Source organism: Roseovarius conchicola (genome assembly GCF_041403425.1).
GTDB classification, from domain to species: domain Bacteria; phylum Pseudomonadota; class Alphaproteobacteria; order Rhodobacterales; family Rhodobacteraceae; genus Roseovarius; species Roseovarius conchicola.
In genome coordinates this window covers 901,408-1,124,940 of record NZ_JBGEHK010000001.1, presented here as the reverse complement: position 1 = coordinate 1,124,940, position 223,533 = coordinate 901,408, and the positions used below count along the sequence as shown (strand labels likewise).

General features: G+C 58.6%; 231 protein-coding genes, 7 tRNA genes and 2 pseudogenes (2 of these 240 cut by a window edge). 127 read left to right on the top strand and 113 right to left on the bottom strand.

All coding sequences use genetic code 11. The annotated features are described in order from the left end of the window. Positions 1-1,352, bottom strand: the 5' portion of a protein-coding gene (locus tag V6N02_RS05465) for a M20/M25/M40 family metallo-hydrolase (RefSeq protein WP_371224481.1). It extends 28 nt beyond the left edge of the window; only the first 1,352 of its 1,380 coding nucleotides appear in the window; it begins with the start codon at positions 1,350-1,352; its stop codon lies beyond the left edge, outside the window. A gap of 219 nt (positions 1,353-1,571) precedes the next feature. Between V6N02_RS05465 and hemA the strand changes: the two genes are divergently transcribed. From hemA to ispG, 3 genes are all read left to right on the top strand, one after another. Continuing rightward, the gene (hemA, locus tag V6N02_RS05460; protein WP_371224479.1) at positions 1,572-2,795 is read left to right on the top strand and encodes a 5-aminolevulinate synthase; all 1,224 of its coding nucleotides are present in this window, start codon (positions 1,572-1,574) and stop codon (positions 2,793-2,795) included. Positions 2,796-2,929: 134 nt separating this feature from the next. Beyond that, entirely contained in the window at positions 2,930-4,141 is a 1,212-nt protein-coding gene (locus V6N02_RS05455) for a helix-turn-helix domain-containing protein (RefSeq protein ID WP_371224478.1), read from the top strand. 77 nt (positions 4,142-4,218) lie between these two features. Then, positions 4,219-5,349, top strand: coding sequence for a flavodoxin-dependent (E)-4-hydroxy-3-methylbut-2-enyl-diphosphate synthase (ispG, locus tag V6N02_RS05450; RefSeq protein WP_371224477.1), 1,131 nt, complete (start codon positions 4,219-4,221; stop codon positions 5,347-5,349). Between the two features lie 12 nt (positions 5,350-5,361). Here the strand turns inward: ispG and V6N02_RS05445 are convergent, their stop codons facing one another. Both V6N02_RS05445 and V6N02_RS05440 read right to left on the bottom strand, forming a co-directional pair. After that, positions 5,362-6,111 carry a DsbA family protein gene (locus V6N02_RS05445; RefSeq protein WP_371224476.1) on the bottom strand — a complete coding sequence of 250 codons (750 nt, stop codon included), beginning with the start codon at positions 6,109-6,111 and terminating at the stop codon, positions 5,362-5,364. Between the two features lie 18 nt (positions 6,112-6,129). Next, positions 6,130-7,455, bottom strand: coding sequence for a M48 family metalloprotease (locus V6N02_RS05440; protein ID WP_371224475.1), 1,326 nt, complete (start codon positions 7,453-7,455; stop codon positions 6,130-6,132). Positions 7,456-7,514: 59 nt separating this feature from the next. Between V6N02_RS05440 and V6N02_RS05435 the strand changes: the two genes are divergently transcribed. The 9 genes from V6N02_RS05435 to V6N02_RS05395 all read left to right on the top strand — a co-directional run bounded on the left by V6N02_RS05435 (position 7,515) and on the right by V6N02_RS05395 (position 19,729). Next, positions 7,515-8,663 (top strand): pyridoxal phosphate-dependent aminotransferase, encoded by a 1,149-nt coding sequence (locus tag V6N02_RS05435; RefSeq protein ID WP_371224473.1) that lies wholly within the window; start codon positions 7,515-7,517, stop codon positions 8,661-8,663. A gap of 117 nt (positions 8,664-8,780) precedes the next feature. Further along, positions 8,781-9,980 (top strand): N-acetylmuramoyl-L-alanine amidase, encoded by a 1,200-nt coding sequence (locus V6N02_RS05430; RefSeq protein WP_371224573.1) that lies wholly within the window; start codon positions 8,781-8,783, stop codon positions 9,978-9,980. A gap of 94 nt (positions 9,981-10,074) precedes the next feature. After that, a complete protein-coding gene (locus tag V6N02_RS05425) occupies positions 10,075-12,591 on the top strand; it encodes a penicillin-binding protein 1A (RefSeq protein WP_371224472.1) in 2,517 nt (838 codons plus the stop codon). A 47-nt stretch (positions 12,592-12,638) separates the two neighbouring features. Further along, positions 12,639-13,367: a hypothetical protein gene (locus V6N02_RS05420; protein ID WP_371224471.1), complete on the top strand. Its 729-nt coding sequence runs from the start codon at positions 12,639-12,641 to the stop codon at positions 13,365-13,367. A gap of 79 nt (positions 13,368-13,446) precedes the next feature. Continuing rightward, the gene (gene prfB / locus V6N02_RS05415) at positions 13,447-14,571 is read left to right on the top strand and encodes a peptide chain release factor 2 (protein ID WP_371224470.1); all 1,125 of its coding nucleotides are present in this window, start codon (positions 13,447-13,449) and stop codon (positions 14,569-14,571) included. Between the two features lie 43 nt (positions 14,572-14,614). After that, positions 14,615-16,024, top strand: coding sequence for an amidase (locus tag V6N02_RS05410; protein ID WP_371224469.1), 1,410 nt, complete (start codon positions 14,615-14,617; stop codon positions 16,022-16,024). A 68-nt stretch (positions 16,025-16,092) separates the two neighbouring features. Next, positions 16,093-16,890, top strand: coding sequence for a DUF2189 domain-containing protein (locus V6N02_RS05405; RefSeq protein WP_371224468.1), 798 nt, complete (start codon positions 16,093-16,095; stop codon positions 16,888-16,890). Positions 16,891-17,054: 164 nt separating this feature from the next. Continuing rightward, on the top strand, positions 17,055-18,086 hold the full coding sequence (locus V6N02_RS05400) for a universal stress protein (RefSeq protein ID WP_371224467.1): 1,032 nt from the start codon (positions 17,055-17,057) through the stop codon (positions 18,084-18,086). A 218-nt stretch (positions 18,087-18,304) separates the two neighbouring features. After that, a complete protein-coding gene (locus V6N02_RS05395; protein ID WP_371224466.1) occupies positions 18,305-19,729 on the top strand; it encodes an aldehyde dehydrogenase family protein in 1,425 nt (474 codons plus the stop codon). Positions 19,730-19,799: 70 nt separating this feature from the next. Here the strand turns inward: V6N02_RS05395 and V6N02_RS05390 are convergent, their stop codons facing one another. From V6N02_RS05390 to V6N02_RS05375, 4 genes are all read right to left on the bottom strand, one after another. Further along, a complete protein-coding gene (locus V6N02_RS05390; RefSeq protein ID WP_371224465.1) occupies positions 19,800-20,984 on the bottom strand; it encodes a vWA domain-containing protein in 1,185 nt (394 codons plus the stop codon). A 5-nt stretch (positions 20,985-20,989) separates the two neighbouring features. Further along, on the bottom strand, positions 20,990-21,157 hold the full coding sequence (locus V6N02_RS05385; RefSeq protein ID WP_371224464.1) for a hypothetical protein: 168 nt from the start codon (positions 21,155-21,157) through the stop codon (positions 20,990-20,992). An 8-nt stretch (positions 21,158-21,165) separates the two neighbouring features. Further along, complete coding sequence (locus V6N02_RS05380) at positions 21,166-22,533, bottom strand: DUF2927 domain-containing protein (protein WP_371224463.1); 1,368 nt, start codon at positions 22,531-22,533, stop codon at positions 21,166-21,168. A 288-nt stretch (positions 22,534-22,821) separates the two neighbouring features. Continuing rightward, positions 22,822-23,661, bottom strand: a complete 840-nt coding sequence (locus V6N02_RS05375; RefSeq protein ID WP_371224462.1) for an AAA family ATPase — start codon at positions 23,659-23,661, stop codon at positions 22,822-22,824. Positions 23,662-23,801: 140 nt separating this feature from the next. Between V6N02_RS05375 and dksA the strand changes: the two genes are divergently transcribed. Further along, positions 23,802-24,275, top strand: coding sequence for an RNA polymerase-binding protein DksA (gene dksA, locus V6N02_RS05370; protein ID WP_371224461.1), 474 nt, complete (start codon positions 23,802-23,804; stop codon positions 24,273-24,275). Positions 24,276-24,345: 70 nt separating this feature from the next. Beyond that, complete coding sequence (locus V6N02_RS05365; RefSeq protein ID WP_371224460.1) at positions 24,346-25,515, top strand: FAD-dependent oxidoreductase; 1,170 nt, start codon at positions 24,346-24,348, stop codon at positions 25,513-25,515. 16 nt (positions 25,516-25,531) lie between these two features. Here V6N02_RS05365 and xth read toward each other — a convergent pair whose 3' ends face one another. Beyond that, a complete protein-coding gene (gene xth / locus V6N02_RS05360) occupies positions 25,532-26,314 on the bottom strand; it encodes an exodeoxyribonuclease III (protein ID WP_371224459.1) in 783 nt (260 codons plus the stop codon). A 55-nt stretch (positions 26,315-26,369) separates the two neighbouring features. Then, a complete protein-coding gene (locus V6N02_RS05355) occupies positions 26,370-26,693 on the bottom strand; it encodes a HesB/IscA family protein (RefSeq protein WP_371224458.1) in 324 nt (107 codons plus the stop codon). 82 nt (positions 26,694-26,775) lie between these two features. Here V6N02_RS05355 and V6N02_RS05350 point away from each other — a divergent pair, with 82 nt between their 5' ends. The 8 genes from V6N02_RS05350 to V6N02_RS05315 all read left to right on the top strand — a co-directional run bounded on the left by V6N02_RS05350 (position 26,776) and on the right by V6N02_RS05315 (position 34,292). After that, on the top strand, positions 26,776-27,945 hold the full coding sequence (locus tag V6N02_RS05350; protein WP_371224457.1) for a deoxyguanosinetriphosphate triphosphohydrolase: 1,170 nt from the start codon (positions 26,776-26,778) through the stop codon (positions 27,943-27,945). 93 nt (positions 27,946-28,038) lie between these two features. Next, positions 28,039-28,659, top strand: a complete 621-nt coding sequence (locus V6N02_RS05345; protein WP_371224456.1) for a hypothetical protein — start codon at positions 28,039-28,041, stop codon at positions 28,657-28,659. A 52-nt stretch (positions 28,660-28,711) separates the two neighbouring features. Beyond that, complete coding sequence (gene argS, locus V6N02_RS05340) at positions 28,712-30,457, top strand: arginine--tRNA ligase (protein WP_371224455.1); 1,746 nt, start codon at positions 28,712-28,714, stop codon at positions 30,455-30,457. A 78-nt stretch (positions 30,458-30,535) separates the two neighbouring features. Beyond that, positions 30,536-31,528 (top strand): SPOR domain-containing protein, encoded by a 993-nt coding sequence (locus V6N02_RS05335; RefSeq protein ID WP_371224454.1) that lies wholly within the window; start codon positions 30,536-30,538, stop codon positions 31,526-31,528. Further along, positions 31,504-32,532: a glycoside hydrolase family 3 N-terminal domain-containing protein gene (locus tag V6N02_RS05330; RefSeq protein ID WP_371224453.1), complete on the top strand. Its 1,029-nt coding sequence runs from the start codon at positions 31,504-31,506 to the stop codon at positions 32,530-32,532. Before V6N02_RS05335 ends, V6N02_RS05330 begins: the two co-directional genes overlap by 25 nt. Beyond that, on the top strand, positions 32,525-33,313 hold the full coding sequence (locus V6N02_RS05325) for a segregation and condensation protein A (protein ID WP_371224452.1): 789 nt from the start codon (positions 32,525-32,527) through the stop codon (positions 33,311-33,313). The genes V6N02_RS05330 and V6N02_RS05325 overlap by 8 nt, the downstream gene beginning before the upstream one ends. Positions 33,314-33,317: 4 nt before the next feature. Next, positions 33,318-33,980: an SMC-Scp complex subunit ScpB gene (gene scpB / locus V6N02_RS05320; protein WP_371224451.1), complete on the top strand. Its 663-nt coding sequence runs from the start codon at positions 33,318-33,320 to the stop codon at positions 33,978-33,980. Positions 33,981-34,088: 108 nt separating this feature from the next. Continuing rightward, a complete protein-coding gene (locus V6N02_RS05315) occupies positions 34,089-34,292 on the top strand; it encodes a hypothetical protein (protein ID WP_371224449.1) in 204 nt (67 codons plus the stop codon). Here V6N02_RS05315 and V6N02_RS05310 read toward each other — a convergent pair. The 8 genes from V6N02_RS05310 to V6N02_RS05275 all read right to left on the bottom strand — a co-directional run bounded on the left by V6N02_RS05310 (position 34,289) and on the right by V6N02_RS05275 (position 39,747). Then, positions 34,289-35,362 carry a 2'-deoxycytidine 5'-triphosphate deaminase gene (locus V6N02_RS05310; RefSeq protein ID WP_371224448.1) on the bottom strand — a complete coding sequence of 358 codons (1,074 nt, stop codon included), beginning with the start codon at positions 35,360-35,362 and terminating at the stop codon, positions 34,289-34,291. The genes V6N02_RS05315 and V6N02_RS05310 overlap by 4 nt on opposite strands. A gap of 59 nt (positions 35,363-35,421) precedes the next feature. Continuing rightward, positions 35,422-35,498, bottom strand: a tRNA-Pro gene (locus V6N02_RS05305). A gap of 61 nt (positions 35,499-35,559) precedes the next feature. Beyond that, the gene (locus V6N02_RS05300) at positions 35,560-36,321 is read right to left on the bottom strand and encodes a MerR family transcriptional regulator (RefSeq protein WP_371224447.1); all 762 of its coding nucleotides are present in this window, start codon (positions 36,319-36,321) and stop codon (positions 35,560-35,562) included. A 14-nt stretch (positions 36,322-36,335) separates the two neighbouring features. Then, a complete protein-coding gene (gene ihfA / locus V6N02_RS05295; protein WP_371224446.1) occupies positions 36,336-36,638 on the bottom strand; it encodes an integration host factor subunit alpha in 303 nt (100 codons plus the stop codon). A 108-nt stretch (positions 36,639-36,746) separates the two neighbouring features. After that, the gene (locus tag V6N02_RS05290; protein ID WP_371224445.1) at positions 36,747-37,721 is read right to left on the bottom strand and encodes a beta-ketoacyl-ACP synthase III; all 975 of its coding nucleotides are present in this window, start codon (positions 37,719-37,721) and stop codon (positions 36,747-36,749) included. After that, the gene (gene plsX / locus V6N02_RS05285; protein WP_371224444.1) at positions 37,718-38,812 is read right to left on the bottom strand and encodes a phosphate acyltransferase PlsX; all 1,095 of its coding nucleotides are present in this window, start codon (positions 38,810-38,812) and stop codon (positions 37,718-37,720) included. The genes V6N02_RS05290 and plsX overlap by 4 nt, the downstream gene beginning before the upstream one ends. 23 nt (positions 38,813-38,835) lie before the next feature. Next, on the bottom strand, positions 38,836-39,042 hold the full coding sequence (gene rpmF / locus V6N02_RS05280) for a 50S ribosomal protein L32 (RefSeq protein ID WP_371224443.1): 207 nt from the start codon (positions 39,040-39,042) through the stop codon (positions 38,836-38,838). A 150-nt stretch (positions 39,043-39,192) separates the two neighbouring features. Then, positions 39,193-39,747 (bottom strand): YceD family protein, encoded by a 555-nt coding sequence (locus V6N02_RS05275; RefSeq protein WP_371224442.1) that lies wholly within the window; start codon positions 39,745-39,747, stop codon positions 39,193-39,195. Positions 39,748-39,834: 87 nt separating this feature from the next. On the opposite strand from V6N02_RS05275, the gene V6N02_RS05270 reads away from it, so the two are divergent. From V6N02_RS05270 to V6N02_RS05260, 3 genes are all read left to right on the top strand, one after another. Further along, the gene (locus tag V6N02_RS05270; RefSeq protein WP_371224441.1) at positions 39,835-40,290 is read left to right on the top strand and encodes an outer membrane protein assembly factor BamE; all 456 of its coding nucleotides are present in this window, start codon (positions 39,835-39,837) and stop codon (positions 40,288-40,290) included. A gap of 87 nt (positions 40,291-40,377) precedes the next feature. Further along, the gene (locus tag V6N02_RS05265; RefSeq protein ID WP_371224440.1) at positions 40,378-41,121 is read left to right on the top strand and encodes a GNAT family N-acetyltransferase; all 744 of its coding nucleotides are present in this window, start codon (positions 40,378-40,380) and stop codon (positions 41,119-41,121) included. Between the two features lie 39 nt (positions 41,122-41,160). Then, on the top strand, positions 41,161-42,969 hold the full coding sequence (locus V6N02_RS05260) for an ABC-F family ATP-binding cassette domain-containing protein (RefSeq protein WP_371224439.1): 1,809 nt from the start codon (positions 41,161-41,163) through the stop codon (positions 42,967-42,969). On the opposite strand, the gene V6N02_RS05255 is transcribed toward V6N02_RS05260, so the two are convergent. Then, positions 42,966-44,201 carry a cytochrome b/b6 domain-containing protein gene (locus V6N02_RS05255; RefSeq protein WP_371224438.1) on the bottom strand — a complete coding sequence of 412 codons (1,236 nt, stop codon included), beginning with the start codon at positions 44,199-44,201 and terminating at the stop codon, positions 42,966-42,968. The genes V6N02_RS05260 and V6N02_RS05255 overlap by 4 nt on opposite strands. 167 nt (positions 44,202-44,368) lie before the next feature. Here V6N02_RS05255 and fabD point away from each other — a divergent pair, with 167 nt between their 5' ends. The 8 genes from fabD (at position 44,369) to V6N02_RS05215 (ending at position 52,080) form a co-directional block, all read left to right on the top strand. Further along, on the top strand, positions 44,369-45,310 hold the full coding sequence (gene fabD / locus V6N02_RS05250) for an ACP S-malonyltransferase (RefSeq protein ID WP_371224437.1): 942 nt from the start codon (positions 44,369-44,371) through the stop codon (positions 45,308-45,310). 36 nt (positions 45,311-45,346) lie between these two features. Beyond that, positions 45,347-46,084, top strand: coding sequence for a 3-oxoacyl-[acyl-carrier-protein] reductase (gene fabG, locus V6N02_RS05245; protein ID WP_371224436.1), 738 nt, complete (start codon positions 45,347-45,349; stop codon positions 46,082-46,084). Positions 46,085-46,347: 263 nt separating this feature from the next. Continuing rightward, positions 46,348-46,581, top strand: coding sequence for an acyl carrier protein (locus V6N02_RS05240; RefSeq protein ID WP_035247318.1), 234 nt, complete (start codon positions 46,348-46,350; stop codon positions 46,579-46,581). A gap of 267 nt (positions 46,582-46,848) precedes the next feature. Beyond that, entirely contained in the window at positions 46,849-47,409 is a 561-nt protein-coding gene (locus V6N02_RS05235) for a hypothetical protein (protein ID WP_371224435.1), read from the top strand. Between the two features lie 473 nt (positions 47,410-47,882). Beyond that, positions 47,883-48,626: a 1-(5-phosphoribosyl)-5-[(5-phosphoribosylamino)methylideneamino]imidazole-4-carboxamide isomerase gene (locus V6N02_RS05230; protein ID WP_371224434.1), complete on the top strand. Its 744-nt coding sequence runs from the start codon at positions 47,883-47,885 to the stop codon at positions 48,624-48,626. Between the two features lie 152 nt (positions 48,627-48,778). Then, positions 48,779-50,038, top strand: a complete 1,260-nt coding sequence (gene fabF, locus V6N02_RS05225; RefSeq protein ID WP_371224433.1) for a beta-ketoacyl-ACP synthase II — start codon at positions 48,779-48,781, stop codon at positions 50,036-50,038. A 3-nt stretch (positions 50,039-50,041) separates the two neighbouring features. Further along, complete coding sequence (gene mltG / locus V6N02_RS05220; RefSeq protein WP_371224432.1) at positions 50,042-51,208, top strand: endolytic transglycosylase MltG; 1,167 nt, start codon at positions 50,042-50,044, stop codon at positions 51,206-51,208. A gap of 185 nt (positions 51,209-51,393) precedes the next feature. Then, positions 51,394-52,080, top strand: coding sequence for a hypothetical protein (locus V6N02_RS05215; RefSeq protein WP_371224431.1), 687 nt, complete (start codon positions 51,394-51,396; stop codon positions 52,078-52,080). 421 nt (positions 52,081-52,501) lie between these two features. Here the strand turns inward: V6N02_RS05215 and V6N02_RS05210 are convergent, their stop codons facing one another. From V6N02_RS05210 to V6N02_RS05195, 4 genes are read right to left on the bottom strand one after another with little or no spacing between them, the layout of a single operon-like run. Further along, positions 52,502-53,257, bottom strand: coding sequence for an SDR family NAD(P)-dependent oxidoreductase (locus V6N02_RS05210; RefSeq protein WP_371224430.1), 756 nt, complete (start codon positions 53,255-53,257; stop codon positions 52,502-52,504). A gap of 57 nt (positions 53,258-53,314) precedes the next feature. Then, positions 53,315-54,367, bottom strand: coding sequence for an AbrB family transcriptional regulator (locus V6N02_RS05205; RefSeq protein WP_371224429.1), 1,053 nt, complete (start codon positions 54,365-54,367; stop codon positions 53,315-53,317). Positions 54,368-54,412: 45 nt separating this feature from the next. Continuing rightward, positions 54,413-56,656 (bottom strand): xanthine dehydrogenase family protein molybdopterin-binding subunit, encoded by a 2,244-nt coding sequence (locus V6N02_RS05200; protein WP_371224428.1) that lies wholly within the window; start codon positions 56,654-56,656, stop codon positions 54,413-54,415. A 3-nt stretch (positions 56,657-56,659) separates the two neighbouring features. Next, positions 56,660-57,121 (bottom strand): (2Fe-2S)-binding protein, encoded by a 462-nt coding sequence (locus V6N02_RS05195; protein ID WP_371224427.1) that lies wholly within the window; start codon positions 57,119-57,121, stop codon positions 56,660-56,662. 278 nt (positions 57,122-57,399) lie between these two features. Here V6N02_RS05195 and V6N02_RS05190 point away from each other — a divergent pair, with 278 nt between their 5' ends. The 6 genes from V6N02_RS05190 to V6N02_RS05165 all read left to right on the top strand — a co-directional run bounded on the left by V6N02_RS05190 (position 57,400) and on the right by V6N02_RS05165 (position 61,945). Then, complete coding sequence (locus V6N02_RS05190; protein WP_371224426.1) at positions 57,400-58,395, top strand: glycosyltransferase family 2 protein; 996 nt, start codon at positions 57,400-57,402, stop codon at positions 58,393-58,395. 191 nt (positions 58,396-58,586) lie between these two features. Then, on the top strand, positions 58,587-59,219 hold the full coding sequence (locus V6N02_RS05185) for an ATP-dependent Clp protease proteolytic subunit (protein WP_371224425.1): 633 nt from the start codon (positions 58,587-58,589) through the stop codon (positions 59,217-59,219). Between the two features lie 129 nt (positions 59,220-59,348). After that, complete coding sequence (clpX, locus tag V6N02_RS05180) at positions 59,349-60,614, top strand: ATP-dependent Clp protease ATP-binding subunit ClpX (protein WP_371224424.1); 1,266 nt, start codon at positions 59,349-59,351, stop codon at positions 60,612-60,614. Between the two features lie 122 nt (positions 60,615-60,736). Next, on the top strand, positions 60,737-61,120 hold the full coding sequence (locus V6N02_RS05175; RefSeq protein WP_371224423.1) for an NADH:ubiquinone oxidoreductase subunit NDUFA12: 384 nt from the start codon (positions 60,737-60,739) through the stop codon (positions 61,118-61,120). A gap of 10 nt (positions 61,121-61,130) precedes the next feature. Next, a complete protein-coding gene (mlaD, locus tag V6N02_RS05170) occupies positions 61,131-61,586 on the top strand; it encodes an outer membrane lipid asymmetry maintenance protein MlaD (protein WP_371224422.1) in 456 nt (151 codons plus the stop codon). Next, entirely contained in the window at positions 61,583-61,945 is a 363-nt protein-coding gene (locus V6N02_RS05165; RefSeq protein WP_371224421.1) for a DUF2155 domain-containing protein, read from the top strand. Before mlaD ends, V6N02_RS05165 begins: the two co-directional genes overlap by 4 nt. On the opposite strand, the gene aat is transcribed toward V6N02_RS05165, so the two are convergent. The 4 genes from aat to V6N02_RS05145 form a co-directional block, all read right to left on the bottom strand. Then, positions 61,909-62,559: a leucyl/phenylalanyl-tRNA--protein transferase gene (aat, locus tag V6N02_RS05160; protein WP_371224420.1), complete on the bottom strand. Its 651-nt coding sequence runs from the start codon at positions 62,557-62,559 to the stop codon at positions 61,909-61,911. The genes V6N02_RS05165 and aat overlap by 37 nt on opposite strands. 13 nt (positions 62,560-62,572) lie before the next feature. Next, positions 62,573-63,922 (bottom strand): acetyl-CoA carboxylase biotin carboxylase subunit, encoded by a 1,350-nt coding sequence (accC, locus tag V6N02_RS05155; protein ID WP_371224419.1) that lies wholly within the window; start codon positions 63,920-63,922, stop codon positions 62,573-62,575. 10 nt (positions 63,923-63,932) lie between these two features. Continuing rightward, positions 63,933-64,433, bottom strand: coding sequence for an acetyl-CoA carboxylase biotin carboxyl carrier protein (gene accB, locus V6N02_RS05150; protein ID WP_371224418.1), 501 nt, complete (start codon positions 64,431-64,433; stop codon positions 63,933-63,935). A 147-nt stretch (positions 64,434-64,580) separates the two neighbouring features. Next, positions 64,581-65,123: a LuxR C-terminal-related transcriptional regulator gene (locus V6N02_RS05145; protein ID WP_371224417.1), complete on the bottom strand. Its 543-nt coding sequence runs from the start codon at positions 65,121-65,123 to the stop codon at positions 64,581-64,583. A 91-nt stretch (positions 65,124-65,214) separates the two neighbouring features. Here V6N02_RS05145 and V6N02_RS05140 point away from each other — a divergent pair, with 91 nt between their 5' ends. Next, positions 65,215-66,729: an AMP-binding protein gene (locus tag V6N02_RS05140; RefSeq protein WP_371224416.1), complete on the top strand. Its 1,515-nt coding sequence runs from the start codon at positions 65,215-65,217 to the stop codon at positions 66,727-66,729. Here the strand turns inward: V6N02_RS05140 and V6N02_RS05135 are convergent. Both V6N02_RS05135 and V6N02_RS05130 read right to left on the bottom strand, forming a co-directional pair. Beyond that, positions 66,726-67,637: a DMT family transporter gene (locus V6N02_RS05135; RefSeq protein WP_371224415.1), complete on the bottom strand. Its 912-nt coding sequence runs from the start codon at positions 67,635-67,637 to the stop codon at positions 66,726-66,728. The two genes, V6N02_RS05140 and V6N02_RS05135, sit on opposite strands and share 4 nt — an antisense overlap. Further along, the gene (locus tag V6N02_RS05130; protein ID WP_371224414.1) at positions 67,621-68,682 is read right to left on the bottom strand and encodes a DMT family transporter; all 1,062 of its coding nucleotides are present in this window, start codon (positions 68,680-68,682) and stop codon (positions 67,621-67,623) included. Before V6N02_RS05130 ends, V6N02_RS05135 begins: the two co-directional genes overlap by 17 nt. 216 nt (positions 68,683-68,898) lie before the next feature. On the opposite strand from V6N02_RS05130, the gene V6N02_RS05125 reads away from it, so the two are divergent. After that, positions 68,899-69,774 carry a DMT family transporter gene (locus V6N02_RS05125; protein WP_371224413.1) on the top strand — a complete coding sequence of 292 codons (876 nt, stop codon included), beginning with the start codon at positions 68,899-68,901 and terminating at the stop codon, positions 69,772-69,774. Positions 69,775-69,840: 66 nt separating this feature from the next. Here V6N02_RS05125 and acs read toward each other — a convergent pair whose 3' ends face one another. From acs to V6N02_RS05095, 6 genes are all read right to left on the bottom strand, one after another. After that, positions 69,841-71,787 (bottom strand): acetate--CoA ligase, encoded by a 1,947-nt coding sequence (gene acs, locus V6N02_RS05120; RefSeq protein ID WP_371224412.1) that lies wholly within the window; start codon positions 71,785-71,787, stop codon positions 69,841-69,843. Positions 71,788-71,856: 69 nt separating this feature from the next. Then, the gene (locus V6N02_RS05115; protein ID WP_371224411.1) at positions 71,857-72,612 is read right to left on the bottom strand and encodes an ABC transporter ATP-binding protein; all 756 of its coding nucleotides are present in this window, start codon (positions 72,610-72,612) and stop codon (positions 71,857-71,859) included. Positions 72,613-72,627: 15 nt separating this feature from the next. Next, complete coding sequence (locus V6N02_RS05110; RefSeq protein WP_371224410.1) at positions 72,628-73,383, bottom strand: ABC transporter ATP-binding protein; 756 nt, start codon at positions 73,381-73,383, stop codon at positions 72,628-72,630. A 12-nt stretch (positions 73,384-73,395) separates the two neighbouring features. Then, positions 73,396-74,595, bottom strand: coding sequence for a branched-chain amino acid ABC transporter permease (locus V6N02_RS05105; RefSeq protein ID WP_371224409.1), 1,200 nt, complete (start codon positions 74,593-74,595; stop codon positions 73,396-73,398). 3 nt (positions 74,596-74,598) lie between these two features. Then, positions 74,599-75,630: a branched-chain amino acid ABC transporter permease gene (locus V6N02_RS05100; RefSeq protein ID WP_371224408.1), complete on the bottom strand. Its 1,032-nt coding sequence runs from the start codon at positions 75,628-75,630 to the stop codon at positions 74,599-74,601. A gap of 108 nt (positions 75,631-75,738) precedes the next feature. Further along, entirely contained in the window at positions 75,739-77,091 is a 1,353-nt protein-coding gene (locus V6N02_RS05095; protein ID WP_371224407.1) for a substrate-binding protein, read from the bottom strand. A 221-nt stretch (positions 77,092-77,312) separates the two neighbouring features. On the opposite strand from V6N02_RS05095, the gene V6N02_RS05090 reads away from it, so the two are divergent. The 5 genes from V6N02_RS05090 to V6N02_RS05070 all read left to right on the top strand — a co-directional run bounded on the left by V6N02_RS05090 (position 77,313) and on the right by V6N02_RS05070 (position 83,158). Beyond that, positions 77,313-78,614: a helix-turn-helix domain-containing protein gene (locus V6N02_RS05090; protein ID WP_371224406.1), complete on the top strand. Its 1,302-nt coding sequence runs from the start codon at positions 77,313-77,315 to the stop codon at positions 78,612-78,614. A 71-nt stretch (positions 78,615-78,685) separates the two neighbouring features. Further along, complete coding sequence (locus tag V6N02_RS05085) at positions 78,686-79,054, top strand: response regulator transcription factor (RefSeq protein WP_371224405.1); 369 nt, start codon at positions 78,686-78,688, stop codon at positions 79,052-79,054. Beyond that, on the top strand, positions 79,051-79,323 hold the full coding sequence (locus V6N02_RS05080) for a hypothetical protein (RefSeq protein ID WP_371224404.1): 273 nt from the start codon (positions 79,051-79,053) through the stop codon (positions 79,321-79,323). The genes V6N02_RS05085 and V6N02_RS05080 overlap by 4 nt, the downstream gene beginning before the upstream one ends. Continuing rightward, positions 79,324-82,005, top strand: coding sequence for an ATP-binding protein (locus tag V6N02_RS05075; protein ID WP_371224403.1), 2,682 nt, complete (start codon positions 79,324-79,326; stop codon positions 82,003-82,005). Positions 82,006-82,105: 100 nt separating this feature from the next. After that, entirely contained in the window at positions 82,106-83,158 is a 1,053-nt protein-coding gene (locus V6N02_RS05070; RefSeq protein ID WP_371224402.1) for a FliM/FliN family flagellar motor switch protein, read from the top strand. A gap of 5 nt (positions 83,159-83,163) precedes the next feature. Here the strand turns inward: V6N02_RS05070 and V6N02_RS05065 are convergent, their stop codons facing one another. Continuing rightward, a complete protein-coding gene (locus V6N02_RS05065; RefSeq protein WP_371224401.1) occupies positions 83,164-84,027 on the bottom strand; it encodes an MBL fold metallo-hydrolase in 864 nt (287 codons plus the stop codon). Positions 84,028-84,152: 125 nt separating this feature from the next. On the opposite strand from V6N02_RS05065, the gene V6N02_RS05060 reads away from it, so the two are divergent. The 3 genes from V6N02_RS05060 (at position 84,153) to V6N02_RS05050 (ending at position 86,847) form a co-directional block, all read left to right on the top strand. Next, a complete protein-coding gene (locus V6N02_RS05060) occupies positions 84,153-84,470 on the top strand; it encodes a TraR/DksA family transcriptional regulator (RefSeq protein WP_371224400.1) in 318 nt (105 codons plus the stop codon). A gap of 42 nt (positions 84,471-84,512) precedes the next feature. Beyond that, positions 84,513-84,722 carry a hypothetical protein gene (locus tag V6N02_RS05055; RefSeq protein ID WP_371224399.1) on the top strand — a complete coding sequence of 70 codons (210 nt, stop codon included), beginning with the start codon at positions 84,513-84,515 and terminating at the stop codon, positions 84,720-84,722. 88 nt (positions 84,723-84,810) lie between these two features. After that, positions 84,811-86,847, top strand: a complete 2,037-nt coding sequence (locus V6N02_RS05050) for an enoyl-CoA hydratase/isomerase family protein (protein WP_371224398.1) — start codon at positions 84,811-84,813, stop codon at positions 86,845-86,847. A 5-nt stretch (positions 86,848-86,852) separates the two neighbouring features. Here the strand turns inward: V6N02_RS05050 and V6N02_RS05045 are convergent, their stop codons facing one another. Next, on the bottom strand, positions 86,853-87,068 hold the full coding sequence (locus V6N02_RS05045; RefSeq protein WP_371224397.1) for a hypothetical protein: 216 nt from the start codon (positions 87,066-87,068) through the stop codon (positions 86,853-86,855). Between the two features lie 165 nt (positions 87,069-87,233). On the opposite strand from V6N02_RS05045, the gene V6N02_RS05040 reads away from it, so the two are divergent. Then, positions 87,234-87,491, top strand: a complete 258-nt coding sequence (locus tag V6N02_RS05040; RefSeq protein WP_371224396.1) for a DUF2312 domain-containing protein — start codon at positions 87,234-87,236, stop codon at positions 87,489-87,491. 4 nt (positions 87,492-87,495) lie between these two features. Here the strand turns inward: V6N02_RS05040 and V6N02_RS05035 are convergent, their stop codons facing one another. Then, positions 87,496-88,371: a hypothetical protein gene (locus V6N02_RS05035; RefSeq protein ID WP_371224395.1), complete on the bottom strand. Its 876-nt coding sequence runs from the start codon at positions 88,369-88,371 to the stop codon at positions 87,496-87,498. A 186-nt stretch (positions 88,372-88,557) separates the two neighbouring features. On the opposite strand from V6N02_RS05035, the gene V6N02_RS05030 reads away from it, so the two are divergent. Beyond that, positions 88,558-88,633 (top strand) — tRNA-Thr (locus V6N02_RS05030). A gap of 402 nt (positions 88,634-89,035) precedes the next feature. Here V6N02_RS05030 and V6N02_RS05025 read toward each other — a convergent pair. Next, entirely contained in the window at positions 89,036-93,481 is a 4,446-nt protein-coding gene (locus tag V6N02_RS05025) for a hypothetical protein (RefSeq protein ID WP_371224394.1), read from the bottom strand. 220 nt (positions 93,482-93,701) lie between these two features. Then, positions 93,702-94,124: a hypothetical protein gene (locus V6N02_RS05020; RefSeq protein WP_371224393.1), complete on the bottom strand. Its 423-nt coding sequence runs from the start codon at positions 94,122-94,124 to the stop codon at positions 93,702-93,704. A 145-nt stretch (positions 94,125-94,269) separates the two neighbouring features. Here V6N02_RS05020 and V6N02_RS05015 point away from each other — a divergent pair, with 145 nt between their 5' ends. Beyond that, positions 94,270-94,947: a hypothetical protein gene (locus V6N02_RS05015; protein ID WP_371224391.1), complete on the top strand. Its 678-nt coding sequence runs from the start codon at positions 94,270-94,272 to the stop codon at positions 94,945-94,947. A gap of 51 nt (positions 94,948-94,998) precedes the next feature. Here V6N02_RS05015 and V6N02_RS05010 read toward each other — a convergent pair whose 3' ends face one another. Together V6N02_RS05010 and V6N02_RS05005 are read right to left on the bottom strand one after the other, a co-directional pair. Next, complete coding sequence (locus V6N02_RS05010) at positions 94,999-95,715, bottom strand: endonuclease NucS domain-containing protein (protein WP_371224390.1); 717 nt, start codon at positions 95,713-95,715, stop codon at positions 94,999-95,001. 412 nt (positions 95,716-96,127) lie between these two features. Next, on the bottom strand, positions 96,128-97,552 hold the full coding sequence (locus tag V6N02_RS05005; RefSeq protein WP_371224389.1) for a primase-helicase family protein: 1,425 nt from the start codon (positions 97,550-97,552) through the stop codon (positions 96,128-96,130). Here V6N02_RS05005 and V6N02_RS05000 point away from each other — a divergent pair. Next, positions 97,484-98,826, top strand: a protein-coding gene (locus V6N02_RS05000) for an IS3 family transposase (protein WP_371224388.1) whose coding sequence is annotated in 2 segments (ribosomal slippage) — positions 97,484-97,811 and positions 97,811-98,826 — 1,344 coding nt in all. Because the reading frame shifts where the segments join, the coding sequence is not laid out codon by codon here. The genes V6N02_RS05005 and V6N02_RS05000 overlap by 69 nt on opposite strands. A gap of 30 nt (positions 98,827-98,856) precedes the next feature. Here V6N02_RS05000 and V6N02_RS04995 read toward each other — a convergent pair. Beyond that, positions 98,857-99,675 carry a tyrosine-type recombinase/integrase gene (locus V6N02_RS04995; protein ID WP_371224387.1) on the bottom strand — a complete coding sequence of 273 codons (819 nt, stop codon included), beginning with the start codon at positions 99,673-99,675 and terminating at the stop codon, positions 98,857-98,859. A gap of 333 nt (positions 99,676-100,008) precedes the next feature. On the opposite strand from V6N02_RS04995, the gene V6N02_RS04990 reads away from it, so the two are divergent. After that, positions 100,009-100,096: transfer RNA gene (locus V6N02_RS04990), tRNA-Thr, on the top strand. Between the two features lie 71 nt (positions 100,097-100,167). Here the strand turns inward: V6N02_RS04990 and V6N02_RS04985 are convergent. The 3 genes from V6N02_RS04985 to V6N02_RS04975 form a co-directional block, all read right to left on the bottom strand. Beyond that, positions 100,168-102,219 (bottom strand): putative bifunctional diguanylate cyclase/phosphodiesterase, encoded by a 2,052-nt coding sequence (locus tag V6N02_RS04985; protein WP_371224386.1) that lies wholly within the window; start codon positions 102,217-102,219, stop codon positions 100,168-100,170. 23 nt (positions 102,220-102,242) lie between these two features. Beyond that, positions 102,243-102,875: a glutathione S-transferase family protein gene (locus V6N02_RS04980; RefSeq protein WP_371224385.1), complete on the bottom strand. Its 633-nt coding sequence runs from the start codon at positions 102,873-102,875 to the stop codon at positions 102,243-102,245. A gap of 107 nt (positions 102,876-102,982) precedes the next feature. Next, positions 102,983-103,213, bottom strand: a complete 231-nt coding sequence (locus tag V6N02_RS04975) for a hypothetical protein (protein ID WP_371224384.1) — start codon at positions 103,211-103,213, stop codon at positions 102,983-102,985. Positions 103,214-103,292: 79 nt separating this feature from the next. On the opposite strand from V6N02_RS04975, the gene V6N02_RS04970 reads away from it, so the two are divergent. Both V6N02_RS04970 and V6N02_RS04965 read left to right on the top strand, forming a co-directional pair. Beyond that, positions 103,293-105,017 (top strand): adenosylcobalamin-dependent ribonucleoside-diphosphate reductase, encoded by a 1,725-nt coding sequence (locus tag V6N02_RS04970; protein WP_371224383.1) that lies wholly within the window; start codon positions 103,293-103,295, stop codon positions 105,015-105,017. 103 nt (positions 105,018-105,120) lie between these two features. After that, positions 105,121-105,306 carry a DUF1653 domain-containing protein gene (locus V6N02_RS04965; RefSeq protein ID WP_371224382.1) on the top strand — a complete coding sequence of 62 codons (186 nt, stop codon included), beginning with the start codon at positions 105,121-105,123 and terminating at the stop codon, positions 105,304-105,306. 21 nt (positions 105,307-105,327) lie between these two features. Here V6N02_RS04965 and V6N02_RS04960 read toward each other — a convergent pair whose 3' ends face one another. Together V6N02_RS04960 and V6N02_RS04955 are read right to left on the bottom strand one after the other, a co-directional pair. Beyond that, positions 105,328-105,753: a VOC family protein gene (locus V6N02_RS04960; protein WP_371224381.1), complete on the bottom strand. Its 426-nt coding sequence runs from the start codon at positions 105,751-105,753 to the stop codon at positions 105,328-105,330. Between the two features lie 72 nt (positions 105,754-105,825). Next, complete coding sequence (locus V6N02_RS04955; protein ID WP_371224380.1) at positions 105,826-106,698, bottom strand: helix-turn-helix domain-containing protein; 873 nt, start codon at positions 106,696-106,698, stop codon at positions 105,826-105,828. Positions 106,699-106,804: 106 nt separating this feature from the next. Here V6N02_RS04955 and V6N02_RS04950 point away from each other — a divergent pair, with 106 nt between their 5' ends. The 6 genes from V6N02_RS04950 (at position 106,805) to V6N02_RS04925 (ending at position 112,993) form a co-directional block, all read left to right on the top strand. Beyond that, the gene (locus V6N02_RS04950; protein ID WP_371224379.1) at positions 106,805-107,011 is read left to right on the top strand and encodes a DUF2061 domain-containing protein; all 207 of its coding nucleotides are present in this window, start codon (positions 106,805-106,807) and stop codon (positions 107,009-107,011) included. After that, a complete protein-coding gene (locus V6N02_RS04945; RefSeq protein ID WP_371224378.1) occupies positions 107,004-107,933 on the top strand; it encodes a fatty acid desaturase in 930 nt (309 codons plus the stop codon). The genes V6N02_RS04950 and V6N02_RS04945 overlap by 8 nt, the downstream gene beginning before the upstream one ends. A 44-nt stretch (positions 107,934-107,977) precedes the next feature. Next, positions 107,978-108,880, top strand: coding sequence for an EamA family transporter (locus V6N02_RS04940; protein ID WP_371224572.1), 903 nt, complete (start codon positions 107,978-107,980; stop codon positions 108,878-108,880). A 151-nt stretch (positions 108,881-109,031) separates the two neighbouring features. Then, positions 109,032-111,524: a putative PEP-binding protein gene (locus tag V6N02_RS04935; RefSeq protein ID WP_371224571.1), complete on the top strand. Its 2,493-nt coding sequence runs from the start codon at positions 109,032-109,034 to the stop codon at positions 111,522-111,524. 157 nt (positions 111,525-111,681) lie between these two features. Further along, positions 111,682-112,290, top strand: a complete 609-nt coding sequence (locus V6N02_RS04930) for a cell wall hydrolase (RefSeq protein WP_371224377.1) — start codon at positions 111,682-111,684, stop codon at positions 112,288-112,290. Positions 112,291-112,480: 190 nt separating this feature from the next. Further along, positions 112,481-112,993: a DUF2244 domain-containing protein gene (locus V6N02_RS04925; RefSeq protein ID WP_371224376.1), complete on the top strand. Its 513-nt coding sequence runs from the start codon at positions 112,481-112,483 to the stop codon at positions 112,991-112,993. A gap of 6 nt (positions 112,994-112,999) precedes the next feature. Here the strand turns inward: V6N02_RS04925 and V6N02_RS04920 are convergent, their stop codons facing one another. Further along, the gene (locus V6N02_RS04920; protein ID WP_371224375.1) at positions 113,000-113,464 is read right to left on the bottom strand and encodes a GatB/YqeY domain-containing protein; all 465 of its coding nucleotides are present in this window, start codon (positions 113,462-113,464) and stop codon (positions 113,000-113,002) included. 225 nt (positions 113,465-113,689) lie between these two features. On the opposite strand from V6N02_RS04920, the gene carA reads away from it, so the two are divergent. Both carA and V6N02_RS04910 read left to right on the top strand, forming a co-directional pair. Continuing rightward, entirely contained in the window at positions 113,690-114,838 is a 1,149-nt protein-coding gene (gene carA, locus V6N02_RS04915) for a glutamine-hydrolyzing carbamoyl-phosphate synthase small subunit (protein ID WP_371224374.1), read from the top strand. A gap of 101 nt (positions 114,839-114,939) precedes the next feature. After that, positions 114,940-116,886 (top strand): glycosyltransferase, encoded by a 1,947-nt coding sequence (locus tag V6N02_RS04910; protein ID WP_371224373.1) that lies wholly within the window; start codon positions 114,940-114,942, stop codon positions 116,884-116,886. Here the strand turns inward: V6N02_RS04910 and V6N02_RS04905 are convergent. Continuing rightward, positions 116,827-117,471 carry a GntR family transcriptional regulator gene (locus tag V6N02_RS04905; RefSeq protein WP_371224371.1) on the bottom strand — a complete coding sequence of 215 codons (645 nt, stop codon included), beginning with the start codon at positions 117,469-117,471 and terminating at the stop codon, positions 116,827-116,829. The two genes, V6N02_RS04910 and V6N02_RS04905, sit on opposite strands and share 60 nt — an antisense overlap. A 97-nt stretch (positions 117,472-117,568) precedes the next feature. Between V6N02_RS04905 and V6N02_RS04900 the strand changes: the two genes are divergently transcribed. From V6N02_RS04900 to V6N02_RS04880, 5 genes are all read left to right on the top strand, one after another. Beyond that, on the top strand, positions 117,569-118,213 hold the full coding sequence (locus tag V6N02_RS04900; protein WP_371224370.1) for a pyrimidine 5'-nucleotidase: 645 nt from the start codon (positions 117,569-117,571) through the stop codon (positions 118,211-118,213). A gap of 88 nt (positions 118,214-118,301) precedes the next feature. Beyond that, positions 118,302-118,517: a hypothetical protein gene (locus V6N02_RS04895; protein WP_371224369.1), complete on the top strand. Its 216-nt coding sequence runs from the start codon at positions 118,302-118,304 to the stop codon at positions 118,515-118,517. Positions 118,518-118,544: 27 nt separating this feature from the next. Beyond that, positions 118,545-119,744, top strand: coding sequence for a UbiH/UbiF family hydroxylase (locus V6N02_RS04890; RefSeq protein WP_371224368.1), 1,200 nt, complete (start codon positions 118,545-118,547; stop codon positions 119,742-119,744). Continuing rightward, positions 119,745-120,416: a M50 family metallopeptidase gene (locus V6N02_RS04885; RefSeq protein ID WP_371224367.1), complete on the top strand. Its 672-nt coding sequence runs from the start codon at positions 119,745-119,747 to the stop codon at positions 120,414-120,416. After that, entirely contained in the window at positions 120,323-120,784 is a 462-nt protein-coding gene (locus V6N02_RS04880) for an SEC-C metal-binding domain-containing protein (RefSeq protein ID WP_371224366.1), read from the top strand. The genes V6N02_RS04885 and V6N02_RS04880 overlap by 94 nt, the downstream gene beginning before the upstream one ends. A gap of 4 nt (positions 120,785-120,788) precedes the next feature. Here the strand turns inward: V6N02_RS04880 and V6N02_RS04875 are convergent, their stop codons facing one another. The 3 genes from V6N02_RS04875 to V6N02_RS04865 all read right to left on the bottom strand — a co-directional run bounded on the left by V6N02_RS04875 (position 120,789) and on the right by V6N02_RS04865 (position 122,904). After that, positions 120,789-121,916, bottom strand: a complete 1,128-nt coding sequence (locus V6N02_RS04875; protein ID WP_371224365.1) for an aminotransferase class V-fold PLP-dependent enzyme — start codon at positions 121,914-121,916, stop codon at positions 120,789-120,791. 77 nt (positions 121,917-121,993) lie between these two features. Further along, complete coding sequence (locus V6N02_RS04870; RefSeq protein WP_371224364.1) at positions 121,994-122,452, bottom strand: Lrp/AsnC family transcriptional regulator; 459 nt, start codon at positions 122,450-122,452, stop codon at positions 121,994-121,996. Next, positions 122,449-122,904 (bottom strand): Lrp/AsnC family transcriptional regulator, encoded by a 456-nt coding sequence (locus V6N02_RS04865; protein ID WP_371224363.1) that lies wholly within the window; start codon positions 122,902-122,904, stop codon positions 122,449-122,451. Before V6N02_RS04865 ends, V6N02_RS04870 begins: the two co-directional genes overlap by 4 nt. Positions 122,905-123,033: 129 nt before the next feature. Between V6N02_RS04865 and ilvC the strand changes: the two genes are divergently transcribed. Then, positions 123,034-124,056, top strand: coding sequence for a ketol-acid reductoisomerase (ilvC, locus tag V6N02_RS04860; RefSeq protein ID WP_371224362.1), 1,023 nt, complete (start codon positions 123,034-123,036; stop codon positions 124,054-124,056). A 70-nt stretch (positions 124,057-124,126) separates the two neighbouring features. After that, positions 124,127-125,044, top strand: coding sequence for a DMT family transporter (locus tag V6N02_RS04855; protein ID WP_371224361.1), 918 nt, complete (start codon positions 124,127-124,129; stop codon positions 125,042-125,044). Here the strand turns inward: V6N02_RS04855 and folP are convergent. From folP to V6N02_RS04840, 3 genes are all read right to left on the bottom strand, one after another. After that, on the bottom strand, positions 125,041-126,045 hold the full coding sequence (gene folP, locus V6N02_RS04850; RefSeq protein WP_371224360.1) for a dihydropteroate synthase: 1,005 nt from the start codon (positions 126,043-126,045) through the stop codon (positions 125,041-125,043). The two genes, V6N02_RS04855 and folP, sit on opposite strands and share 4 nt — an antisense overlap. Beyond that, entirely contained in the window at positions 126,042-126,971 is a 930-nt protein-coding gene (locus V6N02_RS04845; RefSeq protein WP_371224359.1) for a dihydroneopterin aldolase, read from the bottom strand. The genes folP and V6N02_RS04845 overlap by 4 nt, the downstream gene beginning before the upstream one ends. A gap of 315 nt (positions 126,972-127,286) precedes the next feature. Continuing rightward, entirely contained in the window at positions 127,287-127,514 is a 228-nt protein-coding gene (locus tag V6N02_RS04840) for a YdcH family protein (RefSeq protein ID WP_371224358.1), read from the bottom strand. A 153-nt stretch (positions 127,515-127,667) separates the two neighbouring features. Between V6N02_RS04840 and V6N02_RS04835 the strand changes: the two genes are divergently transcribed. The 3 genes from V6N02_RS04835 to V6N02_RS04825 all read left to right on the top strand — a co-directional run bounded on the left by V6N02_RS04835 (position 127,668) and on the right by V6N02_RS04825 (position 129,808). After that, a complete protein-coding gene (locus V6N02_RS04835) occupies positions 127,668-128,600 on the top strand; it encodes a hydrogen peroxide-inducible genes activator (RefSeq protein WP_371224357.1) in 933 nt (310 codons plus the stop codon). A 303-nt stretch (positions 128,601-128,903) separates the two neighbouring features. After that, entirely contained in the window at positions 128,904-129,269 is a 366-nt protein-coding gene (locus V6N02_RS04830) for a cupin domain-containing protein (protein WP_371224570.1), read from the top strand. Between the two features lie 11 nt (positions 129,270-129,280). Further along, positions 129,281-129,808, top strand: coding sequence for a hypothetical protein (locus tag V6N02_RS04825; RefSeq protein WP_371224356.1), 528 nt, complete (start codon positions 129,281-129,283; stop codon positions 129,806-129,808). A gap of 63 nt (positions 129,809-129,871) precedes the next feature. Here V6N02_RS04825 and ctaD read toward each other — a convergent pair whose 3' ends face one another. From ctaD to lipB, 3 genes are all read right to left on the bottom strand, one after another. Beyond that, a complete protein-coding gene (gene ctaD, locus V6N02_RS04820) occupies positions 129,872-131,542 on the bottom strand; it encodes a cytochrome c oxidase subunit I (protein ID WP_371224355.1) in 1,671 nt (556 codons plus the stop codon). A 384-nt stretch (positions 131,543-131,926) separates the two neighbouring features. Next, a complete protein-coding gene (locus tag V6N02_RS04815; protein ID WP_371224354.1) occupies positions 131,927-132,343 on the bottom strand; it encodes a c-type cytochrome in 417 nt (138 codons plus the stop codon). A 178-nt stretch (positions 132,344-132,521) separates the two neighbouring features. Continuing rightward, positions 132,522-133,181 (bottom strand): lipoyl(octanoyl) transferase LipB, encoded by a 660-nt coding sequence (gene lipB / locus V6N02_RS04810; RefSeq protein ID WP_371224353.1) that lies wholly within the window; start codon positions 133,179-133,181, stop codon positions 132,522-132,524. Between the two features lie 258 nt (positions 133,182-133,439). Here lipB and V6N02_RS04805 point away from each other — a divergent pair. Further along, positions 133,440-133,526: transfer RNA gene (locus tag V6N02_RS04805), tRNA-Leu, on the top strand. 80 nt (positions 133,527-133,606) lie between these two features. Here the strand turns inward: V6N02_RS04805 and V6N02_RS04800 are convergent. Both V6N02_RS04800 and V6N02_RS04795 read right to left on the bottom strand, forming a co-directional pair. Beyond that, positions 133,607-135,118 (bottom strand): alpha/beta fold hydrolase, encoded by a 1,512-nt coding sequence (locus V6N02_RS04800; protein ID WP_371224352.1) that lies wholly within the window; start codon positions 135,116-135,118, stop codon positions 133,607-133,609. A gap of 241 nt (positions 135,119-135,359) precedes the next feature. Continuing rightward, positions 135,360-135,449 (bottom strand) — tRNA-Ser (locus V6N02_RS04795). Positions 135,450-135,566: 117 nt separating this feature from the next. On the opposite strand from V6N02_RS04795, the gene V6N02_RS04790 reads away from it, so the two are divergent. Beyond that, positions 135,567-136,418, top strand: coding sequence for a DUF2059 domain-containing protein (locus V6N02_RS04790; RefSeq protein WP_371224351.1), 852 nt, complete (start codon positions 135,567-135,569; stop codon positions 136,416-136,418). A gap of 2 nt (positions 136,419-136,420) precedes the next feature. Continuing rightward, positions 136,421-137,248, top strand: a complete 828-nt coding sequence (locus V6N02_RS04785) for a DUF2059 domain-containing protein (RefSeq protein ID WP_371224350.1) — start codon at positions 136,421-136,423, stop codon at positions 137,246-137,248. Here V6N02_RS04785 and V6N02_RS04780 read toward each other — a convergent pair. Continuing rightward, on the bottom strand, positions 137,245-137,607 hold the full coding sequence (locus tag V6N02_RS04780; protein ID WP_371224349.1) for a hypothetical protein: 363 nt from the start codon (positions 137,605-137,607) through the stop codon (positions 137,245-137,247). The two genes, V6N02_RS04785 and V6N02_RS04780, sit on opposite strands and share 4 nt — an antisense overlap. Before the next feature lie 175 nt (positions 137,608-137,782). On the opposite strand from V6N02_RS04780, the gene V6N02_RS04775 reads away from it, so the two are divergent. The 7 genes from V6N02_RS04775 (at position 137,783) to V6N02_RS04745 (ending at position 143,484) form a co-directional block, all read left to right on the top strand. Then, entirely contained in the window at positions 137,783-138,481 is a 699-nt protein-coding gene (locus tag V6N02_RS04775; protein ID WP_371224348.1) for a 50S ribosomal protein L21, read from the top strand. An 11-nt stretch (positions 138,482-138,492) separates the two neighbouring features. Next, the gene (gene rpmA, locus V6N02_RS04770; protein ID WP_371224347.1) at positions 138,493-138,762 is read left to right on the top strand and encodes a 50S ribosomal protein L27; all 270 of its coding nucleotides are present in this window, start codon (positions 138,493-138,495) and stop codon (positions 138,760-138,762) included. Positions 138,763-138,943: 181 nt separating this feature from the next. Beyond that, complete coding sequence (locus V6N02_RS04765) at positions 138,944-139,480, top strand: GNAT family N-acetyltransferase (protein ID WP_371224346.1); 537 nt, start codon at positions 138,944-138,946, stop codon at positions 139,478-139,480. Positions 139,481-139,483: 3 nt separating this feature from the next. Then, positions 139,484-139,984, top strand: a complete 501-nt coding sequence (locus V6N02_RS04760) for a GNAT family N-acetyltransferase (protein WP_371224345.1) — start codon at positions 139,484-139,486, stop codon at positions 139,982-139,984. 54 nt (positions 139,985-140,038) lie between these two features. Further along, complete coding sequence (gene obgE, locus V6N02_RS04755) at positions 140,039-141,076, top strand: GTPase ObgE (protein WP_371224344.1); 1,038 nt, start codon at positions 140,039-140,041, stop codon at positions 141,074-141,076. Then, complete coding sequence (proB, locus tag V6N02_RS04750) at positions 141,064-142,170, top strand: glutamate 5-kinase (RefSeq protein ID WP_371224343.1); 1,107 nt, start codon at positions 141,064-141,066, stop codon at positions 142,168-142,170. The genes obgE and proB overlap by 13 nt, the downstream gene beginning before the upstream one ends. A gap of 48 nt (positions 142,171-142,218) precedes the next feature. After that, a complete protein-coding gene (locus V6N02_RS04745) occupies positions 142,219-143,484 on the top strand; it encodes a glutamate-5-semialdehyde dehydrogenase (protein WP_371224342.1) in 1,266 nt (421 codons plus the stop codon). On the opposite strand, the gene V6N02_RS04740 is transcribed toward V6N02_RS04745, so the two are convergent. Continuing rightward, the gene (locus V6N02_RS04740) at positions 143,481-144,080 is read right to left on the bottom strand and encodes a histidine phosphotransferase family protein (RefSeq protein ID WP_371224341.1); all 600 of its coding nucleotides are present in this window, start codon (positions 144,078-144,080) and stop codon (positions 143,481-143,483) included. The two genes, V6N02_RS04745 and V6N02_RS04740, sit on opposite strands and share 4 nt — an antisense overlap. A 30-nt stretch (positions 144,081-144,110) precedes the next feature. On the opposite strand from V6N02_RS04740, the gene V6N02_RS04735 reads away from it, so the two are divergent. The 3 genes from V6N02_RS04735 (at position 144,111) to olsA (ending at position 146,006) form a co-directional block, all read left to right on the top strand. Continuing rightward, positions 144,111-144,287, top strand: a complete 177-nt coding sequence (locus V6N02_RS04735) for a DUF3553 domain-containing protein (protein WP_371224340.1) — start codon at positions 144,111-144,113, stop codon at positions 144,285-144,287. Between the two features lie 121 nt (positions 144,288-144,408). Beyond that, a complete protein-coding gene (gene olsB, locus V6N02_RS04730) occupies positions 144,409-145,176 on the top strand; it encodes an L-ornithine N(alpha)-acyltransferase (RefSeq protein ID WP_371224339.1) in 768 nt (255 codons plus the stop codon). Further along, positions 145,173-146,006, top strand: a complete 834-nt coding sequence (gene olsA / locus V6N02_RS04725) for a lyso-ornithine lipid O-acyltransferase (RefSeq protein ID WP_478013479.1) — start codon at positions 145,173-145,175, stop codon at positions 146,004-146,006. The genes olsB and olsA overlap by 4 nt, the downstream gene beginning before the upstream one ends. A 6-nt stretch (positions 146,007-146,012) precedes the next feature. Here the strand turns inward: olsA and V6N02_RS04720 are convergent, their stop codons facing one another. Then, on the bottom strand, positions 146,013-146,630 hold the full coding sequence (locus tag V6N02_RS04720) for a thiamine phosphate synthase (protein WP_371224338.1): 618 nt from the start codon (positions 146,628-146,630) through the stop codon (positions 146,013-146,015). A 160-nt stretch (positions 146,631-146,790) separates the two neighbouring features. Between V6N02_RS04720 and V6N02_RS04715 the strand changes: the two genes are divergently transcribed. The 3 genes from V6N02_RS04715 to V6N02_RS04705 are packed head-to-tail and all read left to right on the top strand — an operon-like array spanning position 146,791 to position 150,199. Beyond that, on the top strand, positions 146,791-147,534 hold the full coding sequence (locus tag V6N02_RS04715; RefSeq protein WP_371224337.1) for an RNA methyltransferase: 744 nt from the start codon (positions 146,791-146,793) through the stop codon (positions 147,532-147,534). Between the two features lie 49 nt (positions 147,535-147,583). Beyond that, the gene (ctaA, locus tag V6N02_RS04710; protein ID WP_371224336.1) at positions 147,584-148,723 is read left to right on the top strand and encodes a heme A synthase; all 1,140 of its coding nucleotides are present in this window, start codon (positions 147,584-147,586) and stop codon (positions 148,721-148,723) included. 3 nt (positions 148,724-148,726) lie between these two features. Next, the gene (locus V6N02_RS04705) at positions 148,727-150,199 is read left to right on the top strand and encodes a carboxypeptidase M32 (protein WP_371224335.1); all 1,473 of its coding nucleotides are present in this window, start codon (positions 148,727-148,729) and stop codon (positions 150,197-150,199) included. Between the two features lie 44 nt (positions 150,200-150,243). On the opposite strand, the gene V6N02_RS04700 is transcribed toward V6N02_RS04705, so the two are convergent. The 3 genes from V6N02_RS04700 to V6N02_RS04690 all read right to left on the bottom strand — a co-directional run bounded on the left by V6N02_RS04700 (position 150,244) and on the right by V6N02_RS04690 (position 153,791). Next, positions 150,244-152,118, bottom strand: coding sequence for a polysaccharide biosynthesis protein (locus tag V6N02_RS04700; RefSeq protein WP_371224334.1), 1,875 nt, complete (start codon positions 152,116-152,118; stop codon positions 150,244-150,246). 219 nt (positions 152,119-152,337) lie between these two features. Continuing rightward, the gene (locus V6N02_RS04695) at positions 152,338-152,949 is read right to left on the bottom strand and encodes a sugar transferase (protein WP_371224333.1); all 612 of its coding nucleotides are present in this window, start codon (positions 152,947-152,949) and stop codon (positions 152,338-152,340) included. Further along, entirely contained in the window at positions 152,946-153,791 is an 846-nt protein-coding gene (locus tag V6N02_RS04690; protein ID WP_371224332.1) for an NAD-dependent epimerase/dehydratase family protein, read from the bottom strand. The genes V6N02_RS04695 and V6N02_RS04690 overlap by 4 nt, the downstream gene beginning before the upstream one ends. A 119-nt stretch (positions 153,792-153,910) precedes the next feature. Here V6N02_RS04690 and V6N02_RS04685 point away from each other — a divergent pair, with 119 nt between their 5' ends. Then, positions 153,911-155,020, top strand: coding sequence for a polysaccharide biosynthesis/export family protein (locus tag V6N02_RS04685; RefSeq protein ID WP_371224331.1), 1,110 nt, complete (start codon positions 153,911-153,913; stop codon positions 155,018-155,020). 98 nt (positions 155,021-155,118) lie between these two features. On the opposite strand, the gene gyrA is transcribed toward V6N02_RS04685, so the two are convergent. After that, positions 155,119-157,860 (bottom strand): DNA gyrase subunit A, encoded by a 2,742-nt coding sequence (gyrA, locus tag V6N02_RS04680; RefSeq protein WP_371224330.1) that lies wholly within the window; start codon positions 157,858-157,860, stop codon positions 155,119-155,121. Between the two features lie 203 nt (positions 157,861-158,063). Here gyrA and V6N02_RS04675 point away from each other — a divergent pair, with 203 nt between their 5' ends. Continuing rightward, positions 158,064-158,333 carry an usg protein gene (locus V6N02_RS04675; RefSeq protein WP_371224329.1) on the top strand — a complete coding sequence of 90 codons (270 nt, stop codon included), beginning with the start codon at positions 158,064-158,066 and terminating at the stop codon, positions 158,331-158,333. A 62-nt stretch (positions 158,334-158,395) separates the two neighbouring features. Here the strand turns inward: V6N02_RS04675 and V6N02_RS04670 are convergent, their stop codons facing one another. Together V6N02_RS04670 and hemB are read right to left on the bottom strand one after the other, a co-directional pair. After that, positions 158,396-158,956, bottom strand: a complete 561-nt coding sequence (locus tag V6N02_RS04670) for a lipid-binding SYLF domain-containing protein (protein WP_371224328.1) — start codon at positions 158,954-158,956, stop codon at positions 158,396-158,398. Positions 158,957-159,094: 138 nt separating this feature from the next. Further along, positions 159,095-160,090, bottom strand: coding sequence for a porphobilinogen synthase (gene hemB, locus V6N02_RS04665; protein WP_371224327.1), 996 nt, complete (start codon positions 160,088-160,090; stop codon positions 159,095-159,097). Positions 160,091-160,212: 122 nt separating this feature from the next. Between hemB and V6N02_RS04660 the strand changes: the two genes are divergently transcribed. Then, entirely contained in the window at positions 160,213-160,746 is a 534-nt protein-coding gene (locus V6N02_RS04660; RefSeq protein ID WP_371224326.1) for a component of SufBCD complex, read from the top strand. Positions 160,747-160,765: 19 nt separating this feature from the next. Beyond that, a complete protein-coding gene (mfd, locus tag V6N02_RS04655; protein WP_371224325.1) occupies positions 160,766-164,224 on the top strand; it encodes a transcription-repair coupling factor in 3,459 nt (1,152 codons plus the stop codon). Between the two features lie 5 nt (positions 164,225-164,229). Here the strand turns inward: mfd and V6N02_RS04650 are convergent, their stop codons facing one another. Further along, entirely contained in the window at positions 164,230-164,931 is a 702-nt protein-coding gene (locus V6N02_RS04650; protein ID WP_371224324.1) for an HAD family hydrolase, read from the bottom strand. Between the two features lie 103 nt (positions 164,932-165,034). Between V6N02_RS04650 and clpS the strand changes: the two genes are divergently transcribed. Genes clpS through hemF form a run of 4 tightly spaced genes read left to right on the top strand, consistent with a single transcriptional unit; the run spans position 165,035 to position 168,119 of the window. After that, positions 165,035-165,367, top strand: a complete 333-nt coding sequence (gene clpS / locus V6N02_RS04645; protein WP_371224323.1) for an ATP-dependent Clp protease adapter ClpS — start codon at positions 165,035-165,037, stop codon at positions 165,365-165,367. Position 165,368: 1 nt separating this feature from the next. Then, complete coding sequence (locus V6N02_RS04640; RefSeq protein ID WP_371224322.1) at positions 165,369-166,352, top strand: class I SAM-dependent methyltransferase; 984 nt, start codon at positions 165,369-165,371, stop codon at positions 166,350-166,352. Between the two features lie 44 nt (positions 166,353-166,396). Then, on the top strand, positions 166,397-167,197 hold the full coding sequence (locus V6N02_RS04635; protein WP_371224321.1) for an SDR family NAD(P)-dependent oxidoreductase: 801 nt from the start codon (positions 166,397-166,399) through the stop codon (positions 167,195-167,197). A 43-nt stretch (positions 167,198-167,240) separates the two neighbouring features. Continuing rightward, positions 167,241-168,119: an oxygen-dependent coproporphyrinogen oxidase gene (hemF, locus tag V6N02_RS04630; protein WP_371224568.1), complete on the top strand. Its 879-nt coding sequence runs from the start codon at positions 167,241-167,243 to the stop codon at positions 168,117-168,119. 4 nt (positions 168,120-168,123) lie between these two features. On the opposite strand, the gene V6N02_RS04625 is transcribed toward hemF, so the two are convergent. The 8 genes from V6N02_RS04625 to purB all read right to left on the bottom strand — a co-directional run bounded on the left by V6N02_RS04625 (position 168,124) and on the right by purB (position 173,347). Further along, on the bottom strand, positions 168,124-169,059 hold the full coding sequence (locus V6N02_RS04625; RefSeq protein WP_371224320.1) for a lysophospholipid acyltransferase family protein: 936 nt from the start codon (positions 169,057-169,059) through the stop codon (positions 168,124-168,126). 52 nt (positions 169,060-169,111) lie between these two features. Next, positions 169,112-169,756, bottom strand: coding sequence for a nitrile hydratase subunit alpha (nthA, locus tag V6N02_RS04620; RefSeq protein ID WP_371224319.1), 645 nt, complete (start codon positions 169,754-169,756; stop codon positions 169,112-169,114). A gap of 6 nt (positions 169,757-169,762) precedes the next feature. Next, on the bottom strand, positions 169,763-170,026 hold the full coding sequence (locus V6N02_RS04615; RefSeq protein WP_371224318.1) for an SH3-like domain-containing protein: 264 nt from the start codon (positions 170,024-170,026) through the stop codon (positions 169,763-169,765). Then, positions 170,019-170,357 carry a ScnB-like protein gene (locus V6N02_RS04610; protein ID WP_371224317.1) on the bottom strand — a complete coding sequence of 113 codons (339 nt, stop codon included), beginning with the start codon at positions 170,355-170,357 and terminating at the stop codon, positions 170,019-170,021. Before V6N02_RS04610 ends, V6N02_RS04615 begins: the two co-directional genes overlap by 8 nt. 37 nt (positions 170,358-170,394) lie before the next feature. Then, a complete protein-coding gene (locus tag V6N02_RS04605) occupies positions 170,395-171,480 on the bottom strand; it encodes a flagellar motor switch protein FliG (RefSeq protein WP_371224316.1) in 1,086 nt (361 codons plus the stop codon). A gap of 120 nt (positions 171,481-171,600) precedes the next feature. Continuing rightward, positions 171,601-171,762 carry a chitin-binding domain-containing protein gene (locus tag V6N02_RS04600; protein WP_371224315.1) on the bottom strand — a complete coding sequence of 54 codons (162 nt, stop codon included), beginning with the start codon at positions 171,760-171,762 and terminating at the stop codon, positions 171,601-171,603. 57 nt (positions 171,763-171,819) lie between these two features. Continuing rightward, positions 171,820-171,978 carry an adenylosuccinate lyase gene (locus V6N02_RS04595; RefSeq protein WP_371224314.1) on the bottom strand — a complete coding sequence of 53 codons (159 nt, stop codon included), beginning with the start codon at positions 171,976-171,978 and terminating at the stop codon, positions 171,820-171,822. Positions 171,979-172,039: 61 nt separating this feature from the next. Further along, positions 172,040-173,347, bottom strand: a complete 1,308-nt coding sequence (gene purB, locus V6N02_RS04590; RefSeq protein ID WP_371224313.1) for an adenylosuccinate lyase — start codon at positions 173,345-173,347, stop codon at positions 172,040-172,042. Between the two features lie 70 nt (positions 173,348-173,417). Between purB and V6N02_RS04585 the strand changes: the two genes are divergently transcribed. Further along, positions 173,418-173,840 carry a DUF6314 family protein gene (locus V6N02_RS04585; RefSeq protein ID WP_371224312.1) on the top strand — a complete coding sequence of 141 codons (423 nt, stop codon included), beginning with the start codon at positions 173,418-173,420 and terminating at the stop codon, positions 173,838-173,840. A 446-nt stretch (positions 173,841-174,286) separates the two neighbouring features. On the opposite strand, the gene V6N02_RS04580 is transcribed toward V6N02_RS04585, so the two are convergent. The 6 genes from V6N02_RS04580 to V6N02_RS04555 all read right to left on the bottom strand — a co-directional run bounded on the left by V6N02_RS04580 (position 174,287) and on the right by V6N02_RS04555 (position 179,181). Further along, a complete protein-coding gene (locus V6N02_RS04580) occupies positions 174,287-174,715 on the bottom strand; it encodes a glyoxalase superfamily protein (RefSeq protein WP_371224311.1) in 429 nt (142 codons plus the stop codon). Positions 174,716-174,909: 194 nt separating this feature from the next. After that, positions 174,910-175,632 carry a hypothetical protein gene (locus V6N02_RS04575; RefSeq protein ID WP_371224310.1) on the bottom strand — a complete coding sequence of 241 codons (723 nt, stop codon included), beginning with the start codon at positions 175,630-175,632 and terminating at the stop codon, positions 174,910-174,912. A gap of 142 nt (positions 175,633-175,774) precedes the next feature. Then, positions 175,775-176,578 (bottom strand): lytic murein transglycosylase, encoded by an 804-nt coding sequence (locus V6N02_RS04570; protein WP_371224309.1) that lies wholly within the window; start codon positions 176,576-176,578, stop codon positions 175,775-175,777. Positions 176,579-176,771: 193 nt separating this feature from the next. Then, positions 176,772-177,311 (bottom strand): SET domain-containing protein, encoded by a 540-nt coding sequence (locus tag V6N02_RS04565; RefSeq protein WP_371224308.1) that lies wholly within the window; start codon positions 177,309-177,311, stop codon positions 176,772-176,774. Positions 177,312-177,399: 88 nt separating this feature from the next. Further along, on the bottom strand, positions 177,400-178,806 hold the full coding sequence (glnA, locus tag V6N02_RS04560) for a type I glutamate--ammonia ligase (protein WP_371224307.1): 1,407 nt from the start codon (positions 178,804-178,806) through the stop codon (positions 177,400-177,402). Positions 178,807-178,842: 36 nt separating this feature from the next. Continuing rightward, the gene (locus V6N02_RS04555) at positions 178,843-179,181 is read right to left on the bottom strand and encodes a P-II family nitrogen regulator (RefSeq protein ID WP_371224306.1); all 339 of its coding nucleotides are present in this window, start codon (positions 179,179-179,181) and stop codon (positions 178,843-178,845) included. A gap of 173 nt (positions 179,182-179,354) precedes the next feature. Between V6N02_RS04555 and V6N02_RS04550 the strand changes: the two genes are divergently transcribed. Then, on the top strand, positions 179,355-180,959 hold the full coding sequence (locus V6N02_RS04550) for an NAD(P)H-hydrate dehydratase (RefSeq protein ID WP_371224305.1): 1,605 nt from the start codon (positions 179,355-179,357) through the stop codon (positions 180,957-180,959). Positions 180,960-181,020: 61 nt separating this feature from the next. Here the strand turns inward: V6N02_RS04550 and V6N02_RS04545 are convergent, their stop codons facing one another. Further along, on the bottom strand, positions 181,021-181,542 hold the full coding sequence (locus tag V6N02_RS04545; RefSeq protein WP_371224304.1) for a Hint domain-containing protein: 522 nt from the start codon (positions 181,540-181,542) through the stop codon (positions 181,021-181,023). A gap of 225 nt (positions 181,543-181,767) precedes the next feature. Between V6N02_RS04545 and V6N02_RS04540 the strand changes: the two genes are divergently transcribed. Together V6N02_RS04540 and tig are read left to right on the top strand one after the other, a co-directional pair. Next, a tRNA-Leu gene (locus V6N02_RS04540) sits at positions 181,768-181,851 on the top strand. 206 nt (positions 181,852-182,057) lie between these two features. Beyond that, positions 182,058-183,389, top strand: coding sequence for a trigger factor (gene tig / locus V6N02_RS04535; protein ID WP_371224303.1), 1,332 nt, complete (start codon positions 182,058-182,060; stop codon positions 183,387-183,389). A gap of 91 nt (positions 183,390-183,480) precedes the next feature. On the opposite strand, the gene V6N02_RS04530 is transcribed toward tig, so the two are convergent. The 5 genes from V6N02_RS04530 to rpsF form a co-directional block, all read right to left on the bottom strand. Continuing rightward, a complete protein-coding gene (locus tag V6N02_RS04530; protein ID WP_371224302.1) occupies positions 183,481-184,275 on the bottom strand; it encodes an acyl-homoserine-lactone synthase in 795 nt (264 codons plus the stop codon). A gap of 229 nt (positions 184,276-184,504) precedes the next feature. Further along, the gene (locus tag V6N02_RS04525) at positions 184,505-185,206 is read right to left on the bottom strand and encodes an autoinducer binding domain-containing protein (RefSeq protein WP_371224301.1); all 702 of its coding nucleotides are present in this window, start codon (positions 185,204-185,206) and stop codon (positions 184,505-184,507) included. 376 nt (positions 185,207-185,582) lie between these two features. Next, the gene (gene rplI, locus V6N02_RS04520) at positions 185,583-186,227 is read right to left on the bottom strand and encodes a 50S ribosomal protein L9 (protein ID WP_371224300.1); all 645 of its coding nucleotides are present in this window, start codon (positions 186,225-186,227) and stop codon (positions 185,583-185,585) included. Between the two features lie 12 nt (positions 186,228-186,239). Beyond that, a complete protein-coding gene (rpsR, locus tag V6N02_RS04515; RefSeq protein ID WP_008328567.1) occupies positions 186,240-186,467 on the bottom strand; it encodes a 30S ribosomal protein S18 in 228 nt (75 codons plus the stop codon). A 27-nt stretch (positions 186,468-186,494) separates the two neighbouring features. Then, positions 186,495-186,848 carry a 30S ribosomal protein S6 gene (gene rpsF / locus V6N02_RS04510; protein WP_371224299.1) on the bottom strand — a complete coding sequence of 118 codons (354 nt, stop codon included), beginning with the start codon at positions 186,846-186,848 and terminating at the stop codon, positions 186,495-186,497. A gap of 252 nt (positions 186,849-187,100) precedes the next feature. On the opposite strand from rpsF, the gene V6N02_RS04505 reads away from it, so the two are divergent. Beyond that, the gene (locus tag V6N02_RS04505; RefSeq protein ID WP_371224297.1) at positions 187,101-187,589 is read left to right on the top strand and encodes a hypothetical protein; all 489 of its coding nucleotides are present in this window, start codon (positions 187,101-187,103) and stop codon (positions 187,587-187,589) included. Between the two features lie 133 nt (positions 187,590-187,722). Beyond that, the gene (locus V6N02_RS04500; protein WP_371224296.1) at positions 187,723-188,298 is read left to right on the top strand and encodes a YceI family protein; all 576 of its coding nucleotides are present in this window, start codon (positions 187,723-187,725) and stop codon (positions 188,296-188,298) included. A gap of 21 nt (positions 188,299-188,319) precedes the next feature. Here V6N02_RS04500 and V6N02_RS04495 read toward each other — a convergent pair whose 3' ends face one another. Next, positions 188,320-188,565, bottom strand: coding sequence for a hypothetical protein (locus V6N02_RS04495; protein WP_371224295.1), 246 nt, complete (start codon positions 188,563-188,565; stop codon positions 188,320-188,322). Between the two features lie 5 nt (positions 188,566-188,570). Further along, positions 188,571-189,224, bottom strand: a complete 654-nt coding sequence (locus V6N02_RS04490) for an alpha/beta hydrolase (protein ID WP_371224294.1) — start codon at positions 189,222-189,224, stop codon at positions 188,571-188,573. Positions 189,225-189,378: 154 nt separating this feature from the next. Here V6N02_RS04490 and iscR point away from each other — a divergent pair, with 154 nt between their 5' ends. From iscR to V6N02_RS04430, 12 genes are all read left to right on the top strand, one after another. Continuing rightward, positions 189,379-189,840, top strand: a complete 462-nt coding sequence (gene iscR / locus V6N02_RS04485) for a Fe-S cluster assembly transcriptional regulator IscR (RefSeq protein ID WP_371224293.1) — start codon at positions 189,379-189,381, stop codon at positions 189,838-189,840. 6 nt (positions 189,841-189,846) lie between these two features. Beyond that, positions 189,847-190,290, top strand: coding sequence for a hypothetical protein (locus V6N02_RS04480; protein ID WP_371224292.1), 444 nt, complete (start codon positions 189,847-189,849; stop codon positions 190,288-190,290). Next, positions 190,287-191,366 carry a cysteine desulfurase family protein gene (locus V6N02_RS04475; RefSeq protein WP_371224291.1) on the top strand — a complete coding sequence of 360 codons (1,080 nt, stop codon included), beginning with the start codon at positions 190,287-190,289 and terminating at the stop codon, positions 191,364-191,366. Before V6N02_RS04480 ends, V6N02_RS04475 begins: the two co-directional genes overlap by 4 nt. Positions 191,367-191,383: 17 nt before the next feature. Beyond that, positions 191,384-192,904 (top strand): Fe-S cluster assembly protein SufB, encoded by a 1,521-nt coding sequence (gene sufB, locus V6N02_RS04470; protein WP_371224290.1) that lies wholly within the window; start codon positions 191,384-191,386, stop codon positions 192,902-192,904. Positions 192,905-192,908: 4 nt separating this feature from the next. Next, positions 192,909-193,166 (top strand): hypothetical protein, encoded by a 258-nt coding sequence (locus V6N02_RS04465; RefSeq protein ID WP_371224289.1) that lies wholly within the window; start codon positions 192,909-192,911, stop codon positions 193,164-193,166. After that, a complete protein-coding gene (locus tag V6N02_RS04460; protein ID WP_371224288.1) occupies positions 193,163-193,408 on the top strand; it encodes a hypothetical protein in 246 nt (81 codons plus the stop codon). Before V6N02_RS04465 ends, V6N02_RS04460 begins: the two co-directional genes overlap by 4 nt. Then, positions 193,408-193,722, top strand: a complete 315-nt coding sequence (locus V6N02_RS04455) for a heavy metal-binding domain-containing protein (protein WP_371224287.1) — start codon at positions 193,408-193,410, stop codon at positions 193,720-193,722. The genes V6N02_RS04460 and V6N02_RS04455 overlap by 1 nt, the downstream gene beginning before the upstream one ends. A gap of 72 nt (positions 193,723-193,794) precedes the next feature. Beyond that, positions 193,795-194,550, top strand: coding sequence for a Fe-S cluster assembly ATPase SufC (gene sufC / locus V6N02_RS04450; RefSeq protein ID WP_371224286.1), 756 nt, complete (start codon positions 193,795-193,797; stop codon positions 194,548-194,550). Beyond that, complete coding sequence (locus tag V6N02_RS04445) at positions 194,550-195,839, top strand: SufB/SufD family protein (protein ID WP_371224285.1); 1,290 nt, start codon at positions 194,550-194,552, stop codon at positions 195,837-195,839. The genes sufC and V6N02_RS04445 overlap by 1 nt, the downstream gene beginning before the upstream one ends. Further along, positions 195,839-196,324 (top strand): YIP1 family protein, encoded by a 486-nt coding sequence (locus V6N02_RS04440; RefSeq protein ID WP_371224284.1) that lies wholly within the window; start codon positions 195,839-195,841, stop codon positions 196,322-196,324. The genes V6N02_RS04445 and V6N02_RS04440 overlap by 1 nt, the downstream gene beginning before the upstream one ends. Continuing rightward, positions 196,321-196,929 (top strand): Yip1 family protein, encoded by a 609-nt coding sequence (locus V6N02_RS04435; RefSeq protein WP_371224283.1) that lies wholly within the window; start codon positions 196,321-196,323, stop codon positions 196,927-196,929. Before V6N02_RS04440 ends, V6N02_RS04435 begins: the two co-directional genes overlap by 4 nt. After that, a complete protein-coding gene (locus V6N02_RS04430) occupies positions 196,922-198,142 on the top strand; it encodes a cysteine desulfurase (RefSeq protein WP_371224282.1) in 1,221 nt (406 codons plus the stop codon). Before V6N02_RS04435 ends, V6N02_RS04430 begins: the two co-directional genes overlap by 8 nt. Positions 198,143-198,488: 346 nt before the next feature. Here the strand turns inward: V6N02_RS04430 and V6N02_RS04425 are convergent, their stop codons facing one another. Continuing rightward, entirely contained in the window at positions 198,489-200,177 is a 1,689-nt protein-coding gene (locus tag V6N02_RS04425; RefSeq protein ID WP_371224281.1) for a hypothetical protein, read from the bottom strand. Between the two features lie 487 nt (positions 200,178-200,664). Here V6N02_RS04425 and V6N02_RS04420 point away from each other — a divergent pair. Further along, positions 200,665-200,741, top strand: a tRNA-Arg gene (locus V6N02_RS04420). A 541-nt stretch (positions 200,742-201,282) separates the two neighbouring features. Here V6N02_RS04420 and V6N02_RS04415 read toward each other — a convergent pair. Next, positions 201,283-201,351, bottom strand: a pseudogene (locus tag V6N02_RS04415) (hypothetical protein); the annotation flags it as partial. Positions 201,352-201,354: 3 nt separating this feature from the next. Between V6N02_RS04415 and V6N02_RS04410 the strand changes: the two are divergent. After that, complete coding sequence (locus tag V6N02_RS04410) at positions 201,355-201,624, top strand: hypothetical protein (protein ID WP_371224280.1); 270 nt, start codon at positions 201,355-201,357, stop codon at positions 201,622-201,624. A gap of 174 nt (positions 201,625-201,798) precedes the next feature. On the opposite strand, the pseudogene V6N02_RS04405 reads toward V6N02_RS04410, so the two are convergent. The 3 genes and pseudogenes from V6N02_RS04405 to V6N02_RS04395 form a co-directional block, all read right to left on the bottom strand. Continuing rightward, a pseudogene (locus V6N02_RS04405) lies at positions 201,799-202,254 on the bottom strand (recombinase family protein); the annotation flags it as partial. Then, entirely contained in the window at positions 202,251-202,550 is a 300-nt protein-coding gene (locus V6N02_RS04400) for a hypothetical protein (RefSeq protein ID WP_371224279.1), read from the bottom strand. The pseudogene V6N02_RS04405 and the gene V6N02_RS04400, both read right to left, overlap by 4 nt. 317 nt (positions 202,551-202,867) lie before the next feature. Further along, entirely contained in the window at positions 202,868-203,491 is a 624-nt protein-coding gene (locus tag V6N02_RS04395) for a TetR/AcrR family transcriptional regulator (RefSeq protein ID WP_371224278.1), read from the bottom strand. A 47-nt stretch (positions 203,492-203,538) separates the two neighbouring features. Between V6N02_RS04395 and V6N02_RS04390 the strand changes: the two genes are divergently transcribed. Then, positions 203,539-204,492, top strand: a complete 954-nt coding sequence (locus V6N02_RS04390; protein WP_371224277.1) for an alpha/beta hydrolase — start codon at positions 203,539-203,541, stop codon at positions 204,490-204,492. Between the two features lie 64 nt (positions 204,493-204,556). On the opposite strand, the gene V6N02_RS04385 is transcribed toward V6N02_RS04390, so the two are convergent. The 5 genes from V6N02_RS04385 to V6N02_RS04365 all read right to left on the bottom strand — a co-directional run bounded on the left by V6N02_RS04385 (position 204,557) and on the right by V6N02_RS04365 (position 208,600). Then, positions 204,557-206,116 (bottom strand): type IV secretory system conjugative DNA transfer family protein, encoded by a 1,560-nt coding sequence (locus V6N02_RS04385; RefSeq protein ID WP_371224276.1) that lies wholly within the window; start codon positions 206,114-206,116, stop codon positions 204,557-204,559. Beyond that, positions 206,082-206,870, bottom strand: coding sequence for a hypothetical protein (locus tag V6N02_RS04380; protein WP_371224275.1), 789 nt, complete (start codon positions 206,868-206,870; stop codon positions 206,082-206,084). The genes V6N02_RS04385 and V6N02_RS04380 overlap by 35 nt, the downstream gene beginning before the upstream one ends. A 75-nt stretch (positions 206,871-206,945) precedes the next feature. Next, positions 206,946-207,296 carry a hypothetical protein gene (locus V6N02_RS04375; RefSeq protein WP_371224274.1) on the bottom strand — a complete coding sequence of 117 codons (351 nt, stop codon included), beginning with the start codon at positions 207,294-207,296 and terminating at the stop codon, positions 206,946-206,948. A 4-nt stretch (positions 207,297-207,300) separates the two neighbouring features. Beyond that, positions 207,301-207,579, bottom strand: a complete 279-nt coding sequence (locus V6N02_RS04370) for a plasmid mobilization protein (protein ID WP_371224273.1) — start codon at positions 207,577-207,579, stop codon at positions 207,301-207,303. Positions 207,580-208,099: 520 nt separating this feature from the next. Beyond that, positions 208,100-208,600 (bottom strand): winged helix-turn-helix transcriptional regulator, encoded by a 501-nt coding sequence (locus V6N02_RS04365; protein ID WP_371224272.1) that lies wholly within the window; start codon positions 208,598-208,600, stop codon positions 208,100-208,102. An 82-nt stretch (positions 208,601-208,682) separates the two neighbouring features. Here V6N02_RS04365 and V6N02_RS04360 point away from each other — a divergent pair, with 82 nt between their 5' ends. The 8 genes from V6N02_RS04360 (at position 208,683) to V6N02_RS04325 (ending at position 214,594) form a co-directional block, all read left to right on the top strand. Continuing rightward, positions 208,683-209,486, top strand: coding sequence for an acyl-CoA thioesterase domain-containing protein (locus V6N02_RS04360; protein ID WP_371224271.1), 804 nt, complete (start codon positions 208,683-208,685; stop codon positions 209,484-209,486). A gap of 65 nt (positions 209,487-209,551) precedes the next feature. Beyond that, positions 209,552-210,109, top strand: a complete 558-nt coding sequence (locus V6N02_RS04355) for a tautomerase family protein (protein ID WP_371224270.1) — start codon at positions 209,552-209,554, stop codon at positions 210,107-210,109. A 58-nt stretch (positions 210,110-210,167) separates the two neighbouring features. Further along, a complete protein-coding gene (locus tag V6N02_RS04350; protein ID WP_371224269.1) occupies positions 210,168-210,725 on the top strand; it encodes a tautomerase family protein in 558 nt (185 codons plus the stop codon). Between the two features lie 9 nt (positions 210,726-210,734). Beyond that, complete coding sequence (locus tag V6N02_RS04345; protein WP_371224268.1) at positions 210,735-211,523, top strand: enoyl-CoA hydratase/isomerase family protein; 789 nt, start codon at positions 210,735-210,737, stop codon at positions 211,521-211,523. Next, the gene (locus tag V6N02_RS04340) at positions 211,523-212,305 is read left to right on the top strand and encodes an SDR family oxidoreductase (protein ID WP_371224267.1); all 783 of its coding nucleotides are present in this window, start codon (positions 211,523-211,525) and stop codon (positions 212,303-212,305) included. The genes V6N02_RS04345 and V6N02_RS04340 overlap by 1 nt, the downstream gene beginning before the upstream one ends. A gap of 22 nt (positions 212,306-212,327) precedes the next feature. Next, entirely contained in the window at positions 212,328-212,918 is a 591-nt protein-coding gene (locus V6N02_RS04335; RefSeq protein ID WP_371224266.1) for a 2-hydroxychromene-2-carboxylate isomerase, read from the top strand. Next, positions 212,915-213,631: an SDR family NAD(P)-dependent oxidoreductase gene (locus V6N02_RS04330; protein ID WP_371224265.1), complete on the top strand. Its 717-nt coding sequence runs from the start codon at positions 212,915-212,917 to the stop codon at positions 213,629-213,631. Before V6N02_RS04335 ends, V6N02_RS04330 begins: the two co-directional genes overlap by 4 nt. Before the next feature lie 36 nt (positions 213,632-213,667). Next, positions 213,668-214,594 carry a LysR family transcriptional regulator gene (locus tag V6N02_RS04325; protein WP_371224264.1) on the top strand — a complete coding sequence of 309 codons (927 nt, stop codon included), beginning with the start codon at positions 213,668-213,670 and terminating at the stop codon, positions 214,592-214,594. Here V6N02_RS04325 and V6N02_RS04320 read toward each other — a convergent pair. The 11 genes in view from V6N02_RS04320 to trbB are tightly spaced (at most 6 nt apart) and all read right to left on the bottom strand, a layout consistent with a single transcriptional unit that may run on beyond the window. Continuing rightward, entirely contained in the window at positions 214,548-214,793 is a 246-nt protein-coding gene (locus V6N02_RS04320) for a DUF2274 domain-containing protein (RefSeq protein WP_371224263.1), read from the bottom strand. The two genes, V6N02_RS04325 and V6N02_RS04320, sit on opposite strands and share 47 nt — an antisense overlap. Next, positions 214,790-216,013: a TraB/TrbI/VirB10 family type IV secretion system protein gene (locus tag V6N02_RS04315; protein ID WP_371224262.1), complete on the bottom strand. Its 1,224-nt coding sequence runs from the start codon at positions 216,011-216,013 to the stop codon at positions 214,790-214,792. The genes V6N02_RS04320 and V6N02_RS04315 overlap by 4 nt, the downstream gene beginning before the upstream one ends. A 3-nt stretch (positions 216,014-216,016) precedes the next feature. Further along, positions 216,017-217,075, bottom strand: a complete 1,059-nt coding sequence (gene trbG / locus V6N02_RS04310) for a P-type conjugative transfer protein TrbG (RefSeq protein ID WP_371224261.1) — start codon at positions 217,073-217,075, stop codon at positions 216,017-216,019. Continuing rightward, positions 217,072-217,761: a conjugal transfer protein TrbF gene (gene trbF / locus V6N02_RS04305; RefSeq protein ID WP_371224567.1), complete on the bottom strand. Its 690-nt coding sequence runs from the start codon at positions 217,759-217,761 to the stop codon at positions 217,072-217,074. The genes trbG and trbF overlap by 4 nt, the downstream gene beginning before the upstream one ends. Beyond that, complete coding sequence (gene trbL, locus V6N02_RS04300) at positions 217,755-219,044, bottom strand: P-type conjugative transfer protein TrbL (protein ID WP_371224260.1); 1,290 nt, start codon at positions 219,042-219,044, stop codon at positions 217,755-217,757. The genes trbF and trbL overlap by 7 nt, the downstream gene beginning before the upstream one ends. A gap of 3 nt (positions 219,045-219,047) precedes the next feature. Continuing rightward, complete coding sequence (gene trbK-alt / locus V6N02_RS04295) at positions 219,048-219,326, bottom strand: putative entry exclusion protein TrbK-alt (protein ID WP_371224259.1); 279 nt, start codon at positions 219,324-219,326, stop codon at positions 219,048-219,050. Positions 219,327-219,332: 6 nt separating this feature from the next. Then, positions 219,333-220,112 (bottom strand): P-type conjugative transfer protein TrbJ, encoded by a 780-nt coding sequence (trbJ, locus tag V6N02_RS04290; protein ID WP_371224258.1) that lies wholly within the window; start codon positions 220,110-220,112, stop codon positions 219,333-219,335. Beyond that, complete coding sequence (trbE, locus tag V6N02_RS04285) at positions 220,090-222,588, bottom strand: conjugal transfer protein TrbE (protein ID WP_371224257.1); 2,499 nt, start codon at positions 222,586-222,588, stop codon at positions 220,090-220,092. The genes trbJ and trbE overlap by 23 nt, the downstream gene beginning before the upstream one ends. Before the next feature lie 4 nt (positions 222,589-222,592). Next, positions 222,593-222,862, bottom strand: a complete 270-nt coding sequence (locus tag V6N02_RS04280; RefSeq protein WP_371224256.1) for a VirB3 family type IV secretion system protein — start codon at positions 222,860-222,862, stop codon at positions 222,593-222,595. Then, positions 222,859-223,194 carry a TrbC/VirB2 family type IV secretion system protein gene (locus tag V6N02_RS04275; RefSeq protein ID WP_371224255.1) on the bottom strand — a complete coding sequence of 112 codons (336 nt, stop codon included), beginning with the start codon at positions 223,192-223,194 and terminating at the stop codon, positions 222,859-222,861. The genes V6N02_RS04280 and V6N02_RS04275 overlap by 4 nt, the downstream gene beginning before the upstream one ends. Beyond that, a protein-coding gene (gene trbB / locus V6N02_RS04270) for a P-type conjugative transfer ATPase TrbB (protein WP_478013481.1) crosses the window boundary here: on the bottom strand, positions 223,191-223,533 show its end. The gene runs 593 nt beyond the window's last position; the window shows 343 of its 936 coding nt (coding positions 594-936); its start codon lies off the right edge, out of view; the stop codon is at positions 223,191-223,193. The genes V6N02_RS04275 and trbB overlap by 4 nt, the downstream gene beginning before the upstream one ends.

Here is a 223,533-nt window from a genome sequence, read left to right as displayed (position 1 = left end):
CGCGCCCAGCTGCGGGTGCCTTTGTGAAAGCTTTCTACATTGTATTTCTCATTCGGGCTGTGGATGGCGTCATCGTCATTGGCAAAACCGATCAGCATCGAGTCGAGGCCCAGAATATCCTTGAAGAACCCCGCAATGGGGATCGACCCGCCCATGCCTGCCAGAACCGCCTCGCGGTTCCATTCATCACTCAACGCCGCGCGGGCCAGCCCGAATTCAGGGCGCTCGGTGTTCATCACCGCCGCTGCCGACCCGTCGAGGCTGTTGTTCCACGTCACCCGGGCGTCCGTTGGCAGGCGATCTTCGACATGTTTGCGAATCTTCACCCGCAAGGCATCCGGGTCCATGTCGCCCACCAAACGGCAGGTCATTTTGCAATGCGCCTCGGCCGGGATCACGGTTTTGGTGCCCGCCCCCTGATAGCCGCCCCAGAGCCCGTTGATTTCAAGTGTCGGGCGCGCCCATTGCTGTACCAATGCCGAATAGCCTGCTTCGCCATGGGCCTGGGTCATCCCGACAGAGTTGAGGTAGGTTTCTTCATCAAACCCGCAGCCATCCCATTGGCGCAGCTGGTCCTCGGGGACCTCGTGCACCCCGTCATAAAACCCCTCGACGGCGACGCGCCCCTGATCATCGTGGAACGACGCGATGATGTGAGAGATTTCGCGCAGCGGGTTCAGGGCAGGGCCGCCGTAATGACCCGAATGCAGGTCAATCCGGGGGCCATGCAGGGTGAACTCATCCTTCAGCATTCCGCGCAGTTGCGAGGCGATCGAGGGCACACCGGGAGAAACCATCGAGGTGTCACAGATCAGCGCGATATCGGCGCTCAGTTCCTCGGCATTTTCTTTCATGAACGGGATAAGGGAGGGCGAGCCTGATTCCTCTTCGCCCTCGAAGAAAAACGTGATGCGACAGGGCAGGGTGCCGGTCACTGCCTTGTAGGCACGGCAGGCTTCGACAAAGGTCATCAGCTGGCCCTTGTCATCGGAAGACCCGCGACCGCGGATCACCTGCCCATGCGGGGTGTCTTCGATCTGTGGATCGAAGGGATCGGTGTTCCACAGGTCAAGCGGATCGACCGGCTGCACATCATAGTGGCCATAAAACAGCAGATGCGGGCCGTCGCCCTCCATATGCCCCACGACCATCGGTTGACCCGGTGTCATGCGTTTTTCCGCTTTTACACCAAGGCTTTGCAGGTCGGTGATCAGCCAGTCGGCAGCCTCCTGACAGCGATCATCATAGGCCGGATCCGTCGAAATCGACGGGATTCGCAGCAGCCCTTTCAACCGCTCAAGCGCATGGGGCAGATCATTGTCGATTTGGGCAAGAATGGCATCAAGGGACATCGCGGAAGCCTCGTCTTTTGGGGGCAAAATCGTGGCCGACCGTAGCAGGGAACGCCGTACTGTCCAGCCACTTGATCAATGTCAAAGAGTCCGGGCGTGGCAAATTGTAGCTTGGCGACAAGAGGTGCATTTAATATATGCATCAAGGACGCCAAAACGTCGCGTAAGCGACGGGATTTGCCCCGGAACCCGGGCAAGTCTGCCAAGGAGGGGATACACGTGGACTATACTGCCAAGCTGGATCAAGCGATTGCCAGGCTGCACGACGAAGGGCGTTACCGCACCTTTATCGATATTGAGCGTCAAAAGGGTCAGTTTCCCCATGCAACATGGCGCAAGCCAGATGGTAGCGAAATGCCGATCACCGTGTGGTGTGGCAATGACTATCTTGGCATGGGTCAGCATCCCGATGTTCTGGCCGCGATGCACGAGGCGCTGGACGCGACCGGTGCAGGGTCGGGCGGGACGCGCAACATTTCGGGCACAACCGTTTATCACAAGCGGCTTGAAGCCGAACTGGCCGATCTGCACGGCAAGGAAAGCGCGCTGTTGTTCACCAGCGCATATATCGCAAATGATGCAACTTTAAGCACTTTGCCGAAACTGTTCCCGGGCCTGATCATTTATTCGGACGCGCTGAACCATGCGTCGATGATCGAAGGGGTGCGCCGCAACGGCGGGGCCAAGCGGATTTTCCGTCACAACGATGTCGAGCATCTGCGCGAGCTTCTGGCCGCCGATGATCCGGACGTGCCCAAGGTGATTGCCTTTGAATCGATCTACTCGATGGATGGCGATTTCGGCCCGATCGAAGCGATCTGCGATCTGGCCGACGAATTCGGCGCACTGACTTATATCGACGAGGTTCATGCGGTAGGCATGTATGGCCCGCGCGGGGCCGGTGTGGCCGAGCGTGATCGCCTGATGCATCGTCTGGACATCATCAACGGCACCCTTGCCAAAGCCTATGGCGTGATGGGTGGCTATATCGCCGCATCGGCGAAAATGTGTGATGCCATAAGGTCTTACGCGCCGGGATTCATCTTTACAACGTCGCTTCCGCCCGCTGTGGCAGCAGGGGCCGCAGCGAGCGTGGCGCATCTCAAGCGGAACCCGGAATTGCGCGAGCAACACCAGACGCAAGCGAAGATTCTGAAGACACGGCTGAAGGGTCTGGGCCTGCCGCTGATTGATCATGGCAGCCATATCGTGCCGGTGATCGTGGGGGACCCGGTGCATACCAAGAAGTTGAGCGACATGATGCTGGACGGCTATGGCATCTATGTGCAGCCGATCAATTATCCCACCGTGCCGCGTGGTACAGAGCGGCTTCGCTTTACGCCCAGCCCGGTGCACGGGCCCAAGGAAATGGACCACCTGGTGCGCGCCATGGACGAGCTTTGGAGCCATTGTGCCCTGAACCGGGCCGAGTTGAGCGCATAAACGCTGAAAGCGCTTCAACAGGTGCAAAAAACCTTGCGATATGTTAGGTTAGCCGAAACAAAGAGCTAGTTTCCGAATCGGGACATTCGGGCGTTGTGTATTCGGGCTAACGGTGCGTAACAGAGGCAAACGGGATGATTGGGCGTCTATCCAAGCGCAAGGAAGCGATCGAAGAGGTTGAACCCAAAGGGTTCGACGATTTCGACCTGCGCCTTGGAGATGTGATGCGCGGAGAGCGCGCGACGCTTGGCAAATCCCTTCTCGACGTCGAACGAGAGCTGCGTATCAAGGCCAGCTATATCGCCGCGATTGAGAACTCTGACCCGGATGCCTTTGATACACCTGGGTTTATTCCGGGCTATGTCCGCTCTTACGCACGCTACCTGAACATGGACCCGGACAAGGCGTTCCGCTCGTTCTGCGTGGAAAGCGGCTTTTCGATTGCCCATGGCATGTCGGCCGAAGCCTCGTCGATCCGCAAGGCGGATGATCCCATTCGCCGCAAGGCGCGTGATGCCGATCCCCTGATGGCCCCCAACACCCCGTTCCTGCCAGCCTCGGAAAGCTTCCTTGCGCGGATCGAACCGGGTGCGATTGGGTCTGTTGCCGTCCTGATCGCGCTGATCGGCGCGATTGGCTATGGCGGCTACAGCGTTCTCAACGAAGTGCAACAGGTGCAACTGGCCCCGGTGGAGAACACGCCCGACGTTCTGGCGGATCTTGATCCTCTGGCCGGGATGAGTGTTCAGAACGAAGACGTGATCGACATCGAAACGGTAACGGCGTTCCAGGCACCGGCCACCGATGGTCTTGATCGCCTTTATCGCCCCGAGGCGCTGGATGTGCCGGTTATGGTGGCCCGTGATGCGCCTATTTCGACGCTGGACCCGTCCCGCGTGGGGGCGTTGAACAACGGAGTGCCGCAGGCCGATCGTGACAGCGACACCACCGTGTTGCTGGCCGAAGACACGAGTGAGATCCCGCCTTCGGTGACACCCCAGGTGCTTGAAGATTTCCCGCCGGAATTGCGCATCGTGGCGGTACGCCCGGCCTGGGTGCGCGTCACTGCGGCGGATGGCAGTTCGATCTTCGAAGGCGTGATGAACGCCGGCGACAGCTATGATGTGCCTGCGACGGAAGAACCACCCACATTGCGGGTGGGCGAATCCGGAGCGATCTATTTTGCCATGAATGGCGATCATTACGGGCCCGTCGGGCCCAGCGGATCGGTCACGTCGAACGTGCCGTTGGCGTCGACCACCTTGGCGGAACTCTATACCGTGGCCGATATCTCTCAGGATCGCGATCTGGAACGCTATGTGGCTGAGTTGAAGCTGGGTCAATAAGCCCCTGTCTTGCAATTGCCCCACGGGGCCTGCTGTCCTATCTTACTTAAAACGAGCTTCATCGAGGTGTCCTTGCGATGACCCACAATCCCATTCGTCCCTGGCGTAACATCGACCGTCGCGAAAGCCGCCAGATCCATGTTGGGCCTGTCCCTGTGGGCGGGGGCGCACCGATCAGCGTGCAGACCATGACCAACACCGACACCACCGATGTGGCTGCCACGGTGGCGCAGGTGCAGGCCGCTGCCGATGCTGGTGCGGATATCGTGCGTGTTTCGGTTCCGGACGAAGCCAGCTCTAAAGCCCTGAAAGATATCGTAAAAGAATCGCCCGTGCCGATCGTGGCAGATATTCATTTCCATTACCGCCGCGGGATTGAGGCGGCCGAGGCGGGCGCGGCCTGCCTGCGCATCAACCCCGGAAATATCGGCAGCGAAGAGCGCGTGAAAGAGGTGATCAACGCCGCCCGCGATCATGGCTGCTCGATGCGGATCGGCGTAAATGCCGGGTCCTTGGAAAAGCACCTTCTGGACAAATATGGCGAGCCGTGTCCGGATGCGATGGTGGAATCCGGTCTCGATCACATCCGTATCCTGCAGGACCATGATTTCCACGAATTCAAGATCAGCGTGAAGGCCAGCGACGTGTTTATGGCCGCCGCTGCCTATCAGCAACTGGCCGATGCGACCGACGCCCCCATCCATCTTGGGATTACTGAGGCGGGGGCCTACACCACCGGAACGGTGAAATCGGCCATTGGATTGGGCAACCTGCTGTGGATGGGGATTGGTGACACGATCCGCGTGAGCCTGTCTGCCGATCCGGTGGAAGAGATCAAGGTGGGCTATGAGATTTTGAAGGCGCTTGGCCTGCGCCATCGCGGTGTGAACATCATCAGCTGTCCGTCCTGCGCGCGGCAGGGGTTCAACGTGATTAAAACCGTTGAAACGCTGGAAAAACGGCTGGAGCATATCAAGACCCCGATGAGCCTGAGCATCATCGGTTGCGTGGTGAACGGCCCCGGCGAGGCGCTGATGACCGATGTCGGCTTTACCGGAGGTGGGGCCGGCAGCGGTATGGTGTACTTGGCGGGCAAGGCCAGCCACAAGATGTCAAACGATCAAATGATCGACCATATTGTCGAAGAGGTCGAAAAACGCGCCGCCGAGATAGATGCAGGAGCGAGCGAGGCCCACGCGGCCGAGTAACGGTGCCTTTATTTACTGGCTGCGGATTTCCTCGGCCAGCTGCATCATCCCCTCAAGTGGCAGGTAGCCGCGCAGCATCTGATCGTTCATCACGAAAGACGGTGTGCCCGAGATTTGCAATCTCTGACCCAGCTGTCGATTCTGTGTGATCACTTCGGTGACCTCATCGCTGCTCATATGGTCCAGAATGGCGGCGCCATCCAGACCCAGCGTATCCGCGACGCGCGACAGGGACGTTTCATTGATCGGGCCGGTGAAGGCCATCAGCGTGTCATGGGCGGCCTTGTAGGCGTCCTCGCCAGCCAGCTGCTGCGTGGCGATTGCAAACCGTGCCGACAGTTCACTTTCCTCACCCAGAATTGGGAACTCTTTGAGAATAAGGCGAATATTGCCATCCTGCTCGATCAGCTGCTCGACTTCTTCAAAGGCACGGCGGCAATAGCCACAGCGGTAATCCATGAACTCGACCAGCGTGATGTCGCCCTCGGGGTTGCCGCCCACCCATGAGTATCCATCGTTGAACAGGGCATCAGTGTTGGCTTGCACCAGTTCGTTATCGTTCTCCGCCTGTGCCGCCTGTTCACGCTGTTCCAGAACCGCAACGGCCTCCATGATCACCTCGGGGTTTTCCAACAGGTAATTGCGGATTTCGGTGCGGAAACTGTCGCGTTCGGCATCGCTCATGTTGTCCAGATCAAAGGCCTGTGCGGGCAGGGCCAGGCAAAGGGCCGTGGCCGTGGCAGTCAGAGAAAGGCGGGTCATCGACAGGTGTCTCCGTTGTTATTTTTTTCGGGCGGCAGCTTGGGATGCAGAAAGCACATCCTGCGCGCGCTGCCAAGCGGCGGATCCGCGGGGTAAGAGGTCCGAGGCGCGTTGGGCGTGAATCCCGGCATCTTTCAGCCGACCGCCCATCGCGTATCGCTCGGCGGTCAGAACCGAGGCCATGCCGTTATTGCCCAGCTTGGCATTTGCCGCGGCCAGATCACGCAGAACACGGCCATCTCGACCGTCTCTTGCGCGCGCGTTTTCAAGGATTTGCGCGGCTTTCTTAACCTGTCCATCGGCCAAGAGCGCCCGGCCATAAGCGCCCAGGATCAGGGCGTTGTTGGGATTGAGGTTGGTAGCCCGGGCATAGGCCGAAACCGCCGGTTTGACCTGACGGCTTTCCATCAGGATTTGTCCTCGCAATTCGTGCAGGTAAGGGTCGTTTGGCCGCAGGCTGATGGCTTTGTCGATGGCGGGCAGCGATTTGCGCAGGTTCGACTGGCGATGATAGGCCACGGCCTGACGCATCAGTTTGATATCCTGATAGCCAAACTCACCCGCCCGGCGCAGCGTCCATTTGGGTGAGCGTTGGAAGGCCGACAATTTGGATTTGGCCCGGGCGAACCAGTAGTCGTAAGTGGGATTGTCGCGTTTGCGATCCGCATAGCCCGCCGCCAGCCGTTGCAGCACGCGGTAGCGATCCGCCGACAGCGGGTGCGTGCGGGCATAGGCATCGCGGCGGCTGACCGATAGGGCTTCTTGTCCGCGGAAAATATCCATGACCTGAACAGCACCTTGCGGGTCGATTCCGGCATTCGCCATATATCGCATCCCCGATTGGTCGGCGGCACTTTCCTCGGCCCGTGTATGGGCGAAAAGCTGACGCAGGGCCGAGGATTGCGCGCCCAAGGCCGCTGCGGCACCGATCTCGCCCCGGCCCGTCGCTGCACCTGCCGCGGCCCCCAAGACAGCGCCGATACCGGCTGCCGTGCGGGCATTGCGGACCGCGATGGGCCGGCGCACCAGGTGGCCATTGGCGATATGGGCTGCCTCATGCGCGATCACCGATTGCAGCATCGCGGCATTGTCCATTTTCAGGATCAGACCGGAATGGATGAAGATGGCGTTACGATCCACCACGAAGGCATTGAGGCTGCGATCGTCAATGATCAGGATATCGGTGCGTGACGGGCTAAGCCCGGCGGCCTTCAGCACAGGCGCGGAGAGCTGTTTCAACGCATATTCAATATCCGGATCGCGCAACAAGGTCAGTGCGCGCGCCGGAGCGCCAGCCACCAGCATAAGGATCGCGGCAATCAGGGTGAGGCGAAGAAGGTGCATTGACTGGTCCGGCTAATCAAGGTGAAACGGGCGTGCCCACCCAACTTAGGAACAAACATATGCGAAACTCAAGCCGCGGCCAGGTTGATCCCTTCATTGTGATGGACGTGATGGAGGCGGCCCGCGCTGCCGAGGCCGCCGGACGCCACATTATTCACATGGAGGTGGGGCAACCGGGAACGCCCGCGCCACAAGGTGCGCGCGATGCGTTGGCGCGGCAGATGAACGATGATCCGATGGGGTATACGGTCGCTTTGGGCCTGCCCGCACTGCGCGCGCGGATCGCCCGGCTTTATCAGCAGTGGTACGGGATTGATCTGAACCCCGAGCGGGTGATTGTCACCTCGGGCTCATCGGGGGCGTTCATTCTGGCCTTTACCGCCTTGTTTGATACGGGTGACCGGGTCGGGATCGGCGCGCCGGGCTATCCGAGCTACCGTCAGATCCTGCGCGCCCTTGACCTGGTGCCGGTGGATATCGAAACCGCAGCGGAGAACCGTTTGCAACCCGTTCCCGGCGATCTGGAGGGGCGCGATCTGAAGGGGTTGATGGTGGCCAGCCCGGCCAATCCCAGCGGCACGATGCTGGGCCATGATCAGATGCGGGGGTTGATCGAGGTTTGCGCCGGGCAGGGGGCCAGTTTCATCAGTGACGAGATTTATCACGGGATCGAGTATGAGGCAAAAGCTGTCAGCGCGCTGGAGATCAGCGACGAGGTCTACGTCATCAACTCGTTTTCCAAGTATTTCAGCATGACCGGCTGGCGTGTTGGTTGGATGGTTGTGCCCGAGGACCATGTGCGCGGGATTGAGCGTCTGGCGCAGAACCTGTTTATCTGCCCACCGCATGCCAGCCAGGTGGCCGCTCTTGCCGCGATGGAATGTACTGGTGAGCTTGAGGCGAACATGGCCGTCTACCGCGCCAATCGTGCGCTGATGCTGGACGGGTTGCCCAAGGCCGGGTTTACCAAGATTGCCCCACCGGATGGGGCGTTTTATGTCTATGCGGACGTGTCGGACATCACCGAGGACAGCTGTGCCTTTGCCGCCGAGATTTTGGAACAGGCTGGCGTGGCGGTGACACCGGGATTGGATTTTGACCCGGTGCGCGGCCATCGCACGCTCCGGTTTTCCTATGCGCGCGCGACCGCAGATATCGAGGAAGGTCTGGCAAGATTGAGGGCTTTTATGGAGGCACGCTCAAAGTGAAGTCACAGCCCGGTTAACAGGCCGCAGGCCCTCGCCATTTACCAAGTTCTTTGTCGCGCGACTCTTTTGAGGGTGATATACCCTGTTCAAACAGACCGGATACCGGCGGTGAGCAGTATGATCTTTCGAGCTTTGGCAATGATGCTGAGCCTGTGCGGCGCAGGGGCGTTTGCGCAGGATTTCAGCGGTTTGGCACGACTGGACCAGGCAAATTCGTCGATCACCGATACCCGTGGCGGCATTGCGCTGGAATTCACTCTGAGCCAGGGGGTGCCTTACCGGCTGTTCACCCTCTCTGAACCGGAACGGCTGGTGCTGGATTTTCGCGAGATTGACTGGAGCGGAACTGACACCGGGGCCCTGGATCAGAGCGAAAGCGTCAGCGCGGTACGTGTTGGTGCGTTCGGCCCTGGATGGTCGCGCATGGTGGTCGATCTGGGCGGGCCTTTCATGCTGCAGACTGCGGATATGGATATCGATGCCGAAACGGGCCGCGCGCTGTTGCGCGTGGATCTGAGCCGGACCAGCGTCGAGGAATTTGCCGCCCTTGCCGGGGCCCCCGAGGGTGCCATTTGGGGGGGCGACACCGCCGCGCAGGTGACAGCGAAGCCCGAGCGGTTCACCATTGTGCTGGACCCGGGCCATGGCGGTATTGATCCCGGGGCGGATCAGGGTGGGGTTCTGGAAAAAGACCTGATGCTGACATTTGCCTTTGAGTTACAAGAACTTCTGGTCCGCTCGGGCGATGTGGATGTGATCCTGACCCGCACGGATGATCGGTTCGTGTCGCTGGACCGCCGCGTTGCCATCGCCCATCAACTGCAGGCCGATCTGTTTCTCAGCCTCCATGCCGACGCCCTAAGCGAAGGGCACGCCCACGGCGCCACCGTTTATACCCTATCGCGACAAGCCTCGGACAAGGCCAGCGCGGCACTGGCAGAGCGGCATGACCGCGCTGATATTCTGGCCGGGGTCGACCTGAGCGGGCAGGATGACGTGGTGGCGGATGTATTGATTGATCTGTCCCGTCAGGAAACCCAGCCGCGCGCCGAGCGGCTGGCCGAGGCGCTGCGATTGGGTATCAAGCAACGTCAGTTGAAGCTGAACACGCGTCCCATGCGTTCGGCCGGATTCTCGGTGCTGAAATCACCCAATGTGCCTTCTGTTCTTTTGGAGCTGGGGTTTTTGTCCAGCGAAAAGGACCGCACCAATATCCAGAACCCGGAATGGCGCGCAGCGATGGCGGCCAGTATTCGCGATGCGATCTTCGCCTGGCGTCAGGCGGATGAGGCGACGGCCGATCTGGTGCGGCAATGAAGATGCGCGGAAAGCGGCACATTTCCCCGTTATTGTGTTTTGACGCCGCAAGCCCCGATGCCTATATGAACCATATCGTTTACCGGGGGTTTTCGTGTTACGCGCCATACTGACATTTTTCGGCACATTGTTCAGCCTTCTGACGCTGGGCGTGATGCTGATCGCGCTGAGTATCGGTGCGGTCTTCTATATCTATGGCAAGGACCTGCCCAGCCACGAAAGCCTGGCCAATTACACGCCCCCGACGATCAGCCGGATCTATTCCGGGCAGGGGCGGATCATCGACGAGTTTTCCACCGAACGCCGCCTGTTCACCCCGGCCGAGGATATTCCGCCCCTGGTCAAGAACGCGTTTATCTCGGCCGAAGACAAGAATTTTTACAACCACGCCGGCTATGATGCGCGCGGGATCGCAGCGGCCTTTGTCGAAGCGGTTCGAACGCGGGGCCAGACGGTGCGCGGTGCCTCAACCATCACGCAGCAGGTGATGAAGAACTTCCTGCTCAGCGGGGACCGGCGGATCGAGCGCAAGATCAAAGAGATCATTCTGGCCACGCGGATCGAGGACACGCTGGACAAAGAGGCGATCCTTGAACTGTATCTGAACGAGATTTTCCTGGGCCAGAACAGCTATGGCGTGGCGGCCGCCGCGCAGACCTATTTCAATAAACCCTTAAGTGAACTGGCCCCGCATGAGGCGGCGTTCCTGGCCACGATGCCCAAAGCGCCTTCGGATTATCACCCGGTCCGCCAGAAAGACCGCCTGCGCGCGCGGCGCGACTTTGTTCTCGAAGAGATGAAGGAGAACGGGTATCTGACCCAGGCCGAGTACGAGGTCGAAGTGGCGCAGCCGGTCCGCTCGGTCCAGAACGGCGATTTTGAGCCTTTCGCCCAGTCCCTGCCACCGCGCGATTATTTTACCGATGAAATCCGCCGTCAGCTGAGCCGCGATTTCGGTGAAGGCGAGTTCTTTACCGGCGGTCTGGCGGTGCGCGCGACGATTGATCCGGAAATGCAGGAGGTTGCGGCGCAATCCCTGCAGCTTCAGCTTGAGATTTATGACCGGGGCCGTGGCCGTTGGCGGGGTACGGGCGAAAAGCTGCCTCCCGAGGCGCTGGAAAGCGAAGCGGCATGGCGCGCGGCCTTGGCCGAGGTCGAGGTGTCGCGCGATGTTAATCTGAACGGCAAATGGCATCCTGCCGTGGTTCTGGAGATCGGCGATCAGCAAATGCGCATCGGCATCGAGGGGGTCGAGGAAACCGAGGCAGAACCTCACGTGGTGCCGCGCAAGGACATTGGCTGGCTGCCCGGCAGTTTCCAGGACGAGTTCGAGGTCGGCGATGTGGTGCATGTGCGCCGGATGACCGATGATGGGGCGTTTGTGCGCTGGACCTTGCGGCAGGTGCCCGAAGTGCAGGGCGGTTTTGTCGCGATGGACGTGCATACCGGCCGCGTGATCGCCATGCAGGGCGGGTTTTCCTATCAGCATTCGGTCTTTAACCGCGCCACGCAGGCGCAACGTCAGCCCGGCTCGAGCTTCAAACCGTTCGTTTACGCGGCAGCATTGGACAGCGGCTATACACCCGCCACAATCGTGGTCGACGCCCCGATCGAAATCAACACGCCGCAAGGCCTGTGGCGGCCGCGCAATTCGTCCAACAAGTTCTATGGGCCCACGCCCCTGCGTACGGGGATCGAACAGTCCCGGAACCTGATGACCATCCGTCTGGCGCAAGAGGTCGGCATGGATGTGGTTGCCGATTATGCCGAACGCTTTGGCGTTTATGACAACATGCGCCGGTTCCTGGCCAACTCGCTGGGGTCCGAGGAAACCACGCTTTACAAGATGGTGGCCGCCTATGCGATGTTCGCCAATGGCGGGGAGCGGATCGAGCCGACCCTGGTGGACCGCGTGCAGGACCGTTATGGCAAGACCGTCTATCGCCATGATCAGCGTGAGTGTACCGATTGTGACGTTGCCGATATCGCCGAAAACCGTGGTCCGCGGATCGTCTCGAACCGCAAACGGGTGATGGATGCGGTGACGGCCTATCAGCTGACCTCGATGATGCGCGGCGTTGTCGAACGCGGCACGGCCTCGGCCCATGTTAAATTGCCGGTGCCCGTGGCGGGCAAGACCGGGACCACCAACGAGGCGCGGGACGTGTGGTTCGTTGGCTTTACCAGCAATATCGTTGCCGGGTGTTACATCGGCTTTGACCAACCCCGCCCGATGGGGCGTGGCGCTTATGGTGGCACCATGTGTGGCCCGGTGTTCCAACGGTTCATGACCGAGGCCACGCAGAAATACGGGGGCGGCAAGTTCGCCGTGCCCGAGGGCTGCGAGTTCATCAAGATCGACCGCTTTACCGGCGCGCGCCTGTCCAGCGATGCCAGCGGCAACTATGTTGTCTCCGAGTGTTTCCGCGAGGGCGAAGAGTTCATGTTCGGCATCATGTTCGATGGCGGCTTTGCCATGGGCGACGATCTGGAATTGTTCAGCTCGGGCGAAACCGAAGTGATCCGGGAAATCACCACCTCGACCGGCGACACCGCGACAGTGGGCGAGAAAGCGACCTTTGGGTCGATCAGCTCGGGTGGGTTGTACTGAGCAGGGCTGCAATCCGCCCCTTCCGGGGAATAGATAGGACCGCACCGATGAAATCCTTTTGGACAGCCTGTCTTGTTCTAATGGTCATGTCGTCCAATGGCGCAGTCCGCGCGTCTGAAATTGATGCCTGCTATGGCGAAACGCTGGAAATACAAATCCACATGTTCGCGCCGGATCAACCCAATGGCGGGGAAGTGATCATGTCGCTGCCCAACCCAGCCTCATGGACATTGATCGCGCGCGATGGTCGGGGATCATTGCATGATGCCGGATGTCAGGAGGAGCCGGTGCCAGTCAGCCAGGCCTACTCATCCGGTATGCAGCACAAATTCGCGGTTGCATTAAAAAAGGCGGGTGCCCCGCGTGCCTTGGAGGGTGGGGTTGCTTTAACTTTGATTGGTGGATTGAGGCAATCGGTTTCAGAGGGGCTCTATAAAGGAAACTATCTTCCAGACAGCGAATGGCTTCCGGTCGCAAATGGATTTCGTCGGCTGAATTCCAAGGGTGATCGGCTGATTATGTCTTACCATGGACGTCGTTTCGCCGCTGGGACTTTCTATTTCCCCGATCACTACCTGGCACCGCAAGGTCATCCAATTAGCGCACGTTGTAGCTGGTTTGGATTTTGCCAAGTGGACTACCGCCTGCACGAACGGCTTGGAGTGAGATACAAGTTTCGCAGTTCCGTAGATTACGACACCAGATGGATTCCACAGGATCAGGCTCTGCGGGCATTGATCAACAGCTGGGTTGTCTCGCCAGTTGCCACTGAATAGAGCGTCCGAACTGGTCAAATGCTTGCCCGACTGTTGGGCCTGCGCTATCACCCAAGTCTGAGCAGACCGGGATCGAATAATGCGCGCTGAAATCCAGACCCTGATGGGCGAAATCGAAACCTCGCTGGAGCTTTTGCGCCAGCGGATGGATTGGGAGACCGCGCCGCATCGCTTGGAAGAGTTCAACGCGCGGGTCGAGGACCCGAACCTGTGGGACGATCCGGCCAAGGCGCAGAAGCTGATGCGCGAGCGTCAGTCGCTGGTTGATGCGATGGAAACCCACGATTCCATCAAGCAAGAGCTGTCCGACAATGCCGAATTGATCGAGATGGGCGAGATGGAAGACGACGCCGAGGTTGTTGAAGAGGCCGAAAACGCCATGCGCGCATTGGCCAAGAAAGCGGCGGCGAAAGAGCTTGAGGCGCTGTTGAACGGCGAGGCGGATGCCAATGACACCTTCCTTGAAATCAATGCCGGGGCTGGGGGCACGGAAAGCTGTGACTGGGCCTCGATGCTGGCACGGATGTATGTCCGCTGGGCCGAGAAACGCGGCTACACGGTCGAGCTGCAATCCGAACAATCCGGCGACGAGGCGGGCATCAAATCGGCCGCCTACAAGATCAGCGGGCACAACGCCTATGGCTGGTTGAAATCCGAAAGCGGCGTGCACCGCCTTGTCCGGATCAGCCCGTTTGATAGCGCGGCCAAGCGGCACACGTCGTTCTGTTCGGTCTGGGTTTATCCCGTGGTGGACGATGATATCGAAATCGAGGTGAACCCCAACGATATCCGCCTTGATACCTATCGCAGTTCCGGCGCGGGCGGTCAGCACGTCAACAAAACCGACTCGGCGGTGCGGATCACCCACCATCCCACCGGGATCGTCGTGACAAGCTCGGAGAAATCCCAGCACCAGAACCGCGATATTGCCATGAAGGCGCTGAAATCGCGGCTTTATCAGCTGGAACTGGATAAACGCAATCAGGCGATCAACGAGGCGCATGAGGCGAAGGGGGATGCCGGGTGGGGCAACCAGATCCGCTCTTACGTGCTGCAGCCCTACCAGATGGTCAAAGACCTGCGTACCAGCGTCGAAACCTCCGACACCAAAGGCGTGCTGGACGGGGATCTGGATCAGTTCATGGCCGCCACGCTGGCGATGGATGTGAGTGGCAAAAGCCGGGCCGAGGCGCAGGGCGAGTAAACCCGCCCTTGCATCGCCACGCCCCGTGAGGCCAGATAGGCCCATGTCAGACAGTCTTACCATGAATGCTGCCGATCAGGTTGCTGCGATGACCTCGGGGCAGTTGAGCGCCGAGGCGGTGATGCAGGCCACGCTGGAACGGATTGCCGAAGTGAACCCTTCGGTCAATGCCATCGTGTCGCTGCGCGGCGAGGCCGAATTGCTGGCCGAGGCCCGCGCGGTGGATCAGGGCGATGCCCTTGGACCGCTGCACGGTTTGCCGATTGCGATCAAAGACCTGGCCGATGCCAGGGGGCTGCCGACGTCGATGGGTTCGCCCTCGTTCGCCGGTCAGATCGCCGATCAGGACAGTCTTCATGTCGCTCGTATCCGCGCCGCCGGGGCGATTATCATTGGCAAGACCAACACGCCCGAATTTGGCCTTGGCAGCCATACTTACAACCCCGTTCATGGCACCACGCTGAACCCCTATGACCGCTCGGTCACCTGTGGCGGGTCCAGTGGCGGGGCGGCGGTGGCGCTGGCAACCGGTATGCTGTCCATCGCCGATGGGTCGGACATGATGGGGTCTCTGCGCAACCCGGCGGGGTGGAACAACGTCTATGGCATGCGGCCCAGCTGGGGCAGGGTGCCGGACACGCCCGAGGGCGATACGTTCCTGCACCGGCTATCGACCAATGGCCCGATGGCGCGCTGCCCGTCTGATTTGGCGCTGCTGCTGGATGTGATGGCCGGGCCGGACCCGCGCCAGCCGGGCGGGCTGCCCGGGGAAAAGATTGGCGGCTTGAGTGGCGATGTCACGGGCAAGCGCATAGGCTGGTTGGCGGATTGGGGCGGGGCATTGCCCTATGAAGACGGGATTTTGCCGCTCTGTGAGGACGCGCTGGACGTGTTTCACGAGCTTGGCTGTGAGGTTGAACCGCTGGCCCCGCCGTTCTCGCGCGATGCGCTTTGGGACAGCTGGACCACTTTGCGCAGCTTCAGCGTGGCCACCGGGCTGGCGCCGCTGATGGACAACCAGGAAACCCGTGGACAGCTGAAATCCGAAGCGATCTGGGAGGCCGAGCGCGGCCTGGCCATGAGCGCGATGGAGGTGCAGCGCGCCAGCGTCATTCGATCGGAATGGTTTACCCATGTCGCGGGTTTGTTTGAGCGGTTCGATGCGCTGGCCCTGCCCATGGCACAGGTCTGGCCCTTCCCGGTTGAAACGACATGGCCGCGCAACGTGGCCGGGGTCGAAATGGACACGTATCACCGCTGGATGGAATGCGTGATCCCGGTCAGCCTGATTGGATTGCCTGCCGTTTCTGTGCCCGCCGGGTTTGGGTCGCGCGGCCTGCCCATGGGTGTGCAATTGGCCGGGGCTTATGGCAATGACCGCGCTGTTCTGGAACTGGCCGAGGCCTATCACCGTGCCACGGATTGGCCGGGTCAACGTCCGCCACCGCTTTGATCCAATTCACTTAAACCGTTGCGCATGGGCGTTGCGTTGCTAAGCTATGCGCAACGGGAGGACCTAAGATGAAAGAGCCAAGAGCGCGCGAACACGGCGTGCCGCCCTTGGGGCGCGTGGAGTTTTCAATGATGGGCGAGGCGTTGCGCCGGGGCTGGGCCGATATCCGGCGTGCGCCGGGATATGCCGTTGTCTTTGCAGGGTTTTACGTGGTGTTCGGCTGGATCATGTTGTCGATCACCTGGATCACCGGGCACAGTTATTGGCTGATCTTTGCCGCCGTTGGCTTTCCATTGATCGGGCCGTTTGCAGCCGTTGGCCTTTATGAGGTCTCAAACCGCTTGCACAGAGGCTGGCCACTGGAATGGAAGGGGATTTTCGGGATCATCTTTTATCAGGGCCGCCGCCAGCTGCCGTCGATCTGCGTGATCATCATCATGGTATTCCTGTTCTGGTTCTTCCTGGCGCATATGATCTTTGCTCTGTTCCTTGGCTTTTCGACAATGACAAATATTTCAAGTAGTTACGAGGTGTACTTTACGTCGCAAGGTCTAAGCATGCTGACCGTGGGCACCGTGGTGGGCGGGTTGTTTGCCCTGTTGCTTTACATGATCACGGTGCTGTCCCTGCCGATGCTGCTGGACCGTGAGATCGACTTTGTCTCGGCCATGATTGCCAGCTTTGGCACCGTGATGGGCAATCCCGGTCCGATGCTGGCCTGGGGGATATTCATCGCTGTGCTGACCTTTCTGGCAATGGTGCCAATGTTTCTGGGACTGTTTCTGGTGTTGCCTCTGCTGGGTTATGCGACCTGGCATCTTTATCACCTGATCAAGATGGCGGGTGAGGCCAAGGCCGAGGGCTAGCGTTTCAGGCACGATTGCCGCGTCGAGCCTGCATGACTTGGATTGACCAATATCAAAACGCAGGCCGCCCGGACGCATTAAACTGATTATGCGTTGCCTGCAGCGCACGAGATGCTTGCCTCAAACGGGAATCCTTACGTATCGCATGACCAAGGAGATAACCAATGTTACGAACAATTGTGACTCCGATAGATGGTTCCAAACACGCACAGCTGGCGTTGGATTTGGCGACAAACCTTGCCGCCAGATATGAAGCCCGATTGGTTTTGATTAACGCTGCAGTCGGGGACGAAGACGTGCCTGAAGAACGTTACAACGCCGCCTCAAGAGAGCTGAGCGACGCCGAGGCAGATGGTCTGGATACCGGAGTTCCGCCGCACAGGTCACATTACCTGAGGGTTATCGGCTTTCTTGGAAAGTCCCTGCTTGAGAGTGCGAAACAACAAGCCGAAGACAAAGGCGTGAAAGAGGTCGAAACGGTTATCGCCCTGGGTGGCGCGGGCGAGCAGATCCTCCATCACGTGGAACGCACATCTGCCGATCTGATCGTGATGGGCAGTCGCGGTTTTAGCGAGTTGAAGGGCCTGGTTCTTGGCAGTGTTTCGCAAAAAGTGCTTGAGTACGCGCCATGCCCCTGTCTGACCGTTCATCGCAAGGGGGAAGAAAGCGGCGCACTTGAAGTCAAACGCATCCTCGTGGCCACAGATGGATCGGTTGCTGCGGATCGTGCGGTCGCGCTGGCAAGCGACGTTGCCAGCCGGTTGGGGGCAGAGCTTGTTCTTCAATACGTGATGTGGCGCGGGCCCTTGCTTGAGCAATTGCGCGCCACCGTGGACACCAGTGCGCTCAGCCAGACGGCCCGCGATGAGCTTGACCCGAAGAAAAACCCCATTGCCGAGCGCGCGGGTAGCGCGTTTTTCCCACCCGTTGTCTCGAAAGAGACCCTGATCGAAATCGGTGAGCAGGTTCTTGATCGTGGACGAAATATCGCCGAGGCAAAGAACGTTGGGAAGACGGAGCTGATCCTGCTGGACGGCGACCCGGCGCGAAAGATCGTGCAGACGGCCAAACATGGAGAGATCGACCTGGTCGTGCTTGGAAGTCGCGGGTTGGGGACCGGGGAAAGCCTGCTTCATGGCAGCGTGTCCTACAAGGTGAGCCATTCTGCCCCGTGCAGTTGCATGGTCGTTCGATAGGGTCCAACGCCACCGGGCGGTCGATTGTTCGCTGGGTGGGGCAGGGTGTCAGCTTGAAGAACGCGTGAAATAGCGGCTTAGTGTCTCATACGGCTAAGACGCTGTCTGTTTGTGTTCAGTATGGCCTTTAAATCGCGCCTTTACGATACATACTCAAGTTGAAGCCCTCAGCTTTCGCCAGGTGTGCAGAGAGGCAACCCCCAGATAGGATGATCAGGATGGAAAACTGGAAGAAGTTCTTTATAGGCGGCAAATGGGTCGATCCCATCGAAAGCACCGATTTTGACGTCATTCACCCCGGCAATGAGGAGGTCATTGCGACCATCGCGCTTGGATCGAAGGCGGATGTTGATGCGGCGACCGCCGCGGCCAAAGAGGCATTCAAGACATGGCAATTCAGCACGGTTGATGAGCGTGTTGCGCTGCTGGAACGCATGATTGTGGCCTATGAAAAGCGCGCCGAGGAATTCATCAGGGTCATGTCGCACGAGATGGGCACGACGATTTCGTTTTCGCGCGATGTGCATATGCCCGTGGGTGTTGGTCATATGGAGGCCGCTATCGAGGCGCTCAAGGCCCATGAATTCGAGCGCCCGTCGCTGAGAGGGGGATCTACCCTTGTCGATGAACCGGTGGGCGTCGTGGGCATGATCACCCCCTGGAACTGGCCTGTGAACCAGGTGATGATCAAGGTCGCGCCAGCCTTGGCCGCCGGCTGTACCATCGTGTTGAAGCCCAGCGAGTATTCACCGCTGAGTTCCATCATGCTGGCCGAGGTGATTGAAGAGGCGGGCTGTCCGCCCGGTGTCTTCAACATGATCAACGGCGATGGCCCGACCGTGGGCGAGGCGATTTCGACCCATCCGGATATCGACATGGTGTCGTTCACAGGCTCGACCCGTGCTGGCAAGGCGGTGACCAAGGCAGCGGCGGACACGATCAAACGCGTCACGCTGGAGCTGGGCGGGAAATCCCCTAACCTGTTGTTTGCAGATGCAGATCTGGAAGAAGCCGCGCAGATTTCTGTCGACAGCTGTTTCATCAACAATGGCCAGTCCTGCGATGCCGCCTCGCGGCTGTTGGTTGAGCGCAGTGTTTATGACAAGGTGGTCGATCTGGTGACGGATATCGTGGAAAACACCAAGGTGGATGACCCGATGAAAGAGGGCGATCACGTTGGTCCGGTCGTCAACAAAACCCAGTATGAGAACATTCAGCGTTTGATTCAGGCCGGCATCGACGATGGCGCGCGTCTGGCGGCAGGGGGGCTTGGGCGGCCGCAGGGCTTTAACGCGGGCTACTATGTGCGTCCGACGCTGTTTACGGATGTGAACAACGACATGACCATTGCCCGCCAAGAGGTGTTTGGCCCGGTGCTGACCGTGCTGCCGTTCGACACCGAAGACGAGGCCGTCGAGATCGCAAATGACACACCTTATGGGCTGGCTGCCTACATCCAATCGACGGACAAGGACCGGATCCACAGGGTCAGCCGTAAGCTGCGCGCGGGTGTTGTGAACGTAAACGGCAATGCTGGGGATTATGACGTGCCGTTTGGCGGCTATAAGGAATCCGGCAATGGCCGTGAGGCAGGGCCCATGGGCTTCCATGAGTATCTTGAGACGAAAGCCATCACAATCTGACGCTGGCTTGAGGTAAGGACCGCCAGTATCTGCGTTTTTCAGCGGATATTGGCGGTTCAGCCATTCAGCTTCAGCGCACCAGTTCTTTCATCCCACGCTCAAGACCTTCCAAGGTCATCGGGACCATCTGATCCTCGAAAATCTCGCGGATCATCTGGATCGACTGGGTGTAGCTCCAGCTGCGCTCGGGCACCGGGTTGATCCACAGATGCGCGGGCCAGGCCTCGCGGGCGCGCTGCAGCCAGACCTGTCCGGCCTCTTCGTTCCAGTGTTCATTGGCGCCACCGGCATAGGCGATCTCGTAAGGGGACATGCTGGCGTCACCGACAAAGATACATTTGTAATCCGGCCCGTAGGTGTTCAGCACTTCCCAGGTCGGGGTCACCTCGTTCCAGCGGCGGCGATTGTCGCGCCACACGCCCTCATAGAGGCAGTTGTGGAAATAGTAGGATTCCAGATGCTTGAACTCGGCGCGGGCGGCGGAAAACAGTTCTTCCACCACTTTGACATGCGGGTCCATTGACCCCCCGGCATCAAGGAACAGCAGCACTTTGACCGCATTGCGCCGCTCGGGGCGGGTTTTGACATCGAGATAGCCATGCTCGGCGGTGGCGCGGATGGTGCCATCGAGGTCCAACTCGTCCGCAGCGCCATCGCGCGCCCATTGGCGCAGACGTTTCAGGGCGACCTTGATGTTGCGGGTGCCCAGCTCGACCGTGTCGTCAAAGTTGCGGAACTCACGCTTGTCCCAGACCTTCACAGCGCGTTGGTGGCGGGATTCGTTTTGCCCGATGCGCACGCCTTCGGGGTTGTAGCCATAGGCCCCGAAAGGGGAGGTGCCGGCTGTCCCGATCCATTTGTTGCCGCCCTGATGGCGGCCCTGCTGTTCCTTCAGCCGCTCTTTCAGCGTCTCCATCAGCTTGTCGAAACCGCCCAAGGCCTCGATCTCGGCCTTCTCCTCGGCGCTCAGATGCTTTTCGGCCATCTTTTCCAGCCAGTCGGCGGGCAGATCAACGGCCTCCAGAACCTGCTCGGGGCTGATCGCTTCAAGCCCCTCGAAACTGGCGGCAAAGGCACGATCGAACCGGTCGATCATCCGCTCGTCTTTGACCATGGCCGAGCGGGCGAGATAGTAGAAGCCTTCGATCTCGTAGGTGACAAGGCCTTTGCCCATTGCCTCAAGAAAGGTGAGGTACTCGCGCAAGGAAACAGGGATGCCGGAGTTTCGCAGGTTTTCGAAAAACGGCAGGAACATCGCGCTTAGACCGACAGGCGGTGAATGATCAGCGTGATGAACAGGCCCGCCAATGCAAACATCAGCGCGTAGACAAAGGCATATTGCAGGATATCAGCGGTGCGCCCCTTGCGACGGCGCGCCAGTAAGCCGCCGGTGAACGCGCCCAGAATGGCCCCAAACAAAACGATCATAGATGTGTTTACCCGTTCGATCCTTTGAGCGGGCTGAGCGCTGAAATCTCGCGCAGTTTTGCACGTACCGCCCAATCCGCGCCAAAGCCGTAGCGTGCCCAGCCCAGACTGTCCATACGTACGGCCTGCGCTTCTGCGACGCGGCCGGTCAGATCAAGCGCTTCGGCGCGCAACATCAGCAATGTGGCAAGAAGCGCGGCGTTTTCGTGCCGCTCGGCTGTGGCCAGATGCGGTGCGGTCATGGCCAACGCCTCTTCGCCGCGCCCGCTGCTGATGGCATAGGCGGCCAGTTGCGCGGCGGTATAGGCGCGGTGCAGGCCGGTGCCGGGATTTTGGCGATAGAGCCGATCCGCGGCGATAAACTGTGACTGTGCGAAACGCGGGTTGCTGGCCTGGGTCAGGCGACCCAGGGCAAAGTGACTAAAGGCGCGGCGGTGATCCGTCCATTTCATGGCATCGGCGATTTTTAACGCCTCATCACCTGCGGTGCGGCGTTGCCGGGGCGATGACCCGGGTCCAAGCGCGGTCTGGACGGCACGGATCCAGGCCCGCGGTGTCGAGGGTGTGAAGCGCGGTGCCAGTTGATCCCCTGCCGGGTTCAGGCGGCTGAGGATGGCGGGCAGGCGGGCTTCGACCTGGCCCCGGGCCATGCCATTGCGCAGCTCGGGCGAATAGTAAGCGCGCAGGATCAGCATATCAAAGCCGGTCAGAACGGTGTGGATGTTGTCATCGTTAAACACGCTGTCAGACAGCCGATAGAGATCATTGAGCGGACCTAAAGCCTGTGCCAGCTCTTCATGCAGGCAATCGCGCACCTCTTGCGGGCTGGCGTCATTGGGCAGGAAGATCGCCAGCTTGCGCCGGGACTCGAGATTGCTCCAGTTCGTCTGGCGTTGACGTTTGGCCGAGCGGTATTCCGACAGGCTGGAAATGTTCGGCACCACGAAACAGGCGGCCTTTGGCAGATGCTTGCGGATCTGGGCGCGTGATACGGCCTCGATGGTGATGTTGGCCTGCCCGGCGCGGCTGCGGGAAATGTTGATGCCTGCCTCGGTGCGCAAACGGTGCAGCAACCGGTTCAGATCCATTGACAACGTCGGGGGCGGGCTTCCGGTGACGCGCACGGAAACGGGCCCTTCGAACCGGGTAAAGGTGCTGAGCATCCGGCCGGATTCCAACTGGAAAGACAGGTCCATGAAGTCGCGCTTGATATCGCTGTTCGAGCGTGTCGGGGGCACTGGACGGGGCGCGGAAAACGCCTTCATCACCGGGAGTGAACTTTCAGAATACGTGGCCGCACGCGTCGGCGTGTCATTGGATGCCCCCGGGACACACGCCCCCAACATCAGACAAATCGGCAAAATTACGCGGCGCATAGGCCCCCCCAACGATATAATAACACCTCGGACCCACATGCCGGCAAGGCATAGGGATGGTGACCTGTTCGGGGGGTGAGACCTGGTTGGCGCTTCTTTTTGCTGCTCGTGCCCGGCACCTGGCCCAAATCCCTAACAGGATGGGAAGACGTATGATTTCTCATCCTGACCGGGGTAAGGACGAATTAAGGCAAAATTGTGGCAATTAATTCCACAAGCGAAACAGTGACTTGAGTTCTTTTTCTTTGTTCGCAGGGACGATCCCGTGTGCGCTGTCTAGAAAGTGCTCTATCGCGGTCTGCGCGCCATGAAGGCCAGCCGTTCGAACAGATGCACATCCTGTTCGTTTTTCAGCAAGGCACCGTGCAAACGGGGCAGGGCGTCGGTCCCGTCGCGGCGCAGATCCTCGGGGCTGAGATCCTCGGCAAGGATCAGTTTCAGCCAATCCAGCACCTCGGAAGTCGAAGGTTTCTTCCGCAAACCCGCCTGATCGCGAATCTCGTAAAACTGGGTCAGGGCAGTGGTCAGCAACGCATCCTTGATTCCCGGATGATGCACTTCGACGATCTTGCGCATGGTTTCGGCATCGGGAAAGCGGATGTAGTGAAAGAAACAGCGGCGCAGAAACGCGTCGGGCAGTTCCTTTTCATTGTTAGAGGTGATGATCACCACAGGGCGGTGCCGCGCCTTGATCGTCTGCCCGGTTTCATAGACGTGAAACTCCATCTTATCGAGTTCCTGCAGCAGATCATTCGGGAACTCGATATCGGCCTTGTCGACCTCATCAATCAGCAGCACGACTTTTTGGTCGGCCTCGAAGGCCTGCCAAAGCTTGCCCTTCTTGATGTAGTTGCCGACGTCATGCACACGTTCGTCGCCCAGCTGACTGTCGCGCAACCGGCTGACGGCGTCATATTCATAAAGTCCTTGCTGTGCCTTGGTGGTGGATTTGATGTTCCATTCCAGCATCTCAAGCCCCAGGGCATCCGCCACCTGGCGCGCCAGTTCGGTCTTGCCCGTGCCCGGTTCGCCCTTGACAAGAAGGGGGCGTTCCAATGTCACCGCGGCATTGACCGCAACCGTCAGATCGTCGGTGGCGACATAACTGTCTGTGCCCTGGAATTTCATAATTTATCGTTTCCTTTCAAGGCCGGGTAGGCCCCGGTTCGCGCGCACCCTAATGCGAAGGCGAAAACACATCAATGCTCTGTGATTGGGGAGTGACAAACCTATATTGCAGGTGTAGATCAGGCGCCAGAACGTGCCACATGTCTGAGGAGATCATTATGCCAGACGTTGGCCTTGATAAGGGAGCTGACATGAAATCGGAAGTATTTCTGCCCGACGATTATCGCCCGGCCGAGGACGAACCTTTCATGAATGACCGTCAGGTCGAATATTTTCGCCGCAAGCTGTTTGACTGGCGCGAAGAACTGTTGGCGGGCAGCCGGGATACGATTGAAGGCCTTCAGGATGGCACCCGTGCCATTCCCGATGTTGCCGATCGTGCTTCGGAGGAAACCGATCGTGCGCTGGAATTGCGCACAAGGGATCGTCAACGCAAGCTGGTTGCCAAGATCGATTCTGCCCTGCGCCGAATCGACGAGGGTGAATACGGTTATTGTGAAGTCACAGGTGAGCCGATCAGCCTTAAACGGCTGGATGCACGCCCGATTGCGACGATGAGCCTGGAGGCCCAGGAACGCCACGAACGCCGCGAGAAGGTACATCGCGACGACTGAGGCGAAAAACCACAGATAATCATCATCGCCGGGGCTTTCGCTCCGGCGTTTTTCGTTTCAAAGAGGGGCCATGAATATAACCGCTAGCAAAATCTGTGTGATCGGGGCCGGGATCGCGGGGCTGTCCGTGGCGCGCGCGCTGGCTTTGCGCGGGGCCAAGGTAACGGTGCTGGAACAGGCCGATGCGATCCGCGAGGTGGGCGCGGGCCTGCAGATCAGCCCGAATGGATTCGTGGTGTTGAGGGCCCTGGGGCTGGGGCGGTCATTGGCCGAGAAATCCGTGATGGCGGATGCGGTCAGCCTGCGGGACTATCAGAAGGGCGAGGTGCTGCGGCTGGACCTGACGCGACAGGTGCCGCGCGATTACCATTTCGTCCACCGCGCCGATCTGATCGAGACACTGGCCGAAGGTGCCCGCGCGGCAGGTGTTCGGGTTCGTCTTTTGCAACAGGTCGAAAGTATAACGCCCGGTGCCCCTGCGAAGATTACCACCGCAAGCGGCGCAACGGTTGAGGCCGACCTTGTGATTGGGGCGGACGGGCTGCATTCAAAAATGCGCCCGGTGCTGAATGAAACCACCAAACCCTTCTTTACCGGGCAGGTCGCGTGGCGTGCTGTCGTACCTGTTGAGAAGAAAGCCGAGCGGGTGGCCCGCCTGTTCATGGCCCCGCATCGGCATCTGGTGGTTTACCCGCTGCGCGACGGGCAGTTTCTGAACGTGGTGGCGATTCAGGAACGGGCGGCCTGGGTCGAAGAAGGCTGGCATGTCAAAGATGATCCCGAAAGCCTGCGCGCTGCCTTTGGCGATTTCGGGGCCGAAGCGCAGGACGTGTTACGCCGGATTGACGACGTTCACATCTGGGGGCTGTTTCGCCACCCGGTGGCCAAGACTTGGGTGGGCAAGGGTTTGGCGATGCTGGGGGATGCCGCGCACCCGACGCTGCCGTTTCTGGCCCAGGGGGCGAATCTGGCCCTGGAAGATGCCTGGGTATTGGCCGATTCCGTGGCCGAGTTGGGGATCAATACGCTCGCACTGGATGCCTATCAGGCCAAGCGGCGCCCCCGCGTATGCCGCGCGATCAAGGCGGCGACCGGGAATGCCTGGAAGTACCATTTGTCCTTTGGCCCGTTGCGATGGGCGGCACACATGGCCCTGCGTACGGGCGGGCGGCTGGCTCCGCAGTCGATGTTGCAGCAGTTTGACTGGCTCTATGAGCATGATGTGACGCGCCACGATTAGACCGTTCCGGCGCTGGTTAAGCGTCCAGATCAACCCAGATCGGAACATGGTCTGACGGTTTTTCCCGCGCGCGGATGTCCTTGTCGATCTGGCAGTCCCGCATCAGATCGGCCGCCTGCGGGGTCAGCAGGAAATGGTCGATCCTGATCCCGTCATCGCGGTTCCATGCGCCGGCCTGATAGTCCCAGAACGTGAAATGCCCCGGCCCCTGGGTGCGGGCGCGGAACGCTTCGGTAAATCCCAGATTGACGATCCGGCGAAACGCGGCGCGGCTTTCGGGGCGGGCCAGCGCATCTTCCTGCCAGACTTCGGGGCGCTTGGCGTCTTCGTCCTGCGGGATGATATTGTAATCCCCGGCCATCAGAGCCGGTTCTTCGCTGGCCATCAATTCCTGCGCACGCGTATAAAGCCGTTCCATCCAGGCGAGCTTATAGTCGTATTTCGGCCCCGGACATGGGTTGCCATTGGGCAGGTAAAGCCCGCAGACCCGTACCGCCCCTTTGTCGCCGATCACCGTGGCTTCGATCCAGCGGGCCTGTTCATCCGCATCATCGCCGGGCAGGCCGCGTGTGACATCTTCCAACGGCAGTTTCGACAGGATCGCCACCCCGTTAAAGCTTTTCTGGCCATGGGTTTCGACGCGATATCCCATGTCCTCGAAATGTTCGCGTGGAAAGCCCTCGTCGACCGATTTGATCTCTTGCAGCAGGGCCACATCGGGTTGGGCCTCGGAAAGCCAATCGCTGAGGGCGTTGATCCGGGCCTTGATGCCGTTGATGTTGAAACTGGCGATTTTCATGGGTGGCCCTCTCGATTGCGTCTAATCTATTGCGCAGGGGAGGGACGGGTGCAAGTTACATCGAAAACGATGTGCCACAGCCACAGGACGAGGATGCATTCGGATTGTCGATTACAAACCGCGCGCCGATTAGTTCTTCGCTGAAATCAATCACGGCCCCGGCCAGAAACGGCAGCGAGACGGAATCAACCACGACCTTCTGGCCTTTGCCCTCCAGCACCAGATCGTCCTCGGTCGGATCATCCAGCTTGATATCATAGTGAAAGCCCGAGCATCCGCCGCCCTCAACCGCCACGCGCAACGCCTGACCCTGGTCATGGGCACCGATCTCGGCCAGACGCTCAAACGCGCGTTCGGTCACTTTGGGGGGCAGGTTCATCGGGGTCGCTCCTGAGTGTTTCAACTCGTCCTGTGATGCAATATAAGAAAGAAGGGAACAGGCGGCAAGGATACCGGCAGAAATGTATGCGCCATTTGCAATGACGCCGCAGGCCACGCGTGGGCGGTTGGTGGCGGAAGAGGAAAGCGCGTTTCGTTCGTGTTTTCAACGGGATCGTGACCGGATCATCCATTCCAGCGCCTTTCGCCGCCTCAAGCACAAGACACAGGTGTTCGTCGAACATGAGGGTGATTATTTTCGCACCCGTCTGACCCATTCCATCGAGGTGGCACAGGTGGCGCGCACCATTGCTGGGGCGCTGCACCTCAATGGCGAGCTGACCGAAGCGGTCGCGCTGGCCCATGATCTGGGGCACACGCCCTTTGGCCATACGGGCGAGGATGCACTGGATGCGTTGATGACCCCATATGGCGGGTTTGATCACAATGCGCAGGCGGTGCGGATCGTCACCGCGCTGGAACGCCATTATGCGGATTTCGACGGGCTGAACCTGACCTGGGATACCTTGGAGGGGATCGCTAAGCATAACGGCCCGGTGACGGGCGATTTGCCCTACGCTCTGGCCGATTACAACGCGCTGCACGATCTGGAACTGCACACCCATGCCAGTGCCGAGGCGCAGGTTGCCGCGCTGGCTGACGACATCGCCTATAACAATCACGATCTGCATGACGGGCTGCGGGCCGGGCTGTTTTCAGAAGACGAGATCCACGCCTTGCCGGTGATCGGGCCGTGCTATGACGCCGTTGATCGCCACTATCCCGGCCTTGATTCCTATCGGCGTCGGCACGAAGCCCTGCGCCGGGTCTTTGGCGTGATGGTCGAAGATGTGATTGCAACGTCCAAGGCGATTTTGACGCAGCACAACCCGGATTCGTCACACGCTGTGCGCCATCTGGGCCATCCGGTGGTTCGGTTTTCTGACGCACTCTGGGCCGATCTGAAAGTGATCCGCGCATTTTTGTTCAAACACATGTACCGCGCGCCCGAAGTTGTGGCAATGCGCGAGCGCGTAACGGCTGTCGTTGAAGAGTTGTTCCCCTATTACCTGTCAGACCCCAGCCATCTGCCCAAACGGTGGCAGGACGATGTGGTCGCGGCCACCGATCAGACAGCTTTGGCCCGGCTGGTCAGCGATTACATCGCGGGCATGACGGACCGTTTTGCGTTGCAGGCCCATGCCCGGCTGTTGGGCGGTCCCGGCGGGGCGGGTGAGCGCGGCGGGGCATAACCTTTTCCTCCCTGATCCGCGGCGCATTTGTCGCGATGTCCGAAGGCTGTTAACCTTTTCGGCGGGAAGGGCCTTATAGACTGAGTTTTCGGGGTGAGGGAGCGTTACACTTTTAACGGCAAGACCGTGGTGCTTGCCGGTGCGGGATGTCCGGCCGGTGATGCCCTGGCGTCTGGATTTGCCAGCGCGGGCGCCAGAGTGGTTGCCATTGATCGAAATGAGTGCCGCGTGCTGGATATTGCCGCCCGTGATCCCGAACGCATTGATCCTTTGCGACTGGACATCCTTGATCCGGATCAGACAGCCTTGTTCGCGAATATATGGCAGGACGAGCCTCTGAATGTGCTGATCCACCTTCAACCCCTGCGCCATATCAACGATCTTGCCAAGGCGATTCCATCGGTCCTGTCATGGAACAACCGCCTGAGTCCGGGATTGAAAGCGGGGCAGAGCCGCGTGGTGGTTTTGTTCCAGGACATGCCGGATGCCGCAAAGCCCCGGCAGCGCGCGTTTCTGCCGGCACTTGAACGGCTGGCCAGAACCTTGCAGTCGGATTTTGAAGGCACGGGTGTCACTGTGAATGCGGTCCGTTTGCCTGCCCAAAGCAGCGCCACCATCACAACCAACCTTCTGCGCGTGGTAACATGGTTAACCGGGCCCCCGTCGCCACATCTTTCAGGCAGTTTGCTGGGGCTTCAGGCGCAGGGCGATTGACCTTCGCGTTGCCAATGGGGTACCGACGCGCAACGCCACAAAGGAACGCCCGATGAATCTGTTTACCGATATCCGCAGCCTTGTTCTTGAGGCCCTTGGGGCAATGCAGGAGGCAGGTGATCTGCCTGCGGGTCTGGACTTTGCAAATGTTGCGGTCGAACCTCCGCGCGATGCGGCCCATGGCGACATGGCGACCAATGCCGCGATGGTGCTGGCCAAGCCCGCCGGTGCCAAGCCGCGTGATATTGCCGAGGCGCTGGCCGCGCGTCTGGTGGAGGATGCTCGGATCACCGCCGCCGATGTCGCCGGTCCCGGTTTTCTGAACCTTCGGTTGGATGCGTCGGTCTGGCACGGGGTGGTGAAGGCGGCCTTGCAGACGGGCGATGGCTTTGGGCGCTCGGATATGGGGCAGGGCAGACGGGTGAATGTCGAGTATGTGTCGGCCAACCCGACCGGGCCTTTGCATGTCGGCCACACACGGGGTGCGGTGTTTGGCGATGCGCTGGCCAGCCTGCTGGATTTCGTCGGCTATGAGGTGACGCGCGAGTATTACATCAACGATGGGGGCGGGCAGGTCGATGTGTTGGCCCGCTCGGTCTACCTGCGCTATCTGGAAGCCCATGGGCAGGCGGTTGCCTTTGAAGACGGGACCTATCCGGGTGATTACCTGATCGCCGTGGGTGAAGCCCTGAAAGACAAGGTGGGCGACGCTTATGTCGATCAGCCCGAAAGCGTCTGGCTTGAAGAGGTGCGCAATTACGCCACCGATGCGATGATGGCGTTGGTCAGGGATGATCTGGCCGCGCTTGGCGTGCATATGGACCAGTTCTATTCGGAAAAGTCGCTCTATGGCACGGGCCGGATCGAAGCGGCGCTGGAAGACCTGGCGAGTAAAGGCCTGATCTATGAAGGCGTGCTGGAGCCGCCCAAGGGCAAGAAACCCGAGGATTGGGAGCCGCGTGAGCAGACCCTGTTCAAGTCCACCGAACATGGCGATGACGTGGACCGCCCGGTGAAGAAATCCGATGGCAGCTGGACCTATTTCGCGCCTGACATCGCTTATCATTATGATAAGGTTTCCAGGGGGTTCGATGCCCTTATTGATGTATTTGGCGCCGATCACGGTGGTTATGTCAAACGGATGAAAGCGGCTGTCTCGGCGCTGTCGGATGGCAAGGTGCCGCTGGACATCAAGCTGACCCAGCTGGTGAAGCTTTACAAGAATGGCGAGCCGTTCAAGATGTCCAAGCGTGCGGGCACTTTCGTGACCCTGCGCGACGTGGTCGATCAGGTGGGCGCGGATGTCACGCGCTTCCACATGCTGACCCGCAAGAATGATGCGCCGCTGGATTTTGATTTCGACAAGGTGCTGGAGCAATCCAAGGACAACCCGGTTTTCTACGTCCAGTATGCCAATGCGCGGGTCAACTCGGTGCTGCGCAAGGCACGCGAGGCCAAAATTGACGTGGCCGATGCCACTTTGGCCGCTGCGGACCTTGAGCAATTGACGGACGAGGCGCAGCTTTCAGTGGCCAAGAAGGTCGCCGAATGGCCCCGTCTGGTCGAAATCGCCGGGCGCACGAACGAGCCGCACCGCGTGGCCTTTTACCTCTACGATCTGGCCAGTGAATTGCACGCGCTTTGGAACCGGGGCAATGATCAACCCGCCCTGCGTTTCCTGGGTGAGGCTGATCCGGCTGCCACACAGGCGAAAATCGCGCTCGCACGCGCCGTAACCGTTGTTATTTCTGCAGGTCTTGGTATTCTGGGCGTAACTCCGGCGGAAGAGATGCGGTAAGAAACTGCACGGTTCGGGGATGATGAGGCAGAACTTATCCCCGGCGTTCCATAATCGCCGGAGAACACGAGGCGAGATATGGCGCAGATGCAGGACATGCGGGGCCCCGCAACCGGGCAAAGATCATCTATTTCGACACTGACCAATTTAATGGGGGCGGCTGCCTCTTTGGCTTTGCTGGTGGGCATCGGCGTGTGGAGTTATCAGCTTCTGATGCGCGATGTCAGCGGTGTGCCTGTGGTGCGCGCCGCCGAAGGGCCGATGCGCGTTCAACCGGAAAATCCCGGCGGACAGCAGGCCCAGCATCAGGGCCTTAGTGTGAACGGTGTGGCCGCTGAAGGCACCGCGGCGGATCCGGCGGATCGCCTTGTGCTGGCCCCGGCACCTTTGGAACTGACTGTCGAGGACGAAGCCTTGCCGTCGGTCGGGCAGGGCATCACCCAAGAGGCGGCCAGCACGCCAAGCCAGCCTGCAGACGAACCCGAGACGACGAATGTTGTGAACCCCGAAGACCTGCAACTGGCTGCGGTTGAACAACTGGCCACGCAATTGTCCGAAGGTGTCACACCTTTGCAGGAGTTGGAGCCGGCCCCCGAAGCTGCGCCTGAGACTGCCACGGATGACGCCGCCACGGATGACACTGTCACGGATGTAGCCCCCGAAGTGTTGGCCGCAATCGCCGCGCAGTCCGAAGTCGAGGGGGGATTGGGCCGGTCCCTGCGCCCCAAGCTGCGCCCCGCCACGCTGAGCAATGTGCAGCAAACCAGCGCAGTGCAACCGGCGTCCGGCCCCTCCGACATTGACCCCGCCGCGATCCCGGCGGGCACTCGCCTGGCGCAGCTGGGTGCGTTTGAAAGTGCCGAGGTGGCCCGCGCCGAGTGGGACCGGCTGCAAGGCCAGTTCAGTGAGTATCTGGAAGGCAAGGACCGCGTCGTGCAAAAGGCGACCAGCGGCGGGCGCACCTTCTATCGCCTGCGCGCCATGGGCTTTGCTGATCTCAGCGATGCACGGCGGTTCTGCTCGGCCCTTGTGGCCGAAAAAGCGGAATGTATTCCGGTGGTTACACGGTGACAAGATTTGGCGCGACGATTTTGGATGCGGACGAGCTGCGTCTGAGATCGGATGAAAAGGCGTTGTTTCGCGATGTGAACCCGTTCGGGTTTATTCTGTTTGCCCGCAATATCGACACGCCCGATCAGGTCCGCGCCCTGTGCGGTGACCTGCGCGAGGCTGTGGGGCGGGATTGTCCGATCACGATCGATCAGGAAGGCGGGCGCGTGCAGCGCCTGCGCGGCCCCCAGTGGCGCGAATGGCTGCCCCCGCTGGAGCAGGTGCAGGGTGCGGGTGACCGGGCCGCCGAGGTGATGTATCTGCGCTATCGCATCATCGCGGATGAGTTGCGCGCCCTTGGCATCGACAGCAATTGCGCGCCCCTTGTGGACGTGGCTGGACCGGACACGCATCCGTTCCTGCAAAACCGATGCTATGGGTTTGAGGCTGATGCTGTGGCTGAGATTGGCCGTGCCGTGGCCGATGCCCATCTGGATGGTGGTGTGTTGCCGGTGGTCAAACATATCCCGGGCCATGGCCGCGCCGTGGTAGACAGCCATCTGGACCTGCCGGTGGTGGATGCCGATCCCGAAGACCTCTCGGATACTGATTTCGCGCCGTTCCGCGCGCTGAATGATCTGCCCCTGGGGATGACCGCGCATCTGGTTTATTCCCGTCTGGGCAATGGGCCGGCCACCACGTCATCCACCGTGATGCAGATCATCCGGGAGGAAATCGGCTTTGACGGGCTGATCATGACCGATGATATTTCGATGAAGGCGCTGTCGGGGTCTCTGGCAGACATCGCGCGCGGCTCGCTGTCGGCGGGTTGCGACGTGGTTCTGCATTGCAACGGCACCTTTGCCGAACGCGTGGCCACGGCCGAAGCATCTGGCGAGATGAGCGAAACTGCCCAAGCCCGGGCAGAACGGGCGCTTGCCGCCCGCAAAACCCCTGATGAGGTTGACATTCCCGCGCTAGAGGCAAAGCTGTCGGCCATCATGAGCGGGCAGGATGATGTCTGAGGACAGTTTCGAGGAAATGGAGCGGATCGACAACGTTGCCGAGCGGATGGCCGCCGAGGCGTTGATCGTTGACGTGGACGGGTTTGAAGGCCCGCTGGACCTATTGCTGACGCTGGGGCGCACGCAGAAGGTGGATTTGCGCAAAATCTCGGTTCTGGCGTTGGCTAAGCAATATCTTGCCTTCGTGGAAAAGGCCAAACAACTACGCATCGAGTTGGCCGCCGACTATCTGGTGATGGCGGCCTGGCTGGCCTTCCTGAAATCCCGCCTGTTACTGCCGCCCGACCCCGAAGAAGAGGGGCCATCGGGCGAAGAACTGGCCGCGCATCTGGCGTTTCAGCTGGAGCGGTTGCAGGCGATGCGCGAAACCGCTGCCAAGCTGATGGCGCGGGACCAGCTGGGGCGCGATTTCTTTGCCCGCGGCATCCCCGAGGATGTCACGCAGGTGCGAAAAGTTACCTATACCGCCACGTTGCTGGACCTGATGCAGGGTTATGCGCGCATTCGCACCAAGGACGAATTCCGCCCCTACGTGATGGATCGCGACGCGGTGTTCACGCTGGAACAGGCGCTTGAGCGGATGCGTGGGCTGATCGGCTTTGCCGGCACATGGACGGATATCGCAACTTATCTGCCGGACGGGTTTACGACCGATCCGGCGCGGCGTCGCAGCGCCACGGCCTCGACCTTTGCTGCCTCGCTGGAGCTGGCGAAAGAGGGCAAGGTGGAATTGCGCCAGAGTGAGAATTTCGCGCCGCTGGAGTTGCGGCGTAAGGATTAAGAGTATGACAGAAGAAATTGAAGAAAAAGAAGAAAGCCTGTTCGAGGCGCCCCCCATGGGAGAGCAGGAGCGTATGGTCGAGGCGATCCTTTTTGCCACGGCCGAACCCATCACGACCCGCGAACTTGAATCGCGGATGCCCCATGGCAGCGATCCGGCCGAAGCGCTGGTGCATTTGCGCAAACGTTACGAGGGACGCGGCGTGAACGTGGTGCGCGTGGGTGATGCCTGGGCGATCCGCACGGCCCCTGATCTGGGATTCCTGATGCAACGGGAGACGGTTGAGACCCGCAAGCTTTCCCGTGCGGCGATCGAAACGCTGGCGATCATCGCCTATCATCAGCCCGTCACCCGTGCCGAGATTGAAGAAATCCGAGGCGTGTCGGTCAGCCGGGGGACGGTGGATCAGCTTTTGGAAATGGAGTGGATTCGCTTCGGTCGCCGTCGTATGACGCCGGGCCGCCCGGTGACCTTTGTTGTGACGCAGGAATTTCTGGATCATTTCGGGCTGGAAAATGCGCGCGACCTGCCGGGTCTCAAGGAATTGCGGGCCGCCGGATTGTTGGAAAATCGCCCGCCGCCGGGTTCGATGCCGCAACTGGGCGAGGGCGATGTGGATGGCGAGGAAGAAAGCACCGAAGGCCAGAACGAGCTGTTCGAAGACTGAGTCCGACAGGCAGCAGACCGCCCAAAATTCGGGAAAACAGGATATCTGCCCTGAAAATTTCATGATTTGGTGTTAGATAACGCTGAGAGGCAGGAATAGGAGGGCGCAATGAACGCCAATCAAATTATCAACATGGTCGTGCGTCTGGTGATGCGCAGAGTCATCAATGACGGCGTAAATGCCGGGATGAATGCCGTGAGCAACAAGATGTCAAAGGGCGATAACAGCGATGCACCGGCCCAGGACACGGCAGAAACGCAGAAGCGCATGCGTCAGACGATGAAAACCACCCGCCGGATGAGCAAATTCTAGACTTTAAAGTGTTTCGACAGTTTCAGGCCCTGACCCTGATAGTTCGACGCGATGTCCGTGCCGTATAGCTGCTCGGGCGTCTCGGACATGCGTTCATAGACCAGTCGTCCGACCACCTGACCGTGCTCCAGCACGAACGGGGCCTCGTGGCAGCGCACTTCCAGCACACCGCGCGATCCGCTGCCACCAGCGGCGTCATAGCCAAAGCCGGGGTCGAAGAACCCTGCATAATGCACCCGGAATTCCCCTACCATGGCCAGATAAGGCGCCATTTCCGCCGCACAATCGGGCGGAATGGCAATCGCCTCGCGGCTGACCAGAATATAGAATGCTCCGGGATCAAGGATGATGCGGCCATCCGTGGTGTGCACTTCTTCCCAGTATTCGGCCGGGTCGTAATGGGCCAGCTTGCTGAGGTCCACGACACCCGTATGACGTTTGGCGCGATACCCCACCAGATCGCCGGAGCTGGGTTTGAGATCGACGGAAAAGCCAAGGCCGTCCGAGATGATGGCGTCACCGGTGACAATCGGCGTGCGGTCGTGCACGGCGCGCAGTTCGTCATCATCCAGAAGGGTTTTCCCTTGACGAAAAATCACCTGGTTGAGCAGTTGGCCGGGTTGGGCCACGACCGAGAAACTTTGCGGGCAAAGCTCGGCATAAAGCGGGCCATCATAGCCTTCGGGCACGCGGTCAAATTCGATGCCCCGATCGGTGATCACGCGGGTCATCAGATCGAGCCGCCCGATCGAACTTTTTGCGCTGGCCGCCGCCGTCATGCCCTTTGGAAGGGACAGCCGCTCCATCAAAGGCACGACGTAGACACAGCCTTTTTCCAGCACGGCCCCGCCGGTCAGCGGGATTTGGTGCATGGTCAGTTCGTCCAGCCTCTCTGCCACCGAGGCCTGACCGGGCAGGAACGAGGCACGGACGCGATACGCCGTATCACCAAGGCGCAGATCAAGCGAGGCGGGTTGAATCTGTTCGTTCAGGATGGGCGAGGACGCGGCAATGCTCCCGCCGGTGATCATCTGTCTGATTTGTCGGTCCGATAAGACACCGGTTTTCATGGGTCTTGCCCCCAGTTACGAAAACACCCGCCCGAAACACGGGCGGGCGGTTTTCAAAATGGTCGGGCTAGCAGGACTCGAACCTGCGACCTTCCGTCCCCCAGACGGACGCGCTACCAGGCTGCGCCATAGCCCGAACTTAGGGCGTTCATACTGCTTTTCGCAGCAGGGGCAAGGGGGATATCCCACTTTTTGTCCTATGAACTTCCATCGGAAAGATGCGGAGAAAGCCGATCGCGCAGATCGGCCAGCTTGCTGGCCAATGTCTTGGGGATCGGTCCTTCGAATCGGGCCAGGGCAGACAACGCACCGGGAGTGCCGTCGATATCTTCTTTTGGATCAGCGGGCACCTCGATCTTGGTCGGAGCTTTTGCCGTTGGCGTTTCGGCCTTTGAGGCCGGTTCGGGCTCTGGCCTGCGGTGCATGAAGCTGGGGAGGGCGGGGGTGCTTTCCTCAGACGCGGGGGCGTCCGGCTCGGGAGCGGGCGCTGATTCCGGTTTGGCCGAGGGTGCGGGTTTGGCCGTTGATGTGTCGTCCGAACGCGCGTCGGTCTTGGCCGGTTTGGTGTCCGCCGGCCCGGCCTCGCTGTCGCGCTGAAAGGACAGAACCGTGCCAGTGGCCGGCCCTTCATCGGCAGGTGTGACGTCTTCGGCCAGTTCGCTGGCTTCGGCTTCGGTCACCTCATCCAGGGCCTGGGACAGGGCGACCACATGTTTGACGCCGTTTTCGCGCAGGATTTTTTGCACGCCCTTGATCGTCATGCCGTCGTCATGCAGCAATTTCTTGATGCCGCCCAGCAATTGCATATCGGTCGGGCGATAATACCGCCGTCCCCCGGCGCGTTTGACCGGTTTGACCTGACTGAACTTGCTTTCCCAGAACCGCAAGACATGGGCTGGGGTTTCCAGCCAGTCGGCCACTTCGCTGATTGTGCGGAAGGCTTCGGCGGATTTGGCCATCAGGTCGGGCGTTCCTAGCGTTTGTTACCTGCCGCGACGCGCTCTTTCATCAGGTGCGACGGGCGGAAGGTCAGGACGCGGCGGGGATTGATCGGAACCTCTTCGCCGGTTTTCGGATTGCGGCCAACCCGGGCCGACTTGTCGCGCACGGAAAACGTGCCGAAAGAAGAGATTTTGACCTGCTGGCCATCCACCAGCGCATCAGACATGTGGTTCAGCACAGTTTCCACCAACTGGGCGGAATCGTTGCGAGACAGGCCCACTTCGCGAAACACTGCTTCGCTCAAATCCATTCTGGTCAACGTCTTGTCGCTCATCACATCCCCCTTGGTTTTGGCAACTTTAGGGTGGAAGGTTTTTCAGAGTCAACGCATCGCGGGTGAAAAGCACCTTTTAAGCGGATGAAATCGGGGATTTTTCGCCGATCACCAGCGTAAAATCACCGAGCCCCAGGCTAAACCGCCGCCTATGGCTTCGGACAAGAGCAGATCACCACGCTTGATTTTGCCTTCTTCCACGCCCACTGACAGGGCCAGCGGAATAGAGGCTGCCGAGGTATTTCCGTGATCCTGAACGGTCACAATCACACGCTCCATCGGGATGCCCATCTTCTTGGCGGTGCCCTGAATGATGCGGATATTGGCCTGATGAGGGACGATCCAATCGATGTCGTCATCCTCGAGCCCGATTTGTTTCAGCGCGGCAAATGCAGTGCCGGCCAGCTTGTCGACCGCCTGACGGAACAGGGCGTTGCCCTGCATACGCAGCTTGCCTGATTGCCCCGAGGTGGACACACCGCCATCCACATACAGCATGTCGCGATACCGCCCGTCGGAATTGAGGTCTGCGCCCAGTATGCCGCGATCCGAGTTATCACCCTTACCCTCTTGCGCGCTCAGAACCAATGCGCCCGCCCCATCGCCAAACAGCACGCAGGTGGAGCGATCCGTCCAATCCATGATCCGGCTGAAGGTTTCGGCACCGATCACCAGAATGCGTTTGGCCTGGCCCGAGACGATCATCGCATTGGCCGTGGTCAGCGCATAGACAAACCCGGCGCAGACAGCCTGTACGTCAAAGGCAAAGCCATGGGTCATGCCGATGCCCGATTGCACCATGGTTCCTACCGATGGGAAGGTCAGATCGGGTGTTGAGGTGGCCACGACAATGCCATCGATATCCTCGGCCGTGCAGCCAGCATGGGCCATGGCCGCATTGGCGGCGCGAATGGCCAGATCGGAGGTGGTTTGCCCCTCGGCGGCAAAGCGCCGGTTTTCGATCCCTGAGCGCGAGCGAATCCATTCGTCCGTCGTGTCGAGCGTCTTCTCAAACTCCGAATTCGGAACAATGCGATCCGGCAGGTAATGGCCGACACCTTCGACAACGGCGCGCAGGGTCATGTTGGATCACTTTCATTTTCTTCATCATCGCTCAGCATCGCGGCAGATGCCACGCGCGCGGCAAGTTTGGCCGAAAACCCGGACTGGGCAAGCTGGAAGGCAAGTTTCACCGCTGCCGACACACCCGTTTCATCTGCCGAGCCGTGGGATTTTACCACCGTGCCGTTCAGCCCCAGAAACACGCCGCCATTGACCTGTCGCGGATCAATCCGCTTTTTAAGCCTCCGCATAGAGGTATAGGCCAAAAGCGAGGCCATGCGGGACCAAATCGTATATCGGAACGCCTCGCGCAGCAGATCGCCGATCATGTTGGCGGTGCCTTCGCCGGTTTTGAGCGCGACATTGCCGGTAAACCCATCCGTGACGATGACATCGCAGACATCTCCGGGCAGATCGCGCCCCTCAACGAATCCGACAAAGTCAAAATCGGCATGTTTGGCATTGGCTTTGATCAGGTCATGCGCCTCTTTCAATTCGGCGCGGCCCTTATGTTCTTCGGTGCCCACATTCAGCAGGCCGACGCGCGGGCGTTTCAGGCCAAACCCGTTGCGCGCATAGGAAATGCCCATCAGCGCATATTGCATCAGGTCCTTGGCATCGGCGCGGATATCGGCACCACCATCCAGCATCACGTTGAAGCCCTGCGGATTGCGCGAGGGCCACAGCACCGCGATGGCCGGGCGATAGACGCCGTCCAGCTTGCGCAGACGCACCACCGACAACAGCATCAGCGCACCGGTATTGCCGCAGGAGACACAGACGGTCGCTTCGCCGTTGCGCACCGAATCAAGGGCGGACCACATCGACGTGTTCTTGCCATTGCGCATCACATGACTGGGCTTGTCTTCCATCGTGACCACTTCGGTCGCGTCGCGGATTTCACAGCAATCAGCCAGGTTCTTGCGTTTGGCGACTAGCTTTTCCAGCTCGTCCTTGGGACCGTGCAGAATAAACCCGATATCCGGGTTCTTATGAGCCGAACGCGAAATACCGGCGACAACGGTCGCCGGTCCCTCATCGCCACCCATGGCGTCAACCGAGATGATGGTACGCCCTGCGCCCGCCTTGGATGGATCCTTGCTAGCGGTCATGCGGGCGATTGTCCCCAGTCAGCTTAGGCTGCGTCTTCGTCCAGATCGATGTCATCAACCAGCGCGACAACTTCGCGATCCGCGTAATGGCCGCAGGCCGAGCAGACGTGGTGCGGGCGCTTGAGTTCGCCGCAGTTGGGGCATTCGTTGGGGTTCGCTGCGACCAGCGAGTCGTGGGCCCGCCGGTTGTTGCGGCGCGACTTGGAAACTTTGTTCTGTTGGACAGCCATGTCACAACCTTTATTTACTGTGGGCCAGCAGGCCCTGTTGCACGGGGTTTCAGCGGCTCTTAATCAGCGAGCGGCCGCCGGTTCAACCCAAAATCCGGTGAGAGCGCGAAAATACAGTGAAATCGTGGCAGGGCAAGCGATTTTTCGCCCTTAGTCGTCAGGTTTTTCAAGTTTGCCTTTCAGCGCGGCCAGACCGGCAAACGGCTTGGTGTCTTCATCGCTCATGGGGACGACGCCTTCAGCGGCAAAAGTGCTTTGTTCCAAGGCCGCATCCTCGGCGCGTGGATAGTCAGGCAGCGCCAGCGCCAGTGCCTCGCTCAGCACCGCGATCAGGTCGATTTCGGCGGGCAGGGGCTCGGTGCTGTCATCTTCGGGCATTTCGACCTCGTCTGATTCGATTGGAACCTCCCAATCGCGTACAAACCGGCGGGTGACGGGCTGATCAATGCGGGTGGTGACCGGGGACAGGGTAATCACGCAAGGTTGAATGGCTGTCGCGCCCAGCGTGCCCTCAAGCACCCAGTCATCGCGCCCCTCGGCCCGCAGGCGGCCTGCGAAGGACAGCTTGCGCAACCCAGACAGATCAAGCGCCTCGGCGATCTGGGCGCAGGTATCGGCGTCGGGTGTCAGGTCAAAGGCATGACCTTTGCGCTGGGGCAGGTCGGCCACGCGCAAAACCGTCTGTGTTTTGGGGATGTCGGCCATATCAGCGCGCTTCCTTTCTTGAACCTATGTACCACCTTGTTGTAAGCGGGATAAAAGGCAAGTCGTGCCAAGTTCAAGGGGGCGTAGATGTTTGGGGTCATCAACCGGGTGAAAACCATGCTGGCTGTTTGCCTTGTGGTCCTTGTTGCGGGATGTTCTGCCACCTATCAAAACCATGGCTACGTGCCCACTGACAGCGAGTTGCTGGAACTGGTCGAAGGCGTTGATTCCAAGGCGACAGTCGATGACGTGATCGGGCCGCCTTCGTCTGCGGGGCTTTTGGCGGGGGGCGACTACTACTATGTACGCAGCCGCATCAAGACCTTGGGCATGTTCCGCCCCGAAGTGGTGGAGCGTCAGATCCTCGCGATCAGTTTTGATGAGTCCGACACGATCGAGAATATCGAACGCTTTAGCCTGCAGGATGGCAATGTTGTCGCTCTGTCGCGCCGGGTGACGGATTCGTCCGTGGTGGGCAATGGCTTCTGGCGTCAGATCCTTGGCAATTTCGGCAATTTCGATCCCTCCACACTCTTCAACTGATGCGTCACTTCGCTGTCATCACGAATGTGATAAAGACGATTCCAGAGCGATAGAAATAAGGGTCATCCCGACCTGGTGGATTTCGTGATGCCGACATTGACCAAAGGGTGCTACAGGGCCCGCATCGCCCGAACCCACGCCGATATCGAGGCCGCCCAGGCTTTGCGGGGACTGGCCTTTGCAACAGCCCCTGATACCGCCTGCCGCGATTGCGATCCGTTTGATGATCTGTGCACGCATTTTCTGATCGAAGAGCAGAACGGCGGGCGTCTGGTGTGCTGTTTCCGCATCCTGCATCTAAACGGTGGAGCCGAGATTGAGCGCAGTTATTCGGCCCAGTTCTATGAACTTTCCGCCCTGAACGCATTTGACGGCCCGATGGTTGAGATGGGCCGCTTTTGTCTGCATCCCGAGGTGCATGACCCTGATGTGCTGCGCGTCGCTTGGGGTGCGTTGACCCGGTATGTGGATGATAACGGGATCGAGATGCTGTTTGGCTGTTCGTCCTTTCAGGGCACAGCGCATGATCCTTATCTTGATGCCTTCGCCATGCTGAAAGAGCGCCATCTGGCCCCGCGGCGCTGGTTGCCGCGGGTCAAAGCGCCCTCGGTGTTTCGATTCGCACAGGCGCTGCGCCTGCGTAAACCCGATGTGAAACAGGCCATGCTGCGGATGCCGCCTTTGCTGCGCACTTATCTTCTGATGGGGGGATGGGTCAGCGATCATGCGGTGGTCGATCCGCATATGAACACGCTGCATGTTTTTACCGGGCTTGAAATCAGGGCGATTCCTGCAGCGCGCAAACGTCTGTTACGGGCCGTGGCGCGATAGGATGTTGACGGCCTGAGCCCGCCAAGGTAGCCCGACGCCATGGCGCGCGCACCCCTTTTGCAACTGAGTGATGTTTCCCTGACCTTCGGCGGGGACCCGGTATTTGACGACCTTTCGCTGGTGATCCAGCAGGGGGATCGCGTTGCATTGGTCGGGCGCAACGGATCGGGTAAATCCACGTTGATGAAGGTGATGGCGGGCCTTGTTGAGGTGGATACCGGTACGCGCACCCTGACGCCCGGCAAAAGCGTCGGCTACATGGAGCAGGACCCGGACATGGCCGGGTTTGCGACCTTGGGGGATTACGCCATCTCGGGGCTGGACCCCAGCGAGATGTACAAGGTCGAACGCGCGGGGGAAGGTCTGAAATTCGATCCCGCACGGCCCGTCGAAACTGCCTCGGGCGGGGAACGCCGCCGTGCGGCGCTGGCCAAGCTGATGGCCGAAGCACCTGATCTGATGCTGCTGGACGAGCCGACGAACCATATGGATATCGAGGCGATCGGCTGGCTTGAGGCCGAGTTGAAACAGACGCGCGCTGGCTTTGTCCTGATCAGCCATGACCGCGCATTTTTACGTGCATTGAGCCGCGCAACCCTTTGGATTGACAGAGGAATGACCCGCCGGCACGAAAAGGGTTTCGAGGCTTTCGAGGCGTGGCGTGACACCGTCTGGGAAGAGGAAGACATCCAGCGTCACAAGCTGAACCGCAAGATCAAGGCCGAGGCCCGCTGGGCCGTGGAAGGGATCAGCGCGCGGCGCAAGCGCAACCAGGGCCGCGTGCGCGCATTGCAGGCCTTGCGTCAGGAACGCGCCAGCCAGATCAAGCGCCAGGGCACGGCCGCGATGGTTTTGGAAAGCGGGCCCAAATCCGGGCGCAAGGTGATCGAGGCACGGGGTATTTCCAAGTCTTTCGGCGATGTGCCGATTGTAAAAGATTTTTCGATCAAGATTCAGCGCGGTGACCGTGTGGGCTTTGTTGGCCCGAATGGTGTGGGCAAGACCACGCTGCTCAACATGCTGATTGGCAAAGAAGAACCGGATTCAGGGCAGGTCAGCCATGGCACGAAATTGCTGCCCGTTGTGTTCGATCAATCCCGCGCCGCGCTGGACCCGGATATGACCTTGTGGGACAGCCTGACCGGCGACAAGGACATGCGCGTGTCGGGGCAGGCCGATCAGGTGATGGTACGGGGGCAACCGCGCCATGTGGTTGGATATCTCAAGGATTTCCTGTTTGACGAAGCTCAGGCCCGCGCGCCGGTTCGCTCGCTGTCGGGCGGGGAAAAGGCGCGGCTTTTGTTGGCCAAGCTGATGGCGCGCGAAAGCAACCTTCTGGTGCTGGACGAGCCGACCAATGATCTGGATATCGAAACGCTCGACCTGTTGCAGGAATTGCTGGACGATTACGACGGCACAGTGATGCTGGTCAGTCACGACCGTGATTTTCTGGACCGTGTCGTGACCCAGACCATCGCGTTGGAGGGCCGGGGCCGGGCGACCGCCTATGCCGGTGGGTGGAGCGATTACCAGTCACAGAAACCCGAGGGTGAGAGCGGTCCTGCGATTTCTAAATCCAAATCAAAGGCGGGTCAAAAGCCTCAGAAAACGCAGGGAAAATCAGGGCTGAGCTTTACCGAGAAGCACCGCCTTGAAACCTTGCCCGATGAAATGGAACGCCTGCAAGCCGAGATCAGCAAACTGGAAGAGTTGATGGCCGATCCCGAGCTGTTCACCCGCGAGCCGGTAAAGTTCCAGAAGGCGACCGAAGCCCTGACCGCGCGCCACAAAGCCCTGTCAGAGGCCGAGGAAGAGTGGCTGGATCTGGCCGAGCGGGCCGAGGGTTAATCGTCCGCCACCTGCCGGGCGGTCAGGGCGAACGAGATGTCGACACCAAAGCCCAAAGACCCCTCATCCGTTACATCCAAACCCATTTTGAACGCCCGGCGATCCACCTCGGCGGTGCCTGTGGCTTCGGCCTGATCTCCTTCAATCGTGAGTTCAAAGGGCAGGTCGAATGGCACTGTTTCCTCGCGGATCGTCAGATTACCTTTGGCTGCCAAGCCGCTGTCGATACTCATAATATCCGCTTTGTAGGTGGCAAGTGGGTGGGCCGCGCTGTTCAGGTATGCGGGCCCGGTGGCCTGATCGGTCACACTGCCCAACGTCAGGGAGGCGGTGTTGATCTCGACCACCACTTCACCGTGTTTGCCGTTGGCATCTGCGGTCTCGGCATATTGAATGCGCGCGCTCCAGTCGGCGAACTGGCCCGTGATGTCAGCGCCCATTTGCGTCACGGTGATCTCAAGCGTGCCGTCTTCAACCTGCCAGTTGCCCCCTTCGGCGGACAGGGTGGTGGGCACCGGCGCGGCAGCCTCGGGCAGGGCGAACCACCCCAGCATGGCGGCACCGCCCAAAACCCCCGCCCAAACCGTGACAGCCCCGAGGAACGGTGCCGCATGGCCCGGCTGTTCGGCGGTCGGTTGCCCGTCCACATCACCGGGCCACATCCGGCGCAGCGTGGCATCGCCATCCAGAACGTGATGCTTCAACGCGCCCATGATATGAAGGCCAAGCGAACCGATCAGCACCCATTGCAGCACATAGTGCAGCGTACTGGTCAGGTCTGACAGCACGGGGTCTTTGGGCACGAAGGGCAGTGTTTGACCAAAGGGCCACCAAATCGGCGCATAGCCGGTTGTGGCAGCGTGATGCACCCAGCCACTGAGCGGGACCATCACCAGCGAACCGTAAAGCAACCAATGCACCGTGCTGGCCGCAAACGCCTCAAGCCGATTGTCCCCGTTCAGCAATCCGGGGCGGGGCTGGATCATCGCCCAGAATATGCGGGCAAGCGCAACGAAAAACACCGCCACGCCCAAAGTCTTATGCAGGGAGAACAACAGGGTGGTCCGGTCGATCAAGGTCTGATCCGGCGCGCCCTCGGCCGAAGTGATCGCATGGGCCATGTTCTCGGCAATAATCCCTAGGGGGATGATTGCCAGAATCAACAGGGCGGTCAGCCAGTGGAAGCTTTTGGCGACGCTGCCATAGCGCGTATCGGTGTTGTGGCGGGGCATGTCGGGCCTCTTCGGTTTTAACGCACCTTTAACATGCGGTGCGCGCAGGCGAAGGGCAATCTGTGGCCCACGCACATCTGAGGTGCGTTTGTGCAGGGCGTTGCCTAAGCGCGCTTTGCAGGATATCCCCGAGGGCAACAAGACGAAGGAGGCAACAGGCAACCATCATGAGCCGAGCATTTGTATTTCCGGGGCAGGGTGCCCAGACGATTGGCATGGGCAAAGCGCTGGCCGAGGCATATCCGGCTGCGAAAGCGGTGTTTGACGAGGTGGACGAGGCGTTGGGAGAGTCACTATCTGCGCTGATCTGGGAGGGCGAGCAGGATCAACTGACCCTGACGCAGAACGCGCAACCTGCATTGATGGCAACGTCGCTTGCGGCAACGCGCGCGCTGGAGGCCGAAGGCGTCACGCTGGACAAGGTGTCTTTTGTCGCCGGGCATTCATTGGGTGAGTATTCCGCATTGGCTGCCGCGGGCGCAATCAGCGTGGCGGATACGGCCCGGTTGCTGCGCACCCGTGGCGAGGCGATGCAAAAGGCGGTGCCTGTGGGTGTAGGGGCGATGGCCGCGATACTGGGCCTTGATCTGGAAACGGTTCGCCAACTTGCCGAGGAGGCCGCCCAAGGCGAGGTTTGTCAGGCCGCCAATGACAACGATCCGGCACAGGTAGTGATTTCCGGCCATGCAGGGGCCGTGCAACGTGCGGCGGATATGGCCAAGGAACGCGGAGCCAAACGCGCCATGTTGCTGCCTGTCAGCGCGCCCTTCCATTGTGCGCTGATGGAGCCTGCCGCCGAGGTGATGGAAAAGGCCCTTGCCGACGTTGATATTGCTGCGCCGACCGTGCCGCTGGTGGCCAATGTGGTGGCCGAGGCGGTCAGTGATCCGGCGGGTATCCGCGCGTTGTTGATCCGCCAGGTGACCGGATCGGTGCGCTGGCGCGAATCTGTGCAATACATGGCCGCGCAAGGTGTGAGCGAGATATGGGAAATCGGTGCGGGCAAGGCCTTGTCGGGCATGGTGCGCCGGATTGATCGCGATGTTGCGACTGGCGCTGTTGGTACGCCTGATGACGTCAAGGCCGCTACCGAGGCCATGGCCGGTTAAACCGCGCTGAATTCTGAAATAAGTGAGAGATTGTAAATGTTTGACCTGACAGGAAAATGCGCGCTGGTCACCGGCGCATCCGGAGGAATTGGCGGGGCCATCGCAAAGGCGCTGCATGGCGCGGGGGCCACGGTTGGAATCAGCGGCACGCGCGTTGATCCGTTGAATGCCCTGGCGTCCGAATTGGGCGACCGGGTGCATGTGCTGCCCTGCAACCTGTCCGACCCCGAGGCGGTCGATGCCCTGCCGAAACAGGCGATTGAGGCAATGGGCAGCGTGGATATTCTGGTCAATAATGCCGGAATCACCCGTGACCAGATTTTCATGCGCATGTCCGATGAAGAATGGCAAAGCGTGATTGACGTGAACCTGACCTCGACCATGCGTCTGTGCCGTGGCGTGATGCGCCCGATGATGAAGGCACGCTGGGGGCGGATCGTCAATATCAGCTCTATTGTCGGTGCCACGGGCAATCCCGGGCAGGTGAATTATGCGGCCTCCAAGGCCGGGATGGTGGGGCTGACCAAGTCCATCGCCTACGAGGTGGCCAGCCGGGGCATCACCGCCAACGCGGTCGCGCCGGGCTTTGTGGCAACGCCGATGACTGACAAGTTGACGGATGATCAGAAAGACAAGCTGAACGCGCAGATTCCTGCGGCCCGCATGGGGACGCCCGAGGAAATCGCCGCCGCGGTTCTCTATCTGGCGTCTCCCGAGGCAGGTTATGTCACGGGCACGACCTTGCATGTGAACGGTGGAATGGCGATGCTGTAACGGCGCTGTCGGGCCGTGCGGATCGACGCCCCGGGCGCCCGTCGACGAAGGGCCAGTCCTTGAATTCGAGGGTATGGTTCCCAAGTGGGGAAATGATTTGCCAACGCCGCGCCATGTGTTATAGGCGGCGCAGATTTGTCGGGGCTGACCAGTAAAGGTTCCCTGATCGTCCGGTCAGACCGGGCATATTCCAAGGCCTCTCTTCCGGTTGGACAGGGGCAATAACGGGCCAGACGGCCCATGAGAACGATGAGGATTATGACATGAGCGATATCGCAGACCGCGTGAAGAAGATCGTTGTGGAACACCTGGGCGTGGAAGAGGACAAGGTTGCTGAAAACGCCTCGTTCATCGACGATCTGGGCGCAGACAGCCTGGACACGGTCGAGCTGGTCATGGCTTTTGAAGAAGAGTTTGGTATCGAAATCCCGGATGACGCTGCCGAAACCATTCAGACTTTCGGCGATGCGGTTAAGTTCATCACGGAAGCGTCGTAAGACATATCTCCGCTATCTCGCGGTGATGAAGGCCTCGCATTTTGCGGGGCCTTTTCTTTGATGGATGCTTGCTTGCCTGCCCCAATCGGGTGATGTTTGTATGCCGCACCCACGTGGATGTGACCGGGGCGGTTGCTCGACATTTCAGACGGCCCGCGCTAGCACGGCTATATGTTAAGATCAGGGTTGAGCCGACGGATGATCAAGATCACGGCATTTTTTAAGGCACTTTGGGTGGCAGGCCTGCTTCTGCTTGCGGCGTGCAGCATGCCCGACGGAGAACGACGGGCGGTTCCGGCTGCGCCGTTGACGGTTCAGAGCACCGAGGCTGCCAGCGACGTCGCGGACCTTACGGCAAGTATTCTTGCGTTGAGCCCGGGCATTGATCCTGAGGAAGCCGCGCGTGCGGCACGGATATCTTATGAGCATACGGCGCGATTGCGCCGCGAGTACCAGATCACCGATGGTCCTCTGCTGCACAACATCAAGGTCAACAATGGCACCAAACCGCGCGGGTTGTGCTGGCATTGGGCCGAAGACATGGAAAAGCGCCTGAAGATCGAGAATTTCCAGACACTGGACCTGCACCGTGCCATTGCGAATTACGACAACTGGCGGCTTGAGCATTCTACCACGATTGTCAGCGCCAAAGGGGCGTCGATGTATGATGGCATCGTCTTGGATCCCTGGCGCAAAGGTGGGGTTCTGACGTGGAAGGCAGTGCGCGCCGATACCCGTTACAAATGGACCCCTCGGGCGGATGTGTTCGAGTGGAAGCGCGAGCGGGGGTTGCTGACAACACGCTATGTCACTGCCGCCGGGGGATGAACTGAAACACCCGAATTTGAGCGAGCTTTCGCGATAGTGTGTTAAAGACGCCGGCTCTGAGCCCTTTGCGGTCGTCGCTGTTAAGCACCAAGCCGGTTAACAGCCGCGCAGCGGCCCGGCCATCGTCAGCCCCTCCTTTGGGCTGGCGATTACTCTGACACAGGCGCTGCGCTCGTTCTGTGGATGTACTTTGCGAGCATAAAGCGCCCCGAAGCAAATGGTGGGTCGCCACCCCAGGGGCTGACGTTGGCCTCCGGTGGCTGGCCCGCGGCGAAGGTCCGCTTTGTCCCGCAACGCGGCCCTTACCGGCCCAACATACCTGAGGCTTACCTCCGTCAGTATCACCTGTTTGCGGCGCAAATCTTCTCTATCATGCCGATTTAGGGACAGCGCGGCCCTGTGCTATGATGCATGAGGGGCCGATCCGGTCGCCGCACCGGGGGCTTTATCGTGTTTCAAAGGGACGTGCTGCCATGATCATTTATCCCACACTTGAACTGCATAACGGAAAATGCGTGTCGCTGACGCGCGGACGTCTGGACGAGCCGGTGATTTGGCATCGCGATCCGGTCGAAACGGCGCGGGGCTTTGCTGCGGCCGGGGCGGAATGGATGCACCTGACGGACATCAACGCCCTTATCGGGGATGGCGATAACAACGATCTCTCCGAGGAAATCATCCGCAGCGCGGGCATTCCTGTCCAGATGGGCGGCGGGTTCCGGTCTCGCGAGGCGGTGGAACGTTGGATCGACAAAGGGGTCGGGCGCGTCGTGGTCGGCACATTGGCCTCGCAAGACCCCGGTCTGGTGAAGGAACTGGCCAAGTGGTATCCCGACCAGATTGTCCTGGCGATCGACATTTTCCAGGGGCAGATGATGACCGATGGCTGGCGTCAGCCCAGTGCGTTCAGTCCCGAAACCTTCATGGCGGAGTTTGAAAACACGCCCCTGGCAGGGATCATCCTGACGGATATCGACGCGGATATCGAAGACAGCGATGGCAGTCTGGGCGTGATCTCGGGGCTGGCCGGCAAGACCCGGCATCAGGTTGTATCGCGCGGCACGATTTCTCGCGCGGATGATGTGGTGCGCCTGAAATACATTCCCAATATCGAGGGCACGCTGATCGGGCGGGCGCTGATGTCCAAGGATATCGATCTGGCCGAAGCGCTGGAGTTTGCCCGCACGCAGCCGGAACCCACGGCCGAGTTCCAATAAGAAGTTTTAAAATGACCTTCTTTCAGATGCGCGACCCCGCCGATTTGCGGGCCGCGCTCTTGCTCCTCATGGGTAAGGCGCGCTAAGAGCAGCGTAGACCGATGGAGTGTGTCGCAAACCACTCCGAAAGAAAAGATGAAAGGGGCAGCATCATGCGGCGCGTTGTTGTGACAGGCCTTGGATTGGTGACACCGCTGGCTTCCGGCGTTGAAGAAAGCTGGAGCCGTTTGCTGGACGGGCAATCGGGTGCGGGGCCGATCACTCGTTTTGATGCCTCGAATGTGGTGACCACCTATGCCTGCGAAGTTCCTTTAGGCGATGGCACGGATGGTACGTTTAACGCGGACGATCACATGTCTCCCAAGGAGCGCCGCAAGGTGGATGATTTCATCCTCTATGGCTTGGCTGCTGCCGATCAGGCCGTCAAGGATGCGGGCTGGACTCCGGAGGACGAAGAAAGCCTGTTGCGCACCGGCGTAATGATCGGGTCTGGCATTGGCGGCCTGCAGTCGATTGAACAAACCACTCTGCTGATTGCCGAGAAAGGCCCGCGCCGCGTGTCGCCTTTCTTTATTCCGGGTGCCCTGATCAACCTGATCTCTGGTCAGGTGGGCATCCGGTACGGTTTCAAAGGGCCCAACCATGCGGTTGTAACGGCCTGTTCCACGGGCGCGCATGCCATCGGCGACGCGAGCCGCATGATCATGTTTGGCGATGCCGATGTGATGATCGCCGGCGGGGCCGAGGCGGCGATTTGCCAGATCGGAATCGCCGGGTTCAACGCTTGCAAGGCGCTGTCGACCAAACGCGCCGATGATCCCAAGGCCGCCAGCCGCCCCTATGATGCGGATCGGGACGGGTTTGTCATGGGCGAAGGCGCTGGCATCGTGGTGTTGGAGGAATACGAACACGCCAAGGCACGGGGCGCCAAGATTTACGCCGAAGTGGCGGGCTATGGCCTGTCGGGCGATGCCTATCACATCACCGCCCCTTCCGAGGATGGCGATGGGGGCTTTCGCTCGATGACGGCGGCGCTGAAGAACGCCGGGCTGACGCCGGGAGACGTGGATTACATCAACGCACATGGCACCTCGACCATGGCCGACACGATCGAGTTACAGGCAGTGGAACGCTTGCTGGGTGACAAGGCCGGGCATGCGACGATGAGTTCGACCAAATCCGCCACGGGCCACCTGCTGGGGGCCGCGGGCGCGATCGAGGCGATCTTCTCGATCCTGGCGATCCGCGATCAGGTGGCGCCGCCCACGATCAACCTGGACAACCCGGCGGTTGAGACGCCGATTGACCTGGCCCCGAACGCCAAGCGCGAACGTGAGATCAATGTCGCTCTGTCCAATTCTTTCGGGTTTGGCGGCACCAATGCGTCGGTTCTGTTCCGAAAGGTGGATTGATCCATGTGGCGTCACATCGCGTCAAATGCGCTGACTTTTCTGGTTGTCGCGGTGTTTCTGGTCGGCGGGGTGATCCTGTGGGGCCAGCGTGAGTATTCAACGGCCGGGCCATTGGAGGAACAGATCTGTCTGCGGGTTGAGCGCGGCGCGTCGATGCGCGGGGTTTCGCAGCAGCTGGAACGTGAAAACGCGGTGTCAAACAGTGCGATTTTTCGCATGGGTGCGGATTACACGGATAAATCCGGACAGCTGAAAGCCGGGAGCTGGCTGATCCCGGCGGGGGCCAGTATGAGCGAGATCACGGATATTGTCACCCGTGGCGGTGCCAGCACCTGTGGTACCGAGGTGGTCTATCGCATCGGGGTGACCCGTTCGCTGATCCAGGTGCGCGAGCTGGACCCGACGACCAATCGCTATGTGGAAAAGGCCGAGTTCAACCCGGCCGAGGATGACGCGCCGGTTGAATTTGCCGAAGTGCGCGCCCAGTCCGACACCCGCTACCGCGTCGCCATTGCCGAGGGCGTCACCAGCTGGCAGATCGTTGAAGGGCTGAAATCGGTTGATGTTCTGGAAGGCGAGGTCGCCGAGTTGCCCCCCGAGGGCAGCCTTGCGCCGGACAGTTATGATGTGTCCAGCGGCGATGCGCGCGGTGATCTGATCGCCCAGATGCGCGAGAAACAGGATGTCATTCTGGCCGCTGCCTGGGAAAACCGCGCTGAGGATCTGCCTCTGGAAAGTGCTTATGAGGCGTTGATCCTGGCCTCGATCATCGAAAAGGAAACCGGTGTGCCAACTGAGCGTGGCGAGGTGGCCAGCGTGTTCACCAACCGCCTGAACCAGGGCATGAAGCTGCAAACCGACCCGACCGTGATCTATGGTGTGACCGAAGGCGTTGGCGTGTTGGGGCGTGGCTTGCGGCAGAGTGAGCTTCGCCGCGAAACCCCTTGGAATACCTACGTGATTGATGGGTTGCCACCCACGCCAATTGCCAATCCGGGCCGGGCCAGTATCGAAGCGGCGGTGAACCCTCCGAAAAGCGATTACATCTTCTTCGTGGCCAAGTCCCTGAACCCGCGGGATGGGCACTTGTTTGCCGAAACGCTGGAAGAGCACAACGCCAATGTGGCGCTGTACCGCGAGTTGGAACGGCAGCGAGACGCAAACCAGTAAGAGGGCATCACTTGGCATTGAGGATGGCAGGTGACGGCATGGCAGCTTTGCGGACGAAGTTGCCAGCCGCCTGATTTATGCCAATGACCGCTTTAGGATGGGTGCTCAAAAAAGCCCGTTTTCTCGCTAAGGTTGATTGTGCGATGGGTACCCCTTACCGTCTATGCATTGTTTGGGAGGTTTCTATGAAGTATTTTAAATCGTTCGCAATTGCATCGCTTGGTTTCCTATCCGCTTGTGGTGTCGATACGTCCGGATTGTTGCCGGTGCATGATCACCCCATTGGACCGAACACGGTGCGTGTAGAAGTCCATGATATGCGTTTCTTTGATGTCGTGAGTACCGGTGATAGCGGTGCATTTGGCGGAGCGCGGGACGGAGAACTGCGAGAGTTAGAGTTAAAGTTGTCGGCAGATAGAGAGATTCAGTCTGTTTTGGCGAAGGGCGCGCTTGAGATTGTTAATGTCACCGACCGGGAGGAAGGTGTCCTTACATATACGGCGATATCGGCCGGAGATCAGCTTCGCTTGGGAGAGCGCGGTCCAACCTATCAAAACGGAGATCTATGGGTCAACGCGGAACGCGGAGCGACGGTCAGCCTGACCGTTCGGGCGCAAGAACTTGACTGCACAAGAGAGCGTCTCTGCACAAGGCGCGACACCGGTACGTATGTTTTTGAGTTTGACTTGCCGAGATTGCCAGACCGTCTTTCCGATGAATGTGGCCGAGGTCAGAGGTTTGTGTGGGATGATTTTTTAGGAGTGCTGGGCTTCCGCGACGTTCCAAGATCAGAGTCTCGCGAAGAAAGTGCGCCGGTCTTGCGTCCTTCCCCTCGCGACAATCCGATCCTTTGCATAACGCCGGCGAGGTAGACCGAAAGGCAAAGTTGGCGCGCGGTGTTTGCACCGGGCCACCAAGCTTGATCATGCCTGTGTTCAGACGCTATCCGGGAACGGCAAGGACAGATGCTGGATGCCGATGAACATGATCCTGCGGTCGCGCGACCATCTGAAGCCGGTGACCAAATAGGACCCGTCGAGCGCTGTGCAAAAACGGACGTTTTTGTCACTGGCGGCAAATTCTCAAAGAAAATTGAAAAGCCTTGTTCCAAAAACCGTTTGCAGAACAAGGTTCTGATTTTGGCAGGTTTCGGGCGCCCTTGTGAACTGGACATTCGTGCGAAACGCGGCATCAGTCACATTGCACTCAAAGCGGCCAATCGACAATCAAGCAGCACTGAGGTTCAAGCGCGGCTTAGAGCAGGGTTCCGGTGTGATTTTCCGCGTCGGACTCTCACTGCATCCGCAGCGCGCCATCCAGCCGGATCACTTCGCCGTTCAGATACCCGCATTCGATGACAAATTGCGCGAGGCGGGCGTATTCATTGGGATCACCCAGCCGTTTGGGGAAGGTGACGTCGGCGGCCAGCCCGTCCTGGACCTCCTGTGGTAGGGATTGCAGCATGGGGGTCAGGAAAATGCCCGGCGCGATGGCCATAACGCGGATGCCTTCGCGCTGTAAATCCCGCGCCATCGGCAGGCTGAGTCCGGCGATTCCCCCTTTGGAGGCGGCGTAGGCGGCTTGGCCTTTTTGCCCGTCAAAGGCAGCGATGGAGGCGGTGTTGATGATCACCCCGCGCGCGCCATCCGAGGCCGGATCGTTCTTGGCAATCTCTGCCGCCGCCAGCCTGGCCACGTTGAAACTGCCCACCAGGTTGATGTCGATCACGCTTTGGAAGGTGCCGAGAGGATGGGGGCCGTCGCGCCCCAACGTCTTGGCAGCGGGGGCGATGCCGGCACAATTGACCGCCGCAGTGATCTTGCCCATCGCCTTGCAGGCGATCTTGATGCTGTCCTGAACCGAATCCTCGTCGGTCACGTCGGTTTCGGCAAATGCCGCGCCAATCTCATCGGCCACGGCCTGACCACGCTCAGTATCGCGATCCAGTATTGTCACTTGCGCGCCGTGCTTTCGGAAATGCCGCGCCGTGGCCTCGCCCAGCCCCGAGGCGGCCCCGGTGATGATCGCGGCGGTGTCTTTGATATGCATGGGAGCCTCTTTTCAAGAAATGAACGTATGTTCAGATAACCCGAAGCCGCCGCCCTGTCAAAACCGGCGGCGCATCCATTTGGACGAGATCACCAACACGCCAACCGTAATCAGGATGCGGGCGATGTGGTGCAGGGTGACGATGGCGGGAGTGCCTGTCAGGCTGAGGGCGACCAAGGTCATCTCGGTTACGCCGCCGGGAGCGAAGCTGATCAGCATCATGTCAAAGCCCTGACCCGTCTGATGGCTGAGGCCGACGGCAAGGCCAGCGGCCAGAATCAGCATGCCTCCCACAGAAAGCAGCGCCAATCCCATGCCCTGGACAACCTGCTGCACGGTGATCCCGTTGAAGCGTGTCCCAAGCGCCGTTCCCACGATAATCAGCGCCAGATTGACCAGCCATTGCGGAATATCCAGATCAATCACACCGCTCAGCGACAAGGCGGCGCCCATGGCCATCGGCCCGGTCAGCTGACGGGCGGGCAGGCGCAGCAGCACTCCCAGCCCGATGCCCCCAAGGATCGCCAGCGCAACAATCGGCAGGGATGACCAAGGCACGTCCGGCTTGGCCAATGTCATGCCACCGGCGCTGCCCACAGCCTCGCCCAGCCAAAGTGACAGACCGATCGGAACCACGGTGACCACCACGATGACCCGCAGGAATTGCTGGAGCATCAGGCGGGCGGGGTCGGCCCCGGCCTCGTCGCCAAAGGCGATGCTTTCATAAAGCCCGCCGGGCATGCTGGAGTAAAACGCGGTGGGTCGATCATAGCGCCCAACTTTGCGAAATACCGAATAGTTGAAGGTGATGGCGACGCAGACAAACACGATCAGCGCGCCAAAGCTGAGCAGCAGATGACGGGTATTGGCAAACAAATCAGGCGTGACCTGCGCGCCGATCATCACACCGATCACCGCAATAAAGGCAAAACGAAGCCCGGGCAGATAGGCGAAGTCGTCCGGCAGGATCGGCTTGGCTGCCAGACAAATCGTTGCCGAAGCGATCAGCGGCCCCAACAGATAGGGCAGGGGCAGGCCCAGGGGAGCAGCTGCAAAAGCGGCCAGCGTGGAAATGCCAATGAGAAGAAGGGTGGCCAAAGCAGAGCGCATGCGCCTTTCAAACACCGCACGGGCCGCGCTGCAAGTCCCTGTGCGCTAGGCGAAATCGACAAATTTGCTGAATGGCATCTCGCGCAAACGCTGACCGGTGGCGGCGAAGATCGCCCCGGCAAGGGCGGCGGCGGCGGGGGGCACGGGTGGCTCACCAATGCCGCGCACCGTGTCGCTGTTTTCCAGGCCCCGCACGTGGATCCGGGGGCATTGCGCGTGGCGCATCCCCTCGAAGCTGTCGTAATTGTTTTGATCGGCGATGCCATCCGAATAGGTAAGCTCGCAATTCATTGCATGCCCCAGCGCCCAGACAACGCCGCCTTGCACATTGTTTTCGAAATTCACCGGGTCGACGATTGTACCCACATCCGCAGCGACCCAGACATGTTCGATGCGGATGCTGTCGTCGGTGGCACGTACCTCAACCACTTCAGCGCAAGGAACTCCGAAGGAGTTGGTCAGTGCCACGCCGCGCCCGCGATTTGCGCTGGGGTTGGGGCCGGACCAGCCCGACATGTCGGCGACGGCTTCCAGCACTTGGCGGGCCACGTCGTCATCGCACAGGCGCAGACGCTCCTCCATCGGGTCTGCCCCGGCGGCGTGGATCAACTCGTCCAGCGCGGCATTGTAGAAAAACCCGTTGGTTGCAGCACCGACCGAGCGCCACGAACTGATGGGGGCCAGATCGGGCGCGCGATAACCGGTGATGCGCTGGTTGGGAATGGCAAAAGGCTGTTCAAACGCGCCGGCAACGATCTGGCTGTCCGGGCCGGGAAGCGCCCCGATCTGACGACCCAGTTGCGAGCCCATGATCGAGGGCATGGCGATGCCCAGATCCATCGTCTCGACCTTGCCATCCTTCATGGTGCCGCGCAGGCGCGCCATGGCGATCTGCCGGGGAAAGTCGTGCGTCATATCTTCTTCGCGCGAATAGGTCAGCTTGACGGGCGTGCCCTTCATTTGCATGGCGATTTCCGTGGCGCGCCGGATGAAATCATCCTCAAGGCGATGGCCGAAGCTGCCGCCCATCATCTGCACATGCAGGGTGATCTTATCGGTGTCGATGCCGGTGAGGCGGCTGATATTGTCCTGTACAAAGCGTGGGATCTGGGTACCTGCCCAGCCCTCTGCCGCGTCCTCATCGACTCGCACGATGGCACAAAGCGGTTCCAGCGGGGCATGGGCCAGATAGGGCATGCGGTATTCGGCTTCTGTGACCTCGGCACCCGCCAACGCGGCATCCACATCGCCGTCATCCCGCTTGCGGCTGTCGCGGTTATCCCTGGTGAAAGAGGTTGCCAGAACGTCCCAATGGGCCGCCATGCTGGAAGGCATGGGCGAGGGACCCCAGTCAAAGCTGATCGCCTGTGCGGCCTGGAACGCGCGCCAAGTGTTGTCGGCAATCACGCCAACGCCGCCGGTGATGGGGACCACTGCCTTGACGCCGCGCATCGACAGCGCCTCGCTTGCATCAAAGCTGTTGAGCGTGCCGCCCTGTGCTGGGTTCAGCACCACGGTGGCATGGACCATTCCTTCGACGGAAATATCAATGCCATAGTCTTGCGTACCTGTGGATTTGGCCACGATATCAACGCGCTGCATCGGCTTGCCAATCAGCCGCCAGGTCGATGGATCGCGCAGGGGCACATTGGTGACCGGTTCGATCTGCGCGGCCTCGCTGGCCAGATCGCTATAGGGCAGGCGGGTGCCATCGGGCAGGATCACGGCCCCGCTTTCGGTCTTGAGGTCCTCAATAGCCGCACCTGTTTTTGCAGCGGCAGCGGCCTTGAGCGTTTCGCGGGCGGTGGCACCGGCGGCACGGAGTTTGTCAAACCCGTCCGGTACGGTGGTCGATCCGCCGGTGATCTGCACACCCATAAACTTGATCCCTGCATCGATGGTGCCTTGGGCAAGCGTGTTGATCATCCCGCCGCCCGGCGCGACGAAGGCGGCGGCCTCGTCCGACAGGGCGGTGTTCCAATAGGCAGGTGAGGGTGGGCCGGGATCAAAGCGGATCTGGTCCAGTTCGACATCCAGTTCTTCGGCGATCAGGGCGGCCTGCACCGAATAGGCCCCCTGTCCCTTGTCTGCACGGGGCGTAATCAGGGTAATGCCGTCGGCAGTGATCAGCACGTAAGGTGTCAATGCGGCTTGGCCTTCGGGGAGGCCGTTAAGCAGCGGGTTCTTTTCGGGTTGGTTGTATTTGTAAACGCCAAAGGCCACGCCGCCGACAATAGCGACCGAGCCGATCAGGAAGGACCGGCGGGCGATTTTTCCGATGCGGCTCATCTCTTAGCCCTCGCGCATCTTGGTGGCGGCGGTTTTGACGGCGGCACGGATGCGGGGGTAGGTGCCACAGCGACACAGGTTGCCATTCATCGCCTCGTCAATCTCGGCCTCGTTGGGGTTGGGAATGGCGGCCAGAAGGGCGGCGGCGCTCATCATCTGACCGGATTGGCAATATCCACATTGTGCCACCTGGTGTTCTATCCACGCAGCTTGCACAGCATGCAGCGCCTCCGGTGTGCCAAGCCCTTCGATCGTGGTGATCTGGGCGCCAACGGCATCTTCTGCCCAAGTCTGACAGGCACGCACAGGTTCGCCATCCAGATGCACGGTGCAGGCCCCGCATTGAGCGATCCCGCAGCCGTATTTGACACCGGTGATGCCCAGTTCGTCCCGCAGCACCCACAACAGGGGCATCTCGGGTTCCACATTGATGTCATACGTTTTGCCATTGACCGTGAGTTGCATTCTGCTCTCCGCAACTTGTGGTTTTCTTCTAGATAATATGGCAGCGGAACGGGGCAAGGTGAACTCGCAAAATGCATGAAACGACGAACAAATCGGGCCAGCATGTGAAGATTTGGCACCAACGATAAACGCCACATCGTCCAAAGAGAAAACAGGAGATCAGATTTTCTTTGGGCCTGTGTTTGGGCCGTGATATCAGGTAGGCAAACACATCATGCAAGGGCCCGGGCAAGGGTCTGGATGGGCAGTATCGAAGATTAAAGACGATTGAGGTTTGCATGGATATCACCGTTGTCGCCTGTATGAAGAACGAGGGACCGTTCATCCTTGAATGGCTGGCCCATCATCGCGCGATCGGGGCGAACAGGTTCATCATCTTTTCAAACGACTGTACGGACGGCACCAAGGAATTACTGGATTGCCTGGATGATGCCGGGATCATCCGCCATCTGGAAAATCCGAACTGTCTGGTGAATTCCAATCAGCGTATCAACGTGGCGTTTTCCTATGCCCAGCATCTCAAGGAATATCAGCGCGCCGAGTATGTTGCGCTGATTGATGTCGATGAATTTATCAATGTCACGCATGCAGACGGGACGCTGCCCACCTTGATCGGGGCGCTGGACCCGTTTGACGTGCTGTCCTTCAACCATGTGAATTTCGGTTTCGGCGGTGTCACGGATTTTGATCCCGGTCCGATCACCGGGCAGTTTTTCTTCACCGGGGGTGAACAGGTCGGCGCCGGGACCAAGGCGCGTACGGCAATCAAAAGCCTGCACCGCGTGCGCGATGATATTGTGCCGTTCAACCATTTTCCGACGGTCGCGCCCGAGTCCTATTCGGATGTGCGCTGGTGTGACGGGTCGGGCAATGCCCTGGAGATTTCGACCAAGAAACCGCGGCGCAAGATGCTGCAGGTGGCGCAGCGTGTCGGGAAGGTACAGCTTAATCACTATGTGCTGCGTTCGGCAGAAAGCTTTTTGGTGAAGCATGATCGCGGAAATGTGTTCGGCTTCGATAAGATCGACGCCATGCGATATGCGACCGAGTATAATCACAACCGGATCGAGGATCGTTCGATCCTGCAAAGCAGCGCGATCAGGGATGCCGAAACGCAGGCTTTGCTGGCCCTTCCCGGGATCGCAGAGCGGCATGAAAACTGCGTCAGCCATCACCGCGCGCGGATCAGGGCCTTGCGGGACAGCGATGCGGGGGCTGACCTTTTTGCAAAACTGAAAACGCTGATGGCGTCGGAGCAGGCGACCAATGGCTGATCTGCAGGCAATCTAACATCCGGGCCGGCGCCAGCGGTTCAGGTGAGTCGCCCGGCATACCGGAGTGAACAGGTGGTTACCCCCCCGTATCAGTAAACGCGCGCATCCCCTTGCAGCCCCCCCGGCGCAACACTAAGACTCCCTTAGGAACTCTTCGTGTAGAACACGGACGCAACGCTGAGGCAGGCAATATGACAGACCCCATCGACACCTATATGAACACTCTCGTACCCATGGTTGTGGAACAAACCAGCCGGGGCGAACGGGCCTATGATATCTTTTCGCGGCTGCTGAAAGAGCGGATTATTTTCCTGAGCGGGCCTGTGCATGACGGCATGTCCAGCCTGATCGTTGCGCAGCTTTTGCATCTTGAGGCGGAAAACCCCAGCAAGGAAATCAGCATGTATATCAACAGCCCCGGTGGCGTGGTCACCAGCGGTCTGTCGATCTATGACACGATGCAGTACATCCGCCCGAAGGTCAGCACGCTGGTGATCGGTCAGGCGGCCTCGATGGGCAGCTTGTTGCTGACCGCGGGTGAAGCGGGGATGCGCTTTTCTCTGCCCAACAGCCGGGTGATGGTGCACCAGCCTTCGGGCGGATATCAGGGGCAGGCGACGGACATCATGATCCATGCGCAGGAAACCCAGAAACTGAAAACCCGGCTGAACGAGATTTATGTCAAGCACACGGGCCAGACGCTGAAGAAGGTCGAAGACGCGCTGGAACGCGACAATTTCATGAGTCCCGAAGAAGCCAAGGACTGGGGTCTGATCGACGAAATCGTCGAGAACCGGGCCAAGGCGGATGATGAAACGACGTAAACAGTTTGGAAACGGATCGGGCGCCCGGAGACGCGAATTTGAGATTGTGGAGCCGCGGCACCTGCCGTAAGCTGACGCGAAACAGCAGGGCCGGTATGGCGACAGAGGACCGAAAGGCGACAATAGGTCATGGCGAATAACTCAGGCGGCGACAGCAAAAACACCCTCTATTGCAGCTTTTGCGGCAAAAGCCAGCACGAGGTGCGCAAGCTGATCGCGGGCCCTACCGTGTTCATCTGTGATGAATGCGTCGAGCTGTGCATGGATATCATCCGTGAAGAGACAAAGACCGCCGGTTTGAAATCCAGCGACGGTGTGCCGACCCCACGTGAGATTTGCGGTGTGCTTGACGATTATGTGATCGGTCAGGCAACGGCCAAGCGGGTGCTGTCGGTGGCGGTGCACAACCACTACAAACGTCTCGATCATTCCGGCAAGGCTGGCGAAATCGAACTGCAGAAATCCAACATTCTGCTGATCGGGCCAACCGGTTGCGGCAAGACGTTGCTGGCCCAGACCCTGGCGCGGATTCTGGATGTGCCCTTTACCATGGCCGATGCCACCACGCTGACCGAAGCGGGCTATGTGGGTGAGGATGTCGAAAACATCATCCTCAAACTGCTGCAGGCCAGCGAATACAACGTCGAACGCGCACAACGCGGCATCGTCTATATCGACGAGGTCGACAAGATCACGCGCAAATCGGAAAACCCCTCGATCACCCGCGATGTGTCGGGCGAAGGGGTTCAGCAGGCGTTGCTGAAACTGATGGAAGGCACCGTGGCTGCCGTGCCGCCGCAAGGTGGGCGCAAGCATCCGCAACAGGAATTCCTGCAAGTGGACACAACCAACATCCTGTTTGTCTGTGGCGGCGCCTTTGCCGGCCTCGACAAGATCATTGCCGCCCGTGGCAAGGGCAGCGCGATGGGCTTTGGGGCCGATGTGCGTGATGTGGATGACCGCGGCGTGGGCGAGATCTTCACCGATCTGGAACCGGAGGATCTGCTGAAATTCGGGTTAATCCCGGAGTTTGTGGGCCGCTTGCCTGTGATTGCAACGCTGGAAGATCTGGATGAAGACGCCCTGATCACCATCCTCACCGAACCCAAGAACGCTTTGGTCAAGCAATATCAACGCCTGTTCGAGTTGGAAGATGTGCAGCTGACCTTTACCGATGATGCGCTTGCGGCCATTGCAAAACGCGCGATTGAACGCAAAACCGGCGCTCGCGGCCTGCGTTCAATCCTGGAAAGCATCCTGCTGGATACGATGTTTGACCTGCCGGGCATGGACACGGTTGAAGAGGTCGTGGTCAATGAAGAGGCGGCCAATTCCGATGCTGCCCCCCTGATGATTTATGCCGATGCCAAGAAAGAGGGCACCAGCGCCAGTTGATCAGAATCGGGACGTCACAAGACATGTGGAAGGCAGGCCATGCGCCTGCCTTTTTCCGTTGAGGCAGCACTGGACCTTTGGGTGCAGATACGCCATATCTGGTGCAGGAACAGGAGGGCCGGATGGGCATTCTCAAATCAATTCTACGCGCAGTGACATGGTGGGACGGTTCCACCCTGAACACGCAACTTTGGAGCTGGCGCAAAGGCGTCAAAGTGGGCGAAGACGATCAGGGAAATGGCTATTTTGAAACACGTGACGGCAAGCGCCGCTGGGTGATGTTCAACGGTGAGGCCGAGGCCAGCCGGGTCAGCCCCGAATGGCATGGATGGCTGCACCACACCTATCAGGACCCGCCGACCGAAGCCCCTTTGCCGCGCAAGGCGTGGGAAAAGCCACATGAGGAAAACCTGACCGGCACGGCTATGGCCTATGCGCCTGCAGGATCGATCCGCCGCGCCGCCCCAGCAGAGCGGCGCGATTACGAGGCGTGGAGCCCGGAGTAGGCAGACGAGTATGTCGGAAAACAAAACCGAAGTGATTGTCGGTGGATTGGTGCTGGCCGCGGCGGCGGGTTTCCTGATCTATGCCGGGCAAATGACAGGCATTTCCACCGGTCAGACCGAGTATCAACTGAACGCCAGTTTTCGCAGTGCCGATGGCGTTGATGTGGGCACGGATGTGCGTCTGGCCGGGGTCAAGGTCGGCCGCGTTACCGAGATCACGCTGGATCCTGAAAGCTACCGTGCCCAGACCGAATTTACAGTGCGCGAAGGCATCGAAGTGCCGGATGACAGCGCTGTTGCGATCAGTTCGGAAGGGTTGCTGGGGGGGAACTATGTTGAAATCCTGCCTGGTGGATCGCCGTTTTATTTTGCTGCGGGCGATGAGATCGAGTTCACCCAAGGCTCGGTCAGCCTGATTGCCTTGCTGATGAAATTCGTGGCCGGAAGCGAGGAAGACGAAGGATGAGGGCGCTTGCGCTGTCGATCTGTCTGAGCCTCGGGTTTTCCATGCCCATCATCGCACAGGAGGTTTCGCAAGGCACCGGCGCTGTGCTGCGTGGTTTGGAAAAGGTAAACGGAAAGGTATTCGACATGGAGCTTGCCAATGGCGAGTCCTATGCGATTGACCGGTTGCTGATCACGCTAAGCGAATGCCGCTATCCCACGGACAATCCGTCGGGCGAGGCTTATGCGCTTCTGACCATCACGGAAACCGAAACCGCAAACCCTGTCTTTCAGGGTTGGATGGTTGCGTCCTCCCCGGCGCTGAACGCGCTGGAACATCCGCGTTACGACGTCTGGGTGCTGCGCTGCAAGACCGAGTAAGGGTCGGTTTCCAAATCTATTTCTTTGATCGAACGGGTCAGTCCGACCGCGTGCTCAAGACGCAGATGATAGGCGTTGCGGGTGATTTCGATCGCCCCCAGGCTGGCCAGGTGGTCGGTCAGGAACTGTGTGTCGAACAAGGTAAACCGACAGCGCCGCAAGTGATCGGTAAGATGGGCCAGCGCCAGCTTGGAACCATCGGTGCGATGCGAAAACATGCTTTCCCCGAAAAACGCCCCGCCAATGGCAACGCCGTAAACGCCCCCCGCCAGTTCACCCTGTTCATACACGGCCAGAGAATGCGCGTGACCTAACGTGAAGAGAGACGTGTAAAGTTCGGATATCTGGTCATTAATCCAGGTTTCATCGCGTGCGGCACAGGCCTGCAATACAGCTTCGAAATCGCGGTCGAGCGCCACCTCGTACCCGCCGCGCCGCATCCGGCGGGCCAGGGATCGCGAGATGTGAAACTTGTCCAGCGGCAGGATGCCCCGGCTGCGCGGGTCGACCCAGAACAGCTCGGGATCATCCCGGCTTTCGGCCATCGGAAAAATGCCTGACGTGTAGGCCCGCAGCAGCAACTCAGGGGTCAGCGTGAAATCGGCATCGCTCATGACGGTCTTGGGGTCATTCCCTCAGGTTGGTCTCCAGCCAATGTTCGAGCCAGTGGATGTTGTAGTCGCCAGAATGCACATCCTCTTCCTGCAAAAGTGCGTGGAACAGCGGCACGGTGGTATCCACACCATCCACGATCAACTCGCCCAATGCCCGGTTGAGGCGGGCAAGGGCCGAGGCGCGATCCGGGCCATGCACCACCAGCTTGGCAATCAGGCTGTCGTAATAGGGCGGGATCGAATAGCCGTCATAAAGCGCCGAATCCATGCGCACACCCAGACCGCCGGGGGCGTGAAACTGGGTGATTTTCCCGGGGCGCGGGGCGAATTCCGGCAGCTTTTCCGCGTTGATGCGCACTTCTATGGCGTGGCCATTGATGATCAGATCATCCTGCGTGAAGGACATCGGCAGCCCTTCGGCAACGCGGATCTGTTCCTGTACCAGGTCGACACCAAAGATGGCTTCGGTCACCGGGTGTTCCACCTGCAGGCGGGTGTTCATCTCGATGAAATAGAACTCACCCTTTTCATAAAGAAACTCGATCGTGCCGGCGCCGGCATAGTTGATCTTGGCCACTGCGTCGGCGCAGACCTTGCCGATCCGTGTGCGTTCCTCCTCAGAAATGCAGGGGCCGGGGGCCTCTTCAAATACTTTCTGGTGACGTCGCTGCAGCGAGCAATCGCGCTCACCCAGATGCACGGCCTTGCCCTTGCCGTCGCCAAACACCTGAATTTCAATATGGCGCGGCGTGGTCAGGTATTTCTCGATATAGACCTCGTCATTGCCAAAAGCATTCTTGGCCTCGGAGCGGGCGGTGCGGAAGGCCATTTCGATGTCATCCGCCGTCTCGGCCACTTTCATGCCGCGCCCGCCGCCGCCGGCAGTGGCCTTGACGATCACCGGATAACCCATTTCCTCGCCCAGAGCCTTGGCCGCAGCCAGATCGGGCACACCGCCGTCCGATCCGGGTACGCAGGGCACGCCTAACTCTTTCATCGTGTCCTTGGCGGTGATCTTGTCGCCCATGATGCGGATGTGCTCTGCGGTGGGACCGATGAACGTAAGGTCGTGATCCTCAACGATCTGCACGAAATTGGCGTTTTCACTCAGAAAACCATAGCCCGGATGAATCGCCTGAGCGCCGGTCACTTCGCAGGCGGCAATGATCGCGGGGATCGACAGATAGCTTTCCGTGCTGGAGGGCGGGCCAATACACACGCTTTCGTCCGCCATGCGTACATGCATCGCATCGGCATCCGCGGTGGAATGAACCGCGACGGACTGGATGCCCATTTCGCGCGCCGCGCGGATCACGCGCAGGGCAATTTCACCACGGTTGGCGACAAGGATTTTATCGAACATGGCTGTGCCCCTATTCGATGATCATCAGCGGTGCGCCATATTCCACGGCAGCCCCGTCTTCGACCAGAATGCGTTTCACCGTGCCACCGCGCGGGGCGGGAATGTGGTTCATGGTTTTCATCGCCTCGACGATCAGCAGCGTGTCGCCTTCGCTGACCTTGTCACCCACGCTGACGAAGGCGGGCGATCCGGGTTCGGCCTGCATATAGACGGTGCCCACCATCGGCGAAGCGACAGCGCCGGGATGATCCGCCGGATCTTCGGTTGCAGGCGCGGCCTCGGCAGCGGCCGGTGCGGCGGGTGCCGCTGGCGCAGGTGCGGCCATGGCCGCGGCAGGTGCGGGCATCGCGGCGTGGGCCACCACCTCCTGTTTGCGGCTGACACGTACGTTCAGGCTGTCATTTTCGCCGTAATCGCGTTTGACCTGCAACTCGGTCAACTCGTTGTCATTCAACAGCTCTGCCAGGGCTTTGACAAAGGCAACATCAGACTCATGGGTGTTTTTGGGCATCGGGGTCCTCGACCAATGGCGCTCCGGTGACGCTGCGTCACGGGCAATTGTTTTCCCTGCTTATAGGCCAAGCCAAGGGGCGAGAAAAGCGGGCATTTGAGGGGAAAATGGGGGCTTTTGGATCGGATTACCAGAGCGCGCCATGTTCTAGAGCGGCATACCGGACAGCTTGGCCACCAGTTCGGCCAGTTTGCGGGCCTGAAACTTCTCCAGCAGGCGGGCGCGATAGACCTCGATTGTGCGGTAGGACAACCCCAGTTCGCGGCCGATTTCCTTGGATGTCAGGCCGCGGCATGTCAGGATCGCCACCTCGCGTTCGCGCTGTGTCAACGCCACCAGGGGGCGTTCGTCGGAAAGATCCGCAAAGGACCAGATCCCGCGCAGGAACGGATCCTCGGGCGTCAGCGATTGGCCGCGCACCCGGCACCAGAACAGTGTGCCGTCGCGGCGTTTCATCACCCGTTCGTCCGAATAGCGCCCGGTGATCTGCATCTGGGCCAACCCGCGTTCGCCGATGCGGTTGTAATCCTCGATAGACGGGTAATGCTCGGCCAGTGACACGCCTTCAAACGCACTGGGCAGGCCACCAAAGGTTTCCCCGAACTGTCGGTTGCAGAGCTGGATGATGCGGTTCTCCAGAACGGCAAGCCCGATCGGGGCGTGTTCAAAGGCGAGGTCTTTGGGGGGCATTGGGCCTCTCGGACAGGGACGCGTAGTTCTACGACTTGATCGGGGCCGCTGCCAATGGTTTTTAGAGAAAGCCGGGTGAGGGAGAGAGACAATGAATATCGGGATATGGTTGGAGCGTGCAGCGGTCAGGGCACCCGGGGCGCCTGCGATCTTTCTGGGTCATGATCTGGTGGCCGATTACGCGGCCTTTCATACCCGGGCGGCACGTTTGGCCGGGTGGTTGACAGGGCAGGGTGTGCAGCCCGGTGACCGTGTGGCGATTTTCATGAAGAACACACCTGACTATCTGATCGCGCTTTATGGCATCTGGTATGCCGGGGCGGCGGCGGTGCCGATCAATGCCAAGCTGCATGGTCGCGAAGCGGCGTGGATCATCGAGGATAGCGGCGCCGGACTCACGTTCACCTCTCCCGGTCTGACCGAGGCTTTGCAAGACGCCGGGGTGCAGGGGGTGATCGTCGATCAGGCAAGTGAGGCCTTCTGCGAAGTCCTTGACCATGCGCCCGTCGATGGGATCACTGCGCGCGCCCCTAGTGATCTGGCGTGGTTGTTCTATACCTCTGGTACGACGGGGCGGCCCAAGGGCGTGATGATCACGCATCGGATGATCAGCGTGATGACCCTGTCTTATCTGGCTGACGTAGACGCGGTGACCTCGGATCATGCGACGCTTTATGCGGCCCCGATGAGCCATGCTGCGGGCATGTACATCCCGGTGCATGTGCTGATGGGCGCGCGCCATATCTGCCCTGCATCCGGACAGTTTGAACCGGATGAAATTTTCGATCTGGCACGCCACGCGCGCGATGTGCATCTGTTTGCCGCGCCCACGATGGTCAAGCGGTTGACGCTTGCCAAGGACGGGACGGGCGAGGGGCTGCGCACCATCGTTTATGCGGGCGGGCCAATGTATAACGCGGATATCATCGAGGCGGTTGAGCGGTTTGGCCCTATCTTCGTACAGGTCTACGGGCAAGGCGAATGCCCAATGGCGATCACCGCGCTTGGCCGCGCGGACGTGGCCGACCGCAGCCACCCGCGCTGGCAACAGCGTCTCGGCTCGGTCGGTCGGGCGCAATCCGTTGTTGAGGTGCAGATTGGCGATGATGAGGGAAACCTTCTGCCGCCTGGCACCAGTGGCGAGATCATGGTGCGCGGTGACGCGGTGATGCCCGGTTATTGGCGTAACGAGACAGCCACGGCCAAGACGCTGGTCAATGGCTGGCTGATGACCGGTGATGTGGGGCAATTGGACGAGGATGGGTATCTGACCCTGATGGATCGCTCGAAGGATATGATCATCTCGGGCGGCTCGAACATCTATCCGCGCGAGGTGGAAGAGGTGTTGTTACAGCACCCGTCGGTTCAGGAGGTCTCGGTCGTGGGCCGGGAAAACGCGGAATGGGGCGAGGATGTCGTGGCCTTCGTGGTCCCACAGGATGACGAGGTAGATGCAGAGGCGCTGGACGCCCATTGCCTTGACCACATCGCCCGGTTCAAACGCCCCAAGGCCTATTTTTCACTGTCTGAACTGCCCAAGAACAATTATGGCAAGGTCCTGAAAACCGAGCTGCGTGCGCGTCTGAAGGCCGATCGGGACGACTAGACCAGCGTGACCGGGGCCTTGCGTTTTATGCCTGACACCGCGTTGCCTGCGACCGCCGCCAACAGAACGGCCCCGCCGATCATTGTCAGCAATGTCGGCACTTCGCCCAGCACCAGCCAGACCCAGAGAGGGGCCAGCAAAACCTCGGCCAGCGACAGCAAGGTCAGTTCGGCCGCGGGCACCGACTTGGACCCCAGCGTATAGAGGACCAATCCCAGGCCCACCTGAAACACGCCCATCGAAAACGCGATCCCGCTGTCGCGCGGCGACAGGATCAGGGACAGGTCCAGGGCCAAACAGATCGCCGCCATCAGGACGATGCCAAACAGCCCGGACAGGAAGATGCAGGGCAACATCTCGCCCGCGCGACCCCAGCGCAGGGCGATGGTGAAAACCGCAAAACCAAGTGCCGAGCCGAGCGCGGCAAGATTGCCGACAAACGCGCCCTCGCCGAATTTGCCCCCCACCATGATGGCAATGCCCAGACAGGCACCGGCTATGGCAACCCAGGTTTGCCAGCGCACGCCCTCTCGCAGCACCAACAGCCCAAGGATCGCGGCCATGAAGGGCGCGGTTGCAAACAAAAGCATCGCATTGGCCACCGAGGTGGTCTGGATCGCATAGATACCGCCGGTATAGGCTGCGACGAGCGCCAATGCGCCGATCATGCCGCTTACTCCCAATGCCGGGATCATGGCGAAAGCCGAACGTCCATTGCGCCACCAGATCAGCAGATAGAGAAATGCCGACAGGCTGATCGAGCGATAGAACAGGATTTGCCAGACCTGTGCGTCGTCAATCAGTCGGATGCCAAGGCCGACGGTCGACCAGACCACACCGGCCAGAAATACCAGAAGCACCCCGCGTGGGTCGCGCGCGAGGATGGTCGGGTTACTCAGTTCGGCCATCATCCGGCCTGTCTTTATGCACGAGGTCGTCGTCCGTCGTGTGAGGGGGAATCGGGTTGCCGGGCGCATAAAGCCCTTCGGCCACCAGCGCCGGATCATCGGTGGTCTGCACCGCTTTCAGTTCGCGGTAGCCCAGGTAAAGTCCGCCAATGATGATCAGGGCCATGCCGATCAGGGTGGACCCGGCAGGCACCTCATCGAATAGAAGATAGGCAACAAGCGCGGCGAGGGGCAGATATGTGTAATCGAACGGGGCGACAAGGCTGGCGCTGGCCACCTGGTAGGCACGTGACAGCAGCACCCAGCCGACCATGCCCACAAGAGCCAGCAACAGCAGCTGGGGGATGTCCTGCACCCGATCCAGCGGAAAGGCTAGACGCAGATGGGGAAAATCAGGGCCCGGTGTGATCAACTGGTTCACAAGCCATCCGACGGGCAGAATAAGGATGCCGGCCACCCCCAGAGTATTCAGACCCACAGTGAGCGAGGTTTCGCGGTCGCCAATCTGGCGCGCAAGGACCTGCATCATCGCATAGCTGATCGCGCAGGTCAGTGGCAGGATCGCGATCCAGCTAAAGCCGTCTCCGGCCGGGTTCATCGCAATGACAACCCCGATAAATCCAAGCAACAGCGCGCCGATACGATGCGGGCCGATCTGTTCTTTCAACCAAACTGCGGCCAGAATGGCGGTGAACAGCGGGGCCGAGAAGAAGATTGTCGTCACCTCGGCCAGTCCCATGAATGGAAAAGCCGTGTAGAACATCGCAAAGCCTGCCACGAACAATGCACCGCGCACCAGGTGTATGGGCCAAAGCGGGCTGAGCAGGCGATGATCGCCGCCCAAATAGAGGATCAGGGGCACAAGGATGATCGCGGTGACCAGTGAGCGGATAAAAAGCAGCATCCAGATCGGATAGGTATCCAGCAGGGTCTTCATCAGCACATCCTGCGTGACAAAGAAGATCATCGCGATCAGAACGCAGCTGATCCCCTGCATCGGGTTCGACGCAGCACTATGCGAGCTGTTGGGCGTCAGGGTTGTCATTGGGGCACCGGTCAAAATGGGCTGGTTCCTCAAGGCTGCTTGAGCGCATCTGTTCTGTCTTGCTTAAAAGCGACTGCGTGTCGCAAACGGGCGTGATCAACATGAAGTATGTATCGTAATATTTTGTTTGTGAATGATAATTAATAGTATCTTCTGTTTCTGGCTATTGCGGTAACAGACCCCTATAAGGCTTGTGAAGTTTCAGAAAGTGACCCAATGCCATCCAACCGCCCGCTCTGGCTTGTCGCCGCTCCGGTGGTGTTTTTGATCCTGTGGTCAGGCGGCTATGCCGTTGCCAAAGTCGGGTTGCAGTACACACAGCCGATGACGTTGCTGGCTCTGCGCTTTGGTCTGGTGGTGGGGCTGATGGCGATCTTGTTTGTCATCCTACGCCCGCCTTTGCCCGCCACCTGCGCGGAATGGGGCCATCTGGCGATGGTCGGTTTCCTGATCCAGACAGTCTATTTCGGCATGAGTTACTTTGCTTTCCATGCTGGCGTCGCGGCGGGCACCGTGGCACTGTTGATGTCACTGCAGCCGGTGGTCGTGGCCTTGATTGCCCCGCGTTGGACAGGCGAGGCCGCGGGACGCAACCAATGGCTGGGTTTGATCCTTGGGTTGGCGGGGTGCGCCGTGGTGATCGCCGTGCGTTCAACCGTCGAAGCGCCGTCGCTGTTTGGATTCACCTGCGCGTTTCTGGGCCTGATGGGGATCACTGCCGGATCGTTATGGGAGAAGCGGTTTGGGCTGAAACATCACCCTGTCACCACCAATCTGATAGGTTATGCGGTGGGGTTGCTTGGGGTGCTGCCCTTGTTGTTGTTGCTGGAAGACCCGCAGGTTAACTGGACTTGGGAATTCACGGCGGCCCTTACTTATCTGGTGATCGGGAATTCGCTGATTGCGGTCGGCCTTTTGCTGGCCATGATCCGCGCAGGCGACGTGGCGCGGGTATCGGCGCTGTTCTTTTTGGTGCCCCCACTGGCCGCCTTGATCGCGTGGCTGTTGCTGGGCGAGGTGATGCCGCCATTGGCATGGGGTGGCATGGGGATCGCGGCAATCGGCGTCTACCTGGCGACACGCAAGGCGTAGCCGCTGGTGACAGAAAATAAAGGCGGGGTGAAACCCCGCCCTACCGTTTGCTTCAATGCCGGTTGTTTACTTGTTCATCCGGTTCTCGATCAGCTCGTCCACCACCGAGGGATCGGCGAGGGTAGAGGTGTCGCCCAGAGCGCCGTAGTCGTTCTCAGCGATCTTGCGCAGGATACGGCGCATGATTTTCCCTGAGCGCGTTTTCGGCAGGCCGGGGGCCCACTGGATCAGGTCGGGCGAGGCAATCGGCCCGATTTCCTGACGCACCCAGACGCGCAGCTCCTGACGCAGCTCTTCGGTGGGTTCTTCGCCAGCCATCAACGTGACATAGCAATAGATACCTTGTCCCTTGATATCATGGGGATAGCCGACGACAGCAGCCTCGGACACCTTGGAATGCGCCACGAGGGCGCTTTCGACTTCGGCGGTGCCCATCCGGTGACCCGACACGTTGATCACGTCATCGACGCGGCCGGTGATCCAGTAATCGCCGTCTTCATCGCGGCGGCAGCCGTCACCGGTGAAGTAATAGCCTTTGTAATCGGCGAAATAGGTTTTCATGAACCGCTCGTGATCGCCCCAGACGGTGCGCATCTGACCGGGCCAGCTGTCGGCGATGCACAGCACGCCCTCAACATCGTTGCCCTCGATAATCTCGCCCGAAGCGGGTTCGAGAACGATGGGTTTGATGCCGAAGAACGGTTTCATGGCCGCGCCCGGTTTCATCGCATGCGCGCCGGGCAGGGGGGTCATCAGATGACCGCCGGTTTCGGTCTGCCACCATGTATCGACGATGGGGCAACGCCCGCCACCGACAACGTTGGAATACCAGGTCCACGCTTCGGGGTTGATCGGCTCGCCCACGGTGCCCAGCACCTTGAGGCTCCTCAGATCGCAGGCCTCGACAAAGCTGTCGCCCTGGCCCATCAGCGCGCGCAGGGCGGTGGGTGCGGTGTAGAACTGGTTCACCTTGTGCTTTTCGCAGACCTGCCAGAAGCGTGAGGCATCCGGGTAGGTCGGCACACCTTCGAACATCAGCGTGGTTGCGCCATTGGCAAGTGGTCCATAGACGATATAGCTGTGGCCCGTGACCCAGCCCACATCGGCGGTGCACCAGTAGATATCGCCATCGTGGTAGTCGAACACGATTTCATGGGTCATCGCGGCATAGGTCAGGTAGCCGCCCGTGGTGTGCACGACGCCCTTGGGCATGCCGGTGGAACCAGACGTGTAGAGGATGAACAGCGGATCTTCGGCATTCATCTCTTCGGGCGGGCAGTCGGCATCGACTTTGGCGGCTTCTTCATGCCACCAGTAATCCAGACCATCACGCCAGGCGATCTGATCACCGGTGCGCTTGACCACAAGGCATTTGACCTCGTCAAAGTCGTTCAACAGCGCCTGATTGACGTTGTCTTTCAGCTTGGTGGCGCGGCCGCCGCGCGGGGCGGTGTCGGCGGTGATCACCAGCTTGGCGTCACAGCCATTCACCCGCGCGCCAAGGGCGTCCGGCGAGAAACCTGCGAACACGATCGAGTGGATCGCGCCGATGCGGGTACAGGCCAGCATGGCATAGGCCGCCTCGGGGATCATCGGCAGGTAAAGCACGACGCGATCACCCTTGCCGATGCCCAGCGATTTCATCACGTTGGCCATTTTGCAGACCTCGGCGTGCAGCTCTTTGTAGGTGAAGTGCTGTGCTGACTCGTTCGGATCATCCGGCTCCCAGATGATCGCGGTCTGATCGCCACGGGTTTCCAGATGACGGTCAATGCAGTTGGCTGAGACGTTCAGGGTGCCGTCCTCGTACCAGTTGATCGAGACATTGCCGAACTCGTAGCTGACATTCTTGATCGTTTTCGGGTGCGTCATCCAGTCGATGCGTTTGGCCTGCTCGGCCCAGAAAGCTTCGGGGTCATTGATCGAGGCAGCGTACATCTCGTCATACTTGGCCTCGTTGACCAGGGCGTTGGCGACAAATTCTGCGGAGGGGGGATAGGTTGCGTCGGCCATTTTGGGACCTTTCATCTTCGAGTATTCTGAATTGAAAAGACCCGCCCGGTTGGGGCGGGTCTGTGCATGTTATATAGCAAGATATTCCGCGCGGAGCGACTCATCCTCAAGCACTTCGGCGGCCGTGCCATCAAAGACGATCCCGCCGGTATCCAAAATCACGGCGCGATCGGCCAGTTCAAGCGCGCGAATGGCGTTCTGTTCAACGATCACCGTGGTGATGCCCTGTTCCTTGATCACGCGGAGTGTCTTTTCGATCTCGTCCACGATCACCGGGGCCAGCCCCTCGTAAGGTTCGTCCAACAGCAGCACCTTGATGTCACGGGCCAGAGCGCGGGCCACCGACAGCATCTGCTGCTCACCGCCCGAAAGGGTGACGCCTTCTTGGGTGCGACGTTCGCGCAAACGGGGGAACAATTCATAAAGGCGATCCAGCGACCAGCCGATCGGTGGAGCAATCTGTGCCAGCTTCAGGTTCTCCTCGACCGTGAGGCCGGGAATGATGCAACGATCTTCGGGGACAAGCCCGATGCCCACCGCCGAGGCCTGATGGCTTTTCATGTTGTGCAGCGGCTGGTGATCCAGCCAGATCTCGCCATGGTTCACCTGTGGGCTGTCCATCCGGGCAATCGCACGCAAGGTGGTGGTTTTACCCGCCCCGTTACGTCCCAGAAGCGCGAGAATCTCGCCTTCGTGGACGTTAAAGCTGATGTCCTGCACGATATAGCTTTCGCCGTAGTAAGCCTTGAGGCTCCAGACCGAGAGGAAGGCTGGTGCGGTCTCGGCGTGGCTGTGACCCTTTGAGAAATCCGGTTTGACGTTCATGTCTCAATCTCCCTCTTAGGCGCTCTCGCCAAGGTATGCTTCGCGCACCTTGGGATGGCCCTTGATGTTGTCAGGTGTGTCCTCAACCAGCGGCGTGCCCTGAGCCAGAACGGTGATCCGTTCGGCCAGAGAGAACACAACATGCATGTCATGTTCGATGATTGCGATGGTAATGTCACGCTCGTCCTTAATCTGTTTGAGCAGGTCGATGGTATTGTTGGTATCGGCCCGGGCCATACCGGCGGTGGGTTCGTCCAACAGCAACAGGCGCGGTTCCTGCGCCAGGCACATGCCGATTTCAAGGCGGCGCTTGTTGCCGCGGCTCATCGAGGCGGCATGGTCGTCGCGGTCATCGGCGAGGTTGAGGCTTTCTAGCATGCCCATCGCCTGATCAATGATTTCTTTTTCATTGCTCGCACTTTCAATGGCATGCATCCGGAAGGCGCCGTCGCGTTTGGCGAAGATCGGGATCATCATGTTTTCCAAAACGGTCAGATCGCCGAAAATCTCGGGTGTCTGGAACACGCGGGAAATGCCCATCTGGTTGATCTCGTAAGGCTTGCGCCCCAGTACCGACTGACCGTCAAACATGACGCTGCCGGTGTCCGGGATCAGCTTGCCCACCAGACAGTTCAGAAGGGTGGATTTGCCCGCCCCGTTGGGGCCGATGATGGCATGCACCGACTGATCCTCGACGCTGAGATTCACATCCCCCAGGGCCTGCAGACCGCCGAAGCGTTTGTTGACGTTTTTGACTTCAAGAATTCCCATCTTAACGTCTCCTTATTCTGCAGGGGTGGATTGACCGGCTTCGGGTTTGTCGTCCGCAGCCGTTTTGCGCGTGAACAGCGCCTTGATGCGTTGGCCGCCCTCAACCAGCCCACCGGGCAGGAAGATCACGACCAGCATGAACAACAGGCCCAGCGTCAGGTGCCAGCCCTTGCCGATGAAGGGATAGACCATGGTGATCACCAGATCCTCAAGCCCGTCGGGCATGAAGGCAAACCAGCTTTCCAGCGTTGCCTTGTTGATCTTGGAGACGATGTTTTCCATGTATTTGATGAAACCCGCGCCCAGAACCGGCCCGATCAGGGTGCCGGCGCCGCCAAGGATCGTCATCAGAACCACTTCGCCCGAGGCTGTCCAGAACATCCGTTCCGGGCCCACCTGCGTGTCCATCGCCACCAGAAGACCACCGGCCAGACCGGCATACATGCCCGAGATCACGAAGGCCGCCAGCGTGTAGGGCCGTGCGTTCAGGCCGGTGTAATACATCCGGGTCTGGTTTGACTTCACCGCGCGCAGCATGGTGCCAAAGGGCGAGCGGAAGATGCGGATGGAAAGATAGAAAGCCAGCAGCATCACCACGGCGGCGATGTAATAGCCCGCGTTGAAGGTAAACAGCCAGTTGCCCACCTCCATCTCAAAGCTGGAGCGCATGTCCATGCCAAAGAGGTTCGCGCGACCGATCTCTCCATCCTGCAGGTTTGACAGGATCGGACGGTCGGTCGGTTTGATCTGCAGGCCGGTTTCACCGCCCGTGATCGGTGTCAGCACCGAGTAAGCCAGCGCGTAAGACATCTGGGCAAAAGCGAGCGTCAGGATCGAAAAGTAAATCCCTGAGCGGCGCAGCGAGACATAACCCACCATAAGCGCAAAGATGCCAGCAAAGATGACCGCCATGATGATGGCCGGGATCACGTTCAGCGTCACCAGCTTCATCATCCAGATCGCCCCGTAGGACCCGACACCCAGGAAAGCGGCGTGTCCGAAGCTGAGATAGCCGGTCAGGCCAAACAGGATGTTGAACCCGATGGCGAGGATGCCAAAGATCACGAAACGCTGCATCAGGTCAGGATAGCCAGCGTTGAACTGCGCCATCGCGGAGCCTTCGGGGAAGGGGTTCAGGATGAAGGGGGCCAGCATCGTCAAGGCAATGACAATGATGAACAGGCGAAGGTCTTTTTTATCCAGTCCAAGCATGGCTTAGTCCTCCATCACGCCTTTGCGACCCATCAGGCCACGCGGACGCGTAAGTAGAATGACAATGGCAACCAGATAGATGATGATCTGATTGAGGCCCGGCAGCAGCTCAAGCACGGCACCCATCGAGGCAAAGCTTTCGAGGATCCCCAGCAGGAACCCGGCCAGCACAGCGCCCGGAAGCGAGCCCATGCCCCCCACAACCACCACAACAAAGCTGAGCACCAAGAAGTCCATGCCCATGTGATAGTTCGGAGAGTTGATGGGCGTGTACATCACCCCGGCAAGCCCGGCCACGGCGGCCGCAAGGCCAAACATGATGGTGAAGCGGCGGTCGATGTTGATGCCCAGAAGCTGCACCGTCTCGCGGTCGGCCATCCCGGCGCGGACAACCATCCCGAAGGTGGTGAATTGCAGGAAAGCAAAGACCGCGCCGATGATCACGGCGGCGAAGGCGAAATAGATGATCCGCCAGTAGGGGTAGATGATCAGGTTCGGGTCAAAGCCCAGCACGGCGCCGAAATCGAAAGAGCCCCGGAACGCGTCGGGCGCGGGGGTCGGGATCGGGTTGGCGCCATAGAAATACTTGATGACTTCCTGCAAAACGATGGCGAGGCCGAACGTCACGAGGATCTGATCGGCATGGGGGCGGTTGTAGAAATGCTTGATCAGCCCGCGCTCCATGATCACCCCGATCAGCATCATGATCGGAATGGCAAAAAGGATCGACAGCGGTACCGCCCAGTCGATCACAGCCGCGCCTGTGGCCTCGCCCAGAATGTCATAGATATATGGAATGTTTTCCATTTTCGGGTTGCCGAGGAAATCGACTTCGCCCGGCACCGGCACTTCGTGACTGAGTGTAAACAGGCGGCTGAGGGTCACGGCGCAGAAGGCCCCGATCATGAACAATGCCCCGTGGGCAAAGTTCACCACGCCCAGCGTGCCGAAGATCAGTGTAAGGCCAAGAGCGATCAGCGCATAGGCGGACCCTTTATCAAGGCCATTTAGAATTTGCAGAATGATGGCTTCCATCGGTCTGTCCCTTCAAGGTCAGGCGACGCCGTACGGGCGCAAGAAAACGATAAGAGTATTGGGGGTGTGGAGTGGGCCGCGGGGGCCCACTCCAGGATCACGAGACGCTTATGCGCCGTCGTTGCAGGCACCCAATGTGGCCTCGGGCCCACCCATTTGCGGGTGATCGGGCGCGTAGGTCACTTGCTCGACAGGTGTCACTTCGACGATTTCCAGAAGGTCGAACTCGGATTCCGGGTTCTCTTTCCCTTTCACAACCAGAACGTCTTTGAAGCACTGGTGATCGTCGCCACGATAGAGCGTCTTACCGTTGCCCATACCGTCGAATTCAAAGTCCTTCAGGGCTTCGCCAACGGCGCAAGGTGCGAAGGATCCGGCGCGTTCTACGGCATCTGCATAAAGCAGGGCCTGAACATAGCAGGTGTGCGCGGCCTGTGACGGCGGGAAGCCGTACTTGGTGCCGAAGGATTTCACGAAGGCTTTCGAGCCTTCATCGGTCAGCGACCAGTGCCAGTTGGTGGAACCGAAGATGCCCTTCACGTTGGCACCCGCACCTTTCGCCATCAGGCGAGAGTAGAGCGGAACAACGATCTGGAAGTCTTTACCGTTGACTTGCTTGTCACGCAGGCCGAACTGAACCGCGTTAGTCAGCGAGTTTACCATGTTGCCGCCGTAGTGGTTCAGAACCAGCGTGTCGGCACCCGACTGGAGCACCGGCGCGATGTAGGACGAGAAGTCGGTCTGTGTCAGCGGTGTTTTCACGGCTGCAACCGTATCCCAACCCATGGCTTCTGTTGAGGCGCGTACCGCTTCCTCGGTGGTGTAGCCCCAGTTGTAGTCGGCGGTCAGGTGATAGGCCTTCCGGTCGGTACCATAGGCATTGGCCAGCACCGGTGCGAGGGCTGCGCCGGACATGTACGAGTTAAAGAAGTGGCGGAAACCATTGGCCTTGCGGTCTTTACCCGTGGTGTCGTTCGAGTGGGTCAGACCCGCCATGAAGATAATGCCGGCTTCTTGGCACAGCGCCTGTACGGCCACGGCCACACCCGAGGACGACCCACCGGTGATCATCACCGCGCCGTCTTTTTCGATCATCGACTTGGCCGAGGCGCGCGCAGCGTCCGACTTAGTCTGTGTATCGCCGGTGACGTATTCGACTTTCTTGCCCAGGATGCCGTTGCCTTGCAGGGCCTTGGACGAGAATGTGTTCATCATGCCGCCATCGCCGCCACCGTTCAGGTGCTCGACCGCCAGCTCGTAGGCGCGCAGTTCGTCTGCACCCTCATCCGCGTAGGGGCCCGATTGCGGGACGTTGAAACCCAGTGTGACAGTGTCACCGGTGGGCGCATTTGTGTGCGCGGCCACAGAAGACGCGGTAAAGATGGTTGGCAGCGCGACGCCGGCCCCAGCAATAGCACTGGTTTTCAGCACACCACGACGCGTGAAGTTCGATTTGGACATTAGTATCCTCCCATTAAGAAATCCAAGGGGAGCGCCTCCTCTGCGCCGCCCCGAGATCGCACAGTTGTGCAAACCCATTATCGTTGAGAGTAAGAAAATTTCGCAACAAGCCACTTTGCGATAAGAATTTTTTTGTAAAAAAATCGACAATATGTATGGTGATTTTGTAAATTACTTTGTTTACGGTCCTGAAACCCGGTGAAACCTAAAGGAAATTCGCCATGGCGCAAAGTTCGATGGTGGGCAGCCGCATTCGCGAAAGACGTGTGCTGGCGGGGATAAAGCAATCTGACCTTGCCGGGCGGGCGGGGATTTCACCGTCTTACCTGAACCTGATCGAACATAACCGGCGCAGAATCGGCGGCAAACGGCTGTTGCAACTGGCCGAGGCGCTTGAGGTCGATCCGGCCTGGCTGAGCGAAGGTGCCGAAGCGACGCTGATCGCGGGCTTGCACGAAGCGGCTGGCGTCGACACCGGTCAGGCGGTCGAACTGGACCGTATCGAGGAGTTTGCCAGCCGTTTTCCGGGCTGGGCCGGGTTGCTGACGGAAACCGCGCGCCGCGCCGAAGGGCTGGAAGAGACCGTGCAGGCCCTGACCGACAGGCTTGCGCATGATCCGCAGCTGGCGGCATCGCTGCATGAGGTGATCTCGATGGTCACGGCGATCCGCTCGACCGCGTCGATCCTGGCCGATACGAAAGAACTCAAACCGGAATGGCGCGCGCGGTTCAATCGCAACATCAACGAGGACAGCCGCCGACTGGCCGAAGGGGCCGAGGATCTGGTGCGCTACCTTGAAGATGCACCCGACAAGGAATCCGAGATCAGATCGCCCCAGGACGAGTTGCACGCTTTTCTGGCGGCAGAAGATTATCACTTTGCCGCCCTTGAGGGGGAGGCCGGGGAGGTGTCCGATCTGATCGCCAACAGCCCGGTGCTGGTCAGCGATGCGGCGCGCAGCCTGGCCCATGATGTGTTGGTGCAATACGCCAGGGACGCTGCGGCCTTGCCCATGGCGGTTTTGCAAAAGGCAATCGACTGTCATGGCATGCAGCCGGACCGGCTGCTGGATCAACTGGATGTCGGGGCAGGGTGCCTGTTTCGCCGTCTGGCCGGATTGCCCTCAGACGTGTTTGGTCCTGTGGGGCTGGTGATTTGCGACGCCTCGGGCACATTGACCTTCCGCAAGCCGCTGCCCGGCTTTGATATTCCCCGTGCCGCCGGGGCCTGTGCGTTGTGGCCGCTCTATCAGGCGCTCGGCAATCCTGCGATACCGCAGTACCAGATGGTGGTACAATCCGGACGCGGCCATAGTGCGGCACAAAGCTATAGCGTTGCCGAGCATGTCACGCGGGCGCGGTTTAACCAACCGGCCAGCTTGCGGGCCTATATGCTGTTGCTGCCGGCCCCACCCGGCATTGATCCAGCCGACGCGCGCGAGGTTGGCACGACATGCCGCGTTTGCCCCACCGAGAGTTGTGTCGCACGTCGTGAACCGTCGATTTTGGCAAAGGGTTTTTGACAGCCGCGACGTGATTTCACATAGTGAGCGAACCGCCGGGGCCTGCCCGGGTGGAGGGGGGACTATAATAGATGAATAAGAAAGTGCTTCTGATCGAGGACGAGCCCAATATCATCGAGGCCGTGAGCTTTATCCTGTCACGCGAAGGCTGGGAGGTGAAAACCCACTCCAATGGCCACGACGCGGTGGATGCGGTGCGCAGCCGCGCGCCCGACCTGGTGATTCTGGACGTGATGTTGCCGGGCAAAAGCGGCTTTGAGATTTTGCAGGAAATGCGTGCCGACGAGGCGATGGCCGATCTGCCGGTTCTGATGCTGACCGCGCGCGGCCAGGTGAAAGACCGCGAGATGGCCGAACGGTTCGGCGTCAGCCGTTTCATGACCAAACCGTTTTCCAATGCCGAGGTGCTGGATGCGGTTCGTGAACTGGTGGCGCCATGAGCGATGAGGCGCAAAAGCCGCTTTTTCTGGAACGCGCCACTTATCGCCGACGCAGGATGGCTGATGCGGCACGGATGCTGCCGATCTTTGGCGTCGTCTTGCTGGCGCTGCCGATGCTCTGGAGTTCTGGCGAAAACGGCGCTGTGCGGACCACCCATGTGATGGGTTATGTCTTTGGCGTCTGGGTCATGCTTGCGGTTCTGGGGGCTGTGTTGCAGGCCTATCTCGCCCCGGACGACCGAAAGGCCGACGCCGAAAAGGACGCGTGAATGGTCACACTGAACATGCTTGTTCTGGTTTGCCTGCTCTATGTGGCCCTGCTGTTCGCGGTGGCCTTTGGTGCAGATCGCGCGGCCTTGCGGGGCCGGGGGCGCTGGTTGCGCAGCCCGTGGATTTATACGCTGTCGCTGTCGATCTATTGCACCGCCTGGACGTTTTACGGGGCTGTCGGGTTCGCGGCGCGCTCGGGCCTTGAATATCTAACGATCTACCTCGGCCCCAGCCTAGTGATGGTCGGCTGGTGGTGGGCGCTGCGCAAGATGGTGCGGATCGGGCGCAGTCAGCGGATCACCTCGATCGCCGATTTGATTTCTTCGCGCTACGGCAAATCCAACCTGCTGGCTGTGCTGGTCACGGTGCTCGCGGTGATCGGGGCCACACCCTATATCGCGTTGCAACTGCAATCCGTCGCACTGTCCTTTTCCGCCTTTGCCCAGAACGACCCCGGATCGGAACTGCCCAGTATCGAGGCCACCGCGTTGTGGGTGGCCATTGGCCTGGCGCTGTTCACTGTTCTTTTCGGCACGCGTAACCTCAATGCCAATGAACGCCATCACGGCGTGGTCATGGCCATCGCGCTTGAAGCGGTGGTGAAACTGTTCGCCCTTCTGGCGGTCGGCGTTTTCGTGGTCTGGGGTCTGGCCGGCGGCATTGGCGAAACCCTGGCGCGGATTGACGAGTCCAAAATCGCCACTTGGGAGGTTCCGGGCAGCCGTTGGGTCGGCCTGACCATGCTGTCGGCTGCGGCCTTTCTGTGTCTGCCACGGATGTTTCAGGTGATGGTTGTCGAGAACGAGGATGAAGGTCATCTGCGCACGGCCTCCTGGGCGTTTCCGGCCTACATGATGTTGATCAGCCTGTTTGTTGTGCCGATTGCGGCCGTCGGATTGGACCTGCTGCCTTCTGATGCCAATCCCGACCTGTTCGTCTTGACCCTGCCGTTGCAGGAAGGGCGCAACGGGCTGGCGATCCTGTCCTTCCTTGGCGGGTTTTCTTCGGCGACATCAATGGTGATCGTGGCGGCGATTGCGCTGTCGACCATGCTGTCCAACCATATCGTGATGCCGATCTGGCTGCGCACCACCGGCGGCAGCGCGGTGGTATCGGGCGATGTACGACAAGTGGCGTTGCTGGCGCGGCGCCTGTCCATCGCGGGCGTGGTCTTTCTGGGCTATGTCTATTTCCGCATGTCGGGCGGCGGAGCGGCCTTGGCCGCGATGGGGCTTGTGTCTTTCGCTGGCGTGGCCCAATTCCTGCCGGCGATGATGGGCGGTATCTTCTGGCGTGGCGCGACCCGAACCGGGGCGCTGTCTGGCTTGCTGGTGGGGTCATCCGTTTGGCTTTACTGCTTGTTCCTGCCCAGCTTTGGCCCTTCGGCCCTGATGCCCCAAGAGGTGTTTGATCACGGGTTTCTGGGAATGAGCTGGCTCAGGCCCTATGCGCTGTTCTGGACCGAGGGCATGGATCCGCTGGTGCATGCGGTGATGTGGAGCATGTTGCTGAACACGGCCACCTTTATCGCCATCTCACTGCTCAGCTTTCCGACACCGTTGGAGCGTTTGCAGGGTGCGCAGTTCGTTAATGTGTTCCAGCATTCCGCCACCACTGGCAGCTGGAGCGGGGGGCTGGCGCAGAGCGAAGACCTGCTGATCATGTCGCAACGGATCATGGGGGCCTCCGAGGCCCAGAAGTTCTTTGCCGAGGCGGCACGGGGTCAGGGTTTGCCGGGCTATCTGCCGGAACCGTCTCCTGACTTCCTGCAACAGCTGGAGCGGGAATTGTCCGGCTCGGTCGGGGGGGCGACGGCCCATGCGATGATCTCACAAATCGTGGGTGGGGCCACGGTATCGGTGCAGGATCTGATGGCGGTGGCCGATGAAACCGCGCAGATCATGGAGTATTCCAGCCAGCTTGAAACCAAGTCGCAGGAACTCAGCCATACAGCCCGGCAATTGCGCAATGCCAATGAAAAACTGACCCAGATGTCCAAGCAGAAAGACACGTTCCTGTCCCAGGTCAGTCACGAACTGCGTACCCCCATGACATCGCTGCGGGCCTTTTCGGAAATTCTGCTCGATACCAATGATTTGACGCCCGATGAACAGGACAAATACGCCACGATCATCCATGGTGAGGCCTTGCGCCTGACCCGGTTGCTGGATGATCTTCTGGACCTCAGCGTGCTGGAAAACGGCCAGGTGATCCTGAATGTCGAACATGGCACGTTGCGGCAAGTGCTGGATCGCTGCATCTCCGTATCGAGCGGGGATGCGCGCGCCCTGACCATCCGGCGCAACCGCGAGGCTGAAGACGTCATGCTGAACACCGATCTTGATCGGCTGGCGCAGGTGTTCATCAACCTGATTTCGAATGCGCGCAAATACTGCGATGCCGAGGATCCGGTGGTGACCATCCGCACCACGACCGAGGGCGATGACCTGTTGATTGATTTCACCGACAACGGGTCGGGCGTGTCCACAGATCAGCAAATGGTGATCTTCGAGAAATTCACCCGGGTCGGACAGAACGAAGCGCGCGGTGCGGGCCTTGGCCTGTCGATCTGTCGCGAGATCATGGCGCGGCTGGGTGGCGGGATCAGCTATCTTCCCGGACAGGGCGGGGCATCGTTTCGCGTGAGATTGCCGGTGGCGATCAAGATGGCGGCGCAATAACCGTGTGGTCCGGGGCGCGTCGGTGATCCGCGAAACGCTTTGGTAACCAAATTCCGGGTAACCTGCAGTCTGAACTCACAAACAGGCTGCGGCGACAGGAATGGCCCTGACGGACACATCTTCGATCATTCACAGGAAGGCCCGTGTGGGGCGGGAAGGGTTTGATGCGCGCGCAATGTCGCCTTCCAAGGCCTTGCGCCTGTCCCTGGCCAAGTCTGCCGAGACGTTGTTTGAACTGGCCTTGTCGGTCACCACGGTCGAACAGGTGACGATCGGGGCCAATGCCATTCCCGACAAGCTGGGCGATGACGGGTTGCTGATGCTGCTGGATGGGGCAGGCGGGCAGCGCGGTGCCGTCAAGCTGGATACGCAGTTTATCGCCGCGTTGATCGAGGCCCAGATCACGGGCGAGGTGCGGGCCACAGCGGCGCAACCTCGCACGTACACCCGCACCGATGCAGCAATGGCGGCCCCTTTTCTGGATGCCGTGCTGGACGGGTTTGATGCCCAATTGCGCGAGACGGATGAGGCCTATCTTCCCAAAGCCCTGCGGTTTGGCGACAAGGTGGATGATGCCCGCGTTCTTGGTCTGGCGCTGGAAGGGGGGCGGTATGACCTTTACTCCATCACCGTCGACCTTGCCGAGGGGGCCAAGACGGGTGTGATCTCGGTGCTTGTACCACAAATCACTGCCCCGAAGGGGCCCAAGCCGGGGCAGGATAACGCCGACAAAGCTGGCACCGATACTCTGGCGCAAAACGCGCTTGAGGCAACGGCAACCTTAGACGCGGTGATGGCGCGGATCGAAATGCCGTTGAAAGATATCTGGGGTCTGAAAGTGGGCATGGCGCTGCCAATTGCCGCAAAGTCGATTGACAATACGCAGTTGATCGCGCCGGGCAGCCATTTTGTGGCCGAGGTGCGGCTGGGCCAGTTGAACGGGTTGCGCGCTGTGCGGCTTGTCTCTGATCACGATGGTGGCGAAGATCAGGCAAACAGGCAAATCACGCCTGAACCTGCCGCCATAGAAAGCACGTTTGAATACGATCTCGACATGCTGCCGGCCCAAGCCGACGTGGCGGGTGACCCTGTCAAACCGGACCCGGGTGCAAAACCGCCGCCCGAGACCCTGCCACAACCGGCAGATGGTTAGCGCGGTCAGAGTTTGTTGACCGGCACTTTCAGGAACAAATTGCCTTGCTCATCTTCGGGCGGCATGTGCCCGGCGCGCATATTCACCTGCAACGAGGGCACGATCAGTTTTGGCATCGCAAGCTCAGCATCGCGCGCATCGCGCATTTTCACGAAGTCTTCGCAAGGCGTGGCATCGCCCACATGCACGTTGCGGGCCTTTTGTTCGCCCACGGTGGTTTCCCACGCATAGACGTCGCGCCCGGGGGCCTTATAATCATGGCCCACGAAAATGCGCGTCTCCTCGGGGAGCGCAAGTATCTTCTGGATGGACTGGTAGAGCATCTCGGATGACCCGCCGGGAAAGTCGCAGCGCGCCGTGCCGAAATCGGGCATGAAAAGCGTGTCGCCAACAAAGGCCGCATCGCCGATGACATAGGTCATGCAGGCCGGGGTGTGGCCGGGCGTGTGCAACACGTCGCCGCGCAACTGCCCGATGTGAAAGCTGTCGCCCTCGTGAAAAAGCCGGTCAAACTGCGAGCCATCGCGCTGAAATTCGGTGCCTTCATTGAACACCTTGCCGAATGTGTCCTGCACCACGCGAATATTGTCGCCAATCCCGATCTGACCACCCAAAGCCTCCTGCAGGTAAGGTGCTGCTGACAGGTGGTCGGCATGAACATGGGTTTCCAGAAGCCACGCGACCTCCAATCCTTCGTCGCGCACAAACTTTATGATCTGATCCGCCGACCGCGTGTCCGTCCGCCCCGAGGCGTAATCGAAATCCAGCACTGAATCTATGATCGCACAGGTCCGCCCCGCAGTATCGCGCACGATGTAGGAAATCGTATTGGTGGCATCGTCAAAAAAGGCGGTGACTTCTGGTGACATGGCGTTCTCCCGTTTGAACAACACATAGCATTTCTTGCATGTGTTTCAACCGTGGGGCTTGACGCAAGTCAAAGTGCCCCCTGCCATGGTTTGTTAACATATTCACGAAATCAAGAGGAGGGGTTATGACCGATACTGCCGGATATCGAAAAGCTTTGCTGGCGCGGTTGGGCGAGTTGGACACCCGGCTGCACGCGATCGAGTCTGAGTTGGACGAACCCGTTTCCAAGGATTGGGAAGAAGCGGCGGTCGAGCGGGAAGGCGAGGAAGTGCTGGAACAGCTGGGCCAAAGCGGCCAGGAAGAAATCGCCCGCATCCGCGCGGCACTGAAACGGTTGCGCGATGGCAGCTATGGTATCTGCGTGCGCTGCGAAGACCCGATTTCCGCTGCGCGGCTGGATGTTCTGCCGGACACTCCCCTGTGCAAGGATTGTGCTGTATAAAGTCATTCATCAAACAAATAACGAAAAAGAACGGAGGAGGTTATGAAAGACATTCTGAACAGACTTGAAGAATTAAAGACCGAGATCGAAGACGTCGCCGAAATGGACCGGCTGGCCTTTGAACCGGAAATTACCCGTCTGGTGGCGCAGTTGGATGAGCAGCACGAAACCGTGCCCAAGGACATCCGCAACCTGGCCGACGAATTGATGAGCGAAGCCATCGAGGCGCGCTTTGACAACATGCCTGTCTAGACCCTGATGCTGCCTTCGCGCTTGCTTGCATGACGAGATTTGAGTGTAATGTTCGTCATGTGGGTGACCGGTGCAAAAGGGGCACGGCGTGACAGAGCAGGTGGACACAGAAAAGCGGGACGGCATTGCGCTGATCACGCTGAAACGCCCACCCAACAACGCGCTGACCGCTGCGGTGCGTCGTGACCTTGCCTTTGCCCTCGAAGATGCCATCGAACAGCCCGACGTCACCGCGATCGTCCTTGGCGGGGCCGGGCGCGGGTTTTCGTCTGGTTATGACCTTTCCGAATTTGACGCCGAACCGACAGCACCTTCCCTCGGCGACATCTGCGCTTTGATCGAAGACAGTCCCAAGCCGGTGGTCTGTGCTTTGCATGGCATGGCAATGGGGGCAGGGTTCGAGCTGGCGCTGGCGGCCCATGCCCGTGTGGCCCAGCGCGACACGGGTTTTGCCCTGCCCGAGGTGAAGCTGGGCATGATGCCCGGGGGCGGTGCCACGCAAAGATTGCCGCGTATCCTTGGGGCGCAGAAAAGCCTTGAAATGCTGTTGACGGGGCAAACCATTCTGGCCGCTGATCCGCGTCTGAAACGCCTGATGACGCAGCTAACAGCGGATAGCCCGACGCAGCAGGCGCTGGCCGTTGCCCGGGATCTGGCGGCGCGCGGCCAATCGCCGAAAAGCCGTGAGATCACTCTGGGGTTTTCCGACCCGCTGGGGTTCCAGAAGTCGATAGGCACGGTTGCCGCGCAGCTATCGAACCGAAACGGGGTCGAGCGCGATATCCTGTCTTGCGTCGAGGCCGCGCAACTTCTGCCCTTTGCGCAGGGGCTGGCCTTTGAACACAGCCTTTACAAGGACCGCTTAGCCTCGCCCGAGGCGCGCAGTGCGCGGCATCTGGTTCTGGCCGGGCATCGCGCCGCCCGTCCTCCGGCCCGGCTCAAATCGCCGCCCGGCGAGGTCAATCATGTGGCCCTGCTTGGCGCGGATGGATTGGTCGCCGAGACCGCGATTGCCTGTCTCGAAGCGGGGTTCAAAGTCTCGGTGCTTGCCAGTGATGGTGCCAGTGCCGCCGATCTCACGGATCGAATAGACCGGGTCCGGGCCAAGGCGCAGGGCGATCCGGCCCAACGCGCCACCCGGCAGGAACGGCTTAGCATCGTGGATCAGCCGGGGCAGATTGCAGCGGTCGATCTGGTGTTGGATAGCGGGCAGGGTGTTGGGCTGTCACCCGATCGGTTGCGCCCCGATGCGGTTTGGATGGCGATCAGATCGAGGGTTGACCGGGCGCGTGCGGGCGCGCTGGCCGAAACGGGTCGGGCGCTCGGCATCGAGTTTTATCGTCCGGTCCATATCGCGCAGGTGGCGGAACTTTCGATCACGCGCGGGGCCGATCCGCAGGCCGTTGCGACCGTCTTGACCGCTTTGGCACGGCTCCGGCGGAGCGTTATCCAGACGACGCTGCCCGCAGGTACGGTCGGTGCACGGCTTAGCAACGCCCTGTTTGCTGCAGCCTGCCAATTGACCAGCGAAGGGGCCAACCCTTACGAAGTCGATGAGGCAGCGCACGATCTCGGGTTTGCCACGGGGCCGTTCGTGATGATGGACCGGGTTGGGCTGGCCCGGGCTCAACTGCGGCTGACCGCCTATGCAGACCAAAAAGGTTTGGACCCTGTTGAGACAACATTCCTGTCGGCGCTGGTTACCCAAGACCGGATCGGCGCAGAAGTGGGCAAAGGGGTTTATGCCCACACCTCCGGAAGGGTGTCCCGGGATCCCGATATCCCCGGCCTGCTTGCCGATCTGGCCCGGGGGGATCGGGCTGCCGGGTTCGACGGCCACGTCATTGGCGCGGTCCTGCATGGCGCGGTGGTGAACGAAGCGGTTGCCCTGATCGCCGAGGGGGCGGTCAGGCGCGCCTCTGATCTTGATCTGCTGATGGTACGCGGTTTCGGATTTGCAGCCAGTCGGGGTGGCCCGCTTTTCTGGGCCGATCTGAACGGCTTGTTCGGACTCTATCAAAAGATGCAGGCGCTCGCGCCAATCTCGCCATTGTGGCGCCCGCATGCAAAACTGGATGACATGATCCGAAACGGGCAGGGGTTCTTTGGCCGTCTGGCCGGGTGAGCCGCCTAGCCGAGGATGATCCCCAGCACCACCATCATCAACCCGATCACCGACAGGAACAGTGCCGCGGTGTTCAACGGCACAACCTTTTGCACGGCCGCGCGCAGCTCATCATCGCTGGCGCCGCTTTTGCGGGCTTTCCACACCGTGTAAATGCACCACACCAGCCCCAGGAGCCCTATCATTGACACCGCCGCGCCGATCCAGATCAGAGTTTGCATGGTTCATTTTCCTTCGGGTTTGCCTATCCAGACAGCGCCTAACGGATGGGGCGCTGGTTTTCAATCACAACAGGGCGGGATGCGTCTTGATCTGGGCTGCACGCGGCGCTAGGACGAAGGCCCTGACCCTTTTTCAACCCGTCAGCTAACCAAATAGGTGCGCCCATGTCCGATACGTCCTCCGATACAAGTTACCGCGTTACCGCAGACGAGCTGCGCCAGTTCATCGAGCGGTTCGAGCGGCTGGAGGCCGAGAAAAAGGACATCGCGGATCAGCAGAAAGAGGTCATGGCCGAGGCCAAGGCGCGCGGCTATGATACCGGCGTCATGCGCAAGGTGATTGCCCTGCGCAAGCGTGACAAGGACGACATCGCCGAAGAAGAGGCGGTTCTGGAGATGTACAAGGAAGCGTTGGGAATGTGAGCGCTTAGGGCGTGATCAGATTGATGCCGGGAATGGCCTGGATCGCGTAGAGATCATCGTCGTAAATCTCGGTCAGATCGTCGATCAGCCCATCTGTCCAGCCAAAGATATCCAGTTCTTCTTCAATCGCCTCATCGCGGGCGAATTTGTCGAGGAACGCAGCGATGACCCGGCGCTTTTGTGTCTCTGACATGCCGGGATGGGACTCGACGTAAGTGCGGAACCGCTGCATGCCCGCCTCGGTCATGATTTCTTCGAGCATGGTATATTCGCCCTCAAAGGCGGAGATCGGATCCAGCCCGGCCAGTTCGCGGACCACCTCGGACCAGATCAGCGGCAGATCCTCGTTGCACCACACGGTGATCGGCATATCCGGATACGCCTCGCGCACCCGGGCGATCATCTCGGACCAGCGCACGACGCGCGGATCAGCCCCGCGCATATACTCGTCAAAGCTGTTGATCGGGGTGTTGTGAAAGACCGCTGGCAGGAACGTGGCCGGGTTGCAGATCGCCAGAAACAGCTCGATCTGGTCGCCGTGAAAAATCTGCTGCAGGGCCGACAGCCGGTCTTCGGCAGCGCGGTACAACAACCCTGTCCCGACGGCCATTTTCGGGGTGCCGAAGAAACCGGAATTGGACAGGATCAGACGGTCACTGGCGGTGCCCTGAAGGATCGCATCCAGCACCACATCACGGGTTTCATCAATCAGGCCCACCATCCGGGTGGTTTGCATCACATCACGGATCAGTTTTCGATAGCTGGTCGGGTGGGGCACGTTGGTGCCCTTTTCTTCCAGCATGTCTCGGTTGGCCATCAGGCAGTGGACCAGCCGGTCTTCATCGGTGACATGCGCGCCTGCGTGAATGACAACTTGCATCTTTGGTCCGTGGCTCCAAGGGGTCGCAACCGTCATATACAGGCAGTTGCGGGGGGCGTGAAACCGGTTTTTTGAACCGGTTTACGGGTTCTAAGCCCCGAACCGGGCGAAACCGCGGCATGGGGGCGGTATTGTCGTGTAATTTTGCTTGCAGAGCGCGCGGCGGTTTTGTATCTCGGCGTTCGTGCCCCTATAGCTCAGCTGGTAGAGCAACTGATTTGTAATCAGTAGGTCCGCGGTTCGAGTCCGTGTGGGGGCACCATAAAATCCTTTAAAATCAAATAGTTGTGTTAAATTTAGGCACCCAGGAGAACGGGTGAACCCACAAGCAGACATATAGCAGACATTCTGCGATTCAGGCTTGGTTCATCCTCACTCTACAACCGAATGATACGCCCAGTACGGATAAACCTGACTGGGTCACAAATTTTGTAACGGGATTTTGTTCATATTTTCAATATGTTGATATGTTTTGATATGAAAATACGTTGTTGATTGAAAAATCAAAATTCAACACAGGCAGTCGGCACAAAATGTGACGAATGAAGATGTATAAGAAGCTCAGAGTTCTCGTATTCTTATATCAAGGCGTTGCTTTTAAATGTTATTATAGCGCTCACGTATGTGGAGTCTTTGTAACTACTGCCCGATTGCAGGTTTGCACTCAAGAATAGTCAACGCCCTTTACAGCTAAATGTAGTTCTGGGCGCGCCGTCATTATCTGCCTCGCTATAGAGTTCAAATGGCTGACCACCTCCGGAAGAGACATCCATGCATTGGTGTCAGGATGTCGCCAACGCTTACCATTAGCTTGGCAAATAAGTAGGCAACCGGTTCGACACATTTCGTGCTGTAAGTATTGGCCAACCAATTGATTGACAAGCGCCTCCTCCAACTGTCGTACGCTCCAAGTTTCTCGTTTCAACTCCACGGTGGCATAGCCTTGCATAGCGTGAGGGTGGAAGCGGATATCCGTACGGTTTTCGTCAATCACGACAGCCTCTTGCGTAAAATCGAAGACACCTCGATCTCGACCGCGCAACCAGTTTGCGATGAATCTGCGTAAATCGGTTTCCTGATCCAAGCGACGCAGAGCTTCGATAGGCGTATCGTCAGCATGCAGGACATCGTGTTCAAACGAGTCAAGTCTCGTCATCATGGCTGTCAGCAGTGATCTATTGTCGAACGGAATAAAAGCGCCCTCCCGATCCATTGCTTGAAAGGCGGTTAGCGGATGCGGGGTCACATCACTCATCTGAGCTGCGATTTCATAGGCCATCTGACGCAGTCTATCTGGCATATGCGCAAATTCGGGTTGTTCGGCCAATTCATGAATGACAGCCAAAGTTTCCGGCAACTTCGTATTCAGGAGAGACTCAAGCAGAAACGATCTTGCGTCTTGTGCATTGTCACGCAAATCCGGCGTGTATGTACCTTCATGCTCGACATCATCTTCTCGACGAACAGCTTGGTAAACACGCAATACTAGATTTCTCAAAAGTGGCACACGGCGCTCTTCGGGAATTTTGGCCAAGTCTGGCACCCGTCGAGTGTGCCTATCACCAAACACGTTAGCAAATGCATTGATTGCATTCTCACGTTTTTCGGCAGTGTCCAAATTCTCTGTTTCAAGTAAGAGGCGTTGGCACCCGGTTTCAGGATCCAGCATTGCAAGGAGCGACAGCACAAAATCAGCAGGTAGAATTGCATCTTGTTCGAGTTGTTGCTCGAGAGAACTGACGGCCAAGGCGTAAGTATCGGGGTTCCCATCTTCTGCGATTATGCGAACTGCATACTCCAGAGCATTCTTTGCACCATCTTGCTCCGCTGAAACGAAATCCGCTACGTGAGGCGCTACCCGGAACGCCAAGGCGGCCTTCATATTTCCAGTTCCGCTATACAGGACATCATGGAACATTTCTGCCTGACCCACTTCTTCCAGCTGTCCTAATTGAGCAAATGCCTCACCCGCAACCACATCGGCAACAGCTTGCGGATGCGCCTCGTCCAACGTGGCCATGTATCCGCCAAAACCATTCAGTTCGATGCATGCGATCCGCGCAGCTCTAACTGCCTCATCGTAAGAAAGAGATGTTGCCCAACCAATTGTTTCTGCTTCAGATTTCACTGCAGCCAGGGCAAGCAGCCAACTGTGAGGATAGCTATTGCGTTGCTCTAGTACCCGTTCGCTCCGGAGCTGAACGTCTGTTGCCCGCCAGAATACCGACAGTTCGCGACGATAACATTCCAGAAAGTCTTCGCCGAGCGTACGAGCAATCGTTGCACCGTCCCAGTGTCCCCAAGTGCTATCTTTGTCGACAGCCTGGCTTATGACTTTCTTTGCGTCGTACAGAACACCGAGCCGACGCTCACCACCCAAGAGGTAGTCGGGATCATTCAGAACTTCAGACCGCCATTCAAGCCATCCGGCGACACGTTGCGCTTCCTCTGTCTCGCGTTCGGCGTCATGAGCCCGCATTTCAAGATCAAACTCGTCGAGTTCCCTAGGCTGCGGGTTCAATATTCGATGGATGGTTTCAGTCCAATCCTGCCTGTCTTCCACTCGGTTTAGTAACTTCTCGGAAAGAGGTTGGTCTTCCTTAATGTCGAAAAACTGTGTGATTGCATGGAAGGCAACGCCCCTACGGTTTCTGTCAGCGGCTGGCGCAACTGCCTCAAGCAGCCAAGCTTGGTCACTGGTGTCATAACGGAGCGACCGTCTACTATCCGACGTGGCCCTAATAAACCGTGGCCAATCATCTTCATGCCCCTCCATCTCATCCGCTAATTGCAGGCACGCCCAAAAATAAGCCTCCCGAAGTCTGGAGTTCGCGCCAAGTTCTGACCAAACTGCTTTCGATTCTTTCTCCGCAATGATGCTTTCGTGTCGCTCTCCGAAGTGGATGGCGATGGAAAGCGCCCGTGCCCAAGCCGAGGGATCTTCTGTCTGTATTGGGACCGTCGTTTGACAACACGCAATGAGTCCATCCTGATAGTGATCCTTTTCCGCGTGCGCTTGATACATTCGGCAATCGTCTCGGCGCGATGCCCAAATTCCATCGGCTAATCGATCCCGCAGAACGGCTTGTTCTTCTTGGCTGAGTTGGTCGTTTTTGACGGTCTGATAAATTGCATAATTCAAACCATGAACAGAGTTTGGAACGACATCTAAACCATCGATAAGTGTCAAGAACGCCTCTGAGTTTATCAGGTTCGGCACCATTTCTGGTAGAATGTTCCTGATAACCCGCTGTGGTAAGACCCTGTTTGAGACCGCTTCTGCGAGAGTGCGTTTTTGATCCGATGTTCCGGCAACAAGGACACCTCGCGATGCGTAGATTCGATGATACGCGTCTAAGTTTTGATCTAATGCCGCTGTCAGCGCTAAATCTGCACAGTCTGGCATCGGCCCAAGCCAAATCATTTCAAGCAAGAGTTCCATGCTATCATGACCTGTGCAGGCATCCACCCAAAGCTCGCGGACGACCGCACCTAGGCTTGGGTGGGCGACTCGCCGGAGTTCTTGATGCCCAATGCCAGAACGACACCATCCTTTCCCGGAGTATTGAAGAGTATATTCACGCAAAACCTCAGCTCGAATATCCATTGATAGCGCACTTGGTAACCCTTGCTGAAACAGCAATCCCGGCTCTCGTTCCAACAAATCCCTCCGAATATCGGCATGCCAAAGGGCCAACCAAGCAGCTACCGGAGCAATGCTTGGTTTTACAACCGCTTCGCCACCGATTTCGCCAAACAAGAGAGCGAATATGTCGCGTTCGTGCATGCCATCTTCACGCAAACGATGCAGTCGCATTGCTGCTAAGTATTCTTGAGTTGACCGATGGTGGAACCGCACGGAACCGATACCACTCGGGTCGAATAGGGTTTTCCCAATTAGCTCCTTTTGTTGATCAGGCGTCCAGTCCGTCAGGATGTCTCCTACATCCAGCGCGTCAGGACTGTCGCTCTTCTCGACATTTAGTGTACGCCTCTTTAGCAGAAACATGGCTAGAGCAATTCGTTCGGCACCATGCTGGGCTTTCTCAGCACTCAGTGCTCGAGGTTTATTTGGTTGTTCTTCACGTAGTTTTCGCTGAATGCCTAGCTTCAGCTGATCTTCCAATGAACCCAATGGAACTCCGGTAACAAGCTGATCTAAAGCATTAATGATCTCAGCAGGCAGTCGGTAAAGATGCCAAAAATCATGTGCTTCCAAATGGGTGCAAAAAACATCGGCAAAATTCGGAGAGTAGTTTTGAGCGAAATCTCTTACCTCACCTTGGCTAAGAGGTAAAAGCGTGACGATGAACGGCGAGATGTTCTCGTTCTTGTTTTCGGGCTCTGTTTCAGTGCCAACTTTCCCTTGCACTGATCCCGATTTCGAAACCACCTGCAGAAAATAGGCTTCACTACCGTGGTCTTCTTCGTCATTTCGATTTGATCCACGTGAAGAAAAGGCGCGTTTTAGCCCAATAAACAGCCGACCGGCAGTGCGTCTCAAGCTCCCAAATGGGTTAGAGTGGCTGCCATCGCTCTGACCGACCGCCTCCGGGTTGTTTCTTAATTCTGAGGCGGGACTAAACGAATTCCGAGCCACGCAAAACGGCTCTAATTGCTGGCTGTCGATTTGGGACTGCCAATCGGCAGGGCGACAGGAAAGCACCAAATTCATTCGTGCAAAATGCGGTTCACAAGCTGAATGGAGCTTCCTAACGGCCGTACGCAGCGAACCCTCTCTGAGTTTTAGTTCATCCAAGGCATCTAAGAAGAAATAGGCGGTAGCCGTAGGACTTCCCTTCCAAGCCTCGAATGCCACCGCATCTTTCTCAGTCAACGCGTCTTCAAAATTTTCGTCATGCAATAACTCTAGTGGAATGAAAAACGCAAAACTTCCGGACTTGCGCAGTAAATCCACTTGTCTTTCGAACTCGTATGTCTTGCCCGAACGCCCCTCACCCAAGACAACCAAGGGGGTTTGTTCATAGAGGTCAGGCCACTTGTAGACACCATCGGGTTCTGAACCGAAGTAAGATAAATAATCGGGGTCTCTAAGTTCTTGTTTGTCGGCGCGTGCGAACCGGCGTGCGATAGCGACGTTTGACACCATTAAATTGAAACTCCAATATTCGAAGACGCTTCCCAACAAACAAATGGTTGAAGGTAACTAGCTTGTAGAAAAGTATCAGTTTTTTGCTGCAAGTTGAAGCAGGTGATCGATATTTTGGGAGTTCAGCGCGGTTTGATGTTTTCAATATCAGCTGTGCCCGTCAAACAGGGCTTCAGATTGGTCCTAGTCGTTTAACGACAACCGCAATGTGCGGATAAACTCAGTGTCGCGCTTGAAGTTTCAGCGCTGTTTGCGAGCGCAATGCTTCGGCTTCCCAGTCTGTCGTTGATAAGACCGGGACAAGCATTAGGCCGGACACCTGACCCAGTTGTTTGCTGTGAAGGGTTTTCGCCTCGTCTTGAGCAACCATGAGTTTGAACAGCCGGTCGAACGCTTTGGCAGCATGTTCAGACTCGGCCTTCGTAATGTCAGCTTGGGCCATGTACCGCTCGAACGCCCGTTTCAGCTGATCTAGCGTTTCGCATTCGCTGAATTTGACGGGACGAATGCGCTTCGATTTCTCGCCGAACAGAATCCGCGCCGCGTCCGCGTCGCCGCCTTGCGCTCTCAGCGTCAACGCATGGTACACCTTGGCTTCTTCTTCTGGGGTCATTGCAGCCGCCTCCACCGTTTTGAGGGTCATTGTAGGGCAGATACGAACGCCGCGCACTGGGTCGCAATGCGGCCTGATTCACGTTATCGAAACCTCCCAAAGCATCTTATTTTTCATTGGGTTGAGTGCGAAATCCCAATACAATGATGGCAGTTTAAGAATAAGGGGTGAGATCATGATAAACGCGGTGCCTGAGGGGATGGAGTTTGATGAAAAGCAGATGCGGTTTGACCTGAATCACGCAATAAGAAATGATCGCGTTTTCGGCGCTTTTCGCTTGTACGGAAAGCCTGCCGAGGGAGGTTCATTGTTATCCAACCCTCTCTATGGCCGCAAATATTATACCTACCACGATTTCGAGGTGGCATTGGCAGATATGCAAGACAATTGCCTTAAGTGGAGCGAAATCGACCCCGATATCAAAATCAGCCACGCGCTCGTCTATGTGATGGACGGGAGCGGGGGCAAACCCAAGTTTCGCGCTCATCTGTGGAAACCTGACATGGGCAATCGGCTTACCAAAATCGACTACTCACGCATGCACGATGGCGCAAATCCTTACGAGCCGCATGCGCTAGCAGCATTGCTTGAGCGGGACCGCCCTACGAAAGTTTCCACAATTGCCAATGCCGCATACAGAATGATCGGCAACCGAATTTCTAACCTGCATCCCTCAGTCAAGGGTTATGGGAAAGACATCCACTTGTTGATGTTGCAAAAGTCCCTGACAAGACTCATGCATTTAAACCCAATGATCATGTTTGAACGCGGCAAAGACCCACGTGGGTATGACGCAAAAATTGAACATCTTGGTGCATTTGACACTGGCCAAAGTCTTATTTGTCGATTCTAGGGAAACTGTCGTAGGACACTTGCGAATATCGTTGCAGCGGAGCGTTTAGAATTAGTTTGTTGGAATCAGGCTTAGAGGCCAATTCACCTCGTAGGTGGCTATAGATTCATTTTTTGCCAACACCCGAACCGCAGACGGAATCCGTTCTGCCACTAGAACGCCTTTCAATCGACCATGGGCAAACTCGTCGCGTTGGCCAAGTGCCAGCAAGTAGTCAGCCACCTGATGGACGGCAGCTGCGTTCGCTTCGGCTCGCTTTAGTTCGATTATGAGCCAATCACCAGTCTTTCTGTCTCGGGCGAGTATGTCGATACGACGTGAATTCAAACCGCCATCCACAGGGTACTCGTCCTGAACTATATCGTAGCATGCACTCCAAGGCGTTTTTTCCCAATTGGTGAGTATCTCGCGCTGAATCACATACTCTGTCGTGAAACCCTCACTCTCATGCGCTTTGTGATTAAGGGTAAGAACGGAATGGTCGAAGCCTGAAAGCGCCCGAATTGCTGGAACAACATAGTCCCGCGCGACAACCAGATGACCCGCTGTTTTGTTCCGCGCTTCGAATGTGAAAGGAAGGCCTGCCGCAACAAACTGCTCGTGATACTTTCCATTGAAAACTGCGTGCCCAAATTCCCCGCTTTTCTCGCGGAACGTGTCGATGGCCAACGACCATTGCCCATCTGCCGTAGGCGAGAACGCGAGATAGACGACACCCCTCGTGTTAGGCCAGCGGGAGTTTTTACGAGGATGATCGGTACGGATCATGCAATTCAGGCCGCATTCGAACGCGGTTTCAACCAAATTTTCAACGGGTTGAGTTAGGTGCCAGTTTCGGGCGACGTATGCCTCATCTCCCTGTCGCACCAACAGTCCGCCTTCAACGTCCTCAATTGTAATTCCATTTGGGAAATTTCGATGCATCAAAGCGTTATCCTGCGTTTTCTAAGGTCATCTCTACCAATTGAGATGGCCCAATGCCAAACCTAGATTAGATAAATTGCCTTTTCCGATCTTGGCTATGCCAGTACCGGATCGGAAGCAGGCACAGGCTCGGTCAGATCGAAAGACCAACTTGCTTGAACAGCTATACCAAACCGGATTAGGTCCTCAGACTTCCTTCAAGTGTAAATTAAGACCTCCCGGCTCTTGCCACCCCCACCCCCACCTACATAGGGGGTCATTCCAAGGACCAATCTGCGTCGTCAGCGTCACCCCAGTCATGCGCAGCCACATTCATATGCTGGAGGAACGCTGCGCGCGCGGCTTGTAGAGCTGGGATGGTGATCACCCGGTGGGTTTGTGCTGTGTCACCACTGACGGTCATTGTGCGATTGCGGCCCGGTACCAAGGTAATCGATTTCAACACCCTAGCAGGCTGCGGGGCATTTGATCCAACGCGAATGTTAAAATTCCGAAAATGCTCAGCAAGCGCTTTGGTTCGCACCTCCCACGCTCCGCCGACGTTTCGTGAACATGGGGGCAGAACGCCGCTCTCCAGCAAATCACGCAGAACCCGTTCCGGCCCAACCGCAGATTCAAGCTTTTGGTCGTCACGGCCCTGAGTGTGCGGGATGGCACCCGGCTTGAAACCAGAGATATCGGAGGTCTGCAGAACATGCATGAATGCTTCCATCTCATGTGGATATTGCCGCCTGAATTGATCCCAATAGCCCCAGTCATTTGCATGTCGTGGGGACACCACCAAAACGAACATACGGCGGTCATGACGGGCGATATGAGCAACCTGTGACGCGTTGGACGTCATGAACACCCTCGCGCAATTCCGCGCCTCAACGGCGGCAATCCCCTTTGCATTGTAGGTCATGGTCTTGTTGGTGATCAGCGCCTTGACCTTGCTTTCCACAGCGCGGTCATTTGGAGCTACGGCCTCTTCAAAGTGCAGTAGGATTTTCTCTTTGGCGCTGTTGTTGAACTGGCCAACCAGCGTACTGGCATCAGCGGTTGTGGCGCAGTATCGTTCACCTAGCAGTTCTCGTATCAGGTCCATGAACGTGGACTTCCCAGTGCCTTGTTCCTCGCTTTGCAGGATGATTGCCGTTCCCGGCAGCTGCATGGGCTTTTGAATCATGTGTGCGAGATAGTTCAGCAGATACTCCGCAGCCTGTTCGTTGCTGGCGCAAATCACCTCTCGGATCAGATATGAAATTGCAGGCCATTCGCCCATGACAGGCATTGTTGCCCACCCTCTGAACGTGTTGAGAATGCTGCCAGTGTCGGTTGAAATGGTACGGTTCAGAGTGTCATATCGCATTTCTTGTTTGACGTATCGGCGTGCCTTGTCGGATTTGCACCATTCGCCAGCGGCTGGTTTGATGATCGGCACGTTCTTGTCGATATCCCAGCCACAGAACATGTCATCGTAAGATTTCGCTTGGCAGAACTGCGGCATCCTCCAGCTAATTTGTGAACCATTGAAGGGGTCGAACTGTCTGACGTCAGCGCCAATGGGTCCAAATAGCGGTATTTGATAAGGGAGAGTTTCTGGCTCATCGTAACCACTGAGGAGTGGACGATGAGAAAGACAACGAAGAGCCCTGGCGCGAAGATCGTCAAAGACATCAAACGCGCCACGCGCAAGCATTATTCATCCGAAGAGAAGATCCGTATCGTGCTGGACGGCTTGCGTGGCGAGGACAGCATTGCCGAGCTGTGTCGTCGTGAGGGCATATCACAGGGCGTCTATTACAAATGGTCCAAAGACTTCATGGAGGCGGGCAAAAACCGGCTGGCTGGGGACACAGCGCGTGCCGCGAACACTGATGAGGTCAAGGAGCTGCGTCGCGAAGCAAAGGATCTCAAAGAGGTTGTCGCAGAACAGACGCTTGAATTGCGCCTTCTCAAAAAAAGCATGCTGGGCGATGGGGACGACCACGAATGAGGTATGCTGCATCTGAGAAGCTAGAGATCATTCGGTTGGTCGAAGAGAGCCATCTTTCGGCGCGCCGGACATTGGCCAAGCTGGGTATACCCCGCACCACATTCTACCGCTGGTATGATCGGTATCTGCAGCGCGGTGAGGCTGGTTTGCATGATCAATCACCAAAGCCAAATCATGTCTGGAACCGGGTGCCCACTGAAGTGAAGCGCAAGGTTGTGGATCTCGCTCTGAAAGAGACGGAACTGTCGCCGCGCGAGCTGGCCGTCACGTTCACCGATCAAGAGCGCTACTTTGTGTCGGAATCTACGGTGTATCGCACGCTCAAGGCGCATGACCTGATCACCAGCCCTGCCTTCATCGTGTTGAAAGCCGCGAATGAGTTTGAGCATAAGACAACAGCCATCAATCAGCTGTGGCAGACCGACTTCACCTATCTCAAGGTTCTGGGTTGGGGCTGGTTTTATCTCAGCACAATTCTGGGCGATTACAGCCGCTACATCATCTCATGGAAACTCTGCACGAACATGCGGGCTGAGGATGTGACAGACACCCTCGATTTAGCCTTGCAGGCCTCCGGGTGCGATCAAGTTCACGTCGTTCATAAGCCACGTTTGTTGAGCGACAACGGATCCAGCTATGTCTCGGGCGACCTTGCTGATTGGTTGAAAGACAAGGGCATGAAGCACTCTCGCGGGGCACCTTATCACCCGCAAACCCAAGGCAAGATCGAGCGATGGCATCAAACACTGAAGAACCGCATCATGCTCGAAAACTACTTCCTGCCGGGTGATCTTGAAGCCCAGATCGAAGCCTTCGTCGATCACTACAACCACCAGCGCTATCATGAGAGCCTGAACAACGTCACACCCGCCGATGTCTACTTCGGACGTGACAAAGCCATTCTGGAACAACGAGAAAGGATCAAACGGAAGACATTCGAAACGCGACGCTTGCATCACAGCCAGCGCGCAGCATAATCACACAAACCAGATGAGCCGAACACTCACTTAGTTTACGCCGATCTTGGTTCCAAAAACTCTGACGACAGACAATTTGGTACGAACAGCAGGCAGGGTGAAGCGTTGCTTCTCCAGTTCGACCTCCGACCAGCGTAAGTGCGCAATGTCCGAGCGGCGTTGCGCGGTCAGAATGAGCAGGCGAACTATCGGTGTCCACAGGGGGTTGAGGAACTCGGCGGCGTCATAGATGGCGCGGATTTCGTCCAGAGTTAGAACCCTGTCGCGTGGTTTTTCACGTACAGCGTTTGACAAGCCAGCGCCGATGTTTTCATCCGTATATGACCGCTGCCATGCGAACTTTCCGAATGCACTTAATGCCGCTTTGTATCGGTTTGCATGGATTGGGGCATGTGCTGCGGTGGCGTCAATGAAAGCCTGCATATCGCGCCGGGTCAGCTTGGAAATCGGTTTGGTCGAATGGTCAGCCAACGCGGTCTGTAACTGGCGGTAACGCTCAGTGCCGGATTTCAGGTTGTCGAGATGAAGCGTCTTATAGGCGTCCAAAACTGTGGCGACCGTTGTGTTACGGATTTGCTCGGCCTTGCGGTCGACGCCTTCCATGGCCTCTTTCTCAAGCGCGATGGCTTTCTCCCGCGCCTCGGATAGACTGATCGCTGGAAAGCGGCCAAGGGTGTGGCTACGCAGCGGCCCGCCACGAATGCGCTTCTCGAATACCCAAGTCTTGATCCCAGTCGGGGTTACTCGAACGCGAAGACCAACCCGCAGGCTGTCCGATACGTCATATCGCTTGTCCCGCGCCTTGAGCGCTGCAACCGAGCGATCCGTCAATCTGACACGTTCAACCATATCCAAACCCTTTCAAACTGGCCGACCTAATTCTGGTCTGGCCTCTTTATCCGTAGGGCGACGGGGATCTGCGGATCAACAAGAAATAAGATCACTTTTCCCGGTCTGAAATCATCATTTCAAATCAGTATGTTGGGCTTGGTTGGATATTGCCCGGCGCATGGCCGGGCCATTCTCTCAACCCAGATTCGACCAGTTTCTCATTTCATCCTGTCAGACATATGGCAGACAATTTCACAAATCACGCGTCGCATTCGCATGTAACGAATGATAACGCCTCGCAATGTAGCTGGCACTGTTAGACCATTAAAAACAATGGCTTGGATGCAATGCATCGCAATGGGTCGCACACCCTTGCAACACCCTTGCTACTTGATTTGTAATCAGTAGGTCCGCGGTTCGAGTCCGTGTGGGGGCACCACCAAATTGATTTATCATGTCTTAATAGGACTATGTTTCGGTGGTCGATTTCTATCAACCTAAGCACGCAAATCATGTGATTTCGCGCAACTGCTCCATGCTTTTTTCCAACTCGCCGATCGGGGCAGGCCGAGCGATGTAGTACCCTTGGATCTGGTCACATTGATGCCGTTTCAGCCAATCGTACTGCTCTTTCGTTTCGACGCCTTCGGCAACAATCGTAGCGCCGATTTGGCGTCCCAGGGCCAGTATCAAACTGATTATCGGCCCCGATTTTGGAAGCTGCTCTATGAACGACTGGTCAATTTTAAGGCAGTGAAGTGGAATGCGGGAGATATAGGAGAGATTGGAGTAACCTGTTCCGAAATCATCTATCGCGATCCGATATCCCATATCGGTTATGGCCTTCAGTTTTGAGGTAATCCCCTCAAGATCACCGATCAAAACCGTTTCCGTGACCTCAAGTTCAATTTTCCCGGTTGGGAAACCGGGGGCGTTTGAAAAGGACTTCAACGTTTCCATCAAGCGTGCATCGCTGAACTGACGAGGCGAGATGTTAAGAGAGAGCTGCATCTCCAGCCCGGATTCGTGCCATTTCATGGCTTGCGCGAACCCCATTTCAAGAACCTGTTGACCCAGACTCTCGATCAAGCCGGTTTCTTCACAGACCGGGATGAACCTGTCTGGCGCAATGATGCCATGTTTCGGATGATCCCAGCGAACCAGACCTTCCATCGAAACCACGTCGCCCGAATGCAGATCGACCTTGGGTTGGTAGTGCAGAATGAATTCACGCCGCGTCAGGGCGTCTTGTATCTCGGTTTCAAGGCAGGCACGGCTTTGGGCGGCTTTGCCCATCTCTGAATCGTAAAATGTGCACCGGTTACGTCCCTCGCGCTTTGAATGGTATAGTGCGATATCGGCCTGACGAAGAACCGTCTCGAAATCGGTTTTGCCCGGTTCAAAGCTGGCAACCCCCATGCTGACATTGACCTGGACGTTGGTCGAGCCGCAATGGACAGCGCCGGATAACCTGTCAAATACGCTATTGGCCTTCTGGATTGCGCTGTTCTGCCCGGCATCTTCTTTCAGAAGGATAACAAATTCATCCCCCCCCAAACGTGCGACATAGTTGTCGGGGCCGGTTGCTGTTTGCGCTCGCAAGGCCAGTTCTTGCAGCACTTTGTCGCCTGCTTCATGCCCAAACGTATCATTGACTTGTTTGAACCGATCCACATCGAAGTAGAGCAGTGAGTGGCGCACCGATCCGTAATTGGCGAGTTCCTCGATATGCCTTTGCATGAAGGCCCGGTTGTAGCATTTCGTCAGTTGGTCGCGATCCGCGAGGTAGCGCGCCTGATCCCGCGCGATCTTGAGTTCACTGACATCAATTGCGGTCAACAGAACTGCGGGTTGGCCGGTTACGGCGTCACTGCAATACTTTGCCGAAAGATCGAACCAATGCGCATCTGATGCGGTGTTGATCTGTGTCACCAAGCGGTGTTCACCGGCGCGATCCAGCTCGAACATTGTCACGTGGTAGTCGGAAGAGTTGGCAAAAAGCGTCGAGAAGCACTTGGACGGGTCCGCCAGAATGTTGCGGGCTGCGGGGTTCATGTAAAGCGCGGGACCATCCAGAGCGTATAGTGCGATCATCACGTCAGTATGCAGCAAAGCCTCGGCGCTTCTCAGGTTCTCCGGCTCTTTGCCTATTGTCGCCAACACCTCGCATTGCATGCCCATGCGCCCGTCCAAAAGGCGAAACCCCCGGAATTCGACTGTCGAGCTGACCGGCACATCATTGGGATAGAGTGTCCACATCTCGCGGAACGAGGCCCGCCGCTTGATGAAGTCTGACTGATATTGCTTCAGCCGTTTCCCCACCGTGGGCGACATGTCGCTGGCCATGTCCCGCGCGCGCAGTTCTTCTTCATCTTTAGCCTGCCACATTTTGCAGGCTTCTGCGTTTGCATAGACCACGCGACCTCGGTCGATGTCGAAGACCCAGACAGGAGTCGAAAGCCCGCGTGCTGCGGCAAACGGATCAACACCAGGACCTGCGCCGCTGTCCACCTGCTCGGAGGCAACAACGTCCGGGTCGGGGGTCTTGTTTCTGGCGTGCATGTATGAACTCCCCGCCCGCCGAGTTACGCTGCTTTACTCGTCTCTGAGCCGAGCTTGGAAAGTGGCAGGAACCCCTTGGTCTTGCGCACGTCATCAATCCAGCGCGCAATGGCAGGGTAGTCCGCCAGGGACAGGCCCGCTTCCTCCAGAACGTGGACATAGCCGAATACTGCGATGTCACCGATCGAGTATCCCGACGACACGATGAACTTGCAGTCTTGGAAATGGGCGTTCAAACGTTCAAGGCCGGGCTTGGCAGCCTCTTTCCAGGTCGCGATATCCGCCGCGCGGTTCTGTTTTTCCTGCGGCAGGATGGCGGCGAAAAACCGGGCCGGAGAAATGAATGGTTCCAGTTTTGATTGCTCGAAGAACATCCATTGCAAGACCTGCGCACGCTCTGTTTTATCGGCAGGCATCAGGTAGGTACCTTCGGCCAGGTACCAAAGCATCGCGTTGCTTTCCCCGATATACCGTCCATCCTCAGTCACCATGAAGGGCACAACGCCATTCGGGTTGATGTCGGTATACCAGTCGGACCGCTGTTCACCGGCCAGTACGTCAACCAGTTGTAGGTCGAACGGTATCTGGAGTTGGTGAAGCGCAAGCCACGGCTTGAAACAATTGCCGGAACCAAGGCAGGCGAAAAGTTTGATCATGAGAATACCCTTTGGTCATGTGTCATCGACGGTCACTCTATTTAGAAAGGGTAAAACGGCGCTGAATCTGCGTGCTTTCCGAAACAGGAAGATCCGGACAATTCTTCCTAAATAGTCAAAAAGACGGGCCCGAAGTCCGGTGCTTTGCAGCGCGCAGAAAGCAGCGCCTTCATGGGACTGCCGAAGAGGAACGGGAGTGTCGTGCCGAAATCGGGCAGGGCGGCGGCACTCAAATTGACCAAGGTTGCAAGCTGATCTGCGGCGCTGAGCGCCGTGGTAGATGCCGCATGCCAAAGACGTCGGGGCCGCAAGGGCGACCACCTATCGTCGTTAACCATATCTTCAAATTCCTATGCGTTGTTAACACATTGAATCAAATCTTAGGTTAGTCGTTTTTTGAATGACGGAGGTCGGAAAATGCAACTGGAAACACGCCCTTACCTGAAAGATACCACCGTCGAGAACCCCGTGGCGCGACGTATCTGGCGTTCAAAATATCAATACCGGTCCAAGGGGCGGATCATCGATCAACACGTGGCGCACACATGGAAACGTGTCGCGCAGGGTCTCGCCGCCGCCGAGACACCGGACAAGCGCGCGGCAATCGAAGCACAGTTCTATGATGCGATGTCCAGCTATCGGCTTTTGCCGGGAGGTCGGATTTTGTCGGGCTGCGGGACGGCGCGTCATGTGACGCTTTCGAACACCTTTGTCATGCGCACAATTCCGGATTCCGTCGAGGGGATTATGGATACGGCCAAACAGGCCGCCCTGACCATGAAGATGGGCGGCGGGATCGGGTTTGACTTTTCGACCGTGCGCCCGAAAGGCGGCTATGTCAAAGGGCTGGATTGTGCCGCGGCAGGCCCGTTGGCCGCGATGGAAATCTGCGACGCGGTTTGCAAAATGGTTCTTTCGGGCATGGGGCGCGGTGCCATGATGGCCACCCTGCGCTGTGATCACCCGGATATCGAAGCCTTTATCACCGCCAAGGAAGACTCGACGAGATTGCGGAACTTCAACGTATCCGTTTTGGTCACCGACCCCTTCATGGAGGCAGTGCACAAGGATGAAGATTGGGATCTGATCTGGAATGGCTGGTGCGTGCGCACAGTGAAGGCGCGGGAGCTGTGGCAAATGATCCTGCGCAAGAGCTATGAATCCGCAGAGCCGGGCGTTCTGTTCATTGATCGCATCAACGCCCTCAATCCTCTCAATTACCTCGAAGAGATCTCCTCGACGAATTCCTGTGCCGAACAACCCTTGCCACCAAATGGCACCTGTCCCCTGGCCTCGATCAACCTTGCCCGGCTGGTCCATGCGCCTTTTCAGCCCGCTGCAGCACTGGATTTGGATGAGCTCAGGCGTTTGGCCGCAATTGCCGTGCGCATGTTGGACAACGCGATTGATATCTCGGAATTTGCAGTCCACGAACAGGAACAGGAAGCGAAAGGCAAACGGCGCATCGGGGTCGGGGTGACGGGTCTTGCCGATGCTTTGATCATGCTTGGGGTGCGTTACGGATCCGATGAGGCCGCCAAACATGTCTCGCGCTGGATGCGAACGCTTCAGAATGCTGCTTACCTGGCCTCTGCGAACCTGGCTGCCGAGCGCGGGGCCTTCCCGCTCTATGATCGCACACGCCATCAGAAACACGCGACCATTCAGAAGCTTGACCCTGAGGTGCGTCAGGCGATCATGCGGCATGGTTTACGTAACGGGTTGCTGACCACCGTTGCGCCGACCGGGACAACGTCGATGTATGCCGGAAATGTCTCGTCCGGGATCGAACCTGTCTTTGCGATCTCTTACAAAAGGGCATTCACCAAGGCGGACGGGTCCAAGACGATCCAGAATGTCGAGGATTACGCCGTGTGGCTTTACCGGCAGCTCTTTGGGCCGGATGCCGACCTGCCTGACGCGATGGTCACGGCGATGGAGCTTGACCCGCACGAGCATGTCGCAATGCAAGCCGCTGCGCAGGCCTGGGTTGACAGCGCCATCTCGAAAACGGTGAACTGCCCGGAAGACATTACGTTCGAGCAATTCGAACACGTTTATATGAAAGCCTATGAGAGCGGCTGCAAAGGATGCACAACGTTTCGCCCCAACCCGATAACCGGATCCATATTATCGGTCTGAGCAAATGACACGTCTGTTAAAGTCGATATCCGCGCGGCTGCTTGGAAACCTCTTACCCCACTCAGACCCAGAGACATCCGACAAACCCGCAAACAGGTTTCCCGTGGGCGATCCGCATGCGGCATGGGCACCCACGCACAGGCACAAGAAGGGCAGTCTCTACCGTGTTCTCTCGGAAGGCATCTGCGAAGCCACGCGAAACCCGGTGGTGATCTACGACGATGTCGAGGGGGTTGTTTGGGTTCGCTCTGCCGAGGAGTTCCGGGATGGGCGGTTCAAAGAGGTTTAGCGGCTGTTTCCACAGCCAAGCCTACTTTAAATCAGCAACCTGCTGGTGAACTTCAATGACGTTGCCTTCTGGATCATGGAAAAACACCTGGTGCCATTCCTTGGCAAAGGCTGTGCCGTAGTCGGAATATGGAATGCCCTGTTCGTCAAGCAGCTTCAGAAACGCGTCGAGATCGTCGGTCCGAAAGGCAATATGTCCGCGCTCAACCGGATTGATGACCTGAGCGTTCTTGAAAGCGACATCAAAAGCGCGCTCGGCCAAGTGCATTTGCATGGCACCGTCCGTGGCAAACCGGATTTTGCCGTCAAAGCCCTTTCCCTCGCGCGCTTCGGTGCGCGGAAACTCCTGTTGTGGCATGTCATCCAGCCCCAACACCCTGGTGTAGAAATCATGCATGCGGTCCACATCGTCGGACACGAAGTTGATGTGATGAAATTCCAGTTTCATTTGCTGCTTTGCCTTTCAAAAATCCGTCTCATCAGATACGTTTTTGTTGCCTTTAAAAGGACCCAAGGCAATCTAGCTTGAGTCGTCTGAAACCTCGGCCCACAAGGTCCGGATGTGATCGGGCAGGGCGCGCGCCGAGACATGCGCCTCGCGCACCAGATAGTCGAAATGGCCGGTCAGGGCCTGCACCCGCTCCGTATCACGAAACGCCATGTAATTGCGCCCGATATAGAGCACGCCAAGAAGGGGACCAAAGATCGTGACCGGGGCCGAGAAGATCGCGCGTGCGTCATACAGGTACAGGCGCAAACGGGGGTAAAGCTGCTCGGTCAGGGACAGCAATTGCCCGACCTGTTCAGCGCGCACATCATAGGGAAGACCCGAGTAATAGCCTTCACCGCGCACGAACGAGAAAATCTCGAAAAGGGGCAGGGCGATCTCGTAATCTGACTGGGTGTTGCGCATCCAGGCCAGCCGATCCTCGGAGGCCCCGATTGCCTGGTCAATCGAGCGGCCCAGATGCGGTGCATATTCCCATTTCAACATGGCGCGTGTTTTCAGCATGTCGGGCAGCCCGGCAGGCACATGGCGGATCTTGTAGCCAGCTGCCTCTTTGTGCCACTGGAAGATTTGTTCATCCACCAGGGCGCGGGGGGCCTGGGTCAGCGACAGGGAGTTGGCCAGAATATCGGCCGCGGTTTCGGGTCGGTCGGTGAGGCCCAAAAGCCAATCGGCCGACACCCCAAGGCTGGCGGCGCATTCGCCCACGACCTGTGCATTGGGCAGGCGCGCGGTGTCGCCTTTCAGCAATTGTGAAATGGTCGACCGATCCACCCCCACGGACCGGGCCAGCGCGCTCTGGCTGGTGCCCCGGTCACGCATTGCTTCGCCCAGACGGGTGCGAAACAAGTGTGATCGGTCGCGTTTGTCGGTTTTATCCATCATATGTTGAATTAAATCACATATGCAGAAGAATGTTAACTATTTCCTGAATTCTCTGCTGCCATTTTCTGACGTAACAGGTTTGTGAACACTCTGTTGGGGAACAGGAATGGACTCTCAAAAACGAACATTGGTGAAGGCGGTGGTCTGGAACGCCATTGGCTTGGCGATGATGAGCCTTGTCGGGCTGATCATGACCGGCTCGGCGATGATCGGCGGTACGATTGCCCTGATCAACACCGCGCTCGGGCTGAGCATGTATTTTGCCTACGAGCGTATCTGGGCTCGCATCCACTGGGGGCGCCAGCATGGATAAGTCGCGCGTGGAGTGGAAAACGCTGGCCCTGCTTGGGGCCTGTTATGCGCTTTGGGCGCTTGGCACGACCTGGCTGTTCGCGCTTTGGGCACCGCTGGGATTTGTTATCACCGTGGTGATGATCGGGCTGCATTCCTCGCTGACACACGAAATGGTGCATGGCCACCCCTTCCGCAGTGAGATCGCGAACGAGGCCATCATGCTGCCCTGCCTCGGGCTGTTCGTGCCGTTTCGCCGCTTTCGCGATTTGCACCTGGCACATCACGTCGACAGCCGCCTGACCGATCCATACGATGACCCGGAAAGCAATTTTCAGGACCCGGCGGTCTGGGTTCTTTTGCCACGCTGGGTGCAGGTGATGCTGCGGGTCCACAACACGCTCGCGGGGCGGATGCTGCTGGGGCCTGCGTTGGGCGTCTATTCATTGGTGCGCGACGATCTGCGGCTTATCCGGCAAGGTGACGGCGCGGTGCGTTTGGCGTGGTTGCTGCATCTGCCGGGTGTTGCGTTGGTGCTGGCCTGGGTCGTGCTGTCACCAATACCTTTCTGGGCTTATCTGATCGCGGCCTACATGGCCTGGTCGCTGATCAAGATCCGCACCTTTCTGGAACACCGTGCACATGAACGCGCCAGTGGCCGTACCGTGGTGATCGAAGATACCGGGTTCTTTGCCCTGCTGTTTCTGAACAACAACTACCACGTGGTACACCACATGCATCCCAAGGTCGCGTGGTATGATCTGCCCCGGATGTTCCGCAACAACCGTGAAAAATATCTGTCGCGCAATGATGGTTATTACTATCGCTCATACGCCGAGATCTTCCGCAAGCATTTCCTGCGCGCGAAAGACCCGGTGCCTCATCCTTTAATGGCTGAAGGGCCGTTGCCCGAAAATGCCGAAGTGAAAATCCCGGCTGAATAAACCGTATCTGGCCTTTGCCCTGAAACAGGGGCATGAGGGCAGATATGGAGTTCTGGATCATCCTCTCAATCGCGGCGGCGGCGTTTCAGACGCTGCGCTTCATGCTGCAGAAATCGCTCAGCATGGGGCCGCTTTCGCCTTTAGGGGCGACGTTCGCGCGGTTTTTCTATGCCGCGCCTTTCGCCTTTGTTGTGGCATGTGGGTATCTGGTTTGGCGGGGCGTGGGCTTTCCGGAACTGGGCAGCCTATTCTGGATTTACGTGCTGGCTGGGGGGCTGGCACAGATTTTGGCGACCTTCTTTGTTGTTTTGCTTTTTGCCACGCGCAATTTTGCGGTGGGTATCACCTTCAAGAAAACCGAAGTGATCCAGACGGCGATTGTCGGCTTCGTGATCCTGGGGGACCGGGTCAGCCTGCCGGGTATGGTCGCGATTATCATCGGCCTGGCCGGGGTGTTGGTGCTGAGCGATCCACCTGCCTCTGGCGCGCGCTGGTGGCGGCGGCTGATCAATCGCGCAGCCGGATTGGGGCTGGCTTCGGGCGCGTTTTTCGCGGTGTCCGCGGTCACCTATCGCGGTGCAACATTGGAAGTGGCCAGCGATGATGTATTCCTGCGCGCGGCGATTGCCGTCTCGGCGGTGACCCTGTCCCAGACCATCGCCATGTCGCTTTGGCTGCGCTGGCGGGAACCGGGGCAGCTGAGCGCGGTCTGGGCGTCGCGCCGCGTGGCGGTATGGATGGGGCTGACAAGCGTGGCAGGCAGTTGGAGCTGGTTCACGGCCTTCACCCTGCAAAACGCCGCCTATGTGTTTGCCGTGGGACAGATCGAGGTGATTTTTTCGATGATGGCCTCGGTGATGTTTTTCAAAGAAACCATCACGCGGCGTGAGTTATGGGGGATCGGGTTATTGACCGCCAGCATTCTGGTGCTGGTGGTGGCAGGCTAATCATCGCTCGTCGCATCCCCCACTGACAGTCCCGCCTGACAACACCACCCTTGCCTTGCCCGCTTTCGGGCGTATGCTGCACTGACAGAGTGAAGGTGCTGCGGTGCAGAAAAACGACAGAGATTACACGCTGATCACCGCAGATGCGGAGATGTCGGCCAACACCCATGGTGGGCGGGCGAAATGCCTGCAACGCCTTGTGCGGCTTGATTTGCCGGTGCCACGCACGATTGCACTGGCCTTTAACGCCGTGCACCGATTGGCAGCTGGAGAAATCCGCGATGTGTCGACGTTGCTTGAGCCGCTGGACGATACCCGCTTGTTATGTGTGCGCCCTTCTTCCGAAGACCCCGATTGGGGCGGGCCAGGGGCCATTCTGAATATCGGCATGAACGATGCGCGCTATGTCGAGTTGTCTGACCAGATTGGCAAGTCGGCCGCTGCTGCCCTCTACCTGCGTTTTGTGCAATCCTATGCCATTCATGTCGCACGTCTGGACCCGGACGTTTTTGAGGACGTTTCGGACGATCCGGTCACCGCAATATCCCAGGCGCTGCACGCTTATGAGGAGGAAACCGACGAGGGGTTTCCGCAGGAAACCGCGACCCAACTGTTGGAGGTTCTGCGCTCGATGGCGCGCGCATGGGAGGGCACCACCGCCCGGCTGCTGCGTCAGGCCAAGGGCGCCCCGGCGGATGCAGGTTTGGGGCTAGTGGTGCAGGAATTGGCGCTGGGTCTGGGCACAGGCGAATGCGGCTCGGGCGTGATGCAACTGGTCAACAGCGAAAGCGGCGAACGCAAGATCACCGGGCGCTACCTGTCGCAATCGCAGGGTCGCGACGCGCTCAGCCAGGATCAGGGCGCACTGTTTTTGGAGCGTGATCCGCGCGGGCCATCCTTGGAAGAACTTGCCCCCGAGGCCTTTGCCGAGCTGAAAGCCCACACCGCGTTGATGCGGGAGAAATTGCGCGAAGAGATGCAGTCGGAATTCACCATCGAGGATGGCAAGGTCTTCCTGCTGGATGGGGTGCGCGTGGCGCGCAATGCCCGCGCAGCGGTCAGCATCGCGGTCGCCTTGGCCGAGGACAAAATCATCTCGCGCGAAGAGGCTTTGATGCGGATCGAGCCCCGCGCGCTGAACGAATTGCTGCACCGGCAGGTTGATCCCGAAGCGCCGCGCGATATTCTGGCGCGTGGTATTGCCGCCAGCCCCGGCGCTGCCTACGGAAAGGTCGTCTTTTCCGCGGCTGAAGCGCAGGCTGGCGAGGCGCGGGACGAGCGTTGCATCCTTGTGCGTCGCGAGACCAGCCCCGAGGACATTCGCGGTATGCATGCTGCCGCCGGGGTTCTGACTGAACGGGGCGGGATGACCAGCCATGCTGCCGTGATTGGCCGCGGTATGGGCCTGCCTTGCGTGGTGGGGGTGACCGGAATCCGGTTGCAGCCGCGCAAGAAGCGGATCGTGATGCCGGACGGACGCGTGGTGAAGTCCGGAGACGTGATCACCATTGATGGCACCAGTGGCGAGGTTCTGGCCGGGCAGGCACCCCTGCTGGAATCCGCGCGCGAAGAGTCGCTCAAGACCCTGATGCGTTGGGCCGACGATATCCGCGACATCGCGGTGCGCGCCAATGCCGACACGCCCGCAGATGCCGAGATGGCGCGTGGGTTCAAGGCACAGGGCATCGGGCTGTGCCGGACCGAGCACATGTTCTTTGAAGATGATCGGCTGACCATCATGCGCGAGATGATTTTCGCAGATACAAGCGAAGATCGCGCCGCTGTTCTTGAGGTACTCCTGCCGATCCAGCGGGCGGATTTCATCGACCTCTTCCGCATCATGCAGGGTCAGCCCGTTTGCATCCGCCTGTTTGATCCGCCCTTGCACGAATTCCTGCCCACCGAACGGCGCGGCCAATTGCAGCTGGCCGAGGCGCTGGATCTGCCGCTATCGGACGTGACGCGCCGGATTGAAGCGCTTAGCGAATACAACCCGATGCTGGGTATGCGCGGCGTGCGCCTTGGAATTGCGATCCCCGAGATTTACGACATGCAGGCGCGCGCGATTTTCGAGGCCACGGTCGCCGCCAGCCTTGAGGGTGATCCGGTGGTGCCTGAAATCATGATCCCGCTGGTCAGCGCTAAGCGCGAGGTCGAGTTGATCAAGGCGCAAGTCGATGGCGTGGCCACAGCGGTGCGCAATGAGACCGGCAGCGATTTCAGCTATCGCCTGGGCGTTATGGTTGAAACCCCTCGTGCAGCATTGCGGACCGGGGATATTGCCCCGCTGGTGTCGTTCCTCAGCTTTGGCACCAATGACCTGACGCAGATGGCCTATGGGCTTTCACGCGATGACGCGGGCAAGTTCATGAGCGAATATGTCCGTCAGGGCGTCTTTCCCGAAGACCCGTTTCACTCGTTGGATACCGAAGGTGTCGGCGAATTGCTGAGCCTGGGGGCCGAGCGGGGGCGGGCCGCCAATAACGACGTGATGTTGTCGATTTGTGGTGAACATGGCGGTAACCCCGAATCAATCGCATTTTGCCGCGCGGCGGGGTTTGACTACGTGTCCTGCTCTCCCTTCCGGGTTCCGGTGGCGCGACTTGCTGCCGCACAGCTGGCGGTGAAAGACAAGATCGGGTAGGGGCCTCGGCCAAAACCGCAAGATCGGCCAAAGACCCTCTTGTAATAGTTGGCCAACTCTCGCGCATGCCATCCCGCAGGGTGGACCTGAGGGGCCATATCCGTTAGAGCGCCCGGATGTTTCCGGGGGCAACCCCGTTTTGGACTGGGGAAAACTCATGTTACGTATTGCACTCAGCGCCTTGGTGCTGATGACCGGGTCTGCGATGGCCGAGACACCGTCGAAGAAATTGGTGGATCAGGAATCGCGCGCTTTGAAAGCACTGTCGGCCGAGAAACGCTCGGCCCTGTTTCAGCGGCCCGAAACCGAGGTCAACTATTCACGCGACTGGCTGGTCAACAACAGCGTTGCCAAAGGGGACGCGCAATGGCGCTGTCTGGCCGAGGCGCTTTATTTCGAAGCCCGCGGCGAAAGCCTGAAGGGGCAGTTCGCGGTGGCCGAAGTGATCATGAACCGCGTCGACAGCAACAACTATCCGGACAGCGTGTGTGGTGTGATCCATCAGGGGACGGGCCGCAAGTACCAGTGCCAGTTCACCTATACCTGTGATGGCCACAAAGAGGTGATCGCCGAACCGCGTGCCTTTGATCAGGTGGGTCGTGTGGCCAATCTGATGGTCAACGGCGGCGAGCGCTCGTTGACCAAAGGGGCCACGCATTATCACACGAAAAGTGTGAACCCGCGTTGGGCACGTACCTATCCGCGCACGGCGACGATTGGGTATCACCACTTCTATCGTCAGTCGTATCGGGTGTCTTCGAACTAAGCTGCGCCTTAGGAGCACCATGTGGACAGCGGCGGCGTTTGCCCGAGATGGGCGCTGACGGCGGCCCGCTGCTGCTGTCTGTTGAATGGTTCCGGCCGCCGGATCTCTGTCATTGCCAGAGATGAGGCGCATATTGCGCGTTGGTCAAAACCCCTCTTTCCCCACAGACCCAACGCGCTAAACTTCTGGTATGCCCTACGCTTGGTCCGATTCCGTTCCTGAACCCGATATCCGCCGGCTTGAGCTGTGGCCGCATCGGTCCCTGTCCCGACGGGGCTTTGCGCTTTTTATCAGCATCACTTTCGTATTGATCCTGTTGCCGCTTTATCCGGTGCTGGGCACAATGGTGCTGTGGGGCCTGTTGCCGTTCATGATGCTGACGTTTGCGGGTGTGTGGTTTGGTTTGGAGAAATCCTACCAATCGGCCCGCCTGCACGAGGCCCTGACGATCAGCGACGATACCGTGCATCTGCTGCGCACCAATCCGCGAGGTGACACGCAGGAATGGGATTGCAACAGTTATTGGACACAGGTGAACATGCACCCCAAGGGCGGCCCGGTAGAATACTACGTCACCCTGGCCGGCAAGGGGCGCGAGGTCGAGATTGGTGCGTTCTTATCCGAGGACGAACGCAAAGCCCTTTATGGCGAACTGGCCGATGCGATCCGCGAGGTTCGGGCACGGGTCTCCGCGCCCGAATAGGCCATATCAGGCGTTACACAGCTTGTCTTTGACCATTGGGCCAACCGCACCAAAATCCATCTGGCCGGTATAGTTTTCTTTCAGCTTGCCCATGACCTTGCCCATGTCCCGGATCGAATCCGCCCCGGTTTGCGAGATCGCTTCGCTCACGGCCTCGGCCACTTCCTCATCGCTCAGCTGGCGGGGCAGGAATTCTTCGATCACCTTGATTTCCTGTTGCTCCCGCTCGGCAAGGTCAATCCGGCCGGCCTCTTCATAGGCGCGTACGCTTTCATTGCGCTGCTTGGTCATCTTGCCAAGGATCTGCAGGATTTCAGGGTCGCCGACGCCCGCATCAGACCCATTTCCGCGCGCGGCGATGTCCTGATCTTTGATCGCAGCGCTGATCAGGCGCAAGGTGCCCAAACGGTCGCTGTCTTTGTCTCGCATGGCCTGTTTGAGGGCCGTGTTTACCTGCTCTCGCAAATTCATACCGTTCATCCCTACGGTTATCACGAATTCCGGACGTTATTAGAAGTTGGGGGCTGAGGCAACCATTGCAACATGTCTGACCGTGCGTCAATTCCAGCGAGATGACTAGATTACGCGCTTGGCATCGGGAATTCAGGTTTCGCGCTACTTGCGCTGAAAAGGGGCTTCAACACGGATGCGAAACCCATTAGGTTCGCGCCAGTTTGCACCCCGGAGATTCCCGATATGGCTGATGCCTCCACTCCCCATCCGACGGCCTGTCTGGCGCTGGCGGACGGAACCATTTTCTACGGCAAGGGCTTTGGTGCCACCGGACAGACCACGGCCGAGCTGTGTTTTAACACCGCCATGACCGGATACCAGGAGATCATGACCGATCCCAGCTATGCCGGGCAGATCGTCACCTTCACCTTTCCCCATATCGGCAATGTCGGGGTGAACCCGGATGACGATGAAACCGCCGATCCGGTGGCCGATGGCATGGTGGTCAAATGGGACCCGACCGAGCCTTCCAACTGGCGCGCGACCGAACGGCTGGCTGATTGGCTGGCCCGGCGCGGGCGCATTGCGATTGGCGGGGTGGATACACGCCGTCTGACCCGTGCGATCCGCCAGCAGGGTGCGCCGCATGTGGCGCTGGCCCATGATCCTGAGGGCAAGTTCGATGTTGCTGCTTTGGTTGAGAAAGCGCGAGGATTCGTCGGTCTGGAAGGTCTTGATCTGGCCAAGCGGGTCACCTGTGCGCAAAGCTATCGCTGGGATGAAATGCGGTGGGCCTGGCCCGAGGGGTATACCCGCCAGACCGAGGTCAAGCACAAGGTCGTGGCCGTGGATTACGGCGCCAAGCGCAACATCCTGCGCTGCCTCGCCTCGGCGGGCTGCGAGGTGACCGTTTTGCCCGCGACAGCGACGGCGGACGAGGTTCTGGCCCATGACCCTGACGGCGTTTTCCTGTCAAACGGGCCGGGTGACCCTGCGGCAACTGGTGAATACGCGGTGCCGATGATCCAAGGTATTTTGGAGCGTGATCTGCCGGTCTTTGGCATTTGCCTGGGGCATCAAATGCTGGCGCTGGCTTTGGGTGCCCAGACGATCAAGATGAATCACGGCCATCACGGTGCCAACCACCCGGTTAAGGATCTCGATACCGGTAAAGTCGAAATTACCTCCATGAATCACGGGTTTGCGGTGGATAGTCAAACCTTGCCAGACGCGGTTGTAGAGACACATGTCTCGCTGTTCGATGGATCGAACTGTGGTATCCGCATGAAAGACCGCCCGGTCTTTTCCGTGCAACACCACCCCGAAGCGAGCCCCGGACCGCAGGACAGTTTCTACCTGTTTGAACGGTTCGCGGCCTCGATGGCGGGCTGACGCCGCCTGGAGTTAACCTTTCGTTAATCCCTTGTTTACTGCCTGTTAACCAAGCGCGGTCACATTCGTCCTGTTAGGGAATACCGAAGGGTAACAGGACTATGGGGATTTCAGAACTGCGCCAGTTGGGGGCGCAGACATTCGCCCGCGCCGAAATGGACAGCTCTGTTGGGGAAGAGTTGGTGCGCTCGGGCACAATCACCAAATCTGATGCGCTGTTGGCGCAGATGGTGCAACGTCATTGTGACACTTCGCTCGATCGGATTCTCAGTGCCGAGGGGCTGGCCAACGAACATGATTTGCTGGCCGCCCATGCCCGTCGGTTGCGCACCAAGCAGTTGGATGCAGAAGAAGTTGCAAATGCACCGCTGGCCAGTGATCGGTTGGACCCGCGCCTAATGTTGCGCCATGGTTTTGTTCCGCTTCAGGACAGCTATCAGCGACCGATCGTCGTGACGTCGAATGCCGACCACCTTCGCGCGGCCAATATCGACTGGCCCTTCGATATGGCGGGCGCGCAAAGGGTGCTGGCCCCGCGCGATGCCATTCAGGCGCGTGTCGCAGAAGAATTCCGCCCGGACCTGACATTGGCCGCTCAGGAACGTGTTCCGGAGGCGGAAAGCTGTCGCACCTGGGGAGGGCGGCTGAACCGCCGGCTGATGTTGACTGTTGGCTCGCTGGGGGTGTTATGCGCCGTGACACTGGCGTTTCCGACGGCCGTCTTCTCGCTTTTCGTGTTTTGGGCGATGTTCACACTGATCGTGACGGCGGGGATGAAAACGGCGGCTTTCGTTGCAAGCCTGTCGGCAAGCGACCCTGAAGTGGCGTCGGGGGGCACCAAGAAGGATCCCTTACCCAAAGTATCGATCCTTGTACCGCTGTTTCGCGAGAAAGAGATTCTGCACGCCCTGATTGCCCGGCTCAGTCGGCTGACCTATCCCAAATGCCTTCTGGATGTGATCCTGGTGCTGGAAGAGGAAGACACGCTGACCCAGGAAACGCTGGCGGAAATCGATTTGCCAAGCTGGATCCGTCCGGTTGTCGTGCCCGATGGCAAACCCCGCACCAAGCCGCGCGCGATGAATTATGCGCTGGATTTCTGCGAGGGCGATATCATCGGTATTTTCGATGCAGAGGATGCGCCTGATCCCGATCAGATCACCGTCATCGCACGCCGGTTTCAAAACGCCGCTCCCGAGGTTGCGTGTTTGCAAGGCATTCTGGATTATTACAATCCCACGCAGAACTGGCTGGCGCGGTGTTTCACCATCGAATATGCCACCTGGTTCCGCCTGATGATGCCGGGGATGGCGCGTCTGGGATTTGCCATTCCGCTGGGGGGCACGACACTCTACTTCCGCCGCGAAGTGTTGGAAGAACTGGGCGGCTGGGACGCCCATAACGTCACCGAAGATGCCGATCTGGGCTTCCGCCTTGCGCGGCACGGCTATCGCACCGAGATGATCAATACGGTGACTGAAGAAGAGGCCAATTGCCGGTTCTGGCCATGGATTAAGCAACGGTCTCGATGGTTAAAGGGGTACATGACCACCTATCTGGTGCATATGCGCAACCCGGTGCAACTGCATCGACAATTGGGTGCGTGGAAGTTTTGGGGGTTCCAAGCCCATTTCGTAACCGCCTTGTCGCAATTCATACTGGCCCCGTTCCTGTGGTCCTTCTGGCTTGTGCTGTTGGGATTGCCCCATCCGATGGATGCGGTGCTCTCGCGCCATGTGTTGGTGTTGGTGGGCAGCCTGTTCCTGATGATCGAGGTGATCAATATCACCATCCACATCTCGGCAGTTTCAGGATCACGCCACAAAAACCTTATGGCCTGGGCGCCCACGATGCATTTTTACACGCCGCTGGGCGCAATTGCGGCGTATAAGGCATTGTACGAATTGGTTTTTAAGCCATTTTTTTGGGATAAGACAGCACATGGGCTATCACTTGGCCTTGTGCACCCAACGTCGCCAACGCGGTCGTCAGACGGTGCTATTGATCTCTCCGCTATCGAGTTTAAGCCGCGTCACGAACGCCTTTGAAATATGGGCGCGCAGGGCGTCTCCTGCGGCCTCACCGTCGCGAGCCTCGATGGCATCAACGATGCTGTGATGCTCGGCCAGCGCATCTTCGCCGCGCCCCTCAGCGGCCAGTGACGTGGTCGCCATCAGCGCCATCGAGCGGTGTACCAGATCAAGTTGCTGCACCAGATAGCGGTTATGCGACGCCAGGTGGATTTGCTTGTGAAAGCGGCGGTTGGCCCGTGACATCGCCTTGGGGTCTCCCAACAAGGCCTGATCCCCTTCGACCATATCGCGCAGGACGCGCACCTCTTCTTCCGTAGCGTGACGCGCGGCCAGGTTGGCGGCCAGCCCTTCCAGTTCGGCGCGCACGACATAAAGTTCGGCCAGCTGGTTGTGATCCAGTGAGGACACGATCAGACTGCGTCCGTCCCGGGTGAGCAGGGATTGGGTTTCAAGCCGTTGCAGCGCCTCGCGAATGGGGGTGCGGGATACGCCGAACTGATCCGCCAGATCGCTTTCGACCAAACGGTCGCCGGGCTTGTAGAGGCCCATATCGATGGCATCGAGGATCAGCGAGTAGGCGTCGGTTTGGGGCGGTTTCATAAACGTGTCCATCTGAAATCTGATGTTCCAGCCTAGACGCCAAGGCAACGGACAATCAACCCTTGCCCGTCGTGCGTAAGAGGCTACTCTTTGCCGCATGCCAAAATCACTCTTCAGCCATGTCGACACTTGGGTCTTTGATCTGGACAATACGCTTTATCCGCCACAAGTGCGCCTTTTCGACCAGATTGAAGTGCGCATGACCCAATATGTCATGGACGCGCTTGGCGTCGAGCGCGCCGAGGCCGATCACCTTCGTCAGAAGTATTGGGCCGAACATGGCACCACCCTGGCCGGGCTGATGCGCGAGCACGATGTGGACCCGGGGCCTTACCTGACCCATGTGCACAAGATTTCGATGGCCGATCTGGAACCCGAACCCGAGCTTGAGGCGCATATCCGCGCGCTTCCAGGGCGCAAGATCGTCTATACCAACGGCACCGCGCCCTATGCCCAACGTGTGCTTGAGGCGCGGGGATTGGGTAATGTGATGGATGCGGTTTACGGCGTCGAACATGCCGGTTTTCGCCCCAAACCCGAGCGGGAAGCCTTTGATGCAGTGTTTGAAACGGATGGGGTGCGCCCGCACACCGCCGCCATGTTCGAGGATGAACCGCGCAATCTGGCCGCGCCGCACCAGATGGGGATGCGCACCGTGCATGTCGCCCCCGAGCCGCATGACGCCGACCACATTCATCACCACACTGACGACCTGACCGGGTTTCTGGCGCGGCTCTTGTGACAGTCTGACGCGCTGCGGCGAAATGTGCCTTTTGATCGGGCCGCTCAACCATATCTGCCCCTTGTAACGCGCGAACAAGGAGAGCAAAATGCCGTTTGACCAACAGGGATATGCCACAGAGGCAGAACTGCACATCACCACCGCCGAGGAGCAGGCGTCATGGCCTTACTACCTTGTTGCCGCACTGATCATGGCAGGATGGGCCACCAGCGTGGCGCTGTTCGGCATTCCGGGGCTCTATATCCCTGCGGTTCTGGCAGTACCGGTGATTTTTGCGACACTGGTGCGGATTACATTGGGGTAGCAAGCTGCCCCGCGCAAAGGGGAAGGCATGACAGATGCAAATGTTGATATCGTGGTGTCCGGCGGCGGTGTTGCCGGGCTGACTGCGGCGGCACTGTTCGGACATGCGGGGTTTTCCGTGATTTGCGTTGATCCCGCGCCGCCAGTGACCGAACGTGACACGGCTGGGTCCGATCTTCGCAGCACGGCGTTTTTGCAACCGGCCAGGGACTTGCTTGACCAGTGTGGGTTGTGGGAACGTCTCGCCCCGCATGCCTCGGACTTGCAGATCATGCGGATCGTCGACGCGGGCGGCAAGGTGGCCGAACCTCGTGTGGTCAAAGAATTTGATGCCGCCGATATCTCTGATCTTCCCTTCGGCTGGAACCTGCCCAATTGGCTGTTGCGCCGTGAAATGGTGGCGCATTTGCAAGGCCTAGATACTGTCGATTTCCGCCCGGGTGTGGGCACCAAATCAGTGTTTACCCGCGAGGCCGAGGCGAAGGTGGGATTGTCGGATGGTACCCGTGCCAACTGTCGTCTGGTGATTGCTGCGGATGGGCGCAATTCCCCGGTGCGCGAAGCGGTGGGCGTCGATGTGAAAACGACGCGCTATGGCCAAAAGGCACTGGCCTTTGCCGTCACCCACCCGATCCCACATCAGAACGTGTCCACCGAGATCCACCGCTCGGGCGGACCTTTCACATTGGTGCCGCTGCCTGATTACGAAGGGCGGCCCAGTTCGGCGATTGTCTGGATGGAAGAAGGGCCCGAGGCGCTGCGCCTTTCCAAATTGCCGAAAGAGGAATTTGAGGCGGCGATGAATGAACGCTCTTGCCTGTTGTTCGGCCCGCTCACGCTGGCCTCGCGCATGACAGTCTGGCCCATCATCAGCCAGGTGGCTGATGAGATGTATGGCGAGCGTGTCGCGCTGGTCGCCGAAGCTGCGCATGTGGTGCCGCCCATCGGGGCGCAGGGGCTGAACATGTCCCTGGGTGACATGCGTGTGCTGCTGGAACTGGCGCAGGCGAACCCCGCGCAGCTGGGCGATCGCACGATGCTGGCCGCCTATGCTCGCAAGCGTCATACCGAGGTCAAGGCGCGGGTGGCCGGCATTGACCTGTTGAACCGGGCTTCAATGATGCGGGCGCAGCCTTTGCGGGATGCCCGCGCGATGGGGCTGAACGCGATTTACTCGCTTGCTCCGGTGCGCAAGACCTTGATGCAGCTGGGTCTGGGCGTGCGTTAAGTGACGTTTCTGAAAGGCCATTGGCAACTGTTGGCCCTGACCGCGCTGATCGCGGCCCTTTGGCAGACGCCCGTGGTGGCCCCGCTGAAAATCCTGATCGTGTTTCTGCACGAGCTGGGCCATGTGATCGCCACTGTTTTGACGGGTGGTGAGGTATTGAGCCTGACAATTGATCCCCAGCAGGGCGGGTTGGTCACCTCGCGCGGAGGAAGCCGATTTATCGCGCTGAGTGCCGGGTATTTGGGATCATTGCTGATCGGCGTGGCGCTGTTTGTCTTTGCGATCCGCACCAAGGCGGACAAGGCGGTGGTCGGGCTGTTGGGGCTGACCTTGCTGTGGGCAACAGCGGCCTATATCCGCGATTGGTTTGCCCTTGGTTTCGGGTTGGCGTCTGCCGCATTGCTTTTGACGTCCGCATGGTTTTTACGACGTGAAATCAACGACCTGATACTGCGGGTGATTGGTCTGGCCAGCATGATTTACGTGCCGCTTGATATATTCAGCGACACGATTGCGCGAAGCCACCTGCGATCAGATGCACGGATGCTGGCCGAGGAATTTGCCGGGCCGACACTGTTATGGGGTGGGCTATGGCTGTTCATCAGCGTTGGTGTGATTGCACTTACCTTGCGCATCGGGCTGGAAGAGGACAGCAACATAAGCTTTCAGTGAGTACACTTGATTTATGCAGACATCCGCGGCTAAGAGGGCCGTCTTGTTCTAAAGCTGATGGAGGTTGTTATGGCAAAGCGTATCAAACCCGAAGATCGTCCCTCCTTTCGAGGTCACATCTAAACGTCGCCGATCCTTCCCGTCCGAGACACGGGTCAAGACGGGCAACCGAACGGTGCATGGGCGATGTGGACCTTCAAGAAAAGTTGGGACGGAATGATCCATGTCCCTGCGGGTCAGGGCGGCGTTACAAGCGGTGCTGCCTGCGTGGCGGCAAATATGATGGCAGCCGCCGAGACTATTACTTTCAGAGAGCGCCGGTGATCCGGCGCTCTTCATTTGTTTGCAAATCTCCGCGTTGGCTTTGAGCTGTTACAGGACCTGATCAAGCACCCCTTTCAGCCGGGTCAGGGTGCCGGGCACGTCGTAGAGCTTGTCGAGGCCAAACAGACCCAGCCGGAAGGTGCGGAAATCCTCGGGCTCGTCACAGGCCAGTGGCACACCGGCGGCGATCTGCATGCCTAGGGCTGCGAATTTCTTGCCATTCTGGATATCGGGATCGGTGGTATAGCTGACCACGACGCCGGGCGCGCCAAAGCCATCGGCGGCGACCGAGGTCACGCCTTTCTCTGCCAGATAGGCGCGCACGCTGTTGCCCAGCTCCCATTGCGCATCGCGCAGCTTGTCAAAGCCATAGTCGCGCGTTTCCACCATCGTGTCGCGGAAGGCGCGCAGCGCATCGGTGGGCATGGTGGCGTGATAGGCATGGCCGCCATTTTCATAGGCTTGCATGATCGAATGCCATTTTTTCAGATCAATCGCGAAACTGTCCGAGTTGGTTTTTTCCAACCGTTCAACTGCGCGGTCTGACATCATTACCAGCCCGGCAGAGGGGGACGCCGACCAGCCCTTTTGCGGGGCTGAGATCAGCACGTCCACGCCGGTTTCCTTCATGTCGACCCATGCACAGCCCGAGGCGATGCAATCCAGCACCATCAACGCGCCCACATCATGTGCCGCGCTGGCCAGTTGTTTGACATAGTCATCGGGCAGGATGACACCAGCGGAGGTTTCCACATGCGGGGCGAAAACGACGTCGGGTCTGGCCTCGAGGACTTTGGCCACAACCTCGTCAATCGGGGCAGGGGCGAAGGGCGCTTGCGATCCATTGCCGGTCTGGCGTGCCATGCACACGGTGGTGCCGGCAGTGAACTGACCGGCTTCGAAAATCTGCGACCAGCGGTACGAGAACCAGCCATTGCGTACGATCAGCGCATGGGCATCGCGGCCGAACTGGCGCGCGACCGCCTCCATCCCATAGCTGCCGCCACCGGGGACAATGGCGACCGCATCGGCCTTGTAGACATCCTTTAGCATCCCCGAAATATCGTTCATCACCTGCTGAAACGATGCGCTCATGTGGTTCAGGGAACGATCGGTGAAGACGACCGAGAATTCCTGCAAGCCGTCGGGATCAATATGGTCGAGAAGGGCGGACATGGGGCAGACTCCTATATGCGTTATGTCCGTGTTAGCGCGCAGGCCCGGGCAAGGCAAAGCCTACTTTCGCATACCGTTCAACCGATGGGTCCGGGGCGGCGTTCTTCGGAGAGAAGCACGTTGGCCTCCACATCGCCCACGCCCGGCAACATCATGATCCTGCGGCGCAAAATACGTTCAAAATCCGAGATATCCCGCGCGACCACGCGCAGGCGGTAGTCGTAAAGCCCAAGGATATGTTCGATGGTCTGCACCTCGGGGATCGCCGAGACTGCGCGCTCAAAATCCTCAAGGCTGACGCGGCCCTTGGTGGCCAGTTTCACGCCCAGAAACACGGTCACGCCAAAGCCCAGCCGTTCATGATCCAGATCCAGCCGCTGACCCCGGATCACACCGGTGTCATAGAGACGCCGGATGCGCCGCCATGTGGCGGGTTGGGAGAGGTTCAGCTTGCGACCAATGGCGGATGCGGTCTGGGTGGCATCCTCGGTCAGTTCACGCAGGATCAGCCGGTCGGTCGTGTCCAGTTCGATCATAACGGCAGCGCCTCGTCTGATTTAAGCCGCGCCACATGCATCAGAGCCTCGATGTCTGAGATATGGGGCAGGGTCAGAATGGCGCTGCGATAAATCTCCTGATAGTGCGCCATGTCGCGGGCGATCACCGAAAGCCGCGTGTCCACGCGGCCAAGGAAGGATTGTATTTCCACGACCTCGGGAACCTCGCGCGCGGCTTGCGTGAATTCATCGAAGGCCCGCGGATTGGTTTTATCCAGCGTAATGCGCAAGGACACCTCGACCTCGTATCCCAGGGCGCGCCAATCAATCACCGCACGATTGGCGCGGATCAGTCCGGCAGAGTGCATCTTGTCGAGACGCCGCGCGCAGGTCGCTGGCGTGACGCCTGCCAGCTCGGCAAGCTCTGCGGGGGTCAGCGTGGCGTCGTGTTGATAGTGGCGCAGGATGCGACGGTCTGTGTCGTTAAGCATGAAAATATACCAAATACATATTTCAAAGCATGATTATCATATAAAATGGAAAAGAATAGGTGCCTTTGTGCGAATCCTGCCGCTTGATTGCCTATCCTGCGCCCAGAACACAAACCCGAGGAGAGATTTATGCGCGTTTATTATGACCGCGATTGCGATATCAACCTGATCAAAGACCTGAACGTTGCCATTCTGGGCTATGGCAGCCAGGGCCACGCCCATGCGCTGAACCTGCGTGACAGCGGTGCCAAGAATGTGGTCGTTGCTTTGCGCGAGGGTTCACCCAGCGCCAAGAAGGCCGAAGGTGAAGGCCTGAAGGTGATGGAAATTGCCGAGGCGGCGGCCTGGTGTGATGTCATCATGTTCACCATGCCCGATGAGTTGCAGGCGGAAACCTACAAGAAATACGTGCATGACAACCTGAAAGACGGCGCGGCGATTGCCTTTGCCCATGGTCTGAACGTGCATTTCGGCCTGATTGAACCCAAGCCCGGCGTAGATGTGATCATGATGGCCCCGAAAGGCCCCGGTCACACCGTGCGCGGTGAATATGTCAAAGGCGGCGGCGTGCCTTGCCTTGTGGCGGTGGATCAGGACGCATCCGGCAAGGCGCTGGAAATCGGCCTGTCCTATTGCTCGGCCATTGGTGGCGGGCGCTCGGGCATCATCGAGACCAACTTCCGCGAAGAATGCGAAACCGATCTGTTCGGTGAACAGGCGGTTCTGTGTGGCGGCCTTGTCGAGTTGATCCGCATGGGCTTTGAGACGCTGGTAGAGGCCGGTTATGCGCCCGAGATGGCCTATTTCGAATGCTTGCACGAAGTGAAGCTGATTGTGGATCTGATCTATGAAGGCGGCATTGCCAACATGAACTACTCGATCTCCAACACGGCCGAATATGGCGAATATGTCAGCGGCCCGCGCATCCTGCCTTATGACGAGACCAAGGCGAAAATGAAGGCGGTTCTGCGCGACATTCAAACCGGCAAATTCGTGCGTGACTTCATGCAGGAAAACCAGGCTGGTCAGCCCTTCTTCAAAGGCACACGCCGTCTGAATGACGAGCATCAGATCGAAGAAGTTGGCCAAAAACTCCGGGACATGATGCCGTGGATTTCCGCAGGCAAGCTTGTGGATCAGGAAAAGAACTGATTTACCCATAACCACGTCAGAAAGGGCATCCGAGGACGGGTGCCCTTTTTCATTTCCAAGGATAACCCCGATGCCAAATATCTTGCCAAGACACTGGCTTATGCTCGCCTTTCTGGGGGTGATCTGGGGTGCGTCCTTCATGTTCATGTCGGTGGCACTTGGCGGGGTTGGCCCCTTGGTGCTGGCCGCCACGCGGATCACGTTGGGCGCGCTGTTTCTGCTGATCATTCTCTATGCGATGGGCAAGCGGTTACCGTCCTTGAGGGGCGAGAATGGCGTGATGATCTGGGGCTTTGCCTTGGCCATGGCGGTGTTTTCCAATGCGGTGCCTTTCTTTCTGCTGGGCTGGGGGCAACAAGTGGTTGCCTCGGGCTTTGCCGGGGTGTGCATGGCTGTCGTGCCGCTGTTTATCCTGCCGCTGGCGCATTGGCTGGTGCCCGGAGAGCAGATGTCACTGCGTCGTTTCGTCGGTTTTTTGATGGGAACGCTGGGAGTGGTGGTTCTGATCGGCCCGGCGGCGTTTGCCAGCACCGGTAAGGATTTGGAACTGCTGGCGAAACTGGCCTGTGTCAGCGCTGCGGGTTGCTATGCCATCGGCTCGATTTTCACACGGCTTTGCCCCGAGGTGGACCGGCTGGCGCTGTCGGCGGCGGTGTTGGCCTTGGCGGCCGTGATTCTGATCCCCGTCGCCCTTTCGGTTGAGGGTGTACCCGCGCAATTGGACAGCACGACGCTTTGGGCGCTGCTTTATCTGGGCATTCTGCCAACGGGAATCGCCCAGATCATACTGGTCACGGTGATCCGAGAGGCGGGCCCGGTCTTTATGAGCCTGGTGAATTACCAGGTGCCGATCTGGTCGGTGATCTTCGGTGCGGTGATCCTGCTCGAACCCTTGCCGCCCAGCCTGCTTTTGGGCATGGCGATGATCCTTGGCGGGGTGGCCCTCAGCCAATTGGGACGTCTGAAAAAGCTGTTCCTGCGGCGTTAGGCCAAGGTGGCCGCCTGCCAGAGGGCGAGGGCTTCGGCGGTCTCGGCAAGGTCATGGACGCGCAACATCTGAACACCTTGTGCTACGCCGGCCAAGGCCACGGCTATGGAACCGTGCACGCGCTGGCCAGCCTCTTGCGTGCCGCCAATTGTACCGATGAACCGTTTGCGCGATGCCCCGAGCAGGATCGGGCAGCCCAGCCCGTGAAAGATCGACAGGTTGCGCAGCAATGTCAGGTTATGCTCAAGCGTTTTGCCAAAGCCGATGCCGGGATCGACAATGATCTGATCCCGCGCGATGCCAGTGGCGACCAGCGCTTTGATCCGCCCGGACAGATAGTCATAGATGTCGAGCGCCACGTTGTCGTATCGCGGATCGTTCTGCATGATCTCAGGCGTGCCCTGAGCGTGCATGACACAGACGGGCAGCGCTGCCTCAGCGCAAAAAGGTGCCAGGGCGGGGTCGAAAGTAAAGCCCGCCACGTCATTGACCAATGTCGCGCCAGCCGTGTGAGCGGCCTTGGCCACCTGTGCTTTGCGCGTGTCGATCGAGATCGGCAGCTTTGTCTTGTTGCGCAGCGCGGCGATGACGGGGGCGGTTCGGTTAATCTCTTCCTCGGGGGCCACCTCGGTGGCGCCGGGGCGGGTGGATTCACCGCCAATATCTATGATCGCGGCCCCGGCGGCTTCCATTGCAAGGGCGCGGTCGAGGGCAACCCGGGGATCAAAATGCTGACCGCCATCGGAAAAGCTGTCGGGTGTGACATTGAGAATGCCCATCAGGCTGGGGGCCTCAAACCCTATTCCGCTGATCGATGAACGCGGGGCTGTGAGCGCGCCCAACATGGACTTCGGGACATCCCCTGCAGAGATCAGGCGCGAGGGCGCGTCACGATGGATTTCTTCAACCGTATCAAACCAACACCAGCCACCTGCCAGCGGCAAGGCACCTTCGGGGCGGGCATGGTCGGTGCGGGGGATGGGACGGTAATAGACGCTCATAGCCCGGATTGCGCGATATCCTGAATAAGCACTGGCACGGGCGAGGATTTGGGTGGCCCTTCGCCAATTAACAGCAGGTCCGAGCCATCCATATGGCCGGCGAACCAGGCTGCCAGTGCAACGGGATCATCCGGGCCAATGGACGGTCCGTCAACCGCATCCAGCACGATTTTCGAAGGGGCCCAGACGCTGATCTGGCCGTTTTTCATGGCCCAGTCCAGCTCGGTCCGTGTATCCACCACCACGCAGCGATCATCGCGACCCGCCAGCATCCAGGCGTTTTGTTCAATCGCCAGCAGGTCGACCCGACGCTGGGTCATCTTGTGGCCGGTTTTGGGGCTGTCCACATCGGGCAGGCCCACGCAGAGGATCACCGGCTCGGCGCGGGTTTCCAGCTGATCCAGCCAGCGCGCCAGATTGGGCGAGCGGATGGCGGTGTTGGTCAGGAACACCAGGTGCGGGCGCGGTGCGCCCTCGATTTGCGGATTCGCCGCTTTGGTCGCCAGATCGTCCATCGAGCGGACGATTTCCACGCCCAACGCGCCGGGGCCGCGATCCAGCTTTTCGATGCGCACGAAGGTTCGCACCGCCTGGGGTTCCTGCAGGATGCGTTCAGCGATACGCTCGGCCAGGGTTTCGAGCAGGTTCAGCCGTTCGTCGGCCAACTCGCCCATGATTGCTTCGGTCACCTTGTCATAAGACAGGATGCGGTCCACGTCGTCGTCAATCGGATCGGTGAGCGGGCGCACCTCGACCACGACGTTGAAGCAAATTCGCTGGGTAATGCCGCGTTCGGCCTGAAAGGCCCCGATTTCAACCTCGACCACATGGTCGCGCACCGAAATCCGATCCAAGGGACCGTCCGGCGCGGTGGCATCAGCGCGCGCTGCGGGATGCTCGAACGCGAGGCGAATTTCGTTGGACATGATGGCCCTCCGGCAAATGCTGGCCGGGCTTAGCACGGGAGGGCAGGGGCGTGAAGGGGCGTTTCCGACAGGCAAAGTGACCAGAACGGCGGGGGCAGACCGCCGCTCTGGCCTTCGGATCCGGGTGGACGGAGATCAAGGGACGCGTTACCCCCGTCAATGGCCCGGTGATCAGGGCGCGGTAGGGTGCACGCCCTTATCTGCGAGTGATGGCTTTGTCCTCTTCCAGCCCTTCGCGCAATCCATCCAGATCGGTGCTTTGAAAGAAACGGGAGGACATCAGCGAAATGTAAAAGCTGAACATCGAACGCTTCCCTAGCTGTAATAGGGCGGCTGTGCCCCCGAGCGGACAAGCATGGATTTGGTCACACGGATGGCGTCCTTCAGCCCCAGGCGCTGTTGTTTCAGTTCTTTGACGCGGTAGAGGTCGGGCGCGGGGCGCATCTGTTCGGCCTCAACCTGTGCGTCAATATCGCGATGACGGCGGCGCAGGGTCTTGATCCGGGCGATCAGCGAGGACGACGAGATTTTTCGTGTGGGCATCTGGGTCTCCTTGTTGGACTGGCGGAGTGGCATTCTTCGCCTGATGACAAAAACATGGGGTCGCCAGAGAAAAGAAAAATCCTATTGGCCCTGAAAAATTGATTGGAAAAACCTATTTAATTACAGCAACGGTGGAACCGGGGAACCCAAGCTATGTCTGATGATCTGACACTCAAGCAATTGCGATACTTCGTGGCATTGGCCGAGACGCGCCATTATCGGCGTGCCGCCGAACAGGTCGGGGTCAGTCAGCCATCGCTGAGCCAGCAGATTGTCGGGCTGGAGGCCGCGCTTGGTCTTGAACTGGTCGAGCGCGGACGGCGCGGTGCGGTTCTGACACCCGGTGGGCGCGACGTGCGAACCCGCGCACGCGCCATTCTGGATGAGGTCGCGGCCCTTAGCGCCATGAGCAAAGCGTCCCGGCAAGGCGAGGGGGGAACCATCCGGCTGGGATCAACCCCGACGCTTGGGCCCTACATCCTGCCGCATGTTGTGCGGCGCTTGCGCCTTTCTTACCCGGCGTTGAAGCTGATCATTCGCGATGGCGCGCCCAAGGTTTTGCAGGACGAGCTGATCGAGGGGCGGCACGACATGATCCTGACGCAGTTACCGGTACAATCGGGGGATGTGGAGGTCGAGCGCCTGTTCCGGGAACCCCTGAAACTCGCCGTCGCGCAGGACAATCCCCTGGCCTCGCAAGAGGTGATCCGCGACGCCGACATGGCAGGGCAGGACATACTGTCTTTGTCGGACGCTTACCTTCTGCACAGTCAGACCTTGCAGCTTTGCGAAGAACTGGGCGCGCGCCTGCGGCAGGATTATGAAGGCACCAGTCTGGATGCACTGCGCCAGATGACCGCGCTTGATATGGGGATCAGCTTTCTGCCTGCACTTTACGTACGCTCGGAGGCGCGCGAAGACACTGGCGATGTGGTGATCCGGGCATTCCGGGGTGATCGGATAACCCGTTCAATCGGGCTGGTGTGGCGCAAACGCTCGGCCCACGGGGCATTGATTGCGCGGATTGGGGGAATGATCCGCGCAGTAGTCCAGGAGAATTTCGCAGAGCTTGTTACAGTTGAGTAGGCCTCGGTGGGGGCGGGTCTGATCTGCCCTCCAATACCATTGCTTGCATCGCCAACGATAACTGTCTTGTTCTTCAATTCCATGATCACGCCCTTTCAAGATGCGAGGTCTGGCCGTCAAAGGGCGAGGTCAGCTGATCGGATCATCCTTTAAGTCGTCTGAAAAAGGAAAAGAGAGGCTGCGACACCGAAGAGCCCATGCGACTCTATCAGGTTCGCCCCATCACCGCCTTGCCGCAGAAGTGAGAATCATGCCAGCTATCGGGGCCGCTTTTGCAGGCAATCAGGAGGTTTCGTCTTGAAAATGTATGAACCAGGTCAGGATGTCGGGCCGCTGGAGCCGTGGCCATTGGACAACCCTGCCAGCAACTATCAGATCATCGAGGGCGCGCCGAAAACGTCCGGCCGGATCGACAAGGGTGGGCCGGGACATACCACGCGGTTTGGCATCTGGCGCTGCACGCAGGGTGTGTTCGCGTGCACCGAACAGGGGGACGAACTGATGACTGTGCTGGAAGGACGTTGCCGTATCACGGATCACAGCACGGGCGAGGTGGCCGAACTGGAGGCGGGTGAGAGCCTCTTTGTTCATGACGGCTCACGCGTGACGTGGGACATTCACGAAGAGGTCACCAAGGTGTTCCTGGGCTGGAAGCCTGACGGGTATTAGATGGATCGCCCATGTCGCAGCTTGAGACATATTTGCGGGAGTTTGACGGCGTTGCGGTGTCCGCATTGTCGGAGGCCCGGGTCGCTTTTAGAGATGCCGAGGGCTACCTTGACGAGGTGATCGCGCTTTGTGGCCATGAGGAACAGCTTCTGTCCCAAGGGGCGACCTGGATCCTGAAAGCAGAGCTGGAGGATGGCGCCAAGCTTTCGCCGCAGCAGGTCTCGCGCGTCATGGCTGTATTGCAGAAAGTCACAGCGTGGCAGGCGGCTTTGCATCTCTGCCAGTGTCTTGATCGGCTGGACCTGGACCCAAATCAGGCCCAAGCAACCATTGCGTGGGCATCTTCTTACTCAGGGCATCCGCGTCCATTTCTGCGGGCATGGAGCCTGCATGTGCAGGTGATGTTGGGATGCCGAGTCAAAACGGCTTGGCCGCATGTCAGGACGGTGTTGGAAGAAGCCGAGCATGACACGGCTGCATCGGTTCGCGCACGTGCCCGGAAATTGCGGGCTCTGAAGCAGGTCTCAGCCATACTCTAGCGGCGTTAAAACGAAATGGCCCCGGAGCAATCCGGGGCCATTCAAGCTCAGTCTGCCATCAGCTTAGTGCGCCGGACTTTTGTCCCAGTCTTCCTGCTTGGGCAGGATTTCGAACGTGTGCTCGGGCGGTGGCGAGGGCAGGGTCCATTCCAGCGTATCCGCGTACTCGTTCCACGGATTGTTCTCGGTCACCCGCGCGCCGCGGAAGATGGCGTAGGTGATGACCACAAAGAAGAACACGAAGCTGGCGAAGGAGATGAACGCGCCGATTGACGACCAGTAGTTCCAGACCGCGAAGGCCTCGGGATAGTCGATGTAGCGGCGTGGCATGCCCTGACGTCCCAGGAAGTGCTGGGGGAAGAAGGTCAGGTTGGCCCCGATGAACATGGTCCAGAAGTGCAGCTTGCCTGCCCATTCCGGATACATCCGCCCGGTCATTTTGGGGAAGTAGAAATAGATCCCCGCAAAGATACCGAACACGGCCCCAAGGCTCATCACATAGTGGAAGTGGGCGACGACATAATAGGTATCGTGATAGGCCCGGTCCACACCCGCCTGCGACAGAACGATACCGGTCACGCCGCCAACGGTGAAGAGGAAGAGGAACCCAAACGCCCAGAGCATCGGGGTTCTGAACTCGATCGAGCCGCCCCACATCGTGGCGATCCAGCTGAACACTTTCACACCGGTCGGGACGGCGATCACCATCGTGGCCAGCATGAAGTAGGACTGCTGTGTCAGGCTCATCCCCACGGTGTACATATGGTGCGCCCAGACAACGAAGCCCAGCGCGCCAATCGCGATCAGTGCCCAGACCATCGGCAGATAGCCGAAGACAGGCTTGCGCGCGAAGGTCGCGATGACATGGCTGATGATGCCGAATGCGGGCAGGATGATGATATACACCTCCGGGTGGCCAAAGAACCACAGGATGTGCTGATAGAGGATTGGATCGCCCCCGCCTGCCGGATCAAAGAACGTGGTGCCGAAATTCCGGTCGGTCAGCAGCATGGTGATCGCGCCCGCCAGGACAGGCAGAGCCAGAAGGATCAGCCAGGCGGTGACAAAGATCGACCATGAAAACAGCGGCACTTTGAACAGGGTCATGCCCGGTGCGCGCATGTTCAGGAAGGTTGTGATCATGTTGATCGCACCCAGGATCGAGCTTGCCCCCGAGACGTGAACCGCAAAGATTGCAAGGTCCATCGACATACCGGCCTCGGTGGTCGACAGCGGCGGATAAAGCACCCAGCCAACGCCAGACCCCAGTTGCCCATTACCACCCGGCGCAAGCAATGAGGCAACACCCAGCGATGTCCCGGCCACATAGAGCCAGAAGCTGAGGTTGTTCATCCGCGGGAAGGCCATATCCGGCGCGCCGATTTGCAGGGGCATAAAGTAGTTGCCGAAACCGCCGAACAGCGCCGGAATAACCACGAAGAACATCATCAGGACGCCGTGATAGGTGATCATCACGTTCCAAAGATGTCCGTTGGGCGTACATTCCGCCGAAGATGCGATAAACCGAGCACCTTCAAGGCACATATACTGCACCCCCGGCTCCATCAGTTCGAGCCGCATGTAGATGGTGAACGCCACCGAGATGAATCCGACGAATGCGGATACAACTAGGTAGAGAATACCGATATCTTTATGGTTGGTTGACATGAACCACCGGGTGAAAAACCCGCGCTGGTCCTCATGGTCGTGGCCATGAATGGCTGCGTCTGCCATCGTGTGCCTCCTGCTGGTAGTTATCTGCGCTCACGAAGGATGCCGTGATTGCGTGTCCCGTTGTATTCTGGTTCTAGAATGCTTAAGGGGCCGGGGCAACGTCAGAGTCGCGCAATTCGCGAATTATTTTCTGTGTTCTTCCGAGGCACTGAAAATCCGATGCGATGCGGAAAGCATGATGTGGATTTTCACTCTGAAAACCGATAAATACCGTTTTGAATGAATGTGCTATACGTCATTCTTAGTGCGGTTTCGCTTTGATGGTGACTGAGTGTTTGGCGCTTGCACTGCACTGTGAAGTCCCTGTTCCAAACAAAAACGGCCGCGAGAGGCGCGGCCGTTTGTCTCATGCCTCACTCAGGGCTGGTGAGAGATGCGGTTGACTCACGAGCCTTCCGCAGCTGCGGCGGCGAGGAAAGCAGCCACGTCGGCACCGTCTTTCTTCAGTTTGAAGGTCATCTTGGATTTCGCGGTGTAACCCTTCGCTTCCAACCATCCTTTCGGATCTTCCGCATAGGCGACCAGCTCATCCTCGGACCAGACGAAACCATCTTCGTTGGCGTCAACAAGACCGGCGCCGTATTTGAAGTCTTCGACGGATCCGGCGACCCGGCCAATCACGCCATAAAGGTTCGGTCCGGTCTTGCCACCTTTGACAATCGCTTCGCCATCATCGCTTTTGACCATGTGGCAGGCTTTGCATTTGTTAAAGACTTTCTTGCCTTTTTCTGCGTCGCCCTCAGCCATGGCTGGAGCGGCAAGAGCTAGGATCGTCGCTGTAGCTGTCAGTAAGGTTTTCATAAATGACCTCTTTGTTTCGATTTCTCGTGCGTCCTTGGGGGTATAGTAGTGGAGTGCTGGCGAGAGGCAACAGGGGGAATTTTGCCAAAAGCGATCATTTGCCACGCATAACCGGACTGATCACGCGATCGTGTAGTGAACGGTTGCGTGTCTGCCCCGCTTCGGACTCGTCCTTCTATCACGCCGACGGGTCTGGAAATGTGGTGTTGAACGTGCGCTTTAACGCGACGTCGACGTCCTCCATCGTCACCGGCAGTCCCAGATCGACCAGGCTGGTCACCCCGTGTTCAGAGATGCCGCAGGGCACGATTCCGCTGAAATGCTCCAGATCGGGTTCCACATTGATGGAAATGCCGTGAAAACTGATCCATTTGCGCAGGCGAATGCCGATCGCGGCGATCTTGTCTTCGGGGGCCTGGCCGCTGGCGGTCAGCGGTTTGTCGCGGCGCTCGACCCAGACACCAACGCGTCCGGGCCGAACCTCGCCAATGACATTGAACTGATCCAAAGTGGCAATCACCCAATCCTCAAGCTGGCGCACGAAACAGCGCACGTCGCGTCCGCGCCGGGCCACGTTCAGCATCACATAGACCACCCGTTGCCCGGGGCCGTGATAGGTATATTGCCCGCCGCGTTTGGTCTCATACACCGGAAAGCGATCCGGGTCGGTCAGATCGGCGGGCTTGGCCGAGGTGCCTGCAGTGTAAAGAGGAGGGTGCTCGACCAGCCAGATGCATTCCTCGGCCATGCCCGCTGCGATCTGGGCGGCGCGCGTTTCCATGAACGCCTCGGCGGCCTCGTATTCAGTCAGGCCAGGGGTTGTGATCCATTCCACCATGACCGAGCCAATAGCGCGGAACGCCCCGGCGTGAAAGAGGGTGTCGGAGTGCAGCCTTGAACGCCAGTCAAACCGTACTGCTGTTCGGCCATCGCTTGAATCACTGCCTGCGCCTTTATGAGCTCCTGAACCTGCATATGTTATCCGTGCCTGCAGAGGTCTTGGAGGCCGTTGCGATTTTCGCCAGCGGGTCGGGTATTTTTGGCCTTCACAAGCCCGGCGGCTTTGCCTATAGACGCGCTACTTACCAGATCACGTGCGGTCGTGGCGGAATTGGTAGACGCGCAGCGTTGAGGTCGCTGTTCCTTAACCGGAGTGGAAGTTCGAGTCTTCTCGACCGCACCAGATATCCCTTAACTTATTGGTCGTAAGCGCCGTTTTTCGGGCTGCCCCCCCGTTTACCCTATGATTCCTTGGATCATCGGTCAGTAGGATTTGAGCTTTTTACGTCGCGCTGCGTGGGCCGCGTTGACGCTGTGGTTTCGGACAACTTCCGGATCGAGTTTTTTCAACTTGTTCAGGTATTTCGGCCTTGGTCCATCAATCTCGATACAACGTTCGATCGCGGTCGCTGCCAAACCCGGGCGGGTGAACTTGAACTGCCGAAAAATCGTGAGCCAGTAGATCGTGCTGTTCTGGCGTTGCCGTCGTGCTTTGCGGATCAGATCTTCAAAATCGGCATCCGGATCCATCAGCACCGACAGGAAAGTGTCGATGGTCCCGGTTTCCTTGAAATAGCGCAGGATGTGATGCGACGCACCGGGAAGACAGTGCGCCCGGAAATTCTCGTCCCGCTCGAAAAGGTCGATATGTCTGCGATCAGGGTGCAATGTATCGTAGAAAACATGCTTTTGCGCATCGCGGGCCATCATGGCGTTCAGATCATAGCGAAACCGGCCAATCCGGTCGCTGTGTTCGCGCCACCGGCGTTCAAAAGGGACGACCTTCGGGTCGATGGAATATTGTGGCGATACGGCCACCACGCGCTCGGCGCGTAAAAGACCGGCGCACAGTAGCGCTCCGTAAGCACCCATGCTGGCCCCATAAAGGGTCACACGCGCATCCTCGGGGATGGCTGCGCGGATGGCGGCGCATAGGTCCTCGGTCTCACGGTCCTGGAACCAGTTTGACTGTCGCGAGCGGATAAAAATCGCCTGTGCGCCCCGTTTTTCCAGCGCATCCTGCCCGAAGGCCGCGATCTCAAAGCCGCTAATCTCGGGTTCCGCTGGTGGGAACACGACGATGTAATGGTTGTCCTCTTGCTCGGCATGTCGTGACAACCACGCTTCATACATGTTGCCTTTCCACAACCACCGCCGGGTGCAGTTTGTCGCCCAGGTGCTTTCTTTCGTGGCGTCCTGCAGCGCATGTGCCAGCGCCGCGGCGGTTTGAAGGCGGGGTGGGGCCGTATCAGCTGATCGTGGCAGGCTGACGTAGTTTGGCAGCCCGAGCGCATCTACGTAGGCGTCCGCGCTTGGGCCTTCCACGGTGGCTGCAACCGGCAATTGGGGGGCGCCCAGCATGATGCGAAACCTCTGCACCAACTTGGTGAAAAGTTCGCGGTTTTTGTTGGTTTCCGTCTCAGGGTGACTTTGACCAAGCCAGAGCATGCCAGCCAGTCGGTAGTCTTCGGTTTGCATGAGGTTCAACAGTTTGCGCCGGGATTTCGCCATCAGTCGCGTTGTATGCTCGGGGTTCCAGTTTTTCCAAAGATGTGCCCCGTAACCACCAAGAACAACGATATCCAGTGGCGCGCCGCCAGTGGCCAAGACAGTGCCCGCACCAACAGTCAGCAGACGTTCCAGCCCCTCTGGCAGGTCAGACACGTTCAGGAACCCCTTATCCGTATAGGCGCGCAGGTCCGCATCTAGGTCAGGCGTTTCGGTTTTATCCGCCTGCTCCGGGAATTCTCCGGCTATGATCACAAGGTCGCGCAAAACGGATTTCCTTACCGGGTAAACCATGTCTGGTTTGCTGCAGGTCGACAGATCATGGATGTCCGGCGCTGCCGGCTTTTCCCGGTGCTGCGAAGTTCTCTGCTTCGGCTCTCGCTGGCGGCATAGACCCAAGTTGTGCCTGTCGTCTTACCATCCTCCATTGCCCGATTGGATCAGTGACGAATTCTCGCGGCTTTGTGCTGACAGAAAAGTATATTTACCAATTAGTTGCAAGATAAAATGGCGGAGAGACAGGGATTCGAACCCTGGGTGGGCTTGCACCCACAACGGTTTTCGAGACCGCCCCGTTCGACCACTCCGGCACCTCTCCGCGGGGGTCTGGAAGCTGCGTGTAATTGCCTTTTTGGGGTGGGGCAAGGGCTTTTGCATTGTCTGGCGGCAGAATTTGCATAGGTTTAAGGCAGTCCATGGCAATCCAGGAGCAACTGTGTCCGTGATCCCCTTTCTCCACTCTCGTTTTTTCACCCTGTTGATTGCTTTGACCACCGTGTCTTTTCTGGCATCCGCGCCGGGGCATGCGGCAGATCGCGACCGGTTGGAAGCATTCCTGGAAGTGACAGGTTTTGACGTAGCCCTGGATAGCATTGCGCTCTCGGCTGAGCATGCGCCGGATATGCTGGGCCTGCAAACCAGCGATTTCGGCGACAATTGGCGGGTCATGGCCGAGCAGGTGTTTGATTCTGATGTGATGCATGAAATGGCGCTCGATATTCTGGAACAAACCCTGTCGGATGAACTTTTGGCCCATGCGGCCGGATTTTACGCGTCGGACCTTGGGCAACGGCTGGTCGAGGTCGAAAACGCCTCGCATATGGTTGAGGATGACGATGCCAAACGCGAAGAGGGCGAGGCGCTTCTGGCGGAATATGGCACCGGGTCGGGCACACGCGGAGAGCTATTGGCTCAGCTGAACGAGGCGGTGGACAGCGCGGGCACGGGCGTTCGGGCGATTCAGGAGTTGCAGGTGCGGTTTCTGATGGCGGCCTCTCACGCGGGGGTTCTGGAGAACGAGATTGACGAAGGCACGTTGCGCGCGCTGCTGCGCGAGGGCGAAGACGAGTTGCGCGACAGCCTGAAAGAGTCGAGCCTCGCCTCGGCGGCCTATACCTATCGTGATGTATCCGACGAGGATGTGATGGCGTACCGCGACGCCCTGCGGGACCCGAAGATGAAGCAGGTTTACGAGTTGATGAACGCGATCCAGCACGAGGTGATGGCCAACCGGTTCGAGGCATTGGCCGACCGTATGGCGGGCGTGCAACGCGGAGAGGACCTGTAAATATGGGAGTATTCATGCGTCTTGGTGTGGTGATGTGCATTGTCATGCTGCTGGCTTTGCCGGTGCAGGCAGAACGTGCCCCGCAGATCGAGGCGCTGCTTGAGGCGCTCAAGATTTCGGATACGATCGAGATCATGCAGGAAGAGGGCATTGATTACGGCGAAGACGTCGCCAGCGAATTGCTGCCCGATGCCGATCCGACCAGCTGGGCGCAAACCGTTTCGCGGATCTATGACCATGACAAGATGTTCGCCCTGATCGCTGATGCGTTCGAGGCCGAACTGGGCGATGCGGATCTGACTCCGGTTCTTGACTATTTCCAGTCGGAAGATGGCGCCGAGATCGTCATGCTGGAGGTTTCGGCCAGGCGCGCGTTTCTTGATGCGGATACCGAGGCAGCCGCGGCGGATCGGTATCACGACCTGTCTGACACGGATGCATGGTTCGTGAACCAGATCGACACGTTGATCCATGACAGCGACCTGGTCGAGATGAACGTGGCCGGGGCGCTGAATTCGGACCTGATGTTTTACCGTGGACTGACGGATGGCGGCGCGTTCGAGATGACAGAAGACGAAATGCTGGCCGATGTTTGGGCGCAGGAAGAAGATTTGCGCCGGTCGTCCGAGGATTGGCTGAGATCGTTTCTGGCGATGGCGTACCGCCCGCTCGAGACCGAGCAGCTGGAGGCATATGCTGCTTTCTACCGCAGCCCCGAAGGGCGCGAGTTGAACCGGGCGATTTTTGTGGCTTTCGATCAGATGTACGAGGAGATTTCGTATCTCTTGGGCCGTGCCGTCTCTCAACAGATGATGAGCGAAAAGCTTTAAGAATTTCCGTGAACCATTAGTGCCACCACCAGCGCCTCGGGCGAGGCGCGGTATTGCGCGATATCTTCGCGCAGGCGGTCGAGTAATACGGCTTGAACCGGGGCAGGGACATCGGCGAGAAGATAGGCCTGCGCCAGTGCCGGGCCGGGCTGTGTTTCAATTTCGCCAAGAAGGGCGGTGTGATGGTTGATCACATGCTTTTCGACCTTGCGGCGTTTGGCATTGTAGCTGGCGTTCTCCAATGCAGCGGAGGCGCCGTAGACTGGCAACAGTAATGGGTTTGCGGGCAGATGGCTGGCTTCGCCGTTGCCACACCCTGCACAAATCAAGGTGGCCCCTAAAAACCTTGCAAATCTCATTGCCAATCCTCTTGACTTTCAGGCCCGGCTCCTGAATAAGCGCGCATTCCGGCAGGGGTTCTGCGCGGAGATGATATCAATACCGCCCTCAGGGCGCGCTGTCCGAGGTGGCCAGTCTGGCCGCGAACACCCGATCAGGGGACCACAGGATGCGGAGAGAGTAAAGGAAATGCGCATGTTTGCGGTCCTCAAGACCGGTGGCAAGCAATACAAGGTCCAGTCGGGCGATATGCTCCGTGTGGAAAAGCTTGCGGCAGATGCCGGTGACAAAGTTCAATTCAACGAGATTCTGATGCTGGGCGGCGATAAGCCGGTCATTGGTTCTCCCTTGGTGGACGGCGCTGCCGTGCAGGCCGAAGTGGTGGACCAGATCAAGGGCGATAAGGTGATCCACTTTGTCAAACGCCGCCGGAAGCATGGCAGCCAGCGCACAAAAGGGCATCGTCAGCAACTGACCGTCCTGCGCGTGACCGAGATCCTTGAAAAAGGTGGCGACAAATCCGGCGTGATGGCCGCGATGGGTGCCGGTTCGGTGGCTGTTGTGGCAACCGCTGCCAAGCCTGCCAAAAAGGCCGAGGCCCCCAAGAAGGCTGAGAAGAAAGCCGAACCCAAGGCCGAGAAAAAGGCCGAGCCCAAAAAGGCCGCGCCCAAGAAAGCCGCCAAGGCCGAGGCCGGGTCGGACGATCTGAAACAGCTGTCGGGTGTTGGCCCCGCGCTGGAGAAAAAGCTGCTTGAGGCCGGTGTAACCACCTTTGCCCAGATCGCAGCATGGACCGAAGCAGATGTAGCTGCTATGGACGAGAAACTGTCGTTCAAAGGCCGGATCGAGCGTGAAGGCTGGATCGAACAGGCCAAAGAGCTGGCCAAAGGCTAAGGAGAGACGAGATGGCACATAAAAAAGCAGGCGGTTCATCCCGTAACGGCCGCGACTCAGCGGGCCGTCGTCTTGGCGTGAAACTCTACGGTGGTCAGTCGGTCATTCCCGGCAATATCATCGTGCGTCAACGCGGCAATAAATTCTGGCCGGGCGAAGGCGTCGGGCAGGGCAAAGACCATACAATCTTTGCAACTGCGGAAGGCGCCGTGAAGTTCCACAAGGGCTTCAAGGGCCGCACCTTTATTTCGGTTCTGCCAGTGGCGGAGGCCGCTGAGTAAGCCGACCTTAAGGTTTTGAAATCAAAAGGGATCGGCAGATGGCCGGTCCCTTTTTCTTTTGATGGTGATGTCCTCACGGTCTGTCACAAGCGCGGAGGAGGTGCTTGAAGATCGCTTGGGGTATCGCCAGTTTGAAAGTCCGGGGGATAAACCCCTCGCGTGCACTTTGAGGAGAAAGCGCATGAAACTGGAAACGATTATCAACCAGCCCGTCATCGAGGCCGAGAGTTTTGATTTGCGTCCATTGCGCATTTCAGATTCCGGGCTGATCACACTTTATACCAGCGATGCACGGGTGGCGAATTTCACCTCTGACATTCCCCATCCGCTTCCCCCCGGCTCCACCGAGGCGTTTATTGCCCGGACCCACGCCGATGATCGGACCGAGGATGTGTGGGCGATGGATGCTTCCAAATCCGGCGGGGCCGAACTGATGGGTGTGATCGGATTGGAGCGGATGGACCGTGATCAATCCGAAATCGGCTTCTGGGTGGCCCCGGCTTACTGGAACACCGGCGTTGCCTCGGCGGCGGTCGAGGCGCTTATCGCTGTGAATCCGCAAGACAGTTCCACCATTTTCGCCAGCGTGTTTCAGGACAATCCGGCCTCGGCCCGGGTGCTGACCAATTGCGGCTTTGAATATCTCGGCGATGCCGAGGCGTTCTCGGTTGCGCGTAACGCCAATGTGCCCACCTGGACCTACAGTCGGAAGGGCTGACCGATGCAGGATGGCCTGACCACACAGCGCCTTGTGCTGCGCCCGGTCCGGCCTTTTGATCTGGACAAGGTGCATGCAATCGCCAGCGACTACGAGGTGGTGCATCAGACCGGGACTTGGCCCTGGCCTGCGGATCGGGCATTCACCGCCGCACGTTGCGTCGAAAACATTCCGGGTGCCCCGATTTCTCTTGCCGCGTGGTTGGGAAATGACCTTGTTGGACTGATCGGCGTGCGTGATGACGGCGATCTGGGTTATATGCTGGCGTGCGATCATTGGGGGCAGGGCTATGCCACCGAGATGGGGCAGGCTGTTGTTCAGCATGCGCAGGCGCAAAAGACCTGGTCACAGCTGAAGGCCTGCGTGTTCGAGGATAACCCAGGTTCGGTGCGTGTGCTGGAAAAGCTGGGCTTTGTCGAGGGCGCGGCCTGTATCGGGCGCTGTGCCGCGCGCGACGCCGATTTGCCCATTCGCACGTTCACACTTGCGCTCGCCCGGCCTTGAGCCTGCGGGCGTTTCCCTCTATCGCACTCCCATATCGTTATTTAGGCAGCCCAGATGAAATTCCTCGATCTCGCAAAGGTCTATATTCGCTCCGGCGCGGGCGGCAACGGATGCATCAGCTTCCGCCGTGAGAAGTATATCGAGTATGGTGGCCCGGATGGCGGTGATGGCGGCAAGGGGGGCTCGGTCTGGGCCGAGGCGGTTGATGGACTCAACACGCTGATCGATTTCCGCTATCAACAGCACTTCTTCGCCAAGAACGGCCAGCCCGGCATGGGCCGTCAACGCACCGGCAAGGATGGAGATGACATCGTGCTGCGCGTGGCCGTGGGCACAGAAATCCTCGATGAAGATCAGGAGACGGTGATTGCCGACTTGATGGAGGTAGGTGACCGGGTGCTTCTGGCCAAGGGCGGCAATGGCGGTTTTGGCAACCTGCATTTCAAAACCTCGACCAATCAGGCCCCGCGCCGCGCCAATCCGGGGCAGGAGGGGGTGGAGCGGACGATCTGGCTGCGCCTCAAGCTGATTGCAGATGTCGGTCTGCTGGGCCTGCCCAATGCGGGCAAATCCACGTTTCTGGCCGCCACCTCGAATGCGCGCCCGAAGATTGCCGATTATCCGTTTACCACGCTGCATCCTAATCTGGGGGTCGTCGGCGTGGATGGCGTGGAATTCGTCGTGGCCGATATTCCGGGCCTGATTGATGGCGCATCAGAGGGCAGGGGGCTGGGTGATCTGTTTTTGGGCCATGTCGAACGCTGCTCGGTCCTGTTGCATCTGGTCGATGGCACCTCGGAAACCATTGTCGAGGATCACGCCACCATCATTCACGAGCTTGAGGCCTATGGCGGCGCGCTGGCCGACAAGCCGCGCATCACCGTGTTGAACAAGGTTGATGCCCTGGATCAAGACGCGCGGGCCGAGGCCAGGGCCAGTTTGGAAAAGGCTGTGGGCGGCCAGGTGCTTGAGATGTCCGGCGTGTCCCGCGACGGAGTGACCGAGGTGCTGCGTGCCCTTCGGTCGGAAATCGACGAAGACAAGCTGCGCTATGCAGTGCAAGACGATGAGCCGGAAACATGGCAACCCTAGACAGCGCAAAACGGCTGGTGATCAAGATCGGCTCGGCCCTGCTGGTGGACCGCGAGAGCGGCGCTTTGAAAGCTGAGTGGTTGCAGGCGCTGGCCGATGATGTCGCCCGGCTGAAGGCGCGGGGGATGGATGTGATCTTGGTTTCGTCCGGCTCGATTGCGCTCGGGCGCGGAGTTCTGAACCTGCCTGCTGCGGATCTATCGCTGGAACAATCGCAAGCCGCCGCCGCCGTGGGTCAGATCAAGTTGGCCGGAGCCTATGAACGTGCGTTGGAAGCGCATGGGTTGAAGGCGGCGCAGGTTCTGGTGACGCTGGAAGACAGCACCGATCGTCGCCGCTATCTGAATTCGCGCGCCACGCTTGAGCAGCTTTTGAAACTGGGCGTCATCCCCATCGTCAACGAAAATGACACCGTTGCCACGGATGAGATCCGCTATGGCGACAATGATCGGATGGCAGCGCAGGTGGCGGTCACGGCCGGGGCCGACCGGTTGATCCTGCTTAGTGATGTCGATGGGTTTTACACGGCGAATCCCGCGCAGGATGCGGATGCCAAACGCTTTGACATGATCGAGGCGATCACCCCCGAGATTGAGGCGATGGCGGGGGATGCCGGGTCGGGCCTGTCCAAAGGCGGCATGAAGACCAAGCTGATGGCAGCTAAGACGGCCATGGCCGGGGGCTGTGATATGGCCATTACCGAAGGCTCTGTGTTGAACCCGATTGCCGCGCTGGAAGCCGGTGCTGCGGCCACGTGGTTCCGTGCTCAGGGCGACCCGCAGCAGAAACGCAAAGCCTGGATCGCGGCAATGAAGCCAAAGGGCGAGGTGGTGCTGGATGCCGGTGCTATCAAAGCCTTGAAAGGCGGCAGCAGCCTGTTGCCTGCCGGAGTCGTGGCGGTGCGCGGTGCATTTCTGCGCGGTGATCCGGTGGCTGTAATGGATGAGGCGGGGCAACCGCTGGGCCAGGGATTGACCCGGTATGACGCGGATGACGCCGATAGAATTCGCGGTTTGCGTAGCGATCAGATCGAAGAGGTTCTGGGCCATCCGGCCCGTGGCCCATTGATCCACCGCGATGATATGGCGTTCTAAGCCACCCTGATGCTAGACTGACCCTGCTTTGACCCAAGGTATGACCCGATGAAAGATCTTGAGAACATTCCCGCCCTGATGGCTGAAATAGGTTCCCGCGCACAAGCGGCTGCCACCGCTTTGGCTGTCGCATCACCAGAGGCCAAGGCGCAGGCGCTGAACGCGGCCGCTGATGCTGTCTGGGCGCGTCGTGCCGAGATCATTGAAGCCAATGATCAGGACATGGTGTTTGGCCGCGATAAAGGGCTGTCAGACGCCATGATGGACCGTCTGAAGCTGACCGAAGACCGCATTCAGGGCATCGTTGACGGTCTGCGCGCCGTAGCGGGGCAGGATGATCCGGTGGGCGAGGTCTTGGCCGAATGGGATCGCCCCATGGGGCTGCATATCCGCCGCGTCCGCACGCCGCTGGGGGTGATCGGGGTGATTTATGAAAGCCGTCCCAACGTAACGGCGGATGCCGGGGCGCTGTGTCTGAAATCGGGCAATGCGGTGATTTTGCGCGGCGGCTCGGAAAGCTTCCATTCGTCAGGCGCGATCCACGCCTGCCTCGTTGACGGGCTGCGCACTGCGGGTCTGCCCGAGGATGCGGTGCAGCTTGTGCCGACGCGCGATCGCGCGGCTGTTCAGGAAATGCTGACCATGACGGACACGATTGACGTGATCGTTCCGCGCGGGGGTAAGGGCCTTGTCGGGTTGGTCCAGCGCGAAGCGCGGGTGCCTGTGTTTGCTCATCTTGAGGGTATCGTGCATATCTATATCGACAAAGAGGCCGATCCGGCGAAGGCCATCGAGGTGGTGCTGAACGCCAAAACCCGGCGCACCGGAATTTGTGGCGCGGCGGAATGCCTGCTGATCCACCGTGATGTGGTCGACACAATCGGACAGGGCGTGATCCGGGCGTTGATTGAGGCGGGCGTGGAAGTGCGGGCTGACAAAGGGCTTGGGGAGATTGACGGCACGGTGCCTGCCAGCGATGGCGACTGGGGCTGCGAATATCTTGATATGATCATTGCGGCGAAGACCGTCGAGAGTATCGACGATGCCATCGCGCACATCCGTCAGTATGGTTCGTCCCATACCGATTGCATACTCACCGAAGACGACACCGCCGCGGCGCAGTTTTTCCGTGAACTCGATAGTGCCATTTTGATGCGCAACGCCTCGACCCAGTTCGCTGATGGCGGCGAGTTTGGCATGGGCGCCGAGATCGGGATTGCGACAGGCAAGATGCATGCACGCGGCCCGGTTGGCGCGGCGCAATTGACCAGCTTCAAGTACTTGGTGGATGGGGATGGAACCACCCGCGCCTAGAGCGTGATGGTTAACTCTTCGCTCGTGGCGCGATAGCTGCATCTGCGTCCCATTAACCCCAGATGATGGGGCAGCAGAACGAATTGCACGTGGGCGGGTTGGATTTCGCGCTGATCACCCAGGTCCAGCAGGCCATCCCACAGACCTGGATCAACGGCCAGTTTCGGGCCTGAGGCGGTAAGCGTCCAGTTTTCGTCAATCTGTTTGACGTCAATGTTTCCACCCATAGGCAAAGCCACTTCACAACACAATCCCGCAAGAACCACCAGCCGGGCCATGGTGCGTGGCATGCTGTCAGGTCCCGCCCAATCCAGTGTGATACGCCCATCATGATGCACCCCACGCCAGATATCGCGGATCTCATCCCCGCGGGTGATCTGTGTGTCCGACGCCATGCCAAAAGCCAGCCGAAACAAGCGGATACGCGCATTAGCGCTGGCGGCGCTGTCACTGACCAAGGCCATTTCCGGACCCTCGGGTGCACCGGATAGGCTGAGCAGTTCCAGGCCGTTATTGACCGCACCGATCAGGCTGATCAGGTCATGACAGATACGCGACCCTATGAGGGCGGCGAGGTTCTCGCTATAGTAAGTCAACTGATCCCGAACTCCCCGAATGGACAAGAAATGATCGAACTTAACGCACTCTTAGAACCCGGTATGTTGGTCGAACATCCCGGGCAACCGGATTGGGGCGTGGGGCAGGTGCAATCCAATGCCGGTGGCAAGATCACGGTTAACTTCCCCGATGCGGGAAAGGTGGTCATAGATGGCAGCCGCATCGCCCTTCTGCCTGTCACTTAGTCATACCTCATCTTACCAAATGGTTAATACTCGTAAAGGTTGAGCTTTGCGCCGGGGCTTTCGGTTGCCAAGCCGCGGGGCTTTGCCTACAACCCGGCCAAGGATGAGGACCCGGTGGATCATGAGCCGCACAGAGCCGCAATTCCGCGTTAAGCTTGCGGAAACACAGGAAGAATTACAAGCAGCCCAGCGGCTGCGCTACCGTGTTTTCGTCGAGGAACTGGGCGGTGATGGCCCATTGGTGGATCATGACAGCGGGCTTGAGGCCGATCGGTTTGACCCTTATTTCGACCACCTTATTCTGACCGTTGACACCAGGCCGGATGAGGTTGTGGGCGTTTACCGTCTTTTGCGCCAAGATCAGGCGGTCCGGGCCGGGCAGTTTTATTCGGAAGATGAATATGACCTGAGCGTGCTTACCTCGTCAGGGCGCGGACTGCTGGAGCTGGGCCGGTCCTGTCTTGATCCGGCGTTTCGTGGCGGCATGGCCATGTACCATCTTTGGACGGGCCTGGCGCGTTATGTTGCTGATCATAATATAGAAATTATGTTTGGCGTTGCCAGTTTTCATGGCACGGATGCAAACGCCCTGGCGCAACCGCTGTCTTTGCTGCATCACCGCCACCTGGCCCCTGATACCCTGCGTGTGCGGGCACGACGCGAGGCTTACCAGTCGATGAACCTTATTCCCGAGGCTGAATTGGACCGTCGCGCAGCAATGATGCAGGTGCCTGCTCTGATCAAAGCCTATCTGCGGATGGGTGGCTATGTTGGTGACGGCGCGTTTATTGATCACGGTTTCAACACCACGGATGTCTGTCTGGTGATGGACGCGACGCGGATGAATGAAAAGCAAAAAAACATTTACCAAAAAGAGGTTGTGGGGTGACATTCACGTGGCAACCTGACCAGGAGCCAGAGTTGTCTCCGATCCCGCTATGGCGTTGGAGCCTGATAATCCTTCGGGCTATTCCGCTGATAGTGATCCTGAGCATCGGTGTGTGCTTGACCGCGATCCTGCGGTTGATTGAACGCCCTCTGTTTGGCCTGCATCGTCCCGTCACTCCCTATATCACGACGGCGGTGTGTCGGCTGTGCATGTTGATATTCGGTATTGGCTATGAAACCGAAGGCGAGATCATGCGTGAACGAGGCGCTGTGGTCGCCAACCATTCATCCTGGTTGGATATTTTTGCGTTGAACGCGGGCAAACGGATTTATTTCGTGTCCAAGTCCGAGGTGGCAGGCTGGCCCGGCATTGGCGTGCTGGCGCGGATCACCGGGACGGTGTTTATTGCACGGGATCCAAAACAGGCCAAGCAACAGCTTGAACTGTTTGAGAAGCGGTTGATGGCCGGGCACAAATTATTATTCTTTCCGGAGGGAACATCGACCGACGGAGTTCGCGTTATTCCTTTTAAAACAACTCTTTTTCAATCGTTCTTCAATCATGATTTGCGCGATCAGATGAAGATTCAGCCCGTCACGCTGATCTACACGGCCCCTGAATCGCGCGATCACCGGTTCTACGGCTGGTGGGGGGATATGGATTTTGGGACGCATCTGCTGCGCGTGTTAGCCACAGCGCGCCAGGGCCACGTGAAGATCGTCTATCATCCTGCTGTAAAGGTGGCAGATTTCCCCAACCGTAAGGCTTTGGCCAAGCATGTTGAAGACGTCGTGCGCGCTGGAATGCCACCAGACCGCCGGATCACCTGATAGCCGTTACATATGACCGATCAAGGCGCCGAGAGCCGCTGAAGGATCGTCGTTCCGCCAAATCTCGTCCCCGATGCCAAAGAAATCAGTAAAAGGGGCCAATTGACGGATCAGATCGCCGTCCAGTGCCCCTTCGGCGACGACGGGGACTTCGATCATCTGCGACCACCAGTCAAACAGTTCGGCTTCCGCCCGCGATCCGTCGCCAAGTGCGCTGACTCCGACGGGGCCAAAGCTGATGTAATCGGCACCGGATTCTCCCGCACTCATCCCGTCATGGCGCGACGTGCCGCAAAACGCCCCGACCACCGCGTCAGGGCCCAGTTCCTTGCGGGCATAGCGCACCGTGCGAGCACCGTCTGTCAGGTGGACACCGTCCAGGCCCAAACGCTCGACCATCGCCAGATGGCTGTCGATGACAAGGGCGATATCGCGGGCATGGGTCACCTCGCGACAGGCGTCTGCGGCGCGGGCGATGCGATCTTCGTCCAGACTGGCCAAGGCCAGCCGCACACAGGCCACCTCATGTGCGTCCAACACGGCGGCAAGGCGGCCTGGGAACTGTGACAGCTCAAACTCGGGCGGGGTGATCAGGTAAATCTGTGGCTGCTCGACCTCGGCCATTTTCGGCGCTCCTGCAAAGTGTTTCAGCCCCTATAGCTTATGCGGGGGGACAAGGCCAAGAGGCTGGTTTGTGGAACGTATTTTTGGAACGGGATAGGGGCCGGGGGTTTTCAGGGCGTGTAGTGTGATTTAAGAGGCGGAGACTTTTGGAGAGATGATTATGCCGTCAGATAAAGCGCAGCCCGCGTTTGTCCTGGTGCGCCCGCAAATGGGCGAAAACATCGGCGCGGCCGCACGAGCGATGTGGAATTTCGGATTGGACCGGATGCGCATTGTCGGTCCGCGCGATGGATGGCCCAATCAGAAGGCGGTTGCCATGGCCTCAGGGGCTGGACGATTGTTGGATGAGGCGGTGTTAAGTGATGACTTGGCCATATCGCTGGAGGATTGCCATTTTGTCTTCGCCACCACCGCGCGGGCGCGCGACCTGACCAAACCGGTGTTTACGCCTGAGCGTGCGATGCAGCTGGCCGCAGAGGAAATCAAAGAAGGGCAACGGGTTGCGGTGCTTTTTGGCCCTGAAAGAGCCGGGTTGGAGAATGACGATATTGCCAAGGCCAATGCGATTATCAATGTGCCTGTGAACCCGGAGTTTGCCTCGCTGAATCTGGCGCAATGCGTGCTGTTGACCGGTTATGAGTGGCAGCGGGCGACGGTTGAAGCCCAGGCCGAACGGGTGGAAATGGCCGGTGCCGATTGGGCCGATCAGCGCGAGATTGAGGCGCTGGCAAAGCATTATGAAGAGCGCATGGAAGAGGCCGGTTTCTTTTTCCCTACGCACAAGGCCGAGAGCATGAAGATCAACCTGCGCAACATGTGGAGCCGGATGCCCCTGACCAATGCGGATGCCAAGATGTTGCACGGGGTGATGCGGCAGATGGTCCGCTGGAAGGAGCGGGATTGAAGCCAGCCCCCCGGCGCACTACCGTTGCGCAAAGAATTGAGGACAAACGATGAGCGGCAAGCGCAGCATCTTTGAAGAGGTCGGGCAGGATACGCCCAAACCCGAGGCCCCCAAAGGCGGGATGATTGATCAGGGCCGACGCGGGGCGCGAGGCGCGATCCGGGTGTGGTTGATGATTTTGTTCGCTCTCGTCGTGATCATGATCGCCGTTGGCGGGCTGACCCGGCTGACCGATAGCGGGCTCAGCATAACCGAATGGAAGCCGGTGACCGGTGCCTTGCCCCCGATGAGCGCCGAAGCGTGGCAGACCGAGTTCGAAAAGTACCGCGCCATTCCCGAATACCAGTTGCAAAACAAGGGCATGTCCCTTGAAGAGTTCAAGGTGATCTATTGGTGGGAATGGGGGCACCGGCAGTTGGGCCGCGTGATCGGGTTGGTTTGGGCGATCGGGTTTTTCGGCTTTCTGGCCGCACGGCAAATCCCCGTGGGCTGGACCGGACGGCTGGCATTGCTGGGCGTCTTGGGGGGCGTACAAGGGGCGATTGGCTGGTGGATGGTGTCCTCGGGCCTGACCGGTGCGATGCTGGATGTCGCCAGTTACCGGTTGGCGACGCATCTGGGGCTGGCCTTTGTGATCCTGGGCTTCATCGCCTGGTACATCATGATGCTGGGCCGCGAGGAGCGCGAATTGATGCAGGCGCGGCGCGCGCGCGAGGCCAAGCTGCTTGGTCTGTCGACCGGCTGGTTGCATTTCGCATTTCTGCAAATCCTCATCGGGGCGCTGGTGGCCGGGATTGACGCGGGCCGTACCTTTACCGATTGGCCGTTAATGGGCGGCAGTCTGATCCCGGAAGACTTCTGGATGGCGGAGCTGGGGCTGCGCAACCTGTTTGAAAACCCAGGCTTCGTGCAATTCATGCACCGCATCACCGGCTATCTGCTGCTGGGCTTTGCGATCATGGTGTGGTCAAAGGGCCGCCGGTCGGCCAATCGCGAGACGCAGTTTGCCTTCCATCTGGCCTTTATCGCGTTGATCGGACAGGTGCTGTTGGGCATCATCACGGTGATGTATGTCGCGCCGTGGCATCTGGCGATCATGCATCAGCTGTTGGCGGTGATCCTGTGGGTGCTGATCCTGCGTGCCCGTTTCCTCAGCCAATACCCCCAAGCGCAATCGGTCAGAGGATAGATCATGACTGCTTTTGAAGAGTTGATCGCGTTTACCCGCGACACCGAGGCGCTGGGGCAGGTGGCAGGCCGTCTTGGCTGGGATCAGGAAACCATGATGCCACGCGGTGCTGCAGGCCAGCGGGCCGAGGAAAGCGGTGCTTTGCAATCGGTGATCCACGCGCGACGCACCGATGCGCGGATTGGTGAGTGGCTGGAAGCGGCCGAGGACGAAACGCTGGATCAGGCAGGTGAAGCCATGCTGCGTCATATCCGGCGCGATTATGGCCGGCTTGTGCGCGTACCCGGTGATCTGGCCGTTGCACTGGCCAAGCTGACCAGCCGGGCACAGGGAGTCTGGGCCGAGGCGCGCGAGGCGGACGATTTTGCCAGTTTTGCACCGGTGTTGGATGAAGTTCTGGCGCTGAAACGGCAGGAAGGTGCCGCAATGGCCGATGGCGGTGATGTCTATGACGCCTTGTTGGACGACTACGAACCCCAGACCACCGCCGCCGATATTCAGATCTTGTTCGATGCGATGCGCCCCGGCCTGGTAGCATTGCGGGAGCAGGCCCTGGCCGGGAAAGATCCGGGCGGTGTCAGCGGGCAGTTTGACGAACAGGCGCAGATGAAACTCTCGCGCCAACTGGCTAAGGTGTTTGGATATGACATGGCGCGGGGCCGGGTGGACAAGGCCGTGCATCCGTTTTCCAGCGGATCAGGTGATGACGTGCGCATCACCACGCGCACCAGTGCCGAGGATCCGTTCAACTGCATCTATTCGACCATCCACGAGGTTGGGCATGGCTGTTATGAACAAAACATCGCCTCCGAGTATCGGTTGACGCCATTAGGGCAGGGCGTGTCGATGGGGGTGCATGAAAGCCAAAGCCGGATTTACGAGAATCAACTGGGGCGGAGCCGGGCATTTTGCGGCTGGCTTTATAGTCAGATGCGGGACGCCTTCGGCGATTTCGGTATCGAAAGTGAAGATGCGTTTTATGCTGCGGTGAACCGCGTACAGCGTGGGTTTATCCGCACCGAGGCGGATGAGGTGCAATACAACCTGCACATCATGCTGCGTTTTGATCTGGAGCGTGCGCTGGTCGCCGGTGATCTGGAGGTTGGCGATCTGGAAGCGGCGTGGAATGACCGTTTCAAGGCGGATTTCGGCTACGACATCGCGCGCCCTTCAGACGGGGTGTTGCAGGACGTGCACTGGTCGGTTGGCCTGTTTGGCTATTTCCCGACCTACAGTCTAGGCAATGTTTATGCCGGGTGCTTGCATAGCGCGCTGCGTCAGGCGCAGCCTGATCTGGACGACGCGCTGGCGGCGGGTGATTTGACCCCGGCCACGACGTGGCTGCGCGAAGCGGTGCAGGTGCATGGGGGCTTGTACGCTCCGCGCGAGGTGATCACCCGGGCCTGCGGGATGGAACCCTCATCCGAACCGTTGATGACCTATCTGGATCAAAAGTTCGGGGCGCTTTACGCTTAACTCAGGTTGGCCGATTACAGCCAAGCCCGCCTGACTCCATTGTTTCAAAGGCGCAGCGCGATCTCGTCAGTATCTGACTTTTCGATCCATTTGCTGAGGATTGCTGTCAAGCCTGCACGGTCACGAGTTTCAACAACATGGCGCAGTGAGTGCAAGACATTGGCCATCTCGATCTCGGAGAGATGCGATTCCTGCGCGCGCAAAATCTTGGGGTGGGGCGTGGTCAGCATGTCCGAGCCAATCAGCAGTTCTTCATGCAGTTTCTCACCGGGGCGCAGGCCCGTGATCTCGATCTCGATCTCGCCACCGGGGTTATCAGCGTCACGCACACTCAACCCGGCGCCCTCGATCATCTGACGGGCCACCTTCAGCACTTGTACGGGCTTGCCCATATCCAGCACAAAGACATCGCCGCCACGGGCAAAAGACCCGGCCAACAGCACAAGGCGGACGGCCTCGGGGATGGTCATGAAATAGCGAGTGACGTCCGTATGGGTCAGGGTGACGGGGCCGCCTTTCGCGATCTGCTCCTGAAACAGTGGAATGACCGAGCCGCTTGACCCCAGGACATTGCCGAAGCGGACCATGGAAAACCGCGTGTCTGTCGACCGGGTGGCCAAATCCTGCACCGCCATTTCGGCAAGCCGTTTCGAGGCCCCCATCGCAGAAGAGGGGCGCACGGCCTTATCCGTCGACACAAGGATAAAGCGCTCAACCTTCGCCTCGCGCGCGGCATCAGCCACGGTTTTCGTGCCCAGAACGTTGTTGCGCATGCCCTCAAGCGCGTTGGTTTCCACCAGTGGCACGTGCTTATAGGCCGCCGCGTGCAGCACGATATCGACCTTCATATCCTGCATGACTTCGGTCACGAGATACTTGTCACAGACCGACCCCAGAACCGTCTCAATATGAAGGTCTGGGGCGGCATTGCGCAATTCACGGTCGATACTGAACAGGGCATGCTCGCCGTGGTCCAGCAGGATCAGGCAATCAGGCCGGCACGAGAGCAACTGGCGACATATCTCGGACCCGATCGAGCCGCCCGCCCCGGTGATCAGAATACGCTGACCGGTATAGGCCTCGGTGCTGCCGGGCAGTTCTTCGTGCAAATGGTCGCGCCCCAGCAGGTCGGTATGTTCGATGCGCTTGATGTCGGACAGTGTGGTGGCGGTGTCTGCGACCAGATCGGCGAAGGAGGGCAGGGAATGGACCTCGATATCGATGGCGCTCAGACGCTTGATAATGCCATTGCGTACAGGATCACTGACGCTGGGCATGGCGAGGATGATGCGTTCCACCTGATACCGATCTATCAAGTGTGGTAAATCGGTCGAGGCATAGACCCGCAAACCAGCGATGGTCAGGTTTTGCATACGCAGATCATCATCGACAAACGCGACCGGCTGAACGGCGTCGTCGGTGGCCAGTGCCGAGGCCAATTGCTGACCGGTCTGGCCAGCGCCATAGATCAGGATGCGTTTGCGGGGGCTGCCTTTGTGATAGATTTGCAAAAGCAACTGACGCATCAGAAGGCGCGACATCACCGACAGGATCAGGAACAGCATGCCGGTGACCACATAAACATGTGGTGGTGTTGCCGGGCCCGACAGGAACAGCGCAGACGACAGACCAGCAGCGACCGTCATGACTGCCACAAAAGCCGAATCGACAACCCCCTGCATTTCATAGGCATTCAGCTTGATTTTATGCAAACCCAGAAGCACGGTCAGAACCGCTCCGGTACCCAGCATCAAAACCAGATCCAACCGAAGGTTTGACGGCATGCTCAGAATGACATCGTGGCCCAGAAGCAGGGCAATCGCCAACAGATGCGCAATGCCGATCAGCAGCACATCAATCGATAGAATAATCGCCCGTTTGTGGTTTCGGTTCAGCGCGACTACGAAATCGTAGAGCATCCAGCGTGTCCCCCGAGACCCGGGTGAGGCCCGTTTCTCTTGTTTTCATGTATGGTCATGCCACACGTTGTACTGGTGTCGGGATAACCGAAAAACGGTCTGACTGACAAGTATTGCGCACGGAACAGGGCGGTTTTAGCGTTGTTTCGTAGCAATTTGACCATGAAATGAGCAGAAACGGCCAAGTTCCGCCGATACCACTGGTTTTCAGTTCAAGTCTTATGCGCGTTTCAGAACCCGCGTGATCGTACGCCAGATCAGATAGCCATCATAACAGGCAGACTGGTTGCGCGCATAGATCAGATCAAGCTTGGCTTTGACGGGCACACAGCGGCGCAGATAGACGGCCTCGGTGTCTTGTGCGGTATGGCAGGCTGCCAAAAGCCGTTCTTCGGTCTTGTGAAAGATCAGGCTGGCCAACCCGGTGACACCCGGGCGGCATTTCAGGACCTCCGCGTAAAGCTCCGGACACAGCTCGACATAACGGCGCAGGGGCGGTCGGGGACCGACAAAGCTGATATCCCCACGCAGGATATTCAGCAGCTGTGGCATCTCATCGGCCCTGTAATGGCGCAGCCGCGCGCCCAATGGCGTAATCCGGCTTGATTTATCGCCACCAGAGACGCCGCTATCCTCGGCTGCTGTGGTCATGGTGCGGAACTTCCAGAGCATGAATGCCTGATCGGGCGTTTTCATGCGCTCCGAGCGATACAGGATCGGGCGGCCATCGGCGATGAGGATGCGGAAGGCCACGTAGAGGATCAGCGGTGACAGCAGCACGATAAAGAACAGGGCCAGGCAGATATCCATAAGCCGTTTTGAGAAAGTCATTCTGGATCCCGGAACTGTTGCCAATCTGCGATCATGTCTTCGGCCGTTCTATGCAAGCTTATCTGGGGCAGCAAGCGTGTCAGACGCTGTGCCTTCAAGGTTACGATCTGGGTGGCCCCATCGGGCGCGGGTTGCCACTCGATGTCTTGCCCGGCCGCCCGGGCCAGATCGGCCATGGCAACCGGATCGGGCGTGGCGACATTCAGGATGTCAGGCAGGTCCGCGACGGGCAAAGCGGACAATGCGCTTAGAATTCGGACCAGATCACCGGGGCTGAGATAGCTGCGCAGCGGCCCGGCGTCATTTTCAAACCGATCCAGCCGAACCGGGCCCTGCGTGGTCAGGGCAGGCGCGAGGCTATCGGCGCCCACCACATTGGCAAGACGCAAACAGACGTGATGTGCGTGATCATCGGCGAACCCTGCCACCCGCGCCTCCATCGCCAGCTTGGACTGCCCATATGGCCCATGCGGTTTTGGGGTCGTGGTTTCTTCCAGATCAGCGCCGGGGCCATAGACCGCGGCGGAGGACAGATGCAACACGCGGCGCGCTCCGCAGGCCCTGGCCACCGCCCGCGTGGCGTCGGCCAAGCTGATGTTCTGGTCGAGGGTCGCGGCATCACCGGATGTTTTTCCCCAAAGCGCCACCACGCTGTCACAGGAGGGCAGATCGGGCAGGGGAGACCCCGCCTCTAACAACAGATCGGCTGGCGGGTGTCGCGCGGCGAAAACCGGATGCACCGGTGAAGCGGGCCACATGCCCCACGCCTTGCGCAAGAGATGTCCCAATCGGCCGTTAGCCCCGGTGACTAGAATACGTGGTTTTTGCGCTGTTTCGGTCACGTTTATGTGCTGTCAGTGAGGGGGCTAATTTTTTCATTGTATACCAGCACTGGGGCAGGTTAGGGAATAGACCTAGTACATATAGTATCCACAGCCTGTGGAGGCGGCCTTTGGCAAACTTGAAACGATCCGTTATTTTTCTGGGACTTAGCTTGGTTTTGGCGGGATGTTCGCTTCCACGCGGGGCCGCTCTGCAAAACGAAGTTCTGAACGAAAGCGAATCTGAAACGCCAAGTTTCCAGGTTGTGAATGTCACGCGCGATATCACGCCGTCGCTGGCAACCTGGCCCGCGACAGGATGGGCAGGTCACTACCATTGGTTTGGATCCGACACCGGGCCCGACTCGTCGGTCATTCAAACCGGCGATGTTTTGTCCATCGCGATTTGGGATAACCAGGAGAATTCTCTCCTGTCTGGCGACGGGGCCAAGCTAACTTCGCTGCCTCCCATGACCGTCTCGTCTGCGGGTAAGATTTACATGCCCTATGTCGGTGAGGTGTCGGTGCGCGGAATGAGCCAGCCTGCGGCGCGCAACCGCCTGCAGGAAAGCCTTGATGACATCGCACCTTCCGCACAGGTGCAATTGTCTGTTGAACAGGGTCGCAACAATTCGATTGACCTGGTCAGCGGCGTTGGAAATCCCGGGCGTTATCCTCTGGAGAACCGCAACACCAAGATCCTGACTGCGCTGGCTTTGGGGGGTGGAATATCGTCGAACCTGCGCCATCCTCTGGTGCGCCTGCAACGCGGTGGACGCACTTACGAAACGCGCGCCGATGCGCTGCTTCGGGATGCGAACCGCAATGTCCGCCTGCGCGGTGGCGATCAGATTGCCGTTGTCGAGGATGACCGCACCTTCAATGTGCTGGGTGCTGCCAGCCAGGAAAGCGTTATCTACTTCGAGAAAGAAGAGATGAGCGCGATGGAAGCGCTGTCGGCGATGGGCGGGCTGCAGGATAGCCGGGCCAATCCCAAGGGCATTCTGATCTTGCGTGAATATGAGGCCGATGACCTCAAGCCGGGTCTGAGCGGGCCGGACATGCGGCAGGTGGTGTTCACGGTCAACCTGACCAATGCAGATGGCTTGTTTGCGGCGCGCCAGTTTATGATTCAGCCGGGGGATACGCTTCTGGCGACGGAATCGCCTGTCACCGCCGCCCAGACCATTCTGGGGCTCTTGGGCACCGTTGTTGGCTTTAGCGCGACGGTGAACAACCTGACAGACTGATTTTCGGTCACACCTGACAAACAAAAAACGGCCCCGGATGAAACTCCCGGGGCCGTTTTTTGATCTGTCCGCTCACAAAGCGGTTAGGAAGGACAAGCCTATTCAGCGGGTTCCACAGCGTCTTCTTCCTCTTCCCCCTGATCGGCGATCCATGCAACCGACACGACCTGCTCACCCTTGCCGGTGTCAAACACCTTGACCCCCCCGGCGCTGCGCGACCGGAAGGAAATCCCTTCGACCGGTACGCGGATAGATTGCCCCTTGGAGGTGGCCAGCATGATCTGGTCCGGCAACTCAACCGGGAAAGAGGCCACCAGCGGTCCACCGCGCATGGCCTTGTCCATGGCCTGTACACCTATGCCGCCACGCCCGCGGACAGGGTAATCGTGGCTGGAGCTGAGCTTGCCAGCGCCTTGCGCGCTGATCGTCAGGATCAGGTTTTCTGCGGCCTGCATTTCTTCGAACCGCTCAGAGCTGATCGCGGCATCGGCGTTCCCCTCGTCATCACTGGCACCTTCTTCATCGGCCCCGGCCATCTGGCGACGCATCTTGAGGTAAGCGGCGCGTTCATCGGCTGTTGCCTCGAAATGACGGATGACCGACATCGACACAACCGAATCCTCACCCTGAAGCCTGATACCGCGCACACCCGTGGAATCCCGGCCCTTGAAGACCCGCACCTCGGTGGTGGGGAAGCGGATCGCCCGGCCACTGGTCGTGACCAGCATCACGTCATCCTCTTCCGAACATATCCGCGCATTGACCAGCATGGTCCCGTCATCGGGCAGTTTCATTGCGATCTTGCCGTTCGATTTGACATTGGTGAAGTCGGACAGCGCATTGCGCCGAACATCCCCGGCCGAGGTTGCAAAGAAAATCTGTAGTTCTGACCAGTCTTCCTCGGGTACGTCCACCGGCATGATCGCGGCGATGCTCACGCCTTGTGGGATAGGCAGGATATTAACGATGGCCTTGCCCTTGGAGGTGCGTCCGCCCAAGGGCAGGCGCCATGTCTTGAGCTTGTAGACCATCCCATCGGTGGTGAAGAACAACAGTTGCGTATGGGTGTTGGCCACGAAAAGGGTGGTAACAACGTCCTCTTCCTTGGTCTGCATCCCGCCGACACCCTTGCCGCCGCGTTTTTGCGCTCGGAAATCAGCCAGGGCGGTACGTTTGATATAGCCACCCGATGTGACCGTGACGACCATGTCTTCGCGTTCGATAAGATCTTCGTCGTCCATATCACCGGACCAATCGACAATCTCGGTGCGGCGTGGAACGGCAAATTGTTCGCGTACCTCTTTGAGTTCATTGGAGATAATCTCCATGATCCGCTCACGGCTGGCCAGAATGGCAAGGTATTCCTTGATCTTACCTGCCAGCTCCTGCAGCTCGTCCGTGACTTCCTTGACGCCGATCTGGGTCAGGCGTTGCAGGCGCAATTCGAGAATGGCGCGGGCCTGTGTTTCGGACAGGTTATAGGTGCCGTCGTCATTGGCGGTGTGGGTCGGATCATCAATCAGTGCGATGTATTCAAGAATATCCTGCGCCGGCCAGGGTCGGGTCATCAGCCGTTCACGTGCCTCGGCGGCATCGGCAGAGCTGCGGATCGTGGCGACGATCTCATCCACATTGGTAACGGCTACGGCCAGACCACACAGGATGTGGCTGCGTTCGCGCGCCTTGCGCAATTCAAACGCGGTGCGTCTTGCAACGACCTCTTCTCGGAAGGTGATGAAGGAACTGAGAAACCGGTAGAGCGTAAGTTGCTCGGGGCGACCACCATTCAGGGCCAGCATATTGCAGCCGAAATAGGTCTGCATGGGAGTGAACCGGAACAGTTGATTCAACACCACCTCGGCGGTGGCATCCCGTTTTAGTTCCACCACCACGCGCACGCCGTTTCGATCGGATTCGTCCTGCACATGCGAGATACCTTCGATGCGCTTTTCGCGCGCGGCTTCGGCGATCTTCTCGATCATCGCCGCCTTGTTCACCTGATAAGGAATCTCATCAATAACAATGGCGTAGCGGTCTTTCCTAATCTCCTCAACGCGGGTTTTCGAACGTACGATGACGCTGCCGCGCCCTTCAAGATAGGCTTTGCGCGCACCCGAACGGCCCAGCATGATACCACCCGTCGGGAAATCAGGACCCGGCACATATTCGATCAGTTCTTCGCTGCTCAGATCCGGGTTGTCGATCAGGGCCAGCGTAGCGTCCACAACTTCTCCCAGATTGTGGGGCGGAATATTGGTGGCCATACCGACGGCAATACCACCCGCGCCGTTGACCAACATATTGGGAAAGCGGGCGGGCAGGACGGTGGGTTCGCGATCTTTGCCGTCGTAATTATCCTGAAAATCAACCGTGTCTTTTTCGATATCCGACAGCAGGCTGGCCGCGGGCTTGTCCATGCGCACTTCGGTGTAACGCATGGCCGCCGGGTTATCGCCATCCATCGAGCCGAAATTGCCCTGACCATCCAGCAAGGGCAGTGACATCGAGAAATCCTGCGCCATGCGCACCAGAGCGTCATAGATCGCGCTGTCGCCGTGAGGGTGGTATTTACCCATGACATCGCCCACCGGGCGTGCCGACTTGCGATAGGCCTTGTCGTGGGTGTTTCCGGTTTCGTGCATCGCGTAAAGGATGCGCCGATGCACCGGTTTCAAGCCGTCGCGCAGATCGGGGATCGCCCGGCTGACGATCACGCTCATCGCGTAATCCAGATAGGATGTCTTCATCTCGTCTTCGATCGAGACGGAGGGTCCATCATAAGTGGGGCGCTGAGGCGGAATTTCCTCAGGGTTATCAGGATGTTCTGGGGTGTCGTTCACGTGGGTGCCTGTTCTGTCCGCAACATCTATATCTTGTTGTGATGACTATATCAGAGGCAGGATATGGGGTGCAATGCCTGTGAACCCTCACACTTAGCAGCCACACGCTACCACTGATAACATATTGTTTTTATTGAAAAGTAATTTCTACCTGGCATCATGTTTTCATAACCAATCAAAAACACAACCAACAGGAGCAGATTATGGAGACATCCGAGACAAAACTGATGCTGAAGGGATATGGGCTGACCACGGCGGAGTTCTTTTACCACCTGCCGGATTATACCCATGTCCTGAACAGCTTTATCTGGCAGGACTACGACCTAGCCCCGGATCATCCGAAATTGTTTGAATTTGTCGAATTCTGGCAGCGTGAAATCGAGGGTCCGCTGCACTCGGTGCAGTTTACGCATCGCAAGCTGGTGGCCCCCGGAGAATGGCGCAATGTTGTGGGGGAGTTCACCCTGCATTAGCTGCCGCCAACGAAAAAGCCCGCCGGGTGAGGGCGGGCCTGTCCGAGAACATATCCGGGCAATCAGGGAATGATGCGATTGTACTTCATGCCTTCCAGCGACACACCGGCCAGCAACCCGGCCTGACCGAAGATCACCGCGATGACCGGGCTTGAGGCAGTTGTTGTTTCGGCCCGCAGATTCTCTGCGTAATCGTTAAACACATACTCAATGTCTGCGCCCGCTGCCCAGCCGGATGAACGGCGGAATTTCGACAGCGCGTCTTCAGTCATGAAAAACAGCACATGGGCAAACTGCTGTGCACCGATCTGCAGACCGAAGCTGCCCTTGGTGGCAGAATAGTAATCCACTGATGTCCCGCCCACGCGCAACGCGCCGCGCCCGTATCCGCCCCCGGCGAAAAAGCCCGCTTCGGTGATCAGCGGCATCACCAGCATGCCTGTCGCCTTTTGCGAAAGGGATCGCGTGTTGGGATAGTTGGTAAAGAGATAGTTCAGCGTCGTGTCGACGCGCGCGTCAATGCGTGATGCGCCGTCGCTGCCCACCCCGTTGCCGCATGCGGCCAGAAGGGGGGTTGCGCCAAGCGCGCCCAGCGTAAAGCTGCGTCTGGTAAGATGTGTCATGAGCCTGCTCGTTTATTGTTGCCTGACAAAATGTCGGTTTTTTCCACACCGATCTAATCGTCACTATAGGGGCTGACAGGTTAACTGTCACTAAACATTGTGGTGATGCGCAAGATATCGCCCGATCAAACGGTGTTTTCAGGCCATTGCACGGGCGAGGTCCGGGGCGAAGTAGCTGAGCACGCCATCACAGCCAGCGCGTTTGAACGCCATCAGGCTTTCCATCATCGCGCGCTCGCCATCGATCCAGCCGTTTTGCGCTGCCGCCTTGATCATCGCATATTCGCCAGACACCTGGTAAGCAAAGGTGGGCGCGCCGAAGGTGTCTTTTACACGGCGACAGATATCCAGATACGGCATCCCGGGCTTGACCATTACCATATCGGCGCCTTCCGAGAGGTCCCTCTCGACAAGGCGCAGGGCCTCATCCGTATTGGCCGGGTCCATCTGATAGGTCTTCTTGTCACCTGTCAGTGCGCCGGAAGCACCAACCGCATCACGGAAGGGGCCGTAAAAGGCGCTGGCATATTTCGCCGCATAGCTGAGCAGCATGACGTTTTCATGGCCGTTGCTTTCCAGCGCCTGACGGATCGCGCCAATGCGCCCGTCCATCATGTCCGAGGGGCCGATGATGTCTACACCCGCTTCGGCCTGCGAGAGCGCCTGTTTGACAAGCGCCTTGATGGTTTCATCATTCACTATCACGCCATCACGGACAAACCCGTCATGGCCGGTGTCCGAATAGGGATCAAGCGCGACGTCAGTCATGATCGTGATCTCGGGTACGGCCGCCTTGATTGCCCGTGTGGCGCGGTTGGACAGATTGTCGGGATTCCACGCCTCGGCGCAATCCGAGGACCGGGCATCGGCATCCGTATAGGGGAAGAGGCAAATGGCGGGGATGCCCAGGTCGGCAGCTTCGCGCGCGGCCTCAACCACCTTGTCGACACTGCGCCGCATCACGCCGGGCATGGAGGGCACAGGCTCTTCTATGCCATCCCCGGCGCGCACGAAGACGGGCCAGATCATGTCAGCCGCACTAAGGGAATTCTCTGCCACCAACGCGCGAATAGAGGCGGATTTACGGGTGCGGCGCAGGCGGGTGGCCGGGAAGGGGGCAAGGGTTGGGCGCATGGATCAGGCTTTCAGAAATGTGTCGCCTTTGCTTGACATGAAATTTACCGCGTCTCAAGGGTAGGAATTGCCGCGCGTCGGCGTTACAAGGCGCGGCGACATCAACCCCGAGGCCCATCCAAGTGAACTGGTACGAAAGCGTATTTGAGCTGATCGACATGCGCAGCTTCAGCAACCTTTGGTTCTGGATTGCGCTGGCGGTGATGTGGTCCTCGACCAGCCACTGGGTGCTGGGCGTGCCTTGGGACACGGTGATGCGGGCGCGCAAGGAACGCGATGAAGACGGCGAAGCGGCGCGGGACCTGATGGATTTAGTGCGTATCAACGTCAATCGCGTGCTGCATATCACAAACCAGTCGGGCTTGTTGATCACCGGCTTTGTCTGTTTTGCCCTGACGGTGATGTTTCTGACTGGCTTTATATTTGGCAAGGAATTCGCCCAAGCTCTGTTTTTGTTAGGATTTCCGATTTCACTGGTGGCCATTTTATCGGTGCGCACCGCGCGTCGACTGCGGGCCGAGCAGCCAACTGGCGAAGCGTTGTTCAAGCGATTGCACACCCATCGGGTGATCACGCAGGTGATTGGCATGATCTCGATCTTCATCACGGCGATCTGGGGCATGTTGCAGAACATGAATGCCTCTGTCCTGTTCTGAGTGATCGGAACGCAAAACCATGACAACGCCAAACCAGATCACCGTCAGCGGCGCGCCCGAAGGGTTTGATGCCCGTCTGATCCTGAACGAACTTGAGGCGTGCGCTGGTCCCGTCGCCCATGTGGCGCGCGATGACAAACGCATGGCCGCCATGGCCGCCGCGCTGCGCTTCTTTGCGCCCGACATTCCGGTGATCCAGTTTCCAGGATGGGATTGCCTGGCCTATGACCGGGTGTCCCCCAATGCCGATATCTCGGCGGCGCGAATGGCCACACTGGCGGGGCTGGTGCATGGGATGCCGGATCGTTTCATCCTGCTGACCACGCTGAATGCGGTGACCCAGCGCTTACCCGCCCGCGAGGTGCTACGCGAGGCAGCCTTTACCGCTCGGATCGAGCATCAGATTGACGAGGCTGAACTGCGCGCCTTTCTGACCCGGATGGGATTTTCACAAGCCCCCACCGTGATGGAACCGGGCGATTACGCCGTGCGCGGCGGGATTATTGATATCTACCCGCCCGGTGATGGCGGCCCGGTGCGGCTGGATCTGTTCGGCGATGTGCTGGACGGGGTGCGCCGGTTTGACCCGGTGACACAACGCACGACCGAAAAGCTTGAGATGATCGAACTGGCCCCGGTCAGCGAGGTTATTCTGGACGAGGCTGCGATCCGGCGCTTCCGTCAGAATTATCGCATCGAGTTTGGCGCTGGCGGCGTGGATGATCCACTCTATGAGGCCGTGAGCGCGGGGCGCAAACATCAGGGCGTGGAACACTGGCTGCCGTTTTTTCATGACCGTCTGGAAACCCTGTTGGACTATCTGCCCCATGCGACAGTGGTTCTGGATGATCAGGTCACACCCGCCCGCCTGGCCCGGTGGGAGGCCATTACCGATCAATACGAGGCGCGTCAGCACGCCCTCAGCCAGAAAGCACGCGAGGATACGATCTATAAACCGATCCCGCCGGGCTTGCTCTATCTGGATGATGTCGCTTGGGGCGAGGCCGTGAAAGAGCACCGCGTGCTGCAGCTCTCGGCGCTTCCGCAAGCCACCGGACCGGGGGTGATCGATGCTGGCGGCCGGATTGGCCGTGACTTTGCACCTGAGCGTCAACAGGAAAGTATCAGCCTTTTTGGCGCCCTGAAAACCCATATTGAGGCGCGCATGGCCGAGGGTCCCGTGCTGTTAGCCAGCTATTCCGAAGGCGCGCGCGAGCGCATGGAGGGTCTGTTGGAGGATGAGGGGCTGATTGGGGCGGTGACCGTCACATCGGCCAAATCCATCGATAAGCGGGGCCTGCATTTGGCGGTTTGGCCGCTGGAACATGGCTTTGCCGCGCCCGAGCTGACCGTGATCGCCGAGCAGGATATCCTGGGCGACCGGTTGATCCGTGCGCCCAAACGCCGTCGCAGGGCCGAGAATTTCCTGACCGAGACCCAAAGTCTGAGTCCCGGGAATCTGGTTGTGCATGTGGATCACGGCATCGGGCGCTATCACGGGCTTGAGGTGATCACGGCGGCCGGGGCCGCGCATGAATGCCTCGCACTGGAATATGCTGAAAAAGCGCGGCTGTTCCTTCCGGTGGAAAATATCGAACTGCTCAGCCGGTATGGACATGAAGAGGGGTTGTTGGATCGCCTTGGCGGCGGGGCATGGCAATCCAAAAAAGCCAAGCTGAAAGAGCGTATTCGCGAGATGGCGGATCGCCTGATCCGGATCGCAGCCGAACGCGCATTGCGCAGGGCCCCGGTGCTGGAACCCGAACATCACGCCTGGGAAGAATTCTCGGCGCGGTTTCCCTATACTGAAACCGATGATCAACTCAGCGCCATTGAGGACGTGCTGGGCGATCTTGAAGCCGGCACGCCAATGGATCGCTTGATTTGCGGCGATGTGGGTTTTGGCAAGACCGAAGTGGCGATGCGCGCGGCTTTCGTGGCGGCAATGCAGGGGCAGCAGGTTGCGGTGATTGCGCCCACAACCCTTTTGGCGCGCCAGCATTATCAAAGCTTTGCCGAACGGTTCCGCGGGTTTCCTGTCACCGTGCGCCCGCTCAGTCGGTTTGTCACCGTGGGCGACGCCAACAAGACGCGTGAGGGGATGGCCAACGGACAGGTTGATATCGTGGTGGGTACACATGCTTTGCTGGCCAAGAACATCCGTTTCAAGAACCTCGGCTTGCTGGTGATCGACGAGGAACAACGTTTTGGTGTCGGGCATAAAGAACGGCTGAAACAGCTGCGCAGTGACGTGCATGTTCTGACCCTGACCGCTACGCCGATTCCGCGCACCCTGCAACTGAGCCTGTCGGGGGTGCGTGATCTGTCGATCATCGGGACACCGCCGGTCGATCGTCTGTCGATCCGCACCTATGTCAGCGAATTCGACTCAGTCACTATCCGCGAGGCGCTGTTGCGCGAACATTATCGCGGCGGGCAAAGCTTTTACGTGGTGCCGCGCATCAAGGACCTGCCCGAGATCGAAGAGTTCATGCAAAATCAGGTGCCCGAGGTGACCTATGTGGTGGCCCATGGCCAGATGGCCGCGCGCGAGTTGGACGACCGGATGAACGCATTTTATGATGGCAAGTACGATGTGCTGTTGGCCACAACGATTGTGGAAAGCGGCCTTGATATCCCGACGGCCAACACGATGGTGGTGCACCGTGCCGATATGTTTGGTCTTGCACAGCTCTATCAGATCCGGGGCCGGGTGGGGCGCTCCAAGGCGCGGGCATATGCGTATCTCACCACGAAACCGCGGGTGCCATTGACCCCTGCGGCCGAGAAACGGCTGCGCGTGCTGGGTTCGCTGGATACGCTGGGGGCCGGGTTCACATTGGCCTCGCAAGACCTGGACATTCGCGGGGCAGGCAATCTTCTGGGCGAAGAGCAATCTGGTCAGATGCGCGATGTAGGGTATGAACTTTACCAATCCATGCTGGAAGAGGCGATTGCCAAGATCAAGGCCGGGGAACTGGAAGGGCTGTCAGATGCCGATGATCAATGGGCGCCGCAAATCAATCTGGGCGTGCCGGTTCTGATCCCTGAAAAATACGTGCCTGATCTGGATGTCCGCCTAGGATTATATCGTCGTCTCAGCAGTTTACACACCAAAGTTGAACTAGAAGGCTTTGCCGCCGAACTGATCGATCGCTTTGGCAAACTGCCGCGCGAGGTCAATATGCTGATGCTGGTGGTGCGGATCAAGGCGATGTGCAAACGGGCCGGGATTGCCAAGCTGGATGGCGGACCGAAGGGGGCAACGATCCAGTTCCACAACGATAAATTCGCCTCGCCTCAGGGGCTGGTTGAATTCATTCAGGCCCAGAACGGGTTGGCCAAGGTGCGCGACAACAAGATCGTTGTGCGCCGTGATTGGCGCAAGGAAGCCGATAAGCTGAAAGGCGCTTTCGCCATTGCCCGTGACTTGGCCGAGAAGCTGATTGCCGAGAAGAAGCGCAAGAAAGGTGGCTGATGGCCTTACCCGATCTCGCGCACCAGATCACCCAATTGGCCCAGATCGGGCAGGGAACGGTAACGTGGCGCATCCTTGGGCGGCTCGTCATGTTCGACTTCCCAGGTCAGATCATGCGGGATGTGAATACCCCAGCCCCCGGCCTCAATCGCCGGGCGCACGTCCGAGCGGAGTGAATTGCCCACCATCATGGCATGGGCCGGGCCGTCACCGTGGCGCTGAAAGATATCAACGTAGATCGGACAGGTTTTGCCTGACACAATCTCGACCTCGTCGAACAGATCCCCAAGGCCGGATTGTGCCAGCTTGCGTTCCTGATCCAGTAAATCCCCCTTGGTGATCAACAGGATACGATGGCTGTCGCTGATCTCTTGCAAGGTTTCCTTGGCATGGGGGAGCAGTTCGATCGGGTGTTGCAGCATATCCTGACCGGCGGCGATAAGCTCGGCAATCACCGGGGCAGGGACGGTCTGATCCGTCACCTCGATAGCGGTTTCGATCATCGACAATACGAACCCTTTGATGCCAAAGCCGTAATGGCCCAGATTGCGCCGTTCAGCGGCGATCAGACGTTGCATCAGGTCGTCGGGCTGGGCGTAATCTGCGAGTAATTCGGCAAACCGCTCTTGCGTGAGGCGAAAGAACTGTTCGTTCTGCCAAAGCGTGTCGTCGGCATCAAAGCCAATTGTTGTCAAATTTTTCGGCATCGGTGGTTTTGGACTCTTACGCCCCCTTTTCTAACCCGAGGCAAAGGTTATATAGAAACCTCACATGATCAATCGTCAATTCGACAGAGCGCAGCAGATGCCCATGACGCCCTTCTCTATGGCCGGTTCGGACGACAATGACGGCGACAGCGCGGTTGTTGTTGAAACGCGTACCAAGACCAAGCGTCCGCCTTTGTACAAGGTGCTGTTGCTGAATGACGACTATACCCCGATGGAATTCGTCGTCGCCGTATTAGAGCGGTTTTTTCACATGACCCATGCCGAGGCGTTCGAGATCATGCTGACCGTGCACAAGAAGGGTGTGGCGGTTGTCGGCGTGTTCAGCCACGAGATTGCTGAAACCAAAGTGGGGCAGGTGATGGATTTCGCCCGCCAGCATCAGCATCCGCTGCAATGCACTATGGAAAAAGAGTAGTTTGTCAGCCTCGCGTCTGACAATTGCCATTGAGGGCGGCGATATCGCGCTGCCCGAGATTGGGCAAATAGCTGTGTTTGGCCCTCGTGCGGGCTATGACCTGTCGGCACTGCCCAAGGACCGTGTGGTGGTGATCACCGGGTTTCATCCGGACTATATGCATTTTGAAGGGCAGGGCTTTGCCTGTGCCGTGGTCCCTGAAGGACGGTTTGCGGCAGCGATCTTGTGCCTGCCGCGTGCCAAGCCACTGGCGCGTGCCCTTCTGGCCCAAGCGGCAGAGTTGAGCGATCTGGTGATCGTTGACGGTGCCAAGACCGATGGCATCGAATCCATCCTGAAGGACGTGCGCAAACGGGTCGAGATCAGCGCGCCCCTGTCCAAGGCCCATGGCAAGATATTCTCGCTGCAAGGCTCGGATGACTTTGCAGATTGGGTTGCCGCGCCGTCCTCCGTCATCGATGGGTTTGTGACCGCTCCGGGGGTGTTTTCTGCCGATGGGGTTGATCCCGGCTCGGCCATGCTGGCCACGCACTTGCCGAAGAAACTGGGCGCGCAAGTGGCCGATCTGGGCGGTGGCTGGGGCTATCTCAGCCGCGCGGTGTTGGAGCATGACGGCGTTGAGACACTCTATTTGGTCGAGGCCGATCATGCCGCGCTGGATTGCGCGCGCCTGAATATCGACGATCCGAGGGTAGAATTCCACTGGGCCGATGCCACACATTGGCAAACACCGTCTTTTCTGGATACGATTGTGATGAACCCGCCTTTTCACACTGGTCGGGCAGCCGATCCGTCGCTGGGCCGCGCCTTCGTACAAGCCGCTGCCGCCATGTTGAAACCTGCGGGGCAGTTGTGGATGGTGGCCAATCGGCATCTGCCCTACGAAACCACGTTGGCGCAGGCCTTCGTGCAATCCGAGGAGGTCGCGGGCGATACCAAGTTCAAAATTCTGCGCGGCACACGACCGGCTATAAAACGACGCTGAACTGGCCTAAGCTGCCCGTTGAAATCAGGGAAAGGATCCCCTTCATGTCCATGTCTATCACCGGAAAGACCGCCATCGTGACCGGCGGGGCCAATGGAATCGGCCTCGCTATCGGGCGGCATTTTGCGAATATGGGCGCCAATGTCGTTTTTGCCGATATGGATGAAGAGCATCTGGTCAAAGAACTGGGTGATAACTTGGAAGACAGCAATATCCGTTACTTTGCGGGTGATCTGCGCGAAAAGCTGACCCTGGCCAATCTGCTGTCAGCCACGATTGATGCCTTTGACGAGGTTGATATTCTGGTCAATGCAGCGCGTCAGGTGATCCCGTCGGACCCGCTGAATCCGGATGATGACGCGGTGAAGACCTTGCTCAATCAAAATCTGATGCCGGCTTTGCGGCTGAGCCAATTGGTGGCAAAACGCATGATCAAACAGGCGGAGGACCGCGAAGAGGGGATGGCGGGTGCGATTGTGAACCTCTCGTCCATCGCTGCCAATCGCGCGCATCCCGATCTGCTGGCCTATTCCGTGGCGTCCGCGGCGCTGGACCAGTTGACCCGCTCGCTGGCCGTGGCCCTTGCACCTGAACGCATTCGCGTGAACGCGGTGGCCTTCGGCTCGGTGATGAGCGCGTCTCTGCAGGATGCTTTGCGCGACAACAGCAATTTCCGTGAAGACATCGAAGCGCATACCCCCTTGGGGCGGATAGCGTCCCCGGCTGAACTGGCCACGGCCGTACAATATCTGGCCAGCGACGCGGCTAGTTTTATGACCGGGCAAATCATGACGATTGATGGCGGGCGTAGCCTGCTTGATTCCGTGTCGGTTCCGGCGCATTGATGAAGCGAAAGCTCAAGGCAGAAGGTATAGGCACATGACGGACATGTCCGATGAAAAGCATCGCGCAGCCTCTTGGTTTCGCGCGTTGCGCGACGAGATTGTGGCAGCCTTCGAGGGGCTGGAAGACAGTCATGCAAAAGGTCCATTTGCCGATTTGGGGGCAGGCCGTTTCGAGGTGAGCGAAACCAAGCGCGCCAGCGATGACGGCAGTGACGCGGGCGGTGGATTGATGAGCGTAATGCGCGGGGGACGCGTGTTTGAAAAGGTCGGCGTCAATGTTTCGGAGGTCTACGGATCGCTGGGCGAGGCGGCACAAAAAGCGATGGCCGCGCGCGGTGTGCCGGGTATGGACAAGGATCCGCGGTTCTGGGCCAGCGGGATCAGCCTTGTGGCGCATATGCAAAACCCCCATGTGCCGGCTGTGCATATGAACACCCGGATGTTCTGGACGCCGGGGGCGTGGTGGTTCGGCGGCGGGTCAGACCTGAACCCCTGCATCGAGTATGATGAGGACACGACCCATTTCCACGAGCAGCAAAAGACCCACCTGGACCCACATGGGACACAGCTTTACCCCGAGTTGAAGGCCTGGGCGGATGAGTATTTCTATGTTCCTCACCGGGGTCGTGCGCGCGGTGTTGGTGGTATTTTCATGGATGACAGAAACACCGGCGATTGGGAGGCAGATTTTGCGCTAACCCGGGATATTGGCCGCGCGTTCCTGCCCGCTTACCTGCCTTTGGTCGAAAAACGCCGGGTGCTGCCATTTGGCGAAGCCGAGAAAGAAACGCAACTGGTGCATCGCGGGCTCTATGCCGAGTATAATCTGGTTTACGATCGAGGCACAAAATTTGGTCTGGCCACGGGACATGACGCGAACGCCGTGCTGATGAGCCTGCCACCCTTCGCAAAGTGGACCTGACGCCCTAGGATTTGCTCTCGTACTCAGCCAGAATTTTTGCACCACGCTCGGCCAGGGCGCCGGTGCCATCTTTCCAGCGGCGATGAATCCAGAACCATTGCTCCATATTGTCTCGCACGGCCGCCTCTAACATTTGATTGAACTCCCGCGTCATGGTGACCGGATCGGAATGCGGGATCGGTGTTTCCGTGTGGATGGTGAAATTCAGCCCGCCCGCATCGCGCAGGCCCCAGACCGGCACCAGAAGCGCGTCGAACTTGAGCGCCATTTCTGCTGTTGCCAGCGACGTCAGCGCGGGCTTGCCGAAGAAATCAAGGGGCACACCGTCATGGGCGTTGAGGTCATTGAGGATCGCCAGAACCCCGCCCGAGCGGAGGTGTTTGACCATCTGGATCATGCCCTTGCGGCCCTGTTCGAACATCGGTTCCGAGAGTGCGGCCATGGCCGCAACATAGTGGTCGTTGAAGGGCCGGTTGGCTATGGGCCGGTAGAAGACGCCCATGTTGAACCCCTGTTCCATCATCGCCATGCGCGCGGCATTGAAACTGCCGAAATGGCCGGTAACGAAAATGACCGGGCGGCCGGCCTCACGGGCGGCCCGCACATCGGGCAGGCCAGGGCCGCTCACGGGGGATTTCCGGGCATGATCAGGAAATTCGGACGAGTAGAGTTCCGCCATGTTGCGCCCGGCATTGTCGGGCACCTCAATGGAAAGACGCCTGATTTCGGCTTCGGACAGATCCGGGCAGACGAAACGCAGGTTGTCTCTGACGCGTTTGCGATATCCCGCTAGCGGTGCCAAAACGCGCGAGGTGAGCCAGCCTACGACAGGAATACGCCACCGATAAGGAAGACAACGGGCCAGCACGATAGGCGCATAAAGCGCGCCACCGATCAGCCTTTCGCCAAGGGGAATATGATCTGGGTTTGCGCGCGTCATGTCAGGTCAGTCTGGTTGCCAGAACTTGTGACATACGGAAGGCTGGCGGGTTTCACAAGGCAGTACGAGGCAGACCGGTGCCGATCATGCTGTCACGGGTGACCAGCCGCGCCAGTTCGTTTTCGCTGAGCTCTTGGGTGCCAGCGGGGCGCGCAGGCAAGACGATATAACGCATGTCGGCTGTGCTGTCGTGAACGCGCACCTTGACGCTGTCCGGCAAATCAACGCCAAACTCGCGTAACACCGCGCGCGGTTCGGATACAGCGCGCGACCGGTAGGCGCGGGTTTTGTACCAATCGGGCGGCAGGCCCAGCAGGTTTCTGGGATAGCAACTGCATAAAGTGCAGACGATAAGATTATGTATTTTATCGGTATTTTCTACTGCGATCAGGTTCAGGGGGCCGATATCAAACCCCATCTCGCGGCTGGCGACCGAGGCATCGGACAACAGGCGCGCCTTGAACGCCGGATCGACCCAGGCACGGGCCACCACTGCCGCGCCATTGGCCGGCGACCGGGCATCCATTGCATCGATCTGGGTGGTGATTTCAGCCGGGGTAAGTTGTCCTTTCTCGATCAACAACTCGCGCACCGCGATTTCCATCCGCTGCCAGTAGGTGAGCGGCTCGTCATTGTCCTGGCGATACGGGTGGCCCGAGGGGCTGAGATGGTCGTGGTCGTGATGATCATGAGGCATCTGCGTTCAGACCTTTTCCAGCCAGTGGCCATAAATCTCAGCATCTACGGTGTCGTTTGGGTTTTCGGCGGCGTCGCCCCAGACTTCAGCCATCGAAAACCGCACGCGATAGAGCGGTTTCTTATCGGCCTTGTGGCCATAGGCCAACTGTTCCGGGTTGCCGAACCTACCCAGTTCCCGCTCGATCACCCCGGTCTTGCCGCGCAGGTACCATGGCGCGCGGACATGGCCCGGAGGGGTGAGGGCCTTGATGCGCACCCGGTCAGCCACGTGAGGCCTCGCCATAGGTCGGGCCACGGGTTTCAATCTCGGCCATGCGGGTTGCAAGCTCTTCAAGCGTATAAACACCAGCCTCGACCAGGTTCTGGTTCACGGCTGCGACCCAGCGTTCGTAATAGCTGTGTTTTTCAAAAGCATCTTCGCCCATATCTTCCAGCGCCCGGCGCAAACCGTCGACAGTGAAAAGCCCCTTGGCACCACATAGCACCATCAAGGCATCAACCCGTTTTTCCCAAAGGGCAAAATCATGCCCCTCCATTGGAATGGGACCTGCGGGGATGCCCCCCATGTCATGCCAGCGGCGTCCGTCTGTATCACTCATGAGGGCAGCGTAAGATGAGAGAGTTGAGCTGTCCAGCCTAGTCGGTTTCTTCCTCATCCGGGACGATCAGGACAATTTCACCGCTGGCCTGAAGGTTGCGAACCGCGTTTACAACCTCGGTCATCGCGTCTTCTCCATCTTTGGTTTTGACCTTGTCGGACTCTTCCATTTCCTCGCGGATCGCGTCGGACATCCGTTTGGACATGTTGCTGAGAATAAATTCGGCCACGGGGGCCAGGTCGCTATCTGACGCTGCCTTGAGCGCCGTGATCAGGATGTTTTGTTCCACATCACGGGTGATCCTGGGTACATCGACCGGGTTCACCCGCTCGGGGATATGCACGAAGGTGAAGATGGCCTTGCGCACGAGGATGGCAAATTCACGATCGGTTTCATCCAATCCGATCAGGACATCATCGCGAGTGGAAGAGGGTGAATAGTTGAGAATTGCCCCGACACGTTCCACCGGTCCACTGTCAAAAGCCGTTTCGGGCTGATCATGCAGCTGCGCGGCCAGCGCCAGGCCGATGCGATCCACGGCATCCGGACTGACCGCGCCGGTGCGCGACATTTCAAAGGCAATCTGGCGGGCAAAAGGACCAGGCAGTTGGCCCAGCACCTCGGCGGCGCGCGCGACCGCCAACTTGGACAGCATGACTGCGGCCACTTCCGGGCTTTCGGATTTCAGAATCGTGATCAGCTTCTCGGGTTCGGCGGCGGCCACCTGTTCCCACGGGTCACCGAACTGACGCACACCCGCTTCCTTGCGAAGACGGGCAGCGGTTTGCGGGCTGATCCGACCGTCAAGCGCGCTCAAAGCTCCGGCGACACCCCTTGGGAATGTCAGCCCTAATGCCTCAAGTTCTTGCGCGAACTCCGCCACCACATCTGCCAGCGTTTGACGATCCACATAGCGCATTGAACCCATTTGAGTGGTCAGCGAGGCCTGCAATGATTCGGGCAGATCGGAAAGCGGGATCTCGGCCCCTTCATTCAGTAGAAACCGCACCACGATGGCGGCTTTTTGACGGCGCGAAAGTCCGGCGGCGCCGGGCCTTATCGGTGGCACCGCACTTGGTATTTGCGCCGGTTTGATCCGGGCAAGGGGTTTGGCATTACTCATCCCAGTCCTCAACTTGAGTGTGAGGCAGGATAGGCCTTAGAGCGTGAAGATTTCTCTAAAATGAAAAAGCCCCGGCAATAAATCACCAGAGCTTTTGTCGCGCTTTGTATCTGATGTGCCTTAGCCGGTGGCCTGGGGCACGCAGGTTTTGGTCTCAGCGTCGTAAGTTGTGCCTTCGGCGCAGGACATGGCTTGTTCATGGTTGTGCATCTGACAGGCCATGGTGCCGGTCGCGAAACTGCTTGTCGCGATGAGGGCGGCGATCATGAAGATACGGGTCATCTGATGGCTCCTTCAACGATGAAAGCCCAGGTACAGTGACTAGGGCGATGGATTTGGTTAACCGGTTGTCATTGCAACGCAGCTGCGGCTTTCGGCATCATAGATCATGCCTTCCGCACAGGACATGACCGGCCCGGTATGGGCGCGGCATCCGGCATAGGTGGACACGCTTGATGCGGCAATCAACACGGCGGCGATAAGCGTCTTGCGAGTCATGGAAACGCTCCCATTTAGACTGTGTTGCAAGATTATAGCACAGATATCTGCGAAAAGCGCGTCAGCTTTCCCCGAACACCCGTTTGAAGATCGTGTCGACATGTTTGGTATGATAGCCCATGTCGAATTTCTCTTCGATGGCATCCACGCCAAGGGCGGCCACGACATCGGTATCACCCAGCAATTCTTCTTTGAAATCTGTGCGATGCTCCCAGACCTTCAGTGCGTTGCGCTGCACCATGGAATAGGCGTCTTCGCGGCTGACACCGGCTTGGGTAAGCGCCAGCAACACCCGCTGGCTCATCACCAGACCGGGGAATTTGTTCATGTTGTCCAGCATGTTTTCCGGGAAGATCAGCATTTTGTCGATCACGCCGGTCAGGCGCGCGAGGGCAAAATCAAGTGTTACGGTGGCGTCCGGGCCGATCATCCGCTCGACCGAGCTGTGCGAGATGTCGCGTTCATGCCAAAGCGCCACGTTTTCCATTGCCGGGATCACGGCCATGCGGACAAGGCGGGCGAGGCCGGTCAGGTTTTCTGTCAGCACCGGGTTTTTCTTGTGCGGCATCGCGGACGAGCCTTTCTGGCCCATCGAGAAAAACTCGGCCCCCTCCAGCACCTCGGTGCGTTGCATGTGACGGATTTCGATGGCGACGTTTTCCACCGAAGACGCGATCACGCCCAGCGTGGCAAAGAAGGCGGCGTGGCGGTCGCGCGGGATGACTTGGGTGCTGATCGGCTCGGGGCTGAGGCCCAGCTGCGCGCAAACATGTTCTTCAACGCGCGGATCAATATTGGCAAACGTGCCCACAGCGCCCGAGATGGCGCCGGTGGCGATTTCTTCGCGGGCGGTGCGCAGACGGGTCAGGTTGCGATCCATCTCGGCATAGAACCGCGCAAAGGTCAGTCCCATCGTGGTCGGCTCGGCATGGATGCCGTGGCTGCGACCCACACGCAGCGTGTTCTTATGCTCAAGCGCGCGGCGTTTCAGCGCCGTCATCAGGCCCTCCACATCGGCAATGAGAATATCGGCGGCGCGCACCAATTGAACGTTGAGGCAGGTGTCCAGCACGTCCGAACTGGTCATGCCCTGATGCACAAACCGCGCTTCGTCGCTGCCCACATGCTCGGCCAGATGGGTGAGGAAGGCGATCACGTCATGCTTGGTCACCGCCTCGATCTCGTCAATGCGCGCGACGTCAAACTCCACATCCTTGGCTTTCCACACGGCCTCGGCATTCTCGCGGGGGATCACGCCCAGATCGGCCATGGCATCACAGGCATGGGCCTCGATCTCGTACCAGATGCGGAATTTGGTGGCGGGCTCCCAGATGGCAACCATATCGGGACGAGAATAGCGGGGAATCATGTGACGGGCCTTTGGCTTTGCGTTAGAAGGTGAGCGCGGTTTAACCGGGCAGGGCAGAGGCAGCAAGGCGATGACAGTGAACCTGTTGGATTTTGAGGGCGCATGGGTGCTGGAAAAGCGGATGGTGCATGATAATGCGCCCAATGCCGAGTTTCGCGGCTCGGCCCGGTTCATCCCTGATGGGGACGGGCTGTTCTATGAAGAGAAGGGGCTGATCAAGGTCGAAGGCCAACGCCCGGTCAGTGCACAGCGTGTCTATCTGTGGCGCGAAGCCGAAGGCGGGCGGATTGAAGTCCTGTTTGAAGATGGCAGTGCCTTTCACAGTTTTGACCGCGAGACACTGGAAGACACCCATTGGTGCGACCCCGATACCTACAAGGTGAAATACACCTTCGATATCTGGCCGGAATGGATGGTCAGATGGGACGTATCGGGGCCGAACAAATCTTACCGGATGGTTTGCACTTATCGTCGGCCAGTGCCCGGGGACTAAACGCCGCTTCGCAGGTGTTGGTTTCAGGATGTATTGGTTTTGGGTGCGGTTCAGATTTGATCTGATTTGGAACGCTTTGAAAAACAGTCGATTAGAGCCCTTTACGGTCATCCCACGGCGCGGAATCAAGGCCGCAGGCCGCCGCGCGATCGCCAGACCGCCCGAAAGGGCTGGCGATTTGACCGGGCTTGGCGCAGTGCTGTGATCTTACACGGGCTTGGCTGCCATAAAGCGTGTTATAGAACGGTTGGATCGCCATCCCGCGGTCTGGCCATCGCGCGGCTCCGCAAGTGACTGCTTCGTCCGCACATCGGACATTGGCGCAATGCGGGATGATGCAATATTTTGCATCATATCTGATTGCGTCCTCGGCCCTCAAGGGCGTTGTCATCCCGTTTTGGGGGCGTCATGCCCCTCGCTGAAACAGCCAGCGAGGGGCCTTGTTGTCAGTGAAGCACCAGATGCGGTTGCCCGTCCGAGGTCTTCTCAACCGTGCGCCCTTTGGCGTTCACCGTGGCCGTCACCTGACGGCGCAGGGCGCTGAACTTATCCGAGGCGACCACATCCACCGGTTCATCAAAGACCAGTGTGAGTTGGGCGTGATCAGCCCCTTTCTGGTTCACCGATTTGATCCGGCCCGCAAAGATGTGACCAAGATAGCGGCCCTCGACACGCCCGCCGATTTGCCAGCGCGGGGCAGGGGCGGTCTCAATCGCGGCGGACAGGGTGTTCCAGTCGCGATATCCCCATTGCCGCGCAAGGATTTCAAGCGCAGCGGCGTGGCTGATCGGGGTGCCGGTTTCGGCAAGGGTGGTGCGCAAACGGCGGGCTTGGGCCTTTAGCGTGTCGCGCGAAGGTAAAACAATCTGTGTCATGGTTTCTTTCCCGGTCGAGTCGTGCTCCGGAAGACGGGCGCCCGCGTTGCCGCCCGGTTATGACTCGTCTGGTCAGAAACGGGGACAATGATTGATCAGAGCTTCACCATGGTCATATGACCAGCGAGCGGCGGGGGCCCTGAACCCCTTGGAGACGTGGAGATAGGGACGGCCCAGTCTTACGTCAAGGGGGGCTATGCGGCCGAGGTGTGGGTCAGCGCCAAGGGATCGGCAGGGGCGAAATCGCGCAACGTCGCATAGACCAGAAGCGAGGCACCAACGGGCGGAGTGTAAAGCAGCATCGTGGCACCCAGCGTGTAGATGGTCAGCCGCTTGGGTAGAGAGCAGTCCTCGTCGTTTCCAAGGTCATGAAACTCGGCCTCGATGAACTCGGCAGTGTTCTTATCCTTTGAGCCGGAGTCTAAGGGTGACGCGGTTTGCCCGCTCGCCTCGTCCTGTTCGTTCGCTGCGCCCTGGGCGGGCCAGGATTGTGCCGCTTCTTTCGCCAGGATTTCGGCGACATCGTCCATCAACTCGGAATCGACCTGCTGATCCGTGTCCTTGTGCAGAACACGGCGTGCCGTCAGATAGCTGGCGAGATGCGCCAACAGCAACTCCTTGATGAACTGGCAGGTTTCGACCCCCACCTCTACGCCGAAGTTGTTCGGGGATTTCCCGACTGCCATCACCAGATAGCCGGGCGCGCCGGGGAATTCAGGCGGTAACCAACCCAGCAGGATGCGCAACGCATCCCGTTCGATAATGGCGATATCGTCACCATCCCAGATCAGCGTGCGGCGGGTCAGGCCCGTCGGCTGAAACGAGATGTCGAGATCCTCGACAATATCTTCAAAGCCCTGGCGGGGGAGCACACAAAACTCCAGGGCGGCAATCGTACCAAAAACCTGTTCGGTCATTTTGGTTCTCGTGATCCATTACTGACGCCCGAACTCAGCCACAGCAATTAGGCCAAATTAAGATTAAATTGAGCATTCGACGTGGCTCTCCCGTTTAACGGGAGCGCGGCCTGGATCAAATCACAGCGGTGATCGGCGCAGATCAGCCGTCGATCTGGCTGGCCATGATCGCGATAGCCTTCTGATAGACCCCGGCTGCGTTCCACTGTTTGATCACGTTGAAATTGGGCTGCCCTTCCTGATAGCCCTGACCGGGCTGCCACCCTTTCTGGCGCAGGAAATTGGCGGTCGAGGCCAGCGCATCAGCCTGATTGTAGAAATCTATGCGCCCGTCGCCATTGGCATCCACACCGTATTTCAACGCATTGCCGGGCAGGAACTGTGTATGGCCCAATTCGCCATGTTTTGCGCCCTTGGTAGCGGGCGTGATGGCGCCGCTGTCCACCAGTTTCAGTGCCCCGATGGCGTGGGGTGCAAAGAAATCGGAGCGGCGGCAATCATAGGTGAGCGTGACGATGGCCGAGACGACCGAGCTGTCGCCCATGAACCCGCCAAAGCCGGTTTCCATCCCGTGAATGGCGATAATCACGCCAGCAGGGACGCCATACTGGCGCTCTAGGGCGGCATAGAAATTCGCGTTCTTTGCTTTACGCTTCCTCCCTTGGGCCACGATCGTGTTGGCACCACGGACCTTCATGAATTTATCAAGGCTGTATTTGAAGCTTTTCTGGTTGCGATCTGCCGAGATCGTGCGCGACGCATAGCTTGAATTTGCCAGCGCCTGCAGACCGCGCTGCCCGACACCCGCCGCCTTGGCTTCTTTTGCGAAGGCCGTTTTCCAGGCGTTGAAGCCCCCGGCATCGTTGCCGCATTGCGCAGCGAAAGCTGCACCCGCTGAGAATAAACAGGCGGCGCTGAAGGCGGCGGCGAAGGTTTTAACTGACATGATGTGGGGCTCCGTTACTCAATAAATCACTTTATCCTAGCGGGACGATGAGTGGTGAGAAAGTAAAACTTCCGTAAAACAAGGTGTGTAGGCAGCATACTGCGCTTGCCCGAACGTATCCAAAAGGTCTTCAAAATACGAGAATGCGAGGTTCGTTATAGATCCTTTGCTCTCTTGGCGGCGCGAGTTCTGGTCACCCCGGATCGTCCTGCAGATAATCCTCTTCCACACCGTATTTCTCATAGAGAACATGATAGAACTCGGGTTCATGCGTTTCGGTTTCATAGTTGTTGGTCAGTTCTTCGCCCGCCTGAATATCTCGGGTTGCAACTAATGCGTAACGGTCGTCCAGAAGCATCTTGGTGACATCTTGCACGTAGTGCGGCGATGCAGGGTATACTGGTTTTGTCATTGGTGTTGCGTTGTTGGTTTCAACATTTGCATCACGCGCATGATTGATCAAAACCCCGTCGTCAAAAACCCGGATCAGGCACTCAGGGAAGTCTTCAAGCCCAAAAACATGGGTGAGTTCATAGCGTACCTCCTCGTCCGAGAGATGTTTGATGGCTTTTTTGAAACCCATCTCATCGTAGACGGTGTAGAGACCCGGTACATGACGCCAGACGATGTCTCCTCGCTTGATGGCGGCCTTTGAGAACACTCCAAGGCCTTTGCCACCGCTCGGCTTGACTTCGACAGGACAGCAAAACCCGGTCGCCTTGGCAGTATCCATGTCATATCCTCCGCGCGCAGACTAAGGGAAACGGGGGCACCCGATCAAGGCGCCCCCATTCAGAAATATGTGGTGATGAAGACTGCGCTTAGCAGCTGTAATACATCAGGAATTCAACCGGGTGCGGCGTGTGCTCGTACATTTCGATCTCTTCCATCTTCAGCTCCATATAGCCGTCGATCTGATCTTTGGTGAACACGTCGCCGGCCAGAAGGAAGTCATGATCTGCGGCCAGCGCATCAATCGCTTCGCGCAGGCTTCCACAAACCGTCGGGATTCCTTCCAGCTCTTCTGCGGGCAGGTCATAGAGGTTTTTGTCCATCGCTTCGCCCGGATCGATCTTGTTCTTGATCCCGTCAAGACCGGCCATCAGCAGGGCGGCAAAGCAGAGGTAAGGGTTGGCCGCCGGATCGGGGAAACGAGCCTCAACACGCTTGGCTTTGGGGCTTTCAGTCCACGGGATGCGCACACAGCCCGAACGGTTACGGGCCGAATAGGCGCGCAGAACCGGCGCTTCAAAGCCAGGGATCAGGCGTTTGTAGCTGTTGGTCGACGGGTTGGTGAAGGCGTTCAGCGTCTTGGCGTGTTTCAGAACACCACCGATGAAGTACAGCGCTTCCTGGCTGAGGTCGGCGTATTTGTCGCCCGCAAACAGCGGCTTGCCGTCTTTCCAGATCGACATGTTCACATGCATGCCGGTGCCGTTGTCGCCATAGATCGGCTTGGGCATGAATGTCGCGGTTTTACCGTAGGCTTGTGCCACGTTGTGGATCACGTACTTGTACTTCTGCAGCTCGTCGGCTTGCTTGGTCAGGCTGTCAAAGATCAGGCCCAGCTCGTGCTGACAGGACGCCACTTCGTGGTGGTGTTTGTCGACCTTCATGTCCAGACGCTTCATCGTGGACAGCATTTCGCTGCGGATGTCCTGAGCGTCGTCGGTGGGGTTCACCGGGAAGTAGCCGCCTTTAACGCCGGGACGATGGCCCATATTGCCCATCTCGTATTCGGTGTCAGAGTTCCAGGATCCGTCCATCGCATCTACTTCGTATGATACTTTGTTGATTGTGTTGGACATTCTGACGTCGTCAAACAGGAAGAACTCGGCCTCGGGGCCCATATAGGCCACATCGCCAATGCCCGAAGATTTCAGATAAGCTTCGGCTTTCTGCGCGGTACCACGCGGGTCGCGGTGATAGGCTTCGCCGGTGTCCGGCTCGACAACCGAGCAATGCACGCAGAGGGTTTTCTCGGCATAGAACGGGTCGATATAGCCGCTTTCCGTGTCGGGCATCAGCTTCATGTCCGATGCTTCGATGCTTTTCCACCCGGCGATGGACGAGCCGTCAAACATGAAGCCTTCTTCAAGGAAGTCCTCGTCGACTTGGTCGGCCATGACAGTCACGTGTTGCAGTTTGCCACGCGGGTCGGTGAAACGAATGTCGACATATTCGACATCTTCGTCCCGGATGGTGTTGAGCAGGTCTTTTGCACTCATCTGAGGGCTCCCTTTGAGTTACTGTGGGGTTGGGATTTAAAGGGCGTCCGAGCCGGATTCACCGGTGCGGATGCGAATGGCTTGTTCTACGGGGCTGACGAAAATCTTGCCGTCACCGATCTTGTCGGTCTTGGCCGCGTCAACGATCGCCTCGATGGCGGCATCAACCTGATCATCGTCCAGCACGACATCGATTTTCACCTTGGGCAGGAAATCAACGACATATTCAGCGCCGCGATAGAGTTCCGTGTGGCCTTTCTGTCGGCCAAACCCCTTGACCTCGATCACCGAGAGGCCTTGAACACCAACATCCTGAAGGGCTTCTTTGACTTCATCCAGCTTGAAGGGCTTGATGATCGCTTCGATCTTTTTCATGGGCCAGTCTCCTTGGCAGAGGGGTATTGCGGCTGACTGACCACTTCTATTCACTGACGACAATCGGATAGGGTAGGACAGGTATGCTGCAAGGCAGCGCGTAATAGGTAATGCCTAAAAAATAGGCATAGTGCCTTTGTAGTGCGCAAAATTGAATCGTGAAAGGGTCGATCATGACCGAATTGCTGACCGCCACCCAAATGCGCGCCATTGAAACTGCCGCGATTGAGTCGGGGGAAGTGACGGGCCTTGAGCTGATGGAACGTGCCGGGCGCGGCGTGGTCGAGGCGGTGTTCGAGGAATGGCCCGAGTTGGCCAAGACCTCCCATCGAGCGGTGGTGCTGTGCGGCCCCGGCAACAACGGCGGCGATGGCTTTGTCGTGGCGCGATTGCTGAAAGAATGGGGCTGGGAGGTGGAGGTGTTTCTCTACGGTGACCCCGCCAAACTGCCGTCGGATGCGAAGGTGAATTATGAGCGGTGGCGGGAGTTGGGGGAAATCTCAGAGCATTTTGGCCTTTCTGTTGAAAAACAAATTGGCCTTATCGAAGCTTTTATACACGAGGAAAACCCAATTCTGTTTGTCGAAGCACTTTTGGGAACCGGGCTTTCAAGACCCATCGAAAAATTCATGACAGATTTTGATATGGTTCTCTTGAACGGGGCATCTCACGATCCGATAAAGCGTGTTTCTATCGATATTCCTGCTGGTTTGTGTGCGGACAGTGGTCGTGTGCTCGGGCGCGCATTTCATGCTGAACTTACGGTATCATTTCATGAGCGTAAATTGGGGCACCTTTTGGATGAAGGCCCTGATCATTGTGGTTCTTTGAAGAACAAATCCATAGCATTGACAGATGATTTCATGAGAGATTTCAACTTTGATATTGCTCATAAAGTTGATGTTGGACCGAATACCGAGGGATCGTCCACTTATTCTCAGTTCTCTAAAGGTTTTTCCTGGGAACACAAATACGATCACGGCCACGCCGTAGTAGTCTCTGGTGGCCCAGGCAAAACAGGCGCCACACGGTTGGCGGCGCGGGGTGCGCTGCGGATCGGGGCGGGGCTGGTGACATTGGGCGTGCCGCCGAACGCGCAGATGGAGGTGGCGAGCCAGATCACCGCGTTGATGCTCTCACAAATTGAGGACGGCGACGGACTGGCCCGGATACTGGAGGATGATCGTCTGAATGCGGTGTGCCTGGGGCCGGGTTTGGGCTTAGAGCGGGCGCGAGAGTTGGTCCCTATTGCATGTGGCGGGGTGAAACCCCGCCCTACGGTGTTGGATGCCGACGCGTTGACGACGTTCGCAGATGCGCCCGAAGTTCTGTTCGGGATGCTACATGACAAATGTGTGCTGACGCCTCATGCCGGCGAATTTGCGCGGTTGTTCCCCGATATCGCCGAGAAGCTGAACGAGACCCCGACCAAGGGCCCAGCCTATTCCAAAGTGGATGCCACGCGAGAGGCTGCCAAGCGGGCAGGGTGCGTGGTCCTGTTCAAAGGCCCGGACACGGTGATCGCCGCGCCAGATGGGCGATGCAGCATCAATTCGGCTCATTATGATCGCGCCGCTCCTTGGCTGGCCACGGCCGGGTCGGGCGATGTGTTGGCCGGGTTCATCACCGGGTTGTTGGCGCGAGGGTTCCAACCAATGCAGGCGGCGGAAACAGCCGCCTGGCTGCATATTGAATGCGCGCGCAGCTTTGGCCCCGGATTAATTGCCGAGGACCTGCCCGAAGAATTGCCCAAGGTGTTCCGCGAACTGGGTCTCTGACAACGCAAAACCCCGACCTGCGATCAGACCGGGGCTTCACACTCAGGAAAACAGTTTGCGATCAGGCGGCTTGCGCGCCGCTGTCAGTATTGGTGAGGGCCGAGGCATCGCTGCCCACTTCCAACCCGTCCATATAAAGAATGTGGGGCGTGTCAAAACCCAGCTCATAGATGGTCATCTCAACCTCACCCTGATCGGTGATGAATTCGCCATCAATCAGGCGATGCGCAGGCACCATCGCCTGACGCGCATTGAAGATCGCCCGAGCGCGCCAGTCGCGCACAAGAACAGGCTGACCCGCGGGCAGGGTGACATCGCGTTCAGGCCGCGTGTGCCCCAGCGACCCGGCAAGGATCGTGACCGCGCGGGTTGTGACCTGTCGGGAATGCACCGACGTGACCAAAGCGACACCGCTGTCGCGCGTGATGACGCGATCACCGGGGGCCAGGTCCGAGACCAGCCGCTCGCCGTTCAGTGTCATGATGACACTGTCGGCCCAAAGGCCGGATACATGTCCAGAGATATTTTGACGGGATTCCTTGATCGATTGACCACTGATCCGCCCGACCGTTTTCGGTTTCATGGCGTTTCTCGCTTTATGACTGCCTCAGTTTTTCAATCAGATTATGGCAAGAATCGGTTAATGTCGTGCCTTTTTTCGCACATATGGCTGATTTGCGCCTTTTTGCCCCATATTTAGAGAGAGACCGCCGATCCGATGCCCTGGATTTTTGAGTGATATCGGTCTTTATTGTTGGCGCGAAACGTTTTAGATAGCCGATCACTGCGCTGCCAAGCGCGGGAACGTGCGGGTGTGGCGGAATTGGTAGACGCACCAGATTTAGGTTCTGGCGCCTTTGGCGTGGGGGTTCGAGTCCCTTCACCCGCACCATTTTAACAGATCAGAGTAAATTGCCTCGATGGTGCCGCGTGATGCGGCCTTATCAGACTGTGTTATCTGCGTCACGAACGGTCCAGGCGGCTCGGTAAAAATAGCACCAGACTCCGCTTGCATCGACGCGCTGGCAATCCTAGAACGGCCTCTGATTTTGACCGCCGCAGACGCCTCTGCGGCCCGATGCATATGAGAGGACGACAATGCAGGTCACCGAGACACTGAACGAGGGGCTGAAACGCGCCTACACCATGGTTCTGAGCGCCAAAGAGTTGGACGACAAGGTTGTCGAAAAGCTGAAAGAGGCCCAGCCCGAAGTTGAAATGAAGGGCTTTCGCAAAGGCAAGGTGCCGCTGCCGTTGCTGAAAAAGCAGTTTGGTCAGCGCATCATGGGCGAAGCCATGCAAGAAGCCGTCGATGGCGCCATGTCGCAGCATTTCGAGGCCAGCGGCGATCGCCCCTCGGCCGAGCCTGCCGTCAAGATGACCAATGAAGATTGGAAAGAAGGCGACGACGTTGAGATCGAGATGAGTTATGAGGCGCTGCCCGATGTGCCGGAGGTTGATCTGGGCAAGGTCAAGCTGGAAAAGCTGGTGGTCAAGGCCGATGACGCAGCCGTTGACGAGGCGCTGGCCAATCTGGCCGAAAGCAGCCAGGATTTCAAAGACCGTCGCAAGGGAAGCAAGGCCAAGGACGGTGATCAGGTCGTGATCGATTTCGTGGGCAAGATCGATGGCGAGGCGTTTGAGGGCGGCAGCGCAGATGACTATCCGCTGGTTCTGGGATCGAACAGCTTCATCCCGGGCTTCGAGGAACAACTGGTCGGTGTGAAAGCCGAAGAGGAAAAAGCCGTCACGGTTAGCTTCCCTGAAGAATATCAAGCCGAGCATCTGGCCGGAAAAGAGGCGGTGTTTGACTGCACCGTGAAATCGGTGAAAGAACCGGTCGCCGCCGAGATCAACGATGATCTGGCCGTGAAATTCGGGGCCGAGGATCTGGCTGGCTTGAAGGCGCAGATCAGTGAGCGTCTGGAAGCGGAGTATGCTGGCGCGGCCCGCGCAGTGATGAAGCGTGGTTTACTGGACGAGTTGGACAAGCAGGTCAGCTTTGAACTGCCCCCGACCATGGTCGAAATGGAAGCCAAGCAGATCGCGCATCAGCTGTGGCACGAAGAGAACCCCGAGGTGGAGGGACACGACCACCCCGAGATTGAGACCACGGACGAGCACACCAAGCTGGCCGAGCGCCGCGTGCGTCTGGGGCTGTTGCTTGCCGAAATGGGCAAGAACGCCGAAATCGAAGTGTCGGATGCGGAAATGACCCAGGCGGTGATGGAGCAGGCGCGGCAATATCCGGGGCAGGAGCGGGAATTCTTTGAGTTCGTGCAGAAAAACCCCGGTATGCAGCAGCAATTGCGCGCCCCGATCTTCGAAGACAAGGTCATCGACCACGCGTTTGAGCAGACCAAGATGAAAGAAAAAGAGATCAGCAAGGATGACTTGCAAAAAGCCGTCGAGGCACTGGACGATCTCTGAGCCCGATCAGTAAGTGGGGAAAATATAGGCCGCCCTTGCCAAGGGCGGCCTTCTTCGTTCTGCCGTGTTGGTGTCGCGATCCTGCTGGGGGTCAGGCGTCGCAATTACGGCGAGAACGAAGCATTCCGGTCAGAGCCTGCTGCAGGGCCAGGGCGGCTGCGCGTTCATGTTGGCTCTCGGCGGAAGTGATTTGTTCGTGACAGTAAATCTGCAATTCGGCGCTTAGCGCATCGATGTCGGGTGTGGCGCGACCGGCTGCGACCTCGTCTTCGCCAAGGAAGATATCGCCCTCGATACCCGCAAAGGCGCGCACTTTGTTGATCCGATCGTCAGAACAGTCGCACAGCGCGGCCAAGGCCTTGACCTTGCCCATCTCCGCAGTCTTACCGACATAGCCGTAAGGGGCGTTATCTGAGCGTTTCAGGATCCGGTCCATCACTGGGTCGATCACGGTGATAATGTCCTGAATGCCTGAGTCACGGCCATATTCCAGGATGCCTGCCATCAGTTCACATGTGGCGTAGGACACCGAATTACGCTCGGTTCCTTTGGCCAGGCGATCCCGGTCGACGCAGAAACGGGTCGATTCCCAGATCGTGGCGCTGCGCAAAGGGGGCTCGCCATCCAGAATATCAAAGAAGACATCCGACAGCATGTGCGGCCCGGTCGTTTGCAGAAGCCGGGCACAGCCCACAACCTCGTAATCGTCGTCCAGGCAGATGATGTAAGCCGGGTTCAACTCGTCGAATTCGTCAATCTCGCGACCATTCTTCACTGCCACGTCCCAGCCCATCCGGTCCTGAAACACACGCGCACGCAACCTATACATATCGTCCAGAACTGTCGAAAAACGGTCTTTGTTCAACGCATCAACCACAAGTAGCATTTTGCCTTCTCCCTAGCTTTGTTCAGCACCCTAGAACTCAAACCTAACAACATCCTGAGCGGGCGATATTGGGGAAATCCCGTATTTAGGACCAGCACAGCCGCTAAAAGTCTAATAAAACAAGGAAAGTTTTTTGGGGTTGCCGATTTGAGCGGAAAACTGACTCCACCTTGGCTTGGATTTTGAGAGCAACCGGCTCAGTTTTGAGGTGACCTTGGGGTCAGTTGCGTCAGGCTGGCCCGATCAGGCCCATGCTGATCGCGCGTCCGACCGCTTGTGGCGTGGAGAGCGCGTTCAGTTTCTCACGACTCGAGCGCAAATGCACCTCGACCGTACGGGGCGAGATTGACAGAATGTCGCCGATGTCCTGTTGGGTTTTTCCACCTGCGACCCATTGCAGAATTTCGACTTCGCGCTGCGACAGGGCAGGGTAGCGCAGGATATCCATCAGGCTGTCAGATTTCATCACGCGGTCATGCATGTAGACGGCGGCCAACTGAAGATCTGCGACGATCGTGCGCTTTTTCTTGGCCCAGTCCTGCGCCGTGACCGAGGAAGAGACGCTGAACAACCCGGTTTCTCCGAACGGTCCACGGATCGGTATGGTCAGGCCTACATCCGGGATGCCGAAATCCTGGGCTTGCGAAAAGACGTTGTTGAACGCGTCGCTGCGCTCAAGACGGCTCCAGTCGACAGGCGCAATGCTGCGCGCCGCCGTGTGCAGAGTGGGATCACTCAGGTGCAGACCCTGCTCCATATAGTGGGTCTTCCAATCGTCAGGATAGGTCGTAAACGCGGCAACCTTGCCGCTGACCGGATTTGCCGAGGCGTAAGAAGCATACTCGATCTCCATGCCCTCGCATATTTTGGCAAGGTACTCGACAAAGTCGTGGTGGCCTTCTGGTGTGGCGGCCAGATCAATCAATTCCATCTGTACGCTCCCGAGCATGATGGTGCGCAAGAATGTAGGAAGTCATCAACAGACGAAAAGAGGAACGTAGACAGTTTGGCCATGCCGTATGCCCTCCTGACCGAAGTGCGATCGACGCAGAATCGCTGTGCTGCGGCCGCGGCGAGCAGGGAGGTGATCTTGTCGCGTTGAAGGCCGCTTTTTCGGCTGATCAAACTCGTTTTCGTCCCCAGGGACGCTCCTAAAGAGAAGTGAGAGAAGGTGAACTCGTTCTACCACTGCCTGAACTGTACCATATTTAGGACCGGACTGTCGAGTTCCGTAACTCTCAGGAACACAAAGAAAAAAGGGCCGCGCATTCTGGATGCGCGGCCCCAAAGGCGTGATTTTCAAGATGTCAGGCGTCTTTGGGAGTGTCTTCCTCAGACTCGACCGGGGCATCGTCGCCCTCTGAAATCTCGGCTGCCAGATCATCGTCGTCGCTGGCTGCGGCACCAATGTCATCAAACAGCTCGGCGATTTCGAACTCGGCGGCTTCCTCGGCTTCGGCCGCGGCATCCTGAATGGATTTACCGGAGGCCTGAAGTTCAGCCTCTTCCTGCGACCGGGCCACGTTCAGCACGATGGTGGCTTCCACTTCGGGGTGAAGCGAGACGATCACGTCATGCAGACCCAGTTCCTTGATCGGGCGGGTCAGGGCGACCTGCTTGCGATCAACGGCGAACCCTTCGGCTGTGGCCGCTTCGGCCGCATCGCGGGTCGAAACCGAGCCATAAAGCGCGCCAGCGTCCGACGCTTGGCGAATCACGATGAACTGTTGCCCATCAAGCTTCTCGGCCATGGATTCCGCTTCTTTGCGGGTTTCCAGGTTGTTGGCTTCCAGCTGTGCCTTGCGAGCGTCAAAATCAGCGATGTTCTGTTCCGAGGCCGACAGGGCCTTGCCCTGAGGCAGAAGGAAGTTGCGGGCATAGCCCGGCTTCACATCGACGACTTCGCCCATTTGGCCCAGCTTGGCCACGCGTTCAAGAAGGATAACTTGCATATCAAATACTCCTTACTTCACGGCATAGGGCAGCAAGGCCAGGAAACGGGCGCGTTTGATGGCACGGGCCAGCTCGCGTTGTTTCTTGGCCGAAACGGCGGTGATGCGCGAGGGCACGATTTTGCCACGCTCAGAGATGTAGCGTTGCAGCAGCTTGGTATCTTTATAGTCGATCTTCGGCGCGTTATCACCCGAGAAGGGGCAGACCTTGCGACGGCGGAAAAATGGTTTTGCAGCCATAACTTATTGTCCTTTCTTCAAGCGGGATCAGCGGCGCTCGCGGCGGTCGCCGCGTTCGTCACGTTTCTGCATCTGCACGCTCGGGCCTTCGACATGCTCGTCGACCTTGATGGTCAACACGCGCATCACATCGTCATGCAGGCGCATCAGGCGCTCCATTTCCTGCACAGCGCCCGAGGGGGCATCTGTTTTCAGGTAGGCATAGTGGCCCTTGCGGTTCTTGTTGATCTTGTAGGCCATCGTCTTGATACCCCAATACTCGTGCTCGACGAGTTTGCCGCCATTGTCGGCAAGGACGGTACCAAAATGTTCGATCAGACCTTCGGCTTGCGTGTTGGACAAGTCCTGACGCGAGATAAAGACATGCTCATAAAGCGGCATGTGTGCTCCACTTCTATCAAGGCGCATTTCAAAGGAGGGCCAATCCTTCTGCGACCCATCCACGAGAGACTGCGCGGTTCATAAAAACTGCAGAAGGAAGCGGGCATATACGATGGATTGAGCGGGCAGGCAAGGGCGCAATAAGGATGGGGCCCGGTTGTCAGAATATCTCCGTCGAAGTGCCCCATTGTGGTCTTTTTTGCCCGCCAGAATTGCACGTGAGGACCGCAAGACATGCAATGGAGGACAGTCATGGCTGTGACCAGCGAAGCCCATCAGGAGTTTGAAAAGGCGCAAGCACTTCGCAAGTCGCTGCGGGAAACCAGTTCGGTTAACCGAAGTGGCCGGGTTTTTCTGGGATCCATCCTCATCATATCGGCCTTGGGTCTGTGGTTGGTGCCCGTCGCCGATGGCGATGCCGGCATGCGGTTGATCAAATTGCTGATCTCGCTGGTGCTAATGGGGCTGGGGGCGATGTTTCTCAGCTCGATTGACGACCGCGGCGAGGCCCCGGAAATCGAAATCGATGTTCAGGGGCGCGAGTTGCGCGTTCTGAAAGCAGACATGTCCGGGCAGATGAGTGTTGTCAGCTCTCACAGCTTCGACAGCCTTACGGACGTGACCTTGAAAGACAAACTTCTGACTGCGCGCAGTGCCGCGGGCGAGCTGCTGCTTTCGGTTCCGGTAACCGATAAACATACCGAAAAGGCGCTTCGGGCCGCCTTGCAAGAGGTGGCTTGAGCAGCTTCTGAAGTGGCGAGTGTTCGCTGACACACACCAAATGTTGAACCGTACAGACTTGCCCTGCAGCGATTGCAGGGCATTTTATGGTGATAAGTTCGTGATCAACAGCAGTTCCAACCAGGAGTTTTCAATGAAGTATCTTGCCACAACCGCCGCCGCCCTTGCCGTGCTCGCCTCGGGCGCGATGGCCGCCCCCGAAAAATACACGCTGGATGCCAGCCATAGCCAGGTTGTGTTCACCTATAACCACCTGGGCTTTTCGACCACCTACAACATGTTTTCGGGTTTCGACGGTGAGATCATGTTCGATGCTGAAGATCCCGCCGCGTCATCAGTGTCCGTCTCGATGCCCGTGATGTCACTGTTTACGGGTTGGGAAAAGCGGTTCGAGCACTTCATGTCCGACGACTTCTTTGGTGCGTCCGAGGGTGACATGATCACCTTCACCTCGACCGGCATCGAAGTCACCGGTGACGACACCGCCAACATCACCGGCGATCTGACCATCAACGAGATGACAAAATCCGTGGTGCTCGAAGCCAAACTGAATAAGGCTGATACGCACCCGATGGCCGGCAAGCCCTGGATGGGATTTGACGCGACCACAACGATCCTGCGTTCGGATTATGGTCTGGGCAAGTTCGCCCCCAATGTCGGTGACGAACTGGACGTGATGATTTCGATCGAGGCGATGAAAGCCGAATAGTATCGGACGTGGCGGCAGGGATCAGTCCTTGCCGCCGTCCCCCTCTTTCTTGCTCTTGAATGCCTTGAGTTTGTTCAAAAGCAGCGCGCGCGCCTTGATGTTGGCGCGCCGTACACGCAGCGCGGTCAGGAACGCTTCTTCTGCGGTTTGTGACGTCGCGCCCAGGACACGCCCGATTTCTGTGATCAGTTCTTCGTCGCCAGTGGCGTCGATCGCCTTGATCACATCCTTCGCCAACTCATCGGCAAGATCCTCTGTGACACCCATGGCGCTTACCGTGTTGTCTCGGTCAAACGGCGTTTGACATAGTCTGTGACGGTGTCGATCATCGTATCCATGTAGGGCTCTTCAAAGAAGTGGCCCGATCCTTCCACTTCGTCATGGGTGATGGTGATGCCTTGCTGCTCGTGCAGCTTGTTCACCAAAGCCGTTGTATCAGCTGGCGGTGCGACACGATCGTTGGTGCCGTTGATGATCAGGCCAGATGACGGGCAGGGGGCGAGGAAGGAAAAGTCATACATGTTGGCGGGGGGCGAAACACTGATGAACCCGGTGATTTCCGGGCGCCGCATCAGCAGCTGCATCCCGATCCAGGCGCCAAAGCTGAACCCGGCAACCCAGCAATGCTTGGAATTGTTGTTCATCGATTGGAGGTAATCCAGCGCCGAAGCAGCGTCAGAAAGTTCACCCACGCCCTGATCATATTCGCCCTGGCTGCGCCCGACACCGCGGAAGTTAAACCGCAACACGGTAAAGCCCATGTTGTAGAACGCATAATGCAGGTTATAGACCACCTTGTTGTTCATGGTGCCGCCAAACTGCGGGTGCGGATGCAGCACGATGGCAATCGGGGCGTCACGTTCACGTTGCGGGTGGTAGCGTCCTTCGAGGCGGCCTTCGGGACCGGCGAAAATGACCTCTGGCATATGCTGTCTATTCCCTGATATGCGGCAGGATGGATTTCTTGACGAAATTACCCGGCCAACTTAGAATGTTTCTAAACTTCCGGCAGGCCGGATCAGCTTCAAGCGAGATAAGACCTTGTATCGCAGAGGTCAATCAATTCGCGGGGGAAAGACAATGAAACTTAGCACCAAAGGCCGTTATGCAATGGTCGCCCTCGTCGACATTGCACTTCAGGATGCCGATACGCTCGTGACTTTGGGGGATGTGTCGAAGCGACAGGACATTTCGCTTCCCTATCTTGAACAGCTGTTCGTGAAGCTGCGCCGTGCCGAACTGGTTGAATCGGTGCGCGGACCGGGGGGCGGATACAAACTGGCGCGCCCGACATCGGAAATCCGGGTGGCCGACATTCTGGCCGCAGTGGATGAGACGGTGGATGCGCTGCACAAAGGGGCAGGGGCGTCAGGTGCGGCAAGTGGGTCGCGCGCGCAAAGCATGACCAACCGACTTTGGGAATCGCTGAGCGCGAATGTCTATGTGTTCCTGCATCAGACCCGGTTGAGCGATGTGGTCAAGAACACCCTTGCGCCCTGTCCGGCGGTGCCAAACCTCTTTTCTGTTGTGGATGAGGATTGAGGTATCGTGACATCCGACGACCTTTTGGCGCTGCACGAATTACAGGATATGCCCGTCATCCTCGATCCGGTCGGGCAGGCTTTTGTTCGTAAGCTAACGACCTGGAGCGACGCGGGAGAACGCGTGGAGCATCGCCGTCACCGGCACGAGGCGATTGCCCATTCAGGCATGTCCTTGGAAGAGTTGCATTTGTTCTTTGCCCGTGCCGGACTGATCGCGGCACAAAGCTGGAATGCCCATCGAACCATTTGGGGTAAGCTCAGGAATTTTCTGACTGCAAGCCATATCGGCTTTGCACAGGTGCCGGGGCGGATCCTGAAACAGGCGATGGAACGGATGGGAGAAGGAACCGGAGATACCGTGATCCCCACAGCCAACTATCTAATGCGCGCGGACGTGGCCCTTGAGTTTCGCGACCGGTTTGCCGCGTTGCGGAGTGAAAACGCATGAGCCGAACATATCTTGATTTCAATGCAACTGCCCCACTGCGCAGCGAGGCGCGCGAGGCGATGATTGCGGCGATGGACGTCGTCGGTAACCCGTCCAGTGTTCACGGGGAAGGGCGTGCCGTAAAAGGGCTGGTGGAGCGTGCTCGCGCACAAGTGGCTGAGGCCGTGGGGTGCAAGCCACAGGAAGTGATCTTTACCTCCGGGGCAACCGAAGCGGCCAGGGTGCTGGGCGATATGCCTTCGGGGCACGACATACTTGTCGATGAGACCTCGCATGATGCCCTTTGGGCACATGTGTGCATGCAGAATTGGGTCGAACACCCAAGAGGGCCCGGACACACGCTGGCGATGGGTCTGGCCAACTCTGAATCCGGGATCATCACGGAACCACCCGCCAAAGTGGATGGGCAATATCCTGTTGGGCGGGCGCACGCGGATTGGCTGCTTCTGGATGTAACCCAAGCTATCGGGCGTATTCCCTTCTCGTTTGCATGGTCTGGCGCTGATATGGCTATCCTCTCAGCGCATAAGCTGGGCGGGCCAAAGGGCGTCGGTGCGCTGATCTTGCGTCAGGGACTCGATATCACACCGCTTGCCGATGGAGGCGGGCAGGAGATGGGCCGCCGATCCGGCACCGAGAATGTCATTGGGATTGCCGGTTTTGGCGCGGCAATCGAGGCCGCTATGCGCGATCTGGAGGCGGGAGTCTGGGCCAAGGTTGAAAAACTTAGAAACATTCTAGAATCATCTATTGAGGAATCGGCAAAAGGGACTATTTTTGTCGGGAAATCTCAGCCAAGGCTGCCAAACACCTCTCTCATCCTGACGGATGGGTGGAAAGGGGAGACCCAGGTGATGCAGATGGATCTTGCTGGGTTTGCCATTTCGGCAGGCTCGGCCTGTTCCAGCGGCAAGGTGAAAACCAGCCGGGTGCTGAAAGCGATGGGGTTCAGCGATAGCGAGGCGGCAAGTGCCATTCGCGTGTCTCTGGGGCCTGAGACGACAGAAGAAGACATCAGGCGCTTTGCCCAAGCCTGGCTGAATTGTCTGGAGAAACATCGCGCCCGGGCGGCGTGAGCGACAAGGAGAGCGACATGGCGGTATTGGACGAACCACAGGTCAAGGACGGTGTGGATCAGGAGACAGTGGACGCCGTGCGCGAGGTCAGCACGTATAAATACGGCTGGGAAACCGATATCGAGATGGAATACGCCCCCAAGGGCCTGACACCCGATATCGTGCGCCTGATTTCCGAGAAAAACGAAGAGCCCGAATGGATGACCGAGTGGCGCCTTGCCGCTTACGAACGCTGGCTCAAGCTGAAAGAGCCGGACTGGGCAATGGTCGACTATCCGGAAATCGACTTTCAGGATCAGTATTATTACGCGCGTCCCAAGTCGATGGAAGTAAAACCGAAATCACTGGACGAGGTCGATCCAAAGCTGTTGGCGACCTATGAAAAGCTGGGTATCCCGCTCAAGGAACAGATGATTCTGGCCGGCGTTGAAGGAGCCGAGGCGGCCCCGGCCGAGGGGCGCAAAGTGGCGGTGGATGCGGTGTTTGACTCCGTATCTGTGGGCACGACCTTTCAGAAAGAGTTGAAAGAGGCGGGCGTGATTTTCTGCTCGATCTCCGAGGCGATCAAGGACCACCCCGAACTGGTCAAGAAGTACCTTGGCTCGGTCGTTCCGGTCAGTGACAATTTTTATGCCACGCTGAACAGCGCAGTGTTTTCTGATGGCTCGTTTGTCTACGTGCCGCCGGGCGTGCGTTGCCCGATGGAACTCAGCACTTACTTCCGTATCAATGCCGAGAATACTGGGCAGTTTGAACGCACGCTGATCATCGCCGACAAGGGGTCTTATGTCAGCTATCTGGAAGGCTGTACCGCGCCGCAACGCGACGTGGCACAGCTTCATGCCGCCGTGGTTGAGATCGTCATCGAAGAAGATGCCGAAGTAAAATACTCCACCGTACAGAACTGGTATCCCGGGGATGAGAACGGCAAGGGCGGTATCTATAACTTCGTAACAAAACGGGCCGATTGCCGGGGCGACCGCGCCAAGGTGATGTGGACACAAGTCGAAACCGGCTCGGCCGTGACGTGGAAGTACCCATCCTGCATTCTGCGCGGGGATGACAGCCAGGGCGAATTCTATTCGATTGCCATCACCAACAACATGCAGCAAGCCGATACCGGCACAAAGATGGTGCATCTTGGCAAGAACACCAAGTCGCGCATCGTCTCGAAAGGCATCAGTGCGGGCAAGGCGCAGAACACCTATCGCGGGCTGGTTTCCATGCACCCCAAGGCCAAGGAAAGCCGAAACTATACGCAATGCGACAGCCTGTTGATCGGCAGCGATTGTGGTGCGCATACGGTGCCGTATATCGAGGTGAAGAACAATTCCTCGCGGGTCGAACATGAAGCGACCACCTCGAAGGTCGATGACGATCAGCTGTTCTATTGCCGCCAGCGCGGCATGGACGAGGAAGAGGCCGTGGCGCTGGTGGTCAACGGGTTCTGTAAGGATGTTCTACAAGCCCTGCCAATGGAATTTGCCATGGAAGCTCAGCAGCTTGTTGCGATCAGCCTTGAAGGCTCGGTGGGATAGCGGGATGCAACGCAGATTCCTGCACTGGCTGTTACCTCCGATGATGAAGGAACAGATGATGGTTTGGGCGTTGTTGCCCCTGATCTTTGCAGTGCCTGCATTGATTGTTGTCACGCTGTGGCCGGAGCAGGACACACAAGTCTTCTGGAAGGCCATGTCCGTCACCTGCGGAACGATTGTGTTTGTCGCGCTTTGGGGCGTCTATCATTACTTTGCGATATATCTGTCCGTGCTTGGACACGAAGGGAGGGGCACAGAATGAGCGCAGCCTCCCCAATTCCTCTGGCCTCAAAAATCGCCGCCGTATTACCCTACGCGCTTCCGGTTCTGGGCGGCACGATTGGGATTTTCTATGTCAACGCTACGCCGAACGCCTCGCCGGTGCTGTGGATCGCAACCGGGGCGTTGTTGGGGGGCGTGCTGGCGCGGTTTCTGGTGAAACCTCTGGAATCCTTCGCGGCCAAACAGCGCCTTAAGGGCAAAACGAACCGAGAGGCAGAGTGATGATCATCACAACCACAAACACAATCGAAGGACGCCACATCAAGCAATACCGCGGCATCGTCGTGGGCGAGGCCATTATGGGCGCCAATGTGGTGCGCGATGTGTTTGCCTCGATCACTGATATCGTCGGGGGGCGCTCGGGTGCCTATGAAAGCAAGTTGCAGGATGCCCGCGACACGGCCTTGCGCGAACTGGAAGAACGGGCCTCGGCCTCGGGCGCAAATGCGGTTGTGGGCGTCGATCTGGATTATGAAGTGGTGGGACAGTCCATGCTGATGGTCTCGGCCAGTGGAACAGCGGTGGTTCTGGGCTAGCCCGGCACACAGAGAACAAGAAGAACACGCCTTTGCTGCCGCAGGGCGCAAAGTTGAAATGAGGACAAATAAATGCTGGAAATCAAAAACCTACACGTCGATCTTGAAGAAGAAGACAAGACCATTCTCAAGGGCGTCGACCTGACGGTTGAGGCGGGCAAGGTACACGCGATCATGGGGCCGAACGGTTCCGGCAAATCGACCTTGTCTTATGTCCTGTCCGGCAAGGATGGCTATGAGGTGACCCAGGGCTCGGCCACACTGGAAGGCGATGACATCCTTGAGATGGAACCCGAAGAGCGCGCTGCAGCCGGTCTGTTCCTGGCATTCCAATACCCGGTGGAGATTCCCGGCGTGGGCAACATGACCTTCCTGCGTACGGCGTTGAATTCGCAGCTAAAAGCACGCGATGAGCCCGAAATGAGCGCGACGGACTTCCTGAAGATGGTGCGTGATAAGGCCAAGACCCTCAAGATCGACGCGGACATGCTGAAGCGCCCGGTCAATGTTGGCTTCTCAGGCGGCGAGAAGAAGCGGAACGAAATCCTGCAAATGGCTGTTCTCGAACCAAAAATGTGTATTCTTGATGAAACGGATTCCGGTCTTGACGTTGATGCGATGAAGCTGGTGGCCGAAGGTGTGAATGCCTTGCGCGACCAGGGGCGCGGGTTTCTTGTGATCACCCATTATCAACGCCTGCTGGACCATATCAAACCTGATGTCGTGCACATTATGGCCGAGGGCCGCATTGTCAAAACCGGTGGACCCGAGTTGGCGCTGGAAGTCGAACACAACGGCTATGCCGATATTCTGGCGGAGGTGGCGTGATGGCGCAGCCACAGGCAAAACAGGATGCCGCCGAGGCGCGGCTGGCCGCGCTGACCCACCCCGAGGGGGCCGCATGGGCCACGGCCGCGCGCGACGATGCGCTGGTGCGGTTGCGGACCATGGGGCTGCCGGATCGCCGGGACGAGTATTGGAAATACACCCGTCCGGACAGTTTGGTGAGTGCAGAGGCCCCCGAGGCGGCGCTCTATGACACCAGTGGCGAACGCGAGTTGTTCGGCAATGTAGATCGGTTGAAAATCGTGTTCGTGGACGGTGTCTTTGATGCCGAGGCAAGCGATGATCTGGCCCTTGAAGGAGCAAGCATCGAACGACTGGCAGAAGCAGGCAAAGCGGATATCCATTGGGCCAAGGACGTTTATGGCGTGTTGGAAACCCGGGGGCAAACACCGGTTGAACGCCCGCTGGCGGCGCTGAACACAGCCATGGCAACCGATGGTGTCCTGATCCATGCAACCGGTAAGGTCAGCAAGCCCATACACTTTATTTACCATCATAAATCAACAACTTCTGATGCGATCCTCCATCATGCTATCAAGCTGGACGAGGGTGCGGACTTGACCATTCTGGAAAGTGGCCCGGCGGCGGCGCGGTTCAACAAGGTGATGGAAGTGGAGGTGGCCCACAATGCCGGTTTCCACCATGTGCGCAAGCAAGGGCGCGATCATGAGCGTCGCGCGGTGACGCATATTTTCGCCCGCCTTGGTCAGGAAAGTGCATTCAAGTCGTTCACGCTGACCTCTAACGGCGTGCTAACGCGCAACGAATGCGTGATCGAGTTGACCGGGGATGACGCCATTGCCCATGTGGCAGGGGCCGCTGTGGGCGATGGTGATTTTCATCATGATGACACGGTGTTCATCACCCACGACGCCGAACGCTGCGAAAGCCGTCAGGTGTTCAAGAAGGTGCTGCGCAATGGGGCGACCGGTGTGTTCCAGGGCAAGATCTTGGTCAAGGAAGGTTCTCAGAAGACGGACGGTTACCAGATCAGCCAATCATTGTTGCTGGATGGCGATAGCCAGTTTCTGGCCAAGCCCGAACTTGAGATCTACGCCGATGACGTGGCCTGTTCGCATGGCTCGACCTCGGGGGCGATTGATGAGGAGGGCCTGTTTTACCTGCGCGCGCGCGGCATCCCTGAAAAAATTGCCACCGATCTGCTGACCATCGCATTTCTGGCCGAAGCCGTTGACGAAGTAGAAGATGAAGGGCTGCGCAGCGATATCATCAGCCGCCTTGAGGGCTGGTTGGAGCGGCGGCGCGGCTAATGCCTGTCGCCCGGGATATCGCGGCCACCTATCGCGGACCGCGCCGGGTGATGCGCCGTCTGTTGGCGATGGGGCCACGGGAAGATCGCGCCTTGGTTATCCTGATGGCAGCTTGCGTGGTTGTTTTCATCGCCCAGTGGCCTCGCCTGTCGCGTGAGGCGCATCTGACCGGCCAGGAGTTGAACCCGCTTCTGGGTGGCACCTTGATGGCGTGGATTTTTATTGCGCCTTTGCTGTTTTACGCGATTGCTTTTCTGAGCCATCTGGTGCTGAGAGCGCTGGGGCGCAAATGCGATGCTTTTGCCACGCGAATGGCTCTGTTTTGGGCGTTGTTGGCCTCAACGCCGCTGATCCTGTTGCACGGGTTGGTGGCTGGGTTTATCGGGCCGGGCATCGAGTTGCAGATCGTAGGTGTGTTATGGCTGGTGGTTTTCCTCTGGTTCTGGTTATCCAACATGCGTGAGGCAGGATGGAGCACCGAATGACACAATCCGAATTCCAAGCCCTGGTGGTCGATACGGTACGTACCCCAGCCGACGCGGCGGCCCGGGTGCTTAGTAGCTATGATCTGCCACGCCAATGGTTGTGGATGGCGTTGGTACTGATGTGCGTCTTGAACGCCATCGTGTATTCGATCTCGCTTCAACTGTCGCCACCGGGAGACCCGGCGGTGATGGCGATGATTCCACCGGCGTTCCAATCCCCTGTATTATTCACCGTGTTCCTGTGCGGTGTCCTGGTGATTTCGGTCTTTGTGCTGCACTGGATCGGTCAGGCGATGGGCGGGCAGGGACAGATGGGAGATATCCTGCTGGTCATCACCTGGCTTCAGGTGATGCGTTTGCTGCTGCAGGCTGCGGTACTGGTCCTGTCGCTGGTTACACCGTTCCTTGGCGGGCTGCTTGCCTTGATCGGTGCGATCTGGGGCATCTTTATTCTGGCGTCCTTCCTCGATGTGGCGCATCGGTTTGACAATATCGCCAAGGCGGTGGGAGTGATGGTTCTGGCATTGGTGGCCATGTTGCTTGGGCTATCGGTCATCGTGACGGTGATTGGCGCCGTGGTCGTCGGAGGGACGGGTTATGTATAACGTTAACGAGATCCGGAAAGACTTCCCGATCCTTTCCCGCCAGGTGAACGGCAAACCTTTGGTGTATCTGGACAACGGGGCTTCAGCGCAGAAACCGCTGGCGGTCATTGATGCGATCACGACCGCCTATTCCCATGAATATGCGAATGTTCACAGGGGGTTGCACACGCTTTCTAACCTCGCGACCGAAAAGTACGAGGCCGTACGTGGTATTATTGCCCGGTTCCTTGGCGTGGCCGATGAGGATCAGATCGTGCTGAATTCCGGCACCACTGAGGGGATCAATATGATCGCCTATGGCTGGGCCATGCCGCGGATGCAGGCGGGTGATGAAATCCTGCTTTCAGTCATGGAGCACCATGCCAATATCGTGCCCTGGCATTTCCTGCGGGAGCGCCAAGGCGTGGCCTTGAAATGGGTTGATGTGGATGCCACTGGTGCGCTGGATGCGCAAACGGTGATCGACGCGATCACACCTAAGACCAAGCTGATTGCGATCACCCATCTGAGCAACGTGCTGGGCACCAAGGTCGATATCAAGGCGATCTGTGATGCCGCGCGCGCCCAAGGCGTGCCGGTTCTGGTTGATGGCAGTCAGGCGGCGGTGCACATGCCCGTCAATGTCGATGAGTTGGGCTGTGATTTCTATGCCATCACTGGCCACAAACTCTATGGGCCCTCGGGATCGGGTGCGATCTATGTCCACAAGGACCGTCTGGCCGAGATGCGCCCCTTCATGGGTGGTGGCGATATGATCCGCGAGGTCAGCAAGGGCGAAGTGACCTATAATGATCCGCCGATGAAATTCGAGGCCGGCACCCCCGGCATTGTGCAAACCATCGGTCTTGGTGCGGCGCTGGAATACATGATGGGAGTCGGGATGGAGCAGATTGCTGCCCATGAGGACGATCTCAGCAAGTATGCGCAATCGCGTCTGGCGGGCCTGAACTGGATATCAGTTCAAGGCACCACATCGAACAAGGGGGCGATCTTTTCTTTCACCATGGATGGGGCGGCCCACGCCCACGACATCTCGACGATCCTTGACAAAAAGGGCGTCGCGGTGCGCGCGGGCCATCATTGTGCCGGGCCACTGATGGATCACCTCGGCGTCAGCGCGACCTGCCGGGCCTCGTTCGGGATGTATAACACACGCGACGAGGTCGATGTGCTGATTGATGCACTAGAACTGGCGCACGAACTTTTTAGCTGATAGTCTCAGGTGTATTGGACCTTAAAACTCAATTGAGACGACAGAAGGAGTTGTTACATGACGCGTATAGCACCAATGGTAGTTGTTATCAGCATGCTTACACTGGGGGCGTGTTCACAGCCGGAACCACAACCAATTCAACCACAACCCACATATGACAAGTATGGCAACCCCGAAGGCGACGGTGGAGGTTGTGTCGGTGGGCAAACAGCAGGTGCAGGCGGCAATCCTTGCCCTCCACCCGGTGGCTACTATCAACAGCCTGATGGTGGTGGTGACAGCTCGGGCGGTGGCCAAGCGGGTACCCCCTGAGCACGTCCTTATCTACATTATCCAGCCGCGCGCTTCAGGGGCGCGGCATTTCTTCTGCGATTTTGCCGTAATTTGTGACCATCGGGGACAGGCCAGAAAAGTCCATCGTGGTACTCATCGAGCCTTCCGAACAGCTATAAGCCATTGTGATCTGCCCCATTCCGGGCTGGCTGACAGGTTGGGTGTATTCGCCCTCTGGCGTTGTCATGGTAACCTTGCCTGACAACCCACCCGCATCCTGACAGATATTCATGGTGCCGTCCTTGGCCGACCAGCGCCCGAAGGCGGTTGTTGTAAAACCTTCACCAACCGCAACTCTTTCATCGTCCCGGATTGTAATTGATATATCAAGTGGTTCGGCCCCGTAGAGCCCGTCCGAGTTGAAGGTGACGAAGCGCGGCCCGTCCCGCACGTTGGTCAGCGGCAAGCCTTGCGAGCGCATCCACTCGATTGGGCCACCGCCGGTCATCTGCCATGTCCCGGTGAGGCACATGTCCACCTCGTCCGTATCACCACAGGGCTGACAGGCGCGACGGCGTTCAACATCGTTTTGGATGGTCTGCGGGCCTGAACCTGTGTTCATACCGGCAAGACGGTGGGTGCCCGGCTGACCTTCGCGCACGTCGGTTTCCTCGGGCCATGGCTTCTGCCAATCCCGCTCGTTTTCGCGACGGATTGACAGGTTGGCACTGCCTGGGCTGACGCGGTTGCCCCAAGTTCCGCATGTGTATTCCAGCTGCGCATACCTGATCGCAAAGGGAACAAGCTCAACCCGTTGAATGCCCGGTGCGTCGATTGTCAGAGTTTCCGACGGGGTAGGGGACGAGGCCAGTGATCCACCCTGGGGGTGAGCGATTTCACCATCGATATAGGTCTGGGCAAATTCGAGCCACTGATCATCAGACAGCGCGCCGCGCATCGCGGCATGTTGCGCCGAGGATCCTCCGGAGGTGGCCATCGAGGCCATGAAAGTGGTCAGGGCACCGGCACCCTGCGTCTGGCCAAACCAGAAGAAGAACAGCGCTGCGTCATGGGCCAGCTGATCCAGCGACGTGCCCGCCTCAACAGCCGCGTCAAAGCCGGCACTGCGATCGGTGAATGGTTGGCTTCCCTCGACCGCCAGTGCAGCAAAATACTCGGCCGAACCTTCGATCCACCAATCTCCACCACTGCCATAGGTGCCCATCTGACCGCCATTCAGTGTGGCGTATTGCAGGCAGTGAAAAATCTCGTGCGCCGTGGTTGTTTCGATTTCGGCGGGGTCCGTGGCCGCCGCCAGGCCATAAAGCGTCACAAGGCATTCACCCGCCCGGCCAAGACCACCGTCGCCACCGCGCCCGTCCGCCACACCCAGCACACGACGATCGGGATCAAAGTCGCGCACATCATCGAGGATAAGCAGGGTTACATCATCAAGCGCATATCCACCCAGACCGGGCATGGCCGAGGCTGCCGCCTGAGCGCCTGACTCAATCGCCGTCATCAGGGCAGGGGGAACCGCCCATCCGGCGGATATGTCGGATATGCCACGAATTTGGCGTGGCCCGGACGGGGTTGCGACAACGATCCGAAAATGCTCGACGCAATCAATGCTGGTTGCGGATGCCGCGTCTGGGAACTCCGCCAGATAACCCGGATCAGTGCAATCGCCAAAGGCGGCCCAAACGGGCGTGATCGGTAGGGACATGGCAAGAAATGTAGTCAGGAATATGAAAAAGCGCATAAAAACTCTCCAAACTGAACGAGTGGAACGACCTGTGTATACCATGTTTTCAATGCAAGCCGAGCACCTCGATGCTCCCGCCTTTTTACATTGCGACAGAGAAGTGAAGCCGCTATAGACCCGGCTTAGGCACCTGTAGCTCAGCTGGATAGAGCGCTGCCCTCCGAAGGCGGATGTCAAGTCTGGCGATGGCGAAAGGTGCTGCTGAAAAGGACTATTGAAACAAAGGCTTGAGCGGATGTCGGAACCGCTGTTCAAACGGGCTAGAGTTTCGAGTAAGCACTGCGTAAGCAGTAGGAAGAAATAGAGCACCCGTAGCTCAGCTGGATAGAGTGTCGGCCTCCGAAGGCGGATGTCAAGTCTAGCGATGGTTGTTGGTGTCGGAAGAAAGAAGTGACTAAACAACGGCTTGAGCGGATATCGGGTTCGCTCTTCAAGAGGCCGAAAATTTCGCGTAAGCATGGCGTAAGCATCTCGCGAACGGTATGCACCCGTAGCTCAGCTGGATAGAGCGCCGCCCTCCGAAGGCGGAGGCCAGAGGTTCGAATCCTCTCGGGTGCGCCATTACCTTTTTGCAGCCAGAAAAGTCCCGTAAAGCCTTGAACGGCAAGGATATTTCAGGGGTTTGAAAGCCGCTTTTGCGGTCGAACTTTATATTGCTTCCGAACACCAGTCTAAGCATGGCGCGACGGTCTTCTAGTTTTCCAGTTTCCCAGAGATTCCAAGGGCTTGAGAGGAATCGAAGGGCGGTTTGAAAAGTGCCGTCATAGTCTTTCGCGACCGTCCCGCATTTTGCGACCTTTTCCTTGAGAAGCTCTTTCTTACGTTCGAGCTTCTCTACCTTGCGCTCATATGCACTAATGACAGCGGTTGATTCTGCATCGACTAGGCGATCCAGCAACTTGGATATCTGATTCTCAACATTGCCAATCTCGACACGCATTTGTGTCGCTTCTGTTTTGCTTGATCCTGCGCGCTTTTCCCAAAGGTCGCGGAAAATCTCGCTGGCAAGGCTGAACAGCTCTTGTGAAGGCGTGAGTGACTGGACGAGCTTTTCAAGCGCAGTTTCGATCTTCCCTTTAGCAATCGACTTCTTGTCGCTTGGGCAGCCTTTCTGGCGGCACATATAGTAAGCGTAGTAGTCGTTTCGTCCTTTTGCCCATGTTGAAGTCATGGGATGACCGCAATCGGCGCAGCAGACGAACCCGCGCATTGGGAAATCCTCGCTGATATTCTTTCGCGCAGGCGCATGAGCGCCTTCATTCAAGCGTTCCTGAATACGCTCATACGTCGCGAGGCTAATCAGCCCCTCATGCTGACCTTTGCGCAGCGTCACATCCCAATTGGAATGCTCGAGATAGCCCGCGAACAAAATCTGATTGAGAAGCTGTGTCGCACGTTCGATAGTCACTGTGCCGTGACGGCATGTCGGGAAATGCGGTTTTGATTCGAAGAACCATGCTACTTCTGCGCGTGAAGCAAAGCGACCGCTCGCAAAGCCTTCAAGGCCTTCCGTAATGATAGAGGCCATAGGCTCGTCTCGAACGAGCATTTTGCCGCCGCCTGGCTGGCGTTCATAGCGATAGCCCCACGGGGCTTGGAACACCCAATAACCGTTCATCATGCGTGCTCGCATGCGATTGGTCGTTTGCTCGCCGTTCTTTTGCCGTTGATGCTGTGACACGCTTGCGAGCAGGTTCTCGATAAGCTGACTGTCGGAGTCCTCTCCAAACTCGATTGAAGGCGATTCCAGTGTAGCGCCCGCTGATGCGATCGCACTGCGAAGACGCAGATGCGCCTCTAACCCACGCGCCAGACGGCTAATATCGTCGATGATGACAACATGGCCATATTTGCGATTGCTGCGCAGGTATTTGAGCATGGCCTGCATGCCGGGTCGACCTGTGACCGAACCCGTCATATCGTCGGAGAAAGTTTCAGCAACGTCATAGCCGCGATAGCTTGCGAACTCTCGGCAACGAGTCTCTTGCGATTCCAGCCCCGTGCCGCGCGTCGTTTGTTTCACCGAGCTTACACGGCAATAGATGACTGCTTTTTGTTGTGTATTTGCGCTCATGGTGTCCGCTCTTTCTCGGAATCCGATTGCTGGCCGATGCGTTCACATCTGCCGTCAATAGACTGTTTTCGTTGTGTTTCTGAGAGTTTATCACAAGCAGAGTGACGCGGGAAAGCACTATCTTCCCGCTTTTCTAGGATTATTTGTTCGGAGGTTTCGCCAAACGCGGCGTCAACAAAATGGGTCATGATATCGGCAACTCTGCCGATCAATTCGTCCTTCTCGGACTCTGGCATATCGATATCGGCGACGAACCGCCGATATTTCACCAAATCATTTTGCTCCAGTAATGCCACCCAAAACCCTTCTGCCCCACAGGGAGGCAAATCATTCAAGATACGGGTTTTGAATAGGACGGCTTGCTACCGTTTCTGGGAAAAACACCAACCCCACATCTTGGCAGTTTTTCCGGCACCTTTCTCTCAGTTTACTACATTGCACTTCGAGTACGCAAATTTGGTCGCGACCACTCGTATAGGCGAACCGATCACTGTCCCATTGCGGACGTTTGGTGCTAAAAGCTGACATTCAGCTCTCGACCCAATTACGGTCGTTCACCACTTTTCCGAGTGAGGTAGCGAGGCGCGGCAAAGCACATCTGGGAGAATTGGTTTTATTGCTTGAGATATGAGCGCAGCATTCGCTGTAACTCCTGTGACATCACGTCCGGTGAAGCTGCGACCCCAATCTCGTCAACGAACCACCGGTGGGTCAACGCGTCTGCAGCATCGATCATCATCGTGGCTTTGAGGTCTGCATTCTCAACGCTGGCTGCTATCAGTCTAGTCAGCAGCGCGATTGCTTGGTTTCGGATTCCATTTACCCGGATGCGCTGGATGGATGAAAGCGGGACCTCTCCTGAAAGAGACCTATGCAGTCTTGGGTTATCGCGATGAATCTCGATGAAGCCTTGAACCAAAAACTCCACAACCTTCTCAAGCGGTAGTTGATCAGGAACGTTCCTTGCCAACGCCGCCAGTCGCGCTTCACCGCTGGACAGATGTCGGTCGATGATCACATCGACGATTGCTTCCTTGTTCGGGAAGTACTCGTAGACCGAACCAATCGACACGCCCGCGATCCTAGCGATCACGTTGGTATTGAGTGCGTCCCATCCATCATGCGCCAAAATCCGAGTAGCAGCCTCGACAATGGCTTCGACTGTGTTTTTTGAACGCGCCTGCCTTGCCTGTCTAACAGCCTTTTTTGGTCTGGGTCGTGTCGATCTTGAAGCCATGGGAAACCCGAGTTTCACAATCTGAGCAAATATTCAATAATCTGTTTATGCAGAAGTTCTCAGATTTACCATCCTGGGCAAATTTCCGTCGGGTTCTTTCCGACGAATTTGGCATCAGTCTTGAGAGTGATCCGGTCGAGCACGCTGTCCCGATCCGAGGCCATTTGGTGCGGATGGATGAGTGGCCCGCAAGGGGCGAATGCGAGGGAACCGTCATTCTCGTTCATGGTGGCGGCGGGAATGGACGCATCCTTGCGCCTCTGGCTGAACCTATAGCCGGGCTTGGCTGGCGCGTATTGGCACCAGATCTCCCCGGCTTTGGCCTCACAGAACCATCTGTAAGCTTCGATTGGGATTATGCGGAATGGCCCGCGGTGATTGCGGAGATCGCCAACGCTCAGCAAAGTCCAGTCGTTCTGATGGGGCTTTCGATGGGTGGAATGACTGCGTTCTTTGCGGCCCAGAAATGCGACAGGGTAGCGGGCGTTATGGCGACCACTTTGCTCGACCTTTCCGATGAGGACCATTTCGTGCGTGCCGCACGTTGGCCATGGCTCGGCAATCTCAGCCTGCTCAGTATGTCTCTAACCCCCTGGCTATTCGACCGCGTTTGGCTACCGCTTTCTCTTGCAACGCCTCTTCGCGAAATGAGCAGCAGCAAGCCAATGCAGAGATACTTTTCACGCGATCCCCTAATTGGCAAAAGCTGGAAGCCCGCGAGATTTTTCAGAACAGTCCACGCGTTTAAGCCGAGTTCAATCAGGCTCGATTGCCCGCTCTTGCTCGTTCATCCCGGCGCAGACTTCTGGACGCCAACAGAACTAAGCCTCGAAGTCTTTGAGCGCATCGATGCGCCAAAGGAATTTATCGAGCTGAGCAATGGTTCGCATTTGCCATTGGAGAAGCCGGCCTATAAGGAGCTTGCGGAACAGATTGGCCACTTCCTGATGGCAATAGCTCAAGAGACAGCTACAGTGCAGCCAACGCTCCAAAGTGAATGACTGCATTCCACCCCAAAGTTAGACATGACAACATACGGTCCAGCACCCTAAAAGCCGACGTGGCTCAATTCTCAACGGCAGAGCTACCGTGCAATTCCCGAACATCTCCAATTTGTGATTGCCAAGGGCTTACCTGATAAAACGGCAGCGTATTACAAACGATGAGCTGCGGTAGCCCAGCAACTTTGATGATCTGTTTTCCGTTGCCGATGGCGCGAATATCCTCGGCCTGTAAAACAGGCCTGCGGCTCTCACCTCGATTGGTGCCCGCGCTCTCAATTGCGCCACCTCCGACATTCTGACCACGTGTGACAAGAGTTCGGTTGCCAGACCATCGTTCGACATCACGCATGAGCGCGGGGTCTTCGATACCTGTCATTGTGAAAATGGCAGCTTGGTCTTCAAATTCCTTGACTGCATCGCGCGACCAGCGGCCTTCCATTGAGTAGCGCCCTTGGCTGAAGAACCAGAGCTGGATGCCTTTGCCGCGATAAAGGCGCAGCGCTTTCATAATCGCAGGCGCTGGTGGCAGCTGCGGAAACTCATCAAGCAGGAAGCATGTGCGAAGTGGGCCACGCTCACGGGCTATCGCTTCGACCGCATAGTTCACGATGAGGCTGATCCACGGCGCTATGACACCGAGCTTCTCGCTTGGTGCCATCAGGTAGACGGTGGTCGGCTCATGCTTGAGCCGTGCGAAGTCAAAGTCATGCGCAGCAGTGGTATGGTCGAGCGTTTTACCGATCTCGAAAGCCGATAAGGCCTCAATTGCATCAGCCTTGTAAGCCTCAAACTGCTTAGGTGCATCGGCATCGGTCGCACCCAAAGCCGACGCACGGCGTGCAATGCCCTCAATGCCGCAACTGACCATGAGCTGGAAGTCGCGGGAAAAATCATCGTCTGAGGCGTTCACAAACCGCCACAGATTACCCAAGGTGCAATTCTGCGGCTCCATATAGGCCAGATATTCCATCCGCATTGCGAGCAAGCGGATTGCCCCTTTGCGCACCCAACCATTTTCGCCATCGCGCGGATTTGGCGGGAGCAGGATTTGCGCAATCTCTTCGGCCTGTGTGTCGATCTCGCCGCCGTCTGAGACAATATCGACGAGCACATGCAGCGGATTGATACGGGTGTTTTCTAAGCCCAGCAGGCCAAACGGATTGAGCGTGACACATTTCTGGCCCAGCGTTTCCGCCCGATGCTCAATTGACGCATAACAGTTTTCGCCATCCTTCACGTCAACGACGATCAGGCTACGATCCCGCACATGGGCGAGATTAGGAAGGATCAGATCGCGCCCTTTGCCGCTACCCGTCCGGGCATAGGTTAAGAGCTGCCCGTCGCCTGCAAAGAACAACATCTTGCCTTCATGCGCTCCGAGAAACAGACCGTTTGCATTGAGCAGATCTGCATTCTCGATTTCGGCCGTATCAGCCAGATGACCATCGCCTAGCTGACCAGACGGCCCCATGATGCTCATGTAGTAATTTTGCCACTCAGCGCGCTCTCGCGCTTCCCTCTCGCGTTGCGCGCGGTTAAGTGCCTGGGCTGTCTGAAACAGCCGAGGCAACAAAACTCCGAACGATTCAAGACGCATCGGAATCATTTTCTGCGTTTGCATCGCGGCTAATTGAGGGCGGATCAGGAAAAGTGATCGGAGCGATGTTCTCAAACGCACTCTGCACTTCGGTCGGTGGAGCAAGATCAATGTCCCAGCCTTCGACATCGACCGTCACACCTTCGGTCACACTGCGATCAAGCTCGTTCTGTAGCTGGTTGCCGATGTTGTCAGCATAATCGATGGCCGATTGGCCAAGCTCTGGATCGGCAAGCCCTGCCAGCCGACCGAACAGGCGAGCAAAATTTACGACTGTCACATCCATACCCTGCTGCGAGCGGGCCACATCCATGCTTTGTTGGACATAGGCCTGTTGCAGCCGCGCCGTCGCATCGGCGAATATCTTGGTGCGGTCGTAAGTGGCTTGGTAATTTTGCAGCACGCTCTGTGCGACAACGCGGTATTGCTCTTGCTGTTGTTCGGCACTGACACGCACTTCGGCTGCCCAGTCCTCGAATTCGGCTTGGGTTTCGAGTTCATGCGCCCTGATTTCGGCAGCATAGCGACCGCTATAGGTGCCGGTGAAGGTCGAAGGGCGGTATTCGAGCGGCGCAAACATTTCCGCAGCGTAGAATATCGCGGCACAAATCAACGCGCCTCCTACCATACTGACGCCAGCAGAAATGAACGGACGCTTCGGCGGTGCAACAATCTGAAAAGGTAGTGGCTGTGCCGATGGATGGGGTGTTGAGGCAACGCCGCCGCTTTGACGCGGGGCGCTGCCTTCATAATTGACCGAGAATTGTTCTTTACTCATGGCTTCTGTTTCCTTCCGTTTCGTTCAGGAAACAGAAGCCAGATCAGCCGGACGAGCGTGGGAGAAAGAAGTCGCTTATGCGGCCTCATTCCCTCGCCGATGAAACGGACAATCGCCGCATCGCTCGAAATAGGCCCATGCCCAATGACCGCATTGCGGATCGTTGAGACAAACCTGCTCAGAAAAGCTCTCAGCAATTTCAGGATGCGCCACCCAGAAAGCGAGTGAGAGCAAGATGAGGCGCTGCGCAAGCCGCGCCTGCGGTGCCTGCCTTGGTGGGGACTCCGCAAAGGCCACCAAGTAGGACAACCAGCGAAAGGTGCCGTCATCGTTGAAGGCATCGTCGATTGCCGTGTCGCTGATCTCGAATGGCGGGCCATTCTTTCGGACAAAGCTAACCCGTTCGCTGAAAAGCTGGTCAGCCATCCAGTCAGGCACTTTCAGGCGTGACGGGCAGCGTTCCCAGATTAGCCTGCTTGGCAATCTGATTCATATTATTGGCGAGGCGAGACTGGCCAAGTTTGCCGAGGACGCGCAGCAGCGCATCGCGGTCTATCTGGCTCACTCGCTTTCGGCGGGGTGGATTGTCGAGCAGCCGTTCGCGGATATAGGCACCAAGCGGCATGCCTTCGGCCTGTTCTTCAAGCCTTGCCCGTTCCTCAAACGAGAGGCGGAGCGAGAAGGGAGGGTCGTAAGGCTTTTTCGCCATAGCGACCGCCCCCTCACGCCTTCAGCCGCCTCCGAGCAGTCACAGAAGCGCGACGGCGCGGAGATCGGCCATCCTTGCTTGTCTTGGGCTTCTGGAAATTATCCTGACCGAGCGAAGTGTGCTGGAGCTGCTTGTTCCAGTCCTGCATTACCTCTAAAAGGTTTGCGGCTGCACCTTCAGGGTGCGCCATTTCTCTCAATAATTCAATGTCTTAAAAATTGGCACTTCGGAGTGTTGTTGCTTACGTGGTGCTTACGCGGCGACTTTGCGCAAGCAAACAGGTGGCCTAAGCGTGCCAAGGCGGTATCGCCAACTAAGTCGGTCGGTTGTGCCGGAAGTTCGAATCTCACGTACCCCACCGCCTAAGAAGCAGCCTGCTGGTCATCGATTTAGCGCGCTTGGACGCTCGGCACTCGCTGACGATCTGGCTGCCACTCAGCGAGGAGCGGTAGGCCTGCGATCCACTAGAAAAAGGGGCGTACCAAATGCGCGAGGGCTCTCCCCAACATCGACACTTTGTTCAAGCCGAGGGACGCGATTTGAACGCCTCAAAAAGCGCATGGGTCGTTTCGTCGGCGCCGCCGCCGGGTGCGAATGATATGTCTCGCGGTTGAAGGAACGCGCCGCTGCGAGCCTGAACGCCAATAGGTTGGATCGGTGCGTTCTGCTCCTTGTCCAGAATGCTCACTGGCTCATTTCCTGCGCCAAAAATCCATCTGTCTCCCCACTGTACAAGAGCGACAACTACCGGAAAGAGGTCACGTCCGCGCTGAGTAAGTTTGTAATTGTACCGCTCAACGTCAGGCTTGGTCTGAACCTTTCTCAGGATGTCTTCATCAACGAGTGTTTGGAGCCGGGACGACAGCACAGTTTTGGCAAGTCCCAACCGTTCCTGGAACTCTGAGAACGACTGGATGCCGTAAAATGCGTCTCGAATGATCAACAGCGTCCACTTATCGCCGATGACATCGACGGTTCGGGCAAGCGAGCAATTAAAGTGTTCGAGAGACGTGCGAGTCATTTGACTCAACTCCTTGAGATGGTATTCTTAAAATACCTTATGCCCTAAGCTGGCCCGCCTTTCAAGGTCAGAAAGAAAACTCATGTCCGAAACCCAAGACGTTCACGCCGTTCAGCGCGGCCTCCAAAGTCACATCGGTGATACAGAGATAAGGACTCTCTGGGAAATCGGGCCCTATGCTCGCGGACCTTTCGGGACGATGTTTGGTGGCCTAATAGCAGGGATTATGTCGGACAGTCTCGACCAGGCCACCAAAGCGCGACATCCGAACCCTGCCTCAATCCATGTTGACCTCATACGTCCGGTTCGCGTGGGCCTTGTGGAAGTATCGGCGGTCCGGACGAGGCGGGCACGCACGATGTCTTGGTTTTCCCTCACACTTTGGCAAGGCAATAAGGAGTGCGCTTCTGCACGCATTATCCAGACTGCTCCCACCCAACTGGATCGACTGCCAAAAAGTGCTTGGGCGAAAGGGAGCTTTGAACCAGAATCACTGCGCCAAGCAGATCGCTCAACACCGCTCGATGGGCCCTGGTTCGGCGATCTTCTCGATTACAACATCGACGATCAACTGAACCAAAGATGGTTTTCCCTATCAGACACTCAGCGCCTCGATCTCTCACAGCCCGCTTTTGCGGCCACGATCGCTGACTATGCCGCGGGTGTATCCAGGCCGGACAGTTGGGAAGCACCCGCGATAAAAGCGTTTCCTAATCCGATGATGTCGGTTGTCCTCAACCGAATGCCCGAGCCCGGATGGGTTGGGCTGAAGGCAAGAAGCACCTGGGATGAGGCCGGGTTGGGCATTGCGGTGACCGACCTTCTCGATGTGCGCGGTGTGTTCGGCGCCTCACACCAAATCAACGTCCTCATCCCACGTGGCTAAAATAGTATCTTTACAATACTAAATTAGAGAGTATGTTAAAGCTACCGAGTTCAAGGAGCTTTGCCATGCCAGTCATCACTGTCGATTATCCGAAAGGAAAATTCTCACCTACGCAGCGCGACGATCTCGCCGAGGCGATGACGCAGGTCATACTCCAGATCGAAGGCGGCGCAGACACGCCTGAAGGCCGCTCGATTGCATGGGTGAAGTTCAACGAAATCGATGGCGACGACTGGTATATTGGCGGGGACAACGGAACAGCGTTCGAAGGGGCTGCTGGCAAGTTCTTTGTCGAGCTGAATGTTCCTGAAGGCTCGATGGATCAAGAGCGCAAATCGCAGTGCCATCAAGCCATCTTCAAGGCGCTTCTCGACGCCACGGGCACATTGGATGTTGAGGGCGCCGCCCAAGCTATCTTTATACAGATCGTAGAATGGCCAGAAGGCCATCTTGCGGCGAACGGCCGAACCTCGAGCCTTCTCGGCATTGCAAGAACGGCCGGCATTCCAGCTGACCATCCGCTGCTGAGGTTTCCGCGGGCCTATTTCGACGCGAAAGATCGACTCTACGATCTAGCGGAGTTCCCAGAAAAGACGGCCGGACGAGCGCTCGTTCGTTACTAGCTGCGAACCTCCTACCATATCGGCCGCTTGAAAAACTATCAAACAAGGATCCTTCACCATGCCCATGTGCACTGTTCACTACACTAAAGGCTCTATTTCCCCCGAGCAAAAGAAAGCACTCGGTGAAGAGATGACTAACGTTCTTCTCATGATCGAGGGTGGGCAAGACACCCCTGGCGGCCGGTCAATCGCTTGGGTCATGTTTAATGAACTTGGGGAAGATGATTTCTTCGTCGGTGGAACGACCGACGGAACTTATGTTTCCGAAGCGGGAAAATTCCTCGTCGTCGTGACCGTGCCTGAGGGTTCGATGAACAAGGAGCGCAAATCGATGGTGCACAAGGCCGTCAATGAGAGCTTCCTTAAAATGACTGGCACTGAGGGTGTGGCCGGCGCTGGCCGGTCTGTCTGGGTTCAGGTCAATGAAATTCCTGAAGGGCATTGGGGCACCAGCGGAAAAACCGCAGGCGTGATGGGTATCGCCATGATTGCAGGCCTCACGCCAAAATCTCCGATCCTGGATTACACACGGGCGTATCTCGACGCCAAAGAGCGGTGGATGGAAGAAGCAGCTTATCCCAAAGATGCCGCCGGGCGCGCAGTGGTCCGGTATTAGGCGCGATCCATGTCTAGGGTTCTTTACGAGCGCGTTGGCGATGTCGGCATAATCACATTCGATCATCCGCCGATAAACGCCTTCTCAGCGGATTTTGAGGAAGGTTTCCTCGCCGCCATTCGTTCGGCAATGCGTGGTGATGTCCGCGCCTTGTTGACCAAGGCAAGTGGCCCAAATTTTTGTGCCGGGGCTGACGTAAATATGTTTGTTGGTCTCGACAGGCGCACGGGCTCCGGACTGGTTTCCGGCGCGATCAACATGGTGAACTTGGTCGAGAGCCTTCCGATACCTACGGTTTGCGCAGTCAACGGGATGGCGATCGCGGCGGGCATGGAAATCATGCTGGCGCACGACATAGCAATTGTTGGTCAATCCGCTCAGATTGGACAAACCGAAGCCATGATTGGAACGGCGACACTCGCTGGCGGCGCGCAACGCATCGCAGCAAGAGCTGGAGTCGCACGCGCCAAAGAAATGGTATTTGAAGCAAAGGTGTATAGCGCCGAGACCCTTGAGCGATGGAACATCGTCAACAAGGTGGTCGCAGACGACAAATTGCATGAGCATGCCCTTGCTTATGCCAGGCGCTTAGCGGCTGGCCCTACGGCTGCCTATGCCATCGGCAAAGCAGCGATAAACGCCTTTGCAGCGCCGGGCCTTTCATCTGCCGACGGATCACTCATTGGTTCGGCCGGACAGGTCTTTGAAACGTCGGACAAGCAGCGCGGCGTTAAAGCTTTTTTGAAAGATGGCGCGAAAGCATTCTCTTCCGGTGACTTCAAATATGAGGGCAAGTGATGTCCGACGCCCTTTTTGATTTATCGGGTAGAACGGCGCTTGTCACAGGTGGCACAAGAGGCATCGGCGAGATGATCGCTAAGGGCTTTCTTGAACGTGGTGCGCGGGTCTACATCACATCCCGTAAGGCCGATGCTTGCGCCGCAATGCAAGCGAAACTGAGCCAGTACGGGGACTGCATCGCTCAGCCATCGGACTTGTCTTCGATAGAAGGCGTCAGCGCTCTTGCCGATTGGCTGTCGTCTGAAATCAAGTCGCTCGATATTCTGGTCAATAATGCCGGTGCCGCCTGGGGCGAACCATTGGAGACGTTTTCCGAGCCCGGTTGGGATCGGGTCATGGATCTCAATGTCAAAGGCGTTTTCTTCCTGACACAGAAAATGTTGCCGCTTTTGCGAGAGGCAGCTGAACAAAACAGACCCGCCAAGATTATCAATGTGGGTTCGATTGAAGGCTTCGTGCGGCCTTTTGAAATCGATAGTTACGCGTATCCCGCCTCAAAAGCGGCGGTCCACCATCTGACGCGTATTCTTGCTGGGCGCCTCGCCATCGACAACATAACCGTCAATGCGATCGCGCCTGGTCCATTCGAAAGCAAGATGACGGCTTATGCGCTCGCTACGGATCACGGGCGCGCCTCCGTTGCGCAGCGCATTCCATTACAGCGGATCGGTCATGACACCGACATGGCAGGGCTCACCGTCTTTCTCGCATCGCGGGCTTCGGATTTTGTCACCGGCGTCACAATTCCCCTCGACGGCGGTTACGTGAATCTTCGCTAGACAAACACAAAGAGGAAAAGCCATGCCCCAAGACGTCACCTTCTATTTTGATTTTGTAAGCCCCTACTCTTACCTGGCATTTACGCAGCTACCTGCGTTAGTGGAGCGCACAAACGCTGCCTTTACTTTCAAGCCCGTCCATATCCTTACAATCATGGACAAGGTCGGCAATGTCCCGACGACCGCCACCTGCAAGTCCAAAGGGCTGTATGCGCGCACTGATCTCGCCCGTTGGGCAATGCAGTACAAGACAATGATCAAACCGCATCCAAAGTTTGGAACATTCAGCACCGAACCCTTGTTGCTTGGCGCACTGGCGGCTGAAGGCCGTGGCCAGCTTGCTGCCTATACGAAGGCAGCATTCGAGGCGATCTGGCTGAATGAAGGTGATGTCGAAAGCGGCGATGCGATTGTGGCTTGGTTGACCACAGCGGGCGTTGTTGACGCTGAGGAGATTTGGAAAAACCGCGACGACTTCAAAGCGCAATTGGAAGAAAACCACCAGTCGGCCATATCTGACGGCGTATTCGGTGTCCCCAGCTTCAAGACGTCGACTGGTCTTTATTTTGGGAATGACCGATTGCACTTCCTTGAAGCAGAGCTCGTGGCATGAGCGGCGCGCAAGAGGAAGGAGACGTCTGTCTCATCACGGGTGTCGGACCTGGCACCGGTACGTCTTTGGTAAGACGCTTCACCGAAGCCGGTTATCGTGTCGCCATGTTGGCTCGCAGCAAAGACCGGCTAGCCGAACTCGCAGATACTGTTGATCGCGCCTATGCGTTTCCTTGTGACGTCGCCGACACGGCGTCCCTGATCAACGTGGTAGGAGACATTCGTCGCACGCTCGGCGCGCCGCGCATGGTTATTCATAACGCGGTCGGCGGCGCTTTTGGCAACTTCATGGAGATTGAGCCTGAGGTTCTCGAAAGGAACTTCCAGATCAATACGATGGCTTTGCTGCATCTTGCGCGACTGACCGTCCAGGACATGATTGATACTGGCGGCGGCGTCATTCTTGGAACCGGCAATACCTCGGCCTATCGCGGAAAATCCAATTTCGCAGGCTTTGCACCGAGCAAGGCAGCGCAGCGCATTTTATTGGAGAGTATCGCAAGGCAAGTCGGACCAATGGGCGTTCATGCTGCTTATGTTGCCATCGACGCAGTAATTGATGTGCCCTGGACGCGCAAAATGGCACCAGAGAAGCCGGACGACTTTTTCGCCAAACCTGATGAAATTGCAGAGGAGTGTTTTCGGATCGCTCACCAATCAAGGTCTACTTGGTCCTCTGACGTGATCATAAGACCGTTTGGTGAGGACTGGTGATTTTAGTGCACAGGTCAAATTCAAACTGTTTACAATATGACTGCTGCTGAGCCAGAAAGGAAAATATCGCTCTTTGATTTTGAGATCCTGATTAGCGTGGCGGAATCTGGGAGTTTTCACCAAGCGGCTAAAAGGCTTGGTATTGGCCAACCAGCGGTTTCTCGGAGGGTAGAAAAGCTCGAAGATGTATTGGGTGTTTCGCTTTTTGAGCGAGGGGCTGCTGGGGCGAAACTAACCCTTGCAGGATCTGAGTTCTTAACCTGCTCGAGTGCCGTGTATGAAAACCTCAAGGCCGCATTCCAACGTGCCCGATCTCATGCAGTTGCAAAATACGGTGAGCTACGAATTGGCAGCATGTCTTCGTTCTCGAATGGGCCGCAACGCACACTGATCAAAGCATTTATCGAAAGACACCCCAGGGTACGGCTCAACTTTCTTGAGTCAGAGCGTCGCCACATGATCACTATGCTTGCTCACCGAACGATCGACGTGGTCATCGCGGTTGGCGAAACACCCTATGAAAATTGCGATGGCTTACTCCTGACCCAAGAATCGGTTTTCGTTGCTGTCGATCGCGATAGTCACTTCGCGCATTCAGAACGCTTAACTTGGTCAGATATTGCGGACGAGCATTTTCTCGTTAGTTCGCGTGAGGCCGGGCCTGATATTCACGATTTCATCGTTCGTCACGCCACCGCCTTTGGCCGAGACGCTTCTATCGCAAGGCATCATCTTTGTCGCGACGGGGTAATCAATCTTGTTGGGCTTGGCTTGGGGGTCACTATCGTCGGTGGCCACTCGGCTGGAGCGCAATACCCTAACGTAGTCTTCGTCCCATTAGGCGGAGAGGATGAACGAGTACCGTTCTCACTGATCTGGCGTCCGGAAAACGACAATCCAGCCCTTCGACGGTTCATCAGTCTGGCGCGGATCGAGGCAAGGCAGAATGGCGCTCTTTCCTGAGCTTCGCGAACCCGCGATCGGTCTTCATGAACCGTTCGATCATCGGTGCGATCAGCTTTGCGGGTTCAAGGTTTTGCCTGCTTTCTGCTCCGAGGATGTCCGCATAGTCTGTCAGATCGCGATGCACCTGTGCCGGCAACTCGACTGTCAACTTGACCGGCTTGTCGTCGCGAATGTCGCCCAGCTTCAACTTGCTCATCGCATGTCTCCTTGAGGTTCGAGAATGAGATCCCGCGTGACCATCACCCGTACCGGGAATCCCGGTCGGATGGTCAGCGTCGGCGGTATCTGAAGCTGGCGCTGTACGATCGCTTCCCCGGCGCGTCCGATCGTGGCCTGTGTGCCATCTCGGATCGCTTCGGCGATCTCGTCGCCGCCATCCTCGCCGGTTTCGAGGCCGATATTGAGGATCGTGGCGAGTCCAGCGGCGCGAAACAGTTGGCCCCAGTGATTGTCGACACGGTCTTCTAGCCCCGCATATCCCGCCTGATCGGTTCCGGGCTGGCGTTCGAGGACGATGGAGCGACCGTCGGGCAAGATGAGCCGGGTCCACGCCAAGAGGACGCGACGCTGACCGGTTTCGACGCGGCTGTCATATTCACCGAGGAGCCGCGCACCCTGTGAGATCAACAGGAATTGCCCGGTCGGGCTGTCATAGACATTGGCGGTGACCTGCGCTGTGATCTGCCCGGGAAGATCGGAGCGCAGCCCGGTCAGCAGCGCCGCTTCGATGACCGATCCCGCTTGCAGGACATAGGGGCTCGGCGGGGATTGGAGCCGGTCCGCCGCGGTGGTCCTTCGGTCGACCTCGCGATCCAGGAAGGCTTCCTGTCGCTCCGTGGCGTCGGGTTGTTGTGCCTGCCCGGCCGATGCCGGGAACAGACCTTGTAGTCCAGGCGCCGGAGATGTTGTGGGATCTGCCTGTGCGCGCGAAGCACCCGCGCCGCTTGATCTCGCGTCGGCAAAGAGCGTCGCGAGCCGGGCGGCCTCGGCCTCCTGCAAGCGCAGTTGCTCTTCGGTATCAACGGCGGGACCGGTCGCGGGGACGACAGGGACGGGCTCGCCCCGACGCTGCGCAGACAGGACCGGGCGTCCCAGTTCTCCCGGAAGCGGTGGCCCGAGTTGTGGGATCGACGCGTAGTCGCGCGGCAGACCCAAAAGCCCCTCGGCCTCCTGGACTCGTTCCGTCGAGAAGAGCTCTGACGGCCCATCGCCTGGATCGGAACCTTGCAAGGCCACGATCAAGATCGCCCCGATGCCGAGCCCGCCCGCGACGGCAAGCACCGTGATGGCCTTGCGCGAGAGCCGCATGACCCGTGGCGGATCAGGCCGCAGGCGGAGTTCCTTGGCGATGTCCTGTTCGCCGCGCTGCGCGTCCTCGCGGGGGTCGTCCAGTTGCTGATCCTCTCTCCCGGTCATGGCTCACCGGTCCTCGGCCGGACGCCAAGCGGAACCGACGCGCTCTTCGCGCTCGGTGCTTCGCCGTATCCTATCCGTGCGTACGATCCGCACGACTCGCTGGCGATCTCCAAGACGCAACTCCGCAGCGGCGAAGAGCCGATCGACGATCATGTAGTTGCGCCGGACCCGGTAGTTGACGAGCTGCCCGTCTCCTTCCGGCCCGATCACGAAGAGCGGCGGCATCTCGCCCTGGCTAATGCCGCGCGGGAACTCGATGAACACCTGCCGACCGTCGTCGAAGACACGGCGTGGCCGCCACGGTGCGCGGTCGCCCGTGATACGGTAGCGGAACTTGAGATCGTCGAGATCGACATTGCGCCCGATCGGCAAGCTTGCCTCGGCCTGATCGTTCTGACGACGCAAAGCGATGAGTTCGTCTTCGGGATATTGCCAAGAGACAGAGGCCATGTAGGCCTGCGGCGTGGCGCGCAGTTCGAGATGATAGGTGCGCCGATCCGTGTTGATGACGAGATTGGTCACCAGGTCGGGCCGTGTCGGCTTCACCAGCACGTGGATGCGGCGGTTCTCGCCGGACCCGCTCTCGGTGTCGCCAATGATCCAGCGGGCCGTGTCCCCGGCGGCGATGGGACCGGACCCGACGAAGCTTTCTCCCGGTTGAAGCGCGATGTCCGTGACCTGGCCGGGCGAGGTGTAGACCTGATAGAGCGCGCCCGAACTGTAGGGATAGAGCTGGACGGCGTTGATGAAGCCGTCACGGACTGGTTCGATCCGGGCGGCGGCGTTGGCGTTGGTCACGCGCTCGGTCGGTTCCGCCGCTTCTGCCGGACGATCGTCGGCATCGACCCGCATGAGCTGGCCGGGCAGCGGTAGAGGCTCCGGTGTCTCCACGATCCGAACAGGCCGCGCCGGTTCCACGACAAGCGTTGCGGCAACCGGGTCGTCGTAGCTGATCTCGGGCGGTTTGAAAGTGGCGCACCCGGCTAGCATCGAGCCAGCGAGAAGTGTTGTAATGGACAGTCTGGCTGACATGCCGATTTGGCGTGTGATGCAATCACTCATTGGGCGTTCTCCCGTGACCAGTTGATGGCGTGGACGAAGACGCCGAGGGGGTTTTTGCGGAGGCGGTCGGCATCGCGGGGCGGTTGGACGACGACGCTGAGGATGCCGGTCCAGCGTTCGGTGACGACGAGCTGTCCGTTCACGTAGCGGCGCTCCGTCCACGCGACGCGGAAGCTGTTGTCGGAGGCGCGGATGACGCTGGAGATCTCGGCCGTTACCTGAACCTCGCCAACGCGGGCGAAGGGGTTGTTCTCTCGGGCGAAGTCGTTGAGCGCGACGGAGCCACGATCAGTGGTAAAGTCGTATGCGCGCAGCCAGTTCTGACGCAGGACGATGGGATCGGCGGGAACCTGGCGGACGTTCTCGATGAAGCGCGCGAGGTGGAAGGCGATCTGCGGATCGGTCGGGCGGTAATTGGCAGTCGCGGGAGCGACGGCCTGGGCGGCGCCAAGCCGGTCAACTTCGACCACGTAAGGGACGATGGTGCCTTGAGTGGACTGCCATACGAGTGCGAGACCGAAGGTCGCAGTCGTGGCGAGGCACCCGATGGCCATGAGGCGCCAGTTGCGGGCCTGGACGCGGGCGGAGCCCATGCGCTCGTCCCAGATCTGGGCGGCCTTCTGGTAGGGTGTTACAGGCTCGGGGGTCTTGGCGTATCGCACGCTGGGTCTCTTGAAGCTCATGATCTCTCCGAAAGGCTGATGGCCGCGCCCGCGCCGCCGCTATCGCCGGATCGGATGGCGTGGGCAGCGACAGCGGTGCCGTGTTGCAGGCTTTGCTGGCGCTTCATGCGGCGCGCCCAGGCGGGCGGTCCGTCATTGGCTGGTGTTGGCGTGGAAGACAGGGAATTGCTGAACTTGCCGCCCGTGGCTTCGAAGGCGGCGCGCGAGCCGGAGCGGTAGCTGTCGCCGACGGCGCGCTTGAGGGGGCTGACGGCGGTATTGACTCCGGCCTGACCGACCGCAACCATGCCGCTCGCGGCTTTCCCGGCGGTCGATGTGCCCGAGGCTGCGCCGATTTTGAAGGCGGTGGAAGCACCACCTGCGACAGCCGATCCACCGCGCAGGGCGGCTCCACCGGCGGCTCCGGCCATCTTCGCACCTGCGAGGCCTCCGGCGACCACGCCACCAGCTGCGAGGCCGGCTCCGACCGCCGCGCCCGCGCCCAGTTGCGGTCCGCCCGACACGATGCCATTCGCGATACCAGGGCCGAAGATGCCGAGCGCGAGCAGCGACAGAGCCGCAAGAACGATAGCCATTGCATCCTCTATGGTCGGCTCACCCGTGAAACCGGCGGTGAACTCGCCGAAGATCGTCGAGCCGATGCCGACTATCACGGCGAGCACGAGCACCTTGACGCCCGAAGAGATCACGAGCCCGAGCACGCGTTCGGCCATGAAGGCAGTTTTGTTGAAGAGGCCGAAGGGCACGAGGATGAAGCCCGCGAGCGTCGCCAGCTTGAACTCGATCAGGGTCACGAAGAGCTGGATCGCGAGGATGAAGAACGACAGCAGGACGACGATCCAGGCGAAGAGCAAGATCGAAATCTGTATGAAATTCTCGAAGAAGGAGACGAAACCCATCAGGTCGGCGATGGATTCCAGAATCGGCTGCCCGGCTTCGAGCCCGACAGCGGCGATGCGCCCGGGTTGCAAAAGTTCGCCCGCGCCGATCGCGCCGCCGGTGGCGACGAGGCCGAGCCCTGCGAAGCTTTCGAAGACGATCCGGGCGAGCGTGTTCCAGTTGCTGATGATATAGGCGAAGATGCCGACGAAGAGCGTCTTCTTCACGAGCCGTCCGATGATGTCGTCATCCGCGCCCCAGGCCCAGAAGAGCGCGGCGAGCGTGACGTCGATGACGATCAACGTGGTGGCGAGGAAGGCGACGTCACCTCCGAGCAGCCCGAACCCGCTGTCGATATAGGTCGTGAAGACCTCCAGGAACCGATCGATGACGCCGACATCGTCCATGCCCTACTCCGTCTCAGGATCGTTGGTGGAGGTGCCGAAGAACCGGCGGCGATTCTCTTCCCACGCGGCCTGACACTCGGTGTCGGCTTCGAGCGCTTCCGGTGTGAGCGAGCGGCAGCGCTGGAGGCTCTCGCGCAGCGGATCGTCCGAAACCACAGCCGCAGGCTCGGCCGCACGCTCTTCCTCAAAGGCGCGTTGAAGTTCCATCGCCACCATGAGCGCGGCGATCGCGCCCATGGCGATAGCGATGGCTTTCAGTGTGGTCTCGGCGCTCAGCTTCATCGCGGCCTACCAGAACATCCGGACAGTCGTCGGCTCGTAGCCGGAGCCGTAGTCGAGGAAGCGGTTGAGGTTCTCGCGCGCTTGCGCTTCTGCCGTCGCAACCCGCGCGGCTTCCAGTGATTGTGCGCGGTTCTGAGCGGCGATCGCGGCGGTCAGGTCGGAGATTTGCTGGCTTTGGAGGGCGAGAAGCTGATTCCCAGCTTGCGTGGCCTGCAAGGCGCCGGTGGCGGCCTGGCTCCGGCCGACGAGCGCCTGCATCTCGGTACGGGCGGTCTCGATGTTCCCGACAACACCGGCCTGGACCTTAAGCGCATCCTCGAACCCGGCAACCGAGGTCCGCCAGCGGTCCTGTGCGCCTGCGATCATCTGATCGAAATCGCCCCGCGCGGCGGCCGCACCGTAGTCCCGCGTGAAGGCTTCGTCGATCGTCGCCACATCGTGGGCGATCCGCTGCGCTTGGCCCAAGAGCTGCTGGGTCTGCTGGACCGAAGATTGCAGGCGCGACAGCGAGGAATATGGCAGGCTCGCAAGGTTGCGCGCCTGATTGACCAGCATCTGAGCTTCGTTCTGCAACTGGGCGATCTGGTTGTTGATCTGCTCCAGCGTCCGCGCGGCGGTCAGCAAGTTCTCGGCATGGTTGGTCGGGTCGTAGACGATCCCGCCAAACCCGCCGCCGAAGAACGCATGTGCGGGCGGTGCAGTCGCCGGGGTAAGCGCCATGGCGCTCGACAGCAGCAGAGCTGCGGCGGCACGGCCCGCGAGTTTACGTGTGTTGGTCTTGAACATCATTTGTCTCCTTGTCGTCGTTGGCTTCTGGGGTGATGGATGGGTTGGCCTCGACCACTTCGTTGGACGGACCGAGCAGTTCGGTGGCCCAGCCGAGATCGCGCCGGGCGAGCCAAGCGGCGGCGAAGCCGTTTCGGCCGTGCTCATCCAGGATCGCATCGATGGCGGCGTGATCGGATTTGGAAGACGCCGCGGTGAAGGCGAGTGCGACCTCGCCGAGACCAAGCGCGAAGAGCCGGTTGCCCCGACGCGACTGGCAGTAATAGTCGCGCTTCGGCGTTGCCCTTGCGATGATCTCGATCTGACGATCGTTGAGCCCGAAGCTGCGGTAGGTGGCGGCGATCTGCGGCTCGAATGCGCGCTCGTTTGGCAGAAAAATCCGGGTTGGGCAGCTCTCGACGATGGCGGGCGCGATGTCCGAGCCGTCGATATCGGCGAGCGATTGGGTGGCGAAGATCACACTGGCGTTCTTCTTGCGGAGCGTCTTCAGCCATTCGCGCAGTTGCGTGCCGAAGGTGGCATCGTCCAAAGCGAGCCAGCCCTCATCGACGATGATGAGGCTCGGCCGTCCGTCGAGCCGCGCTTCGATCCGGTGGAAGAGGTAAGCGAGGACGGCGGGCGCGGCGGCAGAGCCGATCAGCCCTTCTGTCTCGAAGGCCTGGAAGTCGGCCGTGCCAAGATGTTCGCTCTCCGCGTCGAGCAACCGTCCGAACGGCCCGCCCAGGCAGAATGGGGCGAGCGCGCGCTTGAGCTCGTTCGATTGCAGCAGGACCGAGAGGCCTGTCACCGTGCGCTCTCCGATGGGGGCGGAGGCAAGCGAGGTCAGCGCCGACCAAAGATGATCCCGCGCGACCGGGTCGATCGTCACCCCTTCGCGGGCCAGCAACCCCGCGAGCCAGCCCTGCGCCCAACTGCGTTCCGCTGCGTCGTCGATCCGCGCGAGCGGTTGCAGCTGGACCGCATCCTCTTCGTCGGACAGAGCGAGGCCGAGATCTTCCCAATCCCCGCCGCAGGCCAGCGTCGCGCAGCGGATCGAGCCGCCGAAATCGAACGCGAAGATCTGGGCGCCCGAATAGCGCCGGAATTGCAGCGCCATGAGCGCCAGTAGAACGGATTTGCCCGCACCGGTCGGGCCGACCATGAGTGTATGGCCGACATCGCCCACATGAGTCGAAAAGCGGAACGGCGTCGCCCCTTGCGTCTCGGCGTAGAAGAGCGGCGGGCCGCCGAGATGATCGTTCCGTTGTGGTCCGGCCCAGACCGCCGAGATCGGGATCATATGCGCGAGATTGAGCGTCGAAATCGGCGGTTGGCGGACATTGGCGTAGAGATGGCCGGGCAGCGAGCCGAGCCAAGCTTCTATGGCGTTCAGCGTCTCCGGAATGCAGGTGAAGTCGCGGCCCTGCACGACCTTCTCGGCGAGCTTGATCTTGGCGTCCGCCGCGCGCTCGTCCGCGTCCCAGATTGTGATCGTCGCGGTGACATAGGCGGCACCCACGATATCGCTTCCGAGTTCTTGCAGGGCCTCGTCCGCATCCAGCGCTTTGTTGTCGGCATCTGAATCCAGAAGCGTCGAGGCCTCGTTGGTCATCACCTCCTTGAAGATTGCGGCGACCGATTTGCGCTTGGCGAACCATTGGCGGCGAATGCGCGTGAAGAGCTTCGTGGCGTCGGTCTTGTCGAGGCAAATGGCGCGCGTTGCCCAACGATATTCGAAAGCCTGCGCATTGAGTTCGTCGAGAAGTCCCGGCCAGGTCGATGTCGGAAAGCCGATGATGGAGAGCGTGCGCAAATGCGCGTCGCCGAGCTTCGGGGCGAGCCCGGCGACCAGCGGCTCGTCCACGAGATAAGCATCGAGATGCATCGGCGTCTCGGGCACACGGACGGACTGTGCCCGCGTCGAGATGGTTGAATGCAGATAGGACAGCGTCTCCGCGTCATCGAGCCAGACCGCCTCGGGCATGAAGCCTTCGAAGAGATCAAGCAGCCGGTCCGAGCGCGAGCGGAAAGCCGCGAGGTGTTCTTGCGGGTTGGCGCCCTTGCTCGGCGCGTCCTCGAACAGCCAGCCACTCGTCCGGCTTGTATCGTCGGCGGGCGGCATCCAGGTCAGCGTCATGAAATAGTGGCTCTCGAAGTGTGCCGACGCTTCCTCGAAATGCGCCCGCCGCTCCGCGTCGACCAATGCGGATACTGGATCGGGAAATTCCGAGAGCGGATAATCCCGCGCGGGGATGCGTTGCGCTTCTACGAACACCGCCCATCCCGAGCCAAGGCGTCGGAGCGCGCTGTTGAGCCTTGCTGCGGTTGCGACCAGCTCGGACGGTGTCGCGGAGTCGAGATCTGGCCCCCGGAAGGCTGCCGTTCGCTGGAAACTCCCATCCTTGTTGAGGATCACGCCTTCGCCGATCAGCGCGGCCCAGGGCAGGAAATCGGCAAGCAGCGCGGCTTTGGAGCGGTATTCGGCGAGGCGCATCATTTCCTCACACCCCCATCCAGGTCGGATAACGGAGGTGGCGACGCGCGACGTCGGCGATTTGCGCGTCGCGCTTGGCGGCAAAGACCGCCAGCATGTGTCCAATGGCCCAGAGCGCGAGCCCGACCAGCCAGAGGCGGAGGCCCAGACCCACGGCGGCCGCTATAGTGCCGTTGGCAATCGCGATAGTTCGCGGTGCGCCGCCGAGCAGGATCGGCTCGGTGAGGGCGCGATGGACGGGCGCGGTGAAGCCGGGGATGTCGGTGGGATCGCTCATACGAGGACACCGCCGCCGAAGGAGAAGAAGGACAGAAAAAAGCTCGATGCGGCGAAGGCGATGGAAAGGCCGAAGACGATCTGCACGAGCCGGCGCGCGCCGCCCGATGTGTCGCCGAAGGCGAGCGTCAGGCCGGTGATGATGATGATCATGACGGCGACGATCTTGGCGACCGGCCCCTCGATCGACTCCAGGATCGCCTGGAGCGGCGCTTCCCAGGGCATGCCCGACCCCGCAGCCTGCGCCTGACCGGCGGCCAGCACGAAGCCGAAGGCGGCGGCGCCGAGATAGATGGGCCAGCGGGGGTAAAGGAGAGTGAGTCGGGTGGTCATGTGGCGGTTCCTTTCGGGTTGGTGAGAAGGGAATGGAGCGCATAGTCGCCATCGGCAGTCAGGCCGGTGACGCGCGCGAGGTCCGCGAGGCGGCGATCGCTGCCGCGCCCCTGCAGGACAGCGAGTACGTCGATGGTCTCCGCGATGAGCGCTCGCGGGACGGTGATGACGGCTTCCTGGATGAGCTGTTCGAGGCGGCGGAGCGCGCCGATGGCCGAACCCGCATGGATCGTGCCGATCCCACCCGGATGCCCCGTGCCCCAGGCTTTCAGCAGGTCTAGGGCTTCGGACCCGCGCACCTCGCCGATGGGAATGCGATCTGGGCGAAGGCGCAGGGAA

Coding starts and splice junctions, on each gene's coding strand:
- V6N02_RS05455 (WP_371224478.1), top strand. CDS start 2,930: ATGATTGGGCGTCTATCCAAGCGCAAGGAAGCGATCGAAGAGGTTGAA.
- ispG (WP_371224477.1), top strand. CDS start 4,219: ATGACCCACAATCCCATTCGTCCCTGGCGTAACATCGACCGTCGCGAA.
- V6N02_RS05445 (WP_371224476.1), bottom strand. CDS start 6,111: ATGACCCGCCTTTCTCTGACTGCCACGGCCACGGCCCTTTGCCTGGCC.
- V6N02_RS05440 (WP_371224475.1), bottom strand. CDS start 7,455: ATGCACCTTCTTCGCCTCACCCTGATTGCCGCGATCCTTATGCTGGTG.
- V6N02_RS05435 (WP_371224473.1), top strand. CDS start 7,515: ATGCGAAACTCAAGCCGCGGCCAGGTTGATCCCTTCATTGTGATGGAC.
- V6N02_RS05430 (WP_371224573.1), top strand. CDS start 8,781: ATGATCTTTCGAGCTTTGGCAATGATGCTGAGCCTGTGCGGCGCAGGG.
- V6N02_RS05420 (WP_371224471.1), top strand. CDS start 12,639: ATGAAATCCTTTTGGACAGCCTGTCTTGTTCTAATGGTCATGTCGTCC.
- prfB (WP_371224470.1), top strand. CDS start 13,447: ATGCGCGCTGAAATCCAGACCCTGATGGGCGAAATCGAAACCTCGCTG.
- V6N02_RS05410 (WP_371224469.1), top strand. CDS start 14,615: ATGTCAGACAGTCTTACCATGAATGCTGCCGATCAGGTTGCTGCGATG.
- V6N02_RS05405 (WP_371224468.1), top strand. CDS start 16,093: ATGAAAGAGCCAAGAGCGCGCGAACACGGCGTGCCGCCCTTGGGGCGC.
- V6N02_RS05400 (WP_371224467.1), top strand. CDS start 17,055: ATGTTACGAACAATTGTGACTCCGATAGATGGTTCCAAACACGCACAG.
- V6N02_RS05395 (WP_371224466.1), top strand. CDS start 18,305: ATGGAAAACTGGAAGAAGTTCTTTATAGGCGGCAAATGGGTCGATCCC.
- V6N02_RS05390 (WP_371224465.1), bottom strand. CDS start 20,984: ATGTTCCTGCCGTTTTTCGAAAACCTGCGAAACTCCGGCATCCCTGTT.
- V6N02_RS05385 (WP_371224464.1), bottom strand. CDS start 21,157: ATGATCGTTTTGTTTGGGGCCATTCTGGGCGCGTTCACCGGCGGCTTA.
- V6N02_RS05380 (WP_371224463.1), bottom strand. CDS start 22,533: ATGCGCCGCGTAATTTTGCCGATTTGTCTGATGTTGGGGGCGTGTGTC.
- V6N02_RS05375 (WP_371224462.1), bottom strand. CDS start 23,661: ATGAAATTCCAGGGCACAGACAGTTATGTCGCCACCGACGATCTGACG.
- dksA (WP_371224461.1), top strand. CDS start 23,802: ATGTCTGAGGAGATCATTATGCCAGACGTTGGCCTTGATAAGGGAGCT.
- V6N02_RS05365 (WP_371224460.1), top strand. CDS start 24,346: ATGAATATAACCGCTAGCAAAATCTGTGTGATCGGGGCCGGGATCGCG.
- xth (WP_371224459.1), bottom strand. CDS start 26,314: ATGAAAATCGCCAGTTTCAACATCAACGGCATCAAGGCCCGGATCAAC.
- V6N02_RS05355 (WP_371224458.1), bottom strand. CDS start 26,693: ATGAACCTGCCCCCCAAAGTGACCGAACGCGCGTTTGAGCGTCTGGCC.
- V6N02_RS05350 (WP_371224457.1), top strand. CDS start 26,776: ATGTATGCGCCATTTGCAATGACGCCGCAGGCCACGCGTGGGCGGTTG.
- argS (WP_371224455.1), top strand. CDS start 28,712: ATGAATCTGTTTACCGATATCCGCAGCCTTGTTCTTGAGGCCCTTGGG.
- V6N02_RS05335 (WP_371224454.1), top strand. CDS start 30,536: ATGGCGCAGATGCAGGACATGCGGGGCCCCGCAACCGGGCAAAGATCA.
- V6N02_RS05330 (WP_371224453.1), top strand. CDS start 31,504: ATGTATTCCGGTGGTTACACGGTGACAAGATTTGGCGCGACGATTTTG.
- V6N02_RS05325 (WP_371224452.1), top strand. CDS start 32,525: ATGTCTGAGGACAGTTTCGAGGAAATGGAGCGGATCGACAACGTTGCC.
- scpB (WP_371224451.1), top strand. CDS start 33,318: ATGACAGAAGAAATTGAAGAAAAAGAAGAAAGCCTGTTCGAGGCGCCC.
- V6N02_RS05315 (WP_371224449.1), top strand. CDS start 34,089: ATGAACGCCAATCAAATTATCAACATGGTCGTGCGTCTGGTGATGCGC.
- V6N02_RS05310 (WP_371224448.1), bottom strand. CDS start 35,362: ATGAAAACCGGTGTCTTATCGGACCGACAAATCAGACAGATGATCACC.
- V6N02_RS05300 (WP_371224447.1), bottom strand. CDS start 36,321: ATGGCCAAATCCGCCGAAGCCTTCCGCACAATCAGCGAAGTGGCCGAC.
- ihfA (WP_371224446.1), bottom strand. CDS start 36,638: ATGAGCGACAAGACGTTGACCAGAATGGATTTGAGCGAAGCAGTGTTT.
- V6N02_RS05290 (WP_371224445.1), bottom strand. CDS start 37,721: ATGACCCTGCGCGCCGTTGTCGAAGGTGTCGGCCATTACCTGCCGGAT.
- plsX (WP_371224444.1), bottom strand. CDS start 38,812: ATGACCGCTAGCAAGGATCCATCCAAGGCGGGCGCAGGGCGTACCATC.
- rpmF (WP_371224443.1), bottom strand. CDS start 39,042: ATGGCTGTCCAACAGAACAAAGTTTCCAAGTCGCGCCGCAACAACCGG.
- V6N02_RS05275 (WP_371224442.1), bottom strand. CDS start 39,747: ATGGCCGACATCCCCAAAACACAGACGGTTTTGCGCGTGGCCGACCTG.
- V6N02_RS05270 (WP_371224441.1), top strand. CDS start 39,835: ATGTTTGGGGTCATCAACCGGGTGAAAACCATGCTGGCTGTTTGCCTT.
- V6N02_RS05265 (WP_371224440.1), top strand. CDS start 40,378: ATGCCGACATTGACCAAAGGGTGCTACAGGGCCCGCATCGCCCGAACC.
- V6N02_RS05260 (WP_371224439.1), top strand. CDS start 41,161: ATGGCGCGCGCACCCCTTTTGCAACTGAGTGATGTTTCCCTGACCTTC.
- V6N02_RS05255 (WP_371224438.1), bottom strand. CDS start 44,201: ATGCCCCGCCACAACACCGATACGCGCTATGGCAGCGTCGCCAAAAGC.
- fabD (WP_371224437.1), top strand. CDS start 44,369: ATGAGCCGAGCATTTGTATTTCCGGGGCAGGGTGCCCAGACGATTGGC.
- fabG (WP_371224436.1), top strand. CDS start 45,347: ATGTTTGACCTGACAGGAAAATGCGCGCTGGTCACCGGCGCATCCGGA.
- V6N02_RS05240 (WP_035247318.1), top strand. CDS start 46,348: ATGAGCGATATCGCAGACCGCGTGAAGAAGATCGTTGTGGAACACCTG.
- V6N02_RS05235 (WP_371224435.1), top strand. CDS start 46,849: ATGCCCGACGGAGAACGACGGGCGGTTCCGGCTGCGCCGTTGACGGTT.
- V6N02_RS05230 (WP_371224434.1), top strand. CDS start 47,883: ATGATCATTTATCCCACACTTGAACTGCATAACGGAAAATGCGTGTCG.
- fabF (WP_371224433.1), top strand. CDS start 48,779: ATGCGGCGCGTTGTTGTGACAGGCCTTGGATTGGTGACACCGCTGGCT.
- mltG (WP_371224432.1), top strand. CDS start 50,042: ATGTGGCGTCACATCGCGTCAAATGCGCTGACTTTTCTGGTTGTCGCG.
- V6N02_RS05215 (WP_371224431.1), top strand. CDS start 51,394: ATGAAGTATTTTAAATCGTTCGCAATTGCATCGCTTGGTTTCCTATCC.
- V6N02_RS05210 (WP_371224430.1), bottom strand. CDS start 53,257: ATGCATATCAAAGACACCGCCGCGATCATCACCGGGGCCGCCTCGGGG.
- V6N02_RS05205 (WP_371224429.1), bottom strand. CDS start 54,367: ATGCGCTCTGCTTTGGCCACCCTTCTTCTCATTGGCATTTCCACGCTG.
- V6N02_RS05200 (WP_371224428.1), bottom strand. CDS start 56,656: ATGAGCCGCATCGGAAAAATCGCCCGCCGGTCCTTCCTGATCGGCTCG.
- V6N02_RS05195 (WP_371224427.1), bottom strand. CDS start 57,121: ATGCAACTCACGGTCAATGGCAAAACGTATGACATCAATGTGGAACCC.
- V6N02_RS05190 (WP_371224426.1), top strand. CDS start 57,400: ATGGATATCACCGTTGTCGCCTGTATGAAGAACGAGGGACCGTTCATC.
- V6N02_RS05185 (WP_371224425.1), top strand. CDS start 58,587: ATGACAGACCCCATCGACACCTATATGAACACTCTCGTACCCATGGTT.
- clpX (WP_371224424.1), top strand. CDS start 59,349: ATGGCGAATAACTCAGGCGGCGACAGCAAAAACACCCTCTATTGCAGC.
- V6N02_RS05175 (WP_371224423.1), top strand. CDS start 60,737: ATGGGCATTCTCAAATCAATTCTACGCGCAGTGACATGGTGGGACGGT.
- mlaD (WP_371224422.1), top strand. CDS start 61,131: ATGTCGGAAAACAAAACCGAAGTGATTGTCGGTGGATTGGTGCTGGCC.
- V6N02_RS05165 (WP_371224421.1), top strand. CDS start 61,583: ATGAGGGCGCTTGCGCTGTCGATCTGTCTGAGCCTCGGGTTTTCCATG.
- aat (WP_371224420.1), bottom strand. CDS start 62,559: ATGAGCGATGCCGATTTCACGCTGACCCCTGAGTTGCTGCTGCGGGCC.
- accC (WP_371224419.1), bottom strand. CDS start 63,922: ATGTTCGATAAAATCCTTGTCGCCAACCGTGGTGAAATTGCCCTGCGC.
- accB (WP_371224418.1), bottom strand. CDS start 64,433: ATGCCCAAAAACACCCATGAGTCTGATGTTGCCTTTGTCAAAGCCCTG.
- V6N02_RS05145 (WP_371224417.1), bottom strand. CDS start 65,123: ATGCCCCCCAAAGACCTCGCCTTTGAACACGCCCCGATCGGGCTTGCC.
- V6N02_RS05140 (WP_371224416.1), top strand. CDS start 65,215: ATGAATATCGGGATATGGTTGGAGCGTGCAGCGGTCAGGGCACCCGGG.
- V6N02_RS05135 (WP_371224415.1), bottom strand. CDS start 67,637: ATGGCCGAACTGAGTAACCCGACCATCCTCGCGCGCGACCCACGCGGG.
- V6N02_RS05130 (WP_371224414.1), bottom strand. CDS start 68,682: ATGACAACCCTGACGCCCAACAGCTCGCATAGTGCTGCGTCGAACCCG.
- V6N02_RS05125 (WP_371224413.1), top strand. CDS start 68,899: ATGCCATCCAACCGCCCGCTCTGGCTTGTCGCCGCTCCGGTGGTGTTT.
- acs (WP_371224412.1), bottom strand. CDS start 71,787: ATGGCCGACGCAACCTATCCCCCCTCCGCAGAATTTGTCGCCAACGCC.
- V6N02_RS05115 (WP_371224411.1), bottom strand. CDS start 72,612: ATGAACGTCAAACCGGATTTCTCAAAGGGTCACAGCCACGCCGAGACC.
- V6N02_RS05110 (WP_371224410.1), bottom strand. CDS start 73,383: ATGGGAATTCTTGAAGTCAAAAACGTCAACAAACGCTTCGGCGGTCTG.
- V6N02_RS05105 (WP_371224409.1), bottom strand. CDS start 74,595: ATGCTTGGACTGGATAAAAAAGACCTTCGCCTGTTCATCATTGTCATT.
- V6N02_RS05100 (WP_371224408.1), bottom strand. CDS start 75,630: ATGGAAGCCATCATTCTGCAAATTCTAAATGGCCTTGATAAAGGGTCC.
- V6N02_RS05095 (WP_371224407.1), bottom strand. CDS start 77,091: ATGTCCAAATCGAACTTCACGCGTCGTGGTGTGCTGAAAACCAGTGCT.
- V6N02_RS05090 (WP_371224406.1), top strand. CDS start 77,313: ATGGCGCAAAGTTCGATGGTGGGCAGCCGCATTCGCGAAAGACGTGTG.
- V6N02_RS05085 (WP_371224405.1), top strand. CDS start 78,686: ATGAATAAGAAAGTGCTTCTGATCGAGGACGAGCCCAATATCATCGAG.
- V6N02_RS05080 (WP_371224404.1), top strand. CDS start 79,051: ATGAGCGATGAGGCGCAAAAGCCGCTTTTTCTGGAACGCGCCACTTAT.
- V6N02_RS05075 (WP_371224403.1), top strand. CDS start 79,324: ATGGTCACACTGAACATGCTTGTTCTGGTTTGCCTGCTCTATGTGGCC.
- V6N02_RS05070 (WP_371224402.1), top strand. CDS start 82,106: ATGGCCCTGACGGACACATCTTCGATCATTCACAGGAAGGCCCGTGTG.
- V6N02_RS05065 (WP_371224401.1), bottom strand. CDS start 84,027: ATGTCACCAGAAGTCACCGCCTTTTTTGACGATGCCACCAATACGATT.
- V6N02_RS05060 (WP_371224400.1), top strand. CDS start 84,153: ATGACCGATACTGCCGGATATCGAAAAGCTTTGCTGGCGCGGTTGGGC.
- V6N02_RS05055 (WP_371224399.1), top strand. CDS start 84,513: ATGAAAGACATTCTGAACAGACTTGAAGAATTAAAGACCGAGATCGAA.
- V6N02_RS05045 (WP_371224397.1), bottom strand. CDS start 87,068: ATGCAAACTCTGATCTGGATCGGCGCGGCGGTGTCAATGATAGGGCTC.
- V6N02_RS05040 (WP_371224396.1), top strand. CDS start 87,234: ATGTCCGATACGTCCTCCGATACAAGTTACCGCGTTACCGCAGACGAG.
- V6N02_RS05035 (WP_371224395.1), bottom strand. CDS start 88,371: ATGCAAGTTGTCATTCACGCAGGCGCGCATGTCACCGATGAAGACCGG.
- V6N02_RS05025 (WP_371224394.1), bottom strand. CDS start 93,481: ATGGTGTCAAACGTCGCTATCGCACGCCGGTTCGCACGCGCCGACAAA.
- V6N02_RS05020 (WP_371224393.1), bottom strand. CDS start 94,124: ATGACCCTCAAAACGGTGGAGGCGGCTGCAATGACCCCAGAAGAAGAA.
- V6N02_RS05015 (WP_371224391.1), top strand. CDS start 94,270: ATGATAAACGCGGTGCCTGAGGGGATGGAGTTTGATGAAAAGCAGATG.
- V6N02_RS05010 (WP_371224390.1), bottom strand. CDS start 95,715: ATGATCCGTACCGATCATCCTCGTAAAAACTCCCGCTGGCCTAACACG.
- V6N02_RS05005 (WP_371224389.1), bottom strand. CDS start 97,552: ATGCTTGCGCGTGGCGCGTTTGATGTCTTTGACGATCTTCGCGCCAGG.
- V6N02_RS04995 (WP_371224387.1), bottom strand. CDS start 99,675: ATGGTTGAACGTGTCAGATTGACGGATCGCTCGGTTGCAGCGCTCAAG.
- V6N02_RS04985 (WP_371224386.1), bottom strand. CDS start 102,219: ATGCACGCCAGAAACAAGACCCCCGACCCGGACGTTGTTGCCTCCGAG.
- V6N02_RS04980 (WP_371224385.1), bottom strand. CDS start 102,875: ATGATCAAACTTTTCGCCTGCCTTGGTTCCGGCAATTGTTTCAAGCCG.
- V6N02_RS04975 (WP_371224384.1), bottom strand. CDS start 103,213: ATGGTTAACGACGATAGGTGGTCGCCCTTGCGGCCCCGACGTCTTTGG.
- V6N02_RS04970 (WP_371224383.1), top strand. CDS start 103,293: ATGCAACTGGAAACACGCCCTTACCTGAAAGATACCACCGTCGAGAAC.
- V6N02_RS04960 (WP_371224381.1), bottom strand. CDS start 105,753: ATGAAACTGGAATTTCATCACATCAACTTCGTGTCCGACGATGTGGAC.
- V6N02_RS04955 (WP_371224380.1), bottom strand. CDS start 106,698: ATGATGGATAAAACCGACAAACGCGACCGATCACACTTGTTTCGCACC.
- V6N02_RS04950 (WP_371224379.1), top strand. CDS start 106,805: ATGGACTCTCAAAAACGAACATTGGTGAAGGCGGTGGTCTGGAACGCC.
- V6N02_RS04945 (WP_371224378.1), top strand. CDS start 107,004: ATGGATAAGTCGCGCGTGGAGTGGAAAACGCTGGCCCTGCTTGGGGCC.
- V6N02_RS04940 (WP_371224572.1), top strand. CDS start 107,978: ATGGAGTTCTGGATCATCCTCTCAATCGCGGCGGCGGCGTTTCAGACG.
- V6N02_RS04935 (WP_371224571.1), top strand. CDS start 109,032: ATGTCGGCCAACACCCATGGTGGGCGGGCGAAATGCCTGCAACGCCTT.
- V6N02_RS04930 (WP_371224377.1), top strand. CDS start 111,682: ATGTTACGTATTGCACTCAGCGCCTTGGTGCTGATGACCGGGTCTGCG.
- V6N02_RS04925 (WP_371224376.1), top strand. CDS start 112,481: ATGCCCTACGCTTGGTCCGATTCCGTTCCTGAACCCGATATCCGCCGG.
- V6N02_RS04920 (WP_371224375.1), bottom strand. CDS start 113,464: ATGAATTTGCGAGAGCAGGTAAACACGGCCCTCAAACAGGCCATGCGA.
- carA (WP_371224374.1), top strand. CDS start 113,690: ATGGCTGATGCCTCCACTCCCCATCCGACGGCCTGTCTGGCGCTGGCG.
- V6N02_RS04910 (WP_371224373.1), top strand. CDS start 114,940: ATGGGGATTTCAGAACTGCGCCAGTTGGGGGCGCAGACATTCGCCCGC.
- V6N02_RS04905 (WP_371224371.1), bottom strand. CDS start 117,471: ATGAAACCGCCCCAAACCGACGCCTACTCGCTGATCCTCGATGCCATC.
- V6N02_RS04900 (WP_371224370.1), top strand. CDS start 117,569: ATGCCAAAATCACTCTTCAGCCATGTCGACACTTGGGTCTTTGATCTG.
- V6N02_RS04895 (WP_371224369.1), top strand. CDS start 118,302: ATGCCGTTTGACCAACAGGGATATGCCACAGAGGCAGAACTGCACATC.
- V6N02_RS04890 (WP_371224368.1), top strand. CDS start 118,545: ATGACAGATGCAAATGTTGATATCGTGGTGTCCGGCGGCGGTGTTGCC.
- V6N02_RS04880 (WP_371224366.1), top strand. CDS start 120,323: ATGGGGTGGGCTATGGCTGTTCATCAGCGTTGGTGTGATTGCACTTAC.
- V6N02_RS04875 (WP_371224365.1), bottom strand. CDS start 121,916: ATGTCCGCCCTTCTCGACCATATTGATCCCGACGGCTTGCAGGAATTC.
- V6N02_RS04870 (WP_371224364.1), bottom strand. CDS start 122,452: ATGATCGAACTGGACACGACCGACCGGCTGATCCTGCGTGAACTGACC.
- V6N02_RS04865 (WP_371224363.1), bottom strand. CDS start 122,904: ATGCTTAACGACACAGACCGTCGCATCCTGCGCCACTATCAACACGAC.
- ilvC (WP_371224362.1), top strand. CDS start 123,034: ATGCGCGTTTATTATGACCGCGATTGCGATATCAACCTGATCAAAGAC.
- V6N02_RS04855 (WP_371224361.1), top strand. CDS start 124,127: ATGCCAAATATCTTGCCAAGACACTGGCTTATGCTCGCCTTTCTGGGG.
- folP (WP_371224360.1), bottom strand. CDS start 126,045: ATGAGCGTCTATTACCGTCCCATCCCCCGCACCGACCATGCCCGCCCC.
- V6N02_RS04845 (WP_371224359.1), bottom strand. CDS start 126,971: ATGTCCAACGAAATTCGCCTCGCGTTCGAGCATCCCGCAGCGCGCGCT.
- V6N02_RS04840 (WP_371224358.1), bottom strand. CDS start 127,514: ATGCCCACACGAAAAATCTCGTCGTCCTCGCTGATCGCCCGGATCAAG.
- V6N02_RS04835 (WP_371224357.1), top strand. CDS start 127,668: ATGTCTGATGATCTGACACTCAAGCAATTGCGATACTTCGTGGCATTG.
- V6N02_RS04830 (WP_371224570.1), top strand. CDS start 128,904: ATGTATGAACCAGGTCAGGATGTCGGGCCGCTGGAGCCGTGGCCATTG.
- V6N02_RS04825 (WP_371224356.1), top strand. CDS start 129,281: ATGTCGCAGCTTGAGACATATTTGCGGGAGTTTGACGGCGTTGCGGTG.
- ctaD (WP_371224355.1), bottom strand. CDS start 131,542: ATGGCAGACGCAGCCATTCATGGCCACGACCATGAGGACCAGCGCGGG.
- V6N02_RS04815 (WP_371224354.1), bottom strand. CDS start 132,343: ATGAAAACCTTACTGACAGCTACAGCGACGATCCTAGCTCTTGCCGCT.
- lipB (WP_371224353.1), bottom strand. CDS start 133,181: ATGGTGGAATGGATCACAACCCCTGGCCTGACTGAATACGAGGCCGCC.
- V6N02_RS04785 (WP_371224350.1), top strand. CDS start 136,421: ATGGGAGTATTCATGCGTCTTGGTGTGGTGATGTGCATTGTCATGCTG.
- V6N02_RS04780 (WP_371224349.1), bottom strand. CDS start 137,607: ATGAGATTTGCAAGGTTTTTAGGGGCCACCTTGATTTGTGCAGGGTGT.
- V6N02_RS04775 (WP_371224348.1), top strand. CDS start 137,783: ATGTTTGCGGTCCTCAAGACCGGTGGCAAGCAATACAAGGTCCAGTCG.
- rpmA (WP_371224347.1), top strand. CDS start 138,493: ATGGCACATAAAAAAGCAGGCGGTTCATCCCGTAACGGCCGCGACTCA.
- V6N02_RS04765 (WP_371224346.1), top strand. CDS start 138,944: ATGAAACTGGAAACGATTATCAACCAGCCCGTCATCGAGGCCGAGAGT.
- V6N02_RS04760 (WP_371224345.1), top strand. CDS start 139,484: ATGCAGGATGGCCTGACCACACAGCGCCTTGTGCTGCGCCCGGTCCGG.
- obgE (WP_371224344.1), top strand. CDS start 140,039: ATGAAATTCCTCGATCTCGCAAAGGTCTATATTCGCTCCGGCGCGGGC.
- proB (WP_371224343.1), top strand. CDS start 141,064: ATGGCAACCCTAGACAGCGCAAAACGGCTGGTGATCAAGATCGGCTCG.
- V6N02_RS04745 (WP_371224342.1), top strand. CDS start 142,219: ATGAAAGATCTTGAGAACATTCCCGCCCTGATGGCTGAAATAGGTTCC.
- V6N02_RS04735 (WP_371224340.1), top strand. CDS start 144,111: ATGATCGAACTTAACGCACTCTTAGAACCCGGTATGTTGGTCGAACAT.
- olsB (WP_371224339.1), top strand. CDS start 144,409: ATGAGCCGCACAGAGCCGCAATTCCGCGTTAAGCTTGCGGAAACACAG.
- V6N02_RS04720 (WP_371224338.1), bottom strand. CDS start 146,630: ATGGCCGAGGTCGAGCAGCCACAGATTTACCTGATCACCCCGCCCGAG.
- V6N02_RS04715 (WP_371224337.1), top strand. CDS start 146,791: ATGCCGTCAGATAAAGCGCAGCCCGCGTTTGTCCTGGTGCGCCCGCAA.
- ctaA (WP_371224336.1), top strand. CDS start 147,584: ATGAGCGGCAAGCGCAGCATCTTTGAAGAGGTCGGGCAGGATACGCCC.
- V6N02_RS04705 (WP_371224335.1), top strand. CDS start 148,727: ATGACTGCTTTTGAAGAGTTGATCGCGTTTACCCGCGACACCGAGGCG.
- V6N02_RS04700 (WP_371224334.1), bottom strand. CDS start 152,118: ATGCTCTACGATTTCGTAGTCGCGCTGAACCGAAACCACAAACGGGCG.
- V6N02_RS04695 (WP_371224333.1), bottom strand. CDS start 152,949: ATGACTTTCTCAAAACGGCTTATGGATATCTGCCTGGCCCTGTTCTTT.
- V6N02_RS04675 (WP_371224329.1), top strand. CDS start 158,064: ATGGAGACATCCGAGACAAAACTGATGCTGAAGGGATATGGGCTGACC.
- V6N02_RS04670 (WP_371224328.1), bottom strand. CDS start 158,956: ATGACACATCTTACCAGACGCAGCTTTACGCTGGGCGCGCTTGGCGCA.
- hemB (WP_371224327.1), bottom strand. CDS start 160,090: ATGCGCCCAACCCTTGCCCCCTTCCCGGCCACCCGCCTGCGCCGCACC.
- mfd (WP_371224325.1), top strand. CDS start 160,766: ATGACAACGCCAAACCAGATCACCGTCAGCGGCGCGCCCGAAGGGTTT.
- V6N02_RS04650 (WP_371224324.1), bottom strand. CDS start 164,931: ATGCCGAAAAATTTGACAACAATTGGCTTTGATGCCGACGACACGCTT.
- clpS (WP_371224323.1), top strand. CDS start 165,035: ATGACGCCCTTCTCTATGGCCGGTTCGGACGACAATGACGGCGACAGC.
- V6N02_RS04635 (WP_371224321.1), top strand. CDS start 166,397: ATGTCCATGTCTATCACCGGAAAGACCGCCATCGTGACCGGCGGGGCC.
- hemF (WP_371224568.1), top strand. CDS start 167,241: ATGTCCGATGAAAAGCATCGCGCAGCCTCTTGGTTTCGCGCGTTGCGC.
- V6N02_RS04625 (WP_371224320.1), bottom strand. CDS start 169,059: ATGACGCGCGCAAACCCAGATCATATTCCCCTTGGCGAAAGGCTGATC.
- nthA (WP_371224319.1), bottom strand. CDS start 169,756: ATGCCTCATGATCATCACGACCACGACCATCTCAGCCCCTCGGGCCAC.
- V6N02_RS04610 (WP_371224317.1), bottom strand. CDS start 170,357: ATGAGTGATACAGACGGACGCCGCTGGCATGACATGGGGGGCATCCCC.
- V6N02_RS04605 (WP_371224316.1), bottom strand. CDS start 171,480: ATGAGTAATGCCAAACCCCTTGCCCGGATCAAACCGGCGCAAATACCA.
- V6N02_RS04600 (WP_371224315.1), bottom strand. CDS start 171,762: ATGACCCGTATCTTCATGATCGCCGCCCTCATCGCGACAAGCAGTTTC.
- V6N02_RS04595 (WP_371224314.1), bottom strand. CDS start 171,978: ATGACTCGCAAGACGCTTATCGCCGCCGTGTTGATTGCCGCATCAAGC.
- purB (WP_371224313.1), bottom strand. CDS start 173,347: ATGATTCCCCGCTATTCTCGTCCCGATATGGTTGCCATCTGGGAGCCC.
- V6N02_RS04585 (WP_371224312.1), top strand. CDS start 173,418: ATGACAGTGAACCTGTTGGATTTTGAGGGCGCATGGGTGCTGGAAAAG.
- V6N02_RS04580 (WP_371224311.1), bottom strand. CDS start 174,715: ATGACACAGATTGTTTTACCTTCGCGCGACACGCTAAAGGCCCAAGCC.
- V6N02_RS04575 (WP_371224310.1), bottom strand. CDS start 175,632: ATGACCGAACAGGTTTTTGGTACGATTGCCGCCCTGGAGTTTTGTGTG.
- V6N02_RS04570 (WP_371224309.1), bottom strand. CDS start 176,578: ATGTCAGTTAAAACCTTCGCCGCCGCCTTCAGCGCCGCCTGTTTATTC.
- V6N02_RS04565 (WP_371224308.1), bottom strand. CDS start 177,311: ATGGATACTGCCAAGGCGACCGGGTTTTGCTGTCCTGTCGAAGTCAAG.
- glnA (WP_371224307.1), bottom strand. CDS start 178,806: ATGAGTGCAAAAGACCTGCTCAACACCATCCGGGACGAAGATGTCGAA.
- V6N02_RS04555 (WP_371224306.1), bottom strand. CDS start 179,181: ATGAAAAAGATCGAAGCGATCATCAAGCCCTTCAAGCTGGATGAAGTC.
- V6N02_RS04550 (WP_371224305.1), top strand. CDS start 179,355: ATGACCGAATTGCTGACCGCCACCCAAATGCGCGCCATTGAAACTGCC.
- V6N02_RS04545 (WP_371224304.1), bottom strand. CDS start 181,542: ATGAAACCGAAAACGGTCGGGCGGATCAGTGGTCAATCGATCAAGGAA.
- tig (WP_371224303.1), top strand. CDS start 182,058: ATGCAGGTCACCGAGACACTGAACGAGGGGCTGAAACGCGCCTACACC.
- V6N02_RS04530 (WP_371224302.1), bottom strand. CDS start 184,275: ATGCTACTTGTGGTTGATGCGTTGAACAAAGACCGTTTTTCGACAGTT.
- V6N02_RS04525 (WP_371224301.1), bottom strand. CDS start 185,206: ATGGAATTGATTGATCTGGCCGCCACACCAGAAGGCCACCACGACTTT.
- rplI (WP_371224300.1), bottom strand. CDS start 186,227: ATGCAAGTTATCCTTCTTGAACGCGTGGCCAAGCTGGGCCAAATGGGC.
- rpsR (WP_008328567.1), bottom strand. CDS start 186,467: ATGGCTGCAAAACCATTTTTCCGCCGTCGCAAGGTCTGCCCCTTCTCG.
- rpsF (WP_371224299.1), bottom strand. CDS start 186,848: ATGCCGCTTTATGAGCATGTCTTTATCTCGCGTCAGGACTTGTCCAAC.
- V6N02_RS04505 (WP_371224297.1), top strand. CDS start 187,101: ATGGCTGTGACCAGCGAAGCCCATCAGGAGTTTGAAAAGGCGCAAGCA.
- V6N02_RS04500 (WP_371224296.1), top strand. CDS start 187,723: ATGAAGTATCTTGCCACAACCGCCGCCGCCCTTGCCGTGCTCGCCTCG.
- V6N02_RS04495 (WP_371224295.1), bottom strand. CDS start 188,565: ATGGGTGTCACAGAGGATCTTGCCGATGAGTTGGCGAAGGATGTGATC.
- V6N02_RS04490 (WP_371224294.1), bottom strand. CDS start 189,224: ATGCCAGAGGTCATTTTCGCCGGTCCCGAAGGCCGCCTCGAAGGACGC.
- iscR (WP_371224293.1), top strand. CDS start 189,379: ATGAAACTTAGCACCAAAGGCCGTTATGCAATGGTCGCCCTCGTCGAC.
- V6N02_RS04475 (WP_371224291.1), top strand. CDS start 190,287: ATGAGCCGAACATATCTTGATTTCAATGCAACTGCCCCACTGCGCAGC.
- sufB (WP_371224290.1), top strand. CDS start 191,384: ATGGCGGTATTGGACGAACCACAGGTCAAGGACGGTGTGGATCAGGAG.
- V6N02_RS04465 (WP_371224289.1), top strand. CDS start 192,909: ATGCAACGCAGATTCCTGCACTGGCTGTTACCTCCGATGATGAAGGAA.
- V6N02_RS04460 (WP_371224288.1), top strand. CDS start 193,163: ATGAGCGCAGCCTCCCCAATTCCTCTGGCCTCAAAAATCGCCGCCGTA.
- V6N02_RS04455 (WP_371224287.1), top strand. CDS start 193,408: ATGATCATCACAACCACAAACACAATCGAAGGACGCCACATCAAGCAA.
- sufC (WP_371224286.1), top strand. CDS start 193,795: ATGCTGGAAATCAAAAACCTACACGTCGATCTTGAAGAAGAAGACAAG.
- V6N02_RS04445 (WP_371224285.1), top strand. CDS start 194,550: ATGGCGCAGCCACAGGCAAAACAGGATGCCGCCGAGGCGCGGCTGGCC.
- V6N02_RS04440 (WP_371224284.1), top strand. CDS start 195,839: ATGCCTGTCGCCCGGGATATCGCGGCCACCTATCGCGGACCGCGCCGG.
- V6N02_RS04435 (WP_371224283.1), top strand. CDS start 196,321: ATGACACAATCCGAATTCCAAGCCCTGGTGGTCGATACGGTACGTACC.
- V6N02_RS04430 (WP_371224282.1), top strand. CDS start 196,922: ATGTATAACGTTAACGAGATCCGGAAAGACTTCCCGATCCTTTCCCGC.
- V6N02_RS04425 (WP_371224281.1), bottom strand. CDS start 200,177: ATGCGCTTTTTCATATTCCTGACTACATTTCTTGCCATGTCCCTACCG.
- V6N02_RS04410 (WP_371224280.1), top strand. CDS start 201,355: ATGACCGCAATCGGCGCAGCAGACGAACCCGCGCATTGGGAAATCCTC.
- V6N02_RS04395 (WP_371224278.1), bottom strand. CDS start 203,491: ATGGCTTCAAGATCGACACGACCCAGACCAAAAAAGGCTGTTAGACAG.
- V6N02_RS04390 (WP_371224277.1), top strand. CDS start 203,539: ATGCAGAAGTTCTCAGATTTACCATCCTGGGCAAATTTCCGTCGGGTT.
- V6N02_RS04385 (WP_371224276.1), bottom strand. CDS start 206,116: ATGCAAACGCAGAAAATGATTCCGATGCGTCTTGAATCGTTCGGAGTT.
- V6N02_RS04380 (WP_371224275.1), bottom strand. CDS start 206,870: ATGAGTAAAGAACAATTCTCGGTCAATTATGAAGGCAGCGCCCCGCGT.
- V6N02_RS04375 (WP_371224274.1), bottom strand. CDS start 207,296: ATGGCTGACCAGCTTTTCAGCGAACGGGTTAGCTTTGTCCGAAAGAAT.
- V6N02_RS04370 (WP_371224273.1), bottom strand. CDS start 207,579: ATGGCGAAAAAGCCTTACGACCCTCCCTTCTCGCTCCGCCTCTCGTTT.
- V6N02_RS04365 (WP_371224272.1), bottom strand. CDS start 208,600: ATGACTCGCACGTCTCTCGAACACTTTAATTGCTCGCTTGCCCGAACC.
- V6N02_RS04360 (WP_371224271.1), top strand. CDS start 208,683: ATGTCCGAAACCCAAGACGTTCACGCCGTTCAGCGCGGCCTCCAAAGT.
- V6N02_RS04355 (WP_371224270.1), top strand. CDS start 209,552: ATGCCAGTCATCACTGTCGATTATCCGAAAGGAAAATTCTCACCTACG.
- V6N02_RS04350 (WP_371224269.1), top strand. CDS start 210,168: ATGCCCATGTGCACTGTTCACTACACTAAAGGCTCTATTTCCCCCGAG.
- V6N02_RS04345 (WP_371224268.1), top strand. CDS start 210,735: ATGTCTAGGGTTCTTTACGAGCGCGTTGGCGATGTCGGCATAATCACA.
- V6N02_RS04340 (WP_371224267.1), top strand. CDS start 211,523: ATGTCCGACGCCCTTTTTGATTTATCGGGTAGAACGGCGCTTGTCACA.
- V6N02_RS04335 (WP_371224266.1), top strand. CDS start 212,328: ATGCCCCAAGACGTCACCTTCTATTTTGATTTTGTAAGCCCCTACTCT.
- V6N02_RS04330 (WP_371224265.1), top strand. CDS start 212,915: ATGAGCGGCGCGCAAGAGGAAGGAGACGTCTGTCTCATCACGGGTGTC.
- V6N02_RS04325 (WP_371224264.1), top strand. CDS start 213,668: ATGACTGCTGCTGAGCCAGAAAGGAAAATATCGCTCTTTGATTTTGAG.
- V6N02_RS04320 (WP_371224263.1), bottom strand. CDS start 214,793: ATGAGCAAGTTGAAGCTGGGCGACATTCGCGACGACAAGCCGGTCAAG.
- V6N02_RS04315 (WP_371224262.1), bottom strand. CDS start 216,013: ATGACCGGGAGAGAGGATCAGCAACTGGACGACCCCCGCGAGGACGCG.
- trbG (WP_371224261.1), bottom strand. CDS start 217,075: ATGAGTGATTGCATCACACGCCAAATCGGCATGTCAGCCAGACTGTCC.
- trbL (WP_371224260.1), bottom strand. CDS start 219,044: ATGGACGATGTCGGCGTCATCGATCGGTTCCTGGAGGTCTTCACGACC.
- trbK-alt (WP_371224259.1), bottom strand. CDS start 219,326: ATGAAGCTGAGCGCCGAGACCACACTGAAAGCCATCGCTATCGCCATG.
- trbJ (WP_371224258.1), bottom strand. CDS start 220,112: ATGTTCAAGACCAACACACGTAAACTCGCGGGCCGTGCCGCCGCAGCT.
- trbE (WP_371224257.1), bottom strand. CDS start 222,588: ATGATGCGCCTCGCCGAATACCGCTCCAAAGCCGCGCTGCTTGCCGAT.
- V6N02_RS04280 (WP_371224256.1), bottom strand. CDS start 222,862: ATGAGCGATCCCACCGACATCCCCGGCTTCACCGCGCCCGTCCATCGC.
- V6N02_RS04275 (WP_371224255.1), bottom strand. CDS start 223,194: ATGACCACCCGACTCACTCTCCTTTACCCCCGCTGGCCCATCTATCTC.